This window comes from Acinetobacter sp. Li1LvA2, from assembly GCF_056156705.1.
The window spans coordinates 173,015-362,147 of the sequence record NZ_JBSICF010000004.1 but is presented as its reverse complement, the minus strand read 5'-3'; the positions used below and the strand labels follow the sequence as shown (position 1 = coordinate 362,147).

170 protein-coding genes, 6 tRNA genes, 1 pseudogene and 1 riboswitch (1 of these 178 only partly in view) are annotated in these 189,133 nt (G+C 40.1%); of the genes and pseudogenes, 100 read left to right on the top strand and 77 right to left on the bottom strand.

The window, feature by feature from the left end:
• From ACS604_RS11225 to ACS604_RS11170, 12 genes are all read left to right on the top strand, one after another.
• The coding region (locus ACS604_RS11225) for an EF-Tu C-terminal domain-related protein (RefSeq protein WP_075861485.1) at positions 1–124 on the top strand (124 nt) is incomplete at its 5' end.
• 60 nt (positions 125–184) lie between these two features.
• Positions 185–260 (top strand) — tRNA-Trp (locus ACS604_RS11220).
• A gap of 75 nt (positions 261–335) precedes the next feature.
• Positions 336–776: a preprotein translocase subunit SecE gene (gene secE / locus ACS604_RS11215; RefSeq protein ID WP_004795106.1), complete on the top strand. Its 441-nt coding sequence runs from the start codon at positions 336–338 to the stop codon at positions 774–776.
• A 7-nt stretch (positions 777–783) separates the two neighbouring features.
• A complete protein-coding gene (nusG, locus tag ACS604_RS11210; RefSeq protein WP_003654499.1) occupies positions 784–1,317 on the top strand; it encodes a transcription termination/antitermination protein NusG in 534 nt (177 codons plus the stop codon).
• 109 nt (positions 1,318–1,426) lie between these two features.
• The gene (gene rplK, locus ACS604_RS11205; RefSeq protein ID WP_001074682.1) at positions 1,427–1,855 is read left to right on the top strand and encodes a 50S ribosomal protein L11; all 429 of its coding nucleotides are present in this window, start codon (positions 1,427–1,429) and stop codon (positions 1,853–1,855) included.
• A 3-nt stretch (positions 1,856–1,858) separates the two neighbouring features.
• Positions 1,859–2,554 carry a 50S ribosomal protein L1 gene (gene rplA / locus ACS604_RS11200; protein WP_004795104.1) on the top strand — a complete coding sequence of 232 codons (696 nt, stop codon included), beginning with the start codon at positions 1,859–1,861 and terminating at the stop codon, positions 2,552–2,554.
• A 313-nt stretch (positions 2,555–2,867) separates the two neighbouring features.
• Positions 2,868–3,374, top strand: a complete 507-nt coding sequence (gene rplJ / locus ACS604_RS11195; RefSeq protein WP_004699170.1) for a 50S ribosomal protein L10 — start codon at positions 2,868–2,870, stop codon at positions 3,372–3,374.
• A 48-nt stretch (positions 3,375–3,422) separates the two neighbouring features.
• The gene (gene rplL / locus ACS604_RS11190; protein ID WP_474771800.1) at positions 3,423–3,788 is read left to right on the top strand and encodes a 50S ribosomal protein L7/L12; all 366 of its coding nucleotides are present in this window, start codon (positions 3,423–3,425) and stop codon (positions 3,786–3,788) included.
• Between the two features lie 305 nt (positions 3,789–4,093).
• Positions 4,094–8,182 carry a DNA-directed RNA polymerase subunit beta gene (gene rpoB, locus ACS604_RS11185; protein WP_004795100.1) on the top strand — a complete coding sequence of 1,363 codons (4,089 nt, stop codon included), beginning with the start codon at positions 4,094–4,096 and terminating at the stop codon, positions 8,180–8,182.
• Between the two features lie 86 nt (positions 8,183–8,268).
• Positions 8,269–12,462, top strand: a complete 4,194-nt coding sequence (rpoC, locus tag ACS604_RS11180) for a DNA-directed RNA polymerase subunit beta' (protein WP_013199106.1) — start codon at positions 8,269–8,271, stop codon at positions 12,460–12,462.
• Between the two features lie 180 nt (positions 12,463–12,642).
• Positions 12,643–13,008, top strand: coding sequence for a hypothetical protein (locus ACS604_RS11175; protein ID WP_004795096.1), 366 nt, complete (start codon positions 12,643–12,645; stop codon positions 13,006–13,008).
• Positions 13,009–13,223: 215 nt separating this feature from the next.
• Positions 13,224–13,580 (top strand): hypothetical protein, encoded by a 357-nt coding sequence (locus ACS604_RS11170; RefSeq protein ID WP_004795095.1) that lies wholly within the window; start codon positions 13,224–13,226, stop codon positions 13,578–13,580.
• A 44-nt stretch (positions 13,581–13,624) separates the two neighbouring features.
• Here the strand turns inward: ACS604_RS11170 and ACS604_RS11165 are convergent, their stop codons facing one another.
• Positions 13,625–14,110, bottom strand: a complete 486-nt coding sequence (locus tag ACS604_RS11165) for a DUF4442 domain-containing protein (protein WP_004795093.1) — start codon at positions 14,108–14,110, stop codon at positions 13,625–13,627.
• Between the two features lie 117 nt (positions 14,111–14,227).
• Here ACS604_RS11165 and ACS604_RS11160 point away from each other — a divergent pair, with 117 nt between their 5' ends.
• The 5 genes from ACS604_RS11160 to htpG all read left to right on the top strand — a co-directional run bounded on the left by ACS604_RS11160 (position 14,228) and on the right by htpG (position 20,108).
• Positions 14,228–15,106: an alpha/beta fold hydrolase gene (locus ACS604_RS11160; protein WP_474771797.1), complete on the top strand. Its 879-nt coding sequence runs from the start codon at positions 14,228–14,230 to the stop codon at positions 15,104–15,106.
• Positions 15,107–15,207: 101 nt separating this feature from the next.
• Entirely contained in the window at positions 15,208–16,632 is a 1,425-nt protein-coding gene (locus ACS604_RS11155) for a Na+/H+ antiporter family protein (protein WP_353157740.1), read from the top strand.
• A gap of 329 nt (positions 16,633–16,961) precedes the next feature.
• Complete coding sequence (locus ACS604_RS11150; RefSeq protein ID WP_474771795.1) at positions 16,962–17,543, top strand: OmpW/AlkL family protein; 582 nt, start codon at positions 16,962–16,964, stop codon at positions 17,541–17,543.
• Between the two features lie 189 nt (positions 17,544–17,732).
• Positions 17,733–18,086 carry a lysozyme inhibitor LprI family protein gene (locus tag ACS604_RS11145; protein ID WP_174730281.1) on the top strand — a complete coding sequence of 118 codons (354 nt, stop codon included), beginning with the start codon at positions 17,733–17,735 and terminating at the stop codon, positions 18,084–18,086.
• Between the two features lie 102 nt (positions 18,087–18,188).
• Positions 18,189–20,108 (top strand): molecular chaperone HtpG, encoded by a 1,920-nt coding sequence (htpG, locus tag ACS604_RS11140; RefSeq protein ID WP_004795082.1) that lies wholly within the window; start codon positions 18,189–18,191, stop codon positions 20,106–20,108.
• An 84-nt stretch (positions 20,109–20,192) separates the two neighbouring features.
• Here the strand turns inward: htpG and ACS604_RS11135 are convergent, their stop codons facing one another.
• The 3 genes from ACS604_RS11135 to ACS604_RS11125 all read right to left on the bottom strand — a co-directional run bounded on the left by ACS604_RS11135 (position 20,193) and on the right by ACS604_RS11125 (position 23,419).
• A complete protein-coding gene (locus ACS604_RS11135; protein WP_004795079.1) occupies positions 20,193–21,089 on the bottom strand; it encodes a hypothetical protein in 897 nt (298 codons plus the stop codon).
• A 125-nt stretch (positions 21,090–21,214) separates the two neighbouring features.
• Entirely contained in the window at positions 21,215–22,357 is a 1,143-nt protein-coding gene (locus ACS604_RS11130; protein WP_474771792.1) for a hypothetical protein, read from the bottom strand.
• 360 nt (positions 22,358–22,717) lie between these two features.
• Positions 22,718–23,419, bottom strand: a complete 702-nt coding sequence (locus ACS604_RS11125; protein ID WP_004795074.1) for a DsbA family oxidoreductase — start codon at positions 23,417–23,419, stop codon at positions 22,718–22,720.
• A 177-nt stretch (positions 23,420–23,596) separates the two neighbouring features.
• Between ACS604_RS11125 and ACS604_RS11120 the strand changes: the two genes are divergently transcribed.
• Positions 23,597–24,355, top strand: coding sequence for a hypothetical protein (locus ACS604_RS11120; RefSeq protein ID WP_238612025.1), 759 nt, complete (start codon positions 23,597–23,599; stop codon positions 24,353–24,355).
• Between the two features lie 21 nt (positions 24,356–24,376).
• Here the strand turns inward: ACS604_RS11120 and ACS604_RS11115 are convergent, their stop codons facing one another.
• Positions 24,377–24,742 (bottom strand): MerR family transcriptional regulator, encoded by a 366-nt coding sequence (locus ACS604_RS11115; protein ID WP_474771791.1) that lies wholly within the window; start codon positions 24,740–24,742, stop codon positions 24,377–24,379.
• Positions 24,743–24,813: 71 nt separating this feature from the next.
• Here ACS604_RS11115 and ACS604_RS11110 point away from each other — a divergent pair, with 71 nt between their 5' ends.
• Together ACS604_RS11110 and ACS604_RS11105 are read left to right on the top strand one after the other, a co-directional pair.
• Complete coding sequence (locus ACS604_RS11110) at positions 24,814–25,461, top strand: RBBP9/YdeN family alpha/beta hydrolase (protein WP_474771789.1); 648 nt, start codon at positions 24,814–24,816, stop codon at positions 25,459–25,461.
• 242 nt (positions 25,462–25,703) lie between these two features.
• Positions 25,704–26,195 carry a hypothetical protein gene (locus tag ACS604_RS11105; protein WP_474771787.1) on the top strand — a complete coding sequence of 164 codons (492 nt, stop codon included), beginning with the start codon at positions 25,704–25,706 and terminating at the stop codon, positions 26,193–26,195.
• 47 nt (positions 26,196–26,242) lie between these two features.
• Here the strand turns inward: ACS604_RS11105 and fadA are convergent, their stop codons facing one another.
• A complete protein-coding gene (fadA, locus tag ACS604_RS11100) occupies positions 26,243–27,415 on the bottom strand; it encodes an acetyl-CoA C-acyltransferase FadA (RefSeq protein ID WP_004640802.1) in 1,173 nt (390 codons plus the stop codon).
• A 12-nt stretch (positions 27,416–27,427) separates the two neighbouring features.
• Positions 27,428–29,581, bottom strand: coding sequence for a fatty acid oxidation complex subunit alpha FadB (fadB, locus tag ACS604_RS11095; protein WP_009393257.1), 2,154 nt, complete (start codon positions 29,579–29,581; stop codon positions 27,428–27,430).
• Between the two features lie 572 nt (positions 29,582–30,153).
• Between fadB and lpxO the strand changes: the two genes are divergently transcribed.
• The gene (lpxO, locus tag ACS604_RS11090; protein WP_004795061.1) at positions 30,154–31,068 is read left to right on the top strand and encodes a lipid A hydroxylase LpxO; all 915 of its coding nucleotides are present in this window, start codon (positions 30,154–30,156) and stop codon (positions 31,066–31,068) included.
• A gap of 45 nt (positions 31,069–31,113) precedes the next feature.
• Here the strand turns inward: lpxO and ACS604_RS11085 are convergent, their stop codons facing one another.
• Positions 31,114–31,386: a hypothetical protein gene (locus tag ACS604_RS11085; protein WP_312824157.1), complete on the bottom strand. Its 273-nt coding sequence runs from the start codon at positions 31,384–31,386 to the stop codon at positions 31,114–31,116.
• Positions 31,387–31,618: 232 nt separating this feature from the next.
• On the opposite strand from ACS604_RS11085, the gene ACS604_RS11080 reads away from it, so the two are divergent.
• From ACS604_RS11080 to ACS604_RS11055, 6 genes are all read left to right on the top strand, one after another.
• Positions 31,619–32,149: a CHAP domain-containing protein gene (locus ACS604_RS11080; protein WP_474771819.1), complete on the top strand. Its 531-nt coding sequence runs from the start codon at positions 31,619–31,621 to the stop codon at positions 32,147–32,149.
• Between the two features lie 133 nt (positions 32,150–32,282).
• Positions 32,283–34,082: an excinuclease ABC subunit UvrC gene (uvrC, locus tag ACS604_RS11075; protein ID WP_474771784.1), complete on the top strand. Its 1,800-nt coding sequence runs from the start codon at positions 32,283–32,285 to the stop codon at positions 34,080–34,082.
• A 120-nt stretch (positions 34,083–34,202) separates the two neighbouring features.
• Complete coding sequence (locus ACS604_RS11070) at positions 34,203–34,997, top strand: thioesterase family protein (protein WP_474771783.1); 795 nt, start codon at positions 34,203–34,205, stop codon at positions 34,995–34,997.
• A 118-nt stretch (positions 34,998–35,115) separates the two neighbouring features.
• Positions 35,116–35,703 (top strand): CDP-diacylglycerol--glycerol-3-phosphate 3-phosphatidyltransferase, encoded by a 588-nt coding sequence (gene pgsA / locus ACS604_RS11065; RefSeq protein ID WP_004795051.1) that lies wholly within the window; start codon positions 35,116–35,118, stop codon positions 35,701–35,703.
• 125 nt (positions 35,704–35,828) lie between these two features.
• Positions 35,829–36,683 (top strand): methylated-DNA--[protein]-cysteine S-methyltransferase, encoded by an 855-nt coding sequence (locus tag ACS604_RS11060; protein WP_474771781.1) that lies wholly within the window; start codon positions 35,829–35,831, stop codon positions 36,681–36,683.
• Entirely contained in the window at positions 36,680–37,291 is a 612-nt protein-coding gene (locus ACS604_RS11055) for an alpha-ketoglutarate-dependent dioxygenase AlkB family protein (RefSeq protein WP_474771780.1), read from the top strand. Before ACS604_RS11060 ends, ACS604_RS11055 begins: the two co-directional genes overlap by 4 nt.
• A 184-nt stretch (positions 37,292–37,475) precedes the next feature.
• Here the strand turns inward: ACS604_RS11055 and ACS604_RS11050 are convergent, their stop codons facing one another.
• The gene (locus tag ACS604_RS11050; RefSeq protein WP_004795045.1) at positions 37,476–38,249 is read right to left on the bottom strand and encodes an IclR family transcriptional regulator; all 774 of its coding nucleotides are present in this window, start codon (positions 38,247–38,249) and stop codon (positions 37,476–37,478) included.
• A gap of 367 nt (positions 38,250–38,616) precedes the next feature.
• On the opposite strand from ACS604_RS11050, the pseudogene ACS604_RS11045 reads away from it, so the two are divergent.
• The 4 genes and pseudogenes from ACS604_RS11045 (at position 38,617) to ACS604_RS11030 (ending at position 42,078) form a co-directional block, all read left to right on the top strand.
• A pseudogene (locus tag ACS604_RS11045) lies at positions 38,617–38,748 on the top strand (hypothetical protein).
• A complete protein-coding gene (locus ACS604_RS11040; RefSeq protein ID WP_474771778.1) occupies positions 38,739–40,838 on the top strand; it encodes an FUSC family protein in 2,100 nt (699 codons plus the stop codon). The pseudogene ACS604_RS11045 and the gene ACS604_RS11040 overlap by 10 nt, the downstream one beginning before the upstream one ends.
• On the top strand, positions 40,831–41,037 hold the full coding sequence (locus tag ACS604_RS11035; protein WP_474771776.1) for a DUF1656 domain-containing protein: 207 nt from the start codon (positions 40,831–40,833) through the stop codon (positions 41,035–41,037). The genes ACS604_RS11040 and ACS604_RS11035 overlap by 8 nt, the downstream gene beginning before the upstream one ends.
• A gap of 39 nt (positions 41,038–41,076) precedes the next feature.
• Positions 41,077–42,078 (top strand): HlyD family secretion protein, encoded by a 1,002-nt coding sequence (locus tag ACS604_RS11030; protein ID WP_004795040.1) that lies wholly within the window; start codon positions 41,077–41,079, stop codon positions 42,076–42,078.
• 56 nt (positions 42,079–42,134) lie between these two features.
• Here ACS604_RS11030 and ruvX read toward each other — a convergent pair whose 3' ends face one another.
• The 3 genes from ruvX to recN all read right to left on the bottom strand — a co-directional run bounded on the left by ruvX (position 42,135) and on the right by recN (position 44,922).
• A complete protein-coding gene (ruvX, locus tag ACS604_RS11025) occupies positions 42,135–42,575 on the bottom strand; it encodes a Holliday junction resolvase RuvX (RefSeq protein ID WP_005301800.1) in 441 nt (146 codons plus the stop codon).
• Entirely contained in the window at positions 42,575–43,129 is a 555-nt protein-coding gene (locus ACS604_RS11020; protein WP_003654562.1) for a YqgE/AlgH family protein, read from the bottom strand. Before ACS604_RS11020 ends, ruvX begins: the two co-directional genes overlap by 1 nt.
• Before the next feature lie 125 nt (positions 43,130–43,254).
• The gene (gene recN, locus ACS604_RS11015; RefSeq protein WP_151964086.1) at positions 43,255–44,922 is read right to left on the bottom strand and encodes a DNA repair protein RecN; all 1,668 of its coding nucleotides are present in this window, start codon (positions 44,920–44,922) and stop codon (positions 43,255–43,257) included.
• A 114-nt stretch (positions 44,923–45,036) separates the two neighbouring features.
• On the opposite strand from recN, the gene ACS604_RS11010 reads away from it, so the two are divergent.
• From ACS604_RS11010 to ACS604_RS10995, 4 genes are all read left to right on the top strand, one after another.
• Positions 45,037–46,347 carry a tetratricopeptide repeat protein gene (locus tag ACS604_RS11010; protein ID WP_474771773.1) on the top strand — a complete coding sequence of 437 codons (1,311 nt, stop codon included), beginning with the start codon at positions 45,037–45,039 and terminating at the stop codon, positions 46,345–46,347.
• Between the two features lie 76 nt (positions 46,348–46,423).
• Positions 46,424–46,750, top strand: a complete 327-nt coding sequence (ppnP, locus tag ACS604_RS11005) for a pyrimidine/purine nucleoside phosphorylase (RefSeq protein ID WP_004795031.1) — start codon at positions 46,424–46,426, stop codon at positions 46,748–46,750.
• A 102-nt stretch (positions 46,751–46,852) separates the two neighbouring features.
• Positions 46,853–47,602: a 23S rRNA (guanosine(2251)-2'-O)-methyltransferase RlmB gene (rlmB, locus tag ACS604_RS11000; protein ID WP_004795029.1), complete on the top strand. Its 750-nt coding sequence runs from the start codon at positions 46,853–46,855 to the stop codon at positions 47,600–47,602.
• Positions 47,603–47,637: 35 nt separating this feature from the next.
• Positions 47,638–48,552, top strand: coding sequence for a DMT family transporter (locus ACS604_RS10995; protein ID WP_174726984.1), 915 nt, complete (start codon positions 47,638–47,640; stop codon positions 48,550–48,552).
• Here ACS604_RS10995 and coaE read toward each other — a convergent pair.
• From coaE to pilB, 4 genes are read right to left on the bottom strand one after another with little or no spacing between them, the layout of a single operon-like run.
• On the bottom strand, positions 48,549–49,145 hold the full coding sequence (gene coaE / locus ACS604_RS10990) for a dephospho-CoA kinase (protein WP_474771771.1): 597 nt from the start codon (positions 49,143–49,145) through the stop codon (positions 48,549–48,551). The two genes, ACS604_RS10995 and coaE, sit on opposite strands and share 4 nt — an antisense overlap.
• 1 nt (position 49,146) lies before the next feature.
• Positions 49,147–50,007 carry a prepilin peptidase gene (locus ACS604_RS10985; protein WP_474771769.1) on the bottom strand — a complete coding sequence of 287 codons (861 nt, stop codon included), beginning with the start codon at positions 50,005–50,007 and terminating at the stop codon, positions 49,147–49,149.
• Positions 50,007–51,233 (bottom strand): type II secretion system F family protein, encoded by a 1,227-nt coding sequence (locus ACS604_RS10980; RefSeq protein ID WP_151964081.1) that lies wholly within the window; start codon positions 51,231–51,233, stop codon positions 50,007–50,009. The genes ACS604_RS10985 and ACS604_RS10980 overlap by 1 nt, the downstream gene beginning before the upstream one ends.
• 27 nt (positions 51,234–51,260) lie before the next feature.
• Complete coding sequence (gene pilB / locus ACS604_RS10975) at positions 51,261–52,973, bottom strand: type IV-A pilus assembly ATPase PilB (protein ID WP_474771767.1); 1,713 nt, start codon at positions 52,971–52,973, stop codon at positions 51,261–51,263.
• A gap of 291 nt (positions 52,974–53,264) precedes the next feature.
• On the opposite strand from pilB, the gene tpiA reads away from it, so the two are divergent.
• The 9 genes from tpiA to ACS604_RS10930 all read left to right on the top strand — a co-directional run bounded on the left by tpiA (position 53,265) and on the right by ACS604_RS10930 (position 60,197).
• On the top strand, positions 53,265–54,059 hold the full coding sequence (gene tpiA / locus ACS604_RS10970) for a triose-phosphate isomerase (RefSeq protein WP_312824127.1): 795 nt from the start codon (positions 53,265–53,267) through the stop codon (positions 54,057–54,059).
• A 12-nt stretch (positions 54,060–54,071) separates the two neighbouring features.
• Positions 54,072–54,401: a preprotein translocase subunit SecG gene (gene secG, locus ACS604_RS10965; protein ID WP_312824125.1), complete on the top strand. Its 330-nt coding sequence runs from the start codon at positions 54,072–54,074 to the stop codon at positions 54,399–54,401.
• Between the two features lie 56 nt (positions 54,402–54,457).
• Positions 54,458–54,542: transfer RNA gene (locus ACS604_RS10960), tRNA-Leu, on the top strand.
• A 38-nt stretch (positions 54,543–54,580) separates the two neighbouring features.
• A tRNA-Met gene (locus ACS604_RS10955) sits at positions 54,581–54,657 on the top strand.
• An 88-nt stretch (positions 54,658–54,745) separates the two neighbouring features.
• Positions 54,746–54,822 (top strand) — tRNA-Met (locus tag ACS604_RS10950).
• Positions 54,823–55,037: 215 nt separating this feature from the next.
• Positions 55,038–55,565 (top strand): ribosome maturation factor RimP, encoded by a 528-nt coding sequence (gene rimP / locus ACS604_RS10945; RefSeq protein WP_004795010.1) that lies wholly within the window; start codon positions 55,038–55,040, stop codon positions 55,563–55,565.
• Between the two features lie 36 nt (positions 55,566–55,601).
• On the top strand, positions 55,602–57,086 hold the full coding sequence (nusA, locus tag ACS604_RS10940; protein ID WP_003654584.1) for a transcription termination factor NusA: 1,485 nt from the start codon (positions 55,602–55,604) through the stop codon (positions 57,084–57,086).
• A 10-nt stretch (positions 57,087–57,096) separates the two neighbouring features.
• The gene (gene infB, locus ACS604_RS10935; RefSeq protein ID WP_004795007.1) at positions 57,097–59,796 is read left to right on the top strand and encodes a translation initiation factor IF-2; all 2,700 of its coding nucleotides are present in this window, start codon (positions 57,097–57,099) and stop codon (positions 59,794–59,796) included.
• On the top strand, positions 59,796–60,197 hold the full coding sequence (locus ACS604_RS10930; RefSeq protein ID WP_004795004.1) for a ribosome-binding factor A: 402 nt from the start codon (positions 59,796–59,798) through the stop codon (positions 60,195–60,197). Before infB ends, ACS604_RS10930 begins: the two co-directional genes overlap by 1 nt.
• A gap of 54 nt (positions 60,198–60,251) precedes the next feature.
• On the opposite strand, the gene ACS604_RS10925 is transcribed toward ACS604_RS10930, so the two are convergent.
• The 14 genes from ACS604_RS10925 to ACS604_RS10860 form a co-directional block, all read right to left on the bottom strand.
• Positions 60,252–60,656 (bottom strand): Na+/H+ antiporter subunit G, encoded by a 405-nt coding sequence (locus ACS604_RS10925; RefSeq protein WP_004795003.1) that lies wholly within the window; start codon positions 60,654–60,656, stop codon positions 60,252–60,254.
• Between the two features lie 12 nt (positions 60,657–60,668).
• Positions 60,669–60,944 (bottom strand): monovalent cation/H+ antiporter subunit F, encoded by a 276-nt coding sequence (locus tag ACS604_RS10920; RefSeq protein ID WP_004795001.1) that lies wholly within the window; start codon positions 60,942–60,944, stop codon positions 60,669–60,671.
• Positions 60,941–61,468: a Na+/H+ antiporter subunit E gene (locus ACS604_RS10915; RefSeq protein ID WP_151964076.1), complete on the bottom strand. Its 528-nt coding sequence runs from the start codon at positions 61,466–61,468 to the stop codon at positions 60,941–60,943. The genes ACS604_RS10920 and ACS604_RS10915 overlap by 4 nt, the downstream gene beginning before the upstream one ends.
• A 2-nt stretch (positions 61,469–61,470) precedes the next feature.
• Positions 61,471–63,282 carry a monovalent cation/H+ antiporter subunit D gene (locus ACS604_RS10910; RefSeq protein ID WP_151964075.1) on the bottom strand — a complete coding sequence of 604 codons (1,812 nt, stop codon included), beginning with the start codon at positions 63,280–63,282 and terminating at the stop codon, positions 61,471–61,473.
• Positions 63,282–63,650: a Na+/H+ antiporter subunit C gene (locus tag ACS604_RS10905; RefSeq protein WP_003654595.1), complete on the bottom strand. Its 369-nt coding sequence runs from the start codon at positions 63,648–63,650 to the stop codon at positions 63,282–63,284. The genes ACS604_RS10910 and ACS604_RS10905 overlap by 1 nt, the downstream gene beginning before the upstream one ends.
• The gene (locus tag ACS604_RS10900) at positions 63,647–66,499 is read right to left on the bottom strand and encodes a monovalent cation/H+ antiporter subunit A (protein ID WP_474771762.1); all 2,853 of its coding nucleotides are present in this window, start codon (positions 66,497–66,499) and stop codon (positions 63,647–63,649) included. Before ACS604_RS10900 ends, ACS604_RS10905 begins: the two co-directional genes overlap by 4 nt.
• 317 nt (positions 66,500–66,816) lie before the next feature.
• Entirely contained in the window at positions 66,817–68,208 is a 1,392-nt protein-coding gene (locus ACS604_RS10895; protein WP_474771760.1) for an AAA family ATPase, read from the bottom strand.
• 23 nt (positions 68,209–68,231) lie between these two features.
• A complete protein-coding gene (locus tag ACS604_RS10890) occupies positions 68,232–69,734 on the bottom strand; it encodes a UvrD-helicase domain-containing protein (RefSeq protein ID WP_004794991.1) in 1,503 nt (500 codons plus the stop codon).
• Between the two features lie 9 nt (positions 69,735–69,743).
• Positions 69,744–70,517, bottom strand: coding sequence for a bifunctional phosphoribosyl-AMP cyclohydrolase/phosphoribosyl-ATP diphosphatase HisIE (gene hisIE, locus ACS604_RS10885; RefSeq protein WP_151964071.1), 774 nt, complete (start codon positions 70,515–70,517; stop codon positions 69,744–69,746).
• 154 nt (positions 70,518–70,671) lie between these two features.
• Complete coding sequence (locus ACS604_RS10880) at positions 70,672–71,985, bottom strand: FAD-dependent oxidoreductase (RefSeq protein WP_296516357.1); 1,314 nt, start codon at positions 71,983–71,985, stop codon at positions 70,672–70,674.
• A 121-nt stretch (positions 71,986–72,106) separates the two neighbouring features.
• Complete coding sequence (locus ACS604_RS10875; protein ID WP_004794982.1) at positions 72,107–73,726, bottom strand: ABC1 kinase family protein; 1,620 nt, start codon at positions 73,724–73,726, stop codon at positions 72,107–72,109.
• A gap of 12 nt (positions 73,727–73,738) precedes the next feature.
• Positions 73,739–74,407 carry a ubiquinone biosynthesis accessory factor UbiJ gene (locus ACS604_RS10870; RefSeq protein WP_474771758.1) on the bottom strand — a complete coding sequence of 223 codons (669 nt, stop codon included), beginning with the start codon at positions 74,405–74,407 and terminating at the stop codon, positions 73,739–73,741.
• 11 nt (positions 74,408–74,418) lie between these two features.
• Complete coding sequence (gene ubiE / locus ACS604_RS10865) at positions 74,419–75,366, bottom strand: bifunctional demethylmenaquinone methyltransferase/2-methoxy-6-polyprenyl-1,4-benzoquinol methylase UbiE (RefSeq protein WP_005301878.1); 948 nt, start codon at positions 75,364–75,366, stop codon at positions 74,419–74,421.
• A gap of 147 nt (positions 75,367–75,513) precedes the next feature.
• Entirely contained in the window at positions 75,514–76,221 is a 708-nt protein-coding gene (locus tag ACS604_RS10860; RefSeq protein ID WP_151964069.1) for a DUF8198 family protein, read from the bottom strand.
• Positions 76,222–76,430: 209 nt separating this feature from the next.
• Between ACS604_RS10860 and pap the strand changes: the two genes are divergently transcribed.
• Entirely contained in the window at positions 76,431–77,849 is a 1,419-nt protein-coding gene (gene pap / locus ACS604_RS10855) for a polyphosphate:AMP phosphotransferase (RefSeq protein ID WP_174727019.1), read from the top strand.
• A gap of 22 nt (positions 77,850–77,871) precedes the next feature.
• On the opposite strand, the gene ACS604_RS10850 is transcribed toward pap, so the two are convergent.
• Entirely contained in the window at positions 77,872–78,378 is a 507-nt protein-coding gene (locus tag ACS604_RS10850) for a hypothetical protein (RefSeq protein ID WP_034596465.1), read from the bottom strand.
• 168 nt (positions 78,379–78,546) lie between these two features.
• On the opposite strand from ACS604_RS10850, the gene ACS604_RS10845 reads away from it, so the two are divergent.
• The 3 genes from ACS604_RS10845 (at position 78,547) to recD (ending at position 87,744) form a co-directional block, all read left to right on the top strand.
• Positions 78,547–82,182 (top strand): exodeoxyribonuclease V subunit gamma, encoded by a 3,636-nt coding sequence (locus ACS604_RS10845; protein WP_474771754.1) that lies wholly within the window; start codon positions 78,547–78,549, stop codon positions 82,180–82,182.
• 3 nt (positions 82,183–82,185) lie between these two features.
• Positions 82,186–85,884, top strand: a complete 3,699-nt coding sequence (locus tag ACS604_RS10840; RefSeq protein WP_474771752.1) for a UvrD-helicase domain-containing protein — start codon at positions 82,186–82,188, stop codon at positions 85,882–85,884.
• A gap of 108 nt (positions 85,885–85,992) precedes the next feature.
• Positions 85,993–87,744 carry an exodeoxyribonuclease V subunit alpha gene (gene recD, locus ACS604_RS10835; RefSeq protein WP_474771750.1) on the top strand — a complete coding sequence of 584 codons (1,752 nt, stop codon included), beginning with the start codon at positions 85,993–85,995 and terminating at the stop codon, positions 87,742–87,744.
• 700 nt (positions 87,745–88,444) lie between these two features.
• Here the strand turns inward: recD and ACS604_RS10830 are convergent.
• Positions 88,445–89,743, bottom strand: coding sequence for a serine hydrolase domain-containing protein (locus tag ACS604_RS10830; protein ID WP_474771748.1), 1,299 nt, complete (start codon positions 89,741–89,743; stop codon positions 88,445–88,447).
• Between the two features lie 210 nt (positions 89,744–89,953).
• On the opposite strand from ACS604_RS10830, the gene rpsO reads away from it, so the two are divergent.
• From rpsO to ACS604_RS10815, 3 genes are all read left to right on the top strand, one after another.
• On the top strand, positions 89,954–90,223 hold the full coding sequence (gene rpsO, locus ACS604_RS10825; RefSeq protein WP_002114951.1) for a 30S ribosomal protein S15: 270 nt from the start codon (positions 89,954–89,956) through the stop codon (positions 90,221–90,223).
• Between the two features lie 258 nt (positions 90,224–90,481).
• Positions 90,482–92,569: a polyribonucleotide nucleotidyltransferase gene (pnp, locus tag ACS604_RS10820; protein ID WP_171056879.1), complete on the top strand. Its 2,088-nt coding sequence runs from the start codon at positions 90,482–90,484 to the stop codon at positions 92,567–92,569.
• Between the two features lie 85 nt (positions 92,570–92,654).
• On the top strand, positions 92,655–93,866 hold the full coding sequence (locus tag ACS604_RS10815; RefSeq protein WP_107880648.1) for a magnesium transporter CorA family protein: 1,212 nt from the start codon (positions 92,655–92,657) through the stop codon (positions 93,864–93,866).
• A 228-nt stretch (positions 93,867–94,094) separates the two neighbouring features.
• Here the strand turns inward: ACS604_RS10815 and ACS604_RS10810 are convergent, their stop codons facing one another.
• The 6 genes from ACS604_RS10810 to ACS604_RS10785 all read right to left on the bottom strand — a co-directional run bounded on the left by ACS604_RS10810 (position 94,095) and on the right by ACS604_RS10785 (position 101,477).
• Positions 94,095–94,424: a chaperone modulator CbpM gene (locus tag ACS604_RS10810; protein ID WP_016139411.1), complete on the bottom strand. Its 330-nt coding sequence runs from the start codon at positions 94,422–94,424 to the stop codon at positions 94,095–94,097.
• 11 nt (positions 94,425–94,435) lie between these two features.
• Complete coding sequence (locus ACS604_RS10805; RefSeq protein WP_174740764.1) at positions 94,436–95,392, bottom strand: DnaJ C-terminal domain-containing protein; 957 nt, start codon at positions 95,390–95,392, stop codon at positions 94,436–94,438.
• A 146-nt stretch (positions 95,393–95,538) separates the two neighbouring features.
• The gene (locus ACS604_RS10800; protein WP_004794957.1) at positions 95,539–96,150 is read right to left on the bottom strand and encodes a LysE family translocator; all 612 of its coding nucleotides are present in this window, start codon (positions 96,148–96,150) and stop codon (positions 95,539–95,541) included.
• 138 nt (positions 96,151–96,288) lie between these two features.
• The gene (gene hslO, locus ACS604_RS10795) at positions 96,289–97,164 is read right to left on the bottom strand and encodes an Hsp33 family molecular chaperone HslO (protein WP_474771744.1); all 876 of its coding nucleotides are present in this window, start codon (positions 97,162–97,164) and stop codon (positions 96,289–96,291) included.
• Between the two features lie 163 nt (positions 97,165–97,327).
• A complete protein-coding gene (locus ACS604_RS10790) occupies positions 97,328–99,172 on the bottom strand; it encodes a monovalent cation:proton antiporter-2 (CPA2) family protein (protein ID WP_262771555.1) in 1,845 nt (614 codons plus the stop codon).
• Positions 99,173–99,248: 76 nt separating this feature from the next.
• Positions 99,249–101,477 carry a primosomal protein N' gene (locus tag ACS604_RS10785; protein WP_474771742.1) on the bottom strand — a complete coding sequence of 743 codons (2,229 nt, stop codon included), beginning with the start codon at positions 101,475–101,477 and terminating at the stop codon, positions 99,249–99,251.
• A 148-nt stretch (positions 101,478–101,625) separates the two neighbouring features.
• On the opposite strand from ACS604_RS10785, the gene gspF reads away from it, so the two are divergent.
• The 4 genes from gspF (at position 101,626) to ACS604_RS10765 (ending at position 104,537) form a co-directional block, all read left to right on the top strand.
• Positions 101,626–102,831, top strand: coding sequence for a type II secretion system inner membrane protein GspF (gene gspF / locus ACS604_RS10780; RefSeq protein WP_005301929.1), 1,206 nt, complete (start codon positions 101,626–101,628; stop codon positions 102,829–102,831).
• A 23-nt stretch (positions 102,832–102,854) separates the two neighbouring features.
• Entirely contained in the window at positions 102,855–103,439 is a 585-nt protein-coding gene (gspG, locus tag ACS604_RS10775) for a type II secretion system major pseudopilin GspG (RefSeq protein WP_474771740.1), read from the top strand.
• A gap of 269 nt (positions 103,440–103,708) precedes the next feature.
• Entirely contained in the window at positions 103,709–104,053 is a 345-nt protein-coding gene (locus ACS604_RS10770) for a hypothetical protein (protein ID WP_443271026.1), read from the top strand.
• A gap of 145 nt (positions 104,054–104,198) precedes the next feature.
• Positions 104,199–104,537, top strand: coding sequence for a tRNA-binding protein (locus tag ACS604_RS10765; RefSeq protein ID WP_174732444.1), 339 nt, complete (start codon positions 104,199–104,201; stop codon positions 104,535–104,537).
• A gap of 1 nt (position 104,538) precedes the next feature.
• Here ACS604_RS10765 and lnt read toward each other — a convergent pair whose 3' ends face one another.
• Both lnt and ACS604_RS10755 read right to left on the bottom strand, forming a co-directional pair.
• The gene (gene lnt / locus ACS604_RS10760) at positions 104,539–106,098 is read right to left on the bottom strand and encodes an apolipoprotein N-acyltransferase (protein ID WP_151964057.1); all 1,560 of its coding nucleotides are present in this window, start codon (positions 106,096–106,098) and stop codon (positions 104,539–104,541) included.
• Complete coding sequence (locus ACS604_RS10755; protein WP_009393056.1) at positions 106,095–106,934, bottom strand: HlyC/CorC family transporter; 840 nt, start codon at positions 106,932–106,934, stop codon at positions 106,095–106,097. The genes lnt and ACS604_RS10755 overlap by 4 nt, the downstream gene beginning before the upstream one ends.
• A gap of 185 nt (positions 106,935–107,119) precedes the next feature.
• On the opposite strand from ACS604_RS10755, the gene tusA reads away from it, so the two are divergent.
• Both tusA and ACS604_RS10745 read left to right on the top strand, forming a co-directional pair.
• Complete coding sequence (gene tusA, locus ACS604_RS10750) at positions 107,120–107,377, top strand: sulfurtransferase TusA (RefSeq protein WP_002053527.1); 258 nt, start codon at positions 107,120–107,122, stop codon at positions 107,375–107,377.
• A gap of 124 nt (positions 107,378–107,501) precedes the next feature.
• Positions 107,502–107,882, top strand: coding sequence for a hypothetical protein (locus tag ACS604_RS10745; protein WP_474771735.1), 381 nt, complete (start codon positions 107,502–107,504; stop codon positions 107,880–107,882).
• Between the two features lie 43 nt (positions 107,883–107,925).
• On the opposite strand, the gene ACS604_RS10740 is transcribed toward ACS604_RS10745, so the two are convergent.
• A complete protein-coding gene (locus ACS604_RS10740; protein WP_440202975.1) occupies positions 107,926–109,638 on the bottom strand; it encodes an electron transfer flavoprotein-ubiquinone oxidoreductase in 1,713 nt (570 codons plus the stop codon).
• 186 nt (positions 109,639–109,824) lie between these two features.
• Between ACS604_RS10740 and ACS604_RS10735 the strand changes: the two genes are divergently transcribed.
• The 5 genes from ACS604_RS10735 to ACS604_RS10715 all read left to right on the top strand — a co-directional run bounded on the left by ACS604_RS10735 (position 109,825) and on the right by ACS604_RS10715 (position 114,229).
• Complete coding sequence (locus ACS604_RS10735) at positions 109,825–110,436, top strand: DUF1285 domain-containing protein (RefSeq protein WP_004794931.1); 612 nt, start codon at positions 109,825–109,827, stop codon at positions 110,434–110,436.
• A gap of 46 nt (positions 110,437–110,482) precedes the next feature.
• Positions 110,483–111,349, top strand: coding sequence for a glutamate racemase (gene murI, locus ACS604_RS10730; protein ID WP_013199052.1), 867 nt, complete (start codon positions 110,483–110,485; stop codon positions 111,347–111,349).
• Between the two features lie 117 nt (positions 111,350–111,466).
• Positions 111,467–112,471, top strand: a complete 1,005-nt coding sequence (locus ACS604_RS10725) for a DUF4062 domain-containing protein (protein WP_312820915.1) — start codon at positions 111,467–111,469, stop codon at positions 112,469–112,471.
• Positions 112,472–112,544: 73 nt separating this feature from the next.
• The gene (gene hemH, locus ACS604_RS10720; protein WP_312820913.1) at positions 112,545–113,561 is read left to right on the top strand and encodes a ferrochelatase; all 1,017 of its coding nucleotides are present in this window, start codon (positions 112,545–112,547) and stop codon (positions 113,559–113,561) included.
• Positions 113,562–113,584: 23 nt separating this feature from the next.
• The gene (locus tag ACS604_RS10715; RefSeq protein WP_238612061.1) at positions 113,585–114,229 is read left to right on the top strand and encodes an MBL fold metallo-hydrolase; all 645 of its coding nucleotides are present in this window, start codon (positions 113,585–113,587) and stop codon (positions 114,227–114,229) included.
• Here ACS604_RS10715 and ACS604_RS10710 read toward each other — a convergent pair.
• A complete protein-coding gene (locus tag ACS604_RS10710; RefSeq protein ID WP_004794921.1) occupies positions 114,226–114,420 on the bottom strand; it encodes a DNA gyrase inhibitor YacG in 195 nt (64 codons plus the stop codon). The two genes, ACS604_RS10715 and ACS604_RS10710, sit on opposite strands and share 4 nt — an antisense overlap.
• An 87-nt stretch (positions 114,421–114,507) precedes the next feature.
• On the opposite strand from ACS604_RS10710, the gene ACS604_RS10705 reads away from it, so the two are divergent.
• The 4 genes from ACS604_RS10705 to crcB all read left to right on the top strand — a co-directional run bounded on the left by ACS604_RS10705 (position 114,508) and on the right by crcB (position 117,448).
• Positions 114,508–115,146 (top strand): class I SAM-dependent methyltransferase, encoded by a 639-nt coding sequence (locus ACS604_RS10705; RefSeq protein ID WP_081399214.1) that lies wholly within the window; start codon positions 114,508–114,510, stop codon positions 115,144–115,146.
• Positions 115,136–116,341: a TIGR03862 family flavoprotein gene (locus ACS604_RS10700; RefSeq protein WP_312820911.1), complete on the top strand. Its 1,206-nt coding sequence runs from the start codon at positions 115,136–115,138 to the stop codon at positions 116,339–116,341. Before ACS604_RS10705 ends, ACS604_RS10700 begins: the two co-directional genes overlap by 11 nt.
• Before the next feature lie 77 nt (positions 116,342–116,418).
• A complete protein-coding gene (locus ACS604_RS10695) occupies positions 116,419–116,829 on the top strand; it encodes a GFA family protein (RefSeq protein WP_144733963.1) in 411 nt (136 codons plus the stop codon).
• A 45-nt stretch (positions 116,830–116,874) separates the two neighbouring features.
• Positions 116,875–116,941: riboswitch (Fluoride riboswitch) on the top strand.
• Between the two features lie 126 nt (positions 116,942–117,067).
• Positions 117,068–117,448 carry a fluoride efflux transporter CrcB gene (gene crcB, locus ACS604_RS10690; protein ID WP_440202977.1) on the top strand — a complete coding sequence of 127 codons (381 nt, stop codon included), beginning with the start codon at positions 117,068–117,070 and terminating at the stop codon, positions 117,446–117,448.
• Positions 117,449–117,912: 464 nt separating this feature from the next.
• Here the strand turns inward: crcB and ACS604_RS10685 are convergent, their stop codons facing one another.
• From ACS604_RS10685 to ACS604_RS10675, 3 genes are all read right to left on the bottom strand, one after another.
• Positions 117,913–118,248, bottom strand: coding sequence for a HopJ type III effector protein (locus ACS604_RS10685; protein ID WP_004794912.1), 336 nt, complete (start codon positions 118,246–118,248; stop codon positions 117,913–117,915).
• A 250-nt stretch (positions 118,249–118,498) separates the two neighbouring features.
• Positions 118,499–118,753, bottom strand: coding sequence for a type B 50S ribosomal protein L31 (locus ACS604_RS10680; protein ID WP_005301976.1), 255 nt, complete (start codon positions 118,751–118,753; stop codon positions 118,499–118,501).
• A 101-nt stretch (positions 118,754–118,854) separates the two neighbouring features.
• Positions 118,855–120,153, bottom strand: coding sequence for an ABC1 kinase family protein (locus ACS604_RS10675; protein ID WP_440202979.1), 1,299 nt, complete (start codon positions 120,151–120,153; stop codon positions 118,855–118,857).
• Between the two features lie 256 nt (positions 120,154–120,409).
• On the opposite strand from ACS604_RS10675, the gene ACS604_RS10670 reads away from it, so the two are divergent.
• Positions 120,410–121,657: an SfnB family sulfur acquisition oxidoreductase gene (locus ACS604_RS10670; RefSeq protein ID WP_151964049.1), complete on the top strand. Its 1,248-nt coding sequence runs from the start codon at positions 120,410–120,412 to the stop codon at positions 121,655–121,657.
• 32 nt (positions 121,658–121,689) lie between these two features.
• A complete protein-coding gene (locus tag ACS604_RS10665; RefSeq protein ID WP_005301987.1) occupies positions 121,690–122,940 on the top strand; it encodes an acyl-CoA dehydrogenase family protein in 1,251 nt (416 codons plus the stop codon).
• A gap of 33 nt (positions 122,941–122,973) precedes the next feature.
• On the opposite strand, the gene abeM is transcribed toward ACS604_RS10665, so the two are convergent.
• Both abeM and ACS604_RS10655 read right to left on the bottom strand, forming a co-directional pair.
• Positions 122,974–124,320, bottom strand: coding sequence for a multidrug efflux MATE transporter AbeM (abeM, locus tag ACS604_RS10660; RefSeq protein WP_005301990.1), 1,347 nt, complete (start codon positions 124,318–124,320; stop codon positions 122,974–122,976).
• A gap of 33 nt (positions 124,321–124,353) precedes the next feature.
• Positions 124,354–124,815 (bottom strand): DMT family transporter, encoded by a 462-nt coding sequence (locus tag ACS604_RS10655; protein WP_004794898.1) that lies wholly within the window; start codon positions 124,813–124,815, stop codon positions 124,354–124,356.
• 116 nt (positions 124,816–124,931) lie between these two features.
• On the opposite strand from ACS604_RS10655, the gene hemW reads away from it, so the two are divergent.
• Entirely contained in the window at positions 124,932–126,086 is a 1,155-nt protein-coding gene (gene hemW / locus ACS604_RS10650; protein ID WP_474771728.1) for a radical SAM family heme chaperone HemW, read from the top strand.
• Positions 126,087–126,130: 44 nt separating this feature from the next.
• On the opposite strand, the gene ACS604_RS10645 is transcribed toward hemW, so the two are convergent.
• Complete coding sequence (locus ACS604_RS10645) at positions 126,131–126,886, bottom strand: SDR family oxidoreductase (protein ID WP_353156431.1); 756 nt, start codon at positions 126,884–126,886, stop codon at positions 126,131–126,133.
• Between the two features lie 112 nt (positions 126,887–126,998).
• Between ACS604_RS10645 and ACS604_RS10640 the strand changes: the two genes are divergently transcribed.
• Positions 126,999–127,895 carry a LysR family transcriptional regulator gene (locus ACS604_RS10640; protein ID WP_474771725.1) on the top strand — a complete coding sequence of 299 codons (897 nt, stop codon included), beginning with the start codon at positions 126,999–127,001 and terminating at the stop codon, positions 127,893–127,895.
• Between the two features lie 63 nt (positions 127,896–127,958).
• Here the strand turns inward: ACS604_RS10640 and ACS604_RS10635 are convergent.
• The 4 genes from ACS604_RS10635 to ACS604_RS10620 all read right to left on the bottom strand — a co-directional run bounded on the left by ACS604_RS10635 (position 127,959) and on the right by ACS604_RS10620 (position 133,627).
• Positions 127,959–128,034: transfer RNA gene (locus ACS604_RS10635), tRNA-Lys, on the bottom strand.
• 22 nt (positions 128,035–128,056) lie between these two features.
• Positions 128,057–128,132: transfer RNA gene (locus tag ACS604_RS10630), tRNA-Lys, on the bottom strand.
• Between the two features lie 120 nt (positions 128,133–128,252).
• Positions 128,253–130,094, bottom strand: coding sequence for a long-chain-acyl-CoA synthetase (locus tag ACS604_RS10625; RefSeq protein ID WP_474771723.1), 1,842 nt, complete (start codon positions 130,092–130,094; stop codon positions 128,253–128,255).
• A gap of 191 nt (positions 130,095–130,285) precedes the next feature.
• Positions 130,286–133,627, bottom strand: coding sequence for an Rne/Rng family ribonuclease (locus ACS604_RS10620; RefSeq protein WP_474771721.1), 3,342 nt, complete (start codon positions 133,625–133,627; stop codon positions 130,286–130,288).
• Between the two features lie 721 nt (positions 133,628–134,348).
• Here ACS604_RS10620 and ACS604_RS10615 point away from each other — a divergent pair.
• From ACS604_RS10615 to ACS604_RS10600, 4 genes are all read left to right on the top strand, one after another.
• Positions 134,349–135,281, top strand: a complete 933-nt coding sequence (locus ACS604_RS10615) for an RluA family pseudouridine synthase (RefSeq protein WP_474771719.1) — start codon at positions 134,349–134,351, stop codon at positions 135,279–135,281.
• A complete protein-coding gene (locus tag ACS604_RS10610; RefSeq protein WP_474771717.1) occupies positions 135,278–135,952 on the top strand; it encodes an HAD-IA family hydrolase in 675 nt (224 codons plus the stop codon). Before ACS604_RS10615 ends, ACS604_RS10610 begins: the two co-directional genes overlap by 4 nt.
• Before the next feature lie 70 nt (positions 135,953–136,022).
• Positions 136,023–136,715, top strand: a complete 693-nt coding sequence (locus tag ACS604_RS10605; protein WP_474771715.1) for a helix-turn-helix transcriptional regulator — start codon at positions 136,023–136,025, stop codon at positions 136,713–136,715.
• Positions 136,716–136,764: 49 nt separating this feature from the next.
• A complete protein-coding gene (locus ACS604_RS10600; RefSeq protein ID WP_151964041.1) occupies positions 136,765–137,370 on the top strand; it encodes a glutathione S-transferase family protein in 606 nt (201 codons plus the stop codon).
• A 58-nt stretch (positions 137,371–137,428) separates the two neighbouring features.
• Here the strand turns inward: ACS604_RS10600 and ACS604_RS10595 are convergent, their stop codons facing one another.
• A complete protein-coding gene (locus ACS604_RS10595) occupies positions 137,429–138,106 on the bottom strand; it encodes a DUF1345 domain-containing protein (protein WP_049837944.1) in 678 nt (225 codons plus the stop codon).
• A gap of 266 nt (positions 138,107–138,372) precedes the next feature.
• Positions 138,373–139,278 (bottom strand): DNA-binding transcriptional regulator HcaR, encoded by a 906-nt coding sequence (gene hcaR / locus ACS604_RS10590; protein ID WP_353156412.1) that lies wholly within the window; start codon positions 139,276–139,278, stop codon positions 138,373–138,375.
• A 657-nt stretch (positions 139,279–139,935) separates the two neighbouring features.
• Between hcaR and ACS604_RS10585 the strand changes: the two genes are divergently transcribed.
• Positions 139,936–140,988, top strand: a complete 1,053-nt coding sequence (locus ACS604_RS10585; RefSeq protein WP_004794871.1) for an MBL fold metallo-hydrolase — start codon at positions 139,936–139,938, stop codon at positions 140,986–140,988.
• Between the two features lie 65 nt (positions 140,989–141,053).
• Here the strand turns inward: ACS604_RS10585 and katG are convergent, their stop codons facing one another.
• From katG to ACS604_RS10570, 3 genes are all read right to left on the bottom strand, one after another.
• A complete protein-coding gene (gene katG, locus ACS604_RS10580) occupies positions 141,054–143,210 on the bottom strand; it encodes a catalase/peroxidase HPI (RefSeq protein ID WP_474771712.1) in 2,157 nt (718 codons plus the stop codon).
• A gap of 521 nt (positions 143,211–143,731) precedes the next feature.
• Positions 143,732–146,026, bottom strand: coding sequence for a phosphoenolpyruvate--protein phosphotransferase (ptsP, locus tag ACS604_RS10575; RefSeq protein ID WP_004794867.1), 2,295 nt, complete (start codon positions 146,024–146,026; stop codon positions 143,732–143,734).
• 85 nt (positions 146,027–146,111) lie between these two features.
• Complete coding sequence (locus ACS604_RS10570; protein ID WP_004794866.1) at positions 146,112–146,597, bottom strand: RNA pyrophosphohydrolase; 486 nt, start codon at positions 146,595–146,597, stop codon at positions 146,112–146,114.
• A gap of 182 nt (positions 146,598–146,779) precedes the next feature.
• Between ACS604_RS10570 and ACS604_RS10565 the strand changes: the two genes are divergently transcribed.
• On the top strand, positions 146,780–147,430 hold the full coding sequence (locus ACS604_RS10565; RefSeq protein ID WP_004794864.1) for an HAD family hydrolase: 651 nt from the start codon (positions 146,780–146,782) through the stop codon (positions 147,428–147,430).
• 7 nt (positions 147,431–147,437) lie between these two features.
• On the opposite strand, the gene ACS604_RS10560 is transcribed toward ACS604_RS10565, so the two are convergent.
• Both ACS604_RS10560 and ACS604_RS10555 read right to left on the bottom strand, forming a co-directional pair.
• Entirely contained in the window at positions 147,438–148,295 is an 858-nt protein-coding gene (locus tag ACS604_RS10560) for a LysR family transcriptional regulator (protein ID WP_474771709.1), read from the bottom strand.
• A gap of 115 nt (positions 148,296–148,410) precedes the next feature.
• Positions 148,411–148,665 (bottom strand): DUF2061 domain-containing protein, encoded by a 255-nt coding sequence (locus ACS604_RS10555; protein ID WP_171500743.1) that lies wholly within the window; start codon positions 148,663–148,665, stop codon positions 148,411–148,413.
• A gap of 237 nt (positions 148,666–148,902) precedes the next feature.
• On the opposite strand from ACS604_RS10555, the gene leuC reads away from it, so the two are divergent.
• From leuC to leuB, 4 genes are all read left to right on the top strand, one after another.
• On the top strand, positions 148,903–150,321 hold the full coding sequence (leuC, locus tag ACS604_RS10550) for a 3-isopropylmalate dehydratase large subunit (RefSeq protein ID WP_474771707.1): 1,419 nt from the start codon (positions 148,903–148,905) through the stop codon (positions 150,319–150,321).
• An 18-nt stretch (positions 150,322–150,339) separates the two neighbouring features.
• Positions 150,340–150,987: a 3-isopropylmalate dehydratase small subunit gene (gene leuD, locus ACS604_RS10545; protein WP_474771705.1), complete on the top strand. Its 648-nt coding sequence runs from the start codon at positions 150,340–150,342 to the stop codon at positions 150,985–150,987.
• Between the two features lie 112 nt (positions 150,988–151,099).
• The gene (locus ACS604_RS10540) at positions 151,100–151,684 is read left to right on the top strand and encodes a hypothetical protein (RefSeq protein ID WP_004794858.1); all 585 of its coding nucleotides are present in this window, start codon (positions 151,100–151,102) and stop codon (positions 151,682–151,684) included.
• 37 nt (positions 151,685–151,721) lie between these two features.
• The gene (leuB, locus tag ACS604_RS10535) at positions 151,722–152,801 is read left to right on the top strand and encodes a 3-isopropylmalate dehydrogenase (RefSeq protein ID WP_151964032.1); all 1,080 of its coding nucleotides are present in this window, start codon (positions 151,722–151,724) and stop codon (positions 152,799–152,801) included.
• Between the two features lie 51 nt (positions 152,802–152,852).
• Here the strand turns inward: leuB and ACS604_RS10530 are convergent, their stop codons facing one another.
• Positions 152,853–153,260: a hypothetical protein gene (locus ACS604_RS10530; protein ID WP_004794854.1), complete on the bottom strand. Its 408-nt coding sequence runs from the start codon at positions 153,258–153,260 to the stop codon at positions 152,853–152,855.
• 174 nt (positions 153,261–153,434) lie between these two features.
• On the opposite strand from ACS604_RS10530, the gene ACS604_RS10525 reads away from it, so the two are divergent.
• The gene (locus ACS604_RS10525; protein WP_004794852.1) at positions 153,435–153,806 is read left to right on the top strand and encodes a lysozyme inhibitor LprI family protein; all 372 of its coding nucleotides are present in this window, start codon (positions 153,435–153,437) and stop codon (positions 153,804–153,806) included.
• 51 nt (positions 153,807–153,857) lie between these two features.
• Here ACS604_RS10525 and infA read toward each other — a convergent pair whose 3' ends face one another.
• Complete coding sequence (gene infA, locus ACS604_RS10520; protein ID WP_001284370.1) at positions 153,858–154,079, bottom strand: translation initiation factor IF-1; 222 nt, start codon at positions 154,077–154,079, stop codon at positions 153,858–153,860.
• Between the two features lie 263 nt (positions 154,080–154,342).
• Between infA and ACS604_RS10515 the strand changes: the two genes are divergently transcribed.
• Positions 154,343–155,353 (top strand): AraC family transcriptional regulator, encoded by a 1,011-nt coding sequence (locus tag ACS604_RS10515; RefSeq protein ID WP_004794851.1) that lies wholly within the window; start codon positions 154,343–154,345, stop codon positions 155,351–155,353.
• Between the two features lie 292 nt (positions 155,354–155,645).
• Here ACS604_RS10515 and truA read toward each other — a convergent pair whose 3' ends face one another.
• From truA to asd, 5 genes are all read right to left on the bottom strand, one after another.
• Positions 155,646–156,443, bottom strand: coding sequence for a tRNA pseudouridine(38-40) synthase TruA (gene truA, locus ACS604_RS10510; protein WP_004794850.1), 798 nt, complete (start codon positions 156,441–156,443; stop codon positions 155,646–155,648).
• Between the two features lie 14 nt (positions 156,444–156,457).
• Entirely contained in the window at positions 156,458–157,429 is a 972-nt protein-coding gene (locus ACS604_RS10505; protein ID WP_440203081.1) for an asparaginase, read from the bottom strand.
• Positions 157,430–157,484: 55 nt separating this feature from the next.
• Positions 157,485–158,777 (bottom strand): hypothetical protein, encoded by a 1,293-nt coding sequence (locus ACS604_RS10500; RefSeq protein ID WP_474771695.1) that lies wholly within the window; start codon positions 158,775–158,777, stop codon positions 157,485–157,487.
• A gap of 59 nt (positions 158,778–158,836) precedes the next feature.
• On the bottom strand, positions 158,837–160,186 hold the full coding sequence (locus ACS604_RS10495; protein ID WP_474771693.1) for a type IV pilus assembly protein FimV: 1,350 nt from the start codon (positions 160,184–160,186) through the stop codon (positions 158,837–158,839).
• A 148-nt stretch (positions 160,187–160,334) separates the two neighbouring features.
• Positions 160,335–161,453 carry an aspartate-semialdehyde dehydrogenase gene (gene asd / locus ACS604_RS10490; RefSeq protein ID WP_174759015.1) on the bottom strand — a complete coding sequence of 373 codons (1,119 nt, stop codon included), beginning with the start codon at positions 161,451–161,453 and terminating at the stop codon, positions 160,335–160,337.
• Between the two features lie 186 nt (positions 161,454–161,639).
• Here asd and ACS604_RS10485 point away from each other — a divergent pair, with 186 nt between their 5' ends.
• Both ACS604_RS10485 and gltP read left to right on the top strand, forming a co-directional pair.
• Positions 161,640–162,749: an endonuclease/exonuclease/phosphatase family protein gene (locus ACS604_RS10485; RefSeq protein ID WP_474771692.1), complete on the top strand. Its 1,110-nt coding sequence runs from the start codon at positions 161,640–161,642 to the stop codon at positions 162,747–162,749.
• A 698-nt stretch (positions 162,750–163,447) separates the two neighbouring features.
• Positions 163,448–164,734, top strand: coding sequence for a glutamate/aspartate:proton symporter GltP (gene gltP, locus ACS604_RS10480; protein WP_004794835.1), 1,287 nt, complete (start codon positions 163,448–163,450; stop codon positions 164,732–164,734).
• Between the two features lie 57 nt (positions 164,735–164,791).
• Here the strand turns inward: gltP and ACS604_RS10475 are convergent, their stop codons facing one another.
• From ACS604_RS10475 to ACS604_RS10460, 4 genes are all read right to left on the bottom strand, one after another.
• Positions 164,792–165,892, bottom strand: a complete 1,101-nt coding sequence (locus ACS604_RS10475; protein ID WP_474771689.1) for a glycosyltransferase family 4 protein — start codon at positions 165,890–165,892, stop codon at positions 164,792–164,794.
• A gap of 264 nt (positions 165,893–166,156) precedes the next feature.
• The gene (locus ACS604_RS10470) at positions 166,157–167,092 is read right to left on the bottom strand and encodes an LpxL/LpxP family acyltransferase (protein WP_174758233.1); all 936 of its coding nucleotides are present in this window, start codon (positions 167,090–167,092) and stop codon (positions 166,157–166,159) included.
• A gap of 116 nt (positions 167,093–167,208) precedes the next feature.
• Positions 167,209–167,841 carry a LysE family translocator gene (locus tag ACS604_RS10465; protein WP_474771687.1) on the bottom strand — a complete coding sequence of 211 codons (633 nt, stop codon included), beginning with the start codon at positions 167,839–167,841 and terminating at the stop codon, positions 167,209–167,211.
• A 223-nt stretch (positions 167,842–168,064) separates the two neighbouring features.
• Positions 168,065–169,975, bottom strand: a complete 1,911-nt coding sequence (locus ACS604_RS10460; protein ID WP_174727444.1) for an ATP-binding cassette domain-containing protein — start codon at positions 169,973–169,975, stop codon at positions 168,065–168,067.
• Between the two features lie 32 nt (positions 169,976–170,007).
• Between ACS604_RS10460 and ACS604_RS10455 the strand changes: the two genes are divergently transcribed.
• On the top strand, positions 170,008–170,253 hold the full coding sequence (locus ACS604_RS10455) for a SlyX family protein (protein WP_004794826.1): 246 nt from the start codon (positions 170,008–170,010) through the stop codon (positions 170,251–170,253).
• Positions 170,254–170,307: 54 nt separating this feature from the next.
• On the opposite strand, the gene ACS604_RS10450 is transcribed toward ACS604_RS10455, so the two are convergent.
• Positions 170,308–171,318 (bottom strand): zinc-binding alcohol dehydrogenase family protein, encoded by a 1,011-nt coding sequence (locus tag ACS604_RS10450; protein ID WP_474771684.1) that lies wholly within the window; start codon positions 171,316–171,318, stop codon positions 170,308–170,310.
• 99 nt (positions 171,319–171,417) lie between these two features.
• Between ACS604_RS10450 and ACS604_RS10445 the strand changes: the two genes are divergently transcribed.
• From ACS604_RS10445 to ACS604_RS10400, 10 genes are all read left to right on the top strand, one after another.
• The gene (locus tag ACS604_RS10445; protein WP_107880690.1) at positions 171,418–171,795 is read left to right on the top strand and encodes a winged helix-turn-helix transcriptional regulator; all 378 of its coding nucleotides are present in this window, start codon (positions 171,418–171,420) and stop codon (positions 171,793–171,795) included.
• Positions 171,796–171,943: 148 nt separating this feature from the next.
• Positions 171,944–172,393, top strand: coding sequence for a hypothetical protein (locus ACS604_RS10440; RefSeq protein WP_004794821.1), 450 nt, complete (start codon positions 171,944–171,946; stop codon positions 172,391–172,393).
• 35 nt (positions 172,394–172,428) lie between these two features.
• Positions 172,429–175,065 carry a type I DNA topoisomerase gene (gene topA / locus ACS604_RS10435; RefSeq protein WP_004794819.1) on the top strand — a complete coding sequence of 879 codons (2,637 nt, stop codon included), beginning with the start codon at positions 172,429–172,431 and terminating at the stop codon, positions 175,063–175,065.
• Positions 175,066–175,153: 88 nt separating this feature from the next.
• On the top strand, positions 175,154–175,912 hold the full coding sequence (locus ACS604_RS10430; protein WP_474771683.1) for a hypothetical protein: 759 nt from the start codon (positions 175,154–175,156) through the stop codon (positions 175,910–175,912).
• 135 nt (positions 175,913–176,047) lie between these two features.
• Positions 176,048–176,620 carry an HdeD family acid-resistance protein gene (locus ACS604_RS10425; protein ID WP_034596457.1) on the top strand — a complete coding sequence of 191 codons (573 nt, stop codon included), beginning with the start codon at positions 176,048–176,050 and terminating at the stop codon, positions 176,618–176,620.
• Positions 176,621–176,735: 115 nt separating this feature from the next.
• The gene (locus tag ACS604_RS10420) at positions 176,736–178,715 is read left to right on the top strand and encodes an ATP-dependent helicase (protein WP_034596455.1); all 1,980 of its coding nucleotides are present in this window, start codon (positions 176,736–176,738) and stop codon (positions 178,713–178,715) included.
• 72 nt (positions 178,716–178,787) lie between these two features.
• Positions 178,788–179,027, top strand: coding sequence for an RNA recognition motif domain-containing protein (locus tag ACS604_RS10415; RefSeq protein WP_003654760.1), 240 nt, complete (start codon positions 178,788–178,790; stop codon positions 179,025–179,027).
• Between the two features lie 9 nt (positions 179,028–179,036).
• Positions 179,037–179,399: an ASCH domain-containing protein gene (locus tag ACS604_RS10410; protein WP_312820888.1), complete on the top strand. Its 363-nt coding sequence runs from the start codon at positions 179,037–179,039 to the stop codon at positions 179,397–179,399.
• Positions 179,400–179,480: 81 nt separating this feature from the next.
• Positions 179,481–179,984 (top strand): DUF6586 family protein, encoded by a 504-nt coding sequence (locus ACS604_RS10405; RefSeq protein WP_004794811.1) that lies wholly within the window; start codon positions 179,481–179,483, stop codon positions 179,982–179,984.
• A 112-nt stretch (positions 179,985–180,096) separates the two neighbouring features.
• The gene (locus tag ACS604_RS10400; RefSeq protein WP_002114792.1) at positions 180,097–180,375 is read left to right on the top strand and encodes a hypothetical protein; all 279 of its coding nucleotides are present in this window, start codon (positions 180,097–180,099) and stop codon (positions 180,373–180,375) included.
• Positions 180,376–180,410: 35 nt separating this feature from the next.
• Here ACS604_RS10400 and ACS604_RS10395 read toward each other — a convergent pair whose 3' ends face one another.
• The 4 genes from ACS604_RS10395 to ACS604_RS10380 all read right to left on the bottom strand — a co-directional run bounded on the left by ACS604_RS10395 (position 180,411) and on the right by ACS604_RS10380 (position 184,291).
• Complete coding sequence (locus ACS604_RS10395) at positions 180,411–182,120, bottom strand: cation:proton antiporter (protein ID WP_004794809.1); 1,710 nt, start codon at positions 182,118–182,120, stop codon at positions 180,411–180,413.
• A 150-nt stretch (positions 182,121–182,270) separates the two neighbouring features.
• A complete protein-coding gene (rpmG, locus tag ACS604_RS10390; protein ID WP_003654787.1) occupies positions 182,271–182,426 on the bottom strand; it encodes a 50S ribosomal protein L33 in 156 nt (51 codons plus the stop codon).
• A 12-nt stretch (positions 182,427–182,438) separates the two neighbouring features.
• Positions 182,439–182,675, bottom strand: a complete 237-nt coding sequence (rpmB, locus tag ACS604_RS10385) for a 50S ribosomal protein L28 (protein WP_000048256.1) — start codon at positions 182,673–182,675, stop codon at positions 182,439–182,441.
• Positions 182,676–182,842: 167 nt separating this feature from the next.
• Positions 182,843–184,291: a coniferyl aldehyde dehydrogenase gene (locus tag ACS604_RS10380; protein ID WP_353155560.1), complete on the bottom strand. Its 1,449-nt coding sequence runs from the start codon at positions 184,289–184,291 to the stop codon at positions 182,843–182,845.
• A gap of 112 nt (positions 184,292–184,403) precedes the next feature.
• On the opposite strand from ACS604_RS10380, the gene ACS604_RS10375 reads away from it, so the two are divergent.
• The 5 genes from ACS604_RS10375 (at position 184,404) to ACS604_RS10355 (ending at position 188,232) form a co-directional block, all read left to right on the top strand.
• Positions 184,404–185,096: a TetR/AcrR family transcriptional regulator gene (locus ACS604_RS10375; protein WP_004794805.1), complete on the top strand. Its 693-nt coding sequence runs from the start codon at positions 184,404–184,406 to the stop codon at positions 185,094–185,096.
• Positions 185,097–185,171: 75 nt separating this feature from the next.
• A complete protein-coding gene (gene purU / locus ACS604_RS10370) occupies positions 185,172–186,035 on the top strand; it encodes a formyltetrahydrofolate deformylase (RefSeq protein WP_004794803.1) in 864 nt (287 codons plus the stop codon).
• A gap of 380 nt (positions 186,036–186,415) precedes the next feature.
• Positions 186,416–187,165 (top strand): energy transducer TonB, encoded by a 750-nt coding sequence (locus ACS604_RS10365; RefSeq protein ID WP_013199006.1) that lies wholly within the window; start codon positions 186,416–186,418, stop codon positions 187,163–187,165.
• A 42-nt stretch (positions 187,166–187,207) separates the two neighbouring features.
• Complete coding sequence (locus tag ACS604_RS10360) at positions 187,208–187,828, top strand: MotA/TolQ/ExbB proton channel family protein (protein ID WP_004641039.1); 621 nt, start codon at positions 187,208–187,210, stop codon at positions 187,826–187,828.
• Positions 187,828–188,232, top strand: a complete 405-nt coding sequence (locus ACS604_RS10355) for an ExbD/TolR family protein (RefSeq protein WP_003654800.1) — start codon at positions 187,828–187,830, stop codon at positions 188,230–188,232. The genes ACS604_RS10360 and ACS604_RS10355 overlap by 1 nt, the downstream gene beginning before the upstream one ends.
• A gap of 57 nt (positions 188,233–188,289) precedes the next feature.
• Here ACS604_RS10355 and msrA read toward each other — a convergent pair whose 3' ends face one another.
• Both msrA and ACS604_RS10345 read right to left on the bottom strand, forming a co-directional pair.
• A complete protein-coding gene (gene msrA / locus ACS604_RS10350) occupies positions 188,290–188,814 on the bottom strand; it encodes a peptide-methionine (S)-S-oxide reductase MsrA (RefSeq protein WP_004794799.1) in 525 nt (174 codons plus the stop codon).
• 100 nt (positions 188,815–188,914) lie between these two features.
• A protein-coding gene (locus tag ACS604_RS10345) for an Lnb N-terminal periplasmic domain-containing protein (RefSeq protein WP_004794796.1) crosses the window boundary here: on the bottom strand, positions 188,915–189,133 show its 3' end. The gene runs 837 nt beyond the window's last position; the window shows 219 of its 1,056 coding nt (coding positions 838–1,056); the start codon falls outside the window, past its right edge — the gene reads right to left on this strand; its stop codon occupies positions 188,915–188,917.

Below are 189,133 nucleotides of genomic sequence, written 5' to 3'. Positions count from 1 at the left end.
CGACAACGTTGAAATGTCAGTAGAATTAATCCACCCAATCGCAATGGACCCAGGTCTACGTTTTGCGATCCGTGAAGGTGGTCGTACTGTAGGTGCTGGTGTTGTTGCGAAAGTAACTGCATAAGCATAATATAGTGACGGATTACGTCTCAAGTTGAGGGCTTTGGCTCTCAACTTGCATTATAGGTCAGTAGTTCAATTGGTAGAGCGTCGGTCTCCAAAACCGAATGTTGGGGGTTCGAGTCCCTCCTGACCTGCCATATTTTGAAATAAAAAGCTTGATGCTGGCTTAGTTGTTCATATAATAAGTCGCGAGTTCTACGACGAGTACAAAAATGTCGAATGATAAATCGCGTGACGCATTGAGCGACGCGCCAATTCCTCAAAGAAATAATTCTGCTGAAGTTGTTCGTTCTGGTTCGCCTTTAGATATTGTTCTATGGGTGATTGCAATTGCATTCTTGCTTTTAGCTACTATGGTGAATCAGTATTTACCAGCGTATTGGGCGCCTGCAAATAATATTTGGGTGCGCGTTGGGGCAATTTTTGCTTGTATCGTTGTGGCTTTAGGTTTATTATACGCCACCCATCAAGGTAAAGGCTTCGTTCGTTTGCTAAAAGATGCACGAGTCGAATTGCGTCGAGTAACTTGGCCAACAAAACAAGAAACAGTCACTACATCGTGGCAGGTTCTATTGGTTGTAGTTGTTGCATCATTGGTTTTATGGTGCTTTGACTATGGTTTGGGTTGGTTAATTAAGTTGATTATCGGGTAAAAGAGCTATGAAACGTTGGTACATTATTCATGCCTACTCTGGCTATGAAAAACAAGTGTTGCGTTCGCTTACAGAACGAATCCAGCGTAGCGCTGTTGCTGATAGCTTTGGTGATGTCCTTGTTCCTACCGAAGAAGTGGTAGAAATGAAGGATGGTAAGAAACGTAAATCTGAGCGTAAATTCTTTCCTGGCTATGTGTTAGTCGAAATGGAAATGAATGATGATACTTGGCATATCGTTAAAGAATGTCCAAAGGTTCTAGGTTTTATTGGTGGTACACCTGAAAAACCAGCACCAATCACTCAGCGCGAAGCAGATGCGATTCTTGCGCGTGTACGTAATACAGGTGAAGCACCACGTCCTAAGACGATGTTTGAGCCTGGTGAAGAATTACTTGTTATTGACGGTCCATTCACAGACTTTAAAGGTGTGGTGGAAGAAGTTCAATACGAAAAGTCACGTTTAACGTTGACGATTAATGTATTTAATCGACCAACTCAGGTTGAACTCGAATTTCGCCAAGTCGAAAAAACGATTTAATCTTAATTGGTTGAAAAGCGCCCGATTTTATCGGGCATTGTTGTTGTAACAGTAGTGTTGCGTAAAGATTGGGGAGCCTAGCGGCGTTCGTACCCAGAGGTATTTTAAAATGGCTAAGAAGATTGACGGCTATATCAAGCTGCAAGTTCCAGCTGGTAAAGCAAATCCATCTCCACCAATTGGTCCTGCATTAGGTCAACGTGGTGTAAACATCATGGCATTCTGTAAAGAATTCAATGCTGCTACACAAAAAGTTGAACCAGGTCTTCCAATTCCTGTAGTGATTACTGTGTACAACGACAAGTCGTTCACATTCATCATGAAAACTCCTCCAGCTTCTATTCTTCTTAAGAAAGCTGCTGGTATCCAAAAGGGTTCATCTGTACCAAACAAAACTAAAGTTGGTAAGTTGACTCGTGCTCAGTTAGAAGAAATTGCGACTACTAAAGAACCAGATTTAACTGGTGCTGATTTAGACGCACGTGTACGTACCATTGCTGGTTCTGCGCGTTCTATGGGCTTGGAAGTGGAGCTATAAGACATGGCAAAGTTAACTAAACGTCAAAAAGCCATTGCTGCTGCTGTTGAAGCAAACAAAGTTTACACTTTGGAAGAAGCAGTGCAAGTTCTTAACAGCCTACCTGCTGCAAAGTTCAAAGAATCTTTGGATGTAGCTGTAAATCTTGGAGTAGACCCACGTAAATCTGATCAGGTTGTTCGTGGTGCGACTACATTACCTGCTGGTACTGGTAAAACTGTACGTGTAGCTGTGTTTGCTCAAGGCGCGCAAGCAGAAGCTGCTAAAGAAGCTGGTGCAGACATCGTAGGTTTTGATGACCTTGCTGAAAGCATTCAAGGTGGAAACCTTGACTTTGATGTTGTAATCGCTGCTCCTGACGCTATGCGTGTTGTTGGTAAGCTCGGTACAATTCTTGGTCCACGTGGTTTAATGCCAAACCCTAAAGTTGGTACTGTAACTCCTGATGTAGCGAATGCTGTTAAAAACGCTAAATCTGGTCAGGCTCGTTACCGTGTAGACAAAGCGGGTATTATCCATGCTGCGATCGGTCAATTAGGCTTTGAAGCTGCTGCTATCCGTCAAAACGTTGAAACCTTAGTTGCTGACTTGAAAAAGTTAAAACCTGCAACTTCTAAAGGTGTATACATCAAAAAGATCACTTTGAGCTCAACTATGGGTCCTGGTCTTACTGTTGATGTAAGCAACGTTTCTAACTAAGTTTGAAACTTAGTCAAGAATTTTAAAGTCCTGATTGAGGGCAGAGTATAAAAATTATAGGTTTTTATACTCATTCAAAGTATTGCTTTGTTTCCTCACTCATCAGGCGGACTTTGAATTGATAAATGTAAATTTATCAGCGTCAAAGACCACAGGCGAAGAGACTTCTTTTGAATATCTTCTTAATAACCCAGCCTGCGTAGACGCGGTGGTGTGATTTATTCCTCCTCCGCGTGCAAGTCAAATCCTTATTGACTTGCGAATTGGGAGTGTACTTTTTTGAGTACATAAATCACCGTTAGGAGGTTTTACAATGGCTCTTCTTATTGAAAGCAAAAAACAGATCGTTGCTGAAGTGGCTCAAACTGCTTCTACAGCGTTCGCTGCCGTTGTTGCTGACTATCAAGGTTTAACCGTTGAGCAGTTAACTACTCTTCGTGTTGAAGCTCGTAAACTAGGTGTTGCTACACGCGTTGTACGTAACACTTTGGCTAAACGTGCTCTTCAAGATACGCAATTTGCAATCTTGAATGACAACCTTGTTGGCCCAACAATCTTAGCATTCTCAACTTCTGAAGACGATATGGGTGCAGCTGCACGCTTGTTTGAAGAATTTGCTAAAACTAACAAAGCATTTGAATTAAAAGCTGCTGCATTTGACGGCAAACTTTATCAAGGTGCTGATGTTAGCGTTATCGCAAACCTTCCAAACCAAGAAAAAGCGCTTACTATGCTCGCATCTGTTCTTCAAGCTCCTATTTCGAAATTGGGTCGCTTACTTACAGCGCTTCAAGAGAAAAACGAGTCAGAAGCTGCTTAAGCTTAAATCTACTTCCACACCATTCAATACCCATTTGGAGTTAATCTCATGGCTTTAACAAACGAAGAAATCCTAAACGCAGTTGCTGGAAAAACTGTTCTTGAACTTGTTGAACTTATTTCTGCTTTTGAAGAAAAATTCAACGTATCTGCTGCTGCTGTAGCTGTAGCTGCTGCTCCTGCTGCTGCTGCTGCTGAAGAACAAACTGAATTCAACGTTGAGTTGACTTCTTTTGGTGCTAACAAAGTAGCTGTAATTAAAGCAGTTCGTGAAGCAACTGGCCTTGGTCTTAAAGAAGCTAAAGACCTAGTTGAAGGTGCTCCACAAGTTCTTAAAGAAGGCGTTTCTAAAGAAGAAGGCGAAGAACTTAAGAAGAAACTTGAAGAAGCTGGTGCTACAGTTACACTTAAGTAATTGTAAAAGGAGTCGGTTTTTAAATCGGCTCCATAAAATGGCTGATGGCTCTTGGGTCATCAGCCTTTTTGCGTTACAATAATCGGCTCGATTTTTGTTTGTTCTGTACAATAACTGTTATATTTCAGAAGAATCAAAGTAATTTCAAATGCTTACCAATATTTTTCTTTTTCAAAAATATTGTTAAGCGTTTTAATACCACTAAAAATTGCAGCATTTGTAAACAGTGGTGGCCATATCGGCCTGTGTAATTCCTTCTGAGCCCGTTCTGCAGGCGGGCTTGGTTTACTTTCCGAGGACTCCAGATGGCATACTCATATACCGAAAAGAAACGGATCCGTAAGAATTTTGGTAAATTGCCCCAAGTAATGGAAGCACCGTACTTACTTTCGATTCAGGTCGATTCGTATAGAACGTTCTTGCAAGGTGGCAAATCTCCAAAAAACCGCGAAGATATCGGTCTCCAAGCCGCATTTCGTTCAGTTTTTCCTATAGAAAGTTATTCTGGCAATGCTGCTTTAGAATTTGTTGAGTATAGCCTTGGTAAGCCTGAGTTTGATGTGCGTGAATGTATTTTACGTGGTTCGACTTATGCAGCACCAATGCGCGTAAAAATTCGTTTGATTATTAAAGATCGCGAAACTAAATCTATTAAAGACGTACGTGAACAAGAAGTCTACATGGGTGAAATGCCACTCATGACAGACAATGGTACCTTTGTTATCAATGGTACTGAGCGTGTAATTGTATCTCAATTACATCGTTCACCTGGTGTGTTCTTCGATCACGATAAAGGCAAAACACATTCAAGTGGTAAAGTACTTTATTCTGCACGTATTATTCCTTACCGTGGTTCATGGTTAGATTTCGAATTTGATGCTAAAGATTTAGTTTATGTACGTATTGACCGTCGTCGTAAATTATTAGCAACTGTTGTGTTGCGTGCATTGGGTTATAACAATGAACAAATCTTGAATTTGTTCTATGAGAAAGTGCCTGTATATCTTGATATGGGTAGCTATCAAATTGACCTCGTTCCAGATCGTCTGCGTGGCGAAATGGCGCAATTTGATATTGCTGACAATGACGGTAAAATCATTGTTGAACAAGGTAAACGTATTAATGCACGTCACGTACGTCAAATGGAAGCTTCTGGTTTAGCTAAGCTATCAGTTCCTGATGAGTACTTGTATGAGCGTATCACTGCTGAAGATATTACTTTACGTAATGGTGATGTGATTGCTGCAAATACATTGTTAAGCCATGAAGTTATGGTGAAACTGGCAGAAGGCGGCGTTAAACAATTCAATATCTTGTTTACGAACGATATTGACCGTGGTTCATTTGTTGCTGATTCATTACGTGCTGACACAACATCTGGTCGTGAAGAAGCATTAGTTGAAATCTATAAAGTAATGCGTCCAGGCGAGCCACCAACAAAAGAAGCTGCTGAAAACTTATTTAACAACTTATTCTTCTCTTCTGAACGTTATGACTTATCTCCAGTAGGTCGTATGAAGTTCAACCGTCGTTTGGGTCGCCCATACGAAGTTGGTACTGATCAGAAGTCACGTGAAGTAGAAGGTATTTTATCGCACGAAGATATCATCGATGTATTACGTACATTAGTTGAAATCCGTAACGGTAAAGGTGAAGTCGACGATATCGATCACTTGGGTAACCGTCGTGTACGTTCTGTTGGTGAAATGACTGAAAACCAATTCCGTGTTGGTTTAGTTCGTGTTGAACGTGCTGTTAAAGAACGTTTAAGCCAAGCAGAAACAGATAATTTGTCTCCACAAGATCTCATTAACGCAAAACCAGTTGCAGCTGCAATCAAAGAATTCTTTGGTTCAAGCCAATTGTCTCAGTTTATGGATCAAAACAACCCATTATCTGAAATTACACATAAACGTCGTGTTTCAGCGCTTGGACCTGGTGGTTTAACGCGTGAACGTGCGGGCTTTGAAGTACGTGACGTACATCAAACTCACTATGGTCGTGTATGTCCAATTGAAACGCCTGAAGGTCCAAACATTGGTTTGATCAACTCGCTTTCTGTATATGCAAAAGCGAATGACTTCGGTTTCTTGGAAACACCATACCGTAGAGTAGTAGATGGTCGTGTAACTGATGCAGTTGAATATTTATCTGCTATTGAAGAAGTGGGTACTGTTATTGCACAGGCCGACTCTGCTGTAGATAAAGATGGCAACTTAACAGAAGAATTCGTTTCTGTTCGTCATCAAGGTGAATTCGTACGTATGCCACCTGAAAAAGTGACGCATATGGATGTATCTGCACAGCAGGTTGTATCTGTAGCTGCATCGCTTATTCCATTCCTTGAACACGATGACGCGAACCGTGCATTAATGGGTTCAAACATGCAACGTCAGGCAGTTCCTACTCTACGTGCGGATAAACCGCTTGTAGGTACAGGTATGGAAGCGAACGTAGCACGTGACTCTGGTGTATGTGTGATCGCAAACCGTGGTGGTGCGATTGAATATGTAGATGCTTCTCGTATCGTTATTCGTGTAAACGAAGATGAAATGATTGCAGGTGAGGCTGGTGTAGATATTTACAACCTCATTAAATATACACGTTCTAACCAAAACACTTGTATTAACCAAAATATTATCGTGAATTTGGGCGACAAAGTTGCTCGCGGTGACATTTTGGCAGACGGTCCGTCAACAGATATGGGTGAGCTTGCGCTTGGTCAAAACATGCGTGTAGCGTTCATGACGTGGAATGGTTACAACTACGAAGACTCGATCTTATTATCTGAGCGTGTACTTCAAGAAGACCGTTTAACTTCTATTCATATTCAAGAATTATCATGTGTAGCGCGTGATACTAAGTTAGGTGCAGAAGAAATTACTGCCGATATTCCTAACGTAGGTGAAGCTGCACTTTCTAAACTTGATGAATCAGGTATCGTTTATATCGGTGCTGAAGTTACTGCTGGTGACATCCTTGTTGGTAAAGTAACGCCTAAAGGTGAAACTCAGTTAACTCCTGAAGAAAAATTGCTTCGTGCAATCTTTGGTGAGAAAGCAGCCGACGTTAAAGACTCATCTTTACGTGTTCCATCTGGTACTAAAGGTACAGTTATCGATGTTCAAGTCTTCACTCGTGATGGCTTAGAGAAAGATGACCGTGCGTTAGCAATTGAAAAAGCACAGCTTGACTCTTACCGTAAAGACTTGAAAGAAGAATACAAGATCTTTGAAGAAGCAGCACGTGAGCGTGTAATTCGTTTGCTTAAAGGCCAAGAATCTAACGGTGGTGGTTCGACTAAACGTGGCGACAAACTTGTTGAAGATATGTTGTCTGGTTTAGAGCTTGTTGACTTACTTGAAATCCAACCTACAGACGAAGCAATTGCTGAACGTTTATCTCAAATTCAAGTGTTCTTGAAAGAGAAGAGTGCAGAAATTGATGAGAAGTTTGCAGAGAAGAAACGTAAGCTTTCAACTGGTGATGAGTTAACAACAGGCGTTCTGAAAGTTGTTAAAGTTTACCTAGCAGTTAAACGTCGTATTCAGCCTGGTGATAAAATGGCTGGTCGTCACGGTAACAAAGGTGTTGTATCTAACATTTTACCTGTTGAAGACATGCCACACGATGCGAACGGTGTACCGGTAGATATCGTATTGAACCCATTGGGTGTACCATCTCGTATGAACGTGGGTCAGATTCTTGAGACTCACTTGGGTATGGCGGCTAAAGGGCTTGGCGATAAAATCGAAAAAATGTTGAAAGAACAGCGTACAGTTTTAGAACTTCGCGAATTCTTAGACAAGATTTATAACAAAGTTGGTGGCGAGCAAGAAGATCTTGATAGCTTAACTGATGCTGAAGTTTTAGCTCTTTCTGGCAACTTACGTGCTGGTGTGCCTTTAGCTACTCCTGTATTTGATGGTGCTGAAGAAAGCCAAATTAAAGACTTACTTGAATTAGCTGACATTTCACGTACTGGTCAAACAGTATTGTTTGATGGTCGTACGGGTGAACAGTTTGATCGTCCTGTAACTGTAGGTTACATGTACATGCTCAAATTGAACCACTTGGTTGATGACAAAATGCATGCGCGTTCAACTGGTTCTTACTCACTTGTTACACAACAACCGCTTGGTGGTAAAGCACAGTTCGGTGGTCAGCGTTTCGGTGAGATGGAGGTCTGGGCACTTGAAGCTTACGGCGCAGCATATACTCTTCAAGAGATGTTAACTGTTAAGTCGGATGACGTTGAAGGTCGTACACGCATCTATAAGAATATTGTAGATGGTAACCATTATATGGATCCGGGTATGCCTGAATCGTTCAACGTATTGACCAAAGAGATCCGTTCTTTAGGTATCAACATTGAACTGAAAAATGGTGACTAAGTCGTAAGACTCACGATTTTTTAGGAAAAAACAATATTTGTGACCCAGTCGGGTAAGCGTTGCTTCCCGACACACGGAGAAAAAAATTGAAAGACTTGCTCGATATCATGCGTAAGAAAACGGACTCAGATGGTCATGCACCAATTGAGTTTGACCGTATCCGTATTGGTCTTGCGTCACCAGAAATGATTAAGTCATGGTCTCATGGTGAAGTTAAAAAACCTGAGACAATTAACTACCGTACGTTTAAACCAGAACGTGACGGTTTGTTCTGTGCCAAAATTTTTGGTCCAGTAAAAGATTACGAATGCTTGTGTGGTAAATACAAGCGTATGAAATACAAAGGCGTCATTTGTGAAAAATGTGGCGTTGAAGTAACTACAGCGAAAGTTCGTCGTGAACGTATGGGTCACATTGAACTCGCTTCTCCAGTTGCACATATCTGGTTCTTAAAATCGTTACCATCTCGTATCGGTTTATTACTTGATATGACGCTTCGTGATATCGAACGCGTATTGTATTTCGAATCATACGTTGTAACTGATCCTGGTATGACTCCGTTTGAAAAGTATCAACTTTTAACAGACGAAGAATACTTCAATGCACTTGAAGAGCACGGTGATGAATTCACTGCGAAAATGGGTGCAGAAGCGATTCAGGACTTATTAAAAGATATCGATCTTGAAGCTGAAATCGCACGTTTACGTGAAGAAATTCCTCAAACAACTTCTGAAACGAAGTTGAAAAAAGCGTCTAAACGCTTGAAATTGATGGAAGCATTCAACGATTCAAACAACAAGCCAGAATGGATGGTGATGAATGTACTTCCTGTACTTCCACCAGATTTACGTCCATTAGTTCCACTTGAAGGTGGTCGTTTCGCGACTTCTGACTTGAACGATTTATATCGTCGTGTCATTAACCGTAACAACCGTTTGAAGCGTCTTCTTGATCTTGCAGCACCAGATATCATCGTACGTAACGAAAAACGTATGTTACAAGAGTCTGTAGATGCATTGCTTGATAACGGTCGTCGTGGTCGTGCAATTACCGGTTCTAACAAACGTCCATTAAAATCTTTGGCAGATATGATCAAAGGTAAACAAGGTCGTTTCCGTCAGAACTTACTTGGTAAACGTGTTGACTATTCTGGTCGTTCGGTAATTACTGTAGGTCCTACTTTACGTCTTCACCAATGTGGTCTTCCGAAGAAAATGGCACTTGAATTATTCAAGCCATTTATTTTTGCGAAACTACAAGCTTCAGGTCAAGCAACAACTATTAAAGCTGCGAAGAAAATGGTTGAGCGCGAGACTCCAGAAGTTTGGGACGTTCTTGCCTCTGTAATTCGTCAACATCCAGTAATGTTGAACCGTGCGCCAACACTTCACCGTTTAGGTCTTCAAGCATTTGAACCTATTCTTATTGAAGGTAAGGCAATCCGTCTTCACCCACTCGTTTGTGCTGCGTTTAACGCCGACTTCGATGGTGACCAAATGGCGGTACACGTTCCATTGACACTTGAAGCACAGTTAGAAGCTCGTGCATTGATGATGTCAACAAACAACATTTTGTCACCAGCGAATGGTGAGCCGATCATCGTTCCTTCTCAGGACGTTGTCTTGGGTCTTTACTACATCACGCGTGATGCAGTAAATGCTAAAGGCGAAGGCATGGTGTTTGCAGATACTCACGAAGTAAACCGCGCGCTTGCAACTGGTCAGGTTGCGATCCATGCTCGTGTTAAAGTACGTGTGCATCAAACTGTTATCAATGAAAATGGTGAACGTGAACACGGAACTATTATTGTTGATACGACACCAGGTCGTTGTTTGCTTTGGGAAGTTGTTCCACAAGGCTTAAGCTTTGACATGATCAACCTTGAGATGACTAAAAAGAATATCTCGAAGTTAATCAACTCTTGCTACCGTAAACTTGGTTTGAAAGATACCGTTATCTTTGCTGACCAATTAATGTACTTGGGCTTCCGTCAAGCGACTCGTTCAGGTGTATCTGTAGGTATGGAAGACATGTTAATTCCACCTACTAAACACACAATTATTGATAAAGCTGAAACAGAAGTTCGTGAAATCGAACAACAGTTCGAACAAGGTTTCGTAACTGCTGGTGAGCGTTATAACAAAGTTGTCGATATCTGGGCGCGTACAAACGACCAAGTTGCTAAAGCGATGATGGATAACTTGTCTTATACACTTGTGAAAAACAAACAAGGTGAAGACGAGAAACAAAAATCATTCAACAGCATCTATATGATGTCTGACTCTGGTGCCCGTGGTAGTGCGGCGCAGATTCGTCAGCTTGCTGGTATGCGTGGCTTGATGGCAAAACCGGATGGTTCGATTATCGAAACACCGATTAAAGCGAACTTCCGTGAAGGTTTAACAGTACTTCAGTACTTTATTTCAACACACGGTGCGCGTAAAGGTTTGGCCGATACAGCATTAAAAACTGCGAACTCTGGTTACTTGACTCGTCGTCTTGTAGACGTAGCGCAAGATTTGGTAATTACCGAACCTGACTGTGGTACAGCTGGTGGTCTGGTGATGACTCCATTCATTCAAGGTGGTGATGTCATCGAGCCATTACGTGACCGCGTATTAGGTCGTGTAACTGCTGAAGACGTACGTCGTGCATCTGATGATGAAGTTGTATTACCTCGTGGTACGTTAATTGACGAAAAAATCGCAGCTCATCTTGAAGAAGCGGGTGTGGATGAAGTCAAAGTACGTTCAGTAATTGCTTGTGAATCTGCTTTTGGTGTATGTGCTAGATGTTATGGCCGTGACCTTGCACGTGGTCACTTGGTTAACCCTGGTGAATCAGTTGGTGTAATGGCAGCACAATCTATTGGTGAACCAGGTACACAGTTAACGATGCGTACGTTCCACGTTGGTGGTGCTGCGAGCCGAACTTCTGCTGCAAACAGTGTTCAAGTACGTAACAAAGGTACTGTACGTTTCCATAACGTGAAAACTGTACAACATGCAAAAGGCCACTTGGTTTCAGTTTCACGTTCAGGTGAAATTGGTATTGCCGATGATTTAGGTCGTGAGCGCGAGCGTTATAAACTTCCTTACGGTGCAAGCATCTTGTTGAAAGATGGTGAAGCTGTTGAAGCTGGCGGTATCGTAGCGACTTGGGATCCGCATACACATCCATTGGTAACAGAAGTTGCTGGTAAAGCACGTTTCAGCCAAATCGCTGATGGTGTAACTGCAACATCGAAAACTGATGATGCAACTGGTATGACTACTGTTGAAATCTTGCCTGTAACAGCTCGTCCTGCTTCTGGTAAAGATTTACGTCCTGCAATCGTGTTGGATACAACAGATGGCGGCGAACAGTTCTACTTCTTGCCACAAAACACAATCGTAACTGTTCGCGATGGCGAAACGATTGGTGTCGGTGACGTAATTGGTCGTGTACCACAAGAAACATCACGTACTCGTGATATTACCGGTGGTCTTCCACGTGTAGCTGACTTATTCGAAGCACGTAAACCGAAAGAACATGCAATTCTTGCTGAAGTTTCAGGTGTTGTAAGCTTTGGTAAAGAAACTAAGGGTAAAAACCGTTTAGTAATTACCCCAGATGATGGTTCTGAGATTTACGAAGAATTGATTCCAAAATGGCGTCAAATCAACGTGTTCGAAGGCGAGCATGTGAACCGTGGTGAAACAGTTTCTGATGGTCCACAAAACCCGCACGACATCTTACGTTTGAAAGGTGAAGTTGCATTAACTAACTACATCGTGAACGAAGTTCAAGACGTATACCGTCTCCAAGGTGTAAAAATCAACGACAAACATATTGAAGTTATCGTACGTCAAATGTTGCGTAAAGTTGATATCACTGATGGTGGTGATACAAGCTTCATCAAAGGCGAGCAAGTGGATTACATCCGCGTTGTTCAAGAGAACCAAGCTGTCTTGGCTCAGAACAAGTTCCCTGCGAAGTTTGAACGTCAATTGATGGGTATTACGAAAGCATCGCTTTCTACAGACTCGTTCATCTCTGCTGCATCGTTCCAGGAAACAACTCGTGTGTTAACTGAAGCTGCTGTAACAGGTAAAGAAGATGATTTACGTGGCTTGAAAGAAAACGTTGTAGTAGGTCGCTTGATTCCAGCTGGTACTGGTCTTGCATACCACTTAGAACGTCGTCGTCAAGAAGCAGAAGCTGCTGAACATGAGCTTCACAATGACTTCAGCGAAGTAGACCAAGCATTTAGCCAAGCATTAAACTCAGAACAATTCTAAGTTTAGACTGGCATTAAAAAAGGCACCTCAGGGTGCCTTTTTTATTTATATTTATTTATAACAATTAAAAGTGGTAATTACATAAACATATTAAAGAGCCATTATTTTATTACTTAAGCGGGATAAACGCTCCACAAAAACAGATTAGGCTACATGCTTATGGAGACTGGAGTAAATCTAATGAAAAAAATGATGACGATTGCGAGCGTTGGCCTGATGTCAACAACTTTGTTTGTTGGTTGCCAGAATGCGAGCCCAGAGAGTAAACGTATTGGTTCGGCTGCGATCGGTGGTGGCGCAGGTGGTGCTGTAGGTAAACATGTGGGCGGTAATATTGGCGCAGGTTTAGGAGCGGCTCTCGGTGCCGGCGTAGCAGCTAATGCAAAAGGATCTAGTAGTAAAACCGTGCGTAATAGTGCAATTGGTGCCGGTGTTGGTGCGGTGTTAGGTGGCGCAATCATTGGTGGCGATGCTGGTGCTGCTACAGGTGGTGCACTGGGTGGTAGTGCGGGCGCAGCTTATGAAGAGAAGAAAGGGAAGTACTAAAAGTATTCCTAATAATGTTTAAACCTAGAAGTCTTTAACCTGTTAGAGGCTTCTTTTTTATGTCTTTTTTATAATTAAAATTTTGCTTAATGAGCATAAATAGATGAGCTTTACAAAATATCAATCGATTAGGACAGATGAATAACACAATCTGATCAAATTACTCATAAAAGAGGATTATTCTTTTCATTAGAACAGGTAATAGGAGTAAGGCCATGAAAAAAACAATAGGATTAGTTTCTGCTTTAATGTTGTCTACGCTTATGATTACGGGTTGTCAAAATATGAGTCCGTCTGACCAGCGTATTGGTGCAGCAGCAGCAGGTGGAGCACTAGGTGGTGGCTTAGGTAACCATGTAGGCGGTGGTGTTGGTGCAGGCTTAGGTGCAGCAGTAGGTGCTGGTGTTGGTTCAAATAGCCAAGGCGGTAGTAAACAAACCACGACTAAGAGTGCGATCGGAGCTGGTATCGGTTCTGTGGTAGGTAAAGCAATATTGGGTGGTGACTCTGGTGCTGCAATTGGCGGTGCGATAGGCGGTGGTGCTGGTGCAGCGATTGAAGAAAAAAGATAACACAGTATTGATTGAAGAAAATAAGCGCTTTTTAGCGCTTATTTTCATTGAGGGAAAGGTTTTGCTTTTTTACGTCGGATATAAAGCGTTTTTTTAACTTCGGCAATTCTTACCCCAGATTCATCAAAAATATTTAGATGATAAGTTCTTAAAACAGGGTCGTAGTTTTCAGCAAGCTCACGTATTTGCTCAATCTCAGCTAAATCTACTCGAATATCTGCATATACCGTACTTCGACCAGGGGAAAGAAAATTAATTTCAGCAGCTTTATCCCAAACAATATATTTTGATCCGAGATGATGCAGCAGAATCATCATGTAAAATGGATCAACCATTGAATAAAGACTACCCCCAAAGTGTGTTCCGACCAAGTTTTGGTTTTTCCAGGTCAGAGGCATTTTCACACGTACATGGCAAAGTTCTAAATTCATGATTTCAATATAAATCCCTGCACCACGATAAGGTGGGTAGTGATTAAATAGAAATTTTGAAATCGTAGGATTGTTCTGAAGTCTTCTTAAAATAGCCATAATAGTCAATTTTTTTTATTGAAACAGTATTCATACTAGATAAGTATCATCTTTTTTATATTGATGGCAATGCTCTATCCGACTAACGACATGATCGATTGAAAAACAAGATAGGAAATGATTATGCAGCCAAAAGTTCATACAGTAACAACAAGTGACCAACAAACGCTTTGTGCCAAAACATGGGGCGACGAAAAAAATACACCGTTGGTTTTAGTACATGGTTATCCTGACAATCAAGAAGTATGGGAATCAATCATTGAAAATTTAATCAATGACTTTTACATTGTCACTTATGATGTACGTGGGGCGGGTTTGTCGTCTATACCAAAACGTATACGTGATTACCGTTTAGAGCGGTTATCTCTAGATTTACAAGAAGTAGTTGATGAGTTATTACCAAATCGTCAATTCCATATGGCTGCACACGATTGGGGTTCAATTCAATCTTGGGAGTCGGTAACTGAGCCTAAATTTAAAGGGCGGTTATTATCATATACAACCATTTCTGGGCCATGTCTTGATCATGCAGCTTTATTTTTGCGTGATAAATTTAAATCTTCACCAGTTCAGATCCTAAAAATATTAACCAAATCTTGGTATATCGGTGCATTCCATCTTCCTTTTTTAGCACCAACAGTATGGTCTCTTTTTAGCCCTGAAAAATGGGGGAAAGTCCTGACTCAGCTAGAGAGAAAAAGTAATTTACCTTTAAATAATAATATTAATGCAGATGGTAAATATGGCATTAATTTATATCGAGCAAATTTTATTCCTCGTTTAACTGGCCCTCGTCAGCGTTATGCTCAATGTCCAGTTAAAGCCGTTATTTTAAAATATGATACTTTTGTGAGTCCTGAATATATTACTGAGGCTATGCCAAAGTGGGTAGAAAATTTTGAATATGTAGAGCTTGAAGCAAATCACTGGGCAATTCTAAGTGAGCCGGCAAAAATTGCGGATCATATTCGTCAGTTTATTAAGGCCCAAGCTTAATCATTGAGTGACTGCATAAAACTGTTAATTCGGCGATATTTTCGGCTTCATAGGTCTGAATCTGATAGAATGTCGCCTTTTGTTTTGCTCTGAATTTATTCATGAATGCTGTCGTTATTGCGATTGCGGTGATGTTTTTATTATCACTGGCGCGCGTTTCTGTCGTACTGACTTTAGTGGTTTCTGCCATTGTAGGCGGCCTCGTAGCAGGTTTAAGCCTTTCTCAAACCGTTGATGCCTTTAACGCAGGTCTTGGCGATGGTGCTGAAGTTGCACTTGCCTATGCTGTGTTAGGGGCATTCGCTCTGGCACTTTCAAAATCTGGTTTACCTGATTTACTTGCCCATAAACTGATTGGTTTGTTGGGAATGGAAGCTGGAAAAAGCCGCGAAACGAAAGTGAAATATCTACTGTTAGGTATTTTACTTATCGCTGCTATTTTCTCTCAGAACCTTATTCCGGTTCATATTGCCTTTATTCCTGTACTTGTTCCGCCATTATTACGGGTAATGAACCATTTAAAGTTAGATCGTCGAGCAGCAGCCTGTGTGCTTACGCTAGGTTTAGTCGGAACTTATATTTTTCTTCCGGTTGGATTTGGTGCAATTTTCCTTGAACAAATTTTGATGGGGAATATCAACAAAGTTGGCGCAACGTATGGCTTACATGTAGAGCGTGGCATGATGTCAATTGGCATGGCTATTCCAGTTTTGGGAATGGTTTTAGGTACTTTGGTTGCTGTATTTATTAGCTACCGTAAACCAAGAATTTATGCTGATCGCGCTATTACACCCACTACAACGATTGATTTAGATAAACCTCTTCGTGCAACAGCGCAAGATGAAACAGCTGACTTAAAAGCAGATGCAGAAGAGTTAAAGCATGAGGCAGAGCAAGCGCCTGTAATTGCAAAGAAAACGATCTATATGGCATTGCTTGCAATTGGCCTGACACTTGCTGCACAGCTCTATTCGGGTTCAATGATTTTGGGTGGTTTAGTCGGTTTTGCTGTTCTATCTACTGCCGGAATTTTTAAGTGGCAAGATGCAGATGATGTCTTTGTACAAGGCATGCGAATGATGGCCTTGGTAGGTTTCATTATGATTTCTGCTGCGGGCTTTGCATCGGTAATGACGCATACAGGGGATATCAATCAACTGGTCAAAGGTGTGGTTGAAATCATTGGGGATAATCGAGCACTTGCAGCTTTCTTAATGCTTTGTATTGGTCTATTTGTCACGATTGGTATTGGTTCATCTTTCTCAAGTGTACCTGTATTAGCCGTTATTTATGTACCGTTATGCGTTCAGTTCGGATTTTCACCATTAGCGACGATTGCCCTTATTGGGACAGCAGCAGCATTAGGTGATGCAGGCTCACCAGCTTCTGATTCGACGTTAGGCCCAACCGCTGGTTTAGGTGTAGATGGGCAACATGACCATATATGGGATACGGTTGTACCTACATTTATTCATTTTAATATTCCGCTATTAATTTTTGGCTGGATTGCTGCAATGGTTTTATAGATTTTTTATAAAATATTAAATTATTAACCTTCTTAATGATGATCTTTAGATTTAAATTAAGAAGGTTTTTTATTGGGTAAATAAAAGATGTATTTAAAATAAATTATATTAAAATACTCAGAATTATAAAGTATATTAAAATAGTTGGTCATATAAAATAATCTTGATTAATTGGGTTGGAATAAAAACCAATTAAAATAGTTGGTTAATATATAATTTTATTTAAAACAGTTATTTAAAAATAAATTATAAATTAATTTTATAATGTGTATTGCATGATTTTAAAATACATGTTTATTATAAATATAAATAAGTTTGGAGATATTAAAGTGTTCAAAAAAGTTTTGGTTGTTGCATTAATGGGGATGTCTTCTTTTACTTTTGCTGGTAACTGGCAAGTAAAATTTGGTGGTAGTGTTATTGCACCATCAGAAGATACAACAACACCTTTAGGCGTGGTAAAAGCAGACCATGAATATGCTTTTACGCCATCAGTTGAATATTTTTTTGGACAATCTCCATTTTCAGCAGAATTGTTATTAGCAGCGCCAGTTAACCATGATGTTTTGTTAGATGGAAACAAGGTAGCGCGTATTAAACAGTTACCACCAACAATTACAGCAAAATATCATTTTAAAAACTCAACTCGTTTCACACCATATATTGGTGTTGGTGCTACAGCATTTATTCCTTGGGATGAACAAGGGGCTGCTGTAAAAGTTAAAGAAGATTTTGGTGTAGCAGGGCAAGTTGGTTTTAATTTCCAACCTGCTGATGCTAAAAACTGGGGTGTATTTGTAGACGTTCGTTATGCTGATATTAGTCCGGAAGTTACTTTAACGAATGATTATAAATTTGACCTGGATATAAACCCATTTGTTTACACTTTAGGTTATAGCTATAAATTTTAAGCATAATAATAAATAGAAAAAATATAATAATAAACCTAGACTCAGGCACCTCACATATATTTTATGTGAGGTTTTTTTATGGATTTTATTTGCACTAAAAAAAGCATAAAACAGACAGTTTTATACATATCTTATGCAAATTTTTTTCTAAAATAATTTCTATTCATTACAAAACATGGGAATAAAATCATGAACAAAAAATTAGCGATGTGTTTGGCTGTTTTTAGTGGTATTGCTTTTACACAGAGTTTGCAAGCCGCAAGTTTCTCATGTGATGCTGCAAAAACCAAAACGGAAAAAAGTATTTGTAAAAATCGTTCTTTAAATGATGCTGATGTGAAAATGGCAACAACCTATCAAATTGTCCTGCATGCATTGCCGATGGGTGGGCGTGATAGCCAGAAAGATGCTCAATACCAATGGCTGAAAAAAAGAAATGCTTGTGCGGCTGGTGTAAGTTGTCTTAGCAAAGCTTACCAACAACGACAACAGCAGTTGGACTCTATCTTGCAAGATAGAGTGTTAAGCCATGGTCCATTTTAATTAGAGTAAAAATTTTTAATATTCAGGATTGAAAAATTCTAGAAGTACTCCATTCATAAAGCATTCGAGAACAAACAGACTTCAAAATTTAAGGAGTGATTTATGAGTGAACAAGCATCACAAAATTATAGTTTCCAAGCGGAAGTTGCACAGCTTTTACATTTAGTGACGCATTCTCTCTATTCTAACCCTGAGATTTTCTTACGCGAGCTGATCTCTAATGCATCAGATGCATGTGATAAGTTGCGTTTTGAAGGAATTAATCATCCTGAATATTATGAAAATGATCCAGATTTACATGTACGAGTTATTTTAAATAAAGAAGATAAAACTTTAACCATTTCTGATAATGGTATCGGCTTAAATCAGCAAGAAGCGATTGATAACTTAGGTACGATTGCAAAATCGGGTACTAAAGATTTCATGTCAAAATTGACTGGCGATCAAAAAGCAGATGCTCAGTTGATTGGTCAATTTGGTGTTGGATTTTACTCAGGTTTTATTGTTGCTGATAAAATTACCGTGGAATCACGCCGTGCGGGTCTAGATGCATCTGAAGGGGTGCGTTGGATTAGCGGTGGTACAGGCGAGTTTGAAGTTCAACAAATTGATAAGGCTTCACGTGGTACCGACATTATTCTTCACTTGCGTGATGACGCGCTTGATTATTTAGAATCTTATAAAGTTAAGCAGATCGTTAATAAATACTCTGACCACATTAGTTTGCCAATTGAAATGCAAAAAGAAGTTTGGCAAGAAGAAGAGGTTGCTGAAGGTGAGGAGCCTAAAGGCGGCCAAATGGTCAAAACTGGCGAGTGGGAAGCAATTAACTCAGCCAGCGCTTTATGGACACGTAACAAGAGCGAAGTGACTGAAGAGCAGTACGTTGAGTTCTATAAAAACTTAACGCATGACTTTGAAGCACCACTGGCTTGGGCGCATAACCGTGTTGAAGGTAGTACTGAATATACGCAGCTACTTTATATTCCAAGTAAAGCGCCACATGACATTTTTACTCGTGAAGCAAAAGCGGGCATTAAGCTCTATGTAAAACGTGTCTTTATTATGGATGATGCGGATAACTTAATTCCAAATTATCTACGTTTTGTTCAAGGTGTAGTGGACAGTGCTGATTTACCACTGAATGTCAGCCGTGAGTTGTTGCAAGAAAGCCGTGATGTCAAAACGATTCGTGAGGGTAATGCACGCCGCGTACTAACTGTACTTGATGGCTTGGCTAAATCTGAAGATGAAAAAGATCAAGAAAAATTCAAGACGTTCTATAGTGAGTTTGGTTCAGTACTTAAAGAAGGCTTGGGCGAAGACTTTGGTAACCGTGAACGTATTTTAAAATTATTACGTTATGCGACATCAACAAATGATGAAGTAACAACTTCTTTTGCTGACTATAAGGCACGTATGAAAGAGGGCCAAAAAGCCATCTACTATGTGACTGCTGACAGCTTAGCGGCAGCGAAAAACTCACCACAGCTTGAGTTGTTCAAGAAAAAAGGTATTGAAGTATTATTAATGGCAGAGCGTGTTGACGAATGGGCAATGAACTTTGTTCAAGAGTTTGACGGTACACCATTAAAGAATGTGTCAAAAGGCGCGGTTGATTTAGGTGATTTGCAAGATGCTGAAGAGAAAAAAGCACTTGAGCAAGCCGCTGAACAGTTCAAACCTGTTGTTGAGAAACTAAGTGACTCATTGAAAGCTAAAACTAAAGAAGTACGCGTGACTACACGTCTCGTTGATTCGCCTGCATGTTTAGTAACAAGCGAAGGTGAGTTATCGCCTCAACTCATCCGGATGCTAAAACAAGCGGGACAAGAAGTACCTGAAATCAAACCAATCTTAGAAATTAACCCTGAGCATCCTTTAGTGAAAAAACTTGAAGGTTCAGAGCAGTTTGATGACTTGGCAAACGTGATTTTCGATCAGGCTGTTATTGCTGAAGGTGGTTTACCTGAAGATCCAGCAGCTTATGTAAAACGTATTAATAGCTTATTGCTGAAGTAATTCAGCGTAAAAAAAGCCTCTGAACTTTCAGGGGCTTTTTTTTGTGGATAAAGAAAGAGTTATCCACAATTTGATAATTTTTGATTAAAAATTAGCTTCGAGATTCATTTGAACGCTGAGCTGATGTTTCGAATCATCATCAATATGGTTAAAAAAGTTAAGGTCATTTTGCATAAAAAGCCAATCTCGCCACACAGGCTGGCGCCATGAAATATAAGGCCCCCAACTATTTAGTCGAATGTCATTTTTGGTATATACGCCACCACTATAGACACCGTAAGTAAGATGATTATCCTTTAAAAATTGATACTGCTGGAAAGTCCAATTTCCCCAACTATAATCTTCATTTTCACTCTTATTCACATTAAATTTATTAGCGAAAAGAGTGTTATCTTGCATTTTCTGCGTTAAGTTTAGCGTTGTCTCGGTGTAGTTCCGGCTAGTAGAACCGTAGCGAAATACCTGTTCGGTATCCAAACTAATGTTATGTCTTAAATTCCATTTTTTCTTTGCCAAAAATTGTACATAAACATCGTTTTCTGAGTTTGAACCTAAATCAAGATTATTTTCAAAAGGCATCCAAGTTGAAATGGTGGCCCAGCTTGCACTCAGTGGATTAGTTGTCGAAACCTGAGCTGAAGAGTTCTTCTTCTTTTTCTTACCAAAGGCCTTATAAGTTTGTTCAGGCTGAGTCACTCGTCTCCACAATGTATCATTTCCAAATACAGCCATTAGTTCTTGAATTAAGGCGACATCGGGTAAAGCATCATTTGTCTCTATTTCACAAGGAGAGAGTGAAAGTGATTGTCTTTTTACTTTAGTAAAACTCGTAGAAGAATAAGGATAACGCCGTGACCGTTGGTGCTTGAACGTATTATAAAAAAATTGAGTATGCGGAATTAAAGTCAATACACCCAAACTATAAATACAAATGAAGATAGCCGATCTATTTTGAAATGAAAAAGAAGAAAATTGATTCATTTTTAAGGCGAAGGAATCAAAAATAAAAATTAGAACAGTACTTTAAAAGCCTAAGCTTAAATTTTTATTTAAAAGTATTTTATTATTCATCACCTTGGAAGAATTCCAAGGTGAGGTTTAGCAGCTTAAAAAAGCGCTTCTAAGCGCAAGAATGTACTGACGAAATGGTTGCGATCTTCACGGTGATCATTAAAGTAATTTACATCTCCTTGAACAAAGAACCATTCACGTAAAACAGGTTGACGCCATGAAACAAATGGTCCCCAACTATTCAAACGCAAGTCATTGTCGTTGTAATAACCCCCTGTATAAATACCATAGTTAAAACGGTTGTTTGCAAAGAAACTATGTTCACGGAAGACCCTGTTTTCCCAACTTAGATCATCATCTTGATCATCAGCATAAGTTAAGCTGAACTGATTTGATAAAATTGGTTGATTTGGTCTGGCATGGGTCAGTTCAAGATTGGTACGTAAGTAGTTTTCACTGTCTATACCGTAACGATAAATTTGTTCAGCATAAAACTTAAAATCATTACGGAGTTGCCAATCTCTTGATGCTTTTAAACGAACATAAATATCGTCTCCAGAACGAATACCTAAGTCAGCATCTGTTTCAAAAGGCAATTTTTTCGAGAAATTTGACCAACGTAAAGCAATCGAGCTGTTGTCATCTCGCGTTTGTTTACCATTTAGCTTCTTATTGGAGTCTTGATTTGGGTTTTGGTTAATATTGGCCGGGCTGTTATTAAATTCATTATCGAGAGAGTCATCACCAAATACCACGCTGAGCCGTTTTTCTAGCGTTGGTAATTTAATCTTACCTCGTATTCTGGGCTTAATTTCAAAATTATCATATTCATTCCAATAGTTATCGACCATTACGCGAATAGTTGCAGTAGCAGGTTTTTGTGGATCAACTTCACCAAACCAGTTATCAATTTTTTCAGAAGTACGATCAGCCCAATTACGAATTTTCTTTTGCTTACGATCAACCCAGGTTTGATCTTCTGTTTGTTCGGTAGGGGGAACAATAGGCTGACTAGATTGCTCTGGAAAAATGGTTGGGGTCGCATCTACCCAACGTGGAATCTGATCTAACAGATTTTCATCTGTTGTAACTGCGGTTTGAACTCCAGATGACAAACCTTCTACTTGTTGGCTTTGAGTGGAAGAGCTCGTTTCTGCATGAGCAATGCATACCGAACCGAATCCAATAGTTAAAAGTGCAAAAAGCTGCCGGTAGGGCATTACGTGAAATGTTTTCATATCTATCTTTATGTTTTGTTGTTGTTTCCACTTTTGTTGATTTTTCTAATAAAATCAAGAGGGCGACACAAAAGTTAAGTAAATTTAACTTTTTTTACATATTTGAAATAAATTAAAAAGTTTAAGCTAGTAGCGATTATTTTTAACCAAAAAAAATCCCCCAATTAAGGAGGATGATAGATCAAGGAAACTTCAAATTCCGATCATTAAACACATAAAAAACAGAACATTACAGCGCGAATATTCTAAGACGCAATCATAAACTGATTTTAAACAATTAGATAGTTCTTTTTTTAGAACGCTCTATTGCTAAAATGGTGATAAAACATACGATTTCATCACACTTTCAATTGGGTTGATTTATTTCTGTGGAATATCACATGATTCATCATTACAAACAGCTGCATCATCTTGCTCAACTGCTTCAGCATTTGCTTTCAGTTGTGCTTGCTCTAAGACTTTTAAAAAGACGTCACGTGGTTGAGCACCCGCGAGTGCGATTCGTTGATCAAATACAAAAAATGGTACACCCGTAACATTTAACTGCTCTTTAGCAATCTTTTCGTCATGACGAACAAAGTCAGAGAGCTCATTTGTATCTAATACAAATTCAACTTCCGCATTATCAAGACCAATACGAGAAGCAATTTCTTCTACAACTTCACGTTCACCAATTGCCAGACCTTCAGTCATATAAGCATGGAAAAAAGCTTCTTTTGCTTGATTGCCTAAGCCTTTGCTTTGCGCAAGGTGAATAATACGGTGTGCATTGAAACTATTGCCAGAATTCGCCTTTTGCCATTGGAAATCAATACCTTCAGAGGCAGCCATGGCCGCAATATTGCGTTCCATTTCTTCCATCTCTTCATAGGTACGGCCATATTTTTTAGCTAAACGCTCAGTATTTGAAGTGTCATGTTTTGCTGGCGCATCAGGATCTAATTCGAAACTATGCCAGTGAATTTCAAGCTCAATACCTGCTTCAGCAGCTACATGTTCAAGGCGTTTTTTGCCGATATAACAGAAAGGGCAAACTACATCAGACCAGACATCAACACGCATGGGAGAATCTCATAAATTTTAATTACCCATCATAATAGGGATGATGCACAAGGATTTAAAGCTTTGAGTAGCGAATACAGTGTTGCGTATTGTGAAATAAATGGCATATAAAGAAGAATAAGCTCTATTTTATAACTATAAAGAGCAAAACTATAAGAAGGGAAATAGGAGGTGTGTATGCGCCGAGTTTTGATTGCGATAGCAAGTCTGATTGTTATCACAAGCATTGTTTTTTTCACCTATCAACATATCAAACAGCAACAGGCCAAAGACAGTAGCCAAATGTTTGATGTGGTCATGACTGAAAAAATGAACCAGCTTTATGAGCAAGCACAGGATTGGTCTAAACCTGTCGAGCTTAATATTCACGATAAGCGTTTGGCAGGACACTATAAGCAAATTTCAGAATTTCTTTTAAGTTATTGGATTCAAAATATTAATGCACGAAATGCATATTTGAGAGAACTCAAAGCAGCCAAATGGGATACTTTTTTAAATGTTGATCGTTTAGATATTGATAAAAAGCAAAAATTTGCGGAAACCGAAAAGATGCTAGCGGATGTACGTATAGCTTCGGATCAGTATCAAACTGAATATGAAAAAATTCATAAAACCTTCTTAGCAAAGGTTCAAGAATTATCTGTTGATGCAGAGATGAGACAACTCCTTGAAATGAAATTGGGAACTCAACAAAAAGCAGATCAAGATCATGCAATTTTTATGATTGAGCTACAAATTTTAGATAAAGCAGAAGAAATGTTTAAGCTTCTAAAAAATTATGAATGGCAAAAGAAAGATCAGATGATTCTTTTTCATGAAAATGCTCAAGTTAAAAAGTTTAATGAGCTTTACCAAGATGTTTTAAAACTGAATGCAAAAATTGAAAAAATTAAGAAAAAGAATGTAGCTGCACTCGAAGGAGATTTAAAAGAATAAGTGTGGCATGAGCATCAAATATTATGGTTTGGTGCTCTCGGTTTTTCCTTTGGTTAAAAAAGATTGTAATAAACTTTGAGAAGTTTGTAGTTTGTTTAATTGTTCAGACACATGCATGAGTTCAGTTTGCAGTTTTTCTTGAACCACTGAACACAGCGTAAATACGCGTTCATCTAAATCAAAACAAGGCAGCAAGGCTTGAATGTCTTTTAAGTGCATGCCTGCATCATTTAATATTTTAATTTTCTTAATATTTTCAATATCTTTTTGCGTATAGCTTCGATAGTTATTGCTCGCTCGATAAGGCTTTATAAGCCCTAAACTCTCATAATAACGCAGCATACGAGGGCTTACTTTTGTGAGTTCGGCAACTTTGGCAAGGTTCATAAAATGGGGTTGACCTTAACAGTGGTGTCATAGTTTAGCATGTTTTTATCTTTCAAAATGGTACTTGTTCCATGATGAGAAAACTCATTTTATTGGTGTTATTGGGATTAATAACATTTGTTGCAAATGCCAAAACACTTGAATTTCAGGAGAAGAACATGCGTCAAATATTTGTGCTTCATGGTTACTCTGCTTCTATCGATGATCATTGGTTTCTAGATTTAAAACATCAAATAGAAAATGAATATACGACTGTCACTCTAATTCCATTTCCAGATTCTGATAATCCTGATGTAGAAGCTTGGCAGAAAGTTTTAGACCAGCAGATCCCTAAGGTGGATGAGAATACCTATTTTGTTGCGCACAGTTTAGGGGTGATTACGTTACTGCACTTTTTGCAAAAACATGATTACCAGAATATTGGTGGAATGATTTTAGTATCTGGATTTTCTGGTCCAATTTCAGACTTTTCTCCACTCGATGCCTATATAACAAAAAGCAAAGTCGATACGAACTACTTTAAGAACATAAAGAAAAAGCTGGTGTATTTATCTGATAATGATGATTTGGTTCCACCTAAACTTACTATTGAATTAGCGAAAGAAATTGATGCGCCGTACATTACTGTTCCTAATGGTGGGCACTTTTTGGGTAGAGAAGGTTATACGACGTTTCCACAAGTCGTGAATTCTTTAAAAGAGATGTTAGAGAGCAAATAAAATTTATAAGATAAATCGCACTCTATAATCTGAACACTTTTGTTCAAGTTATAGAGTGTTTTATAGGATGCAGTTTAATAAATAGAAGAACCGTACTTTTACATTAAAAAATTTAATTATATTTACCGTTTATCTGAGCATTACTGAATCAAATTCAACTTTGTTGTAGCCTATTTATAGATACTTTTAATTTAATCATCATCTTTTAATTGAAATAAGGTGACTGATTTTTGGAGCAAGTTATGAACTTTCTAAAACAATCAGCCTTCATTGCTGCATTTGCTTTTATGGGTTTACCGACTGTTCAAGCAGAAGAAGTGGCTACTTTACCAACAATTCGCGTTATGGCTGAATCTGAGCTACGTGAAGAGGTGGGATTTGTACCCTTCCAAGAAGATAAAAAAGTGCGTCAGGCTTTGCAGCACCGTGAGTATAAAATTCATAATGATATACAAAATGCTTTAGTCCCTGAAGGCATGGCTACGGTAGATTATCAGCCAGTCATGGCACAGCCAGATTTGTCTCAACTTTCTCCATTCTTACAACAATATATTTTAGCGGTAGCAGGTGGAATACAGTCTTCTGATCCAACCAATGGTATCTTTGAAATGTTAAGACCTTTGAATATTAATCGTAGTAATGTTGATGCTTATCGTGAGGGTACGATGAAAGTGAATATTAATGACCTCATAAATTTACAGCAGCAAATTCAAGACGGTTTAAAAGGCCGTTAAAATAAAAATCCCCGCATTGAGCGGGGATTTTTTTATCTTGGTGTTAATTAAACACGTTCGATAATCGTTGCAATACCTTGACCAAGGCCGATACACATAGTCGCAAGACCGATTTGAGTATCTTGTTGTTCCATTACGTTTAACAACGTAGTGGTAATACGCGCACCAGAACAACCAAGTGGGTGACCCAAAGCAATCGCACCACCATTTAAGTTAATGATGTCTTGCTTGTCATAAACGCCTAAGCCTTTCATTACTGATAAGCCTTGAGCCGCAAATGCTTCGTTTAACTCGATAGTTTGAATATCAGCCATCGTTAAACCAGCACGTTTAAGCGCTTTTTGAGTTGCTGGAACTGGACCGTAACCCATGATTGCAGCATCGCAACCAGCAACTGCCATAGAGCGAATTACAGCGCGTGGTTTTAAACCTAACGCTTGTGCGCGCTCAGCAGACATAAGTAACATTGCAGAAGCACCGTCAGACAACGCTGAAGATGTAGCCGCAGTTACTGTACCGCCTTTTGGATCGAATACAGGACGTAATGCTTTGAACGACTCAAGGTTTGCATCTGGACGAATTACTTCGTCGATGTCACAAAGGATTTTAAAGCCATTTGCATCATGACCTTCAACACCAACGATTTCGTTTTTAAAACGACCTTCTTGAGTTGCAGCCCAAGCACGGCGGTGAGATTCAACACCAAAAGCGTCTTGCTCTTCACGGCTAATGCCGTTCATGCGACCTAACATTTCAGCAGTTAAGCCCATCATGTTAGATGCTTTAGCATAGTGTTTAGATGCTTCTGGGTTTAGGTCGATGCCGTGCATCATACCTACGTGGCCCATGTGCTCTACACCACCAATAATGAAGATATCACCTTGGTTGGTTGCAATCTGTGCAGCAGCAGTATGAAGTGCTTGCATAGAAGAACCACAAAGACGGTTAACAGTTTGACCTGCTACAGTTTTTGGTAAGTCAGCCAATAAGCCGATGTTACGACCAATGTTCATACCTTGTTCTAAAGTCTGGTTTACACAGCCCCAGATCAGGTCTTCAACTTCATTGGTATCAAATTGGTTACGAGCAACGAGTGCACGAACCAACTCAGCAGATAAGCTGTCAGCACGTACATTGCGGAACATACCGTTTTTGGTTTTACCCATTGCAGAACGTACGCCATCAACGATGACAACGTCACGTGGATTTAAAGTAGCCATTCACGTTGCTCCTTAACCGTAGAATTTTTTGTTGTTAGCAGCCATGTCACGCAACATTTGTGGCGCTTCATAAGCCTTACCTAAGTGTGCATATTTGTCGCAAAGTGCAACATATTCAGCAACACCTGTCTGGTCGATATAACGACATGGACCACCACGGAATGGAGGGAAACCTACACCCATAATCATTGCCATGTCTGCTTCAGCAGCAGTTGCAACGATGTTGTCTTCTAAGCAACGAACTGTTTCGTTACAGAAAGCAAGCATCATACGGTCAATGATTTCTTGGTTATCAAACTCGCGTTTTTCACCCGTTACGAAAGGAGCAATGATTTCATACGCTGTTGGATCAACAGTTTTTGCTTTCTTGCCTTTCTTATCGAGTTCGTATTTGTAGAAACCAACGTCGTTCTTTTGACCAAGACGTTTAGCTTCGTACATTGCTTGGATTGAACCTTTGTAGTCTGGCTTCATACGGTCTGGGAAACCTTCAGCCATGACTTCTGCACCGTGTACACCCGTGTCGATACCTACAACGTCGATGAGGTAAGCAGGACCCATTGGCCAGCCAAACTTAGACATTACATTATCAACTTGTTGGAAGTCTGCACCATCTTTTACAAGAAGGTCGAATGCACCAAAGTAAGGGAACAATACACGGTTAACCAAGAACCCTGGGCAGTCATTTACAACGATTGGTGTTTTACCCATTTTCTGAGCAAGAACAACAGTAGTTGCAATCGCTTCTTCAGAAGTCTTTTCACCACGAATGACTTCTACAAGCGGCATCATGTGAACTGGGTTGAAGAAGTGCATACCTACAAAGTTTTCAGGACGCTGTAAAGCTTTCGCCAAACGCGTAATTGAAATTGTAGACGTGTTAGACGCAATAATCGTGTTTTCACGAACATGCTTTTCAGTGTCTGCAAGAACAATTTCTTTAACTTTTGGATTTTCTGTAACCGCTTCGATCACGATGTCGACTTCTTTAAACTCATCGTAGCTTAAAGTAGGGCGGATACGTGCAAGGGTTTCACCCATTTGCGCAGGTTTCATTTTCTTACGTTCAACTTGTTTAGTTAACAAGCTGTTTGCTTCTGACATACCTAGTGCAAGTTGTGGGTTACCAATATCTTTCATGATAATTGGAGTGCCTTTGCTTGCCGCTTGGTAAGCAATACCACCACCCATGATACCAGCGCCAAGTACAGCTGCTTGGTTTACAGGATGAGCACCTTTTTCATGTTTTTTAGCAGTTTTCTTAACAACTTGGTCATTGAGGAATAAACCAATCAATGCACCAGCTTGTGGAGTAATCGCAGCTTTAGCAAAACCTTCAGCTTCAGCTTTTAATGCTTCATCACGCGCAAGGCTTGCACCTGCTTGTAATGAATCAAGTAATAATTTTGGAGCAGGGTATTGAGCAGGATTTGCTTTAGCAAGTACGGCACCTTTTGCTGTGTTGAACGCCATCATTTGTTCAAGTGGGTTCAATTTTACAGCATCAAGTTTTTCTTGGCGTTTAGCTTTCCAGTTCAAACGACCAGAAATTGCTTGCTTCACTAAGTCAGTTGCAGCTTCAAGTAATTTATCAGCAGCTACAACCGCATCTACAGCACCATCTTTTAGGGCAGCAGCAGGTTTTTTAGGAGCAGCCATCGCCATCCATTCAACCGCGTTGTCGATACCGATAACACGGCTTAAACGTACGCTACCGCCGAAACCTGGGTAGATACCAAGTTTAATTTCTGGTAAGCCCACTTGTGCAGCTTCTGACATCACACGATAGTCACAAACTAAACACATTTCAAAACCGCCGCCTAACGCCATACCGTTAATAGCAACAACTTTTGGAATTTCTAAATCTTCAAAGCTATTGAAGATTTCGTGAACAGGCATAAGCCAGTCAACAATCGCTTTTTCGCCTTGAGCGAAGTTTTCACCAAATTCGGTAATGTCTGCCCCAACAATAAATGTTGATTTGCCCGACGTAACAACTAAGCCTTTAATATCGTTATTTGCTTTTACCGCAGCAATAGCAGCTTGGAAATCTTCAATTGTTGCACGGTTAAATTTATTGACCGACTCACCTTGTAAGTCAAAGCGGAATTCTGCAATTCCGTCCGAAAGCATTTGGACGGTAATGGCATTGCCAGCGTGGATCATGCCTGATCTCCTTGGTTTTGGAGGACTTCTAAGTTGATGTTATGAAGCGTGTGCACAGCTTTGGTACACATTTATGCTTCGCTAATCTTACGATAACTATATCTAAAAAAAACCTGACAAGTTGTATCAAGCCGTGACGCAAGGGTCATCTTATTTATTATTCAATTCATCTGTATTAAATGCATAAAAGAAATCATAAAGATAGCTGCTAATCCAAGGCTTTTGTTTTGCTTTAAATTTTTCTTTATAAAGCTCTGGAATTATCAAGCCTTCTTGTAAAAATTATGAAAATTCAAAAGTTAATTTTTTGTCAAAAAAGTCAATTGTTCAATTTTTATCTTAAACAAGTGAATAGAAATAACAACAAATTTTAACTTCTTAAGGTACTGAAAAAATACCGTGGGCTCTTTTATTTCTTATAAAAATATGAGACCTATTATTTGACTTATTTTTTTACATTCGCTTTTTATAAGTCAATTTTGTTAAAATTTGTGCCAATTAAATAAACTTCCGGTTTCTATTGCCTTAAATATAAGGTGAAGTTGCCCCTAATCTTTTGAAAGAGTAGCAATATGATTAAGTGGATCATATTAGCGATTTTTGTGATATCAGCATTGTATATCCAGCATCGCGGCAAAGTGCGTCACTCGTTTTATCGTCAATTTTTTGACCATTCAACCTTGCTCGCACCGATTAACTTTTTAATGTACATCTTTTCAAAGGTGCCGAATCAACCTTATATCGACACCCAGCATTTTAAAGATTTAAAAGTGTTGGATGAAAATTGGGAAATGATTCGTGATGAAGCAAAAGCTTTATATGACCAAGGTGGGATCAAAGCTTCAAGTACATATAACGACTTAGGTTTTAACTCATTCTTTAAAACAGGTTGGAAACGTTTTTACTTAAAATGGTACGAGTCAAGCCATCCGTCTGCTGCTGAGCTTTGCCCAAAAACCACAGCTCTTCTTAAAACATTGCCGACAATTAAAGCCGCAATGTTTACCGAGCTTGCACCTGACAGTCGTTTGGTAAGACACCGTGACCCATATGCAGGTTCATTGCGTTATCACTTGGGTTTAATTACGCCAAATGATGATCGTTGTTTTATTGATGTTGATGGTGAAAGATATTCTTGGCGTGATGGTCAAAGCGTCGTGTTTGATGAAACGTATATTCACTATGCTGAAAATAAGACGGATCAAAACCGCATTATTTTCTTTGCAGATGTTGAACGACCAATGAAAGTGAAATGGATGGAACGTTTCAATCATTGGTTTGGTCGTAAAGTGATGACTGCTGCAAGTTCACCGAATGAAACAGGTGACCAAACAGGTGGCTTAAATAAAGCTTTTGGTTATGTTTATCAAATTCGCATTAAAGCTAAAGCATTAAAAGCTAAAAACCGTAAGTTGTATTACTTCTTAAAATGGTTATTAATGCTTGGGATTTTCTTCCTGATTTTTGTCCGACCATATATATTTTAATTAAAACGCCCGAAAGGGCGTTTTAATTTTAAATAATGATATTCATCATGCATCATTTATTGCATATTCAATAATCCGAAATACTAAGTCTTGAGTAGTTATTGAATTAGATAAGTCTTCTACCAATTCTTTAATAATAAATACTTCAAGAAAGTAACTGTAATATTTGTCCTCGATAATAATTTCCATTTTATCGCTGTCTGATAGAGCAATTGCTTGGGATGTAATATCCCAAGGTTGCTCGGCATAGATAGTTTGTTCATCAGAAATGTGTTTAATATTTAATATCACTTCTTGTAAACATATGGGATATTTCAAGGGAATCGACCTTTTATTCTAATTTTCACAAAACTTTTATAAAGATTCATGACGTTAATGATTAAGTTTTAATATTATGAGTATTTTTTAAAGAGATAAAGTCTCTAATAAATTTTTGTGACTCATTTCACAGTGCTGGCAATTTGTTACAACTATTAAAAGCCAAAGAGCAATTTTGATTCTACAATGGCGCGGTTTTTTCGAAGACTGGTTAGCGGAAGTAGGTTTTAAAATGGCTCATGCTCATCACGCAGTTCATGCACATGTTCATCATATCGAAGAGAGAAAAGAAGAAAGCTCTCAGGATGATTTAAAAATGAAAGTGATGTTAAGACAAACAGCTTCGACGACTGAAAAACATAAAAAAACTGATGTGAAAAGTCATCAATCTGAAGATCAAAATATTAATTTGCATAAGTTCTCAAGTAAGCTTGAAAGTATATCTGCTAACCATAGTAAAGAGAAATGCGCCAAGAATATTCGGATTGCTTTACAAGCAGCAGGCGCAGATGTGTCTAAGCATCCAGTAGCAGCTTCAGACTGGGGGCATACACTCGAGAAGAACGGTTATAAGAAAATTAAACCTGCTTTTAATCGTCCTCAAGAAGGCGATATTTATATTATTGAGCGAACAAGTGGCCACACATATGGTCATATTGCGGGATATACAGGGAATGGGTGGTTCTCTGATTTTCGCCAAAAAACCTATGCGGTCTATAAAGAAAAAGATGTGAAATATAGCTACTATCGCCTCGATTCTTAAGCGAGTACGACATAGTCTGTCGGGGCATATCCAAATCTGTTTCCAAATTTGGCTTGTGGCACAGTAAAGCACTTGAAAACTCAGGTTGAAAACATCACATTAGGTATTCAGTATTAAGCCATGTCTGCCGATAGTGAATCAAAACGCTCGTCCCCATATTGAAAAAATTTTAGCCCACATGACCCAACTTCCAGGTGTTTATAAAATGCTAGGGAAAGAGGGAGAATTGTTATATGTCGGCAAAGCGAAAAACCTAAAGAATCGGGTATCGAGTTATTTTGTTAAAACCATTGAGCATCCTAAAACTCAGGCCTTAGTTGCCAGAATTTATGATATTGAAACTTTAGTCACTCGTTCAGAAACTGAAGCACTACTCCTTGAGCAAAATTTAATTAAACAACATCGTCCGCCTTACAACATCATGCTGCGGGACGATAAGTCTTATGTCTATATTTTTGTATCGGCAGATAAGCCGTATCCTCGGCTTGCTAGTGGTCGCGGCAAAGGGAAGCATCAAATTGGTAAGTTCTTTGGGCCTTATCCAAGTGCCTATAGTGCCCGTGATACTTTACTCGTTCTACAAAAGCTTTTTAATGTACGTCAGTGTGAAAATAGCTACTTTGCACAGCGCAAGCGCCCGTGTTTGCAATATCAGATCAAACGTTGTTCTGCACCTTGTGTAGGGCTGATTTCACCTGAAGATTATAAAGAAGACATTAATAATAGTATTCGCTTTTTGCAAGGTGATACGAAGGAGCTCAATCAAGAGCTCATTGCCAAAATGGAACAAGCAGCAGCTGAACTTGAATTTGAAAAAGCTGTTTTTTACCGTGATCGACTATCTTTACTTCGTGAAGTCCAAGCCCAACAAGCTGTGTTTAAAGTTAAAGGTGAGGCGGATATTCTGGCCATTGCATATCAGGCTGGCGTGACATGCGTACAGATTATGTATGTGCGCAATGGGCGAATGCTAGGTGGAAAAAGTTATTTCCCTGACATGCTTGGTGATGATCTTGGGCAAATGCTCAGTGACTTTATGGCAAACTTTTACTTTCAAGTTGCAGATGAAGTACCCAATGAATTGATTGTGAACATTGCATTGCCAAACCGCAAAGAATTAGAAGAAGCGTTGGCACAGCAGTTTGGCAAAAAGGTTCAGATTAAGAGTAATGTTCGAGAAACTCGTGCCGAGTGGCTAGAGCTAGCTGAAATGAATGTTCAACATGCAATTAAGGGGCAGTTGAGTAACCATTTAGAGCTTAATGAACGTTTCCATCAGTTAGAGCAAGTGATTGGAAGACCCGTCGATCGCATCGAATGTTTTGATATTAGCCATACTATGGGCGAAGCTCCAATTGCGTCGTGTGTGGTGTTTGACCAAGGCGGTGCTCGTAAGCGTGACTATCGCCAATTTGCCATTCAAGACATTACCGCAGGCGATGACTATGCGGCTATGCGCCAAGCCTTAACACGACGTTATAAAAAAGCCATATTGCCTGACTTACTGTTGATTGATGGTGGTAAAGGTCAGCTTCATATGGCGATGGATGTTATGCAAGAGCTTGGGCTCGATGCTTTTATGGTGGGAGTATCTAAAGGTGAAGGACGTAAACCGGGTCTTGAAACCCTGCATTTTACAGATGGCACGAAAATCCAGTTACCAGAAGATCATAAAGCATTGCACTTAATTCAACAGGTGCGTGATGAAGCCCATCGCTTCGCAATTACTAAACACCGAGCTAAACGTGATAAACGCCGTAGCACTTCGGTTTTAGAGGCGATTCCGGGATTGGGTCCAAAGCGTCGTCGAGATTTATTAACCCATTTTGGTGGGATTCAAGGTGTTTTAAAAGCCTCTGAAAAAGAGCTCACGCTTGTGCCTGGTTTTGGGGAAATGATGGCCCGAACGATTTATAAAATTCTGCATGAATAAGTATCGTTTTAAAGGCGGAGTGACAAAATAGCTCGCCAATTACTAAAGGATTGACCATTCACATTCCAATCAAAATGATGAAAGATCCTCCCTAATAACACTTTTGTTTTAGGGAAAGGAATGTCTTTGCTGCAATTGTTTGAAGAAATAAAACAAAAGGAATGGATTGAAATACCTGAAGGGTGGTTGCAAGGACGAACAGTGTTTGGTGGTCTTGTTGCAGGTTTGCTGATGCAAAAAGCGTGCGCCAATATTCAAGATCCAAATAAAAGATTATTGAGTTGTAGCGTTACTTTTGTGGGGCCTGTTCAGCAGGGGCCTGCTCAATTGACTGTTGAAATTTTAAGGGAAGGGAAATCGGTCACTACACTTGAAACCCGTTTATGGCAAGATGGCGCGGTACAAACCATTTTGGTTGCAAGCTTTGGTGTGCCTCGTGCGTCGAATATTGAAGTACGACAAGAACCTATGGTTCCAATTTATACACCACCCGAAGATTTACAACCGATTCCTTTTGCTAGACAAATGCCAGAATGCTATCAACATTTTGATGTATGCTGGGCAGAAGGTCATTATCCTGTTACAGGAAGTCAGTATGCTGACTTTGGAGGATGGTCAAGGTTCTCTCCAGAGAAGCATGAAAATCGTCAAATGACATTGCCAGATTTAATTGTTTTGATGGATATTTGGCCGCCTGGTGTATTGCCGATGTTTAAGCAAGTTGCACCTGCAAGTTCTTTAACTTGGCACATTACCTATGTCCATCCATTTCCACATCAATTATGTGACTGGTTTAAATATAAAGTGGTGACTGAATATGCTGGTGAAGGTTATTCCACGGAATATGCCCATCTTTGGGACCAAAATGATCATTTAATTGCAATTTTACGGCAAACTGTTACGGTATTTACCTAAGCAGTCCACTTCCTCGATTCGTATATTTCGTATAAAGTGGCTGTTACAGATAGATACAATATTGAAGAATGTATTTTTGTCTGTTACAAGATGCATGAAGACTAAATTGGCGGTGTTTATGACCACAGGGCGAATCCTGAATATCCCAAATATCCTAACGTTGGCGCGTATCGCGCTTATTCCTGTATTTTTGGTGATTGCGTATTGGCCGCCTGCAATGGGTATTGGTGAGCAAGCAGGAAATATGAGTCGTCATATTATCTTGACGGCTATTTTTGTGTTGGCTGCTATTACCGATTGGTTTGATGGCTATTTGGCACGAACTTTAAACCAGACTTCAGCATTTGGCCGTTTTTTAGATCCAGTTGCAGATAAGCTCATGGTGGCGGCAGCGCTTATTGTTTTGGTGCAGTGGAATCCAACCATTTCAATGGCTTTTGCGGCAATTGTCATTATTTCACGGGAAATTACAGTTTCTGCTTTACGTGAGTGGATGGCAGAACTTGGTGCAAGAACGAGCGTAGCTGTATCAACAGTAGGTAAATATAAAACAGCTTTTCAGATGATCGCCATTAGTGTGTTCTTACTCAATTGGCAACCTTTAGAAATGTTGGCTTACGCGTTGTTATATACAGCGGTCATTTTAACTTTATGGTCAATGTTTATTTACCTTAAAGCAGCTTGGCCATATTTAAAGCAACCTTAAGCTCAGGTTGAATGATTAAGCCTTTCTATAATGAAAGGCTTTTTTATTTTCAAAAGTGCAAGAATCGGGTCGTCATGGGGCTTTAGCTACTTTAATGTAAGATATGAGTGCTAAGGAGGTGACACATGCAAATGCTTTCTTCTCGGCAATTTGCTGTAATTGCCAATGTAATTGAATATTTATATGAACATCTAGACCAGCAACCAAATCTGGACGATGTTGCTACCCATATGAATTTAAGTTCAAGTTATATCCAACGCCAGTTTCAGGAGTGGGTGGGGATTAGCCCGAAAAAATTTGTCCAATATATGAGTTTGCAGCAGGCTAAATATTATCTGCTACAAAAGCGAAGCTTATTAGAAACCGCTTTAAACACAGGTTTGTCGGGTACTGGTCGTTTACATGATCTGTTTATTCAGCTCGAAGGGATGACACCTGGTGAGTATAAACAGCAAGGTGAAGGCGTTATTCTTAATTATTCGGTTGAGACCAGTCCATTTGGTGAATTGTTAGTTGTAAGTAGTGAAAAAGGCATATGTTCTATACGATTTATCGAAACGCACGAGAATATTGAAGATTTAATTAAGCAGTATTTTCCAAAAGCTCATTTAAAAAATCAGTCACCGATTTGGCATCAACAAGTTGCAGAGTGGTTCGAACAAGACTTTTCAGAACACTTACAGCAGAAACTTCCTCTTAATTTGGCTGGAACTCCATTTCAGTTGCAAGTCTGGGAAGCGTTACTGACTATTCCTGAAGGTCAATTACGAACCTATCAAGATATTGCTGAGCAAATTGGCAAACCTAAAGCAGTTCGAGCCGTTGCCACCGCAATTGGACAAAATCCGATTGCATATTTGATCCCCTGTCATCGAGTGATCCGCGCAACAGGAATGGTCGGAGAATATCATTGGCAAAAGGGGCGTAAATTGGCATTGTTAGCTTGGGAGATGTCAAAGCAACATGGAGAGACCGTATGACTTTGGATTTATTTTCTCCAGAGCCTTGTGAGAATTTATTACCCTACGATGGTGAAGTTCAGGACTATGGTTGTATTTTAAGCCCAGAAGAAGCCGAACAATATTTTCACTATCTTTACCAGCACCTCGCATGGAAACATGACGAGGCTAAGTTGTATGGCAAGCACTTTATTACAGCTCGAAAAGTTGCATGGTATGGAGATGATTACTATCAATATAAATATTCGGGTGTCGCACGTGATTCGTTGCCGTGGAACAAAGCACTCGCCAAATTAAAACAACAGGTAGAGCAAATACTTTCAGAGAAATTTAATTCTTGCTTAGCAAATCTCTATGAAGATGGAACTCAAGGCATGGCTTGGCACAGTGATTCGGATGTGTCTTTGGCAAAAACCACAACAATCGCTTCTTTAAGCTTTGGTGCTACCCGCAAATTTTCTTTTAGACATATTCAAAGTAAAGAGAAAGTTGAATTGTGGCTCCAACCAGGTCAACTCATTGTGATGCGTGGTGAGACTCAACAGTATTGGCAACACCGTTTAAATCGTTCAACAAAGATTTTACAACCACGTATTAATCTTACTTTTCGGCAATTTCAGTTCTTATAAAAATTGGGCAAGAAAAAAGCCCATGATGGCAACATGAGCTTATTCCTCTGAGGGGGATGCTTCTATTGATGAGCTGCTGATGAAAAGAATCACCAATAGGAGCTAAAATCATAATATGAGAATATTGTGAGATATTCAATATTTTAAAGTGTAAGAAAAGTTTAAATTATCATAAGGTGGGGTTTTAGATTTCACCTTTTTCAGATAACTCCATAAAACGTTGCTCAATAAGTGCTGCATTTTCTTGTAAAATTTCGATGAGCTTTTCAACATTTAAAAAATCAAAACGATTTTTAGAGGCAACTAAAGTTAAAGCTAAAGGTACTTCTTTGTTCGAAAAACGTACTGGAACGGCAAGACCAGAAACATTTGGGTCAATCTCACCTTGTGAGAAATAGAAGCCTTGTTTTTTAATTTTACGCATACGCTGAATAAAGCTCGGTTCATCTTCAGCAAAACCTGATTGTTTTAATTCTTGCTGATAACGATGATAGTAATCTTGCATCCGTTGTTTACTTAAATGCGAAACCATCGTTTTTGGAGATGATCCAACGTAAATCGGTCTTGGGCAGCCTCGACCATATGAGAGCAGTTCAGTGTCTTTAAATATTTCATGATGAATGTCAATGCAATAGTCATCATTTAAATAGGTGAGCAAGCAGCACAGTTCGGTACGTTCTACAATATTTCGCATAAACGGGGTGCTGATTTGAACTAATGGGTCTGTTGTGCGAGATATATAGTCAAGAACTGCAATTTTTGAGCCTAAGGTATAATCGCCAGATGTCCCATTAATGCGTTTTAATAGATCAGTAGACACTAGTTCTTTGAGGTAACGGTAACTGGTTGGTTTAGACAAGCCAAGTTCTTCGCAAATAATATCGACATTAATGACTGGACGCGAAACTGAAAATAGGTCCAGTACGGTTAAAATTTTGCCAAAACTTGAAATTGCCATAGCGTCTTGTTCGTATCCTTTAACAATGAGTCATCTTTGAGTTTTTATAACAGAAAAAAAGAAAATTTGTCTCAATTCTAAAATAAATGCCTGATTTGAGTATTTTACTCTGACAAAGAGAAAACTTCTCTTGGCTAATACATCATATCCGATAATCAAAAAACATATCAAATTATCAAATAGAGATATTTTAGTTGACTAAATTGCTTTATTTTGAAAAAATTGCCAAACAAAATATCTAATCGAGAAATTAGTCCATTCTAGGCGAATTTCTTGATACCTCTTCTTTCCAAAGTTTGGCCGTTTAAATAGCGCCCAAATTGAAATCATCTGGGCCAATCAGGCAAGATGTGGAAAAATCATTGTATTGAAGGATGCTCCTCATCTCATTTGCTTTTAGGCAAATGGCAAAGTTTTGTTGTCTCTAGAAAGGCAATTTAACATTGAAGGGCATGCTCATCAGTTCAAATCTGTATTTGAGATGAGTTCATGTTATTAAAGCAAATACTGGCGTTTCGCCCGAGTAGGCTTGATCTGATCTTTGCAATAAAAACATTTATTGCCGGAATGTTGGCGTTATTTGTTTCATTTGAATTAGATCTGATTAACCCGATGTGGTCGATTGGTACAGTCTTGATTATTGCCAATCCTTATTCAGGAATGGTGTCCTCTAAGTGTGTCTATCGTGTTATAGGAACGATGGGTGGGGCAGTGGTTGCCTTAACGCTAACGCCACATCTCATTAATACGCCTTGGTTGTTTACTGTGGTGTTGTCGTTGTGGGTAGGCTTTGCACTTTATGTGTCTTTACTTGACCGGACCCCACGCAGTTATGCTTTTATGCTGGCGGGTTACTCGACAGCCATGATTGTCTTCAACTCGATTACTTATATTGATCAATACAATATTTTTGATATTGCTTTAGCCCGAGTCATAGAGATTTCGATTGGGGTAATTTCAAGTGCTGTGGTTTCTGCCACTATTCTTCCAATGCACATTGGTTCTGCGATTAAGCAGCGCGTTATCAAAACGCTTAAAGATACAGAGAATTTGTTTGCTAATTTATTAACTGCTGATCCTCAGCAGAACAATACTCAACTTTTAGCGACCATTACCCGAGATACCACAGATATTCATGCTTTGGCAGTACATTTGAGTTATGAGAAGGGTGAGTTGCATGGCATGACCAAGCCCTTACAGGAAATGCTTCATCAAATCTCAATGGTCGTTGCGAATCTGGTCGCTTTATCTGAACGTATTAAGCAGCTTCAGGAACTTCGGTTTATCGAAACTCATTCAGAAAAACTGCAACAGCTCTCAGCGCATGTTGTTCATTTTCTGGAGCAAAAAAATTTAATTATTGATGAAAATATTTTGCAGTTACCAGATGAGTTTGAAAGTGATTTCTTGAGTTTGATGGAATCGGCTTCGACACATCAGCAAGTTTTGGTCGCAGCTATGAAAATGGATGTACGTCATTTCATTAGTAATGTTTTAGCGGTTAAAGTTTTGTGGCAAAGAATTCAGCAAGGCAACAAAGAAATCCCTGACAATATTACGCCAATGACCACCAAATATCCAAGTTTACACCGTGACCATGGTGTGGCTATTCGAGGTGGTATTAGTGCAGTCCTTATTACATTTATTGTGACTGGGGTCTGGATTATTTCGGGATGGAAAGCTGGATTTATGATGGCGCAAATGGGTGCAGTAACAGCCTGTATTTTAACGGCCTTAGATAACCCTGTTCCGGTTTTGCGTATTTTTATCTGGGGCAGTATTGCTTCAGCAGTTTTAGTCTTTGTTTATGCATTTGGTATTTTCCCCCATGTCACCACATTCTGGGAACTTGGACTGGTTTTATTGCCGATGTTCCTGTTTGCTGTATCTATGATGGCCAACCAAATGCTTATGCCAGTAGGCATGGTCTTAGGTATTAATACCATGATGGGCCTGAATCTACATAATGCTTATAGCATGGATGCAGTGTCTTATCTTGATGGTTCTTTTGCCATGATCTTAGGTGTCTTAGTGTCTTTAGTTGTCATTGACGTTGTTCGTGCAATGTCTCCAGACACGAGTGCCAGCCGTATTCTGGCCTTGCATTATCGTGCCATGAGACAGGCGATCTATTTGCCTTATGGTCTTGATTTTAAAGTTCACCTGCGCAGTATGTTAGACCGAATTGGGATTCTTAACAGTAAAGTAGTGCAATCTAATGAGATTAAAACCTCAATTCATCAAGCTTTGATTGAGTCGAGCAGTATTGTCGATTTAAGTAGATTACAAGAACTGGCAAATCAGTCTCCCCAAAATTCAGAACTGGCTCATCACATCGGAAATTTGCAACAAAATCTGGATGAACTGTTTAGAGCTAAAGAAAATGATGTAGATAATACAGTGGCTTTGGTTGAGCAAATCCATCACGGTTTATTTGAATTAAAACAGCTTGCTTCAAATATTGAAGATATGACGATGCGACAAAGATTACTCATTTCACTTAACAATATTGCTTATAGCATGTGTCATGTTTCATCAGATCAAATGAATGAGAACAGTACCTTGAGAGGAGCGACAGCAAATGGGTGAGTTTAATGTTTATGGTATTTACGTGCCTTCTTTGCTCATTCAAGCCCTCTTGGCATATATATGTTTTCGTGGGTTAAGTCCTTTGACCAACAAGTGGATTGCACAAGGCTGGATCGCATTACCTAGTATTTTCAATTTGTGCTTTTACCTTTTATTGCTTTTGGTAATACATCAAATTTTTGTTGGGGTGGGTGCATAGAGATGATTGCGAAATTAAAGATTGAGTTAGGTGAGTGAAATGAATCAGGTGGATTTGAAAAAGGTCATCCGTCCAGTAATTTTGATTGTCGCATTAATGGTGGCGGTCTATACCATTGTGCATTTGTGGAACTACTATAATGCAGCGCCGTGGACACGCGATGGTCGAGTGCGTGGTGATGTTATTCAAGTATCTTCGGATGTCGCTGGCCTTGTCACAGAAGTATTGGTTCAAGATAACCAGACTGTAAAAAAAGGTCAGGTGCTCTTTAAAATTGATGTTTCTCGTCGAGCTTTAGATGTAGAGCAGGCCAAATCGGATTTAGCAAAAGCAAACGCAGCCTTTGCTCAAGCGCAGGCGGGTTTGGCACAAGCAAAAGCGAACTTGATTAAATCGGCGAGTAATATCAAATTGGCCGAGAAAAATGCCGGTCGTTACTCGAACCTAATGGATGGCGCTATCTCTAAACAAGAACAAGACCAAGTGTTTGCCACACGTGATCAATCTCTTGCAGAACATGAGCAACTCCAAGCAGCAATTCAGCAAGCTGAAGCAACTGTTAAGCAACAACAGGCCCTCATTGAGGTTGCAACGAGCAATTTGCATTTGGCCGAGCTTAATATGCATCGTGCTGCGGTAATTGCTCCAGCTGATGGTACGTTATCTAACTTTGATATGCGCCCAGGTAACTATGTTCAAGTTGGACAGGCTGTTGCAGCATTACTTGATCGTAAACAGCTCTATGTGGTGGGTTACTTTGAAGAGACGAAGTTAAATCGTATTCATGTAGGTGATCAAGCTACTGTGCAATTAATGGGTGATAACCAGAAAATTAAAGGTCATGTACAAGGTATTGCATCGGGAATTGAAGATCGTGAGCGCTCAAGCAGCTCCAAGCTTCTTGCTAATGTAAATCCAACTTTTAGTTGGGTTCGTTTAGCACAGCGCGTACCTGTGAAGATTGTATTAGATGAAACACCAAAGAATGAACTTGCTTTTGTTTCTGGACGAACTGCAACTGTGCATATCGTTGAAAAATAAAGTCGAAATGATTTAATTAAAAAAAGCATGTAGTTTTAATTACATGCTTTTTTGTTTTATGGCGTTAATCCAACGGGATTTCGATACCAACTCTGAATGAGTAGTGCAGCAGCAAAACTATCTGCCGAGAGCTTTTTTGCGCGGCCCTGTTCTTGGTAAAAACCTAGCTCTTCTCTCGCTTCACGTGTAGTTAAGCGCTCATCCACCATTAACGTTTCTATGTTGGTTTGATGACGTAAACGTCTCGCAAATTTGCGGGCACGTGTAGAGAGTTCAGACTCGCTATCATCCATATTTAACGGCAGGCCAACCAAAAATAAATTGGGTTGCCATTCTTTCACAATTTTTAAGAGTTGATCCCAATTGGGGATGCCATCTTTCATAACAAAAAGAGGGAGAGGGTTGGCACTTTCAATTGAAGACTGGCCAATCGCCATTCCCATTTTTTGAGTACCAAAGTCAAAAGCCATAATCGATTTTGATAGTGTCTCGGTCATTAAGCGTGTCCGATTTCAGAAGCTAACCACGCACGATCTACACCGATTTTTTTATAAGCTGCATCCCAACGGTCGTCATAAGGCAGGTTAAAAATCAGATCCATGTCAGCATCACAAATGAGCCAGTCACCACGCGTGATTTCGTCTTCTAACTGATTTTTGCTCCAGCTCGCATAGCCTAAAGCAATCTGATATCGACCGACACCTTCATTATGGGCAATCGCATCCAGAATATCTTTACTGGTGGTAATACAAACATTTTCACCTACAGCAATAGATGAATGCCATGTTGGTTGTCCGGTATGAAGAACAAATCCAGCTTCGGGACGTAATGGGCCACCTTGTAAAACCGCATGTGGGTTTACATTGTCTGCTTCAATGTCGAGATCATTGAGTAATTCTTTAATTTGGATACCAGAAGGACGATTAATAATAATGCCTTGAGCACCTTCTTCATCATGACGGGCAAGATAAATTACAGTGTTTGCGAAAAAGTCATCTGCCATTTCTGGCGGGGCAATCAGACAACGGTGAGTCAGATATTGTTTGGTCACCTAAGCGGTTCTCCCTCAAAAAATGTCACTAGAGGGCCTCTCGACCCTTTTATCTATATAGGTTCTTTTTATCAACATACAAGAGTTAATCGGATTTCGCCAATCTTTTTCTCTCATTTTCTTTATTAATTTGAAGAAGCCTGAAATTTAAGTTGGCGTAATTGTTTTGCGTGCTGCAAGGTTGTTTCATTAATTTCCACACCCCCTGACATACGAGCTAACTCAAAAATGATTTGATTTTCATCAAGTTCTATAATTGTACTGCTGGCTGGATCAGTTTGTTGTTTTTTCACTAATAAATGCTGATCAGATTGTGCAGCAACTTGTGCTTGGTGAGTAATACATAAGAGTTGGACATGTTGTGCCAAGTCAGCAAGTAAACGTCCTACAACTTCTGCGGTGCCACCACTAATTCCGACATCGATCTCATCAAACACCAAAACTTCAGATTCAGTTTTTTCAGCATTCATGACTTGCATTACGAGAGCAATACGAGAAAGTTCACCGCCTGAGGCTACTCTTGCCAATGGTTGTGGAGGAATGCCTTTATTGGCAGTAAATAAAAGTTGAATAAAGCTTAAACCCTCTGCACCTGGTTGCTCTAATGGTTCGAACTTAAATTCGAAGTGTGCCTCTGGTAGGGCTAAAGGTTTCACTTGTTCAGTTAATTGTTTCGCAAGCGGAGCGGCAGCTTCACGACGAATATTGTCTAAATGCTGAGCTTTTTCTAAAAACTCCTCATGCGATTTTTCAACTTGTTCTGCCAATGTTTCTGGATCTTCAAGTTGATGCAATTGCTCAAGCTCACTCTGCCAAGTTTCGTATTCTTCTTTAAGCGTCTCTGGCTGAGTGCGATATTTACGTGCCAGACGATGGAAAACTTCCAATTTGGAATTTAGTTCTTCCATTCGCTCTGGATCAAAACTTTGACGATCTATAAATTGACGTAAGTTTGCCGTTGCATCGTCTATTTCACTTTGAGCATTAAGTAGAGAATTATAGATCTCAGAAAGTTGTTCGCTGCGCCCCGCATGGGATTCTAATCTGCGAATAATCGAAGATATTTCTTGAGTAATGTTCTGCTCAGCTTCATCTAAAACATTTAAGCTAAAGCTACAGTCTTGCATGATATGTTCATGATGACTAAGTCGATCAAACTCTTGCTCAATTTCTTTATAGTCGGTTTGAATGACTTCTTCGAGTTCTTCAATTTGATGCTCTAAAGTACCAATCCGTTGTAGACGGGTTGCTTGTGCATCTAGAGCAGCTTGGTGTAAACGAATGGTACGTTGCCATGTGCTATAGGCTTCACGTACATCATTCGCTTCAGCATAAAAATTGTTATAACGGTCTAGCCAATGCTTTGGATAAGGCGGTTCAAGAAGTTGTTGCTGACTATGCTGACTATAGAGTTGAACCAGCAAACGCCCTAACTCTTTAAGTTCAGATAGACTGCTCGGGCGCCCATTAACCCATGCTTTACTACGTCCGGTTGCAAAAATAACACGACGTAAATGAATTTCCCCAGAATCATCATCTAGCTCATGGTCTTGGAGCCATTTTGCTTCAGGACTATTATTCTGATAGGTGAAAACCGCGGTAATATCCGCTTTGTCCGAACCATAACGGACATAATTTGTATCTGTACGTTCCCCGAGGCAGGCAGAGAGTGCATCCAGTAATAATGATTTTCCGGCACCTGTTTCGCCTGTTAGAACATTAAATCCTTGTTCTATATCAATAGCTAAATGATCAGCTAATGCAAAATTAATTAAAGTTAAATGTGTGAGCATAAACGCATCCAACGCGCCAAATTATGGGTTAAAGATAGAGAAGTTTTGAATTTGCTACAAGTGATCTATTATTCTAACTGAAATTATAGAACAGCAAGATTGCGGATATTTACAATGAAAAAAACATTAAGCTTACCGAAACCACCCATAGGGATGGTCAATCGTCATAAAAAAAACAATCCTGCGGAAATGAATAAAATTTTAAATCAACATTTTAATGCATTTAAACAAGCAGCTGCACAAGGTAATTATGCCAAAGCTTATCAACATGTTAAACAAGCTGTTAGCTTAGTTCCTAAGCATCCGGGAGCTTTATCTGACTTGGCTTATACCGAATTGCGCTTAGGCCGTTATAACGAGGCCTATCAACATTATTTGCAAGCGATTCAGGTGAGTGGAACTAATGTAAATACAAACTTATATGATGGACTCACAGAGGTTTGTCATCATTTAAATAAAAAAGAAGAAACGATCAAATTTGGACGCTTAGCAATTACAACAAAAAAAGAGCTAGCGAAGAGCGAACCTATTTTATCGATTCCAGATCATGCACCACCAGCATTTAGTACAAACCCTGAAGAAAATATTATTGCCTTCTCATTATTTGGGGCAAATCCTCGCTATTGTGAAACCTCTATTTTAAATACTCAGCTAGCCAAACAGATTTATCCAGAATGGACGTGTCGATTTTATGTCGATGATACTGTGCCAGTACTGGTGCAACAGCGGTTAAAAGAAAAGGGCGCGCAAGTCATCCAAGTTACAGATTCTCAAAAACAACTATCTGGACTATTTTGGCGCTTTTTTGTGATGGATGATCCTGCAATTAAGCGTTTTCTAATACGTGATGCCGACTCTATTGTGTCGCACCGCGAAAAGGCGGCTGTAGATGTATGGCTCAAGAGTGATAAATGGTTTCATTTAATGCGCGATAATTATTCTCATACTGAGTTAATTTTGGCTGGAATGTGGGGCGGGTGTACAGGGATTTTTCATAATATTGAAGCACATATCAGAGATTATGTTGCCACCGGACGTTATCTGGATAATCGGGTGATGGATCAGCATTATTTGCGCTACTGTATTTGGCCGACTTTAAAACAAAGTGTGCTTATACACGATAGCCAGCAATTCGATTCAGATGCTATCGATTTTCCAGCTTATGATCTGGCGTTAATGCAAAATGACAGTGAAAATTTTCATGTAGGAATGAATGACGGTTCACCGGTAATTGCTACAGCAATTGCCCATCCAACGGCGCAAAAAGTGTGTTGGATACTCCTAGATGAAAATCAGGTCGAAGTTTGCAGATACGATGCAATTGTGTCGAATAGTCGAAATATTGAGATTAACTTACCTTATGCTTTTGCCAAAAAAATTCAGGCACAGCAGTGGAAATTACAAGTCTATCCGTATGAAAACTGATTGATTAGTTATTTAGGCACAATTAAACTACATTCATCATAATTTATATAAATACGGCATTATCTGGAGAATCTGCATGAGTTCAACCCAATTTGATCATGTAACGGTCATCAAAAAATCAAACGTTTATTTTGGTGGAGCATGTATCAGCCATACCGTGCAATTTGAAGATGGAACTAAAAAAACATTAGGTGTTATTTTGCCGACTGAGCAGGCTTTAACTTTTGAGACGCATGTTCCTGAGCGTATGGAAATTATTTCAGGTGAATGTCGCGTAACAATTGCGGACAGCACTGAAAGTGAGTTGTTCCGTGCAGGCCAATCATTTTATGTACCGGGCAACAGTCTTTTTAAAATCGAAACTGACGAAGTACTCGATTATGTGTGCCATTTAGAAGGCTAAGAAATTCCTGTTCAAATCGGGTACACTATGCTCAAAGAAATCCTGTGAAGTTGGCTTTGCAGGATTTTTATTTTTTTGCTCAAACGTTGTTAGAGGTCATGCATGGCAAAACAGGAATATTATTATGGCGTTCATTCAGTGGAGTCATTGTTAGAACTTGAGCCGGAGCGTGTGCTAACCCTGTTTACTTTAAAAGGACGGGATGATCAGCGTTTGCAAAAGATTTTGCAATTGGCAGAGCCTTTTGGAATCAGTGTACAAAAAGCAAGCCGCGATAGCCTTGAGAAACTTGCAGGTCTACCATTTCATCAAGGTGTAGTTGCCGCAGTACGTCCACATCCTGTCTTGAATGAGCAAGACCTCGATCAAATTTTAAGAGAAACTCCGGATGCTTTGTTGTTGGCATTGGATCAGGTGACAGACCCGCATAACTTAGGAGCCTGCATTCGTACCGCCGCTGCGATGGGCGTGCAAGCTGTTATTGTGCCTCGTGATCGTTCGGCTAGTTTGACACCAACTGCTCGTAAAGTTGCAGCAGGTGGAGCCGAGAAAGTTAAATTTATTCAAGTTACGAATTTAGCTCGTACATTGGCTCATCTTAAAGAAACAACTCATGTACGCGTAATTGGCACTATGCTTGATGAAAGTGCGTTGCCACTTCAAAAGTGTGACTTCTCTGGCGCAGTTGTAATTGTAATGGGAGCTGAAGACACAGGTTTGCGTCCTATTACACAGGCGCAGTGTGATCATAAAGTTTATATTCCGATGTCAGGAAACCTACAAAGTCTAAATGTCAGCGTAGCGACAGGTATGGCACTTTATGAGGCTTGCCGTCAGCGTTCTGAGGTATAATCTCACTGCCTTTCTAGTTTTTAAGTCATCTTGATATGTCTCCCCGTAAGCAAGGTTATTTCTTTGTATTGGTGACCATGTGCATTTGGGGCGGGTTTACGCTTTTTGCCCGTTTAAATGCACAGTGGCATATCAGTGCTTGGGACATAGCCGCATTGCGTTTCGCTATAGCCTTTCTAATTTTAATGCCTATTCTAATCTATAAAAAAGATCTCGCTTTTTTATGGAGTAAGCATGCTGTTATTTTAGCCTTGATTGGCGGGGTCATTTATTGTCTCACCGTCTATACCGCTTTTCTCTATGCTCCCGCTGCGCATGCTGCAATTTTCTTAAATGGTTGTATTCCAATTTGTACTGCGTTTGCAGCATACATTTTATTTAGACAGCCGTTTGATAAGCATACCTGGGTGAGTCTGGTAATTATGATTACTGCCTTGACTCTCATGAGCGTGTTGATGTTGCAAGGTAATGCTTCTGCTTTTGGCGTGGGTGATTTACTTCTTTTTATTAGTGCGATTTGGTGGGGTATTTTCACTGTATTACTTAAACAGTGGAAACTTTCTGCATGGCACTCTATGGCAAGTGTTGCGATTTGGTCTGCAATTATTTACTTACCCATCTATGCTCTATTTTTACCAAAGCATTTCATGGAAGTTAGTCCTATCCATTTAGCGATACAGGGCATTTTCCATGGTGTGTTTGTGGTTATTATTGCAACTCTGACTTATGTGGCAGCGATTCAGCGACTTGGCGCTTTTAAAACAGGAAGTATTGTAACTTTAGCGCCATTTATTGCTGCCATTTTAGCTGTACCTTTACTCGGTGAAGCATTAAGCCCATCTATTGTTGTAGGTTTGGTTGGAATGGGGATCGGTGCCTTACAACCTTGGCGATGGTTCCGACCAGATAGCTTGGCACAACAAATTAAGCAGCAAAATAAATCAAATTAGTTTGTACGCTTCAAATAGCTTTGATGTAACGGCTCTAATTGCTGATGTAAATGTTCGAGTAATCCATCATTAAACACAATGTCATTGGCAAGTTCGCGTTTACGTTCGCGTGACATTTGGGCTGCAATAATTTTCTGAATTTGTTCTTGGTTTTGCCCATCGCGTTGGCTGGCACGCTGAATTTGAGTTTGTTCACTCGCATCAACTAATAAGGTGTGGTTTACCAATTCATGCTGGTTGGTTTCAAAAAGTAGTGGTGAAACTAAAATCACATAAGGACTCTTTGGGTTTTGCAACTGCTGAATAATAGATTGGCGAATGGCTGGATGCGTGATTTTCTCGAGTGTTTGTCTTGCTTCAGGATTTTGAAAAATATATTCGCGTAGGGCACGACGATCGAGATTACCATCGGATTGAAGTACCCAATCCCCAAAAGTTTGTTGGATTTTTTGCAGGGCAGGTTGGCCTTTCTCAACCACTTCGCGAGCAACGATGTCGGCATCGACGACTTGTATTCCTTGGGATTCAAACCATTGTGTTGCAGCAGATTTTCCACTGCCAATACCACCTGTGACTCCCAGAATAAAAGCCATCTTAACCTCCCAAATAGATTTTCATAATTTGATCACCCCATAGAAAGGCAACCCAACCCGCAATGGCAATGTAGGGCCCAAAGGCAAAGGGCTGATTGTCATTGCGTAATTTTAATAAAATGATGCCAATAATTGCACCTAGTAAAGATGACAATAACACAATTAATGGCAGCATCAATGGCCCCATCCACGCGCCTAATGCGGCAAGCAATTTAAAGTCGCCGTAGCCCATGCCTTCTTTGCCTGTAATCACTTTAAATAAGTAATACACAATCCAAAGACATAAAAAACCAATCAGGTAACCCCAAATGGCTGAGTTAGGTGAGGTGTAAATATTAAAGGTGTTAATGCCCAAACCAAGCGCAGCTAAAGGTAGAGTAAAACGGTCGGGTAGCAGCTGAGTATCAAAGTCTATAAAGGTGAGGGCAATCAGGACCCAAGTCAGAACTAGTCCCAAAAGCATTTGTATGGTTGGACCAAACACCATGACCACAACCAGTGAACATGCCATTGTTAATAGTTCAATCGCTGGATAGCGAATGCTAATAAGATGCTTGCAATGACCGCATTTTCCTCTTAACATCAACCAGCTTATGACAGGAATATTTTGATACCAACGGATGGGCTGATGGCACTCTGGACATGATGAAGAAGGCTTGCTTAATGTCAGTTTTTCATGATCAATAATGGGTTGATCAGGGTCGAGTAGCATTTGACATTCTTGCTGCCAATCTTGTTCCATCATTTTTGGGGTGCGATAAATCACCACATTAAGAAAGCTACCAATACATAGGCTCAATAATGCAACTGCAATATAAAGTGCAGTTAAGTTTTGAATAAAATAAGCAATAATTTCTTGCATTATACAACTGAGCCCATTTGGAAAATTGGAAGATACATAGCAATCACCAGACCGCCTACAAGTACCCCTAAAATTGCCATAATTAAAGGTTCCATCATTGAAGTTAAGCCATCAACGGCATTATCAACTTCATTTTCATAGTACGTTGCAACTTTATCTAGCATGCTGTCTAGTGCACCAGATTCTTCACCAATTGCGACCATTTGTATAGCCATAGATGGAAAACGATTTGAAACGCGCATTGCAAATTGGAGTTGTTGACCTGTAGCAACATCTTCACGAATTTTCATGACGGCTTGTTCATAAATGACATTGTTAGTTGCACCAGCTGTTGATTCAAGCGCATCAATGAGAGGAACACCAGCTGCAAAAGTTGTTGCTAAAGTACGGCTGTAACGGGCAATAATCGCCTTATAAACCAGATCACCAAAGATGGGTAGTTTCAGGGCAAGTTTGTCTAAACCATCACGGAATTTTTTACTACGCTTTTTAGCTTCCAGAAATGCGGCAATGATTGCCCCAATCACAATAATCAGAATGAACCAGTATTCCTGCATCCATTTCGACATATTTACGACCATTTGTGTAAAAGCAGGTAGATCTGCACCAAAGGAGGAAAATAGATCTTGGAAGACGGGAACGACTTTAACCATCAAAATAATAGTAACAACCACAGCAACCACAATAACCGTTGCTGGATATTTCATAGCTTTCTTAATTTTCTGTTTAAGCAACTCACTTTTTTCTTTGTAAATTGCCACGCGGTCCAGCATGGTTTCAAGCGCACCAGACTGTTCGCCAGACTCTACAAGAGAGCAAAACAGTTTATCGAAGTGCTGAGGATACTTTCTTAAAGCTGAGGCAAAAGTACTACCACCTTCAACTTCACCTTTAATACCGAGTACCACCTCGCGCATAGCTGGGTTTTCTAAACCTTCTGCCACAATTTCAAAGCCTTGTACTAGTGGGACGCCGGCTTTCATCATGGTTGCAAGTTGTCGTGTGAAAATCGTGATATCGAGCGTTGATACTTTTTTCTTAAATAAACCTTCAAGAATATTTTTACGCTTTTCTCGAATATTACGAACAGTCACACCTTGTTTGCGTAGGGTGACTTTGGCTAAAGCCATATTTTTAGCCGGAAGTTCCCCCTTAATTTTTACGCCTTTACGGTCAACCCCTTCATAAGCAAAAGTCGGCATCAATTGTGCCTTTTTGACAGTCATGACATTATCCTTATTTTAAATTGTCTTTTATTCACTGGTTACGCGGTTGACTTCTTGTAAAGAAGTAACACCTTGCATAACTTTCTTTAAACCTGAGCGACGCAGATTATTAAACCCCAGTTTTTCAGAAGCGGCAGCGATTTCTAACGCATTGCCATCTTCCATAATAATCTTGGAAATCTCAGGTGTGACTTTCATTACTTCATAAATACCAACTCGACCTTTGTAGCCCTCACGACATTCTGGACAACCGACTGGTTGAAAAACTTGAAAATCGGGATGCGTCAGATCTTGTTCGGTAAAACCCATTTCCAATAGGCTTTGTTTAGGAATGTCAGTAGGTACTTTACATTGAGAACATAGTCGACGTGCCAAACGCTGAGCAATGACCAGATTGACTGATGTTGCAATATTGAAAGACGGAACGCCCATATTGCGTAGACGAGTCAGTGTTTCAGGAGCACTGTTGGTATGTAGCGTGGACATCACCATATGACCTGTCTGAGCAGCTTTAATCGCGATTTCAGCTGTTTCTAAATCACGAATCTCACCGACCATAATAATGTCAGGGTCCTGACGTAAAAATGACTTAAGTGCAGCTGAAAAAGTTAGACCTACCTTAGGGTTCACGTTAACCTGATTAATGCCTTCAAGGTTAATTTCGACTGGATCTTCGGCAGTAGAAATATTGGAACTTTCAGTGTTTAAAATGTTGAGGCCTGTATATAAAGATACAGTCTTACCAGAACCTGTTGGACCTGTGATTAAAAGCATACCTTGTGGCTTATCTAAGGCTTCCATAAAGAGTGCTTTTTGCTCTTCTTCATATCCTAGTGCATCAATTCCCAGCATGGCACTCGATGGATCGAGAATACGTAGAACTAACTTTTCACCAAATAAGGTCGGAAGAGAGTTCACACGAAAATCAATTGCTTTAGATTTTGACAGCTTGAGCTTGATACGACCATCTTGAGGGACACGCTTCTCAGAAATGTCCATTTGAGACATCACTTTTAAGCGTGAAGCCAAACGATTAGCCAGTTGCAAAGGCGGATTTGCAATTTGACGCAAAACGCCATCGACCCGATAACGGACCCGATATGATTTCTCATAAAGTTCGAAATGTAAATCAGAAGCCCCCATACGAATCGCATCAATCAATAACTTGTTAATATATTTAACAATAGGTGCTTCATCGCCTTGTGGAGTATCTTCATCCTCTTCTGGAGCAGCTGAGGTATCAAGATCTACATCTAGATCAAACTCTTCATCGCTAAACTCGAAACTACTTTCTTCAGTAAATTGCTGTACCAGAATTTTCTCGAGTTTATGATGCTCGACAATAACCGGCTCAACCATAAGCTTGCTGTTGAAGCGAATAGCATCAATAGCATCAATATTGCTAGGATTACTGGTTGCAACATATAAAATCTGTCCTTTTTTTACGAGAGGCAAGATCCGATGTTTTAAAATCAGTTTCTGGTCGACCAAATCTTTAGGAATCTGGCTGACATCGTAAACGTCCAGATCAAAATATGGCTCAGCAAATTCAATAGAAATTGTTTCAGCTAATAAAGAAGGGGAGAGATTAACCTCTTCAATCAGGTACGCAACAGTATCCTGTTTAGCTCTTTTTGCTGCATCTAGTGCTGCTTGCATGGTCGCTGCCGACACATGTTTTTCTTCGACTAATCGTCGAAAAAACCCCGAAAATTTTGGAGATGTATGTATGACTGACATCTGCCTACCTGTGCTCATATGTTTATAATTGGTATATAAAAAATTATACTTTTGTTATCTAAAATTACTACCTGAGAAAATGATGCTCTCGTCTTGATCCATATATTAAAGCTTGAACCAGTCGAAGTTTTTATTCATTAATTTTTAAAACGCGGAGCTTTAGTCTTAATAAAGTTTTATGACTGTTTTCAAATAGTAGAAAAGATATGAGCAAAGCCGTTAAAGAAAAGTATCTGAAATTTGTAGAAATGCGTGTAGAATGTGCTGCATTTTTGATGAAAGGTGAGCCGTATGTCGGGTTCGACGATTACGCCTTGGGTAGTTGGCAACTGGAAAATGAACCCAATGCGTGCCAATGCCAAACAACTTATAGAAGAATTTAAACAACTATTGCAACAAAACGAAATTGCAGATGAAAGCTGCCATGTCGGAGTTGCTCCGGTTTCTATTGCACTTACAATGGTACAAACCCAATTGCAAGATGCTGCAAAAACAGTATATACAGTTGCACAGGATGTATCGCGTGTAGCAGGTACAGGCGCCTATACTGGTGAAGTCAGTGCAGAATTATTAAAAGATAGCCAAATTAATTTTGTATTGGTGGGTCACTCTGAGCGCCGTGATTTGTTAGGTGATAACGTTGAAATTTTGAAGGCAAAACTCCAAAATTCTTTAAATGCAGGCTTAACTGTCATTTATTGTGTGGGTGAAAGTCTCGAACAGCGTGAACAAAATTTGGCAGAGCAGGTTGTATTGCAACAGATCTGTGATATAGCACCTGTAGTGACTGCAGAGCAATGGCAAAAGCAAATTGTAATCGCTTATGAGCCAATCTGGGCAATTGGTACAGGTAAAACTGCTTCACCACAAGATGCACAGGCAATGCATGCTAAAATCCGTGAAGGTTTAAGTCAGATTACTTCTGCGGGTCCAGACATTGCGATTTTATATGGCGGTAGTGTAAAAGCTGAGAATGCAGTCGAGTTGGCAGCATGTCCAGATATTAATGGCGCGTTGGTTGGAGGTGCTTCGTTAAATGCAGCATCTTTTTATCAAATCGTACATGCCTTTGCACAAAGTAAATAACGAGGATAGGGTATGCACTCTTTTGTACTGATCGTACATATTATTTTAGCGGTACTGATGATTGGCTTGATTCTAGTCCAACACGGTAAAGGTGCGGATGCTGGTGCTTCTTTCGGTGGTGGCGGAGCAGCAACTGTATTTGGCGCATCGGGTTCAGCTAATTTCCTTACTCGCCTTACTGCTATTTTAACGGCACTGTTTTTTGTGACGAGTTTAACCTTGGCTGTTTTTGCAAAAAAACAGACGAATGAGGCATATAGTTTGAAATCTGTACAAACAACAGCACCAATTCAAACAACATCGCCTGAAACTTCACCAAATGCACCAAAAACGGGTCAATAATTCGAAATAGGGCTTTCCTTTTATAGTTGGAAGGACTAGAATGCGTCCCACAAGCTGCGGTGGTGGTGGAATTGGTAGACACGCTACCTTGAGGTGGTAGTGCCTTCGGGCGTGGGGGTTCAAGTCCCCCCTTCCGCACCAACTTTGAACCAGAAAGTTGAGTGCAAGCAGTTTTTTGATGCGGGATGGAGCAGTCTGGTAGCTCGTCGGGCTCATAACCCGAAGGTCGTTGGTTCAAATCCAGCTCCCGCTACCAAATTGATTAAGGTGCAACTTAATCAGACAGTATCTAGAAAGTTTACATTGACTTTATTTGATATTTGTATATAATTTTTGCACGTTGATGCGGGATGGAGCAGTCTGGTAGCTCGTCGGGCTCATAACCCGAAGGTCGTTGGTTCAAATCCAGCTCCCGCTACCAAGTTTCTTAAAAGAGGCTCACAGACAAGTGGGCCTTTTTGCACAGTGGACTATTGTTTTCTGTGCTACATAGGGGCGATTAACGCCCTTTTTTATTGGTTATCGTATCGCTATCGTGTAGTTTCGACATCAATTGGTCAAATAGTCATGCTTCACTATAGTAGGTCTGTGTCGGTTAAAACAACCGATTGAATCGCACGAGAATGACGAGAGTAAATGAAATTATCAAATAAATCCCAAGCATTGCATGACTTAATTGTTCCTGCAGTACAAGCATGTGGTGTCGACCTTTGGGGAATCGAGTTTCTCCCACAAGGTAAACGTTCATTATTGCGTATTTATATCGATAAAGCGGTAAGTGAAGAAGATGCTGAGCCAGTACTTAATGAAGATGGTGAAGTAGAACTAGGCCGTGGTATTGGTGTACAAGATTGTGTGCGTGTAACACAACAAGTTGGCGCAATGCTGGATGTTCATGATCCAATTTCGGGTGAGTATTCATTAGAAGTTTCTTCACCAGGTTGGGATCGTCCATTTTTTCAACTAGAACAGTTACAAGGCTACATCGGACAACAAATTGCTTTGCGTTTGATTGCAGCAGTAGAAAACCGTCGTAAATTTCAAGCAAAGCTTATCGCAGTAGACCTTGAAAATGAAGAAATTCAGGTTGAAGTTGATGGGAAGCACGTGCTTGAGATCGACAGCAACAATATCGATAAAGCAAACTTGATCTATCAAGATTAAATTTATTAAATTTTATAAGAAATCGGTAGGTGACTTATGGGCCGCGAAATTCTTACCGTTGTTGAAACGGTTAGTAATGAAAAAGGTGTTAGTCGTGAAGCGATCTTCGAGGCTTTAGAACAAGCTCTAGTTGCTGCAACGAAGAAAAGATTTTACGAAGGTACGCATGCTGAAGAAGCTCAGCTTCGTGTAGAAATTGATCGTAAAACTGGTGATTACAGTACATTCCGTCAATGGACTGTTGTGGCAGATGAAGATCATGAAATGCCAGCTTGCCAAGATGCGATTTCTGACCTTGACCCATCTAAATGGTCAATTGGTGATGTTCGTGAACTCGAAGTAGAATCTATTGAGTTTGGTCGTATCGCTGCACAAATTGCAAAACAAGTTATCGTACAAAAAATTCGTGAAGCTGAGCGTGCTTTAGTTGCTGATGCATACGAGTCTAAAGTTGGTGAGTTAATTTACGGTGAAGTGAAAAAACAAACCAAAGATGGCTTTATTATTGATTTAGGCGACAACGCTGAAGCTTACCTTGCGCGCGAAGAAATGATTCCAAAAGAAATTCTTCGTCCGAAACAACGTATGAACGCTATTTTATACAATGTGAACCGTGAAGGTCGTGGCGCTCAGTTGTTGTTATCACGCGCTAAGCCTGAAATGTTAATTGCTTTAATGAAAAAAGAAATTCCTGAAATTTCTGAAGAAATTATTGAAATTAAAGCAGCGGCACGTCAACCGGGCGTTCGTGCTAAAATTGCAGTGAAAACAAATGACCATCGTATTGACCCTGTAGGTGCATGTATTGGTATGCGTGGTACGCGTATTCAAGCAGTACAACAAGAGTTAAACGGTGAACGTATTGATGTAGTGGTCTGGTCTGATGATCCAGCTCAGTACATTGCAAGTGCATTAGAACCAGCTGATGTTTCAGGCATCGTGCTTGATGAAGATGCAAGAAGTGCCGATATTATTTTTGCAACCAGCGATCAATTGGCTCGTGCAATTGGCTCACAAGGCCAAAATGTTCGCTTGGCTTCTGATTTAACTGGCTACAAACTCGACATGATGCTTGAAGAAGAGTATCGTGCTCGTCAGCAAAATGAAGCTCAGCAATATCTTGATATGTTTGTATCACGTCTCGATATTGAAGAAGATTTAGCAATGGCATTGGTGGAAATGGGCTTTACCTCTTTAGAAGAGATTGCTTATGTTCCAGCTGAAACTTTTGACGAAATTGAGCTTGATGCTGAATTGGTTGAGTTATTGCAAAGTCGTGCAAAAGAAGCAGCACTTACTGATGCTTTGAAACAGCAAGAAAATATTCAAGAACCGAGCGCAGACCTTCTCACTATGGAAGGCATGACTTCTGAGATCGCTTACTCGCTTGCCGCTCGCGGTATTATTACTGTCGATGATTTGGCAGATCAGGCTACTGACGATATCTCTGATATTGAAGGACTTGATCATGAAAAAGCAGGTCAATTGATCATGAAAGCTCGCGAATCATGGTTTAACTAGGAGATGAAATATGACGGACAAGTCGATTAAAGAGTTAGCTCTCAGTGTAGAACGTCCTGTTGAGAAGCTCCTAGAACAGGCTCGTGAAGCAGGTTTGCCTCAACGTACAGCAGACGACATTATTACCACTGAACAACAGGATACTTTAGTCAATCATTTGAAAAAAGTGCATGGTCAGGAAAGTGGTAACACAGGAAAAATTGCGTTGAAACGTAAAACAACCAGTACCGCTAAAGTTGCAAGTACTTCAGGTAAAGCAAAAACAATTAACGTAGAAGTACGTAAAAAACAGGTTTTTGCTAAACCAAACCCTGAACAAATTGCAGCTGAAGCTAAAGCACGTGCAGAAGCTGAAGCTAAAGCACGTGTAGAACAGCAAACGCGTGACACTGCACAGCAAAACGCGCGTCTTCAAACAGAGCAAAAAGCAAAAGCAACTTTAGATGCGATGCGTGCTGCTCATCAACAAGATAGCGCTGCTCAGACAGCTCCTAAAGCTGCTGTAGTAGTGAAAAAACGTGGTGGTGGTACAGTAAAACCTGCACCAAAACCAGCAGAAACATTAGAGCAAAAGAAAGCGCGTGAAGCACAAACAGCTCAGTTGAAAGCAACTGAAGAAGCTGCGCGTCGTAAAGCGGCTGAAGAAGCTCAGCAACGTACACTTGAACAAATGCGCAAAATGGCGTCTAAGTATTCAAGTGACGAAGCTACTACCACAATTCGTGTGATTGATGATTCTCCACTTGCTTCAGGTCTTGTAGGCCAAGCTTATGAAGATTCATTCAAGCAAGAAGACCGTGAAATTAAACGCGGTGGCGCAACCACTAACCCTCGTGCGGGTAAAAAGGGTGGTCGTCGTGGTCAAGAAGAGCAAAGCTTTGTTAACCATAACAAACGTGGTTTAAAATCAAGCCAAGCGAATAAGCATGGATTTGAAAAACCAGTTAAAAAGCAAGTTTATGATGTAGAAATCGGTTCAAGCATTGTTGTTGCCGATCTTGCTCAAAAAATGGCGATTAAAGTACGTGAAGTTATCAAAACACTTATGAAAATGGGTGAGTTGGTTAATCAGGAACAAGCTATTGACCAAGATACAGCAGCACTTGTTGTTGAAGAAATGGGCCATAACCCTGTTTTAGTTTCTGATACTCAAGCGGAAGATAACTTGCTTGAAGCGGCTGAAGAAGCACGTGGTGAGCAAACAACTCGTCCGCCAGTTGTTACCATTATGGGTCACGTTGACCATGGTAAAACATCCTTGCTTGACCGTATCCGTCGTTCGAAAGTGGCGGCAGGTGAAGCAGGTGGTATTACCCAGCATATTGGTGCATATCATGTTGAAACAGACAAAGGAATTATTACATTCCTTGATACACCGGGACATGCTGCATTTACTTCAATGCGTGCACGTGGTGCTAAAGCAACGGATATCGTTGTATTGGTTGTTGCGGCAGATGACGGTGTAATGCCACAAACTGCTGAAGCAATTGACCATGCGCGTGCAGCAGGTACTCCAATTATTGTTGCAATCAACAAAATGGATAAAGAATCTGCTGATCCAGACCGTGTGTTAAATGAATTAACAACGAAACAAATCGTTCCAGAAGAATGGGGTGGTGATGTTCCGATTGCTAAGGTTTCTGCACACAGTGGACAAGGTATTGATGAACTCCTTGACTTAATTCTTATTCAGTCAGAATTGATGGAATTAAAAGCATCTGCACAAGGTGCTGCACAAGGTGTTGTTATTGAAGCGCGTGTTGATAAAGGCCGTGGTGCAGTAACTTCTATTCTTGTTCAAAACGGTACATTAAACATTGGTGATCTTGTTCTTGCAGGTTCGTCATATGGTCGTGTCCGTGCAATGTCTGATGAAAATGGTAAGCCGATTAAATCAGCAGGACCATCTATTCCAGTAGAAATTCTGGGTCTTCCAGATGCTCCAATGGCAGGTGATGAAGTTCTTGTTGTAAATGACGAGAAGAAAGCGCGTGAAGTTGCTGATGCTCGTGCTGACCGTGAACGTCAAAAACGTATTGATCGTCAAAGCGCAATGCGTCTTGAAAATATCATGTCGTCAATGGGCAAAAAAGATGTTCCTACAGTGAACGTTGTTTTAAGAACAGACGTACGTGGTACTTTAGAAGCATTGAATGCAGCTTTACATGAATTATCTACTGATGAAGTAAAAGTTCGTGTAATTAGTTCGGGTGTTGGCGCGATTACTGAGTCTGATGTGATTCTTGCTGAATCTTCAGAAGCTGTATTGTTAGGCTTTAACGTTCGTGCTGATACGACTGCTCGTCAGAGAAGTGACCAAGACGGTATCGATATTCGTTACTACAGCATCATCTATGAATTAATTGATGATGTGAAAGATGCCATGAGCGGTAAACTTGCTCCTGAACATCGTGAAACTATCTTGGGTGTTGCTGAAGTACGTGAAGTATTCCACTCAAGTAAGTTTGGTGCAGCAGCAGGCTGTATGGTACTTGAAGGTGTATTGCATCGTAATAAACCGATTCGCGTATTACGTGATGACGTGGTTGTGTTCCAAGGTGAGCTTGAATCTCTTCGTCGCTATAAAGAAGTGGTTGAAGAAGTTCGTGCTGGTATGGAATGTGGTCTTGCGGTGAAAGGTTATAAAGACATCAAAGTGAAAGATAAAATTGAAGTCTATGATGTTCAATTGATTAAACGGAGTCTTTAATGGCGGGTAGCCAACGCTTAAAGCGCATGGCGGATTCAGTTCAACGCGAGTTGTCTGAGCTGATTCGTCAAGAGCTTAAAGATCCTCGCTTAGGTGGTCTAGTGACCATCTCTGCGGTGAAAGTCAGTGCAGACATGGGTTATGCTGAAGTTTATGTCACCGTAATGGGGCGTGAGCTTGGCGATGAGCAAAGTGAAGCAGCAAATAAAGAAACTTTAGAGGTATTAAATAAAGCTTCTGGTTTCTTGCGTCATGAATTGAGCCGTCGTATCAAGACACGTATTACGCCAAGATTGCGTTTCCATTATGACAAGACGAATGCTTATGGTAACTATATGTTTGGTCTGATCGAAAAAGCGGTAAATGATTTACCGAAACGCGATTCAGACGACGAACAGTAATATAAAAAATAAAAAAGCCACCTTCGGGTGGCTTTTTTATTGGTGGGCTTTTTCCTAGTCTTTAGGAGGGTCCATAGGTGGTTTATTTTGCGAGAAACGCTGTCCAATTTTATAACGGTCCCACGGCAAGGGACGTTCAATTGACTCAGGAACTTCTCCACTCAATGAGCGCAAACGTAAATGTAGCGCAGCTTGAGCAATTAAATTTGCTGAAACTGGTGCGGTAATAAAAGCTAAAAGTGTGATCAGTAGCTCGGCAAAACCAAAGCGGCCTTGAAAAGCAAAAAAGATCATAGACGCAATCAAAAAGCTGCCTAATCCTAACGTACTCGATTTTGTGGGTGCATGTAAGCGCATGAATAAGTCAGGTAAGCGCACCATGCCAATCGAACCGACTAACATAAAGAAAGCACCAAAAACCAGAAAGACTGAAACAATAACTTCCATTACGAACTGCATTTTGATCTCTCCTTAATCGATTACGTGACCAGTTGTGAAGTAACGTGCTAAGGCTGCCGTAGATACGAAACCTAGCATCGCAACCAGTAGGGCTCCTTCAAATAAAGAGGTCGTCATCCAATAAATGCCTAAAACAACAATGAGACAAGTTGCATTTAAGAAGAGAGTATCGAGTGCTAAAAGCCGATCTACAATTGATGGACCTATGACCAATCTGAAGAGACAAAGTAGCATAGAGATTGTAATGGCAATTGAGCTAATACCTAGAGCATAGGGTAGGATGGTCATGCACTTGCCTCCGTTTTACTTTTTACATCAAAAATTTCCATAAGTGGAATTTCATAACGTTGTTTGATGTCTTCAATATCAGATTCGGTATTATCTGTGCTCAAAGCATGAACCAGAATATCGCCACGTTCCTGATCAATACCCGCAGAAACCGTACCTGGTGTTGTGGTAATGATCATCGCTAGTAAGGTATTGACTTGCTCATGTTCTGTCTCTAAAGGTACACGATACCATTTAGGGTGTAATTTTTTAGTAGGCCCTAAAACAAGTTTTGCGACCTTAAAGTTAGAAATAATAATATCCCAAAGAACCACAAAACATAGTTTAACCGCAGGTTTCCAGTGAATATGCGGTGTACGGGTAATAAATGGTTTGACTAAACGAGGGATGATTAAGCCCAAAAGCATTGCAGTCAAAAGATCACTCGCATCAAGACTATGCGCCAGCATCAACCAAAATAAAATGATCAGAACCGAAACAAATGGATGTGGAAACCAACGTTCAAGCAAATGAGATAACTGCATTGTTATGGCTCCATAGGTTTCAATTGACTTTCATCAACAATGGAAGGTGTTTGGAGTTTGTCCTGTTGCTGAATTTGTCGTTGTTTATATTCAGAAATATGTTCACCATTGAACGTATCTTTCGAAATAATATCGGGAATAAGATAAGCATTATGATCTTCAACTTCTCCCCCATATTTAGTTTCTGGCAGATAGGCGGGATCAAATGGCTGTACGCTGATAACTTCCCCATTTTTATCTACTTTAAGAATAGTGCGTTGGTAAAGTGCATGGTCTTGAATCTGTTGTGCGGTGCTTAATGTGTAATGCTGAATTGGTGCAGCAAAGACAACATAAGCGATTAAACCAGCCAGTAATAGATAAATAACTTGATCGTTACGTGGTGGTGCGCGTTCCGGCAAAGCACGATAAAGAATATAAGCTGGATGGATTGGATCTTCTTCTGGAGGAGATGCACGCCAGAATAAGATAAAACCAACACGTGTGAGTGCAATAATACTTAATAAGCTCACAACAAGCACAACACCAATAATCCAGCCTTGATAGCTAGCTTCAACTGTCGCTTGTAAAATGAATACTTTTCCAAGAAAACCACTAAAAGGCGGTAACCCAGCAAGCATCATGGCAATCAAGAAATAAGTCACCATAGCCGCTTTTTCTTGTTTGATTCTTGGGGCAACTTTTAAATGATCTTTGAAATCTCCACGTTGTGAAGTGATCCATCCACAAAATAGATAAAAAGCTGCACCGATTAAGGTACTGTGCACTAAGTAATATAAAGCACCAGACCATGCCTGCGTATTAGACATGGCAATTGCGGTGAGCAAGGTACCAATTGAAGAAAGTACCATAAAGCCGACAAAGCGACGTAAACGATCTGCTCCAATTGCTGCAATCACACCATAGAGTGAAGTAATTAAACCAATAGGCAATAACCAGCTTTTTAAGATTTCTTGGCTAAGCGCATCGTCAAATACTGTTCCATTTACACGTAAAATAGAATAGATCCCGACTTTGGTCATAATGGTGAAAATTGCAGCTACAGGCGTACTTGCAACGGCATAGGTTTTTGGCAGCCAAAAACCGACAGGAAGCATTGCTGCTTTAATGCCGAAAACAACAAAAAGAAGTAAGGAACCAGCGACTGCTAATTTGTGTTGATCTGCTTCAAGTGTTGGTATAAGACGTGATACATCCGCCATGTTGAGGCTACCCACACTGCCATAAATCATACCAAGCCCAATTAAGAAGAGGGCAGAGGCTAAAAGGTTGATAATGACATAGTGAACGCCAAGCTGAAAACGTGGTTTGCCTTGCCCATGTAAAAGCAAAACATACGAAGCCATCAACAAGATTTCAAAAAAGACGAAAAGGTTAAATAAATCGCCTGTTAAAAATGCTCCGCAGATACCCATTAATAAGAAATGCACCATGGCATGGAAATAGCGACCACGGGTATCCCAATTGTCGCTTGCATACCATAGAACTGGTACTGCTAATGCGTAAGTCAGCACCAGCATAAAAGCAGAAAGGCGATCTAACACAAGCACAATACCAAATGGCGCTGACCATTCGCTCAACTGGTAAATGGTAATCTGTCCAGTGCTGGCAAAGCTTAAATATATAATTGCGGTAATTAATCCAGCAATTGCAGAAACAAGACTAATGCCACGACGCCATGGTTGTCGCCAGTCATCTTTTAAAGCACCTGCTCCCGGGTTGCCAAGCAGTAATAATATAAAAGCAGTAAATGCCGGGATGAGAATACTAAAAATAGGCGCATGTTCTTGCCAGAAAGATAAAAAATCAAACATTACGGCTCATCCTCGCGTGGGTCGTATGTCGGAGAGATGTCTTCTTTAGCATCAACATGATCACTACCTGATTCATAACGGCTACGCAGTGCCAGTTGTACAATAAAAGCGGTGGTTGCAAAACCGATCACAATGGCTGTTAACACTAGCGCTTGAGGAAGTGGATCGGTTATTTTTGTTGTTTCAGTTAAAATTGCGGGTGAGCTAATTTGTAATCGGCCCATAGCAAATAAAAATAGGTTTACAGCATAGCCAATTACAGCTAATCCAAGCACAACAGGGAAGGTACGAGCACGTAAAATCAGATAAATACCTGTGGCAACAAGTAAACCAATTGCAGAAGCCAATAAGAATTCTAAACTGATCATGATGATTCCTCCCGATGTGGTACTACAGGACCAGCCATGCTTGAGTGGCGAGAGTCTCCTAATACTGAGATAAGTAACATCGTTGCACCAACCACGGTAATATAAACCCCTAAGTCAAAACTCGCAGCTGAAGCCAAATGTAGTTTTCCTAAAATTGGTAATTCAACATAAACGTGCGCACTAGTCAGGAATGGGCGTAACCAGAACCATGCAGCTACACCAGTAAGCCCAGCAATCGTTAAACCTGAACCAATCCAGACTTCGTAAAGACGGCCTGATTTTGCTTTGAGTAATTGTTCTGTTTGGTCTTGACCTAGCGCAATATATTGAATGATTAAAGCCATTGAGGTGATTAGACCTGCAATGAAGCCACCGCCCGGATAATTATGGCCACGCATAAAAATATAAACACTTACGACAAGTGCTAACGGTAATACCCAAGAGGCTGTAATACGGAACATGAGCGGAGATGGATTAAAACGGTAGGTGAGGCCTTGGGTCATGGTTGTACCATGGACACGCATACCATCCATAAGACATAGTGCACCAATAGCAGCAATGCCTAATACAGTAATTTCACCAAAGGTATCGAAGCCACGGAAGTCAACCAAAATGACATTTACAATATTTGAACCGCCGCCAAGTGGTAAAGACTGCTGCGCAAAGAACCAAGAAATCGAATTATGATCACGGGTTAAAATCAGCCATGCAATCCAGCCTATCCCTAAGCCTCCAACAATGGCTAAAGCAGCATCTCTTAAACGTCTAGAACGAAGAGATTCATATGGCGTTAGCTGTGGAAGTAAAGATAAACTCATTAGTAAAAGAACAGTGGTTACAACATCCACGGTAATTTGAGTTAGTGCCAAATCTGGAGCTGACATGGTGACAAATACCATTGTTACCACTAGACCAATTGCACCACTAATGAGGACTGCTTTAATACGTTCATGATGGAACCACAACATCATCCAGCAACCTGAGAACAGGGTTAGCCAGAGAACGATAGCAATCCATGGGGCATGAGTAAGTTCACGTGTGCCTGTAGTGAGCCCTTGATTAAGTAGCGGCATAGTTACCATGATGACGCTAAAAGCAATGATCAAGAACAAGTAACTTTGCAATGAGCCATTCTCAGTTTTTTGTTTAATTTTTCGGCTGGTGAGCAATAGGTGTTTTAAAAATAAATCAAATAAAATGCGGCCTTGCAATCTGCCAAGATGTGGGTCAAGGTCAATTTTACGAATCATGCCATCTTTTGCCAAAGCAAAATAGAACAGTGAGCCGCCGACTAAAGCAATAATACTCATCACAAGAGGAGCATTGAATCCGTGCCAGATCGCAAGATGAGTTCCTACAAATTCTGGTTGCATCAAGCTTGCTCTCGTTACGCTATTTACCAGTGGTTCTACCAACAAAGAAGGTAGAACACCGACTAGGATACATAGCACAGCAAGAAGAAGGGCTGGTGCGCGCATGCCCATTGGCGGTTCATGTGCATCTTTATTTGGAACGTGTTTACCAATCGGACCGTCAAAAAACACGCCGTGTATTAAACGAATTGAATAACTCACTGCAAAAATACCAGCAAGAGTGGCAATGATGCTGGCAAAGATAACTGCTGAACCTGAAAGATTCGCCAATAGCTCGGTAAAGAACATCTCTTTTGAAATAAAGCCATTGGTGAGTGGCACACCTGCCATAGAGGCAGCGGTGATCATGGTTAATGTGGCAGTGAAAGGAAGTAATTGCCAAATACCACTGAGTTTTCGAAGATCACGTGTACCTGTTTCATGGTCAATGATTCCTGCAATCATAAAGAGTGCAGCTTTAAATGTTGCATGGTTAATAATATGAAAAATAGCAGCAGCAACTGCTAAAGGTGAACCGATACCAAGTAAACAGACAATAAGACCTAAATGGCTAATTGTTGAATAGGCTAACAGCCCTTTTAAGTCTTCTTTGAAAATGGCAAAACATGCTGCCATACAGAGCGTAAATAGGCCAACGAAGGTAACAATATTGTGATAAAGCGCGGCGCCTACAAAAATTGGCAGTAAACGTGCGAGCAGGAAAATACCTGCTTTTACCATGGTTGCAGAGTGTAGGTAAGCAGACACCGGAGTTGGCGCAGCCATTGCATTGGGTAACCAAAAATGAAATGGAAACTGAGCACTCTTCGTAAATGCGCCAAGCAAAATAAGCAATAGCATTGGAATAAATAGAGCATGGGCTTGAATGGTGTCTTTCATGCCCATGATGTCACTAATTTCATAGGTTCCGGTGATTTGTCCTAATAAAACAAATCCACCCAACAACGCCAAACCGCCCATTCCTGTGATGGTAAGTGCCATTCGAGAGCCACGTTGAGCAGCTTCATAATGACTCCAGTAACCAACTAACAAGAAAGATGAAATACTGGTGAGCTCCCAAAAGACTAATAAAATAATAAGATTATTAGAGAGCGAAATACCCAGCATTGCTGCCATAAACAGCATGAGCAAAGCATAGAGTTTGCTTAAAGAATTTTTAGGGCCAAGATAGTAATAGGCGTATATGTAAATGAGGGTACCGATACCGGTAATAAGTAAAGAGAATAGTAAACCAAGAGCATCGAGCCTGAAGCTAAGATTAATCCCCAATTGAGGTAGCCAATCCCAGCTTTGTTGAATGCTTGCACCACCAAGCACAGTTTTAGCTTGAGTCAGTAATAAACCAAAACTGGTTAAACTGACTCCAATTGCCCCTAAAGCCGTTACTCCACGCGAGAACCGTTGAAGCAATGAAACAAGGGTGGTGCCTAATATTAACGGTAATAAGATAATTATCGGTAGCACACTCGTATCCATATGTGATTTAGGCCGAAACCTAAAGGTGAATTTTTAATTTCAGAATAGATAGGAATTCAAAGAGAGTTCCAAGGCTTTGTTATTCTGAAAACCCATCCAAATTAGAAAATAAAGCGAGAAACAAGTTGTATTGCGCAACTTGAAGAATAAAAACGCAAAATGAAATTTATTGTACACTAAAAAAGCATTAAAAATCTGATGTTATTACATGTAGTAACAACATCTAGTGATTTTTAATGCCTAAAAATTTTAATGAAGCGGTATATTTTGCAGGAGCGCTTTTTATTATAAAAATAGAGCTAAAAGTGGCATAAAATTTAAACAGAAGGGCTTTCTTCTGGTGTGTCTCCTGCATGAATCATTCGTAGCAATTCATTTTTTTGTTGTTCATTTAAACCCTGAATTTGCTGAAATAAAACATCAACCTGTGCTGGAGAGGGAGTAGGGTCTATTAAGCTTGGAAGCTGTGCTTCTATATGGGGTACTAATGACTCACTTCTTTGGAGCAATGTATAGATGTGTTCAAGCTGTTGTTTGGTGGTATTTAAATCAAGATGACTAATTTTACCATGCTCTAATTTTAAACATTGATAGGCCGAGGCATGTTCTAGTAACTCTTCACGACTTCCCGTTGCAATAATTTGTAAGCGCGGAAATGCTTGATGGAGTTTGTTTAAAATTTCTGAACAATGCTGTGCATCGAGTTGCGCATCAATCTGATCAATTAATAAAATTCCTTCACCTTCAAGGCAAGGATTTAGGCTTAACGGATTGAGTAAACAGAGCCTGCGGGCAATATCGCCTACTAAAGCAATCCATGTTTTTGTGGTGTTGGAAAGTTGCTGAAAAGGTAGGGTTTGGCCATCATAGTCAGCCATAAGTTGAAGCCGAGGCTGATATTGCAAATATAAGTCCTTGAGCTCTGGCAAAACGATATTTAATGCATTTTTAAGAGCATAGAGATTAGGTGTGGTGAGCTGTTTCGGCTGCCCAGCTAACTCCTTTTGAAGCTCATTTAATAGTTCTGTCTGATCTTCTGGATCTAATTGCTTAGATTTAATGCGTTGTACTAAATGTGCAGCTTGAGCATTTTCGATATCGCTAATTTCACGTAACCATTCAAAAAAACGCGTGAAGGTTGTGAACGGAACTGGACTAATATCATAGGCTGAAATGGCTTGAGTGATGCCGGGTAAATTTTTATTGAGTAGATTAATATCATTTACAAATCGCTCGGCTGGGTAGTAAGCGATTAAGGGTAACCCTTGTAATGGATCTTTTTTGATGACTTGTTGATAAAGGGCCATCGTCTGGTCAAGTTGCTGAGTTTCAACTTGGCTGATTCCAATGCCACTTGAATTTAGGGTTTTAAAAAGTTTCCAGCTACACAGTGAAGAATCTACCTCTTGAGCAGAGGTACTTTCTGGTAAAGAGCCAATTTCTGGTGGAACTTGAAGGGTTACTTCGATTTTTGACTGTAGACGCGATTGAGTAATGTCTTGGTCAGGCATAACAATACCGGGACTACGCAAATCTTTAAAACGGGCAGGGAACCAAGTTAGAGCATGGTAAGTATGTTTGAGCAACATACTTTTACCCGTTGCTTGTTCACCTAAAATTAAGGTAATCGGCTGTTTTTCATATTGAAACTGTATTTTAAGATCGTGAAACAGAGCAATATGTTTAAATTGGATAGATTCAAGTTGCATAGGCTCACCTAATTATGAGCGCTTCAACCAACCGACTTTCGAAGACTTAAAGGCGCCCTTACTTTTAATTGTTGTATCAGATCATAAAGATGATGGATATTTAGACTTACTTTAGCACGAGTACAGGCAACGTAAAGTAATCTTAACTCTTCATCACTAATCTTGTGTTCTAAGCCATTAATTTTAAATTGATAGTCATCTTCAATATGAACGCGATTCCATTCTAGCCCTTTCGCTTTATGAGCTGTAGAGATGACATAATCAGCTTGCTCAAGTGGAGTAATCTTTGCAAGTGCTTTTTTTAGTGGGTCGGTGCCGTGATCATCCACCAGTTTAACCAATGGTTTAATGTCACTTCCTTCATTGGTTTCACAGTATTCATGAACATCGTGCCATGAGTTAAACCATGCTAATTCAGGAACGTCAGTAACTCGTTTGCCTTGTTTTAATAGGCTTGCGGCGTCTACAAAACGGTTTAGTTTTTGATGATCCGCCTGCAAACTCACTTTATCGCCGTGAACTAAGCCTGCCAGTAAAAGTTCCATTGCACGCGCATTGGTACGGCATAAAATCGCATCACGCATTTTGGTATGCGGTTTATTCACTACACTTGATTTTTGGTTTGGATTACCAAGCAAGGGAACAGTTTCATTTAAACCGCCAAGCAGTGCATTGGCTACATCGGCAATCGTTTCGCCAAAACGAAAAGAAGTGGTTAACCGAGATTCTGGCAAGGGCAATTGTTGCATGGCATTAATTGCACCACGCCAAGCATAGATTTGTTGATGTGCATCACCTACATAAATAACTTGAGTATTTTTTTGGCGAAGCAAAATGCCTAGCATTAGAGGATCAGCATCTTGTGCTTCATCAAACAATACATAGTCCGTAGGAATGTTTGGCTCAGACAATGCCCAAAGTTTGAGGTAAATATCATGCCCAATACCAGCTTGATGGTTTTGGTCAATCGACTCTAACCAACGTCGTTCCACAGCAGGGTAAAGGTGATTTTGTAATTCGATAATATCGTCTGGATGCAACCAGTTAGGCGCCTGAATATGTCGAGGTGCCGGATATTGAGAACTCGTTGAACAGAAATAACTTACTGCATTTGCTACAAGACTCGCTAGACGGCTTGGCATTAAGACGTATTTCTCATAACGTCCACCCATCATACGTCGCAGCGTAATGGGTTCTAATCGATATTCTTTAGCAATAAAACTTGGGCTTAGTCGTGGTAGACGTAATTTATCAGTCACACCGCGCGGCACGCTACGAAAAGCAAGCGAGTGAAAAGTACGGCAGTCTACATTACGATGGAATTTGTTTTGTGCTTCACCAGCAATAGCTTTGTTAAATGCTAGATACATACCACGCCGTTCAGGCATGGCATCGCTAATCATTTGTAAAGTGGTGGTTTTACCTGTGCCAGCATAGGCAATCACTTTAAATGACTGCCCAAGACGTGCATTATCTATGGCAATTGCTTGTTCATAGGTGGCTTTAGGTTTTTCAATATTCGACACTGAGTGATTTTAAACCTTGTTGCGGTTAGCTTTTTCAACTAAACCAGATAAACCCTGACGACGAGCTAATTCGTCAATAATAAGTTGTGGATTAAGGTCGAAATAACCCAACATCACAATAGTATGGAACCACAAATCTGCTGTTTCATAAACGAGATCATTTAAGTGAGCTTCCGAATCCTGTACGGCAAAATCTTTAGCAGCAATAATTGCTTCTACACTTTCTTCACCGACTTTTTCTAAGATTTTATTGATGCCTTTTTTGTAGAGGCTTGCAACATATGAAGTATCTGCTTCAGCTTGCTTACGCTCTTGCATCAATTGCCCTAAGTGAGCAAGTACATCGACTTGTTCAGTGGTATGAGCATGATCGTGGCTTTCAGTTTTAGCTTTGTCACCATAAATTGCAGTAGGGTCTTTCAATTGTGCATCGACAATTTCCCAGCCCTGTGGTGTGAGTTTACGATAAAAACAAGACTCACGACCCGTATGGCATGCAATACCACCGTGTTGTTCAATTTGTAGCACAATCACGTCAGCATCGCAGTCCAGACGAATTTCATAAACTGTTTGAAAATGGCCTGATTCTTCACCCTTGTGCCAAAGTTTTTGGCGAGAGCGAGAGAAATAAACAGCCTGATTTTTTTCTGCTGTGAGCGCGAGTGCTTCACGGTTCATCCACGCCACCATCAAAATACGTCCGGTTTGATGATGTTGAGCAATGGCAGGGATAAGACCTTGTTCGTTAAATTTTACTTCATCGAGCCATTGCGTGTTATTCATGAGGAATCACCAAAGAAATATGAACTATAAATTGATTTCAATCAGATGCTAAAAAATAGCTTGTATAGTGTACGGCATCAACGTCAGTTTTAGGAAAAATTCTTTGTCATTTTTGTCTTTGTCAGCGTAATGAGTAGGTTGAATACGATTACTTTTAAAAGTCAGATAGAGATTCACTTTTTAAATGAAAAGCACTGTTTTCTTTAGGCCATTGAGCTACTCGCTCATAATCAAGTTGCTGAAATGGACCAGTCTTTAAACCTGAAATTGTGATTGCCATTTCCTTTCGAAAATAGGGGATTTGATACATCCAAGGGAAAACAAGATCTCTTAGACTTCCCGCCCACCAATGGTCAGATTGATAAAGTGGTGTTAGTAAACGACTGAGAAATTGATAAAACTGAGTAGATGAACGGCGGAGCTGGTGGTAGTGCTGCCAGAGCAAGGGCCAATCAATAGTTTGATGCTTTTGAGCATGTTGTAAGGATTGAGAAAAAGCCCAAGCATCTAATAATGCCATATTTGCACCTTGCCCCAACTGTGGACTCATCGCGTGAGCGGCATCTCCAATCACACCAATTCGACCTTGACCAAATTGAGTCATGACGACATCGCGGTAGTTTGCAGATAGCCATTTAGGCTGAATTTGGCTGTCGTATAAAATCCCTTTTAGCCATTCTGCAACTTTGGGCCATCGCTCTGAGACTTGTTGTAACCAAGTTTGTTTAGCTTGCTCATCTTGCAAGAAGCTTTGTAATTGTGGGGTAGGTAAACTCCAGAAGATACTTGAAAGGCGCTGTTGAGGTTCTGTTGGAATCGCTCCTGTAGGAAGAATTCCCATCATAATCTTTGAGCGATCATAAAATTGATGCAGAATTTCAGAGTCGAGTACTTGGCACTCAGGTACGATACTCCACGCTGCACCCCAAGGGTAGGCTTGGTCAACCTTTACCCATGCTTTGGGGCGTAATTGACTGCGAGCACCATTGGCAATAAGCACGGCATCAAAGCAAGCATCAAACTTTTGATTTTGATGAATTCCGAATAGCCGAACTTCATCATTATGTTCTTCAAAACGCTCAACAGAATGGTTCATGCACCAAGTAATTTGGCTTGAATATTCACTAAGTTTTTGGGTGAGCACATGGCATAAAGTAGCTCGGTGTATACCTAAACCATAGAGATTTGTAGATGCTTCGTGATAGTGGCTGTCGACTAAAAGACGCTTGCTGGGAAGTTGTCCTTCTAAGCCCGTTACTTTTGCACCTAATGTTAGAGCCTTATCGAGCACCCCTAAATGTTCAAATACTGCTAAGCCTGCAGGTTGTAGTAATAAACCTGCACCTACTGGAGATAACTCATCAACTTGTTCAAAAATAGTAACGTTATTACCTTCACGGGCGAGCAAAATCGCAGTGGCTAAACCTGCGGTACCGGCGCCGATAATCGCAAAATGAGGTGTTTTCATTGTTTGTTCTTTTGATGCATTTATGAATGCTAATTTAGCAATGAAAGAACAAGCGATCTATATTTTTAAAAATTAAAGTTAGCCATAAAAAAATCCCTTGCGCGGGCAAGGGATTTAAAACTTATTTCAATATACGCCAAAGCGCTAATAAACTGCTTAGCACAATTAAAATAATAGAAACAAACCAAGGACTAATAATCGCGATGGTGAGTAAAATCAGCATGCTACTGCCGAACATCCAACTGCGGCGTTGTTGATGTTCCATTTGCAAACGAAGTTGCTGCATTTCGCGTAACTGACGGTCTTGCCAAGCAGACTGATTTTTTAAACCATTTAAACTATCAACAATTAAGCTTGGGAAATCTTGAGCACCTAAAAGCAGGTCAGGTAGTTGTTGTCCTAACTCTTTTATATTTTTGACTGGGTTCATATTGGCTTTGACCCATTCAGTCAAAATTGGTTTTGCCAATTTCCAGATGTCGAGCTGCGGATAAAGATCGGTCCCTAGACCCTCGACATGCACTAAAGTCTTGAGCAACAACATGAGTTGTGGTGGAATCTCTAAATGGAATCGACGGGCAATATCCATCACTTGAATCAAGATACCAGCAAAATCAAGTTGATCCATTGGTTTAGACACCATTGGGCCAACGGTACGACGCATTTCACGCGATAGCGCATCTTGGTCTGTACCCGGTGGAATCCAACCAGCTTGATGCACAATTTGAATGAGCTGCATAAAGTTGCTGTTCATTACAGCAAGCAACATGCGGGCAATCGTCATTTGGTCATGCTTAGATAACTCCCCCATAATTGCACAGTCGAGCGCAATAAAGCGTGGATTGCTTGGGTTAATTGTTTCTACAAAAACATTGCCGGGGTGCATGTCAGCATGGAAAAAGTTATCGCGGAATACTTGCGTAAAGAAAATGGTTAATCCTTTTTCTGCAAGTTGTGCGCGGTCCATGCCTAGACGGTCAAAGGTTGCCGTATCTGAAATAGGAACACCTGTAATGCGCTCTGCTACCATGACATCTTTGGTGTCCATGTAGACTTCAGGCACATACATCATGGTTGAGCCAGTAAAATAATGACGCATACGACGGGTGTTATCTGCTTCGATACTCAAGTCCAGCTCATTTAAGATAATCTGACGGTAGTCTTGAATAATTTCAGAGAGATGTAAGGCACGAGCAGCTTCAAGGCGACTTTCTAATGTATTGCCTAACCATGCCAAAATCTCAAAGTCTTGCAAAATTTGGTTGCGAATGTCGGGGCGAGTTACCTTAACAACGACTTCACGACCATCGTGCAAAGCAGCAGTATGAACTTGTGCAATTGAAGCAGCTGCTAATGGCTGGTCATCAAATCGTGCAAACAAGGTATTTACGTCAGCTTTTAATGATTCTTGAATACGTTGTTTGGCAACATTGCTATCAAAAGGTTTTACCTGATCTTGAAGTAAGACCAATTGAGCGAGTATTTCAGGTGGAATCAAATCACGTCGAGTTGACAATAATTGTCCAAGCTTAATTGCAAGCGGCCCCATCTCTTCCAAAGCTTCTTTGAGCTTTAAAGGATTTTTACGTTCGCGACTAGACCATGCAGCTGGGTGCATTTTAATAACACTTAATGCACGTTGAGCTTTAACTGGTAATTCATCCGCAGGGAACAACGTATCGAGTCTATAGTGCGCTGCAATACGCCAAAGTTCGAGTAAACGTGAAACGTGCGGAATCATATACGGTCTTACCTAGTCTTGAGAGGGTTGTAGTTGTGTGTTGAGTTGCTGCAATCTTGCTTCTAGACGGTCAATGTCTTGATTAAGCTTGCGGGTTGCTTGAGTTAAATCATCCATTTCCCAACGAGGGGTAAATAGACCGCTGTCTTCTTTTAATGCATCTTCTGCAAAAAATAGATGACTTTGAAGAGAGCGTTTCAAATGTTTTGGTGCAAGTTGAATCTTGCCAATTTCGTGGGCGAGTTGAGGACCTACCCATCTTGATAAGTGCGCAGCTAAATCTGGTTCAGCTTGCTGCATAATCTTTTGAATATCCTGTAGCAGATGGTAGTCACCTTGCAATGGAATATTGCCAATCTGATCTGGATCGCTGACCAATAATTTAATCAGTTCGACGACATCTTTAACATGCAAAGTTGCTGTTGCTTCAGAAATTTTGAATTGCGCATCAAAAGGGCGTTGTTCAAAAATAGAAGGCTTTTCACTGTGCCCTGTTGCAGTAGGTTCAAGACGTACTTTTTCTTGGTCAAAGAATACATCGACAGAAAGCTGAGGGCTATCAATCACAACACGCAGCATTTTGCCCTGTAACTGATTAAGCTGAATGCGTGTAACCGCATCCAGATCGATCAGATGATGAATGATACGTTCGACTGCACCGAGTGCCAGAATCGACCACATATCGTTATCCCTTACAGTTTGAAGCCGCGGTGAACGGCAACGATACCAGCAGTAAGGTTGTGATAGTCACAGTTCTGGAAGCCGGCATTTTCCATCATACCTTTTAAGGTGCGTTGGTCTGGATGCATACGAATTGATTCAGCCAAATATTTATAACTTTCTGAGTCATTCGCAACCAATTTACCCATAATCGGTAAAGCAGTGAATGAATAGAGGTCATAAAGTTTTGAGAATGGCTCAAATACAGGCTTAGAAAACTCAAGAATAAGTAAACGACCACCTGGCTTCAATACACGGAACATAGATGCAAGCGCTGCATCTTTATCTGTTACGTTGCGTAAACCAAAGCTAATGGTGAGTAAGTCAAAGCTGTTATCTGCAAAAGGTTCTAAAGTTTCTGCATTGGCAAGTACGAAATCAACATTGGTACAGCCTGCGTCAATTAGGCGGTCGCGACCAACATTCAGCATAGATTCGTTAATGTCTGAAAGAACGACATGACCTTGAGGACCAACTTCACGGCTGAATACTTTCGCTAAATCGCCTGTACCACCAGCAATATCTAACACGTGTTGACCACGGCGTACGCCAGACATGTTAATTGCGAAGCGTTTCCAGAGGCGGTGAATACCAAATGACATTAAGTCATTCATCAAATCATATTTGCTTGCAACCGAGTGGAATACTTCTGCAACTTTTTGAGCTTTATCTTCAGTTCTAACAGTTGAATAACCGAAGTGTGTTGTTTCACCAACGTTGCCAGTATTGCCAGCACCACGTGGTAAATTATATTTCGGTACAGAACCATTAACCGGTGTATCGGTTAAGGTTTGTTGTAAAGATTGTTGTTGCCCTTGAGGGGTACCTGACGGTAAAGGTGAGCTTAGGAATGGGCTAACTTTGTCTGAACTTTGTGCCTGCTCAGTTGGAGATGTTGGCTTTTGGTTTTCGTTAGACATATTGTCTCTCCTAGACTCAAACTCAAGTGAAACGGAATAAGTTCTGCATGATGACAGATTTTGTCTATTTTTACAGGCATCATCATGCAAATATAATGAATAAAATCTCAACTTCGTAAGGTTGATTTTTTCTCTGTGCCGACCTTATCACACTCTAAACGGATTCGGATGCCCTGAATGTACATTTTCAATAATTTGGCGTTCTTTTTCAGTAAAAGTCTTGATAAAGTTCTCGGCTGATTTTAACGGTTTCATCGCGCTAAAACCATCTTGAATGAAATCATACATCAATTCGAAGTGATATTTTTGGGCAATGCCTTTACACATTTTAAAAGCTGTAAACATCATAAATGAGCGCATGTATTTATCGAGAGCCGCACCTAAATCATCAAGAAGAGCAAGCTGTTGATAACGCGCTTCTGCCTGATCAAGCTTGATTAAGGTTAAACGCATAATCTCATCAGTGAGTACTGTATCTGCCGGATAGTCCTCAAGAAGCTGCATAGCCACTTGTTCATCAAGTTGAGTTGCAAGCACAGCTAAACTTACCGATTTAGTGCCAGTTTTAATTGCATTTTCAGGCAATACTTTTTCGGCTTTATGGGCATATTTCAATAAGCGTTCAATTTGAGCTGCAAGAGCATCAAACTCTGGACCACCATATAAGCGATTTAAAAAATACTCTGACATAAGTTTATGTTCAGGCAGATTAAAAAAGTCGTGATGCGTATCTTTCATCCGCTCTTTTAGCCATGTTTGTACATCTTGCAAACGTTGGGCAAGCACTGGATTATCGTGATAATTAAATGTTTTATATTGTTGTAAAAGTTCATCAAAAGCAGCGAGTTTAGACATTTAAGGCTCTAATATTGGGCTATTTGTAAAAAATCATAAGAGGCATTGTAACCTTGTACTATGGCGAGTAGATGTAAAAAAAATGATTCATGCGTCAATTCTTAGACAGATTTTTGTCGCAATGACATAATTTGTATAGCAATTCATCATTTAACCGCATAAGTTAAAGATCATCGAAATTAAACAATAAAATATTAGAGCCGTGGACTATGAGTGAACAACAACCAAAATTTGAAATTCGAGATGAAGAACTGCTTTCAGTTGACTTGATTGAAGCACAATATGCGTTAAAAGAAAGTCGGGGAAAACCCAATGCGAAAAGCACGCTGATTTTAATGAGTGGTATTGAGCTGGCAGGTAAAGGGGAGGCAGTTAAGCAGCTCCGTGAGTGGTTAGACCCTAGATATTTACGAGTCAAAGCAGATGCGCCACGTGTGCTGACAGATACAGAAGCATTTTGGCAATCTTACTCGGAGTTTATTCCTACCGAAGGTCAAATTGTGGTGATGTTTGGTAATTGGTATAGCGATTTGCTCGTTACAGCAACACATGTGTCTGAACCTTTAGATGAAGCACGCTTTGATGCTTATGTTGAAAATATGCGGGCATTTGAGCAAGATCTAAAAAATAACTATGTCGATGTCGTTAAAGTCTGGTTCGATCTTTCATGGAAATCACTACAAAAACGTTTAGACAAAATTGACCCGTCAGAGCAACACTGGCATAAGCTCCATGGTCTAGACTGGCGTAATAAAAAACAATACGACACTTTGCAAAAGTTACGCCGTCGCTTTACCGATGATTGGTACATTATTGATGGGGAAGATGAAAAACAACGTGATCAATTTTTTGCTCAATACCTTTTACAACATATGCGCCAACTCCCTGATCATGAAACTGAAGTAAAGGGGAAATGGCCTCAGGCAAAAATTCCAGAGAGTTTATTAAAACCTTCTAATGAACCACTTGAAAAAGCTGACTATAAAAAAGAGCTCGATAAATTAAGCAAAAAAATTGCTGATGCCATGCGTTTCGATAAACGCAATGTCGTCATTGCTTTTGAGGGAATGGATGCTGCCGGTAAAGGGGGGGCAATTAAGCGAATTGTTAAAAACCTAGACCCGCGTGAATATGATATTCACTGTATTGGAGCACCTGAACGCTTTGAAGCACGACATCCTTACTTATGGCGCTTTTGGAACCGCATTAATGAAGCCGAGAAAATCACGATCTTTGACCGGACATGGTATGGACGTGTACTCGTTGAACGTGTTGAAGGATTTGCTTCACCTTTAGAATGGCAGCGTGCCTATGACGAAATTAACCGATTTGAAAAAGATTTGTTTGATAGTCAAACGATTGTGGTAAAAATTTGGCTTGCGATTAGCAAAGATGAGCAAGAGCAGCGCTTTAAGGCTAGAGAAGAAACACCGCATAAACGTTTTAAAATTACCGCAGAAGATTGGCGTAATCGTGATAAGTGGGACGATTATTTAAAAGCGGCAGCAGATATGTTTGAGCGAACCAGTACTGACTACGCACCTTGGTATATTGTTGCAACTGATGATAAATATACAGCACGTCTAGAAGTATTAAAGGCGGTGTTAAAACAGCTGAGAGCAGATTAAGCTCTCAGCCATAAGGCATAGATTAATTTACAATAGTGGTGCGGCTTTTTTGCTGAATACGTTTTGCAAGGTTATAACTGTCAGTAAGATGTGTTTCTGCTATTTTTTTCATCATGAAATAGCCCAAACTAGCTGCTACAATTTGTCCGCCTAGCGGTATAAATTTAGTGACTTGTTTCGTTACGATTTTGCCAAAAAAGCCATTAAATGTTTTTTTAACGGTAGTGCGTGCCACTACAAAGCCTGAAAATTCAAAACCGCGTTTACGTAGCTCATCCCAGTGAATTGTTTTAGTTTTTGGGTCATAGACACTTACGTGTTCAGGTGCTAAACCAAAACGGGAATTGATATCTGGAATGAGGTGCGACAAAATTCCTAAATCTACCACCACGTCAAAAAATGGAATCGGTACAATTGCCGCCCCAGCTGACATGTAAGCTCTTTTTTTGATGAGGTCATGACACTCATCGCGAATTTGTTCCAGATTTAGGCTAGGATCAATATAGTCAGGAATATTATCAATTTTCATCATGTTTACCTGTATCAGTTTCTTGATGCTTCTTCAAAACCAAGTGTAAGTGACACTTAAAGTTAGATTATGCTGTGTTTAAACCAACGTGACATAGTCAGATTCAGTTGTATAGTAATGAATGTTTATGATTTTGTGCATAAATTATGCAAGCAGGAAATGAAATAAATGGGGATCCACGTTATTCAAAGTCAACGTATTGATGTGTTGCTGCAAGGTGTATTGGCGTCTACATCTCAAGCTTCAACGCATCCATTACAGGTTTTGAAAACCCAGCATTTTATTGTTCCAAGTCCTGCGGTCGAGCAGTGGCTGATACAAAAACTTGCAGAACAGCAGGGCATGAGTGCCAATTACCAGTTTCATCAACGGGTACGCGGTTTCCAGTGGTATGCCTACCAGCAAGTCTTAACTGCACATAAAGAACAGGTTCGTAAAGCCAACATCCCCCGTTTGATTTTTAAATGGCGGGTTCATCAGGCTTTACACGAATTTATTCAACCTGACACGATGAGCATAGACACATCGCATCCTTTACATTCTATTGTTCAGCGTATTTATGACAGTGCAGATCGACTCGAACAAGGCATAGATAAGCAATTAAAAAAACAAAAAATGCTGTATTGGGTCGCTGAGCAGGTTGCTGATCTATTTAGCAACTATATGATTTATCGTGGACAGTGCCAGCGTGGTTGTGAAAATAGTTGTATCTGTCCAGAAAACTGGTTGTCTGCTTGGGGGCAGGGTCGAGCACTCGATATTGAAAAATATATAGTACAAAAAGATGAAGAAGTGACTGCTTTTGCATTGCACCAAACTGAGGAACTAGAACGCTGGCAGCGTTGGTTGTGGCAGCAACATTTTCATGATGATTTTGTGCAGATGCAGCAAATTGATGCTTTGTTCTGGCAAGAGTTAGATCATCCAGACCGCAGTAAGCGTGCTATTTCAAGATTACCTAATCAGGTGGTGATCTTTACGTTATTAGATTTACCACCAAGCCAGTTACAGTTCTTGCGCCGTTTAGGCCAATATATAGATGTATTGATTTTGCACTATAACCCTTCACAAGAATATTGGGCCGATAGTGTCGATCCACTGTGGAAGCAGCGTTATGACCTAGGGGTAAAAGAACGTTTCATTGCAAAAAATCCGAAGGCAACAGATGCTGAAATTAGTGATTTCTTTAATAAATTTACACTCAACTTTAATGCTGAAGCACGTGAGTCCAGACATCCGCTTTTAACCAGATTGGGTAAACAAGCCCGCGACCACTTTTCGCTGTTATCAAATTTGTCTACGGGCGAAGAAGGTAAGTGGGTTGATGCTTTTGTGGATGATTTTCCAGAAAGTTTACTCGGTAAAGTTCAGTCAGATATTTTGCATTTAGTGGAGCCCCAAGCTAAACAATATGAGCTCTCTTCCGATGATGACTCTATTCAGATTCATGTTTGTCATTCGACTTTACGTCAACTTGAAGTATTAAAAGAGCAATTGATTGGTTGGTTGGCTAAACCGCATGACCAGCCGCGCCGACCAAACGATATTTTAGTTTTAGTTCCTAATTTGGCTGACATAGAGCCTTTAATTCGAAGTGTATTTCCCGCTACTGCCACTGAGCAAGGTGTACATTTGCCCGTTAAAATTGCAGGTGTTGCATCACTTGATGCACTGAATGCATGGCGTGCTGTGATTGGGCGTATTCAACTGATGCAGGGACGTTTTAGCTTTGATGATTTTGCTGACTGGTTAAGCTTGCATGCGACTCAGCAACGTTACGAACTTGAATATGTTCAGGTTGAGCGAATTTTAAATTTACTTGCCGATGCAGGCTTTAAACGAGGGCTTGATGCAGAGCATCTCAAGCGAAGTTTGTGTGACGGTGATGATGATTATCGATATAGCTTTAAATTTGCCTTAGAACGATTGGCTCTTGGTATTGCCGTGCCTGTGCACGCCACATTTAATCAGGTGTTGAGTTATGCCAAAGTTCAACCGAGTGATTTTGAGCTGATTGGTACACTCATTCAGATTTATCAAGATTTGAATGGGCGCCGTGATTGGCTGACGCTGCATGAACAGGGGAAAGTCTACACGGTTGAATATTGGCTTCAGGTGTTGGGCAAAGATATTGTTGAGTTTGAACAGGTCGGTGTTGCTGCTTTAAAAGCTGTTCGGGAAATTGTTAAGAAACAAGAGCGAATGTTGACGCTCGCAAGCTATTACGCCGAGACAGAAACAGGAACTTTGCGCAAAATTACGTTGCCTTTGCCTTATATTATTGAAGAAATTCAGCGAACTTTAGAAAGCCAAAGTGCACAAGCTGAACCGACAGGGCAAATTACCTTTGCTCAAATTGGACACATTCGGCCATTACCTTATCGTTTAATAGTCATGCTAAATCTGGATGCAGGGCAATTTCCAAACCGAGATACCCATGTGCCATTTGATTTAATGGATGCACTGCGTCAACAGTTAGGTGACCGCTCTCGGCTTGAAGATGATCAAGGTGCTTTTTTAGATGCATTATTATTAGCACAAGACAATTTATGGCTGTTTTATAACGGTTTTGATGTGAATGATGGTGAGGTGCGAGAACCATCTAGTATCCTTCAAGAGTTCCGTGAACACCTTGCCTTGATTGTGAAAGCTGAAGACGATGTACCTGAGAACGTAGTTGTTGAAGGGATTGAGATTCCATCACAGTTAAAACAACTCTATCACTTACATGACTTACAGCCCTTCGACCCGAAAGGTTTTACTGTAGAAAAAAGTGTTATCCGTTATCAAGATCACTGGTTTAAGGTCGCTTCACAAATTCATCAAATCTCAGGAAACCGTCAACCTTGGGCGAATACGACCTATCCGCTACAAGCCCCTGACATGTTGGTTTTAGATAGCCAGCAGTGGATACAGGATGTGACGTTCCCTGCACGTTTATATTTGAAAACTTTAGGGGTGGAAAACTTAGGAAGTGTCGGAGTGCTCGACCAAAATGAACCGTTATTATTAGATGGTTTAGGGCGCTATGCGATCCGACATTTTTTACAGCAATCTGAACAGCAAGCACAACCTGAAGTATTAATTGATCAGTTGCCTGTAGGTAAAGTCAAATATAGCGCATGCCAACAAGGTGTGTTTGAGCAAGAATGTTTGCTTGAACGCCTTCATCATTATGCACCAGCAGTGACACCAACGACTCAGCGTATTTGGCGAATTGCTAAACAGCTTCATATGAATATTACGGTTCCGAAGTCTGAAACTCAGGATTGGGTGAGTATGGAACCTTCAAGCGCCCGAGCAAAAAGACGTGCGAAAGTCTGGTTGGAACACTTACTTTGGTTAGCTTATTTGAACGAGGGAAGTGCGGGAGCTGAAAAACGTCGTATTGTGGTTTTTAGCGATCAAACTGTGATTTGTAGTGGGGTTAGTTCTGAGCAAGCTCGGCAATATTTACAGCCATGGTTTAAAATCTGGCGTCATGCACAGCAACAACCCTTGGTTCTACCAGCAGCCTTATTATTAAAGCCGTTAGAAAAAGCCAAAGTATATCAGTGGGAAACAACAAATCAGGCCGAAAAAGCAAAACTGGATGAGAAGAGCTACACTGAGCTGTTAAAATACTGGAATGAGACAGGGTCATTTACCACAATGGATATGACTCAAAATGAAGCTTGCAAGTTGCATCGAGACTGGAGCTTTATTTTACAAGAACAAGATGCGCAAGCTTTGCTTCAACATGCTTGTGATGAGTTTGCGTATGATCTGTATCATCCGGTTTTTCAATTTCAACATTCGGAGTAAGACATGAACTCAAGAGTACAGGTGTCTTATCAACCTATTATTGATATTGAATTTAGTGGCTTACACTTAATTGAAGCTTCGGCAGGTACAGGAAAAACCTATACCTTATCAAGTTTGATGGTCCGTATCTTTCTTGAAAAGTATTTGCCTAGACAAGTGATTGCAACCACGTTTACCCGTGCTGCCGCTGCTGAGTTGAAAAGTCGTATTCGCGCCCGTTTGGTCGAAACGTATCGTTACTTAGAGACCAAGCGTAGTTTTACAGAACACGAATTAATTACGCAGGCTGAGCAAGAGTCTGACTTATTACTTCAACATATTTTAAAAAGCTTTGCGACGCGTATTGCCTACGCGTGTGAACGTTTAAAACTGGTCATCGATCAGTTAGACGAGTTATTTGTTGGAACACTTGATAGCTTTAGCCAAAAACTATTACGTGAGTTTGCCTTTGAGAGTGGCAAAATTGAACGCGCTCAAATTACCGATGATGCCAAAACTTATAGTCGACAACTAATTCATGATGTTTTACGTGAATGGATACAGTCTCAACCTCAGACCGTGATTGATGCGTTATATCTGGCAGGTGAACTCAAGAGTGTCGATAGTTTTGTCAAACTTGTTGAAGACTCACTGAATTTTAGTTCGGCTCACTTTAAACTTCCTGAAAAACCAACCATTCAATTTGAACAACTTGCACAGCTCAAACAGTTAGCAACAGAAATTGACTTAAGCCTTTTAGAGCCGTATTACTTGCTTGATGGCGAGCACTATAAACATGTGAGTGGTACCGTATTTCGGAATGGGGCGTTTAACAAATTATTTAGTGAATGTTTGCCGCAGCTGTTGAAAGTTCTAACGCAAAGCGACAGCATTTTGGTTTTTGATGGGTCTTTGATTGCACAACGTGAGCTTGTTTTTAAGTTTTTAGGTCAACTTGCCGATCAGAAAGTTTTCAAGAAATGTCCTGCTGAAATTTCAGATGGTTTCTATCAACATCCTTGTATTCAACAGATTCAACAGCTATTTGGTGTGCTGAAAAACTACGCCGAGCAGTTCGACCAGCTTCATATTTTTTTAAAAGCCTATTTGTGTGTAGAGGTGAAAAAACGTTTACCTCAGGTTTTGCAAAATAAAGGTGAAACTACTTTTTCTCAGCAAATTCGTACACTTTCTGAAGCTTTAAAAGGTGAGCAGGGGCAGCGTTTTGCTGTATTTGTTCAGGCACGTTATCCCTTAATTCTGGTCGATGAATTTCAAGACACCAACCAAGATCAAGACGACATGCTCGCCAGCATTTGGCGTCATCCTGAGCGCTACCAAAAAGGTTGCATGATTATGGTAGGTGACCGGAAACAGGCGATTTACGGTTTCCGCGGTGGGGATATGCTCACCTTCTTAAATGCCTATAAGGATATTCAAACTAAACATGGTCGTGAATATAAGTTAATTCATAACCATCGTTCCGTTGCAGATCTGGTTGAAGTGGTCGATGCCTTATTTCAAAGACAAATTGATTTCGGCGAAGAGGTTCAATATGACCCAATTCGAGCGGGAACTCGGCCTCATCCTGTACTGATTGAACACAACAATCATAATCCTCATCCTTTACGTTGGCTCATGCTCAAAGATAAAGAAACAGAGGCACAGCAAGTTGCTTGGAAGATTCGAGATCTACTCAACCAGTCACATGCTGGACAACTATATTTTCAAAAAGATGCTCAGACCCAAACCTTAAACGAAGATGATATTGCGGTATTGTCCCGTAATCATGATGGCCTCGATAAAGTTCAATTTGAGCTAGAGCGTTTAGGAATTCGGGTTAACAGGCCATCAAAACGAAGTGTTTTCGATTGCACGATTGCTCAAGATGTTGGTGCTTTGTTGACAGCCATACTCCATCCTTACGATGAGGCAAAAGTGAAGCGAGCTTTAATTAGCCGTCTATTTGCCATGGATTTAAAACAACTATTGCAGCTTGAGCAGACAGCCGAAGGGTTAAGCCAGTTTATGACTGGTTTTGACGTCATTCGTGAGTTGTGGTCCGCTCAAGGTTTTTTAGTGGCATGGCAACAATGCTTAATCCAGTTTGATATATGGCAAAATTTGGTCGCTGCCCAGAGTAAAGATAATGAACGAGTTGTGGTGAACTTGCGTCATTTGACTGAAATTTTGAGTCAGCACAGTGAGAAATACTCAGGCGCGCAAAATCTCTATCACTGGTATATCAAACAGTTGGGTTCTCCTCTGGATCGTGATTGGGAGTTAGAGCGTAAATTGTCGAGTGAAGCTGGTGTTCAGCTCATGACAATTCACCAGTCAAAAGGACTGGAATTTAAGATTGTTTTCTTATTAGGTGCAGACAAGCCCTTTCGAGAAAATAACAAAACTCTGAATTTTTCGACCCAAGATGTAGTCCAACCAAACTCAAGTCAGACCTTGACTCAACGTGTAGTTGCGATTGCTGATAAGACTTATTTGAATGAAGTTGAACTTAAGCAACACGAAGAACGAGCGCTTGCTGAACAGAATCGCCTTTGGTATGTCGCTTTAACGCGAGCAAGCCACCGCGTCTATGCACTTTTACAAGATACAGACGGTAAATCAATATCAGGCCTCGCGTTTTGGAAAAATAGGACTGAGCCTTTTCAACACCGTTGTTGTACGGATGAAACGGTTTTGGAGCAGATTCCACAGGCAATTCATTTAGCCAAACAAACAAGTATTATTGAAATACAAGCACAACGGTTTCCGGAACAACGTTTTTATTCGAGAGGTAAAACCAGTTTCAGTTACTTGGCACAGCATTTAAAACATAAGGCTGGCACAGATTTATTGGCCAGTCAGAGTAATGATGCTGTATTAGCAGAAGATGAGCTGGATTTAATTAACACTGCTGAAGCAATCAGTGCTCAGCCGATTGATTGGATAAAGAGTAACTTCCCGCGAGGAACGCTTGCCGGTAATTTCTTGCATGAAATCTTTGAGCATATTGATTTTCAGTGTTCAGACGACTGGGTAAGTGAAATACGTCGTCGTTTTAAAAATGACTATAGTAGTCTTTGGCAAGATTTACTTAATAAATATAACGAGAACTTCCCAGAGCAAGAAGATGCCGAAAATCTGCTTTACCAGTCAGTTGCAGAGTGGCTGAAAGATATTTTGCGAACGCCGCTTTATCAAGGTTTCCGACTAAACCAGCTTCAACAAGAGCAGTATTTGTCAGAGTTTCCTTTTTATTTGGCGTTGTCAGATCGGGTTCTAGCGATGACACGTATTCAGCAGCTTTTCGCTGAGTATGGTTTGAATATGCCTGAATTACTTGAAGCACGTTCAGCGCGTTACCTCAATGGTTCTATCGATTTAGTTTATTTTGATGGGCAGCGTTACCACATTGCCGATTATAAAAGTAATTACTTAGGTGATGATCTTGCAGATTATCGTAGCGATAACATTGCTCAAAGCATGTCTTTAGCAAGTTATTGGCTACAGGCAGGTTTATATCTCGTTGCATTACATCGCTATTTGCAAGTCAAAATGCAGGATTACCAAATTGAGCAACACTTAGGTGGGGCAACTTATCTTTATTTACGTGGCATGAATGGTGAAGCTGAGCAGGGCTATTATTACTGGCAACCTAGCATTGAGTTTATTCTGCGTCTTGATGCCATTTTAGGGTATTTTGCTGAGGATAAAATTGCATGAAAAATGCTGATAAAGTATGTAATTTTAATATTAACAAATATTTGGCATGTGGATAAGCCTGTCTATAACCATGTGGACAAGCGTGTGGAAAACTAGGTGGATAAGTGTGTGGACAATCTAAATAGCTCTGAACAGGCCGATTTAAGCTGGTTAACAACGTGGAGTAACTTCCTAAATCAGGCTCCATTTACTGAGCAATCGCAAGTGTCAGAAGCCACTTCTTACTTGCAGCAGCTTATTGAAGCGAGCTTACAAGGCGATAGCTGTATCGATGTCAGTTCTGAGCAAATTGCAGCACTTGGTCAGCTTGCTATATCTGCCGATCAAGCAACCTCAAATGTTGCCCCATGCGTCTATGATGAGCAGGGGTTGGCATTATACCGATATTGGCACCTAGAGCAACGACTTGCAGAACAAATTTGTCGATTAAAGCAACAATTAATTCAACCTGTATCTTGTGATGACCACTTAGATCTACTCACAGACCCGCATCAACAGGCAGCTTTACAAATGGTTGCTCGGCAGAGCCTGAGTATCATTACGGGTGGGCCAGGTACGGGTAAGACCTATACGCTTGCACGTATTATTGCTGTGCTTAGCCAAGCGATTCCGAATATTCGTGTGGCGATGGCTGCTCCAACCGGTAAAGCGGCACAGCGCATGCAAGAAGCCTTACAGAACTCGTTTAATGACCCTAAATTGCTTGAGTCTGGATTAGTGAGCGAAGAACTAAGGAATCAGGGAACACAAACGATTCACCGATTATTAGGAATGGGACATAGCCAAACACCACGGTTTAATCAAAAACAACCGCTTCCTTATGACGTGATTGTCGTGGATGAGGCTTCTATGCTGGATTTAAATCTAGCTACTCTTCTATTTGAAGCAGTGCCAGAGTCTTGTCGAATTATCTTACTAGGAGATGCAAATCAGCTCGCTTCCGTCGACGTCGGAGCGGTTCTTGCTGACTTGCAACAAATACAGGCACTCGCCGACAACAGGGTACAATTACAAACCAGTCGCCGTTTTGCGGAAGGGGCGTTGATTGGGCAGGTTGCTAAATTTATTCAGGCACAAACCTATCAACAAGATCATGCAGCGGTTTTGCAACAGTTTGAAATCGACATTGTTCAGGTTTCAGAGTTACGTTCAATTCCTTTAGAAGTTGATATGCCCGATGTGGTTCAGCTTGAGTATTTGCCAGAAGGGAATCACGCAGAAGTTGAAATTTACTATCAGAAGCTCATGCTCGGTTTCCAAAGCTATGTAAAAAGCCTAAAAAATTATTTAAAAGAAGAACGCTCGATTGAACAGGTCCAAAACGTAGTAAAAGCATTTGATGACTACCGCATTTTAACGGCTGTTCGTCATGGTCCATTTGGATTACAGCAGTTAAATCAATATGCGCAGCGTTGGATACAGCAACAACTTTCAATAGTGACAGCAGGGGGATGGTATGTGGGTCGCCCGGTAATGATGACTTATAACGACTATCAGCTCGGTATTTCAAATGGTGACATTGGTCTGTGTTTTGAACACAGAACTCAACCTCAGCAGTTTGAAGTATATTTTCCAAGTTTGAATAAATGGGTCGCTGCAAATCGATTACCTAAGAGTATTCAAAGTGCATTCGCTTTAACGATTCATAAGTCGCAAGGGTCTGAATTTACACACACTGCTGTTGTTCTGGATCAGGCTGCAAAGAATTTATTAAGCCAAGAGCTTATTTACACTGCGATTACACGTGCTAAAAAAGTAGTGAGTCTTTTGGTTCATCCCGAAGCTTTACTACAGTCCTTTACAGTTCGTACGACACGAAAAAGTGGTTTAGTTCAGAAAGTTAATCGGTTAGTTCGTTAAGTCAAACTTAATATTTTCACCCTTGTAAGAAAAAGCTTACATAGATTCGAGATATTTGCTGCTAGAGTACACCCCACGTTTTTGAGATTATAAACGCACAACGAGCTTGGCAAGGAATGTCGGGCAAAATCGCACAATAATAATAGCTTAAGTCGAGAGACTGCGAACTTACAATGATGTAGGTGTATAAAGAGGAAACTTACAGCCGCTAAGCCTTGTAGTTTTGGGAGAGACTACAGGGCTTTTTTATATTCTCAATTTTATTTACTTCTAAAAATTATCAGAAAAGTTCGGATTTAAGCCAATATTGAGTGTAATTTCTTTTAAAAATTTATATCAATAATATCAATATATTTATCTGTAATATGATTTTTAAACACCCATTTTTCCTGTGAATTGTTAAGTTAAATGTTATACAGAACTGTACGATAATGGGGCAAAAACCGTTATTTATTAAATATTAGACAGACCTGTACGTTTTTGCTTACATGATGATAAGAAAAATACTACTTTTCTTCATAATTGGATGTGTCACAATACATCACATAAGGAAATAGAAACAAAACAACGGAAGTCAGTTAAAACAACAAGAAGGATGTGCCTAGCATCTCACCAACGATAATAAAAATAGAAATAACACGATAAACAAAAACTACAGCGCAAAAAACCCAAGCAGAAATGCTTGGGTTTTTTATTTGATTTACACTAAGTTCGTTTCATGAGCATCGCTGCCAAACAAAGATCGGCGCTGATCTCTAGGAATGCGGGGGCATTGGGTTGAAATCTGATAAAGCACATTGGCTAAAGCTGGAAGGTGAGTTCCCACGACCGATTTGCCCGTTGTTAATAAAGAAACACTAATATCTCTTTCAGGGTCGGCCCAACATAAAATGTTGGAGAATCCTAAATGACCAAAAGCTTGCCCCGTCATTGGACCAAAAAGGCCTATAGGATTACTACCTAACATTGGACCTAAGGCATAGCGCATTGGAATTAATAAAGTACGGTCAATATTAACGCCTGTGGTCGGCAGTGTTGCCCTGAAAATCGTTTTCTCACTGAAGATTTGCTGACCGCCATAGCTTCCACCACTTAAAAGCATTTCAAAGAAACGTCCAGCTTGTTCCGCACTGGTATAAATGTTGCCGGCTGGGCAAATTGTATCCATAAAACGACTATCGTTAGTCACATCAACTGCAAGTTGTAACCCTCCACCTAACACATGATTTAGATAGTGATCGGTACCAAGCCGAGGGTGTAGACCCGTTGCACAGTTTAAGGCCACTTGTGAGCGGTATTCTGGTTTTAAGCCATAATTGAAATAAGGCATTCCCATTGGCTTTTCGATAGTTTGATGCACAAACTCACGTAAATCTTGCCCAGTCACCCGTTCAATGACTTCTCCTAAAATATAACCCGCTGTAACCGCATGATAGGCAAGATGGTTACCAGCAGGAGATACAGGTTTGGCAGCATATAAACGTTTTAAAATTTCGTCTTTATCAAATAGAAGTTCGGGCGTGACATCGCCATCAATATAGGGGATGCCGCCACGATGTGCTAATAAATGAAAGAGTGTTGCACGGCGCTTACCATTTACGCCGTATTCCGGAATATAGTAGCTCACAGGATCAAGTAAATTGATTTCGCCCTTTTCATCTAGTAGATGAATCAGCATGGCCGTGATCATCTTCGATGCTGAAAACAGACAAACGGGTGTATCTGGAGTCGCAATCAGAGCATTCTGTTGTAATCCTGCCGGAGAGTTCCCTTGAGCATATCCAATGCTTCTGTTCATCAAAATTTTACCTTGTCTACGTAAGCAGAAGGTAATGAGTGGATAATTTCCGGTTTTATATAGTGCTTCTATACTGTTCCAGATTTTTTGAACCTGGCGCTCAGTCATTCCACCCTGTTCAGCAGCAACTTCATCTTGACGACGAATAACTTGCTCAATATTGTCCGGTACTGGACAAGTGTTGGTTGAAAAAATTTTCACACGTCCCTCGCGCTTCTTTCTTTTTATTCAAAGCTAGTGTGCAGGGTTAGCATGCTTGTGTCAGTGTCTAAAATGACAAGTTACTGAAAACTATTTTGCAATCCACCTATAGATACCTTAAAATAGGCAACTTGCTGTAGTGATGCACGGCAGTCAGTTGCCTCAACTGATTCATATCGTTTACTTTTTTAAGCATCTCGGAGAAATCGAATGGCTTTAACTAATGCAGACCGCGCAGAGATCATTGCTAAATTTGCTCGCGCTGAAAATGACACTGGTTCACCAGAAGTACAAGTAGCTTTATTGACTGCTCAAATCAATGATTTACAAGGTCACTTTAAAGCTCACAAACACGACCATCACAGCCGTCGTGGTTTGATCCGTATGGTTAACCAACGTCGTAAATTGCTCGACTACTTAAATGGTAAAGACCACGGTCGTTACACTGCTTTGATCGGTGCTTTAGGTTTACGTCGTTAATTCGATTTTTACTTTGTTTTCGCTATTTCGCATGTCGCAATGCTTTATCGCTGAAAAGAGAGTTTCACTTAATTTTAGGTTAAGTGATGTTTAGAAGGGGCGCTTGTGCGCTCCTTCTTTGCGTTTAATATTATTTAAAATTTTTGGCCTAGTGTGATGGCTTCTAAGCTTTGTCATTTATCTACCAACAGTTGTAGTCTGAATGCCAAACCTTAGGGGTCTCACTAGAATAAAATTAGGAAAATACAATACATGTCAATGTTTAATATCGTTCGTAAAGAATTCCAATTCGGTCAACATCAAGTCGTTTTAGAGACGGGTCGCGTTGCACGTCAAGCAAACACAGTTTTAATTACAATGGGTGGCGTAACTGTTTTAGTTGCAGTTGTTGCTCAACCTAAAGCAAAAGCGGGTCAAGACTTCTTCCCGTTAACAGTTAACTATCAAGAAAAACAATATGCAGCTGGTCGTATCCCTGGTGGTTACGGTAAGCGTGAAGGCCGTGCTTCTGAAGCTGAAACTTTAATTTCACGTCTTATTGACCGTCCAATTCGTCCATTGTTCCCAGAAGGTTACTTCAACGAAATCCAAGTAACAGCAACAGTTGTTTCTTCTGACAAAACTATGGATGCTGATATTGCAGCAATGCTTGGTACATCAGCAGCATTATCTATTGCTGGTACTCCTTTCCGTGGTCCAATCGGTGGCGCACGTGTTGGTTTAATCAACGGTGAATATGTTCTTAACCCGAACTTTGAACAGTTGAAAGAAAGTGATCTTGACCTTGTTGTTGCTGGTACAGAATCTGCTGTATTAATGGTTGAATCTGAAGCGAAAGAGCTTTCAGAAGACCAAATGCTTGGTGCTGTGCTTTTCGGTCATGACGAAATGCAAATCGCGATTCAAGCAATTAAAGAATTTGCTGCTGCTGCTGGTGCAGTTGAATCAACTTGGGTTGCTCCAAGCAAAAACGAAGCACTTCTTGAGCAATTAAAAGCAGCTTTCGAAGCTAAAATTTCTGAAGCATATACAATTGCGGTTAAACAAGACCGTTATGCAGCACTTGATGCACTTTATGCAGAAGCTGTAGCTCAGTTCGTTCCTGAAAATGACGAAACTGGTATTGCTGACGAAGTAAATGAATTATTTGAAGACCTTAAATACCGTACAGTACGTGACAACATCTTGTCAGGTAAACCACGTATTGATGGCCGTGATACTAAAACTGTTCGTGGTATCGACGTTCAAGTTGGTGTATTAGACCGCGCTCACGGTTCTGCATTATTTACACGTGGTGAAACTCAAGCGTTGGTAACAACAACTTTGGGTAATACTCGTGATGCATTAATGGTTGATACATTGTCAGGTACTAAAACTGACAACTTCATGTTGCACTACAACTTCCCTGCATACTCTGTAGGTGAAACTGGTCGTGAGTCTGGCCCTAAGCGTCGTGAAATCGGTCATGGTCGTTTAGCACGTCGTGGTGTTCAAGCTGTTCTTCCTGCTGCTGACCGCTTCCCGTACGTAATCCGTATCGTATCTGACATTACTGAATCTAACGGTTCATCTTCAATGGCTTCTGTATGTGGTGCATCATTATCACTTATGGATGCAGGTGTTCCACTTAAAGCACCAGTTGCTGGTATCGCAATGGGCTTAGTGAAAGAAGGTGAGCGTTTTGCAGTACTTTCTGACATCTTGGGTGATGAAGATCACTTAGGTGATATGGACTTTAAAGTAGCAGGTTCTGCAAACGGTATTACTGCGCTTCAAATGGACATCAAGATTGAAGGTATCACTGAAGAAATTATGGAAGTTGCATTAAACCAAGCATTTGCTGGTCGTATGCACATCCTTAATGAAATGAATAAAGTAATTTCACGTGCTCGTGCTGAAATCAGTGCTCATGCACCGACGTTTGAAGTGATTAACATCAATCCAGACAAGATCCGTGATGTTATTGGTAAAGGCGGCGCAACGATTCGTGCCATTACTGAAGAAACTAAAGCTGCAATTGATATTGAAGATAACGGTACAGTTCGCGTATTTGGTGAAACTAAAGCTGCTGCTCGTGCTGCGATTGCAAAAATTCAAGCACTTACTGCTGAAGTTGAACCAGGTAAGATCTATGACGGTAAAGTAATCCGTATTGTAGAATTCGGTGCGTTTGTAAATATCATGCCGGGTACTGATGGTCTTCTTCACATTTCGCAAATTTCAAATGAACGTATTGCGAACGTAACTGACGTTCTTAAAGAAGGTCAGGAAGTGAAAGTACAAGTTGCTGATGTTGATAATCGTGGTCGTATTAAATTGACTATGAAAGACATTGAACAAGCATAATTGTTCTAGTGACATGAAAAAGTCCGCTTGATGCGGACTTTTTTTATGGCATGATGCAAGTAATATAAAAACAGATCGTTGTGGTATGCAGGTTTATTATTTTTATCGCCATCAAGCTGACGGCTATGTCTTTTTAAGCCGAGAACAGCATAGTGAACATGTTCTGGAGTTTTTCTGGATTGACAGTGTCAGAACGGATGTGGTGAATCATAACGAAGAATGGCAACAAAGGATTCATCAGCTTTCGGGTGTGGTTATTAATGAGTTTCATATGCGGGATATTGCCAATATTGAACATCCCTGTGCATTTGACACACTTGAAGAATATGACCTGCTCATTTTTAAAAAGCTGGTTACACCTGATGATGAAATTAAACATGCTGAATCCCAAGATAGTGTTTTTGGATTAGCGACGACACCCATCAGTTTTATCTTGACGCCTGATGTACTGATTAGCGTGCGTGAGCAGGGCAATAAGTCGATTGAAAACTATATTCAACGTCTCGAAAATATTTTATGTAAAACTTTAGAAGAACAAAACAAAACCCGTAAATTACCGAATTCACCCGTCGATTTATCGTTACGCTTGTTAAATAGTATGGTTGATGGTTATCTTGATATCCGTTCACCATTGACGAGAAGAGTCGAGCATTGGCAGCAACAACTATTACAGGGTAATCGTCGTTTTAAACAATGGCACCAGTTATTCCATGAAAATATGGCCTTTCAACAGGTCGAAAATTTATGTGAAGAACAAATCGAAACCCTTCAAGAATTTCGAGATGAAATTGTAGAAAATTACCATCATGTGGTTGGTGGACATATCCGCAATTCACAAGATATTTTACTGGTTCGTTTAAATGATTTAATGAGTCATGTGGAACGTATTCAGAAACATACTTTACGGTTACGTAGCGCAATTCAGTCGGCCATTGATTTGCATTTTTCTGCTATTGCAAACCAAACCAATGAAAACATGCGGATTCTAGCAATTATCACGGCAGTTTTTGCGCCGCTCACCCTTTTAACGGGCATTTATGGAATGAATTTTGAGTTTATTCCTGGTCTTAAATCACCAGTTGGTTTCTGGATTATGTTAGGGGTCATGCTACTGAGTACGATTTTGCTTCTGTACTATTTTTATCGGCAGCACTTGGTTGGGCGTGGTGAAAAAAGTGTGATTGATTTACTGGCTCAACAGCATCGTCAAGATCGGATGAATTTGTTTTGGTTTTTGGAATATGAGCCGATTAAACAGACTGTGAAGGAATTAGAGAAGATTACTCGGTTGAAGTAATAAGAATTTTCAAAAATCAGTAAATTTGAGTTGTTAGTACTGCCTCAAATTTAAGGATGAATTAGATGTTTTTTGTATAGGCGTATCCTTACTTTTGACTGGGCAAAAGTAACAAAACCCCTTTATTGGACTAACGGTACATCCATATTACCGCAGTCCAAAAGGCGGCATCCATGCCGCCCATCACGTTAGCTCATGCCTTTTTGAAAAAGCTATTGAGAAAAAATCTTAATGAAAATGCTTCAACTGTTTTCTAAGTTGTTGTACTTCATCAATCAAATCTAGCATCACCGCAACTGCTGCCAAACTTGCGTCAAAGTCACGTTGCAGACGATATGCTTTACGTGCACGTGCGACATCTTCGCCCATAAACTGATGTGCTTCAGGCGTATTGTCGACAGATAAAATGTCATATTCAATTAACTGAATAATCCAGTCAGGGCTTTGACCACAAGCTTGAGCAAATTGTTGTAGGTCAAATGTAGATTGTTCATCAACGACCTCCGCACTAAAGGTATGGCCGTCATATACAATTTCGCGATAATGAATGGTTGTCATGATCTTGCTCCCTAATGAGATGAACGAGGTTCGAATGAAGCAAAGGCTTCTGCCAATTGCTGATACGCTTCTTTTTCTTTTTCAGAATGTGCTGGTGGGAATACAATATTTAAAATTAAATACAGATGCCCTGGCGTTTTATTTGGTATCCCTTTGTCTTTTAAACGTAGTTGCTGTCCTTGTTTTGCGTTGTGAGGTAAATTGACGTTTAAAGGTCCAGCAGGTGTTTTTACTTCAATACCTTGACCTAACGCAGCTTCCCACGGCGCTACATCTACAGTCAAATATACATCGCTACCTTCAACATGAACGCGGTCTGTATCTTTATACTGAATTTCAATATAAAGATCGCCGTTGGCACCGCCATTAATACCACTTTGTCCTTGTCCACTTAAGCGGATTTGCTGACCTTCTTTCATACCTTTTGGTATTTTTACCTGCAAGGTTTTGCGTTGAACTTCAGGCTCACCATAAGCATTCATGGTCGGGATTTGCAGGGTAATTTGTTGCGTTGATCCATGATAGGCAATATCAAGATCAACCTCTATGCTGGCATGTTGGTCTTCACCGCGATAACTACGCTGCTGTCTTTGGTGTTGCTGTTGCCCACCACCAAAGCCCGCACCAAAGCGACCAAATAAATCTTCAAAACCACTAAAGTCTGCTTGCTCACCGCCTGTAAAGCCTTGGCGATAAAACTGTGCTCCATCAAAACCACCTTGTGCAGCACCCTGACCAAAGTTATTAAAACCTTGAGGGTGATCTAACATCTGGTCATATTCAGCTTTTTTTTCTGCATTGCTTAACGTGTCGTAGGCAACATTAATCGCCTGCATCTTTTCTTCAGCATCTTTTTCTTTGCTGATGTCAGGATGATATTTACGGGCTAGTTTCCGATAAGCTTTTTTAATTTCATCAGCAGAGGCTTTGCGTGTAACCCCTAATTCTTCATAATAATTTTTTGCCATAATGTTTTATCACGATGGAGTTGTTTATTTCATTATGAAACGATTTTTAGAGTTTTCAATAAGCTAGATTGTATAAGAGTTGTTCTATTCCTAAATGAAATTAATAGAAAAAGATATAGGCAAATGAGGCCCATACCTTTCATGATTTAGATAAAACTTTGATATAAGCCGTAAAGGGCAATAAGTAAAAGTAATAAACCGCATAGCCCTAATATTTTTGGGTATAAATGACTGTTAGATAGGCGACGGAAGAATATATAAACCAAAGATAAAGTGAGGAAGTCTAAAACAATCCATGTCAGGGTCAGTATGGTTAGACTTAAATTTAATTGGGGGGTAATAGAGACGAATTGCGGGAAGAAAGCCGAGAAAAAAATAATATCTTTAGGGTTTGAAATACCGACGAGAAAGCCTTTTTTAAAGCCGCCATTTTGTGCTGAAACTGTTTGTATTGCTTCTGGGTGAGGTGCTTGAATGACTTCTTTGAGAATACTAAAACCCAAATAACCAATATATAGGCAGCCTAAAATACGAATGATATTGAGATAACTATCGTTAACGCTCAGTACTCCCTTTAAAACGAGTACTGAAATAAAAATTAAGACAAGGGATGCTAGATTTGTACCAAAAATGGTTTCAAGTGCTTTTTTATAGCCTCCTTTAAGTCCAGCGCTTGCAACTAAAATCATGACGGGGCCAGGGGTCGCAATCATAATAACTACGCTAAAAATAAAGAGAAAATAATCAAAATAATTCATGGTATTTAGGCATCTTATTTATTAGGCTATAAAGTAGCCTTATCTTATCCTATTTAAATTAACATGTTGAAAATTATCATCAAAAAATAAAGGTAAATAAAAAAGGCGGTATATCCGCCTTTTTATAAATTTTAATAATTAACTTAAATGTTCACCAAATAATGCTAAAGCTTCTTCAGCTGTAAAGGTGTATTGAGTATTACAGAACTGACAATCCATACGTATAGGGTTCTGTTCTTCTAAGGTTTCATGAACAGCGTCTACACCAATTTGAATCAGCGCATTTGCACAGCGTTCTTTTGAACATGTACAGCCAAATTTTAGTGCTTCAATTTCTGGTAAACGAACTTCTTCTTCGTTATATAAACGATATAAAATTTCGTTTGCATCTAAATTGGTCAGCTCTTCGGCCTTTAATGTTTCGGTCAACATTGTCAAGCGTGGCCATAAATCTTCATCGACCAAGTTTTGCTCTTCTTCATCATGACGTGGTAAAAGCTGAATCAGTAAACCACCAGAGCGTTTAGTTGTACTTGCTAACACAATGCGAGTTGGAATTTGTGCAGACAAATCGTAATACTGCATTAAACAGCCAGCTAAAGTTTTTTGATCAAGAGGGACAATCCCTTGATAACGCTCGCCAAATTCAGGTTCAATATTAATAAATAAAACTGGATTAACTAAAGCGCCAAGAACTGTACTACTGTCTGTTGCTTCAAGGAAACGTGGGTCTGTTTCATAATCAGCTAAAGCACGTACTTCACCCAAATGATTACATTCAGCCATTGCCCACTTAAAGGTGCCGCTAGCCTGAATTTGCAAGCTGATACGGCCTTTGATTTTTAGTGTACTTGCAAGTAATGCAGTCGCACTCAACATTTCACCTAGCAGAATTTTAACTGCAGGCATATAGTCACGTTGAGCTAAGATAGTTTGTAATGCTTCTTCTAGATGAACTACTTCCCCACGTACTGGAAAGTTCTCTATATAAAAGCGTTGGCGTAAATCAGACATAATATTCTCCAGGGCCCTAAGCAGAGTATAACTATTTCGTTTTAATCAAGCTCAGGAAATGCAGCGAAGCCGCAAGCCGGACAGGGGCAGCTTTGTGCCCATTGTCCAATTATTTAGGCAATGTGAATAAGTCCTTAATATAGCCATTTTCTGAAATCTCAAGTTATTCTAGATGATCTCTTGTAATGTCGATGCGATTTGGTTGTAAATGACGCTTTAAATTAACATCATGTTTTGATGTAGCCTGTTGTTGCGCATCACTTTCAAACAAATGTTCAAGTTCGGCTAAGGCATTTCGATGTGTTTCAAAGATCTTCTGTTCATCAGTATAAATACTTTGCTGCTGTATGAGCAATTTCTCATCATAATCCCGAAAGATTTCGATATTGTTATAAGCTTGTTCATCTGAGATACCGAGTTCTCGTAAGGCGCGATAAGCCATTCCTAATGAAGATAAATACGTCTCACGCCAAATGTATTCAACGCCTAAATCTCTTAAAAGATGTACATGGTGGCGGTCACGAGCACGAGCCAACAGCTTTAAGTTTGGATAATTTAATCTAAGATGGCGAGCGACATTCATTGAATCTTCAACATCATCAATCGCTAAAATAAATACTTTGGCTTTTTCAATACCCGCCGAACGCAATAAATCTGGCTGGGTCACATCGCCATAATAAAGCTTACCGCCGTATCGACGAACAAAGTCCACTTGATGAAGATTATTATCGATTGCGGTAAAGCCTAAATGTTGCAGACGGGCAATACGCGCGATAATTTGTCCAAATCGGCCAAAACCAGCAATGATAATCGGGTTATCCTGCTGAGGAATTTCATCGTACTCAGGTGGGCGTTCCTTATTAAACAGAGGAATGACCTTGGTTGCCATAATCCAGTAAATCACTGGGGTAAGTACCATCGACAACGTCACAATAAGAGTCACTGGCTCTAATAGAGCTTGAGTTAAAATCTTCTCACTTTTGGCAAGACTCAGAATTACAAAAGCAAATTCTCCGCCTTGTGCCAAGCAAGTACCTAAAAGTAAACTATTGTTCCAACTGTATTTTTTATAGCGGGCAATGGCAGTCAATATCAGTGTTTTGATGAGCAATAAGCCGATTGCTCCACCAATAATAAGTAAAGGCATTTCAATGAGTAGTGACAGTTGGGTGGTCATACCCACGGTCATAAAGAATAAGCCAAGTAGTAAACCTTTAAACGGTGCAATACTCGCTTCAACTTCGTGACGAAATTCTGAATCTGCTAATAATACGCCTGTAAGGAACGCGCCTAATGTGGTGCTAATTCCTAGAGTATCCATAAGCAAGACAACAGCAAGAATAATAAATAATCCTACTGCTGTAATAAGTTCAGTCGCTCCACTTTTGGCAACAAAACGGAAAAATGGACGCATCACATAGCGACTAAACAGAAACAAGCCTGTAAAGGTCGCAATAATCGCCGCAAAATAAGCGATCCCGTGATGGGTTGATTCTGTTCCTGCCAATAATGGAATGATGGCAAGTAAGGGAATCGCCGCTATATCTTGAAAGAGCAAAATCGAAAAAGACTGCTGACCATAAGTGGTGTTGAGTTGCTGCTTTTCAGTCAGAAGCTGTAATACAAAAGCGGTAGAAGACAGTGCAAGGGCAAAACCAATGACAAAGCTAACAGAAAGCTGCTGCTTAAAGAGTAATAGTATGATCAGCATAAGTACGCCACCGCTAATGAGGACTTGCAGACTTCCCATTACAAAAATAGAGTCACGCATTTCCCACAACCGCTGTGGTCTTAGTTCTAAACCAATCAGGAACATCAATAAAATGACACCGAATTCGGCAAGTTCCATAATTGCTTCAGGGTCATGTGCAATATTTAAAACACTAGGACCTAGAAGTATTCCTGTAAATAAATAACCTAAAACTGTTGCTATCCCTAGGCGTTTGCCAAGAGGGACTAAAATCAGAGAAGCTCCAAGAAAGATTGTTGCTTGCAGTAGGAATGACATTCATTGCCTCGAATGTATTAGTCTCTTTTAAGTGTAAAGCCAAAAAGGCTTCTTCACACCATGATATTCAAATCATCTAATTAAATTCTTGCGGATCGACATCAATTGATAGCCTGAGTTGATGCTGTCTTGGTGCATGAACCAATTGAGACCACCATTGTCTTAAGTAAAAATGTAAGCGAGCACGATCAGCAGATAAAATAACCATGTGAGCACGATAGCGTCCCGCTTTACGTTCCATCGGTGCAGGAATAGGTCCCCAAATATCAACAATCTCACCAGCGACTTGGCGAAGTTGCTCGGCAGCTTCATTTAAAAATTGTAAGGTATAGTCTCGATCTTTGGACTCTGCACGAATGAGTACGGCATAGCGATAAGGCGGTAGCAAAGCAACTTTACGTTCAGCCAGCGTTTGTTTGGCAACTGCCCGATAATCTTTTTCAATGAGTGTGGTGAGTAACGGATGATCAGGTCTTAAGGTTTGTAAGTAAACATGGCCTTTGTGTTCACCACGACCTGCACGACCAGCAACTTGCACAATCAACTGCGCCGTACGTTCTGGCGCACGAATATCTACGCTGAGTAAACCTGCATCAATATCTAAAATGGCAACTAATGTGACATGTGGAAAATGATGGCCTTTTGCCAACATTTGAGTGCCGAGTAAAATTGTTGGTTTGTTTTGATGAATACGGTCATAGATTTTTTGCCAGCTCCCGACACGACTGGTACTGTCACGATCAACCCGAATAACATCATGCTCTGGAAATAATTCTTGTAAGTGCTCTTCAACCTTAGCGGTTCCTGCACCTAAAGTTTTTAAGCTTTTTTGCTGACATTCAGGGCAATGATCGGGTAAGCGATGAATGGTTCCGCAGTGGTGACAATGTAAATAAGAATAAGGCTGAGTGTGCAAAGTAAAATGTGCGTCGCAATGTGGGCAATTTGCTTGCCATCCACAGCTTTCACAAACCAGTACAGGTGCATAGCCGCGACGGTTTAAAAAGATTAAAACCTGTTCTTTTCTAGCTAATGTATGTTTGATTTGTTCAATAAGGGGCTGGCTAATTCCATGCTGTTTTTTGACAATTTTAAGGTCTATCAAATGCATTTTAGGCAAAAGTGCATGTCCAGCACGTTTGTTGAGTTGCAGTGTAGTTAATTTGCCAGTCTCGACCAAATAATAACTATCAATACTTGGCGTTGCTGAACCTAAAATAACAGGGCAGCTTTGCAAGTGACCGCGGTACAGTGCGACATCACGTGCATGGTAACGGAAGCCTTCTTGCTGTTTATAAGACAAATCATGCTCTTCATCTAAAATGATGAGGCCCAAACGTGGCAGTGGCGTATAGATGGCAGAGCGCGTTCCTAAAATAATAGACGCTTTTCCGGTCTGTGCCTGTTGCCATGCTTGTAAGCGTTTGGAGTCATTTAAGCCAGAGTGCAATAAAGCAATATCACAGTTAAAACGAGACTTAAAACGGGAAATCGTTTGAGGGGTTAAACCAATTTCAGGTACTAATACCAGTACTTGTTTACCTTGCTTTAGCACCTCGTGCATGATGTGCAGATAAACTTCAGTTTTACCACTTCCTGTTAAACCATCTAGCAAAAATGCTTGGTATTGATGTTGTGCGTTTACGACGTGCTGGGTTGCTTGCTTTTGGTCTTCATTTAGCGTGAGCGGCATTTGGGCTAATTGAACAGGTGTCGGGCTAAAGTCGTGTGGTTCGAGCGTGCAGTCAACCAGTCCTTTCTTTTGAAGCGCTTTAAGTGTTGCTGTTTCTACACCACTTAAATTGAGAATATTTTCTGTAGTTCCGGCAGGATGTAATTTTAAAATTTGATACGCATCTTGTTGCTTAACAGAACGCTTTAGTAGGGCTTCAACATTGTCACAGGGTGTGATTTTCCAAAGATGGAACAAAACATCCATCGGTTTGCCCTGACGCAATAATGCAGGTAGGGCGGTTTGCATGACCTCACCAATTGGAAATTGGTAATATTGTGCGGACCATGTCAATAAACTTAAAACTTGTTCATCTAAAATTGGTTCTTCATCTAAAAGTTCAGAAATGGTTTTAAGCTGAAAGGTACCTGTAAATGATTCATTTGGGTTCACTTTTTCTGTAATGATGCCAATCAGGTTTTGGCGTCCAAATGAAATGGCGACGCGTGAGCCTACGTGAGCCCGTTCATATTGTGCTTGGGTGAGTGTATAGTCAAAAGTGTCGTACAGATGCACAGGTACGGCTACACGCACACGATAAACAACTGAATCAGGCTTTGGCGTTATGGTCATAGAGGCTCATTTCGTCAATTTTAAAAAACGGCATAGCGTCGTGAAGAGGACTTGGGTATTCTACACAGGCTATAGAACGAATATGAATGATTGCGTAGCATAGATGCAACAGCAGCGACTATTATTTTTGGAAAATTAGAACATTACCATGCCTGCATATCAATTTACTGCCATTGATGCTTCAGGGAAGCAGCAAAAAGGAGTGCTTGAAGGAGATTCAGCACGCCAGATTCGCCAACAATTACGCGATAAAGCATGGACACCAATTAGTGTTGACCCTGTTGAACAAAAAGATAAACATCAGAGTCAGGGGTTATTCCAAAAAAAGTTTAGTGCTTATGATTTAGCGCTCATGACCAGACAACTATCTGTTTTGGTTGCAGCGGCCATTCCTCTAGAAGAAGCTTTACGTGCGGTGAGCAGGCAAAGTGAAAAACCGCATGTGCAAAACCTTTTATTATCTGTCCGTTCTCGCGTTTTAGAAGGGCATTCACTCGCACAAGGGATGCAGCAATCTGGACGGTTTCCAGACCTTTATATTGCAACGGTTGCCGCTGGTGAGCGTTCTGGGCATTTAGATCTGATTTTAGATCAGCTCTCGGATTACACCGAAAACCGTTTTGCCATGCAAAAGAAAGTTCAGGGCGCCATGATTTACCCAATCATTTTAATGCTGATGTCTTTTGGTATTGTGATGGGTTTAATGACTTACGTTGTGCCAGAGATTGTAAAAACGTTTGACCAAAGTAAAGATGCCTTGCCGTGGATTACAGTTGCTTTAATGAAAGCCAGTGATTTTATCCGTCATGCTTGGGTGTTTATTATTATTTTTGCAGTTGTGGGAATTGTCGCATTCGTAAGATTTTTAAAAACGACTGCTGGGCATTATGCTTTTGATCGATTAACACTCAAATTGCCATTATTCGGTAAACTATCCCGTGGTATTAATTCTGCACGATTTGCCAGTACATTATCTATTTTGACTCGTTCAGGCGTACCTTTGGTCGATGCCTTAAAGATTGGTGCAGCAGTGACCAGTAATTGGGTCATACGCGATTCAATTGCCCATGCAGCTGAGCGTGTTACCGAAGGTGGTAACTTGGGTACACAGCTTGAGCGTAGTGGTTATTTCCCACCAATGATGGTACAAATGATTCGAAGTGGTGAGGCATCAGGCGAACTGGACCGCATGTTAGAACGTGCATCGACCATGCAAGACCGTGAGGTTACAACATTTATTTCAACCTTACTGGCATTACTTGAACCACTTATGCTGGTTCTAATGGCAAGCATTGTACTGGTTATTGTAATCGCGGTTATGCTGCCAATCGTAAATATGAACAATATGATTTAATAACTTTGATATTAGAGATAATGATGAAAGTAAAAAATATTCAAAGCGAAATAGCGATGGAACAACATAGTGAATCTGCGGTTTCAAATCAGTTTGAGCCAACGTGCCATTCCGAGCATAACTCTCAATCAGATGTTTGCTCCTCAAGCACAGCTTTCGGACTTGCGGCACGTTCGAGCGGTGCTCGAATGAAACGTGCCTCAGGATTTACCCTCATTGAAGTGATGGTCGTGATTGTAATTTTAGGCGTGTTAGCAGCGTTAATCGTACCCAATGTCATGGGGCGTAGTGAAAAAGCTAAAATTGATACCACCCAAATTACATTAAAAGGTGTAGCTGGTGCTTTAGATCAGTACAAGCTTGATAATGGACATTTCCCAACCATGCAAGAAGGCGGACTAGATGCTTTAGTTAATCAACCTGCAACAGCGAAAAACTGGATGCCAGGTGGCTATGTAAAAGGTGGTTATCCTAAAGACAGTTGGAAAAACGATGTTCAATATGTAATTCCAGGGGCGGATGGTCGCGCTTTTGATTTGTATTCATTTGGCGCAGATGGCAAAGATGGTGGTGAGGGTAATGATGCGGATATTTATTATCAGCCTTAATTGAAAATATAGTAGAGATTATCAATTCAGTTAAAAAGATAAACCGATAAATTCGAATTGATAATCTCTCTCAATCAGGAAAATATAATAAATATTTGAAAAATATAAATTAAAATTAATAATGATATTTGAGATTTATAATAAGAATTATTCCCATATTTAATAGTTACAAGAAAGTTAAAATGTAGAGAAAAATAAGCTATATATTTAAATAAAAGCTTTGCATAATAAATAAAAAGCACTTTATTCAATTAAAAAGGAGAGATTAAATGAAAGCATTTCTCATATTAGATGAACTGACTCAGTTTCATTGGGTAATGCTCAAGTCTGTCCTATTGATTTTGGGTTTATTGCCGCTTGCTGAATTTTCATTAAAGCTATGGCTGAGTACAGAGGGAAGTAGCCAAATTATGATTGGCTTCTTTGCATTAAGTATTGTGAGTGCATGGTTGATGGTGAGCTTCTTTACCGCATTAAAAGCGAGTGTCTGGCAAGTTAAACAAATATCTACTCAATATGAGCAATTACTGTTTAAAGCTTATCGTTATGTCCCAATGGCCTTTTTATCAAGCTTAGTTGCTTATTTATCTTTGGAACTATCTATCGCTTTTTAATGATATTTTAAAACCAAATTTTTAAATAAAACGTAGACTCAACATCTACGTTTTATTTTTTAACTGGAAATAAAAAGAGGGTGTTTCTTTATTTGTACATATTATATGCTTCAAATCAGATATTTAAGAACATGAGAAAAAGTAAATGGAACAAATCGAGTGGAATGATTTTTTAAAAGTAGAGCTTCGCGTTGGTAAAATTATTCAAGCTGAAGTTTTTGAAAAGGCGCGTAAACCTGCCTATATTTTGCAGGTAGATTTTGGTGAAGAATTGGGTGTACGTAAATCAAGTGCACAGATTACCAAGCTCTATCAGCCACAAGATTTGATAGGTAAATTAGTTGTTGCTGTGGTGAATTTCCCTAAAAAACAAATAGGGCCTATTCAGTCAGAATGCTTGGTGACAGGGTTTCATAACGCAGATGGGGATGTCGCACTTTGTATCCCAGAGTTTGAAGTTCCTCTGGGTACAAAGCTATTATAATTTAGCGACGTGATTTAAAAGAAACGTCAACTTTACGTGGACGATACACCCAACCTAAAATCAGCAGTAATACTGCAAATCCTAACACTGGATAATCACCTAAACGGTTATAAAGGGTTTGACCTTGCATGGCAGGTAAATCACCTCTCAAGACAAACTCTTTATCGAGCGGAGCTTGTTCAGTGATATGGCCATTTTGATCAATAAAAGCTGTTACACCTGTGTTGGTTGCACGAATAAACCAACGTCCATTTTCTTTAGCACGCATCTGCACCATCTGTAAATGTTGCCACGGCCCAGCAGTACCCGTAAACCAAGCGTCATTAGATACAGTAACCAAGAAGTCGCTGTCTTCTGCATTACGTCGGGTAAGGTTCGGATAAGCCACTTCATAACAAATCGCAGCAGCAAGCGCATGTCCTTTGATCATGAGGGGTTTCTGGTTACTCTCCCCACGTGAAAAACCGCTCATGCTAATATCATTTTGCATGGCTGGTAATACCCATGAGAGTAAACCTGACAGTGGAATATATTCACCAAACGGCACAAGACGCTGCTTTTTATAGAGACCGCTTGAGTCGCTACCAGAAGCCATAATACTGTTGTAATACAGCGGGCTACCAACTTCATGAGATTTGGTAACATCCCAGTAGGGAATTCCGGTTACCCATGCAGTGTGGTTTTTTTTAGCTTGGGCATCCATTGCATCCAAAAACGGTTCAATATCAGTTTGGAAGAGTGGAATTGATGATTCAGGCCATACAATTAAGTCACGGCCCCATTCAGATTGAGTCAGACCAGCGTAAATTTCTAATGTTCTAACTTGATATTCAGTCAACCATTTTAAATCTTGTGGAATGTTGCCTTGAATGAGCGAAACGCTAAGTGGTTTAGCAGCTTTAGGTTTTACAAACTGTATATATGATGCTCCCCATGCGCCTAAAACCAATAGGGCAGACGGGATAACCCAGAAAATACGTTTGCGCAGAACTTCAACTAAAGCACATGCTAATACAATGACAACGAAGGAAATTGCGTAAATACCGAATAGAGGTGCGTAACCATCGAGTAGACGTTCAGTAAAAGCGTAACCCACAAACAGCCATGGAAAACCTGTAAATACCCAAGTTTTTGCCCACTCGAAAACAATCCAGAGCGGTGCAAAAGTCAGTGGCGTTTCAGGGAAGAAACGTCGGTAAACCCAAGTCTGAAGTGCGGTAAATAAGCCCATCACAAGGGCCATAACAGCGATCATACCCACGCTTAGAAAAGCATTGGTGTCGCCATATACATGGATGGAAGTGTAGAGCCAAAAAGCGCCTACAAACCATAAGCCGAAGCCATAGCTCCAACCAATCGCAAATGCTTGTTTAGCTGAGCGTTTATGTAGTGATGCGTAGAGTAGGGCTGGAGATAATATTGCCAACCACCACCAATAATAAGGTGCCAGTGAAAAACTGAACACGGCACCTGAAAATAAAGCAATGAGTAAAGGAAAAATTAAAGGAAGCTGTTTTTGTTGTTGCGAAGAATCTAACAGCTTTTCAAAGTATGCTCTCATTGACGTACAGCTCGAATCAGATGAATAGTGCGGGCATCTGCTTCAACGATTGTAAATAACCAATTTCCAAGCTCAACAGTTTGACCTTGTAAATCACTTACCAGACCAATCTCTTGAAGCAATAAACCGCCGACAGTTTCTACTTCATCGTCAGAAAAATCAGCATCTAAAACAGTATTGAAATGTTCGATTGGTGTAAGTGCTTGCACCATCCATGCATTTGCTACGGTATGGTCATTGTCTGGAACAATGTACTGGGCATCTTCATCAGCAGTGTCATGTTCATCTTCAATTTCGCCAACGATTTCTTCAAGAATATCTTCGAGCGTCACAAGACCCGCAGTTGAACCATATTCATCAATCACAATAGCAATGTGAGTCTGAGTATGTTTCAACATGCGTAGAACCTGATCGGAACGCGCACTTTCTGGAACAAATAAGGGTTGACGCATAAGAACGCGAATATCGACTTTGGTATTAGGTTCGGTTAGAAATGGCAGTAAATCTTTTGCGAGCAAAATCCCGACAACATTATCAGGCTGATCAGAAGAGAAGACTGGAAAGCGTGAGTGAGCAGACTCAACCAATACATCAAGAATATCAAGTAATTGATCATCTTCTTGCAAACTGATCATTGCTGTTCGTGGTGTCATGACTTCACGAATTTTTGTAGCTGGAAGGTCAAGAACGCCTTCAAGCATGGCAACAGTATCTGGTTCTAAAAAGCGGCGTGAATTTTGGACTAATTTTAATAATTCATCACGGGTTTCTGGTGCTGTACCTAACCATTTTCGTAAGCCGCGCATTCCCCACGACGGACCTGGTTCCTCTTGCATGATCTTTCCTAAAGACTCAATCTATCAAATGAATACTTTGAATCATACCGAAGAAAAGATGCTTATGCATCTATAAAACAAGCTAAAAGACAAAACGCATATTGTTATGTAAAAGCCAGTTACAGTTAACAGCGCAGTAATTTGTTTATGCTAAAATGTGAAAATTCTATTTGTTCGAGTTTGTTATGTCAGAGCAACCCATTTCACCTACTGTACAACTCAATACGCGTGGTTTACGTTGTCCGGAACCTGTCATGATGTTGCATCAAGCCATCCGCAAATCTAAATCTGGCGATGTGGTTGAAGTGTTCGCAACAGATAATTCGACCTCGTGGGATATTCCTAAATTTTGTATGCATTTAGGCCATGAGTTGTTGTTGCAAGAAGAACGCTTAGATGAAAATGGTCATAAAGAATTTCATTATTTGGTGAAGAAAGGGTAATACAATAATGAGGCTTCTAATAACGACGATTAGAAGCCATTAATAATTTAATTTGAAATGATAATTTTTTACAAATAAGAATCGTTATATAATTTATAAAATTAAGTATAAATGACGTATAAAAATGAATGAATATTTTGTGAAACGAAGCTTATTTATTTTTCTTTGGTTTTTCTCTATTGCTGGTTTATTAAACCTAGAAACCCCTTGGTTATCTGAAACTCTTGCCACCATTATTTTAGTTACTGTTATTATTTTTGGCTCAATTCTATTAGGTTATAGAAATACACATTTTGCTCCCGAACCAAAAATAAAGATGAGTCTGATTTTGCATACAAGTTTTATGGGGCTTATGTTAGTTATTGATTTATTGTTTGGTAAATCGGATTGGTGCTTCGATTTAGCGCGAAACTTTGGTTTTCTTGGCCTATTTTTATTAGGCACATTTATTTTTTATAAAAAGAATCTTAATTTAAACGTAGCAAAAATACCGCCTTTTCAATAAGTGAATTCCAATAAGAAGCCCCGAATAATCGGGGCTTTTTTTATTACATATTAGGGTAGTTTGGACCACCGCCGCCTTCTGGCGTTACCCACGTGATGTTTTGAGATGGGTCTTTAATGTCACAGGTCTTACAGTGAACACAGTTTGCTGCGTTAATCTGGAAGCGTTTAGAGCCATCATTATCTTCCATGATTTCATAAACACCAGCAGGGCAGTAGCGCTGCGCAGGCTCATCCCATTTCGGTAAGTTTACGTTCACTGGAATTGAAGGATCAGTAAGCTTCAAGTGAGCTGGCTGGTTTTCTTCATGTACAGTGTTTGAGATAAACACAGAAGATAAACGGTCAAATGTAAGCTTGCCATCCGGTTTTGGATAGTTTGGCTTAAAGCTAGTTGCATCAACAGTTTTCAATACAGCGAAGTCTTGCTTCAGGTCATGTAAAGTGAATGGAACTTTAAAGACGTTTTGGTCGATAAAGTTAAATGCACCACCAATCCATTGACCAAATTTATGCATTGCTGGGCCAAAGTTACGAGAGTTATAAAGCTCTTCTTTTAACCAGCTGTTGTTGAATTTGTCAGTGTATGAAGTTAATTCTTTAGTGAATAAATCTTCGCCTTCAGTAACGCGCGCAATCGCGAGGTCACCGCCTTTTTCTACACCAGCAGCAATCGCTTCAAATACAGCTTCACCACATAACATGCCTGATTTCATGGCAGTGTGTGAGCCTTTGATTTTTGCAAAGTTTAAGAAACCTGCGTCATCACCAATTAAGCAACCGCCTGGGAAAGTCAATTTAGGCAATGAGTTGAAACCGCCTTTCACTACAGCACGTGCGCCGTAAGAAATACGCTTACCACCTTCTAAATACTGTTTAATGAGTGGGTGAGTTTTCCAGCGCTGCATTTCCATGAATGGATACATGTGTGGATTTTCATAAGACAAGTCCACGATCATACCCAAAGTCACTTGGTTGTTTTCAGCGTGGTATAACCACCAGCCACCTGAAGAAGCTGTTTCAGCTAATGGCCAGCCAGCACCATGCATGACTAAGCCTGGCTTATGTTTTGCTGGGTCAATTTCCCAAAGCTCTTTAATCCCGATACCGTAGTGCTGTGGATCAGCATCTTTATCAAGATTGTATTTAGCAATGAGGCGTTTGCCTAAGTGACCACGGCAACCTTCAGCAAAGAGGGTGTATTTAGCGTGAAGTTCATAGCCTGGAGTAAAGTTATGCGTTGGTTCGCCATCTTTACCAATACCCATGTCACCAGTTTGAATACCTTTTACCGTACCGTCTTCATGGTAAAGCACTTCAGATGCAGCAAAACCAGGGAAGATAGAAACTTCTAGTTCTTCAGCTTTTTGACCTAACCAACGAACAACGTTACCTAACGAGATAACATAGTTACCATCATTGTGCATGGTTTTAGGAACCATCCAGTGAGGTGCTTCTTTAGAAGTGGTTTCTGAAAGTAAGAAGAATGTCTTGTCTTCAGTTACAGGTACGTTAAGAGGCGCGCCTTCTTCTTTCCAGTTTGGGAAAAGTTCATTGATGGCACGTGGCTCAAGCACAGCACCAGACAAGATATGCGCACCTACTTCAGAGCCTTTTTCAACTACACAAACAGAAAGATCGGGTAAGTTTTTTTCAATCGCTAATTGACGGATCTTAATCGCAGCAGACAGACCGGCAGGTCCTGCACCTACGATGACAACGTCAAACTCCATCGATTCACGTTCGATGTGTTCCATGTAGGACTCCTCAATACTTAAAGGTGGCAACCGTCATATTCAGAAATTCGGTGCTGCCGTGAGTGTTTTAATCCATAGGCGCAAATATGCTATTGTGCCTTTTATCGTTTTGGCTAGTATAGTTTTAAACCATGATCTAGCCAATTGGCTGAGTCGTCATATTTTTTCGTCAGCAAGGCATAAACTATGGTAAATCAAAATAATTCCCCATCGGATATGGGAAAAATACCGTTATCTGATGATAAAAACTTAATGAACATTGCACAATACTTAAAAGGTGTACAGCAAAGTCACAAAAGGTCAATTCCACCTTTAGAGCAGTGGCATCCAAAGCATTGCGGCAAAATGGATTTGACGGTTAAAGCCAATGGAGAATGGTGGCACGAAGGTCAATTAATTAAGCGCCAAGCCCTATTAGATCTATTTACCAAAGTCCTATGGAAAGAAGAAGGGAAATTCTACCTGAAAACCCCCGTAGAACAAATTGAAATTGAGGTTGAAGATGAACCTTTATTAGTCAATCAGGTCGATCAAGTTGAAATTTCAGGTGATCAATTTTTACAACTGACCACGACCAATCAAGATGTGATTTTGGTTGATGCCGAACATCCAATTTTTATGCGTGAATATGCAGGCGAGTTGCGTCCTTATGTGCATGTGCGTTTTGGAATTAATGCGCTTATTCAACGTCAGTCTTTTTATCACTTAGTGAACTATGGAACACTCATCGAAAAAGAGAATGGTGAGACCGTTTTAGAGTTAAAAAGTGGTAATTTGCTCTTGCAATTAGGCACTTGAGGTTTAAGCTTTAGGAAGTGAAATTTTCTGACACTTCAGTACAGCTATGACCGCCATACAACCTCTATTTACCGATCTAGAACCTATGCCTAAAGCATCAGCAGATGCCCCAATTGGTATTTTTGATTCGGGAATTGGGGGAATGTCAGTTGCAGCAGAAATAGCTAGATATTTGCCCAATGAACGCATTGTGTATTATGCCGACACAGCCTACGTTCCTTATGGCCCACGTTCTGATGAAGAAATTAGAGAACTCACAGCCCGAGCCGTTGATTGGTTATACCGCCAAGGTTGTAAAATTGCAGTGGTTGCCTGTAATACCGCTTCAGCATTTAGTCTTGACCATTTACGTGAACATTATGGTGAACATTTTCCAATTGTTGGTTTAGTTCCAGCATTAAAACCTGCCGTATTACAGACACGTTCTAAAGTGGTTGCTGTGTTGGCCACACCTGCTACTTTTCGTGGGCAACTCATTAAAGATGTTGTTGAGAAGTTTGCTGTTCCGGCGGGTGTTAAAGTGATGACCTTAACCAGCCTTGAACTTGTTCCTTGTGTGGAAGCGGGACAGCAAATGGGAGAGGCGTGTTTAACAGCATTAAAAGAAGTTTTACAGCCTGCCGCTGAGCAAGGTGCAGACTATTTAGTACTCGGTTGTACGCATTATCCTTTCTTAAATGAAGCAATTCATCATCTTTTTGATAACCAATTCACACTGGTTGATTCGGGATTCGCAGTTGCCCGACAAACAGCCCGTATTTTAATAAAAAATGCGTTATTATGTGACCAAATAGGTCAGAATGTTGCACGTATTGAATGTTACGTCAGTGGAAATAATGCTGACGCACTACAACCTGTTTTACAACATATGATTCCACAAGAGTTAACTTGGACACTTCATAATCTGAACTGATGTTTTAGCATCATTTAGAAAATAGTGTTTTTTTATATTTATTATTTTATTTGGGGCGGTTCATGATCTTGGCTGATTTTAAGTCAGATACAGATCATGAGGCGAAAGGGTATTGTTATGCTCGATACACGCTATCAGATTTTTATTTCAACGTCTGGCCGCGATATGCAGCCAGAGCGAATGGTTTTGTCTCAAACCTTGGTGGGAATGGGTTTCTTTGCTTGGGGACTAGAACATCGAACACCTTTAACAACCACACTTGCACGTCGACAAATTGATGAATGTGATTATGTAATCTTACTTCTAGGAAGTCAGTATGGAGAACAATCGATTTCTGGTGTGAGTTATCTGTCTTTAGAATATCAATACGCGTTAAGTCAGGCTAAACCTATTATTGTGTTCATGCATGAACAGCCTGAAAGCCGCGAAATAGATTTACAAGAAACACATCCACAACTTAAAGATAAATTTCTCGCATTTAGAAAAAAGTTATTACACGAAGCAAAGCATATTTTTTACTTTAAAACTCCACGTGAATTGGAGTTGGCTGTCCGTTTAAATATACCTTTAATGGTTGAGCAACATATGGGACAAGGTTGGGTTCCTGCTCATCAAGCTCAGCAGTTAGAAGATGAAATTAGACTATTAAGAAGTAAAATTTTGCAGTTAGAACAGCAAGTAACAGAGCCATCAACTCAGTTAAAGGAAGTTGCACCGCAAGATATTTTTGCATTTGAATATCAGATTCAAGCATTTCAGGATGGCAACTTTAAAGAGCTTAAACGACAGAGACAAATGACATGGTCTCAGTTGTTGAGCGTGCTGGCAAAACGCTTTGAAACAGCTGTGCCAGAAGAGAATTTTGGAATTTGTCTGAATGAATATTTAAATCAGGCAGGCTTAGAAGATGCTCGTCAGGAATTACCTCGTGCACATGCGGTGGCCTGTGCACAGATTAATCATAAAGCGCTGTTTCGAATTAAAAATCAAATGCAATCACAAGGTTGGATTGTCCCAACACAAACTGAGCAATCATATGACCTTTGGAAACTAACAACTAAAGCCCAAAAGATATTGCTTAGTTATAAATGGAACCATCGAGGTGTTCGATTAAAAGCTTAGAGCGATTCAATTTATATATGACACTGAAAACTGTTACATTAGTGTCATAAGATGAACTGAAAGGCATTTACACATGTCGTTTGAACAAAAACCGAAAGTTACTGTCATTTTAGCGAATTTAGGTACGCCAGATGAGGCGACTGTGCCTGCGGTGCGCCGTTTTTTAAAACAGTTTTTATCTGATACACGTGTGATTGAAATACCGAAATTCATTTGGTGGCTTATTTTAAATCTGTTTGTTTTACCTTTTCGCCCGAAAAGAGTAGCGCATGCCTATGCTTCGGTATGGTCAGCAGATTCGCCAATGCGCGAAATTGTGTTTGAACAAACCAAACGTGTGCAGGCTTATTTAGAGCAAGAAAATAAACAGTTTGATTTAACCGTTTTACCCGCAATGACTTATGGTAATCCGGGTATTGATGCAGTTTTAGAAAAATTGGCGACGAACCCACAAGAGCATGTCATCTTATTGCCTTTATTTCCTCAATATTCTGCAACGTCTACTGCGCCGTTATACGATGCATTTGCCAAGTGGATTCCAGCTCAGCGGAACTTGCCGGGTCTGACCATTATTAAAGACTATTATCAGCATCCTATGTTTATTCAAGCATTGGCAGAAAGCGTTTTAGCCTACCAAGAGCAGCACGGTAAACCTGAAAAACTGTTGATGTCATTTCACGGGATTCCACAGCCTTATGCAGATAAAGGCGATCCTTATGCAGATCGTTGTCGTATTACAGCAAAGTTAGTCGCTGAAGCCTTACATTTAAAAGATGATGAATGGGCAATTAGCTTCCAATCACGTTTTGGAAAACAAGAATGGGTTAAGCCTTATACAGACCAGCTTTTACAAGATTGGGCGAAGCAAGGTGTTAAGTCCGTTCAGGTATTAAGCCCAGCTTTTTCTGCCGATTGTTTAGAAACACTTGAAGAATTAGCCATTCAAAATGCAGAGTTGTTTCAAGAAGCAGGTGGTGGTAGCTATGCTTATATTCCAGCTTTAAATAGCGATCAGGCTCATATTGATTTGCTTGCAGGTTTAGTTCAGGCTAATCTTGATGCCCTTACCCATACCTTAGCCCACCGTTAATTGCGTTTTAGCCAGAGGTTCTTATGCTGCAAGTCAAAATTGTTCCCGTTACTGCATTTGCTCAAAATTGTTCCCTTGTTTGGGACAGTGAAACGAAAGAAGCAGTTTTGATTGATGCAGGTGGCGATGCTGCTGTTTTGAAAAAAGAAGTAGAAGCCTTAGGTTTAAAAGTGAAGGCTTTGTGGCTAACTCATGGGCATTTAGATCATGCGGGAGCAGTAGGTGAGCTTGCCCAAGAATGGAGCGTTCCAGTTATTGGTCCACACAAAGAAGATCAGTTCTGGCTAGATATGATTCAGGAAGTATCAGCACGTTATGGCTTTCCGATTCCACAACCTGTCAAAGTCGATCAATGGCTTGAAGGTGGTGAAGTACTAAAATTGGGTGAAGATGAATTTGAAGTACGCTTTGCACCAGGGCATACACCAGGGCATGTGGTTTTCTATAATAAAAACCATGGCTTACTTTGGACAGGCGATGTTCTGTTTAAAGGTTCGATTGGGCGCACAGACTTCCCACGTGGTAACCATGAGCAGTTAATTGAATCGATTAAACGTGAGTGTTTTAGTTTGCCAGATGATACTCAGTTTATTTCTGGACATGGTCCAATGAGTACCATTGGCTATGAAAAGCAATTTAACCCGTTTGTCGCGGGTAAAGCAGGTTAATCCTCATAATCATCTTCATTTTGACTACCCTTGTTTTGCTGAGGAGCATCTTGGGTAGGCAGTCTATATTCATCATTTGCCCAAGCGCCTAAATCAATTAGTTTACAACGTTCAGAACAAAACGGACGAAATTCATTGCCTTCCCAAACACTTGGTTCACCACAACGTGGACAGGGAAATGTACGTGGCATAAAGCGATATCCTCAAAGTGAAGAGAAATAGATTAGGCAAAAGTCAGGTGACTTGTTAGACTTATGCCGATTTTTATTTAGTTTGATGTGATTATGCCGATTCGTCAATTTCAAGCACAACGTATGCAAGCGCCTCGTGATTTTACCCCAATTGAAAATACCCCGATTTGTGTAGAAATTGGAGCGGGCAAGGGCAAACATGCTTTGCTTTTTAGTGGGCAACAGCCACAGCACACGTTGTATGCAATTGAACGAACCCGAGAAAAATTCTTGGCAATGCAAAAGCAGCATGGTTTGGAACCAAGAGATAACTTGGTGCCTGTACATGCGGATGCTTTGCCTTGGGTAGTGCATGCTTTGCATCCCGCTCAAGTTGAACATTTCTTTATTCTCTACCCAAATCCAGAACCACATAATCCAGCACAGCGCTGGTTGAATATGCCATTTTTTGAGTTCTTAATCTCGCGTCTGCAAACAGGTGGAACCATTACTCTGGCAAGTAATATTCCCGAATATATTGAAGAGGCAGAGCAGCAGTTATTAAATGTATGGAAGCTGCCTTACCAAAAAGAAAAAATTGCTCAAACCTCTGCACGTACCCATTTTGAAATTAAGTATTTAGAGCGCGGTGAGCTTTGCCAGCAACTCATAATGACTAAGCCTGAAGGTTATCAAACTCGATTTGATGAGTTTGCGCCATTGCAAGGGCAAACACATGGCGAATAAGCGGGTTGCCATTATTGGAGCAGGCCCAGCAGGTCTTATGGCTGCTGAGGTGCTCAGCCAATACGCTTATGATATTGATGTCTATGAACAAAAACCTTCAGCGGCACGCAAGTTTTTGATGGCGGGCAAAACGGGCTTAAATATCTCACATGCTGAACCTTTAGCACAGTTCATTGAACGTTATGATCATGCAGAATGGCTCAAACCGTGGGTTGAAAAATGGGATGCAGTCTGGATTCAGAACTGGATGAAAAGTCTGGGAATTGAATCTTATGTGGGTTCCTCAGGTCGCATTTTCCCTGTCGAAATGAAAGCTGCTCCTTTACTGCGTGCTTGGCTCAAGCGCTTGGCAGAACAACAGGTTAAATTCTTTTATCGTCATCGTTGTATTAATTTACAAGGTACAACGGTGACTTTAGAAAACCAAAATAATCAAAGCACTGAAACTTTTACCCAGCAATATGATGCAGTCGTGTTGGCTTGTGGTGCGGTGTCGTGGTCACAATTAGGTAGTGATGGTGCATGGCAGCAATGGGTGGATCAATCTGATATTGAGCCTTTCCAGCCAAGTAATGCCGGGGTATTGCACACTTGGTCAGCTTTTATGGAAAGCTGTTTTGGTGAACCTTTAAAGCGTATCAATGCGTGGGTTGAGCCTAGCCAAGTTACTCATGGCGATATTGTAATTACTCACTATGGTTTAGAGAGTGGCGTTATTTATAAACTTGGACGTGCCTTAAGAGAACAACAAAAACAAGGAAAAAGCTTAAATCTATTTTTAGATTTATTGCCCGATGTAGAGTTGTTCCAGTTAATTAAAAAATTGCAGGCTGGTAAAAAACAATCGCTCACTAATATCTGGCGTAAAGCAGGCTTAGACACGGCCAAAATTAACTTAATTAGAGAAGTCGTTGATAAAGCGTTATGGAGCCAACCAGAGACTATGGCTCAGCAAATTAAAGCACTTCAAATCAAGTTAGATGGCTTTAGGCCTATTGGAGAGGCGATTAGTTGTGCTGGTGGTATTAAGCAAAAAGCATTAACTGAGAATTTGAGCCTCAAACAAATCTCAGGTGTGTTTTGCTGTGGTGAAATGCTGGATTGGGATGCTCCTACGGGCGGATATTTACTTACTGCATGTTTTGCAACAGGGCGAGCGGCTGGTGAAGGGGTACATTTATTCTTAGAAAAATAACAACGAATTCGGTGCTATGTTTGGTATGTGAAAAGTGTTATTTTTGAGCGATCAATAATAATAGGATTTACGAGAACATGTCTCAAGCATCACCAGTTTATCAAGGAAGTTGTTTGTGCCAAGGTATTCGCTATGAAATTAAAGGCGATATCGGGGATATTATTCAATGCCATTGTCAACGTTGCCGAAAATCCAATGGAACAGCATTTGCCACGAATGCTCCTGTTAAAAGTACAGATTTTAAAATTACCCAAGGTGAAGACTTAGTCAAAAAATTCGCTGTGGAAGGTGTATACCGTTGGTTCTGTAGCGAATGTGGTTCACCTTTGATTAGTTCGCGTGATGCGCAGCCTGAACTGTATCGTGTAAGAATTGGGACACTGGATACACCATTAAACCAAAAACCGACAATGCATATTTTTGCTGCCTCTAAGGCAGAGTGGGAATGCATTCGTGACGACTTACCGCAATACGATGAACGTCCATGATTTTACAATGTATATTTAAATCAAATTCAAGATGATCTAATATACTTAAAACGGGGAGATGGCATTCCTCCCTTGAAAAACCGCCGTATTGGCTAATGATGCCTACGTTACCCTCATGTATTTATATATCGCTGGGTACGTAGGTTATTGCGTACTCTGCTTATTTTTGGAGTACGCTATGTCATATTTTTCTTCATTATTTTTTGCTCTTTTAGCGTCTATCTAAAGGGGTGGTCATATGTATTATTCTCTACTTTCAATTGCTTTAGGCTCAGTTCTAGGGGCGTGGTTACGTTGGTTTTTAGGTTTAAAACTTAACCCGATTTACCCGCAAATTCCACTCGGTACTGTCACTGTTAATTTGGTTGGTGGTTTTATTATTGGTTTTGCGATTGCCTATTTTGCTCAAAGTGATTTAAGCCCGAACTATAAGCTTTTTGTGATTACGGGTTTTTGTGGTGCTTTAACTACGTTTTCAACGTTCTCGATTGAGATTGTGACTTTATTACAAAGTGGCAAATTGGGAATGGCGATGTTGGGGATTTCTATTCATTTGATTGGATCGTTAATTTTTACGTGTTTGGGGTTGGCGACTTATTATTGGGTAACGGGGCATTGAGTTTTTATATTTAAGAATTGAGTATGATTTTAAGTTGTGAGAGCTCATCGAAGTTGAATGTTGGGTAGGATTTTCACGACGGAGTCTTACCGTTGAATTATCTAATGGGAGCAGCTAATTAAGTTACTTTGGTTTTGCCCAAAGTAACCAAAGGCATCTGTCATTCGCAGAACCTGTTCACTGAATCCATTTATCTTATGCTTTGCAAAAACGATTTTTTATTGACACCACGCAGGCTGCGAATGACGTTATTACGTATCAAATATAAGGGGCTAATAAAATAAATAAGAAAAATAAGGCATTTACTATCGTGATAGACGGCATGGATGCCGTCGTTTCGCTGTGCTACATGGATGTAGCATCAGCGCAACAAAGGGTTTTGTCACTTTTGCCCTCAAAAGTGAGGCATTGCCTATTAATAGGCTTTAGAAAATCTCATAATTTGAGGCTGTACTAAAAAATGATTAAGCTTTTTCAGCCAAAGCCTGACCTTCAAACTTCACACCATCCCAACCATTTTGCATAAACTGACGAATATTTTGATGGTCAGTGCCCTCAGGTGTAGCCAATACAGATGCGTAGTGTTCTGCAAATAAACTTAAAGTTTGAGCTTGGTCTAAACCTTGTAACTTGGCAAAAGAGAAAACTTTCGCACTGCCTTGATTTTCAGTCGCAGCGTTATGCTGTGCGCCATTTTGAAAAGCCGTTGGAGTATGTTGGTAACGTGCTTCAATATGAGCTAAAACGTCTGAAAATTTTGCTGTGCCTGCTTGTAATTGGGCAAGTAACTCTTGTGCCATTATCTAAAACTTCCTATCAAATGAGGGTTTAAGCATAGCATCGAATAGCAACTTTGAAAGCTTGGCGAATACAAAAAATGATGAGTTGTGGGCAAAATAAGAAGAGTTTTTAGACAAGTTGTGGATAAGTTCTCTTTTATACACAATATAAAAAGATCGAAAAAATACACATAAAAAAAGAAGCCTAAGTGGAGGAGATAGTCTTAGGCTTCCAATGATTTAAGTGTATTGGTCAAATCTTAACGTAAGATTAACTCTTACGATTAAAGCGAGCGAAGCGTTTATTAAAGGTTGCAACGCGGCCTTCGTTACTTGCTTGACGTACTTCACCTGTGTAGAAAGGGTGAGATGCACTTGAAATATCAAGGGTTACATAAGGATAGACTTTTCCTTGATATTCTTTGGTTTGTTTAGACTGAAGAGTACTACCAATTAAGAAGTACACGTCTGCATTGGTGTCATGAAATAACACTTGTTGATAAGCAGGATGAATATCTTTACGCATGTGAGATTGTCCTAAATTATTTTTGATTAAAGAAATGTTATAACATAACAATTAAAAAGTCAATGTAACCCCTAGAAGGCTACATTGATCAGTAAATTAAGTTAGTTAGAAGGTGGGACAAGCTCTTCAAATAGACCGTTCAGATTGTCATGTACTTTTAAGTGAATGAGGTTCCAGTAGTGTCCTGAAATGGTTCTGTTGACCATCAAAGTGTCTGGTGAAGGCTTAAAGACATCCCAGTACTTCAAAGATTTTTTCACAAGCAACATGCCATCATGATGTGATGAGTTCTCGGCAAAATCATAAGTGGTGGTAAGCGGGCGTAATAACACTTCAATCCAGAGTTTATATAGATCAGTCGGGAATTTACCTTTTTCAGAAATTGAATGTAGCTCAAGTAACTCAGTTTCAATCAAATCAATATTTTCATGGCGAGCTGCATTTACTAAACATTTAAAGTGCTGCACGATTTCGTTTGAAAGCGTTTTAACACTGCCATAGTCATAAATAATGACACTACCGTCTTGGCGGAAGGCAAAGTTACCCGGATGAGGGTCACAGTGAAAACGTTTTAGAAAGAACATTTCCTGACCTAAAGCACGAATCAAACGACGTCCAATCGTATTTCGAATTTCGATAGGCCATACACTGGCAGTTTCAATGCTGTCACCTTGTTCTAGACTCAAGGTTAAAATACGTCTTGAAGAGTAATCTTTATAAACAGTAGGGATGATGATTTTGTCATCTAACTGGCTATGAAATGTTTTAAAAACTTCAAGGTTTTGAGCCTCGATTTCATAGTTAAGTTCTGCTGAAAGACTGTCTTGAATTTCTGCAAAAAGTTGATCTTGTAGCTTTTTATCAATTTTTAGTACACCCATTAAACGAAGAGCTAAACGCACTTGTTTTAAGTCACTTTCACAGGCTTCATCAACACCAGGATATTGAACTTTCACTACAACTTGTTCGCCACTAGGTAGAGTAGCTTTGTGAACTTGGCCAATTGAAGCAGCTGCAAAAGGTTCTTGATCAAAAGATTTAAAGGCAACATTGAGCGGTTTTCCAAGCTCACGTTCAACTTGTTGCTGAATGGCAGCAAAAGGCATGGCTGGGGCTTGGCGTTGTAACTTTGAAATTGCTTTAGCGACTTCGGGTGGGAAAATATCTTTATATTGAGATGCAATTTGGCCGACTTTCATGACGGCACCTTTCATTTCACCTAAGGTGTCGGCAATTTGCAAACCAATATCCTGAAATAACTTGGTTTTTGAAGCCAGCTTTTGTTCTTCATCTGCGGTCAAGTTTCGAATCGAGTTAGAAACGGTTTTCGTTGCAATGCTCGCGGTCATTCCTGCAAGTTTCATAAATCGTTTGCCGGGTGAACTTGCATTCTTTGCCATATCTTCGATACCTCATTGACTACAACATAATATTGCCTAGTTTTGATCATAGGTGACTAAGCTTAAAAAGCCTATATGAAATTGTTTATCTCATGTAAGAAAATTTTCGAAAAACAAAATGTTATTTTTATAGTAAAAATTATGAAAAGCTTGTGAAAATCCATTTCATAAACAAAGCTTTAATATCTATAAAGTGTCTGTTTTTTTGGTGCTAATGTGAATGGTCGGTTAAATAAAAATAGAGATAACAAAAGTTATGACAAGTTTAAGTTCAGCCCATGGGCGGTCTCAGGCGGTTCCTTTATCTGTGTTTGAGCAGTCAAAAGATGCGCATATTATTCGTTCTGATGAAGAAGCAATTGAGGTTGCCAAACAACTTGCGCAAGAGTTCGCACACGAAGCATCCGATCGAGACAAGGAGCGCCGTTTACCCCTAAATGAAATTCAACAGTTCTCACAAAGCGGCTTATGGGCCATTACAGTTCCCAAGCAATTTGGTGGTGCACAAGTCAAATATCGAACTTTGGCTGAGGTCATCAAAACAATTGCGAGTGTTGATCCATCTCTTGCACAGCTTCCCCAAAATCACTTGGCTTTTATTGAACATTTACGTCTTGATGCAGGCCCAGAACAACAACAGTTCTTCTTTAACTTAGTGTTGAGAGGGATTCGTTTTGGCAATGCATTTTCGGAAAAACATAGCAAAACGGTGGCTGACCTCACTACCACATTAAAAAAGACCGAGCACGGTTATGAAATTAATGGGAAGAAGTTTTTTGCAACAGGCGCATTGCTTGCACATTGGGTTCCAATTGTCGCTGTAAATGAACAGGGGCAGCCTTATGCGGCACTAGTTCCTCGGGAAACTTCAGGGGTTAATATTATTAATGACTGGTCTGGCTTTGGGCAACGAACCACGGCCAGTGGAACCGTTGAACTTAATCAAGTTCCAGTACGTGAAGAATATCTAATTCCGATTTATCAGGCTTTCGAACGTCCTACACCGGCAGGTGCAATTTCACAATTTATTCAAGCTGCTGTTGATGCTGGTATTGCACGTGGTGCAATTGAAGAAACAATTCACTATGTCAAAAATCATAGCCGCGCATGGGTCGATTCAGGTTTGGAAAAAGCCAGCGATGACCCTTACACAATTGCAAACATTGGTGATTTAAAAATAAAACTTCGTGCAGCAGAAGCGGTATTAGATTTAGCAGGAGATGCGATTGATCAGGCAATTGCCGACACGACAGAAGAGCATGTAAATCAAGCGACATTACTAGTTGCAGAAGCAAAAGTCTTAACCACAGAAATTGCGATTTTAGCAGCGAATAAGCTTTTTGAGCTGTCTGGAACAAGATCGACCTTGTCAGAACTTAATCTGGACCGACATTGGCGTAATGCTCGCACTCACACCTTGCATGATCCCGTGCGTTGGAAATATCACATTGTCGGTAATTACTACCTCAATGGCATCCATCCACCTCGTCATGCGTGGAGCTAAAGTGAAGAAAAAATAAGATTAGGAGAATAAAGATGACAATTACCCAAATTGAATTAGAAGAGCTATCGGTAGGTGCCGATTATGAAAAGGTAGCAAGTAGATTTCGTCCAGTTTTTGAAAAAATTGCCCAAGGTGCAATTCAACGAGAAAAAGAACGAATCTTGCCTTTTGAACCTATTCAGTGGTTAAAAGAACTCAAATTAGGTGCGGTACGTGTTCCGGTTAAATATGGTGGAGATGGGGTATCATTGCCACAACTTTTCCAGCTTCTAGCAGAATTGGCGCAAGCAGATTCGAATATTGTGCAAGCGTTGCGTGGACACTTTGCTTTTGTCGAAGACCGTTTAGTTGCGCATAAAGAGCATTCGCAGGAAGTCTGGTTTCAGCGTTTTGTACAAGGTGATTTAGTTGGAAACGCATGGACCGAAGTTGGAAATGTACAGATTGGTGATGTCGTTACCCGAGTAACCAAAGATGCTTCGGGTAACTTGGTGGTGAATGGTGAAAAGTACTATTCAACAGGAAGTATTTTTGCTGACTGGATTGATTTATTTGCTTACGATGAAGTGAATGACCGTCATGTGATTGCTGCTATTTATCGTCATGAAACTGGGGTAAGTGTAATTGATGATTGGGATGGCTTTGGTCAAAAGACAACGGGCAGTGGTACTTTAAAAGTACATCAGGTTCATTTACCAGCTTCGCACCTTATTCCATTTGATCAGCGTTTTAAATATCAGACCGCTTTTTATCAGGTTGTCCACCTTGCAACCCTAACAGGGATTGCACATGCCGCGGTCGAAACTTTTAGCCAAGAAATACGTGAGCGAAAGCGTATTTTTAGTCATGGTAATGGTGACCTTGTTCGTCACGACCCACAAGTTTTACAGGTGGTGGGTAAAGCCTCGGCTCAAGCCTATGGAAGTCTAGCAATTACGATTAAAACAGCAGAAGCCTTACAGAAGGCTTATGAAAGTCACTTTAGTGAGTTAGAGGTGAAAGAACATCAGTTTAATGTAGATGCCGAGCTTGAGTCGGCACAAGGGCAGGTGGTGATTTCTAATTTGGTATTGGATTTAACCAGCCAGTTATTTAACGCTTTAGGTGCATCGGCAAGTAGTCAGGTTAAACAACTCGACCGTTTCTGGCGTAATGCACGAACAGTCTCTTCTCATAATCCGCTCATCTATAAAGAAAAGGTGATTGGAGATTGGGAAGTGAACCGTACCGATTTACCCTTTGTCTGGCAAATTGGAGCAAGCCCTCGGGCAAAGTCTGCATAATGAAAAAAAGCCGATGTTTCATCGGCTTTTTTATTAGGTCTGGCTTAAACGTTTGGTATTTAAATAAAGCCTTGAAAGTAATAAAACACAAGCAATGCTCAAACCAATAATCAAACCTAGCCACACACCAGCCACGCCCCAATGGGTATAACGCGCTAAATAAAGCCCAATAGGGAAAGCAATCACCCAATACGCCATAAGCGTAATCCACATCGGTGCTTGAGTATCTTGCATACCTCTTAAACAGCCTGCGGCACTCACTTGTAATGCATCCATCAACTGATATGCCATTGCAAACCAGAGTAAATACATCGCAACAGGAGCTACGTTTAAGTCTTGAGTATAAATCGAGATAATTTGTTCACGGCCTAGAGCAATAAAAGTCATGGTTAATATGGCAAAAAATATTGCTGTGCTGAGACCAATTTTTTGTACTTGGTACATTGCAGCCCAGTTCTTTTCACCATAATAAGTACCGACACGGATGGTTAAGGCAATGGCTAGTGAAAGCGGAATCATAAACAGCACAGAGGTAACGGAAATTGCGACTTGGTGTGCAGCAATAAACACTTCACCAAGAGGGCTAAGAACCAATGCACCTGTACTAAAAATACTAATCTCAAAGAACACAGCTAAACCGATTGGTAAACCAAGCTGTAAAATTCTTTTAACTAAAGCCATATTAATTTTATCAAATCGGCCAAAAATAGAGGTGTTTTGATAAGCCGAAGCTTTATAAATATAGCCTGCTAATGTAATTAACATGAGCCATTGTAAAATGGAGGTTGCAAAACCACAGCCAGCGCTACCTAATGCAGGTATTGGCCCTAATCCATGCATAAAGATCATGTTAAGAGGGACCAATACAACTAAAGCTAATAGGCTAATAGCTGTGACAGGACGTGGATGGCCTAATGCTTCTGAATAGCCACGTAGGGCTGCGTACATGGTCACAGCTGGCATACCTAAACCAATTGCATGTAAGAACAAGCTTGCTTTAGGTCGTAAGCTCTCTGGTACGCCGAACACATGCAAGAAAAACGGCATAAGCTGCAAAATGAGCATTGCCAGTACACCTAAAATGACAGCAACCCATAATGACTGACGAACAACGACAGGGATCTGCTCTGTATTTCTTGCGCCTTTTGCTTCGGCTACCAAGGGTGTTGTTGCAATCATAATGCCGCTGAACAGGAGCATGATTGGAACCCATAAACCGACCCCTACAGCAATTGCTGCTAAATCGGTTGCAGATAAATGCCCAGCCATAATAGTGTCAATTAACCCGAATCCTGCTTGAGCAAACTGGGTAATTAAAATCGGTAGCATTAAGTGGAAGAGTTGTTTTAATTCAGCCCGAAAAGATGTGACATTCGACACAAAAGGTACTCTTTTTAAATATAAAAAATGAAGCTAACGCTGCAAAGTGAGTACCACACCGACAAAGATGATGACTCCACCAAGAAACCGTTGCCATGTAACAGGTGTCTTTTCTGTGCCCAACCAACCAAAATGATCAAGTAACATAGAAATAACGATTTGCCCAAAAACGACTAGCCCTGTAAAGGTTAAAAAACCAAGCTTAGGTGCAGTATAAATGCTCATGCTGATTGCATAAACCCCAAGAAATCCTCCAGTCCAAAGAAGCCATGGAATATTTGATATTTCACTTAAAGAGGGCTTCTCGGCACTTTGAAAGAAAACCATAATTGCTAAAACAATAGTACCTATGAAAAATGATAATAAAGCTGCTTGTAAGGGTGAGTGTAGTTGCTCGCGCAGTTGAGCATTAATTGCGGTCTGAAAAGCCATGGCAACACCGATTCCCATAGCTAAGGGTAAGATCAGGAAAAGTTGGCTAGAGAATTTCATCATTTTTATCAGTATTTAAGAATGTTTAAATTTAGTCTAAAGCAATTAAGGTATGTTTTCATAAGCCCATTGATGCAGTCATGTTAAAATAGAAATATTGTGTAAATTGGACCTGCTCCTTGGCCGTATTAAACCCTGCTTCTATTCCTCTATCTTTATATATCCATATGCCGTGGTGCGTGCGTAAATGCCCATATTGTGACTTTAACTCGCATGCAGTACCAGACGGAGCACTTTCATCAGAACTTGAGCAAACCTATTTAAAAGCATTGGTCGCCGACTTTGAAACTCAACTAGAGATGGCACAGGGACGCCCAATTCATAGTGTGTTTATTGGTGGTGGAACACCTTCACTGATTTCGGCACAGGGTTATGTATGGTTGTTTGCAGAACTTAAGTCATTGCTTAAATTTGAAGATGGCTGTGAAATTACCTTAGAGGCAAATCCGGGAACGGTAGAGCATGACCCATTTGCAGGGTATTTAGAGGCAGGCATTAATCGCTTGTCTATTGGTGTCCAGAGCTTTGATATTAATCATTTGCAAAAGCTTGGACGTATTCATTCTGCAAACAATGCAATTGAAGCGATTCAACAAGCAAAGCAGGCTGGCTTTAAGCGAGTGAATGTAGACTTAATGCATGGTTTGCCTGAGCAAACGCTAGAGCAGGCGCTCTATGATCTCAAGCTTGCTGTAGAAAGTGGAGCAACTCATATTAGTTGGTATCAACTTACCATTGAACCGAATACCGTTTTCTTCCGTACCCAACCCGTTTTACCACAAGATGAAATGCTTGAAGACATTCAAGAGCAGGGTGAGGCATATCTTAAGGCAAATGGTTTTATAAATTATGAAGTTTCGGCATGGCGTAAAGAGCTACCTTCAGCACATAATTTGAATTATTGGGAATTTGGTGATTATCTTGCGATTGGTGCAGGGGCACATGGCAAAGTGACACGACCGGATGGTGTGTATCGTTTCCAAAAGACCCGTTTGCCAAAAGACTATTTGGCTAAGGTTCCAGCTGAACATTTGCAAATGAAAAAGATTGAGGCAGAAGAGCTACCTTTTGAGTTTATGATGAATGCTTTACGTCTAAATGATGGTGTAAAAGCTGAGTTATATGAACAGCGTACAGGCTTAAGCTTAGATCATTTAAATGAGGTACTCACTTCACTACGAGCTAGAAAGCTTTTGGTAGAGGATAGTTCTCGTTTAGCTTGTACAGAGCAAGGGCATATTTTCTTGAACTCCGTGCTTGAAGAGTTTTTATAATAAAACAAAGTAAAAGCCGCATTATCAAATGCGGCTTTTTGATTTTAGCGAGTAGTATAGCCACCATTTGCAAAAATCGTCTGACCGGTAATCCACCAACCATCAGTCACCAAGAAGCGAACTAGAGGTTCGATATCTTCAATTTTGGTAAGCCCACCTAAAGCTGAAGCTGATTTGTGGTAAGCCACTGCCTCGGCAGATTCCTGCCTATAAAAGAATGGTGTATCCATAGGCCCTGGAGCAACAGCAGTAACAGAAATCTGACGATCACCAAATTCTTTTGATGCAGCGCGAGTGTAATGTTCAACAGGAGCTTTTAAACCCTCATAGGTTGAATAGAGCCCAGTGTAAGCTGCAAGAAGAGAAGTCACGATTGAGCAGATCTTGCCGCCGTTATTTAAATGACGACCAGCCGATTGAATAAAGAAATAGGCAATTTTTGAGTTGATATCGCTCATGCTATCAAACTCTTGTTCTGTGGTGTCTAAAAACGATTTCTTTAAAACCTTTCCAACTGTATTAATGGCAATATCAATTCCACCAAAATGCTGCTTAGTATCTAAGAAGAGCTTTTCAATATTATCAATATCCGTTAGGTCTGCTTGAATTAAAACAGCGTCTACACCGAATGCTGTTACATCCGCGAGTGTCTTTTCCGCATCTGCTTGAGTTTCAGCGCTATTGTAGTGAATTGCAATTTTTGCACCTTGTTCTGCAAATTTACGGCTAATAAGTCCGCCTAAGTTTTTTGCACCGCCCGTAATCAGTACAACTTTATCTTTCAGTGTATGAGTTGCCATGATGATTATTCCTATGATGACTTGTTTTAATGTGTTTTTAGTCTAGATTGGCGGTAATTTTTGATCAATTATGCTAGTTTGGTTTAACTATTCAGAAAATACGAACAATTAAATGGATCGGTTGCAGCAATTTTTTATTTTTTCAGAAGTCGCTAAACGACAAAGCTTTAGTGAGGTAGCAAATCAGCTTGATTTACCTCGCTCTACAGTGACGAGTGCAATTCAACAATTAGAAACTCACTATGGGGTACGTTTATTTCACCGAACTACGCGCAAAGTAAGCCTCACTCAAGATGGGCAAAGAATATTGCCCGAATGTCAAAATCTATTATTTGACTATGAACAGCTCGAACAACTCATACAGACACAAAAGCAGCATTACCGTGGCACGCTAAAAATTTCAATGCCCAGCCGAATCGTGCATCAAGTGATTATTCCTGAACTTCCCGATTTTTATAGCCGCTATCCAGACATTCATTTACAGCTCAATAGTTCTGATGACATGACTGACTTGATCGAGAAAGGGATCGATTGTGTGGTTCGGGTGGGGCAGCTAGAGAATAGTAGTTTAATCGCGAAGTTCGTCGGTAACTTGATAATGGTGAACTGTGCAAGTCCCCATTATTTAGAACAATACGGTATTCCTGAACAATTAGAAGATCTATCTCAGCACAAACTCATTAACTACGCAGGAGCCGTAGGAGAAAAACAGGGTATATTTTTATATCAAAATGGAACAGTAATGATCGATAGTGCTTTAAGTGTAAATAATACAGAAGCCTATGTTGCTGCAGCTTGTGCTGGCTTAGGGATTATTCAACTTCCATACTACGATGTTCAGGATAAAATAGAGCTAGGAACCTTGGTTGAAGTACTAAGTACGCATACCGCTCAATCTTTGCCACTCAATATTTTGTATCCGAACCGAAGTTATATTCCTAAACGTTTAGAAATCTTTATGAATTGGGTTAAAGAGATTTTATATAAGAAATGCATCGTCATCTTTTAGTCATGAAACTCAAATAAGATAACAATAAAAAAAGCCTCTCGAACTGAGAGGCTTTTTAGAATTTGGTGGGTCGTCCGCGACTCGAACGCGGGACCAACGGATTAAAAGTCCGCTGCTCTACCAACTGAGCTAACGACCCAAATAGGTTCAAAACAGATAAGTGGTGGGTCGTCCGCGACTCGAACGCGGGACCAACGGATTAAAAGTCCGCTGCTCTACCAACTGAGCTAACGACCCGTATCGTTTTGATGTCGCGTATTTTAGCAAGTTATTCAACTAACACAAGAGGTAAATCAAAAACATTTGCATGATTGCCTATAAAAAGCACGATTTCCTCTTGTTTAGCTAAAAAATGAACTAAAAACGATATTTATATGCCTGAATGTTGTCAAAAATTTCAGTTGTGACATCACAGTAACTGCTTTCACCAGGTAATAAAGCCAGTAAACGTTCAGAAGTTTTGCTTGGATTAAACGAATCTTCCTTCAATTTATTCTTTTGATATTTAAAAGTACCTGTTGTTTCAACTTTAGCTTGCACTCGTAAGAACACGGGTACTGCATAAGCAGGCAGGCATTTTTTAAATATAATGACCATTTCGGTTAAGTCAGATTCATTTAGCTCAGCGCCATCAGCAAGTGTGATTGCTGCCATACCAGCACGACCGTTGGTATTTGGGATTTCTACCCCATAAACTACCGCTTCAGCGATCTTGTCATATTCACAAACCATGTTCTCAACTTCAGTAGTAGATACATTTTCGCCTTTCCAGCGGAAGGTATCACCTAAGCGGTCAACAAACTGAGCATGACGGAAACCAATATTACGAACAAGGTCACCTGTGTTGAAATATGAGTCACCTTTTTTAAAGACATCTTTCATAATCACAGATTTATTCTTTTCTGGATCTGTATAACCGTCAAAAGGTGAGCGACTGGTAATTTTACCCACTAGCAAACCAATTTCACCTGCTTTAACTTTTTTACACCAACCCTTTTTATCGCGTATCGGTTCGTTTTTCTCTTTATCAAACTCAATAATGGCATATGGCGTAGGAGAGAAGCCTACTGTGTTGTCAAAGTTAAAAATATTACTAAACCCGACATTGCCTTCACTTGATGCATAAAGCTCAAGAACTTCTTGCACACCAAAACGTTGTTTGAACTTATCCCAGATGTTTGGACGCATGCCATTACCGATCATTTTGGTTACGCGGTGGACACGGTCAATTTCTGTAGGAGGGGCATCCATTAAGTAACGGCAAAGCTCTCCTACATAGCCAATTGCAGAGGCATTAAATTTCTGAACATCTTTCCAGAATGCACTGGTTGAATATTTACGTCGAATTGCAAGGGTCGAACTTCCCGCAATCACACCACACCAGCAAACTACGACACCAGTTGCATGGTAAAGCGGTAAAGTGACATACATCACATCATCTGGGCCAAGGTTTAAAATGTGCCCATAGGTACCATAGGCAAGTGTCCAGCGACTGTGTTTGAAAATAACAGCCTTTGGTAAGCCTGTAGTGCCCGAAGTATAAATATAAAACAGGCCATCATTTCCATGAACAGATTGCGTAGTCGATGGGTTAAATTTTGGAAATTGATCAATTTCTATTGCAAGATTGGCATAACCTTGAGGTGCTGTACCCGCATCTTGGCGTGTAGCCTGATCTGCAAACCAATGAAAACGGTCTTTAGGAACATTTAGATCCTGACGAATTTCATCAATTACAGCTCTAACTTCTTCACCTGCAATTACGGCGATTGGTTTTACAAGATTGATACTATGAGCGAGGACCTTACCTACTTGAGAGGTATTAACAAGCGCAATCGTTACCCCAATTTTAGCTAAACCTACAATCGTGGCAATGAGCTCTGAACGGTTCTCAACCATTACGGCAATCACGTCACCTTTTTGTGCGCCAAGAGATAGATAATAGTGAGAAATCTGGTTAGCCCATTCGTTTAAAGCTTCATATGAATAACTTTGATCTTCAAATAATAAAGCAATGCCTTGCGGATTTCGCTTAACAGCTTTTTCAAAGGCTACACCTAATCCCGTTGGTGTATTTGCTGTTCTTAAGTAAGCCTGTTTAAGACCATTCAGGATATGGGGTACTTTGGGGATGAAGCTAGGAAGTCTTGTTGCAACATCACCAAGCGTAATGATATCGGTCTGTGTTGTCTGGCTCATATCAATCCTATTTATTTTTCGATCAATCCAAAAAAGGTTGCGTTGGCAAAAGTACAGTGTTTTTCATGGTTCACCATGCTTTTAAAACTTTTCTTCTAGTGCAATCAACCTAATTGGTTAAAAATAACAAAAAAAACCTAGTCATCGAAATGGCTAGGTTTGTTTAAATTAGCTGCAATTGAGCAAATGATTTACTCAGCTACAGGATTTGCTTTCTTTGGTGGACGACCACGAGGGCGACGAGGAGGACGACTTGGTTTGTCCTGATCTGCCTTAGAATCGTCTGATTCAACTTCTGTAGTAGCTTCCGTTGGTGCTACAGCCTGTTCTGCGGCAGCTTTTGCTCTTGCAGATGCTTTAGGTTGTTTAACAACCGGAGCTTCAACTACAGTTGTCGCTGGTGTTTCTTCTACGCTTGTTTCACTTTGAACTACTTCAGCCACTTGATTAAGCTCAAGCGGTTGTTGTTTTGACTCAACAGGTGCTTGTGTTTCAGCAGCAGGAGCAACAACCGTTTCTTCAACAGCTGGAGCTACAGGTGCAGCTTCTTCTGGTGCGGCGTGTTGTTGTTTAACTTGCTCAAAAGCTTGTTCAGCAGCAAGTTTCGCTAAACGACGACGCTCACGTGGATCATTAGCAACACGTGGTGTTTGCTCTTTTTGTGGTGTTAATGCAAGTACAGGCGCAGGCTCTGCTTCTTGTGATGGCTTGTTGCTTGGAAGCTCTGCATCACGAGTAACAGGCTTTTTGTCTTCAGCATCAGACACGACTTCTGTTGCTAGCGTACTAGCGTACTGTTCAGCAAACTTCTGCAATGCACGATTGAATGTTGGAACTAAACCAAACTGTTCAATCAATACTGTGCAGTCTTCACCATAAACATGACGAATCAAGCTACCAATCGTATATTGCGCCAACGTTGGAATTTGCGATGGGGCAATAGATGGTACCGCAGCTTTAGCACGTTTCGCGTTGCGTTGTTCACGACGACGCATACGAGGGTCATTGCTTGCACGTTGAATTTGCGGTTGAGTTTTGCTGTCTGCAGGAGGAGTCGTCGTTTCTTCTGCTTTAACAGTGACTGCTTCTTCTACAACTGCAACTGGTGCTGGAGCTGACTCTTGAGCGACTTCAACAACAGGTGCTGTTTCAGTGCGTTCAATAGGTTGCTCTGGAGTCAAAGCAATAATTTCGCTTTGTGCCTGATCAACATTGATCACTAAGGCTGTATTCATGACTTCATGCTTTGGAGCATCAATCAAATCAACCTTAATTTGTTTCTCATCAACAACTACTGGTGCCGCCGGTGCATTTTGATTTTCATTCAATACACTTGGATCGCGGTGGCGATTTGGACGGTTCGGACGTTGTTGATTATTACGGTCACGACGCGGCACGGCATTTTCAGTTTGTTGTCCATCATTTTGATGTTGTTGATGTGACTGATCTGGGTGCTGACGTTTTTGTTGACGTTTTAACTCACGTTGTTCTTGACGTGATAACTGTACAACTTCTTCATGAACCTGTTGTGGTTGTTGCTGTTGTTGTGGCTCTTGAGCATGATGATGTTGTTCACGTTGCTCTTTGTGCTTACGTTTTTTGTTGTTTGGACGTTGTTGTACTTTATCGTCTTTTTCAACATTTTCACGAACTTCCTGTTTAGCAGGAGACTGTGAAATGTAAGCATTATTAGATGGAGCCGTAACAGTTTCAGCAACTGGCGGTACTGCAACTTGTCCAAACTGGCCACGGCTTACAGCGCCAGTATTGACCATTTGTTCAATTGTCGCAGCAGCATTTTGTGCTGAACGAGATTGATCAATAGTTTTAGCTTGTTTTTGAACAAAAAGGTTCTCTAACCATGCAAGAGGGCTTGCTGCTTTTTGAACGCTTGCCTGAGCAACAGCAGGTTGAGCTGCTTGATTTACTTTCTTTTGACCAGCCACATTATTTGCAGCAGGAGCATGGCCATGATCAGCTTCTTCTAAATGCCATTCAGAAGATTCATAACCTAACTCTTTTTCACTTGAGCGAGTTGCTTCAGTACGTTCATAGCTAGATGGTGCAAATCCATCTGGATTGTACTGAATTTCATAGTGAGGTGTTTCTAAGTGCGGGTGAGGTAAAACAGTCACACGAACACCAGAAGTTTGTTCTAAATAAACAAGGCTATGGCGTTTTTCATTGAGTAAGAACGCTGCAATTTCAACAGGAACTTCTACTTGTACTTCACCATGACGTTCACGAAGAGCAATTTCTTCTACTTTACGCATAATTGAAAGCGAAAGTGAACGTAAGTCACGCACCATACCCGTGCCATGACAGCGTGGGCACACATATCCAGTTGCTTCTTCAAGTGATGGGCGTAAGCGTTGACGGCTCATTTCCATTAAGCCAAAACGAGAGAGTTGGCCAAACTGGATACGTGCACGGTCGCTTTGTGTTGCTTCACGAAGTTTTGCTTCAACCATGCGTTGGTTGCGTTCTTTAGTCATATCGATGAAGTCGATAACAACCAAACCGCCAATGTCACGAAGACGAAGTTGGCGAGCAATTTCTTCTGCTGCTTCTAGGTTTGTATTAAGCGCAGTTTCTTCAACGTCATGTCCACGAGTCGATTTCGCAGAGTTAATGTCGATTGAAACTAAAGCTTCAGTCTGGTCAATTACGATTGAACCACCAGAAGGAAGTTTTACTTCACGCTCGTAAGCAGTTTGAATTTGGCTTTCAATACCAAAATGAGCAAACAACGGCTCGTTTAAAGTATAAGTTTTAAGTTTGTCTAATTGACGTGGCATAACTGCTTTAACAAAGTTATACGCTTCGTTATAAGCTTGTTCGCTATCAATTAAAATTTCTGCAACGTCATCACGTAAGTAATCGCGGATAGCACGAGTAACTACGCCAGCTTCTTGATGAACAAGCATTGGAGACGGACCAGAACTTGCAGTGCTTTGGATTTGTGCCCAGAGGTCAAGCAAATGCTGTAAATCTAACTGTAATTCTTCTTGAGTACGACCAATACCTGCGGTACGCACAATAACACTCATGCCGCGAGGTAAATTTAAAGAAGCTAAAATTTCTTTTAATTCTTCACGTACAGAACCTGAAATTTGACGGCTAATACCACCGCCTTTCGGGTTGTTTGGCATAAGAACCAAATAACGTCCTGCGAGTGAGATGAATGTAGAAAGGGCTGCGCCTTTGTTACCACGTTCTTCTTTTTCAACCTGAACAAGTAATTCAGTACCTTCAGTGATGAGTTCACGAATGTTTGAAGTTTGTCGCGGGTCTGCTTGGAAATAACTATTTGCAATTTCGCGCATAGACAAGAAGCCTTGACGGCCTGCGCCATATTCAACAAACACAGCTTCTAAAGAAGGTTCTACGCGGGTTACATGGCCTTTATAGATATTGGATTTTTTCTGTTCTCGGGTACGATTTTCTAAATCAAAATCGTAAAGACGATTACCAGTGATAAGTGCAACGCGGACTTCTTCTGCGTGAGTTGCATTAATCAACATACGTTTCATGGGTGTGACACCTAATAGTGACCCACACAAACATATCGCACAAACTTAAAGGTTCTGAACGAACATCGAACATGACGGATCATTTCCCAGATCTCAAAATATTTGTGGTCTGAGTCATCTGTTACCGGCTACATTTAGCCTTAACTTCGATTCTCGTCTGTGATGTAGGCAATACTGCTTCAACCTTTAAATCGGACTTCCTTAGTGCTTCACTGGCGGGTGAGCGGTACATTGGTTAATGACTTTCACTGTCATTGAGCGCGAAGTGACTTCTTTTTGGAAGTTTGATACGGAATGTTCATCGTATCGGTGCTTTCGGCAGTTCCAATGCATCAACGCTTTAGCCTGAAGGCAACATTAAGGAGCGATTTGTCTGATGTGTATCAGTTTACGTTCCATAACCAACTAGAGTTGGTAACATATTTTTTTGAACAAACTGAATTAAACGCAACAGTTTGTCATTTTGCCGATATAATAAGCCTTCGGCGTCGGCATAATTCTTTAGGACCTATCCGAGCTGATGGTGAAAGCATCATTTTGATTGAGGTTTCAATCAGGGAAATTCCCTATTAGATGTTCACTTACGGCGGTATCCGTGCGCTGACTATATCAAACCTTGCAGCATCTGCCTATGGGCTAAGCTTAGATTTCTTGTGAAAAAACTAAGCTAAACGGTCATTTATTAATCAAATTTAGCAAAATTTCAGGTTTAAATATTAGTATGAATTCTACACAGCAATGGCAAAGTGTCACTTGGTTTGAGGTGGATGAACATCAAGCAGGACAGCGAATTGATAATTTCCTGTTCTCGCGTTTAAAAGGTGTACCTAAAAGTCGTATTTATCGTTTGATTCGTGAAAGTCAGGTTCGAGTAAATAAAAAACGTGTTAAAGCTGAGACTAAACTTGAGATTGGCGATCAGATTCGTGTTGCTCCAATTCGTTACGAACAAAAAGATGAAACAGCCGCGCCTGTCAGTGACAGTGTGGCACAAGGCCTATTAAGCCGTGTGGTCTATGAAGATGAAGGTTTGTTAGTTGTTAATAAGCCTTCAGGTATTGCTGTCCATGGTGGTAGTGGTATGGCGTACGGTTTGATTGAGGCACTACGTGCAGCGACGGGCAAAAAATACTTAGAACTTATTCATCGTATTGACCGTGATACTTCTGGTCTGGTCATGATTAGTAAAAAACGTAGCATATTAAAACAATTACAAGATATGCTGCGTGAGCACAAAATTCGTAAAACCTATGCAGCGATTGTTAAAGGTCAAGTGAGCTTAGATAAACAGCTGATTGATGCACCTTTATTGAGATATGAGCTGGCAAATGGCGAGCGTCGTGTACGTGTAACTAAAGATGGTAAACCAAGTAAAACTGAATGGGTTGTAGCAGAGCGTTTTAAAAATGCGACTCTGGTTCAAGCATCACCTTTATCTGGCCGTACTCATCAGATCCGTGTGCATGGTTTAAGCATTGGACACCCATTGATTGGTGATGATAAATATGGACACACGACTGAGTACACTGGCCCTGAAGCACGTCGTCTATGTTTACATGCGATGCGTTTAGATATTCCAGGTTATCCGCCGATTGAAGCACCTTTACCAGAAGACATGACCCAGTTATTAAAGGCTTTGAGAGTGGCAAAATGAGTCTAAAAGCCGAATTAGTTATTTTCGACTGGGATGGGACTTTATATAACTCTGTTGGGCAGATTGTTGCTAGTTTGCAACATGCCGCAGAGCAGCATGAATTGCCTTTAACCGATGAAGCAGCAAAAAGCATTATTGGTTTAGGTTTGCCGGAAGTTATGCAAACCCTATTTCCAGAAGCACCTGAGTTACATGATTCAATTTTAAAGGCATATGGCGATCACTATATTGCAAACTCTACAAATGATGCATGGTTCGATGGTATTGCTGAGCTATTACATGACTTAAAAGCGCAAGGTTTAAAACTTGCAGTCGCAACGGGTAAAAACCGTCGTGGGCTAGATCGTGTAATCGCAAAAACACAGAGTACTCATCTTTTTGATGTGACTCGAGCAGCCAATGAAACTAGATCGAAACCAGATCCTCTCATGTTGCAAGAAATCTTAACAGTCACTGGGGTAAGTGTTGAGCGTGCAGTAATGATTGGTGATAGTAGTTATGATCTTGAGATGGCTCAGCGGTTAAACATGCCACGAATTGGTGTGGGCTATGGTGTGCATTCGATCGAAGTTCTACAACAGTTCCAGCCTTTAACGATTGCCAAAGATGTACCTGAGCTGCACAACTTTTTAAGAGAATATGCAAAGTTATCTACGGTAGATGTTGCATAATTTAGAATAATACAAGAAGGGGGAATTTATTCCCTCTTATTGTATGTCTAATAACAATAAGAAGAGAAAAATGAGTCGTTCAATTCGTTTATTAAATCTTTTACAACAACTTCGAGAAGCCCGTTATCCAATCACTGCACAAGTTCTCGCTGAACGTATGGGAATTAGTGTCCGAAGTGTCTATCGCGATATCGATAGCTTACGTGAGCAGGGTGTAGCAATTGAGGCATCGGCAGGTATCGGTTTTCAGCTTAAAGAAGATATTGTACTCCCACCAATGACACTCAATGAAAATGAAGTCGAAGCTATTTTTTTGGCATTGTATTGGTTAAAGAGTGTGCCAGATCAATCGTTACAATCGGCATCTACATCTGTATTAGCTAAATTGAATTCTGTTTTGCCCGAGCATCGACAATATTTATTACAGCAAACGACTTTAAGAGCGTTTAATACGTGGCTGCCTGTAGATGAAAATCGAGTCGAACAGGTGCGTTTAGCCATTCGGCAGCAAGTCAAAATTTTGCTGCATTATCATGATGAGCAGCAACGAAGTAGTGTTCGAACCTTGTGGCCTTTTGCTTTGGGATATTTTAACGACAAAATTGTGTTGGCTGCATGGTGTGAACTTCGGCAGGATTTTAGGCATTTTAGACTTGATCGTATTCAACATCTGAGTTTAAGCCAAGAATTATATCCATCATTTAAGCAAAAACTATTTGAGCAGTGGTGGGCACAAGAGTCGAAGACTACTGACAAAAACTGACAAAGAGGTTTTGTAGACTAGGTTCCACGATAAACAAGGAGCCATAAAAATGAGCCTTAAACTTTATACTAACAAAGAATCACGTGGTGTTGTGATCGACTGGCTTTTAGTCGAATTAGGTGTTGAGTGTGAACGTATTGAAGTCGAATACAAGACTGAAATGAAAACACCGGAATATCTAAAAATTAACCCTTTTGGAAAAGTACCAGTATTGGTAGATGGTGATGTCGTGATTTATGAGCTAGGAGCAATCTGTGCTTATCTTGCTGATAAATTTTTCGATAAAGGTTTAGCTCCTGCACTAGATGATCCTAAACGTGGTTTGTACTATCGCTGGTTATTTGTGATGGCCGGCCCATGGGAAGCTGCTGGTGTTGATAAAGCTCTCGGAATAGATGTATCTCCTGAGCAAAAAATGTTTGTGGGTTATGGTGATTACAACGATGCCTACCAAGCTTTAGTACAAGGGCTTAGTGAAGCAAATCCGTACGTGTGTGGCGAACAGTTTACCGCCGCAGATGTAAGCGTTGGAGCAATGCTGTTATGGCAATTGAAAATGGGAGCGATTGAATCCCATCCTGCTATTACGCGTTATGTTGAAACCATCAAGCAACGTGAAGGCTTAAAACAAAGCACGATGGGTTCATTGTTGTAAACCTCTGCTGTTCAAAGTCACCCATTTGGGTGACTTTTTTATTTCCTAAATACAAGTTTTAGTTGGTAAGGAAGCCAGCAGCAACGTTAATACAGATCGCTAAAATGGTGGTATTAAACCCAAAAGACAACACCGCGTGAAATAAGTTTAAAAGACGCATGTGTTTGGTGGTAATCGAAACATCGGCAGTTTGAGCAGAAGTCCCAATAATATAACTAAAATATAGAAAATCAGGATAAGTGGGCTGTTTTGTGCCCGGAAAATCTAGACCACCATTTTCTTCATTTCTAGATAAAGCCATATAAAAATCATGGGCATAATGTAGAGCAAAAACGGTATGCATAAAAAGCCATGCAGAAACAATAGTGAGTAAAGCTAAAGCCACATGGCCTAACTTTGCAGAATGATCAGAAGGAAGCTGTGAGAGCTGTATTAAAATAGCAACTAGGCACATGGTTAAAGCCAATAGAACAATCAGCATAATGACCCATTTGCTTTCATCTTGTTTTTTGGCTTGCTGCTGCATTTGAGAATGATCAGCACTTTTCATGAGCTGCCAAACATGTAATAAATATATACTAATCGAAGTATTCCAGCTGACTAATAAAATAGTTGACCATTTCCATGAGGTGAACCATGTGAGAATACTTGCTGTGATAAATCCTATAAATAAAGCAATAAAGAAATGAGGGCGGTTTAGTACACTACGTCCAAGATGTTGAAATACTGCAACCATTTTCCTAATCTCCTTTTACCAAGTGGTAAATATATTATTTTTTATTAAATGGTGAAAATAATATCTAGTTTTATATGGATTTTCTTCCAAGATTTTAAATTGTATTTAAGAGATATTTACTTTTACCGAGTAGGTAAAATAGAACAAAAGCGCGGGCTAAACTGTTTATAAAAAGTATAAAATAAATAAAAAATATTATTTACTTATACCTTTTATAAAGGTGTCCTTATTAATCATAGGCTTAAAATAAAATATAGCTTTTCTGATTAGGTGTGAGTTAAGTTCTTATCCAGATGAAATACTTTATTGAGTTGATCAATAAATTTTTGAACTCCTAAAGACTGTGAATTTCTACGGTAATTTACGAATAAATCCAATGTCGGTAAATCGACATCAAGGGGACGGACTACTGTATTTTTGATGCCTAAAGGTGCAACGTAAGCAGGTAAAATTGTACAACCTAATCCAGAGCCAAGAGAGTTAATATTAAACAACATGCTATCTGCTTTTTGAACAATATTGAGGTCAATATTGTGAGTTTTGGCAAAGTCTAAAATCGTATTATGTAATGTTTGTGACTGCTCGGCAGCAGGAATAATAAAGTCAACGCCCTGTAAAGCATGGACGGGAATTCGTTCATATTGAGTAAGTGGGTGATTTTTAGGAAGTAAAAAAATCAAGGGTTCAGTCAGAACAAATTGGCTTTGGATTTCATCACTATCTGTGTTTTCACGGGTAAATGTAATGTCTAACTCACCTTTTTTTAAGGATTTAAGTTGTTCAGTATTGTTTAGATTTGATAGTTCAATGATGAGATCGGGGTGTTGTAATCGCAGATTAGGAAGAACGTAAGGAAAAATTTTCATTTCTGCAATGGGGACAAAACCAATACGGAGTAGTTGCTGTTTAGCCTTAGAAACCTGTCGTGCCAGAGCAACTGCTTTTTCAGCTTGAGCAAGGGTCAGGCGAGCATGTTCTAAAAAGACTTCACCTTCTTCGGTTAATTCAACTTTACGTTTAGTGCGATTTAAAAGTCGTACACCAACATCTTCTTCTAAATCTTTAATCTGTTGGCTAAGGGAGGGTTGTGCGGTAAAAAGTTTAAGGGCGGCTTTACTAAAATTTAATTCTTCAGCAACGGTAATGAAATATCGGAGATGGCGTAGTTCCATAAGACTAATCCAAAAAATGTCTTACTATGATTTATGTGAAGTATAAAGCATAAAGGGATATAGCGTGAAGGTGGTTTAGGTATTTATAAAATAAATGGAATTTTCATTTTCATTAAACATTTAATATATAAATATAAGTTCAAGTAATTCATAAAATATATTAATTAGGATAGTTTAAATACATTATTTTTACTTAATCAAAGAAATATTTAAATGTTTTAAATATTCGTATAGGCGATTCTCATATTATGCAAAAATGAAGAAATATAAAATAATATTATAAAATATAAATTCTTTAAGAATGAATTGACTTTAAATGTTACTAAATATTTTGTTCTATAAGCTGGCAAAACGTTTGAAGTTGGAAAAGTAGGGCTTACCAAGGTAAAACCAAGTAGCTCACCCCCAATTTCATGTGACTAATTATTGTTATGTTATACAAGCAGTCTTAATAAGAATGGTAATTATCGACGCATAAACCCAACACATCTATGTATTTTTTATGGCAATCTAATTCAACTTATGTTGGCTGTGACCACAATAAAAGGGATATTTATATGATAAATAAATGTAAGTGCCATAGCTTAATTTGTTTTAATTGTTAAGATAGAAACCTGAACACATCCATTCTGCCGATGCTAAAACATAGAAAAGCCCATGAAAGACAAGCCGACATTAACATATCAATTGCCGACTCAGTCCTGTTGGACGCATACATGGATAAAACCTCCTTTTTATCATCCCGAGTCAGGGCATGAATCTGATACACGTTTTTATAACCAACAGCCTAAATCGCCGGCTAGAGGCTCAAAAGAGCTATTACGTTGGTTAGTTACGCGTGAGTCTTTTACATGGAAAGTTGATATTCAAAATGAATACGATACCCGTGTAAATACGGCTGTTACATTGCCTCAAAATCGTCCTCAGGCAGATTTAGATGATTGGCAAGTTTGGTTTGTTGGGCATGCAACCGTATTGATTCAGATCGGGCCTTATAACTTTATTACCGATCCAGTATGGTGTGATTATGCAAGCCCTTCACAGGGTCGTGGTCCTCGCCGTGTGTGTCCAGCAGGTTTTGCATTAGAACAATTGCCGACGATTCATGGTGTTCTACTCAGCCATAATCATTATGATCATATGGATTTGGCTACGCTTGAGTGGCTACATAAAAAATTTGCAATGCCGATTTACACTGGACTTGGGAATGGCTTTTATCTACCTAAAGAGTTTCATGTGATTGAGATGGATTGGTGGCAAGAAATTCCCTATCACGAACTAAGAATAATCTATACACCTGCACAGCATGGCTCTGGTCGTGGTCTACGTGACCAAAATAAAGCACTCTGGGGGGGCTTTTCGGTTGTGGCTAAAACAGGTCATTGTTTCTTTGCAGGTGACACGGGTTATGCAGGGCATTTTAAGCAAATTCATGCTCGTTACGGTGCACCGCGAGTGGCATTACTTCCCATAGGTGCGTATGAACCTCGTGACTTGATGAGTTATGTTCATATGAATCCACAAGATGCGCTACATGCACACTTTGATTTACAAGCCCATCGTTCTCTCGCGATTCATTATCGGACTTTCCAGTTGACTGATGAGGACCGAGAAGATCCAGAGCATGCTCTAGGTCAAGCCATTAAAGGCTCATCAAAGCTTGCAAATCCTTTTTATTGCATTCGAGAAGGGCATAAATTAACTGTTTAAAACTAGATTCTTGATATTAAAAAAGCCAGTTCAATTTGAACTGGCTTTTTATTATTTTGACAAAATTATGCTAAGTCAAAACGGTCAAGATTCATAACTTTAGTCCATGCAGCAACAAAGTCTTGAACAAATTTTTCTTTACCATCTGCTTGAGCATAAACTTCGGCCAATGCACGTAAGATTGAGTTTGAACCGAAGACTAAATCATTACGTGTTGCAGTAAATTTTACTGCGCCTGTTTTACGGTCTTTGCCTTCAAATACTTCGCTTGTTGAATCAACAGGTGCCCATACAGTGGACATGTCGAGTAAGTTCGTAAAGAAGTCTGTGCTGAGTACACCAACTTGCTGAGTGAATACACCGTGTTGTGAACCATCCCAGTTAGTGTCCAGTACACGTAAACCACCAATCAATGCTGTTAACTCTGGTGCAGTCAAAGTCAGTTTTTGTGCTTTATCAATTAATAATGCCTCAGTTGATGCGCTGACGCCGTCTTTTTTCCAGTTTCTAAAACCATCGGCAAGGCCGAGGAGTAATTGGAAAGATTCGACATCAGTTTGACTTTGTAGTGCATCAACACGACCCGCGGCAAATGGAACGCTAATATTGAAACCTGCCGCTTGAGCAGCTTGCTCTACGCCAACGTTACCTGCAAATACAATTAAGTCAGCTAATGATAGTTGAGTTGAGGCTTTGATTTCTTCAATTTTAGTTAAAGTTTCAACAGCTTTTTGGTTTACTTCCCAATCACGTTGCGGTGATAAGGCAATACGTGCGCCGTTTGCTCCGCCACGCTTGTCTCCACCACGGAAAGTTGACGCTGAAGCCCAACCAAGAGAAACCAACTCGCCAGCAGATAGCCCTAGTGCAATAATTTTTGCTTTTGCATCAGCAATGCTGGCAACTGATGGTACAGCACTAGCAGTAGGTAATGGGTCTTGCCAAATTAAATCTTCAGCCGGAACTTCAGGGCCTAAATAACGTGCTTTTGGTCCCATATCACGGTGAGTTAATTTGTACCATGCACGGGCAAAAGCATTGGCGAAAGCTTGTGGATCGTTAAGGAAGCGACGAGAGATCTTTTCAAACTCAGGATCAAAACGTAAGGTCAAATCTGTAGTAAGCATTGTTGGCTTACGTTTAACTGATGGGTCGAATGGATCTGGGATGATCGCCTCAGCATCTGCTGCTACCCATTGAATTGCACCAGCAGGGGAACGTTCTTGTACCCACTCGTATTTGAATAGGTTTTCAAAGAAGTAGTTGCTCCATTGGGTTGGCGTTTGTGACCAAATGACTTCTAAGCCTGAAGTGATCGCATCTTTACCAACACCAGTACCAAAACTGTTTGACCAGCCAAAGCCCATTTGTTCAATTGACGCTCCCTCAGGATCAGCCTGAACATGGTCAGCAGAGCCAGCGCCATGGGTTTTACCTAAGGTATGACCGCCTGCGATCAAAGCAACAATTTCTTCATCATCCATTGCCATGTTGCCGAAAGTCGCACGAATAAACGGTGCAGCCGATTTTGGATCACCACTGGCTTGTGGACCTTCGGGGTTTACATAAATTAGACCCATTTCGGTTGCAGCGAGATTACTGCCCTCTAAAGCTTCTGAGTTACGATGAGCTAACCATTCTTTTTCATCGCCCCAGTTTACATCGTTGTCTGGTTCCCAAACATCTTCACGACCTGCGCCAAAACCAAAGGTGCGGAAGCCAGAAGACTCAAGTGCAATGTTTCCGGCAAGAATAAATAAATCTGCCCATGATATTTTTTGACCGTATTTTTGTTTAACTGGCCATAGCAAACGGCGTGCTTTATCTAAGCTCGCATTGTCAGGCCAACTATTTAATGGCGCAAAACGTTGCTGTCCGCGACCAGCACCACCACGGCCATCGCCCATACGATATGTACCGGCAGCATGCCATGCTAATCGAATAAATAAGCCTGTATAATTTCCCCAATCGGCTGGCCACCAATCTTGAGAATCGGTTAATACATTTTTGATATCAGCTTTGAGGGTATAGTAGTCGAGTTTTTTAAATTCTTGACGATAATTAAAATCTTTACCGAGTGGATTAGAACGTTCTGAATGTTGATTGAGTAGGTCGACGCGTAGTTGTTTTGGCCACCAGTGTAAACTAGGCGTGCCACCACCGACCGTTACCTCTGGTTTTGATTTATGGCCTGAAAAAGGGCATTTTGATTCGTCTGACATGGTTATATTCTCTCTGGGTAATAATTATTGAGCTCTTCGTGAAAATGTTAGGGCTCATTTTCCTGGACTTCTGGTTTAAAAACTCATGTTTATTAAATAAAGAAATGAGTGAACACATGGTGAGAGAAACCGTTTAAAAATTCTTTTCACTAAGATGTTTGCTCATTATTTTTTATTTAATAATGCATCAGATTCCTTTAGTTGTTATTCCTCCAATTTACTGTATGGAGGTTAAAAAACAAAAGGAAAAATAAGATGAAACCTGTAAATAACGATGCATACAATTACCTCTTCAATTGCTGAACAACTTAAGATCTTTTAATAACGCTCTTTAAATATAGTAGAAGTAGAGGTTCTATTTTTCAAATGGATTAAATTGTCAATATTGATTTAAAAAACCGATTGAAGTTTGGTTTAAAAAGCAGGTATCAGCGAGAGTGAAAAGAAATTTTTATATTTAGTTTTATTAGGTTATTTGAAAGAAAAAAAGGAGAGCATTGCTCTCCTTTATTGTTTATATATTAAACATTTACGATTCGATTTGATTTGACCATGTCGGCTAGGCCGTGAGTTTTAAAATAGTACTCAAGCCAGCTTTTCACAATGAGTGGATTATTCATTTTCATAACATCATCAAGTAATTTTTGTGCATCTGTCATAGGTACATGACAAATTGCTTTTCGTACACGCAAAATATTACTCGAGCTCATCGAAAGGGTATTAAAGCCCATCGCCATAAGTAAAATTGCCGATAATGGATCACCTGCCATTTCACCACAAATACTGATTGGTTTTTTGTGGTCATGGCATTCTTTAACCAGGCGAGATAAAGCACGTAGAATAGATGGGTGGAAATGCGAGTAAACGTTTGCCACATGTGGATTATTACGATCAACCGCGAGTAAATATTGGGTTAAGTCGTTTGAACCGACCGAGAAGAAATCGACGAGTTCGGCAAACTCATCAATTTGTAGCAATACGCTTGGCACCTCAACCATAATTCCAATTTTAGGTTTGGTAATTTTAACTTGCTCTTCTTCTTGCACCGCAATCCAGTCACGCTCAAGTAAATAAAGCACTTCTTCGACTTCACTTACTGTGGTCACCATTGGCAATAAAATATGCAAATTATTTAGACCAATACTAGCTTTGAGCATGGCGCGAATTTGAGACGAGAAAATCTCAGGATGGTCAAGCGTGAAACGAATACCACGCCAGCCTAATGCCGAGTTTTCTTCTTCGATACTGAAATACGGTAAGTCTTTATCGGCACCAATATCGAGAGTTCGCATCACCACAGGTTTATTGGCGAAGTGGCTTAATTGTTGACGATAAATTGCACGTTGTTCTTCTTCACCCGGGAAGCGTTCCCGTAACATGAATGGAATTTCGCTTCGGTAGAGGCCCACACCTTGCGCGCCACGTTGTACTCCGCGGACGACATCAATCATGAGACCCGTATTCACATAAAGCTGAACAGATACACCATCTGGCGTAATCGCTTCTTTGGTCTCGTATTGTTTAAGATCTTTTGCGATCTGTTCATCTTCTTTTTGAATTTCTTTATAACGTTGGCGTAAACGACGTGGCGGATTAACAAAAACACGGCCCTGATAGGCATCCACGATCATTTCTGCATCATCAAGTGTATTAACAGGCAGTTCGGTTACACCAACTACGGTTGGAATACCTAATGCACGAGCCACAATCACCATATGTGAATTGGCTGCACCTTCTGATGTCACAATTGCTGCAATATTGTCTACAGGCAGCTCTACGAGTGCCGCAGTACTAATTTCTTCACCAATTAAAATACTGTCTGGACTCAGTTCACGGTGACTAGAATCTTCTTCTTGCAAAGAGGCTAAAATACGTCGGCCTAAATCTTTAAGATCAGAAACTCGCTCACGTAGATAATCGTCTTCCATTTGTGCAAATAGGGCAGTATGTTTTTCAATCACGCGGCGTACTGCACCTTGTGCCCAATGCCCGTCACGAATAAGTTCTTTAATTTCGGCTGGCAATGCATTTTCATCTAGCATTCTTAAGAAAACACTAAATAAAGCGCGTTCTTCTGCCATTAATGAATCATGCATTTTTTCATCTAAAGAACGAATCTCTGAACGAACTGATGAAATGGCTTGATCTAGAAGTCGAAGTTCATGACTAATATCTTCTGCTTCACGGTCAGGTACTGAGGCTAAATCGGCAGGTGGATATAAAATAATAGCGCGGCCTAAAGCAACACCGCCTGCACCTGAAGCACCTTGAAAGGTTTTATAGGCAGGGCCATTACTTGGTTTACGAAATACGTCAATATTTCCGACCGCGTGAGCATGAGCAATAACGCCAGAAAGCTGAGCACACAGCGTGACTAAAAAGGACTCGGCTGCTTCGCTAAAATCTTGAGGAAGTTTGTTTTGTACAACCAAAACGCCCATAACCTTACGGCGATACATGACAGGTACGCCGAGGAATGAGTTATAAATTTCTTCGCCTGTTTCCGGCAAATACAAGAAACGCTCATGTTTTGGTGCGTTGTCAAGGTTAACAATTTCTTCACGTTGCCCGACCAGACCGACCAAACCTTCACCGAGTTGCAGTGAAACATGGCCCACAGATTCTGGATTTAAGCCTTTAGAGGCCATCAAAACATAGCGCTGGTTGCGTTCATCGAGTAAATAAATAGAGCAAACATCCACTTTCATGGCTTCAGCAACCTGATTGACCATGATGTCTAATGATTCATGCAAACTGACGGACGCATTAACCTCTTGGACAATGCGCCGTAAAGTGTCGAGTTGCATGTTTGACATGGATGTATACTCCAGTATTTTTTTAGACTATGAATGTATTTATAACAGCACTTTTAATAAAAATCATTTGCTAGATAAATGATTTTTAGGGTAATTGTTGCATCGGCAACTGTGTACACAACTCCACCATGGCTTTGCGATAAACATCACGCTTGAAGTTCACCACTTGTCCAAGAGGATACCAATAGCTAACCCACTGCCATTCATCGAATTCGGGCGGGTCGGAGAGGTTTAACTGAATATTTTTTGCATGCGCAGTTAATTTCAGTAAAAACCATTTTTGTTTCTGTCCGATACATACGGGGTCAGAGTCTGACCGAATGTACCGATGTGGCAAACGATAACGCAGCCATCCTTTGGTTTGCGCAATAATCTGGACGTGTTCGGGCAATAAGCCGATTTCTTCTCTCAGTTCTCGAAAAAGTGCCTGTTCAGGAGTTTCTCCAAACTGAATGCCTCCTTGTGGAAATTGCCAAGCATTGTGACCAATGCGCTTTGCCCATAAAACCTGTCCATCATCGTTTGCCAAAATGATCCCGACATTCGGTCGGAAACCTTCTGAATCGATCATTTGGCTACCTAAATATTGTCTATATCGTTGACTTTAATCGCGGGGACAAACACTTTTTTATGTCCAGCTCGAAAAGATCAAAGTAAAATGTTTAAATTGCTACGATCTTAACGAATTTCTATCGACTAGCGGAGATAGATTTACATTTTTTTTCTTAAATTTCAGTTTAAACGAGAATTTTCATGAAACTGGCGTTGTTTGATTTAGACCATACCTTGTTAAATACCGATTCAGACCATTCTTGGGGTGAATTTTTAGTCAATGAAGGTTTGGTTGATCCGGTTCATCATCGTCAGATGAATGATAAATTTTATGAAGATTACAAAGCAGGACAACTTGACCCATATGCTTATAACGAATTTGTCTTTGGATTTTTAACAAAGCACGACAATAATTATTTAACCGAACTTCATCAGTTGTTCATGCAAAAAGTGATTCGTCCACAAATGCGTCCTAAAGGTTTTGATGCAATTAAAAAACATCAGGACTTAGGACATACGATTGTGGGTATTACTGCAACAAGTGATTTTATTACTGCGCCGATTTTCCGTGAATTTGGAATTACAGAAATTTTGGCAACCAATGCTGAAGTTGCTGAGGGTAAATATACAGGTAAAGTTGCTGGTTTGGCATGTTACCAAAAGGGCAAACTTGCACGTCTAGATGCTTGGTTGGAAGGTCGTAGCGTGTCTGAGTCTTGGGCTTATTCAGATTCAATTAACGATCGTTTTTTACTTGAATATGCAACGCATGCGATTGCAGTAAATCCTGATGATCGCCTTGAAAAATTGGCTCAAGAAAATAATTGGGATATTCAGGACTGGTCGATTTAATTGACTACTACTGCATCATTTTAATCAACTCCTGCATAGCTCTAGATTGAGTACGTGCAGGATGCCACACCATGCCTAATTGACGATTCATCTCAACATTTAAATCAAGCTGCTGCATATCCTGATTCAGCAGAGTTTTGGGTAAAACTGACCAACCTAGACCAATCGACACTAACATACGAATAGACTCAAGAGGGTTATTGCTCATGGTGATTTTCGGTTTGAGTCCTTGTTTTTCAAACTCAGCCAAAGTGATTTGAGCTGTATAAGTTTGTGCAGCGGGTAATAAGCTTGGATATTCAATTAAATCTTGTAGGGTGAGATTCTTCTTTTGAGCCAGTGGATGAAAAGGGGCAGCAACAAAAACTAAAGGATCATTCCAAATTGTAATGTAGTTAAGACGCTCATCTCCTGAAGGAGGAAGTGTTAAGAACGCTAGCTCTAAATCTCCAGCCAATACCTGTTCATGGGCTTGCTCTGAATCAACAAAATGTACATCTAAGGTGACTTGAGGAAATTGCTGAACAAAATGCTTAAGTGGTGCAGGTAAATGATGCAAACCAATATGGTGACTTGTACCGACTTTTAAGCGGCCTTGTACCTGAGTTTGTTCATGGCTAAGTGTATGGTGGATATCACCCAACTCATTTAACCAGTTTTTAACTTTAGGTAGTAACGAATGTGCAGCATGAGTTGCCTGAACACCTCGGCCTGCGGATTCAAATAGCTTTACGCCAAAATATTCTTCTAAACTGTGAATTCGTTTGGTAACAGCAGGTTGAGTAATAAATAACTGATCTGCTGCCACAGAGATAGACCCTGTTTCCATAACTTTTACAAAAGCTTCAAAGGCTGCAAGATTCATAATACAACTCAACTTGGAATAGAAAAATCAAGAGGCTAAAGTTGCCGAGCCAAAATCGTATCATGCTTGCAGCAAAACGAGTGAGAAAGTTGTGAATTACCGCACTAATCTTAGCCTAAGCCGTTGTTTCTTTTTCGACTAAGGCTGATACGCGACGATCTTTAGCTGCCCAAACTTTTTCATGAAAGAAAAAAGCAAATGCTTGTACAGTTGGTTCAAGCATACTTAAGGTTAAAGCCATCCAGATATTACCTGTTACAAAGTATGCAACTATCATTGCTACACTAATATGCATAATGTAATAGCTGAAGGTTTTCTTTAAGGTACGTTGATTATTTATAACGAATTTTTGGATATTAGCCATGATCATTCTCTTTAGCCACTTTAGATATTTTTAGTATAGAGAGTAGAGTATAAGATTAAAAAATGATTATGCAAATGATAATCATTAACAAAAACGATTTATTAAATATGATGTATCTCAAAAGGATTATAATTAATTCCAAAAAGTTTTCTAATTTATAAAAATGATAAATTAGATTTATGTGAAACTCTGGCTATAATCGAAGAAAGATTAGAATTACCCAGTCCAATGGAGCAAGACGACATGGCAGGCAAAACTTTATATGACAAATTGTGGGATGACCACGTTGTTTCACAGCGTGATGATGGCTCATGTTTACTTTATATTGACCGTCATTTATTGCATGAAGTGACTAGTCCACAAGCATTTGAAGGTTTGCAACTTGCGGGTCGTCAACCATGGCGTTTAAGTGCAAACGTTGCGACACCGGACCACAACGTTCCAACATCTAAAAAAGAACGTGACCAAGGTATTGCCGGTATTGAAGATGATACATCTCGTATTCAAGTTCAAACCTTAGATGACAACTGTAAAGCCTTTAATATTGTTGAATTCAGCATTAATGATATCCGTCAAGGTATTGTGCATGTCGTTGGACCTGAACAGGGCTTAACTTTGCCGGGCATGACAGTCGTATGTGGTGATTCACATACCGCTACTCACGGTGCTTTCGGTTGCTTGGCGCATGGTATTGGAACATCTGAAGTTGAACATGTGTTAGCAACACAATGTTTGATCCAGAAAAAATCTAAAAACATGTTAGTACGTGTGGATGGTGTATTAGGCAAAGGTGTAACACCAAAAGATGTTGTGTTGGCAATCATTGCTAAAATTGGTACTGCTGGTGGTACAGGCTATGCAATTGAGTTTGGTGGCCAGGTTTTCCGTGATATGTCAATTGAAGGGCGTATGACGGTATGTAACATGGCGATTGAAGCTGGTGCTCGTGTTGGTATGGTTGCAGTTGATGACAAAACAGTTGAATACGTGAAAGGCCGTAGCTACGCACCAAAAGGTGAGCAATGGGAACAAGCTGTTGCTTACTGGGACACTTTGCATTCAGATGAAGATGCAGTGTTTGATGCAGTCGTTGAATTAAATGGTGCAGAGATCGAGCCACAAGTGTCTTGGGGAACTTCACCTGAGATGGTTATTCCGGTCACTGAAGCTGTACCAACTTTAGAACAAGCGAAAGATGATGTTCAGCGTAATGACTGGACACGTGCTTATCAATATATGGGTTTAAATGCAGGACAAGCATTAGCTGATATTCAACTTGATCGTGTCTTTATCGGTTCTTGTACGAATTCTCGTATTGAAGATATTCGTGCTGCAGCTGAGGTGGTTAAGGGCCGTAAAGTGGCATCTACCATTAAGCAAGCCATGATTGTTCCGGGGTCTGGTTTAGTGAAACAACAGGCAGAAAAAGAAGGCTTGGATAAAATCTTCTTGGAAGCTGGTTTTGAATGGCGTGAACCGGGTTGTTCAATGTGTTTAGCAATGAATGCAGATAAATTACAACCGGGTGAACACTGTGCGTCAACGTCTAACCGTAACTTTGAAGGTCGTCAAGGCAATGGTGGTCGTACTCATTTGGTGAGTCCTGCAATGGCGGCGGCGGCTGCAATCGCTGGTCACTTTGTTGATGTTCGTTCATTTTAATTCGGTCTGGAGCAAACCATGAAAGCTTATACAGTTGAACAAGGTATCGTTGCACCATTAGATCGTGCCAATGTTGATACAGATTTAATTATTCCAAAACAGTTTTTGAAATCAATCAAACGTACTGGTTTTGGCGATAACTTATTTGATGAACTTCGTTATTTAGATGAAGGTTATCCGGGACAAGACAATTCAGTGCGTCCCAAAAATCCGGATTTCGTTTTGAACCAACCACGTTATCAAGGAGCAACTGTTTTGATTGCTCGAACTAACTTTGGTTGTGGTTCAAGCCGTGAGCATGCGCCTTGGGCATTAAATGAATATGGTTTCCGTACTGTTATTGCCCCAAGCTTTGCTGATATTTTCTTTAATAACTGTTTCAAAAATGGCATGTTACCTGTCATTTTGTCAGAAGAAATTGTTGATCAGTTATTTAAAGAATGCGCTGCCAATGACGGATATCAATTAACAATTGATTTAGCAGCTCAAGAAGTACGTACGCCAACAGGTGAAGCTTTTAAATTCGAAGTTGATCCATTTCGCAAGCATTGCTTGTTAAATGGCTTGGATGATATTGGTTTAACTCTTCAAAATTCCGACGCAATTCGTGCTTATGAAGAAAAAACTAAACAAGTTCGTCCTTGGGTATTCCAAGAGTTAAATTAACCTTTTGGTGCATTTTAAACATAGCCATGGCGTAGCGTTCAAACTCTTGCTAACATGCTAAAGCATAAAAACACCTTAAAATTATGCACTAGATGAGGATTGGGCTTGAACAATGAAGAGGAACGTTACTCATAGCTTTTTGTTGAGCCTGTGCGCAATAACACTCAGTGCTTGTCAGAGCACGTACAATGTAGTGGATACTGTCCGTATTAAGCAGGCTGAACAAGAAAATTTGGGGCAGAATGCAGCAATATATTGTTCGGGTGCGAAGAGTTGTGAATTTGAACGACTAAATGATATTACTGTAGTGGATGCGCAAACACGACGAATTAGTAATCAGGCAATTCATCAAGGAATTGTAAGATTGCACGGTTCAGTGCTTGGTCAAACCAACAGTTTATATTTATCTGTACCCGCTAAACAATATGAAGTGGTGATCCGTTTCTATCCGATTTCTCCAGATCGGGCCGAAACAATCCATGTTATTCACCAGTTTAATGCCAACCATCGCTATACATTTAAAATGTACCGAGACAAAACCAACCGTTCGGGTAGTTTGCTGAATGTTTCTGTACCAGATCCTTTATGTGTTGACTTGGAACAAGATGAGCGTGTTATTCGCCGTTTCTGTCGACCATTTAATGTGACAACAGGGCTAGGTGAATTTGTCGAACAGAAAAAACTAACCCCGCGGTAGTTATAACGCTGCTCGTCTTTGAAAATGGAAAAAGTTCATGTCTAAACAGATTTTAATTTTAGCTGGTGATGGTATTGGTCCTGAAATTGTTGGGGCGGCAGAAAAAGTATTAAATACAGTAAATGAAAAATTTAATTTATCGTTAACTTGGGAACATGGTTTACTAGGCGGTGCAGCAATTGATGCGCATGGTGAACCGTATCCAGCTGTAACGAGTGAACAAGCAAAAAAAGCTGATGCAATCTTATTAGGTGCGGTAGGCGGACCAAAATGGGACACCATTGAGCGCTCTATTCGTCCTGAACGTGGTCTTTTAAAGATTCGTAGTGAACTCAACTTGTTCGCTAATTTGCGCCCAGCTATTTTATATCCGCAATTAGCAGACGCTTCTAGCTTAAAACCTGAAATTGTTGCTGGCTTAGATATTTTAATTGTTCGTGAATTAACTGGCGGTATCTATTTCGGTCAGCCACGTGGTATTCGTGAACTCGAAAATGGTGAAAAACAAGGCTATAACACAGACGTTTATTCGGAAAGCGAAATTAAGCGCATTGCAAAAGTTGCTTTTGAACTTGCAGGTTTACGTGGCGGTAAAGTTTGTTCGGTGGATAAAGCCAACGTTTTAGAAGTTACAGAACTTTGGAAGCAAACAGTTACTGATTTGCAGCAAGCAAGTTATTCAAACATTCAGCTTTCACATATGTATGTCGACAATGCTGCAATGCAACTTGTACGTGCGCCTAAACAGTTTGACGTGATCGTAACGGGTAACTTATTTGGCGATATCTTATCTGACGAAGCGGCAATGCTTACAGGTTCAATCGGTATGTTGCCATCTGCATCGTTAGATGAAAATGGCAAAGGTATGTATGAACCTTGTCATGGTTCGGCGCCTGACATCGCAGGTCAAAATGTGGCAAACCCATTAGCAACGATTCTTTCTGTTGCAATGATGCTTCGTTATACCTTCCGTGAAGAAGCTGCTGCTAAAGCAATTGAAGATGCGGTAGGACAAGTACTTGATCAAGGCTTGCGTACAGCAGATATTATGTCTGAAGGCATGACAAAAGTTGGTACAGCTGAAATGGGTGAGGCAGTTGTCGCTGCTCTTGCTTAAAAGCTTCTTATAAAAAACGCAGCTCAACGCTGCGTTTTTTGTGCCTATGTTTTAGCAGGCTTTACCTTCATATTGAATAGACTCGGCAATATCATTCTTCAGCTGAAAAATAACTTTGCAGTTGAAATTTAAATCGTAAGAATTGCCACCCAGATTACCTGATTGTATAGCGACAGAATTACCTCTCATGTCGACATTAGTCACCATCGGGATTGGAATGTTTAATGGACGTAAAATCGTATAGATGAGTTGATTGGATGTTTTCTGTGGAGTATTTGCGACTTGAAAACCAAGACTTCGTAGATTGATATCTTGTCGAATAGTTGCAGAAGATTTGCCTAGAAAGCCCTTTAAATATTCTTGTAAATCTATAGATTGGCGTGGATGGCTAGTACAACCGCTTACATTCATTATGATTAAACAAAGTAGGCCAATTTGGCATCGGGTAGCTGTATTCATTTTTATCTCAATAAAAAATTATATTTATTATTAAAGAACAATAGGTTGGATTTGAATACTTGTAAAGTAAAAAAGGAAGATTATGATAAATAGAAGGTGAATTTGTCTTGCGATTTATCATTACATACAAATCGTTTTAATAATAATTTCATAGAAAACTTAAGGAAGAAAAGTATGAGAAAAATAGTTTTTGCTTTTTTATGCAGCTTTGGAATGACGGCGGTCTATGCAGATAACTGTGATAGTGCCCGAAATACTTACGATGATATTTACTGTACAAATAAAATTTATGCGAGTGCTGATGCGGATCTGAATAAGAACTATCAAGCATTGCGCGTAAAATTAAATACGGCGCAAAAAAATATTCTTAAAAAATCTCAGCTCGCGTGGATACGTCAACGTGATGCAGATTGTACAGATTCAAATAGGAATAGCGTAGACGTGCAATGTCGTTTGCAGACAACGCAAGAAAGAAACCATTGGCTGCAAGAAAGACTGCGTGAATGCCAAACGGTAGGATGTAAAACCAGTCGCTTAAGTGAATAAACAACGCAATAAAAAAGCCACATCATAAAGTGGCTTTTTTGCATTCACTAATTAGCGAGCACGGTACGTAATACGACCTTTAGTGAGGTCATATGGAGTCATTTCGACTTTTACACTGTCGCCAGTAAGAATACGAATATAGTGTTTACGCATTTTACCAGAAATGTGTGCAATAACTTCGTGACCGTTTTCAAGACGTACACGGAACATCGTATTAGGAAGCGTTTCGGTGACAACGCCTTCGAACTCAATGAGTTCCTCTTTATTGGCCATAGCCTACCTGATGATCAAATTGGAAAGGCGCAAATTATAGTCAATTTATTTAAAAAAAACAAGATAGACATCCTTTTGCTAAAGCATCTGGTTAAAGTATGACTAATAAAAAAAGATGTAATTTTTTTCACAAAAGAAGAGTAATTCTGTTGTCAGTTTGGTCAATCAACGCTAATCTAAAATCATAGTTATTAGGGACTGTTAATTGCGTAAAGGTCAACAGCCCTAAATATCAATGAAGTATCTACATGGAAGGGCACTGCGTGGGTCAGCTAACAGATGCATCAGTTGTATTACGCTTTGGCTATCAAGCGATTCGTCGTGCGGGTTTGCCAACAGAAGAAATATTAACCAAAGCGGGAGTTGCTTTAAATCAGGTTGATACAAATGCACGTACACCGTTAAGTGCACAGTACGCCTTTTGGACTGCCGCTCAGGAAGTCAGTAAAGATCCAGACATCGGTCTGCATTTAGGCGAACATTTGCCTTTGTACCGTGGTCAGGTCATTGAACATCTATTTATTAGTAGTGAAACTTTTGGTGAAGGTCTAAAACGGGCCTTGGCTTATCAGCGACTTATTAGTGATGCTTTTGATGCAAAACTAGTCGTTGAGGAAGGGCGTTGTTATTTAACCAATGGTGAACAAATTGGTGCTGATAATCTTGTCAATCGTCACTTCTCTGAATGTGCAATTTCGGGCATCCTTAGATTTTTTAAGTTTATTACCGAAGGACAATTTCATCCTATCTTCATCGATTTTAATTTTAGTGAAGGTGCCTCGGAGGATGAATATTTTCGAGTGTATGGCTGCCCAGTCAGTTTAGGTCAGAAAGAGACACGTTTATATTTTGATCCAGCTATTCTAGATTTTCAGCTTTGGCAAGCAGAGCCTGAGTTATTGCAGTTGCATGAGCAGCTCGCAATTGAAAAATTACAGGAATTGGCTCGTTATGATTTAGTGGGTGAAGTTCGTCGCGCAATTGGTTCAACGTTGGAAAGTGGAGAAACAACCTTAGAAACGGTTGCAGCTCAGTTGAATATTACTCCACGTCGCTTACGTACTCAGCTAAGCGAAGCCAATACTAGTTTTCAGCAAATCTTGTCAGATTATCGTTGTCGATTAGCTAAAAAACTTTTAGCAAATACCAGCGAGAGTGTTGAGCGTATTGTGTATTTAACTGGTTTCTCTGAACCGAGTACGTTCTACCGCGCATTTAAGCGTTGGACAAATGAGACACCAGTTGAATATCGGAAACGTAAACAGCATCGTTAATTTATTCTATGTCATGACGGAGTCGTGCCATTGAGGCTTTCATAGCTGGATTGGTCTTCAGCTAGAGTTACTTTTCTTTCGGGATGAAGAGCGTAAGCTCTGCAAGAGCAAAAGCTTGTGACACGGTAAAGAGTAATAATTCTTACCATGTCACAAGATTAAAAATTTATCGAACTACGCACTTCGTTTGTCTTGCACTGCGGTTAAAGTACACTTTAACCTTGTTCAGGTTGCGCATGACTTTGTCGAGTATCTTATTTAGTGCTTAATTTGGATGCTGAGATTCAGTGTCTTACTCTGGTAAGTTTAGCCAATGTGGTCCAAGCGGTGGCTGTGGCAGATCAAACTGCTCCGGATAATTACACTGAATAAAATAAAGACCGTCGGGTGGGGCTGTTACACCTGCTGCCTTACGATCCTGTGCAGCAAACATTGTATCGATATGATCAATTTCATACATACCTTGACCAATTTCGAGTAAGCATCCAACAATGTTGCGAACCATATGGTGTAAAAAACCATCTGCTTCAATATCTAAAACCAAATAGCGCCCGTGTTCAAATAAACGGCAATGTTTTACATGTCGAACAGGCTGATTTGATTGGCACGCTGCTGCACGGAAGCTTTCAAAGTTATGAGTGCCTTCAAATTTACTTGCCGCTTCAATCATCTTTTTCACATCTAACTTTTGGTAAACGTGAGTAACCTGTTTATGCAGGAGTGCAGGGCGATGAGGCGTGTTATATATAATGTAGCGGTAACGTCGAGCAGTCGCTTTAAAACGGGCATGAAAACTTTCATCCATCAGCTTAATCCACTGAATGGAAATATCTTTAGGCAGCTGGCTATTTGCCCCTCTTAACCACCCCGTCTCTGGACGAATGGCATGAGTGTCGAAGTGTGCCACCATATTTGTCGCATGTACTCCTGCATCGGTACGACCAGCACCATGGAGTGCTATAGGTTCATTTGCGACTTTGCTAAGCACACGTTCAATAGTTTCTTGTACGCTGGCAACGCCTGGCTGTTGTGTTTGCCAACCTCGATATTGAACTCCGCTAAATTCAATACCGACTGCATAACGTTGCATGGCTTTACCTCTATTTAATGCAAATTTTCGTTCCAATGGCTGAACCATTGTTCTGGGGTTGAGTATTTTAAATAGATTTGAAGTGCTTTTGCATAGAGATCTGCGTGACTATGTGCATCACTAATGACAATTTTTGCTGTTTTGGCCCAAGCACTAATCGCATAACGTTGATCAATACCACCAAACGTCACCTGAGTTGTAAGAATTGGAACACAACCATGAGCATACAGTTCATCTAAGGTTGCTAGTAACTCTTGATTAACTGCTATGTTTCCCGTACCAAAACCTTGTAATACTAAAAATTGAGGTGGGGCTGGTAGTAAGTTTTTTAACTGCTGCACTAAGTGCTGTGTTGCAATCGGTTGCATCATCCAGTTTAAAATTTGGAATGAAGCCGCTTTTTCAATTTGAGCATCTTGTACGATCAATTCATTTTGCTGAGGTGTAAACTCAACTTCACTACTTAAACCTGAAAATGCATCGAGTTCAGTCGTATGCGTTTTTAATGCAGTTTGTGCATGGAATACTTGATGATGGAATGCAAGATACGCACCTACAGGTAGGGCAATCACTTGTTCTAATGCAAGATATAAGTTCTCAATTGCATCAGTAAATTCACGAGTATTATCACCTTGAACATTGAGTAACGGGTATTGGCTACCAGTAATCACAATATGACAGCTTTGGCCTAAAAAGCGAGCTAAGGTTGCAGCAGCATAACTAAGAGTATCTGTACCATGAATAACGACGAAGTGTTGATAACCTTCGAGTTGGAGCTGTTGTATACGTTGAATAAGACGTAGCCAATCAGGCGCTGTACAAGCGCTGCTATCTACAATATTTGGGGCAGCAAAACAGTCAACTGTTAAGTGGGGTGGTATAACTTTTTCAAGTTGAGGCAAGAATTGGTCATATGGCATAGGCGCTAAAGGTTCACCTACACAGCCAAAAGTACCACCCATATAAAATAAGGCAATTTTTTTCATCTTTTTCAGGCACAAAAGCAGTCATCTTTGACTGCTTATGGTAAAACGATCGGCTTTAAGAAGCTATGCGATTTAGTAGATTTTTCGCGCGTTGTTGTTGCTCTGTGTTGAATTTTTGCTCATTACTTGCCAACAAGGCATGTGCTGCTGGGTAAGCACCTAACTTGATGTACTGTTCTGCAAGTTGTAAGTCGAGCTCATTTTCATCTAACTGTTTTAATTCTGGAAATGCGTCTAGAAGTGGATCCTCTATTTGAGTTGGAGTCGCCTCTTCATTGACTACATCTATATGGTTTTGATTTTCAATCTCTGGTGTTGTAACTAACGCTGGCTCATCTAACGAAAACTCAAGAGGCGCGATTGAAGTTGCTTCTAATGGCGCTTGTTCTACGAGTGTAAGTTCATCTAGTGATGGAGCTTGTTCAAGACATTTTGTCTCTGAACTTGAAGGATTTAAGTCAAGGTTAAAATCTAAAGCATTGACGCTATTCTCTTGATCTGCTTTTACCTCTAGTGCTTGAGTTTTTTCCTCAGTTTCATGCAGAGGTGCCAAGTCAAAAGAAAATTCTAAATCAGCTAGCTCATTTGTTTCTTGAGATGACGATACTTCCGGTACTTGCTGAGATGTTGATACTTCTGGTTCATGTTCTGGTTGGCTGGTATTTTCTGTAGCAGCAGTTTTTTCGAATGAAAAGTTAAATTCTAAAGGTGCAACTTCAACAGCAGGTTCTTGTTTTAAATGTGTATAGTCTTTCTGCAAATCATCAAAAGAAGCTTCAGAAGAACTTGTTGTTAACTGGTCAAACTGAGCTGTAGTGTCTGGTGTATTTTTTGGTTCTTGGTATGTTTGAGCTTGAGGAAAATCGATAGCATCAGGTTGTCTTGATGACTCATATTCTTTTTGTCTAGTTTCTGCTTGAGTCGCTATTTCATTCAGTGCCAAACTACGAATATGGCTAATTAGTTGTGTTATAGCAAACTCATCTTTTTGTGCAATATGAACTTCAAGTAATAATAAATAAAGCGCATGCTGAGTATTGTCTTTTTTTAACGCCTGGTTGACTTGAGCTTCAGCAGCTGAATATTGCTTTTCTTGAATGAGCTGCTGAATTGTTTGACGTACAGCTTCTGGAACAGGAGTACTTTGTGGAATAGGTGGAAGAGTGTCTTCTACTACATTTACTTTGCTTTTTTCACGCGAGCTTTTACTCGATTTAGAGCTCACTTTTTTATTAGTTTTTTTGTTTACCGTTTTAGGGGAAGTGGCCTCTTGTTTCTGGCTATTCTCGCGCTTTTTTAAAATAACAGCGACCACGAGTAATATGATGAACGGAATCACATATAACATTACTTTCCCCTTAAAAAATAAATATCTGCAATATAAAGCGAGCTAACTCTGGTTTTAACTTAATGTTTTTGCTTGTGAGTTTGTTGCTGTACTTTTAACTGCTGTTGTAACTCTGCCAAACGTGCATTTAAAAGTTGAATACGTTGGTCTTTTAAACGTAAAGTTTGATTTAGTTTGGTTACATTTCTTTGTAATGTAACGGTTTTTTCTCTTTTTGTCATAACTTTTACTGCTAACTCAGTATTGTTTTGACTTTGTTGTGTGCTCTTTTTAGCACTTCCATGTGTAGAATTTTGACTGTTTTCAGCCACGATGCTCATTTCTGCTTGTTGCAATCGGTATTTAGCTTGGCCAGAAGATGATTTTGCAGTATGGGTTATTTCTGTTTTTGATTTATTTTGCTGAGTTTTAGTGACAGGCGTGTGGGTAAGTTTTAGAGAAATTCCCTGACGTAAACGGTTTACATCACCTTGAATAAAAGCATGCTGGTTTTGTTGTTGGATATCACGCATGACTTTTGCAACAGGCTGTTTGGTTTTCGCTGCAATACGATTAGCAATGCTCCATAAAGACTCATTCTGTTGTACTACATATTTACCTGAAGTTACTGGTGCTTTAGGTGGGTTTAAGGTTTGTTTCTTCGCAGTATTTTGACTGAGCTTTTTTGATGGAAGCGATTTCTTTTGTCCTGCTAAACTTTTAACTATTGCTTTTGGCGAAGTATGGGCATTTGACTTAGTGATAGTAGGTTGGGTTTGTGCCTGATCGTGCGCAGTGCTTGTCACAACTTGTTGAGCTGTCTGAGCCGAAGAGTTTTCACTAATTGGCGCAGATGAATTTGTATTTACCGTAGGGGCAGTGCCAGAGCTGATATTAAGATTTTGTTCACTATTAGAGTTTGTCGTCGTTGGGATGGAAGTTGATGAAGCATATTGGGTGCTTTCTGGCAGATTTAAAGCAATATCCTTCTCATTAACAACAAATTGAGGAGATAAAGTACTTTCGTTATTTTCAGACTTTTTTATCAGAGAAGGTTTAATTACAGTTTTAATATGCTGTAAACGCGTTGCAGAACCTTCACTGATTTTTACAACAATATTGAGCTCAGGATCATTAACAGGTCGGGATGAGGTAATCACAATAACCCCAGAACCTTGACCATTTTGGCGTGTATAAAAATTAAGATTTCCCGGAGGCTGATGAGTTACACCCAAAGCACTTAAATCTTCAGGAGTCGCTAAACTCACTTGTAAGGTAGAGTTGGGGTCAGCTTGTTGGAAATTCATTTCTGCATATAACAAATCCCCGGGCGCAGACTGAATTTGTATAGGGTCTAATGTAATCGCATAAAGAGAAGGCGAAGACATAATGGTGAAAATGGCAATTTTTAATTTGTTATAAACAGTCATCTCAATCCATGACCTAATAAGTCGTAAAGTCGTTCAAAATTATACAATAATGAAATGTAAATAAATTGTAAAATTTTTACAAACCAGTTACGAAAAAGCCGATCTAATGTGATCGGCTTTTCGTTTTGACTGAATAATTCAGACCAAATTATGAGCTCTTGTACTCTACTAAGATACGTAACATGCGACGTAAAGGTTCAGCAGCACCCCAAAGTAACTGATCACCTACTGTGAATGCGCCTAAATATTCTTTACCCATATTAAGTTTGCGCAAACGGCCAACTGGTACAGTTAATGTACCAGTTACAGCCACAGGTGTAAGGTCAGTCATAGACGCTTCACGAGTGTTTGGTACAACTTTCGCCCATTGGTTTGATGTACGAATCATATCTTCGATTTCATCAAGTGGAACATCTTTTTTCAACTTGATTGTCAGTGCTTGAGAGTGACAACGCATCGCGCCAATACGGACACAGTGGCCATCGATCGGAACAATTTGTGAATTGCCCAAGATCTTGTTGGTTTCAACCTGACCTTTCCACTCTTCTTTTGACTGACCGCTTTCGAGCTGTTTATCAATATAAGGAATCAACGATCCAGCTAATGGCACGCCAAAGTTAGCAGATGGGAAACCTTCACCACGTTGTAACTCAGCAACTTGACGATCAATATCCAAAATTGCAGATTTAGGGTCATCTAACAACGTTTTGGTATTGTTATATAAGTAGCCCATACCAGTAATGAGCTCACGCATGTTTTGTGCGCCAGCGCCTGATGCTGCTTGATAAGTCATAGCAGTCATCCACTCCACCAAATTGTTTTGGAAAAGTGAACCCACACCCATCAACATAAGCGATACTGTACAGTTACCACCTACGAAAGTTTTGGTGCCGTTAACCAAGCCGTCTTTAATAACGTTAAGGTTTACTGGGTCAAGAACGATGATCGCATCATCTGACATACGTAAAGTAGAGGCTGCATCAATCCAGTAGCCATCCCAACCAGTCGCTTTTAACTGTGGGAAAACTTCAGACGTATAGTCACCACCTTGACAGGTAATAATGACATCCATTTGCTTCAGACTATTAATGTCTTTAGCTTCCATAAGTGCTGGGGCAGTCTTACCACCAAATGAAGGAGCTTCACCACCTGCATTACTGGTAGAGAAATAAAATGGCTCAATATGAGCAAAATCATTCTCTTCAACCATACGTTGCATAAGGACGGAACCGACCATCCCGCGCCAACCGACCAGACCTACTTTCATGTCATTTTGCCTCGGTGCGTTAAAATTAATAGGGGGAGTTGAGTGTATCAAAAGTGTCCACAACTGCAAGCGTTACAGAAACAAAACACCATGTTTATTGAGTAGAATATCTTGTTTATGTTACATACAAAATTGATAAAGATGACAAAATATTAAAAACCAAATCATCTTAAAAGAGAAAATTCAATGATTTATATCGAAGTTTTAGCTGGTCTGGTGATTTGGTTAAGTTTCTGGTCACTTATTCCTCGTGATGAGTGGTGGTTTCGTGGCGCCGATTTTCCTCGTTTGCAGATTCTATTTGTTGGTCTATTAGCCTTTGTTGGTATGCTGTTTTGGCCGACTGAATGGACTCTATGGCGTGAAATAGTGCTTGCTGTGCTTATGGCGGCCATCGCCTACCAACTAAAAATGGTTTTGCCTTATACCTTGCTCTGGAAAAAGCAGGTTAAACAGGTCAAATCATCCCAGTTAGATCAGCAAAAGCAAATTTCCTTAATTGTATCGAATGTTCTAACCCCAAATGATAAATATCATTTATTGCTTGAACAGATCAGGACATTAAAACCAGATTTGTTACTTACATTGGAAAGTGATAAGACTTGGGAAAATGCTTTAAAAGAAATTGAAGAAGATTATCCTTATCGTGTTCCCGTGCCTTTAGATAATTTATACGGCATGCATTTATATAGTCGATTACCTCTATCGAATACTGAAGTTAAATTTATTTTAAGTGATGAAATTCCCTCTATTCATACTACTGTGACTTTACGATCTGGTATGCCAGTTCAACTCTATTGTTTGCATCCGAAGCCACCGAGTCCAACTGAGGCAAAAGATTCAACTTTACGTGATGCAGAGCTTTTAATTGTTGGCGACCAGATTAAAGACTTAGATGAAAGCTGTATTGTGATGGGAGATTTAAACGATGTAGCGTGGTCACGTACTACGCGGTTGTTCCAGCGGATTAGTGGGTTACTTGACCCTCGAGTTGGGCGACATTTCATTAATACGTTTCATGCAGATTACCCATTGCTGCGTTGGTCTTTAGATCATATTTTTCATAGTACCGATTTTGGTTTAGTCAAAATGCAGCGTTTACCACATATTGGATCTGATCATTTTCCTGTATATGTTGTTTTGCAGACTGGCCGAATATTTGAACATATTCAAGAGAAATTAGAACAAACTCAAACTGATGAAGAAGAGGCTCAAAGCGCCATACAAGAAGGGATTGCGAAGGCTGAAAAAGAAGAAAAAATGGTGACTGATAAAATTGCACAGCCTTATAAATAAAAAGAATATAAAAATTGATGTAAGCAATATCGTACAAAGATTTGAGTCTAGGGCGAATAGGCAGGGGGGGATAAAAACCTTATTCTACATTCATCGGCACACGGAAACGGGAATGGACGATCCCACGTAAGGATACACAAAGCTGATATGGAAATAGCATCACGGATTAGATGTTGGAACGGAAACGATAAAAATAACGATTAACCTGAAAGCACAACCTCATTTACCCGAGTTTTGCAGGACGCAGAACTCGGGTTAATATTTTATACATACCTTATTTAATTTATCGTAAAAAAGAAATATTTTTAAGCTAGTTTTAATTTTAAAACCTATCTAATTATAGCTAAGCGCCCATACGTTCTCATCTATATTTGAGCAATTTTCAGTGAAAAGAGATACAAATTTTTTTTTCATTAAGTTTTTGTTTTTATAGGTTATTGATGAGCAAATATGAGCGTTAATCTATTTAGATATAAATTGGACTTGTTTAATTAACAAATCTCAATAGAATGTGCCGATCGTTGACATGTTGGATCGTCAACAGGCATTGTTGTTTATCTCGTCAGATCGGCGAGTTGTGATTTGTTTGTGCATTTAAATTTCTGTTTGGAAATTACTGTACATATTGAGGTTTCACTCTTAGTTAGTGGTCTTCTCCCTCTCATATTTGATACTTTGCGGTGCATAAGGATTGTCTTATGAAGAATTTTAAATTTAGCCTTGCTTGGCAAATTTTAATTGCTTTAATCCTAGGGATAGTTGTCGGGGCTGTTTTACATAATCAGCCTGAAATCAAAGACAGTATTGTAACTAATGTTCTTACGCCACTTGGTAAGATCTTCATTAGCCTGATTAAAATGATTGTTATTCCAATCGTTTTCTCTACCTTAATTTTAGGTATTGCAGGTGTTGGCAGTACGAAAAGTTTAGGTCGACTTGGTTTTAAAACCATTCTCTATTTTGAAATTATTACCACTATTGCTATTTTGGTGGGTTTAGTTGCAGCGAATATCTTCCATCCAGGTTCAGGCATTGATATGTCTCAACTGGTTCAAACTGATATTTCTCAATATAAGCATACAACTGAAGAAGTTCAGTCACAGTCTCATGGCATCATGCAGACAATATTATCGCTTATCCCAACGAACATTATTAGTTCGATGGCGCATGGCGAAATGTTACCTGTGATTTTCTTTGCTGTGTTATTTGGTATTGGTTTGTCTTCATTACCAGCAACAACTAAAGATCCATTATTAAACGTATTTCATGCTGTATCGGAAACAATGTTCCGTGTAACACACATCATCATGAAATATGCGCCAGTGGGTGTATTTGGTTTGATTGCAGTAACTGTTGCAAACTTCGGTTTCGCTTCGCTTATCCCTTTAGGCAAGTTAGTCGTGTTGGTATATGGCGCGATCTTATTCTTTGCTTTGGTGGTACTTGGTTTAACTGCAAAAATGTTCAGCATCAACATCTTTACTTTGTTTAAGATTTTGAAAGACGAATTAATTTTGGCATATTCAACTGCAAGCTCTGAAACAGTTTTACCGCGTATTATGCAAAAGATGGAAGCTTATGGCGCGCCTAAAGCAATTTCTAGTTTTGTAATCCCAACTGGTTATTCATTTAACCTTGATGGTTCTACGCTTTACCAGAGTATCGCGGCAATCTTTATTGCGCAGCTTTACGGTATTGAAATGTCAATTAGCCAACAGGTCATTTTAGTTGTAACTTTAATGATTACTTCTAAAGGTATTGCGGGTGTTCCTGGCGTATCGTTTGTTGTGCTATTAGCAACATTAGGTAGTGTTGGTATACCTGTAGAAGGCTTGGCATTTATTGCTGGTGTTGACCGTATCATGGATATGGCACGTACCGCGTTGAACGTTGTAGGTAATGCACTTGCAGTACTTGTGATTAGTAAATGGGAAAAACAATACGACTATGAAAAAGCAGCAGCTTATGAAGCATCGCTTAAATAAAGCTGAATTTTTATTGTTGTAATAAAAACCCGCGTTGATCGCGGGTTTTTTATGGAGTTATTTCAGTACAGATTCATATAGAGCCAGTGTCTGATCACACATGTCTTGCAAGCTAAACATGGTAACAGGGGCAACGATTTGAGGCTGTTCAATATGCTGTCTAACTGTTTCCAGTAAAGCCTTTTCATTTCCTACTTCAACAAGACCTTGTGTATATACATTCGATAAAATCTCGGCTACGCCTCCACGGTTCCAGCCAATGACTGGCGTACCGACTGAAAGCGCTTCTAATGCTGTTCTACCAAATGTTTCTGCTTGATTGGATAGAGAGAGTACAATATCGCTAAAAGCGAGCCATTCGCGAATATCTGAGCGATGTCCTACGAAGGTAATTTTATCTGCGAGACCTTTGCTTTGAATACTATTTTGCAACTCACTTAAATAAGCTTGTTTTTTTGCATCGGCACCACCCACAACCACAGCATGTAGCTGAGGATATTGTTCACCTAGTTTTTGCATCAATTCAATTAAGCTTTCATGACCTTTTAAACGTGTAATACGGCCAGGTAAGCAAAGTAAAAACTTATTTTCGAGTTCAGGAAAGTCATTAAAAACTTGATTAAACCATTGTGCTGATGGCTGATAATTATGTGGAAACGCAGCTGGGTCAATTCCTCGATAAATCCGAACAATATCTTGGGGAGGACAGTTTTGATAATGGTCAGTGATGTATTTAACCACGCTGTCAGAAACCGCTATAACTTTTTCAGCTTGCGTCATAATCGCACTATAACGATTGACTGAATAAAAGCCATGCACCGTGCTAATGAGGTGAGGGCGTTTGTTCACAGGTATTTTTCTTAAAGCAAAATGAGTGAGCCATGCAGGTACACGAGAGCGTACATGAACAATATCGGGTTGATGCTGTTCAATCAGCTGACGTAATGGGCGGATTTGCCACAAGCTTGACAGTGACTTTTTATGAATTGGCAGTGTTAAATGAGTAGAACCTTCAGCTTCGAGCTGTGAGACCAAACGCCCGCCGTTAGATACAACTAAAGACTGATGGCCTTGGGCAATAAGTGCGCGTGCAATTTCGAGTGTGCCGCGTTCTACGCCGCCGCTGTTGAGTTCTGGGAGAAGTTGCATCACTTTCATTGTTTTTTGCCTTATACATTCATAAAAGATGGACCATCCACAGATACATCATTTCAAACTAAATCATTATCCGGAATTTACTATCGTGATAGCGACAAAGATGTCGCTGTTTCGCTGTGTTACAAGGAAGTAACATCAGCGGAACAAAGGATTTTTGCTTACTTTTTATCCCTAAAAAGTAAGGCCTGCCTATTCGAAAGTATTTGAATTTCACTTTAAATTGAGGCTGTGCCTATGATCAATTTAAAATCATTACAGCTTTATTTAATAGATTTCTTCATATCCCTCAGGACGTGTCTTAAATCGACGGTGGAACCACATATATTGAGTCGGTGCGATGCGAAGTTGATTTTCAATAATTTTATTGATGCGTGTTGCATCATCAACTTCATCTTCACTTGGCATATTGTCAACCGCAGGTTCAATCAGAACATGATATTTCGGGTTCTTAATATCCCCATGGCGATAGAAGTATAAAGGCACGGCGACTGCTTTTGAGATTTTTAATAAGCGGCGGTGTGCAGTTACTGTGGCAGCAGGTACGCCAAAAAACGGTGCCATAACACCTTGTTTAAGTCCAAAGTCTTGGTCGGGGCTATACCAAATTGCATCACCATCTTTAAGATGACGAATTAAACCACGCATATCATCATGGTCGATTTGTGCTTTATAAATCGTGCCACGGCAACGATAAATGAGCATATCGAGCAATGGGTTATTTTGAGGTCGATAGACAACATCGGGTTCAAAATATTGCGCACAAACATAGCCGCCTGCATCAAGAAGCGTGCTGTGAGTACCCAGTAATAAAACACCTTTGCCCTGAGCTTGGGCATTGGTAATGTGCTCTAAACCTTCAATCGTGACTCGGTTTTTAAACCAGCGTGGGCTGTACCATGCATTTAAGGTTTCAAATACCCCAAGCATCATATCGACGAAAACTTGTTGAGCTTGTTGTTGAACCTTATCGGCAGACCATTCTGGAAAGCAGACTTCTAAATTGCGAATAGTGGTTTTACGGCGTGATTTTAGATATTTCCAAGCCAGATGAGCGACGCCATGCGCCAGACGCCATTGTATGGCCCAAGGTAAAATAGCCAAAAGCATTAAAAAGACAATAGCAATCCAAACACCCCAATATTTAGGCAATAAAAAGGACCATTGAAATTCACCGGGCGTATAAGGCTGCTTTTGGCTCATAACGATATAAAGAGTTCAAAAAGTTAAAACAGGCAAAAGTGTATCACGAACTGAAATTATCGTCGTAATACACTGTTCAATTGAGTGTTAAGAAGGGATGCAATAAGAAGGTTGAGTTATCGGCGATTTTCTAAAAGAATTTTAACAGCGAGTCCTGCTAATACTGTTCCCATGAGCCAGCGTTGTATATTTGCCCAAAGAGGTTTTTGTTGTAGAAAAAGGGCAATGCTACCCGCAGAAAGTACAATAAGCGCATTTACTGAAACGCTGACAAAAATTTGAATCGTACCGAGTTGAATTGATTGCCACAAAATACTGTCTTGTTGTGGGTGAATAAACTGTGGCAGTAAAGATAAATACATAATCGCAATTTTAGGATTAAGCAGATTGGTCGCGAAACCCATTAAAAAGAGTTTAGCAGGGGAATCTACTGATAAATCTTTTACATTAAAAATCGGAGCGGCATTTGGACGTAGGGCTTTCCATGCAAGCCAGAGTAAATAAATTGCACCAGCAATGCGAATAGTGTCGTAAGCGTAAGGAACGGCTACAATTAATGCTGTAATCCCGAAAGAAGCGCAAAGCATATAAAAGATAAAGCCTACCGCTACACCACCTAAAGAGATAAATCCAGCGGTTTTCCCTTGGCAAATTGAACGGGAAATAAGGTAAATCATATTCGGACCAGGAGTGAGGACCATCGCTAAACAAATTAGTCCAAATGCCAAAATTTGAGAAAGCTCCAGCATGCTAAAACACTCCAATATTATTATGCTGTTAGATATAACATAATTCTTATATTCAAGCTCAAGGCTATTTAAAAATACTAAAAATAGCGAAGATATAATCCATTATAGGAATGTGATTTATAAGCTTTAAGTTTTTAAAAGCTTATATTCACAATATAAAAAAAGAGCCTGCTTAATTTAAGAAGGCTCTTTTTTAAAGTTCTTTTTAGGAAAGTAAAACTAATTAGTTTCCTTTGCTCATTTGTTCAAGCACGTCCCAACGTTCCAATTTTTCAAGTAATAACTCGTCAATTTCTGCAAGACGCTGGCTTGCTTTTGTTGCTGCATCAGCATCTTTAACAAACCATGAACCATCTGCAAGTTTCTCAGAAAGTTCCGCTTGTTCCTTTTCTAAGTTTTCAATTTCAGCGGGTAATTGTTCAAGTTCACGCTGATCTTTATAACTCAGTTTGACCTTTTTAATGGTACTTTGGGCAGCAGCTTTTTCCGCTTCAGCTTTTGCCTGAGCTTTTTTAACATCAGATTTCTGATCGACTACTTTATCATCTGGACGTTGCTGCAAATAGTCTTGGTAGCCACCGATGTACTCTGCAATATTGCCTTTACCATCAAATACCCACGTAGATGTTACGACGTTATCCATAAATGCACGGTCATGGCTAATGAGTAGCAATGTGCCTTTGTAATCAGACAGCATTTCTTCTAGAAGCTCAAGAGTCACCATATCCAAGTCATTGGTTGGCTCATCCATTACAATCAGATTTGACGGTTTGAGTAGCAATTTAGCGAGTAAGATTCGATTTCGTTCACCACCAGAAAGTGCTTTTACCGGAGTACGAGCACGTTCAGGTGAAAATAAGAAGTCTTGAAGGTAGCTGTAAATATGGCGACGGTTGCCATTCACATCAACAAAGTCAGAGCCTTCTGAAACGTTTGCCATTACCGTTTTTTCAAGGTCTAAGGCATTACGTAATTGGTCAAAATAGGCAACTTCTAACTGCGTACCTGTTTTAACTGAACCGCCATGTTCGATTTCACCTAAAATGGCTTTAATCAACGTCGTTTTACCAACGCCGTTATCACCTACCAAACCAATACGATCGCCACGCATAACAAGAGTAGAGAAATCTTTGATCAGTAAATTATCGTCGTAAGCAACGCTTAAATGTTCAATATCAAATACTAATTTACCTGAACGATTTGCGTCTTGAGTTGCCATACTCACTTTGCCTTGTTGTGAGCGACGTGCTTTCGATTCTTCACGTAAAGCTTTTAAAGCACGAACACGGCCTTCATTACGGGTACGACGTGCTTTAATACCTTGGCGAATCCAAGCCTCTTCTTCAGCTAACTTTTTATCAAATAAAGCATTCTGTTTTTCTTCTGCTTCCATTTGCTGAGCTTTTAGCTCTAAATAGCGAGAATAATTGCCTTCATAACCTCGTAGAATACCGCGGTCGAGTTCCACAATTCGAGTTGCAATACTATCTACAAAAGAACGGTCATGCGAAATAAATAGAAGCGTTAAATTATTTTGATCCAGTAAAAACTTTTCTAACCATTCAATACTTTCAACATCTAAATGGTTCGTTGGTTCGTCTAGAAGTAATACATCTGGTTGTGTTAAAAGAGCACGAGCCAATAAAACACGGCGTTTACGTCCACCTGACAGGTCCGCTAAGTCTGCATTTGGATCAAGCCCCATTTTACTTAAAAGAGCATTTACCTTATTTTCTAATGCCCAACCATCTAGTTGGTCTAGCTTATGCTGAAGGTTACCCATGCGATCACAGGCTTCCATATCTCCTAACATGCAAGCGTCGGTCGCTTCATGATAAGCTCTGAGTACTTCAGAAGCTTCTCCTGCACCATCTGCCACAATGTCCGCTACTTTGCCAGAGTCCATTGGAACGTCTTGGGCTAACATTGAAACAGTTAGACCATTTTGAATGGAAACTTCACCAGAATCTGGTAATAGGCTTCCCTCGATCAGTTTAAGTAAAGTAGACTTACCTTCACCATTACGCCCAATTAAACAGACTCGTTCGCCACGTTCTAGATTAAAGTTCGCGCCATCGAGTAGGGCAGGTCCGCCAAAAGCAAGTTGGACATCCCTTAGGGTAATATAGGCCATAATGTTTTCCAGAATCTCAAATGAGGATTTAAATGACTAAACCACCATATCATGATGATCAAGCGTCATTGTCCGCACCCATTGAAGATTTGCAAGTGCGAATTACATTTTTGGATGATTTAGTTGAAGAATTAAATCAACAACTCGCTATTCAGACTCTAGAAATAGCTGATTTAAAAAAACAAATGCAATTTCTCTATCAACGTGTGGAATCATCGGATTTATCAGAAGGCATTGCCGCTTTTGATCCATTAACGAATAAACCTCCTCACTATTAATAAAATGGCAAGTTCAATACTTGCCATTTTATTAGGGAATATCTTCAATTTTATTTAAAAACCATGTAATACGATTTTCCCTTTTGTTGTGCCGCTTTCTATTTGCTGATGAACTCGTTTTAAATTTTCAGCATTAATTGGACTTATAACCTCGGTTACGGTCGTTTTGATTTTTCCTTCGTCAACTAGTTTGCTGACCTCATTTAATAGTTCACTTTGTTTTTGCATATCTTCAGTCTGGAACATAGAACGTGTAAACATAAACTCCCAATGCACCGATACTGACTTCGATTTAAAAGGTTTAATATCTAACTGTGCCGGATCATCAATTAAGCCAAAATGGCCTTGTGGCGCAATCAACTCTACGATATCTGAGAGATGCTGATCTGTTTGAGTGGTTGAGAATACATATAAAGGTGCATCTAAACCTAAGTGCTTGATTTGGGCTGCTAAAGGCTCTCGATGATCTAATACATAGTCAGCACCAAGTTGCTTAACCCATTCTTTAGTTTCTGCTCGTGAAGCTGTCGCAATAATTGTTAGGTTAGTCAACTGCTTGAGTAGCTGAATTGTGATTGAACCTACTCCACCAGCTCCGCCAATTACTAATATTGATGTATTTTCTGGGGTAACTTTAGGTACTTGTAACCGATCAAATAGCATTTCCCATGCCGTGATAGCAGTTAAAGGAAGAGCAGCTGCTTCAGTTGCTTCTAAAGTTTTTGGTTTATGACCCACAATACGTTCATCAACCAACTGCAATTCACTATTACTACCTTGGCGATTGAGTGCGCCTGCATACCAGACTGCATCTCCGACTTTAAATTGCGAGACTTGGTCTCCAATCGCTTCAACGATGCCTACTGCATCCCAACCCAGAGTTTTCCACTGATTATTTTCTGGGCTTACATTGTTGCGAATTTTTGTATCAACCGGATTAACTGAAATCGCCTGAACACGAACAAGTAAATCATGACCTTCTGCAACGGGAGTATCGAGTTCAATATTAACGAGTGCTTCTGGTGACGTAATGGGACCTGCTTTTTGATATGCCACAGCTTTCATAATAATAATTCCTCTTGTTGAGAGTTTGATCATAACGTAAGCTTAAATTTAGTGACTACAGACAAATAACGCTCATAGTGTCAAAAAGGATACTGTAAAATGGCAAAACTACGACATTCAAGTTTTGATTGCTCTCCGGGTTGTTCAGTGGAAGCGGCCATTAGTTTGATTGACGGAAAGTGGAAATGCGTCATTCTTTGGCATTTATTTAATGAAGGCACCTTACGGTTTAATGAAATTCGAAAGCGTGTTCCGAGCATTACGCAAAGAATGCTGACAAATCAGTTACGTGAGTTAGAGCAAGACGGAATTATTCATCGGGAAGTTTACCCTCAGGTCCCACCTAAAGTGGAATATTGCCTGACCGAATTAGGGCAAAGTCTTGAGCAAATTCTATTTGCTTTAAAACTGTGGGGGGATGCCCATATCGACCGATTTGGAAAATTGACACTTGTTAATGATGGTCAGAACTCTTAACTATATTTGAGTGACAACATTGCAATTTGCACCGTGAAATACCGATATTTGGGGGCTTGCGATCTTATCGGGCATTATTTTTCTGATGTAACTTGCGTTTTCTGGTCAGCTTATGCAACTCTAATAAAAGAGATTAATAGGTTTTGCTATGGACAATATGGGAATTTGGGTTACCGTTATCATTGTTCTTTTCGTACTAGGCTCCATTTTTGGTTTAAGAGTGAGCCCACGTGAAAAGGCACTTGGTATTATGCGTGATAAAGCCCGAAAAATAGGGTTACATCCACGTGTAATTGTTGCACCTGAATGGACACATGTTCCAATGGCTACTGAAAAACGTGCCAGCATGGTTGCTTATTATAGTGTATTGATTCCTGATGCCCGTTTATCTTTAATGCGTGCTCGTGTTATAGACGGCAAGTTAAAAGTGGTTCAGGGCGATGAGAAATTTAATGATTCTCCCATTGCATTAAAAGGGATTTATGCTATTGATATGCAGGCAAACTGTGTAGGGCTTTATTGGGATGAGGAATCAGACCTAAGAGCAACACAATTAGATGAGATGAAGGCTTATCTGTTGACCTTGGCTAAAGCCTGATTTTTAAATTTATTGGTATAGGAATAACATTTTATATGGCGAATACCTCGCGCTCTGCATCTCAAAGCACAGCATCTACTGCACCTGCTGCACATAAACGTGCCTTAGTGATTGTGGAGTCGCCTGCCAAAGCGAAAACCATCAATAAATATTTGGGTTCGCAATTCATTGTAAAGTCTTCTGTAGGTCACGTACGTGACTTGCCAACAGGCGGCAGTAAATCAACAGAGAAAAAGCCGGCTGCCCGGACTAAACTCACTGAAGCCGAAAAAGAACAAAAAGCTAGTCAGGCTTTAGTTAATCGTATGGGCGTTGATCCTGAGCATGGTTGGGAAGCTCATTACGAAGTTCTGCCTGGTAAAGAAAATGTTGTAGCTGAACTCAAAAAACTCGCCAAAGATGCCGATGCAATCTATCTCGCAACGGACTTGGATAGAGAAGGGGAAGCCATTGCTTGGCACCTAAGAGAAGTGATTGGTGGTGATGACAGCCGTTATCACCGCGTGGTATTTAACGAAATTACTAAAAATGCCATTCAAGAAGCATTTAAACAGCCAACACGTCTAGATTTAAACCGTGTAAATGCTCAGCAAGCACGCCGTTTCTTAGACCGTGTTGTGGGCTTTATGGTTTCGCCATTACTTTGGGAAAAAATTGCCCGTGGTTTATCGGCTGGACGCGTGCAGTCAGTAGCAGTGAAACTGGTTGTAGAACGTGAGCGAGAAATTCGTGCTTTTATTCCAGAAGAATATTGGCAAGTTTTTGCAGATACCCAAGCGAAAAAAGATGAGATTCGTCTTGAGGCATTTAGACAGGCTGGTAAAACCCTTAAACTGAAAAATAAAGCTGAAACTGATGCTTTATTAGATGTTTTAAAAGGTGCTGAATATAAAGTTGCACAGCGTGAAGATAAACCAACTAAGGTTAATCCAAGCGCACCTTACATTACTTCAACTCTGCAACAGGCTGCAAGTACACGTTTAGGCTTTTCTGTGAAGAAAACCATGATGTTGGCTCAGCGTTTATATGAAGCTGGTTTTATTACCTATATGCGTACTGATTCAACTTTCTTGAGTGATGATGCAGTAAGCATGGTACGTGCGCATATTGAAAGCCAATATGGTGAAAAATATTTACCGGCAAAGCCAAACCGCTATGGGAACAAAGCCGGTGCTCAAGAAGCCCATGAAGCGATTCGTCCGTCAAATGTTGCACTTACAGGTGATCAGCTTGCGGGTGTAGAGCGTGATGCTCAGCGTCTATATGATTTGATCTGGCGTCAGTTTGTTGCGTGTCAAATGACACCAGCAGAATATTTATCATCTACTTTGATTGTTGAAGCGGCGAATGTTGAGTTGAAGGCGAAAGGCCGTACGCTTGTATTTGAAGGCTTCACTAAAGTACGTGGCGCGAATAAGTCAGATGACGATATTATTTTACCTGCTATTAAAGTAGGCGAAATCTTAAAGTTAGAAAAGTTAGATCCAAGTCAGCACTTTACTAAACCACCTGCACGTTTTACTGAAGCATCTTTAGTTAAAGAACTTGAAAAACGTAGTATTGGTCGTCCTTCGACTTATGCAGCGATTATTTCTACTATTCAGGAACGTGGTTACGTTAAGTTAGAAAACCGTCGTCTTTTCGCCGAAAAAATGGGTGAGATTGTGACGGATCGTCTGGATGAAAGTTTTAATAACTTGATGAACTATGCGTTTACGGCAGACCTTGAAGGACAGCTCGATAAAGTTGCAACAGGCGAGCGTAACTGGAAAGAGTTACTCGATACTTTCTACGGTGACTTTAAGAAACGTCTGACCAATGCTCAAGGCGAGCATGGCATGCGCCGTAACCAACCAGTTGAAGTCCCAGCTGTACATTGCCCTGAATGTTCACGTCCAATGCAAATTCGTACGGGTACAACTGGTGTATTCTTAGGATGTTCTGGCTATAACTTGCCGCCTAAAGAGCGTTGTAAGGGTACATTGAACTTAACACCTGTTGAGTCTTTAGCTGCATTATCTGATGATGATGGTGCTGAAACTGCTGACTTGATGTCAAAGCATCGCTGTGCAAAATGTGGCACTGCCATGGACAGCTATGTGATTGATGGTGGCCGTAAACTGCACGTATGTGGTAATAATCCTGATTGCGATGGTTTTGAGCTTGAAGAAGGTGAGTTCAAGATTAAGGGGTATGATGGGCCAACGATCCCATGTGATAAATGTGATGGTGAAATGCAGCTTAAGACGGGTCGTTTTGGTCCGTATTTCGCTTGTACAAGCTGTGACAATACCCGTAAAGTCTTGAAAAGTGGTCAACCTGCACCTCCGCGTGTAGAGCCAATCAAGATGGAACATTTACGCTCAACGAAACATGATGATTTCTTTGTGTTGCGTGATGGAGCAGCGGGCTTATTCTTGGCAGCGAGTAAATTCCCGAAAATTCGTGAAACACGTGCGCCAAAAGTTGCAGAGTTACGTAGTGTGGCAGCTCAGCTTGATCCAAAATATCAATTTATTTTACAAGCGCCAGATGTAGACCCTGAAGGTAATCCAACAATTGTGAAATTCAGTCGTAAAAATCAATCACAATATGTCGGTTCGGAAACCCCAGAAGGTAAACAAACAAAATGGAGCCTAGTTTACCAAGATGGTAAATGGGTTGAGGGCTAATCAAGTCCAACATAAAAAATGCTAGCTCAGCTAGCATTTTTTATGTCTAAAACAATAAAAGAAAATTTTAATTTTATGGGGAATAAGAATGTGGAAAAACATTCGGGTCTTATGTTTATTAATTATTTTATTGATTGTTGCTGTTCAAGCATGGCGAGATCAAAATCAAGATTGGAATCGACCAGTTGTAGTCGTTTTACATCCTATTAATGCAGATGGTTTAGAGACAACACAGAGCTATATTCATCAGTTGAAAAATGAAGATTTTTGGGCAATTAACAGCTATTTAAGTGAGTGGTCACAGCATTATCGTGGGCAATCAGGAAACTTTACAATTCGATTAGGGCAACAGTTGCAGCAACGACCACCCGAGGTTCCTCAAAATGCCAATATTTTGCATGTTATGTGGTGGAGCTTAAAATTTCGTTTCTATGCATGGCGACAAAAACAACCCGAAGACAGTGGTGCATCACTTAAACTTTATTTAAATTATTATGATCCGAATTATCAGAAAGTCTTAATCCATTCGACTGCTTTAGAAAAAGGTCGTATTGGTAGTGTGAATTTATTTGCAACCAAGACACAAGCTTTACAAAATCAGGTTGTGATTGTTCATGAGCTATTACATGGCTTTGGGGCACAAGACAAATATGATTTAAAAACAGGACAACCTATTTATCCTTTAGGTTATGCCCAACCTGAAAAAGTACCTCTATATCCACAAACCGATGCCGAAATCATGGGTGGTCAAACGCCTTTGTCTGAGCAGAGCAGTAAAATGCCGAATGGCTTACATGAAACAGTAATAGGTTTACTTACAGCTCAAGAAATTGGCTGGATGAAATAAAACTGTGGATAAATACTGCTTTATCCACATCAATTGTTAAGAAACGATGCAGATTTTATACAGACAAAAAATGTGAAGTGCATCACTATTATTAGGTAGATGAAATTCTAATACCTGATAATAAGAGTAGCCATGATGAAAACTGTAGGTAATGATTTAGTACGTAATCAGTTACATGCTGACCGTAAATGGTATTTGATATTGGGCTTTGTGCTTATTGGTTTTGGCCTGATTTTATTTAGTTCATTACCATTTGCGACTTTTTCTGTTGTTTTTTTATTTGGAATACTCATGATGGTTGGCGGTGTTTTGCATCTCGTCGCGGCTATGAGTGTTTTTAAAGGCGCAAGCCGATGGTTGTGGGCACTGTTTGGTGTGCTTTATTTAATGGCTGGTTATTATGCGTTTTCTACTCCAGTCACTACAGCAGTGGTTCTGACAAGCCTATTATCTATAGCGCTGATCATTGCTGGTGCTATACGTACCATAAATGCAATTTTACTTAAGCCAATTACTGGATGGGGCTGGACCCTTTTTTCAGGGTTATTGACGCTCGCTACAGGTATTTTAATTTTAGTTTCTAAAGATTCACCTTTTTGGGTATTAGGAATGTTCCTTGCTATTGATATTTTATTTCAGGGAATTAACTTTCTAGGTTTGGCTTCAGCCATTAAACATCTTCCTTCTAGTTCAAAAACAGTATCTTAAAAAATAATATTCAACCAAAGAGCACTTTAAGTGCTCTTTTTGTTTTTAGGATAGGCAGACCCATCTGTTGCCTCGGTCTGTTAAACTATGTCTTGGTGTTTTAGCGATATGTGTTATGAGTCTTGCAAAATTAATTAATGAACTAAATGCTCAGCAAAAAAAAGCAGCTACTACATCTGCGCAAAACTGTTTAGTTTTGGCGGGCGCTGGTTGTGGCAAGACTAAAACCATTGTTGCTCGTGCAGCTTATTTAATTGATCAAGGCTTACCAGCGAACCAAATCCAGATTTTAACGTTCACGCGCCGTGCTGCGAGTGAAATTGTTGCGAGAGTAGAACAACATGTGGGAGCACAGGCAAAGGGTCTGAGAGCTTCAACTTTTCATACGTTTTGTATGTATTTGCTACGCCGTAACCCGCAGGCTTTTGGGTTAAATCAATTTAGTATTATTGATCGTGATGATCAGTTGCTTATGTTTCGCTTATTAAGAGGCAAAGATAAAGATAACGTCTTGCCCAAAGCCGCAGAGCTGTGCGATTTATATTCCTATGCAAGAAATACTCAAACCAAACTTTCTGAAGCACTCCTTAAGCAACTTCCAGAAGCCTATGAGCATAAGGCACAAATTGCTGAGTTGATGAAAACTTATGAGCAACGTAAGAAAGAGCGTAATTTTTTAGATTACGACGATATCTTGTCGATTGTGGCGGTGCATTTACAAAACTCAGAAGCGCTCACCAATTGGGTGGCAGGCTTCTGTCAGGCATTGCTAGTTGATGAAATGCAAGATACCAATCCTTTGCAATGGGCTTTATTGCAGCCCTTGATTGGTAAAGTGAAGCTGTTTTGTGTTGGCGATGATGCCCAGTCGATTTATGGTTTTCGCGGTGCAGACTTTGAAAATATCCATTCTTTTAAAGAGCGGATACCCGATGCAGTTATTCATACACTGGATTTAAATTACCGTTCGACTCAAGAGATTTTGGATTTATCAAACTGGTTGTTGGCACACAGTCCAATTGATTATCAAAAACAGCTGCAAGCTCATCGTGGTCAAGGGCAAAAACCACAGCTACATTTGTTTGGTAATGAGTTTGAAGAAGCAAACTGGATTGCACAAGATTTAATAACGCGCCATCAACAAGGTGCGGGCTGGTATGACCATATGGTCTTGGTACGTTCTGGTTATAGCGCTCGTTATATAGAAGGGGCTTTTATTGCCGCTGAAATTCCTTATCGTTTTATTGGTGGTGTAAAACTTCTCGAATCTGCACATGTGAAAGACGTGCTTAGCCTGCTACGTATTGTGAGCAACCCTCACGATGATTTGGCTTGGATGCGTTTTTTAACCTTGTGGGATGGTATTGGGGATGTTGGGGCAAGTAAGCTAGCGCAAGAGTTGATGGGAATTGTTGACGTTGAGGAGCGCTGCAATCGTCTAGAACGTCATGGGAAAGTCCCTTTACAAGCGATTTTAATTTTAAAACAGCTAGATGTATTACAGCAGCATGTTGAAGCAAGTATTGGCTTGGCACTTGATGCTTTAGGTGAACAGCTAGAGCAAAATTATAAAACTAAAGATTGGTCACGCCGATTAAAAGACTTTGATTTGGTCAAGCAACTTGCGCGTAAACATGCATCTTTGGGTGAGTTCCTCGAAGAATATGTTCTTGAACCTATTTCAGTTTCTGAAATTGAAAAAGCTGCTGATCAAGATTTAGTGACTTTAATTACGATTCATTCCGCTAAAGGTGCTGAACAGAAAGTCTGCTATGTACCTCATGTATCGCCTAATCAATATCCTTATGCAAGGGCGCAGGGCGATTTTGATGATGTCGAAGAAGAGCGCCGCGTATTGTATGTTGCATTAACACGTGCAGAGAATGAATTAATTTTGACCAAGCAAAATCTTAATACGTGGTCACAAGACACGTATGACGAGCAAGGTCGTAAAATCGAGAGTTATTTTTTAAATGATTTGCCTACACATTTAGTTCAAGCAAAGATACATAGGCAAGTACCTCAGCCATTTGCCAAAAAACAATGGAACCGTTCACCTGCAGTAAATTTAGGTTTTGGTATCGATCTGGATTAAACTACTGTATAAGACAATGTGATTACTTAAATATATTGGCTGCTCCCTTTAATTGCCAATTAAGGTTAGAAAATGAAGATATTAGTTCGTAATTTAGATCGTGCTGTGAGTGAAACTGAAATTTTAGAGTTATTCAAAGCATTTGGTAAAGTTGAAACATGTGTTCTTGTTACTGATAAAGACACAGGTAAATCAAAAGGTTTTGGTTTTGTTGAAATGCCTAACCCACGTGAAGCAATTAAGGCAATTAAAGGCTTAAACCTGCTTAAAGTTAAAGGCAATGGAATTCGCGTTAAAGCAGCTGAAGAATAAGTCGTCAGTGTGAAAACACAGTTTTTAGCTCTTTCGATTGTAATGCCAAATGGTACTCGTATCGCTGAAGGTATCAAAACACTTGAAGTGCGTTCATGGGTACCTACAAAACTGCCAATTAAAGATCTATTAATTGTCGAGAACCAAAAATTTTTGGTTAAAGATACAAATGAAGAAGAGGGAGTTGCTGTCGCTTTAGTTGATGTCGACTCTATTCATGCTTGGCGAAATGATGAAATTGAGCCAGCATGTGCAACTGCTTGGGACGAAGGGTATTTTGCTTGGGTTTTAAGTAATGTTCGTCCTATAAAGCAGCCACTAAAAGTTTTAGCGAAACGTAAAATTTATCAAGTTGAGCTGGATTTACCATAAATAACGTTGATTTTATTAATGGAGTCGTTAAGCTAAAGAATAGCTGTTGCAATAGCGATTTTAGAACAGGAAAGTTTAGTTATGTCACGTGTTGCTCGTTATCATGCCGATCGTACCAATCAGAAGCTCTATTTTGCGCGCTTAGCGTGTCAACAGGCAGAACAGACCGATCATGTGCAGCAGATACAAGCTTACCGTGAAGCAGCTGTATTTCATTTACATGGTGCAATGTTAGCTTTCTTACAAGAACTCGTACGTTATTACCGTTTAAATGAATTGCAACCCACTTTAAAATCTATTGAAGAACATATGGCGGCGAAAGGACAAGTTTCTCCAGAAGTGTCCGTTTTGCAACAATTGGCGAAAGATGGTTTTGTTGCAGAGCTCAAACGAGCTTACCGTATGTGTCAATATGCACCAGAACCTAAAGAGCCGACCCCAGAAGAAGAAACCTCTTCTAATCTCATTATCAAAGTGACTCAAGGTCCTCAATCTTGGTTGCCAGATGTTAAGATTTTGCGTGAATGGCATCGTGAATTAAGCCATTTAATTGATGGTTTTCGTAATGAAATGGTCGAGTTCTAAAATTAAACTGCCTAGATGCTTGAAATTTAGACTAGGTGTGCCTATATAAATAAGACAAGAGAAGCAAAGTGCAAGGGTGCTTTGCCACCATGTTGAAACATGGAGGAAGTATATGTCTATACAGCAATTGAAAGAGTTATTTGGAAATCAAGAAGCCGTTTTGGAATTAGTCCAACTCGAAGGTGGTGAACTCGCCTTGCGTAATGCAGGTTCTGAGAATGAACCCTTGGTTAAAATTCAATTTAGCGATGAAGTCAAAGCAATCTTGGGTGAGCAAACTCCAGTTGTTGCTCAGCATATGATTCAGGCTGCACTATTTGGACTGCTCGAAAAGCAGGTAAATGAATGGCAGGCTGAGGTACTAGACGAACAGCCTAAATTCTTGAGTTAAAAAAAGCGTACTTTTAAGTACGCTTTTTATATGGGTTAATGCATAGTTGACTGATGGGCAAGCTCGATCTGATTTAATATGTGGTGACTCATATTCTTTGCCATTTCTTCTTTTGCATAGAACACTTCGCCAATATTTTCTTCACGGATAATTGCTGCTTCTTCTTTGCTTTCTGCGCAAATTAATACCTGAATCTGAGGATTTAATTGCTTGGCAATGCTCACAATACGGTGGATATCTAAAATATCCATAGGGGAGATCACCAAGAGTCGCGCATGCATGATATGTGCTTGAATTAAAACACTCGGTTCGGTAGCAACACCGCTCACAGCAGCAATATTTGCCTGACGCAGTTTTTCTACGATTTCACGATTCTCTTCTGCAATAACGACCTTAATATTCTCGTTAATTAGATTTTCAGTGATGCGTCGTCCCACACCGCCATATCCAACAATCACGACCTGATCACGTAAGTAAGCTTGATCCACTTCATCGGGTAACATGGCTAGTGGGTCACCACTGCGTTCAAGAAGTCGGGCTAGATGAGAGCGCTCACGAATCCAGCGTTGTACTGGCTCAATGGCAGAGAATATAAAAGAGTTCAGCGTTATCGAAAATAAAGCGCCTGCTAGAATCAGGTTTTGGGCTTCTAATGTTAATAAGCCTAAAGATACACCTAATGTTGCCAAGATAAACGAGAATTCGCCAATTTGGGCCAAACTCGCACCAACTGTAAGGGCTGTATTAATTGGATAGCGAAAGAATAAAACTAAAGCCATTGCGGCAAGAGTTTTACCTATCATGATAATTGCAATCACTGCCAGAATTTGGAGTGGACGTTCAACAAGAATATGGGGATCAAACAGCATTCCCACAGAAACAAAAAACAGAATTGAGAAAATTTCACGTAGTGGAAGTGTTTCTTCTTCTGCGCGGTGGCTAAAGTCTGATTCTTTAACAACCATTCCTGCAAAGAAAGCCCCTAATGCCATTGAAACCCCAAAAATGGCATAAGAACCATAAGCAATCGAAACAGCAGCAGCAACAACAGTAAGGGTGAATAGCTCTCTTGACCCTAAACGAGCAACGAATTGCATAATAATAGGCACAACGCGCTTGCCTACAATCAGCATAAAGGCAATAAAGCCAATCACCTTTAATAAGGTTATCCCAAGAGTTAACCAGATATTACTGTCTGCACCTGCTGGTGCTTTTCCACCGAGTAAAACAGCTGTAGCTGGAAGAAGTACTAAAACCAGTACCATCACTAAATCTTCGACTAACAGCCAACCCACAGCAATTTTGCCGTTAACTGAATCTAGAAGACCTCGGTCTCCTAATGCTTTTAATAATACAACTGTACTTGCACACGATAGACTTAAGCCAAAAACGAGTGCAGACCCGAAATTCCATCCCCATAGCATTGAAACGCCAATACCAAGTAAGGTTGCAACAGCGATTTGTAAAATTGCGCCAGGCAAGGCAATACGACGAACTAGCAGCAAGTCATTTAATGAAAAGTGCATCCCTACACCGAACATTAGGAACATGACCCCGAGTTCTGCAAGTTGGTTGGCAAGATGAATATCTGCAACGATACCGGGTGTATTTGGACTAATAATAATTCCGGCAATTAAATAACCGATAAGAGGAGGGAGTCGTAATCGGGCTGCAAAATAGCCAAAAATGAGGGCAACGCCGAAACCAACAGCAAGTAAAATAATTAAATCTACGTCATGCGGCACTAAAAACTCCTTTTACGTGAGTTAGGCTAAAGACAAGCATAAAAAATGCCAAGGCGAAATATGTGGAAAGTTTAACAAAAAAAAGCTAGCTATAAAAAAAATGCAAAAAAAACGACTTCATTGTGAAGTCGTTTTTTTTCGAGGCTAAAATTATTTGATTTTAGCTTCTTTGAAAATCACGTGTTGACGGATTTTTGGATCAAATTTTTTGATTTCCATTTTTTCCGGCATAGTACGTTTGTTTTTAGTCGTGGTATAGAAATAACCTGTACCAGCTGTAGAAACGAGACGAATCTTATCACGCATTGTTCAGACTCCTTAGATCTTTTGACCTTGAGCACGAAGGTCTGCAACAACCTTTTCGATACCCAATTTGTCAATAATACGCATACCTTTAGTGGTTAAACGAAGACGTACAAAACGTTTTTCGCTTTCTAACCAGAAACGGTGGTGGTGCAGGTTCGGCTCGAACCGGCGCTTGGTTTTGTTGTTGGCGTGTGAGACGTTGTTACCAACGACTGGACGCTTGCCGGTAACTTGGCAAACCTTAGACATGGTGTAACTCCATTGATTCAGCCAACAGCAAATCTGTGGCCAGTCATACTAAATGTAAACGGATGAATTCATTCAAGGGGCGTTTTATACCAAAAATACGATTAAAAGACAAGCGGAATTGGTAAAAACGAGGCATGATTTAGTATAACAGATCATGCCTTGATCAGTTAGCGCAACAAGGTTTTCGAAATGAAACGATGAATGGGCTTATTGAACGGTGGAAGAATGTATTTCAGGCTATAAAGTTTTGGATTGGACATTACCGAACGTTCATGAGAAAGGCTAAAAAAGCCCTCTGGTCCGTGATATTTACCCATACCTGATGCACCAATTCCGCCAAACGGTAAATCATCTTGAGCCACATGGGTAATCACCATGTTGATTCCGAAATGTCCTGAGTGGGTATGCTGTGCAATATAGTCAGCACGCGCCTGATCATAGTCAAAATAATACATCGCTAAAGGACGTGGTCGACTATTAATGAATTCGATAACTTCTTCTATTTGGTCATATTCTAAAATTGGTAGGATCGGACCAAAAATTTCATTTTGCATAATATCCATGGCAGTCGTTACGCCTGTAACTAAAGTCGGCGCAATTTTACGGACATCATCTAAAATTTCATTTTGAGGATTAATTTCAACAATACGAGCACCTTGATCGCGGGCATTTTCAAGATAGCCCTGAATGCGGTTGTATTGCTTGTCATTAATAATAGACGTGTAATCTTGATTGTTACGGAAATGTGGATACATGCCAGCCACAATCAATTTAAAGTTTTCGATGAACTCGGCAGTTTTTCCACGTGGCAAGAAAATATGGTCAGGTGCAACACACGTTTGACCCGCATTCCATAATTTACCTACAGCAATGCGTTGAGCCACATCTTTCATATCCATAGATGCATGTACAAGAGCAGGAGATTTTCCGCCTAACTCAAGAATAACAGGAACCAGATTTTGAGCTGCGGCTGCCATGACTGTTTTACCAACAGAGGTTGAGCCTGTGAAAATCATTTTGTCAAAAGGCAAATGACTAAAAGCATCTGAAATAACGCCGCCACCATTTACTACAGCAACTAATTCCTGTGGGAAAGCTTCTGCTAATGCACTTTCAAGAACTCGCCCAAAATTTGGAGAGGCACTCGAAATCTTGATCATGGCATGGTTGCCTGCTGCCAGTGCGCAAATTAATGGCCCAACTGAAAGAAGCAATGGGTAATTCCATGGTGTAATAATACCAATTACACCCATAGGTTGATATTGTACCCAACCTTTTGCTGGCTGATGTAATACACTGATATGGCGTTTTGAAGGTTTCATCCACGCTGTCAGATGTTTACTGTAATATTTGATTTGTTCCAAACTGGTGAGTAACTCACCAATTTTTGTTTCCATAATTGCACGATTGCCATAATCGAGGTTAATTGCGTCAGCAATCTGATCTTGATATTTTACCAAGACTCTTTTAAGACGAGCTAAACGATCAATACGCTCTTTAGCAGTGGGTACCGGATGACGTAAATAAGCAAGCTTTTGTTGTTCAAGCAAATCATGTAAATGCTTAACATCATAAGGTAGCTGAGTCTCTGGATTTGTTTTTGTTTGACTGTTCATCGGTACTTACCAAATACATTGATATGTTTATTTTTTAGAGTAAATACTCTAAATAGTCAAGACAGTTTATGTGTTCAAGTCTTAACCATGTGAATTATTAAAGGTTATTAAAATGTCTCAACCTAAAGCTCTGAAGACAAAAGACCGGATTTTACAAATCAGTTTGCAGCTTTTTAACGAGCGAGGTGAACGGTCAGTTACAACCAATCATATTGCTGCGGAGTTAGGTATTAGTCCTGGAAACTTGTATTATCATTTTCGGAATAAGCATGAAATCATTAAGGAATTAATGTATCAATATCAGGCCGAGACTTTAGAATTACTTTCTTTACCTGAAGATAGACCATTAACAACCAATGATAAAATCAACTATTTTCAGGTGCTCAGTGGTCAATTATGGAGTTACCGTTTTATTCATCGTGATGTGTATCATTTAGTTGAAAGTAACGAAGACTTTAAAAAGATTTATCCGCGTTTTGCAGGGCAGGTGATGCAGCAGGGGCAAAAGATTTATCAAGCCTTTGTAGACGCAGGTCTTATGAAAATGACGGCTTCGGAAATTGAAGCTCTCATTATTAACCTCTGGATTGTATTAACAAACTGGACAAACTTTTTGTATATGTCTGGTCATATTAGTGACAATAACCATTTAGAAGAAAAATGGGTTTGGCAAGCATTACGCCAAATGGTTTTCCTTGAAGGTCCTTATCTTATGGGTGAAAGCCGAGCAACTTATGAGCAGTTGCTTGAATCTCTTGGCCCTTCAGATCTATTTGCTAGCTTATCGTCCTTAAAAGACGAATAGTTGTGCTTGTTTATTTAGGGCGCTAGAATACTCGGCCTATTAAAAGATTTATCTCAATTAAGTGATATTAACCAAATGAATATGACCACTGCCAATACAGCCCGTTTATTGATTACTTGTGAAGACAAGCCAGGGATCGTACAAGCGGTATCGAGCTTTTTGTATCATCAAGGTGCAAACATTACCGCGCTTGATCAGTATGCGACGGAAGCTCAGGGCGGACGTTATTTCATGCGTGTTGAATTTGAACTTGATCATTTACAGTCGCGTAAAGATGCATTAATTCAAACTTTTGCTGCGAACGTTGCTGAACGTTACGGCATGCAATGGCGTCTTGCTTTCGTTAACGATGTTAAAAAAGTCGGTATTTTAGTTTCTAAAGTTGACCATGCCTTGCTTGAGTTGTTATGGCGTCATGCACGTGGTTCGTTACCTTGTGAAATTACTCATGTCATTTCTAATCATGAAGATTTACGAGAATCTGTTGAAAACTTCGGTATTCCATTTACTGTAATTAAAGTTACTAAAGACAATAAAGCTGAAGCTTATGCGCAAATTGATGAAATGATGCAAGGCAATGATTTATTAGTTCTTGCACGTTATATGCAGATTTTAAGCGAAGATTTTGTTGCAAAATGGGAAATGAAAATCATCAATATTCACCATTCTTTCTTGCCAGCTTTTGTGGGTGCCAATCCATATAAGCAAGCTTATGAAAAAGGTGTGAAGTTGATTGGTGCGACAGCTCACTATGTGACTGCTGACCTTGACCAAGGTCCAATTATTGAGCAAGACGTTGAGCGTGTGAGTCATGACTATAATGTTGAGCAATTACGTGAGCTAGGTGAAGATGTAGAGCGTAATGTATTGGCTCGTGCAGTGAAATGGCATTTAGAAGATCGTATTATTGTTGATGGTAATAAGACCGTTGTTTTTTAAGTAACGGTTATTCTAAAAAAGCACGCTTCTTGCGTGTTTTTTTATATTTAAAATAAAATTGAAATAATATAACATATCAATAATAAGTGGGATTATCATAAAAATAGATCTGTTCATGGTGTAAATAGCTCAACTATTTAAGTTTGGCTAAACAAATTGTGAACATGGGATATCTATTGAGGTAACTATGAGAAAACTAAAGTAAACATACTGAACAGGCATGAAGCTATGACAGAGAGTAAATGTTTTTCTCAAAAAATAGTTGCAAATGAAAACACTTCTCATTTATTATTGTGGCACTTTATTGTTCTATCCGATGTTTGAAATCGTTTCTATAAATAGAAATCTGAAATCATCATCCATTAGGTAATTAGATTCTTATGAGTCAATCTTCCGCAGCCTTAAACGCTCCCAATCCGATGAAAAAGAAAGTCATCACAGCACTAATTGCAGTTGCAATTGGTCATATCGGGGTCTTATGGGCAGTTAGCCATATTAAGCCTGCTGAATTAAAGCCAATCGATAAGAAACCTTTACAGGTACGTTTCGTAAAAATTCAAGAGCAACCTAAACCACTACCTCCTAAGCCAAAGGAACCGCCTAAAAAGCCGGAACCTAAGAAAGAGGTAAAAGAAGTTAAAGTTGTTGAAAAGCCTGTGACACCACCGAAAAAAGTGGAAAAAATTCAACAGGTGAAAAAGGCTGAAACACCAAAAGAAACAGTAAAGACAGAACCTAAAGTTGAAACCAAAGTGGTGACAACGACTGTTTCTGAAAAAGTCGTTGAAAAACCAAAGCCAGTAGTACAAGAAGCACCTAAAGCTCAACCCGCTCCAGATCCATCACCAAAACGAGTTTCAATTGGTGGTTCGGGTGTACAGTGGAGTCGTTCACCACGTTTAACAGTTTCTTCAAAAGATTTACAAGGCGAAGCACGCTCTGTCATGGTACTGATTGAAGCCGATGAAAAAGGCAAGATTATTAATGTACGAGTGACGAGAAGTAGTGGTATTCCAAGTCTAGATGACAAAGTTGTCCGTGCTGTTCGCGGTGCGAAATTTAAACCTTATATGGAAAATGGTGTTGCTTATCCAATTAAAGCAGAGCAACCCTTTGATTTAACCCCTTAAATGAATTTGAGTCCCAACGGCTAACCTTAATCAGGAGTTCATATGAACTTTTCAATCTATTGGCAACATGCAGATGCAGTGAGTAAAACCCTGTATTTCATCTTATTGGCAATGTCGATTGCTACCTGGACAGTTTTCATCTTACGTTTGATGGGGACTCGCCAATTAAAGCAACAAGCTTATGCTCAACTTTCTCAGGCTATCACTTCGCTAAAAGCAAAGTTACAACCTTTAAGTTTTGAGCAGCGTAAAGCGGTTGCGGAGCAAGCTCTACTTCGTCAAATTTCTGCTGAAAAAGTCAATGCTGAAAAAGGTATTTCTGTTTTAGGAACAATTGCTTCAATTGCCCCATTCGTTGGTTTGTTTGGTACGGTATGGGGTATTTTCCATGCACTTGTTGCAGTCGGTAAAAGTGGACAAGCAGGTTTGGCTCAAGTGGCTACACCAGTAGGTGAAGCGCTTATTATGACGGGCCTTGGTCTTGCTGTTGCGATTCCTGCGGTATTGGCTTATAACATTTGTGTACGTGCTAACCGTGGTCTTGCTCATGATTTACAAGATCAAGCGCACAGCTTATTAATTGATACGATGTTGCAGCAAGACTCAACTGTAAAGTCTGATGTTAAAACTGCACAGCAAAGTTATGTTGGAGGTCAAGCTTAATGGCTTTTCAATTGGGTGAAGACCACGATAGTGGCATAAATGAGATGAACCTCATTCCGCTAATCGACATTATGTTGGTGTTAATGATCATCTTTTTGGTCACAGCAACAGTTGCCAACCCATCGATTCCATTAACGCTTCCTAAAACAACTGCTGAAATTATTGATCCACCACCAAAAGCAATCACGATTAGTATTAATGCAAATGGTGAAGTGGCTTGGGATACTCAAGTAATTAGCCTTGATGAGCTTCAAAAACGTTTTCAAGAAGCAGGTCAAGGTGATGTTAAACCAACAGTTCAACTTCGTGCTGATAAAGAGTCGAAGTACGATACTGTTGCTCAGGTAATGTCTCGCGCCAGTGAAGCCGGACTGAGCGATATTGCCTTTGTCAGTGAAAACTAAAATTTAGTTTACTTAATAAAAAAGCAACCAATTTGGTTGCTTTTTTATTGTTCTGATTTATTGATCTTTCATCAGATGCTGGAATTTACTATATAGCTTAAGCAGCTTAGGTGGAATCGCAAAGTTGCAATAACCTTGTGAAGGATTCTTTGCATAGTAGTTCTGATGATATTCTTCTGCCGGATAGAAGGTCGGGACAGGAGACAGCTCAGTCACAATATCAAGATCATCATTTTTTAGAGTCTGAATCGTGTGTTCCGCTGCCTGCTTTTGCTCTTCATTATAATAGTAAATAACAGAGCGGTATTGTGTGCCGATATCATTACCTTGGCGATTTAAAGTCGTTGGATCATGAGTCGCAAAGAACACGTCAAGTAACTGGGAGTAAGTTACTTGTTCTTCATCAAAGTCGACTAAGATCACCTCAGCGTGCTGGGTATCTCCTTGACATACTTGCTCGTAGGTAGGGTTAGTCGTGTGCCCACCTGCGTAACCACTAGTTACTTTTTCTACACCGCGTATTTGTAAAAATACAGCTTCGACGCACCAAAAACAGCCGCCGCCAAATAATGCCTGTTGCATTGTTTTTCCCTCTATTTCCTGCCTATTACAATAGGGTTTATGTATTTAAAATACAAAGTAAAGCATGTATAAAAAAGTAAAGAAAAGTGCATTACTTATTTCATTTAGCTTTAGGTAAACCTTGTCGAACGATTTGAGAGAAGTGTTCACTACTCTGATCTGAAAGCTGTTCAAAATTTTCAGTACGTGGATTGATATGTGCAATTTGATACCACTGTTTTAAACTGACATTTTGATTAAGAGCTTTAAGATCATATAAATAATTAGGTAAGTAACCTGAAGCGATTAGACGATAATCTTTAGGAAGTTGGTATGGGTT

Coding starts and splice junctions, on each gene's coding strand:
- secE (WP_004795106.1), top strand. CDS start 336: ATGTCGAATGATAAATCGCGTGACGCATTGAGCGACGCGCCAATTCCT.
- nusG (WP_003654499.1), top strand. CDS start 784: ATGAAACGTTGGTACATTATTCATGCCTACTCTGGCTATGAAAAACAA.
- rplK (WP_001074682.1), top strand. CDS start 1,427: ATGGCTAAGAAGATTGACGGCTATATCAAGCTGCAAGTTCCAGCTGGT.
- rplA (WP_004795104.1), top strand. CDS start 1,859: ATGGCAAAGTTAACTAAACGTCAAAAAGCCATTGCTGCTGCTGTTGAA.
- rplJ (WP_004699170.1), top strand. CDS start 2,868: ATGGCTCTTCTTATTGAAAGCAAAAAACAGATCGTTGCTGAAGTGGCT.
- rplL (WP_474771800.1), top strand. CDS start 3,423: ATGGCTTTAACAAACGAAGAAATCCTAAACGCAGTTGCTGGAAAAACT.
- rpoB (WP_004795100.1), top strand. CDS start 4,094: ATGGCATACTCATATACCGAAAAGAAACGGATCCGTAAGAATTTTGGT.
- ACS604_RS11175 (WP_004795096.1), top strand. CDS start 12,643: ATGAAAAAAATGATGACGATTGCGAGCGTTGGCCTGATGTCAACAACT.
- ACS604_RS11170 (WP_004795095.1), top strand. CDS start 13,224: ATGAAAAAAACAATAGGATTAGTTTCTGCTTTAATGTTGTCTACGCTT.
- ACS604_RS11165 (WP_004795093.1), bottom strand. CDS start 14,110: ATGGCTATTTTAAGAAGACTTCAGAACAATCCTACGATTTCAAAATTT.
- ACS604_RS11160 (WP_474771797.1), top strand. CDS start 14,228: ATGATTATGCAGCCAAAAGTTCATACAGTAACAACAAGTGACCAACAA.
- ACS604_RS11155 (WP_353157740.1), top strand. CDS start 15,208: ATGAATGCTGTCGTTATTGCGATTGCGGTGATGTTTTTATTATCACTG.
- ACS604_RS11145 (WP_174730281.1), top strand. CDS start 17,733: ATGAACAAAAAATTAGCGATGTGTTTGGCTGTTTTTAGTGGTATTGCT.
- htpG (WP_004795082.1), top strand. CDS start 18,189: ATGAGTGAACAAGCATCACAAAATTATAGTTTCCAAGCGGAAGTTGCA.
- ACS604_RS11135 (WP_004795079.1), bottom strand. CDS start 21,089: ATGAATCAATTTTCTTCTTTTTCATTTCAAAATAGATCGGCTATCTTC.
- ACS604_RS11130 (WP_474771792.1), bottom strand. CDS start 22,357: ATGAAAACATTTCACGTAATGCCCTACCGGCAGCTTTTTGCACTTTTA.
- ACS604_RS11125 (WP_004795074.1), bottom strand. CDS start 23,419: ATGCGTGTTGATGTCTGGTCTGATGTAGTTTGCCCTTTCTGTTATATC.
- ACS604_RS11120 (WP_238612025.1), top strand. CDS start 23,597: ATGCGCCGAGTTTTGATTGCGATAGCAAGTCTGATTGTTATCACAAGC.
- ACS604_RS11115 (WP_474771791.1), bottom strand. CDS start 24,742: ATGAACCTTGCCAAAGTTGCCGAACTCACAAAAGTAAGCCCTCGTATG.
- ACS604_RS11110 (WP_474771789.1), top strand. CDS start 24,814: ATGATGAGAAAACTCATTTTATTGGTGTTATTGGGATTAATAACATTT.
- ACS604_RS11105 (WP_474771787.1), top strand. CDS start 25,704: ATGAACTTTCTAAAACAATCAGCCTTCATTGCTGCATTTGCTTTTATG.
- fadA (WP_004640802.1), bottom strand. CDS start 27,415: ATGGCTACTTTAAATCCACGTGACGTTGTCATCGTTGATGGCGTACGT.
- fadB (WP_009393257.1), bottom strand. CDS start 29,581: ATGATCCACGCTGGCAATGCCATTACCGTCCAAATGCTTTCGGACGGA.
- lpxO (WP_004795061.1), top strand. CDS start 30,154: ATGATTAAGTGGATCATATTAGCGATTTTTGTGATATCAGCATTGTAT.
- ACS604_RS11080 (WP_474771819.1), top strand. CDS start 31,619: ATGGCTCATGCTCATCACGCAGTTCATGCACATGTTCATCATATCGAA.
- ACS604_RS11070 (WP_474771783.1), top strand. CDS start 34,203: ATGTCTTTGCTGCAATTGTTTGAAGAAATAAAACAAAAGGAATGGATT.
- pgsA (WP_004795051.1), top strand. CDS start 35,116: ATGACCACAGGGCGAATCCTGAATATCCCAAATATCCTAACGTTGGCG.
- ACS604_RS11060 (WP_474771781.1), top strand. CDS start 35,829: ATGCAAATGCTTTCTTCTCGGCAATTTGCTGTAATTGCCAATGTAATT.
- ACS604_RS11055 (WP_474771780.1), top strand. CDS start 36,680: ATGACTTTGGATTTATTTTCTCCAGAGCCTTGTGAGAATTTATTACCC.
- ACS604_RS11050 (WP_004795045.1), bottom strand. CDS start 38,249: ATGGCAATTTCAAGTTTTGGCAAAATTTTAACCGTACTGGACCTATTT.
- ACS604_RS11040 (WP_474771778.1), top strand. CDS start 38,739: ATGTTATTAAAGCAAATACTGGCGTTTCGCCCGAGTAGGCTTGATCTG.
- ACS604_RS11035 (WP_474771776.1), top strand. CDS start 40,831: ATGGGTGAGTTTAATGTTTATGGTATTTACGTGCCTTCTTTGCTCATT.
- ACS604_RS11030 (WP_004795040.1), top strand. CDS start 41,077: ATGAATCAGGTGGATTTGAAAAAGGTCATCCGTCCAGTAATTTTGATT.
- ruvX (WP_005301800.1), bottom strand. CDS start 42,575: ATGACCGAGACACTATCAAAATCGATTATGGCTTTTGACTTTGGTACT.
- recN (WP_151964086.1), bottom strand. CDS start 44,922: ATGCTCACACATTTAACTTTAATTAATTTTGCATTAGCTGATCATTTA.
- ACS604_RS11010 (WP_474771773.1), top strand. CDS start 45,037: ATGAAAAAAACATTAAGCTTACCGAAACCACCCATAGGGATGGTCAAT.
- ppnP (WP_004795031.1), top strand. CDS start 46,424: ATGAGTTCAACCCAATTTGATCATGTAACGGTCATCAAAAAATCAAAC.
- rlmB (WP_004795029.1), top strand. CDS start 46,853: ATGGCAAAACAGGAATATTATTATGGCGTTCATTCAGTGGAGTCATTG.
- ACS604_RS10995 (WP_174726984.1), top strand. CDS start 47,638: ATGTCTCCCCGTAAGCAAGGTTATTTCTTTGTATTGGTGACCATGTGC.
- coaE (WP_474771771.1), bottom strand. CDS start 49,145: ATGGCTTTTATTCTGGGAGTCACAGGTGGTATTGGCAGTGGAAAATCT.
- ACS604_RS10985 (WP_474771769.1), bottom strand. CDS start 50,007: ATGCAAGAAATTATTGCTTATTTTATTCAAAACTTAACTGCACTTTAT.
- ACS604_RS10980 (WP_151964081.1), bottom strand. CDS start 51,233: ATGACTGTCAAAAAGGCACAATTGATGCCGACTTTTGCTTATGAAGGG.
- pilB (WP_474771767.1), bottom strand. CDS start 52,973: ATGTCAGTCATACATACATCTCCAAAATTTTCGGGGTTTTTTCGACGA.
- tpiA (WP_312824127.1), top strand. CDS start 53,265: ATGTCGGGTTCGACGATTACGCCTTGGGTAGTTGGCAACTGGAAAATG.
- secG (WP_312824125.1), top strand. CDS start 54,072: ATGCACTCTTTTGTACTGATCGTACATATTATTTTAGCGGTACTGATG.
- rimP (WP_004795010.1), top strand. CDS start 55,038: ATGAAATTATCAAATAAATCCCAAGCATTGCATGACTTAATTGTTCCT.
- nusA (WP_003654584.1), top strand. CDS start 55,602: ATGGGCCGCGAAATTCTTACCGTTGTTGAAACGGTTAGTAATGAAAAA.
- infB (WP_004795007.1), top strand. CDS start 57,097: ATGACGGACAAGTCGATTAAAGAGTTAGCTCTCAGTGTAGAACGTCCT.
- ACS604_RS10930 (WP_004795004.1), top strand. CDS start 59,796: ATGGCGGGTAGCCAACGCTTAAAGCGCATGGCGGATTCAGTTCAACGC.
- ACS604_RS10925 (WP_004795003.1), bottom strand. CDS start 60,656: ATGCAGTTCGTAATGGAAGTTATTGTTTCAGTCTTTCTGGTTTTTGGT.
- ACS604_RS10920 (WP_004795001.1), bottom strand. CDS start 60,944: ATGACCATCCTACCCTATGCTCTAGGTATTAGCTCAATTGCCATTACA.
- ACS604_RS10915 (WP_151964076.1), bottom strand. CDS start 61,468: ATGCAGTTATCTCATTTGCTTGAACGTTGGTTTCCACATCCATTTGTT.
- ACS604_RS10910 (WP_151964075.1), bottom strand. CDS start 63,282: ATGTTTGATTTTTTATCTTTCTGGCAAGAACATGCGCCTATTTTTAGT.
- ACS604_RS10905 (WP_003654595.1), bottom strand. CDS start 63,650: ATGATCAGTTTAGAATTCTTATTGGCTTCTGCAATTGGTTTACTTGTT.
- ACS604_RS10900 (WP_474771762.1), bottom strand. CDS start 66,499: ATGGATACGAGTGTGCTACCGATAATTATCTTATTACCGTTAATATTA.
- ACS604_RS10895 (WP_474771760.1), bottom strand. CDS start 68,208: ATGCAACTTGAATCTATCCAATTTAAACATATTGCTCTGTTTCACGAT.
- hisIE (WP_151964071.1), bottom strand. CDS start 70,517: ATGAATAACACGCAATGGCTCGATGAAGTAAAATTTAACGAACAAGGT.
- ACS604_RS10880 (WP_296516357.1), bottom strand. CDS start 71,985: ATGAAAACACCTCATTTTGCGATTATCGGCGCCGGTACCGCAGGTTTA.
- ACS604_RS10875 (WP_004794982.1), bottom strand. CDS start 73,726: ATGATTCCGCACGTTTCACGTTTACTCGAACTTTGGCGTATTGCAGCG.
- ACS604_RS10870 (WP_474771758.1), bottom strand. CDS start 74,407: ATGTGGTCGATTCTGGCACTCGGTGCAGTCGAACGTATCATTCATCAT.
- ubiE (WP_005301878.1), bottom strand. CDS start 75,366: ATGTCTAACGAAAACCAAAAGCCAACATCTCCAACTGAGCAGGCACAA.
- ACS604_RS10860 (WP_151964069.1), bottom strand. CDS start 76,221: ATGTCTAAACTCGCTGCTTTTGATGAACTTTTACAACAATATAAAACA.
- pap (WP_174727019.1), top strand. CDS start 76,431: ATGAGTGAACAACAACCAAAATTTGAAATTCGAGATGAAGAACTGCTT.
- ACS604_RS10850 (WP_034596465.1), bottom strand. CDS start 78,378: ATGAAAATTGATAATATTCCTGACTATATTGATCCTAGCCTAAATCTG.
- ACS604_RS10845 (WP_474771754.1), top strand. CDS start 78,547: ATGGGGATCCACGTTATTCAAAGTCAACGTATTGATGTGTTGCTGCAA.
- ACS604_RS10840 (WP_474771752.1), top strand. CDS start 82,186: ATGAACTCAAGAGTACAGGTGTCTTATCAACCTATTATTGATATTGAA.
- rpsO (WP_002114951.1), top strand. CDS start 89,954: ATGGCTTTAACTAATGCAGACCGCGCAGAGATCATTGCTAAATTTGCT.
- pnp (WP_171056879.1), top strand. CDS start 90,482: ATGTTTAATATCGTTCGTAAAGAATTCCAATTCGGTCAACATCAAGTC.
- ACS604_RS10815 (WP_107880648.1), top strand. CDS start 92,655: ATGCAGGTTTATTATTTTTATCGCCATCAAGCTGACGGCTATGTCTTT.
- ACS604_RS10810 (WP_016139411.1), bottom strand. CDS start 94,424: ATGACAACCATTCATTATCGCGAAATTGTATATGACGGCCATACCTTT.
- ACS604_RS10805 (WP_174740764.1), bottom strand. CDS start 95,392: ATGGCAAAAAATTATTATGAAGAATTAGGGGTTACACGCAAAGCCTCT.
- ACS604_RS10800 (WP_004794957.1), bottom strand. CDS start 96,150: ATGAATTATTTTGATTATTTTCTCTTTATTTTTAGCGTAGTTATTATG.
- hslO (WP_474771744.1), bottom strand. CDS start 97,164: ATGTCTGATTTACGCCAACGCTTTTATATAGAGAACTTTCCAGTACGT.
- ACS604_RS10790 (WP_262771555.1), bottom strand. CDS start 99,172: ATGTCATTCCTACTGCAAGCAACAATCTTTCTTGGAGCTTCTCTGATT.
- ACS604_RS10785 (WP_474771742.1), bottom strand. CDS start 101,477: ATGACCATAACGCCAAAGCCTGATTCAGTTGTTTATCGTGTGCGTGTA.
- gspF (WP_005301929.1), top strand. CDS start 101,626: ATGCCTGCATATCAATTTACTGCCATTGATGCTTCAGGGAAGCAGCAA.
- gspG (WP_474771740.1), top strand. CDS start 102,855: ATGAAAGTAAAAAATATTCAAAGCGAAATAGCGATGGAACAACATAGT.
- ACS604_RS10770 (WP_443271026.1), top strand. CDS start 103,709: ATGAAAGCATTTCTCATATTAGATGAACTGACTCAGTTTCATTGGGTA.
- ACS604_RS10765 (WP_174732444.1), top strand. CDS start 104,199: ATGGAACAAATCGAGTGGAATGATTTTTTAAAAGTAGAGCTTCGCGTT.
- lnt (WP_151964057.1), bottom strand. CDS start 106,098: ATGAGAGCATACTTTGAAAAGCTGTTAGATTCTTCGCAACAACAAAAA.
- ACS604_RS10755 (WP_009393056.1), bottom strand. CDS start 106,934: ATGCAAGAGGAACCAGGTCCGTCGTGGGGAATGCGCGGCTTACGAAAA.
- tusA (WP_002053527.1), top strand. CDS start 107,120: ATGTCAGAGCAACCCATTTCACCTACTGTACAACTCAATACGCGTGGT.
- ACS604_RS10745 (WP_474771735.1), top strand. CDS start 107,502: ATGAATGAATATTTTGTGAAACGAAGCTTATTTATTTTTCTTTGGTTT.
- ACS604_RS10740 (WP_440202975.1), bottom strand. CDS start 109,638: ATGGAACACATCGAACGTGAATCGATGGAGTTTGACGTTGTCATCGTA.
- ACS604_RS10735 (WP_004794931.1), top strand. CDS start 109,825: ATGGTAAATCAAAATAATTCCCCATCGGATATGGGAAAAATACCGTTA.
- murI (WP_013199052.1), top strand. CDS start 110,483: ATGACCGCCATACAACCTCTATTTACCGATCTAGAACCTATGCCTAAA.
- ACS604_RS10725 (WP_312820915.1), top strand. CDS start 111,467: ATGCTCGATACACGCTATCAGATTTTTATTTCAACGTCTGGCCGCGAT.
- hemH (WP_312820913.1), top strand. CDS start 112,545: ATGTCGTTTGAACAAAAACCGAAAGTTACTGTCATTTTAGCGAATTTA.
- ACS604_RS10715 (WP_238612061.1), top strand. CDS start 113,585: ATGCTGCAAGTCAAAATTGTTCCCGTTACTGCATTTGCTCAAAATTGT.
- ACS604_RS10710 (WP_004794921.1), bottom strand. CDS start 114,420: ATGCCACGTACATTTCCCTGTCCACGTTGTGGTGAACCAAGTGTTTGG.
- ACS604_RS10700 (WP_312820911.1), top strand. CDS start 115,136: ATGGCGAATAAGCGGGTTGCCATTATTGGAGCAGGCCCAGCAGGTCTT.
- ACS604_RS10695 (WP_144733963.1), top strand. CDS start 116,419: ATGTCTCAAGCATCACCAGTTTATCAAGGAAGTTGTTTGTGCCAAGGT.
- crcB (WP_440202977.1), top strand. CDS start 117,068: ATGTATTATTCTCTACTTTCAATTGCTTTAGGCTCAGTTCTAGGGGCG.
- ACS604_RS10685 (WP_004794912.1), bottom strand. CDS start 118,248: ATGGCACAAGAGTTACTTGCCCAATTACAAGCAGGCACAGCAAAATTT.
- ACS604_RS10680 (WP_005301976.1), bottom strand. CDS start 118,753: ATGCGTAAAGATATTCATCCTGCTTATCAACAAGTGTTATTTCATGAC.
- ACS604_RS10675 (WP_440202979.1), bottom strand. CDS start 120,153: ATGGCAAAGAATGCAAGTTCACCCGGCAAACGATTTATGAAACTTGCA.
- ACS604_RS10670 (WP_151964049.1), top strand. CDS start 120,410: ATGACAAGTTTAAGTTCAGCCCATGGGCGGTCTCAGGCGGTTCCTTTA.
- ACS604_RS10665 (WP_005301987.1), top strand. CDS start 121,690: ATGACAATTACCCAAATTGAATTAGAAGAGCTATCGGTAGGTGCCGAT.
- ACS604_RS10655 (WP_004794898.1), bottom strand. CDS start 124,815: ATGATGAAATTCTCTAGCCAACTTTTCCTGATCTTACCCTTAGCTATG.
- ACS604_RS10645 (WP_353156431.1), bottom strand. CDS start 126,886: ATGGCAACTCATACACTGAAAGATAAAGTTGTACTGATTACGGGCGGT.
- ACS604_RS10640 (WP_474771725.1), top strand. CDS start 126,999: ATGGATCGGTTGCAGCAATTTTTTATTTTTTCAGAAGTCGCTAAACGA.
- ACS604_RS10625 (WP_474771723.1), bottom strand. CDS start 130,094: ATGAGCCAGACAACACAGACCGATATCATTACGCTTGGTGATGTTGCA.
- ACS604_RS10620 (WP_474771721.1), bottom strand. CDS start 133,627: ATGAAACGTATGTTGATTAATGCAACTCACGCAGAAGAAGTCCGCGTT.
- ACS604_RS10615 (WP_474771719.1), top strand. CDS start 134,349: ATGAATTCTACACAGCAATGGCAAAGTGTCACTTGGTTTGAGGTGGAT.
- ACS604_RS10610 (WP_474771717.1), top strand. CDS start 135,278: ATGAGTCTAAAAGCCGAATTAGTTATTTTCGACTGGGATGGGACTTTA.
- ACS604_RS10605 (WP_474771715.1), top strand. CDS start 136,023: ATGAGTCGTTCAATTCGTTTATTAAATCTTTTACAACAACTTCGAGAA.
- ACS604_RS10600 (WP_151964041.1), top strand. CDS start 136,765: ATGAGCCTTAAACTTTATACTAACAAAGAATCACGTGGTGTTGTGATC.
- ACS604_RS10595 (WP_049837944.1), bottom strand. CDS start 138,106: ATGGTTGCAGTATTTCAACATCTTGGACGTAGTGTACTAAACCGCCCT.
- hcaR (WP_353156412.1), bottom strand. CDS start 139,278: ATGGAACTACGCCATCTCCGATATTTCATTACCGTTGCTGAAGAATTA.
- ACS604_RS10585 (WP_004794871.1), top strand. CDS start 139,936: ATGAAAGACAAGCCGACATTAACATATCAATTGCCGACTCAGTCCTGT.
- katG (WP_474771712.1), bottom strand. CDS start 143,210: ATGTCAGACGAATCAAAATGCCCTTTTTCAGGCCATAAATCAAAACCA.
- ptsP (WP_004794867.1), bottom strand. CDS start 146,026: ATGTCAAACATGCAACTCGACACTTTACGGCGCATTGTCCAAGAGGTT.
- ACS604_RS10570 (WP_004794866.1), bottom strand. CDS start 146,597: ATGATCGATTCAGAAGGTTTCCGACCGAATGTCGGGATCATTTTGGCA.
- ACS604_RS10565 (WP_004794864.1), top strand. CDS start 146,780: ATGAAACTGGCGTTGTTTGATTTAGACCATACCTTGTTAAATACCGAT.
- ACS604_RS10560 (WP_474771709.1), bottom strand. CDS start 148,295: ATGAATCTTGCAGCCTTTGAAGCTTTTGTAAAAGTTATGGAAACAGGG.
- ACS604_RS10555 (WP_171500743.1), bottom strand. CDS start 148,665: ATGATCATGGCTAATATCCAAAAATTCGTTATAAATAATCAACGTACC.
- leuC (WP_474771707.1), top strand. CDS start 148,903: ATGGCAGGCAAAACTTTATATGACAAATTGTGGGATGACCACGTTGTT.
- leuD (WP_474771705.1), top strand. CDS start 150,340: ATGAAAGCTTATACAGTTGAACAAGGTATCGTTGCACCATTAGATCGT.
- ACS604_RS10540 (WP_004794858.1), top strand. CDS start 151,100: ATGAAGAGGAACGTTACTCATAGCTTTTTGTTGAGCCTGTGCGCAATA.
- leuB (WP_151964032.1), top strand. CDS start 151,722: ATGTCTAAACAGATTTTAATTTTAGCTGGTGATGGTATTGGTCCTGAA.
- ACS604_RS10530 (WP_004794854.1), bottom strand. CDS start 153,260: ATGAATACAGCTACCCGATGCCAAATTGGCCTACTTTGTTTAATCATA.
- ACS604_RS10525 (WP_004794852.1), top strand. CDS start 153,435: ATGAGAAAAATAGTTTTTGCTTTTTTATGCAGCTTTGGAATGACGGCG.
- infA (WP_001284370.1), bottom strand. CDS start 154,079: ATGGCCAATAAAGAGGAACTCATTGAGTTCGAAGGCGTTGTCACCGAA.
- truA (WP_004794850.1), bottom strand. CDS start 156,443: ATGCAACGTTATGCAGTCGGTATTGAATTTAGCGGAGTTCAATATCGA.
- ACS604_RS10505 (WP_440203081.1), bottom strand. CDS start 157,429: ATGAAAAAAATTGCCTTATTTTATATGGGTGGTACTTTTGGCTGTGTA.
- ACS604_RS10500 (WP_474771695.1), bottom strand. CDS start 158,777: ATGTTATATGTGATTCCGTTCATCATATTACTCGTGGTCGCTGTTATT.
- ACS604_RS10495 (WP_474771693.1), bottom strand. CDS start 160,186: ATGACTGTTTATAACAAATTAAAAATTGCCATTTTCACCATTATGTCT.
- asd (WP_174759015.1), bottom strand. CDS start 161,453: ATGAAAGTAGGTCTGGTCGGTTGGCGCGGGATGGTCGGTTCCGTCCTT.
- ACS604_RS10485 (WP_474771692.1), top strand. CDS start 161,640: ATGATTTATATCGAAGTTTTAGCTGGTCTGGTGATTTGGTTAAGTTTC.
- gltP (WP_004794835.1), top strand. CDS start 163,448: ATGAAGAATTTTAAATTTAGCCTTGCTTGGCAAATTTTAATTGCTTTA.
- ACS604_RS10475 (WP_474771689.1), bottom strand. CDS start 165,892: ATGAAAGTGATGCAACTTCTCCCAGAACTCAACAGCGGCGGCGTAGAA.
- ACS604_RS10470 (WP_174758233.1), bottom strand. CDS start 167,092: ATGAGCCAAAAGCAGCCTTATACGCCCGGTGAATTTCAATGGTCCTTT.
- ACS604_RS10465 (WP_474771687.1), bottom strand. CDS start 167,841: ATGCTGGAGCTTTCTCAAATTTTGGCATTTGGACTAATTTGTTTAGCG.
- ACS604_RS10460 (WP_174727444.1), bottom strand. CDS start 169,975: ATGGCCTATATTACCCTAAGGGATGTCCAACTTGCTTTTGGCGGACCT.
- ACS604_RS10455 (WP_004794826.1), top strand. CDS start 170,008: ATGACTAAACCACCATATCATGATGATCAAGCGTCATTGTCCGCACCC.
- ACS604_RS10450 (WP_474771684.1), bottom strand. CDS start 171,318: ATGAAAGCTGTGGCATATCAAAAAGCAGGTCCCATTACGTCACCAGAA.
- ACS604_RS10445 (WP_107880690.1), top strand. CDS start 171,418: ATGGCAAAACTACGACATTCAAGTTTTGATTGCTCTCCGGGTTGTTCA.
- ACS604_RS10440 (WP_004794821.1), top strand. CDS start 171,944: ATGGACAATATGGGAATTTGGGTTACCGTTATCATTGTTCTTTTCGTA.
- topA (WP_004794819.1), top strand. CDS start 172,429: ATGGCGAATACCTCGCGCTCTGCATCTCAAAGCACAGCATCTACTGCA.
- ACS604_RS10430 (WP_474771683.1), top strand. CDS start 175,154: ATGTGGAAAAACATTCGGGTCTTATGTTTATTAATTATTTTATTGATT.
- ACS604_RS10425 (WP_034596457.1), top strand. CDS start 176,048: ATGAAAACTGTAGGTAATGATTTAGTACGTAATCAGTTACATGCTGAC.
- ACS604_RS10420 (WP_034596455.1), top strand. CDS start 176,736: ATGAGTCTTGCAAAATTAATTAATGAACTAAATGCTCAGCAAAAAAAA.
- ACS604_RS10415 (WP_003654760.1), top strand. CDS start 178,788: ATGAAGATATTAGTTCGTAATTTAGATCGTGCTGTGAGTGAAACTGAA.
- ACS604_RS10405 (WP_004794811.1), top strand. CDS start 179,481: ATGTCACGTGTTGCTCGTTATCATGCCGATCGTACCAATCAGAAGCTC.
- ACS604_RS10400 (WP_002114792.1), top strand. CDS start 180,097: ATGTCTATACAGCAATTGAAAGAGTTATTTGGAAATCAAGAAGCCGTT.
- rpmG (WP_003654787.1), bottom strand. CDS start 182,426: ATGCGTGATAAGATTCGTCTCGTTTCTACAGCTGGTACAGGTTATTTC.
- rpmB (WP_000048256.1), bottom strand. CDS start 182,675: ATGTCTAAGGTTTGCCAAGTTACCGGCAAGCGTCCAGTCGTTGGTAAC.
- ACS604_RS10380 (WP_353155560.1), bottom strand. CDS start 184,291: ATGAACAGTCAAACAAAAACAAATCCAGAGACTCAGCTACCTTATGAT.
- ACS604_RS10375 (WP_004794805.1), top strand. CDS start 184,404: ATGTCTCAACCTAAAGCTCTGAAGACAAAAGACCGGATTTTACAAATC.
- purU (WP_004794803.1), top strand. CDS start 185,172: ATGAATATGACCACTGCCAATACAGCCCGTTTATTGATTACTTGTGAA.
- ACS604_RS10365 (WP_013199006.1), top strand. CDS start 186,416: ATGAGTCAATCTTCCGCAGCCTTAAACGCTCCCAATCCGATGAAAAAG.
- ACS604_RS10360 (WP_004641039.1), top strand. CDS start 187,208: ATGAACTTTTCAATCTATTGGCAACATGCAGATGCAGTGAGTAAAACC.
- ACS604_RS10355 (WP_003654800.1), top strand. CDS start 187,828: ATGGCTTTTCAATTGGGTGAAGACCACGATAGTGGCATAAATGAGATG.
- msrA (WP_004794799.1), bottom strand. CDS start 188,814: ATGCAACAGGCATTATTTGGCGGCGGCTGTTTTTGGTGCGTCGAAGCT.